At 61.3% G+C, this 223810-nt stretch carries 212 protein-coding genes, 4 tRNA genes, 2 rRNA genes, 1 other RNA gene and 2 riboswitches (1 of these 221 cut by a window edge); of the genes, 119 read left to right on the top strand and 100 right to left on the bottom strand.

Features of this window, described 5'->3' with window-relative positions; all coding sequences use genetic code 11:
- The 6 genes from AC1RTP_RS18940 to AC1RTP_RS18915 all read right to left on the bottom strand — a co-directional run.
- Positions 1 to 3608 carry the 5' portion of an EAL domain-containing protein gene (locus AC1RTP_RS18940; RefSeq protein WP_498609445.1) on the bottom strand. 16 nt of this gene lie to the left of the window's left edge, so the window shows 3608 of its 3624 coding nt (coding positions 1-3608); its start codon is at positions 3606 to 3608; its stop codon lies beyond the left edge, outside the window.
- 35 nt (positions 3609 to 3643) lie between these two features.
- Entirely contained in the window at positions 3644 to 4618 is a 975-nt protein-coding gene (locus AC1RTP_RS18935) for a sensor histidine kinase (RefSeq protein WP_498609443.1), read from the bottom strand.
- A 75-nt stretch (positions 4619 to 4693) separates the two neighbouring features.
- Complete coding sequence (locus tag AC1RTP_RS18930; protein WP_498609441.1) at positions 4694 to 5569, bottom strand: esterase/lipase family protein; 876 nt, start codon at positions 5567 to 5569, stop codon at positions 4694 to 4696.
- A 15-nt stretch (positions 5570 to 5584) separates the two neighbouring features.
- A complete protein-coding gene (locus AC1RTP_RS18925; protein ID WP_498609439.1) occupies positions 5585 to 7192 on the bottom strand; it encodes a GMC family oxidoreductase in 1608 nt (535 codons plus the stop codon).
- Positions 7189 to 7686 (bottom strand): hypothetical protein, encoded by a 498-nt coding sequence (locus AC1RTP_RS18920; protein ID WP_498609437.1) that lies wholly within the window; start codon positions 7684 to 7686, stop codon positions 7189 to 7191. The genes AC1RTP_RS18925 and AC1RTP_RS18920 overlap by 4 nt, the downstream gene beginning before the upstream one ends.
- 152 nt (positions 7687 to 7838) lie before the next feature.
- Positions 7839 to 8600: an RNA methyltransferase gene (locus AC1RTP_RS18915; RefSeq protein WP_498609435.1), complete on the bottom strand. Its 762-nt coding sequence runs from the start codon at positions 8598 to 8600 to the stop codon at positions 7839 to 7841.
- Between the two features lie 151 nt (positions 8601 to 8751).
- On the opposite strand from AC1RTP_RS18915, the gene AC1RTP_RS18910 reads away from it, so the two are divergent.
- From AC1RTP_RS18910 to AC1RTP_RS18880, 7 genes are all read left to right on the top strand, one after another.
- Positions 8752 to 9534: an inositol monophosphatase family protein gene (locus tag AC1RTP_RS18910; protein ID WP_498609550.1), complete on the top strand. Its 783-nt coding sequence runs from the start codon at positions 8752 to 8754 to the stop codon at positions 9532 to 9534.
- Between the two features lie 152 nt (positions 9535 to 9686).
- A complete protein-coding gene (locus AC1RTP_RS18905; RefSeq protein ID WP_498609433.1) occupies positions 9687 to 11117 on the top strand; it encodes a DEAD/DEAH box helicase in 1431 nt (476 codons plus the stop codon).
- A 96-nt stretch (positions 11118 to 11213) separates the two neighbouring features.
- The gene (gene otnI, locus AC1RTP_RS18900; protein ID WP_498609431.1) at positions 11214 to 11984 is read left to right on the top strand and encodes a 2-oxo-tetronate isomerase; all 771 of its coding nucleotides are present in this window, start codon (positions 11214 to 11216) and stop codon (positions 11982 to 11984) included.
- Positions 11985 to 12056: 72 nt separating this feature from the next.
- On the top strand, positions 12057 to 12866 hold the full coding sequence (locus tag AC1RTP_RS18895) for a hypothetical protein (protein WP_498609429.1): 810 nt from the start codon (positions 12057 to 12059) through the stop codon (positions 12864 to 12866).
- The gene (locus AC1RTP_RS18890) at positions 12863 to 13327 is read left to right on the top strand and encodes a hypothetical protein (protein ID WP_498609427.1); all 465 of its coding nucleotides are present in this window, start codon (positions 12863 to 12865) and stop codon (positions 13325 to 13327) included. Before AC1RTP_RS18895 ends, AC1RTP_RS18890 begins: the two co-directional genes overlap by 4 nt.
- 54 nt (positions 13328 to 13381) lie before the next feature.
- A complete protein-coding gene (locus AC1RTP_RS18885; protein ID WP_498609426.1) occupies positions 13382 to 13759 on the top strand; it encodes a TraR/DksA family transcriptional regulator in 378 nt (125 codons plus the stop codon).
- 10 nt (positions 13760 to 13769) lie between these two features.
- A complete protein-coding gene (locus AC1RTP_RS18880) occupies positions 13770 to 14669 on the top strand; it encodes a universal stress protein (protein WP_498609425.1) in 900 nt (299 codons plus the stop codon).
- Here the strand turns inward: AC1RTP_RS18880 and AC1RTP_RS18875 are convergent.
- Positions 14666 to 15025 carry a hypothetical protein gene (locus tag AC1RTP_RS18875; RefSeq protein ID WP_498609423.1) on the bottom strand — a complete coding sequence of 120 codons (360 nt, stop codon included), beginning with the start codon at positions 15023 to 15025 and terminating at the stop codon, positions 14666 to 14668. The genes AC1RTP_RS18880 and AC1RTP_RS18875 overlap by 4 nt on opposite strands.
- 371 nt (positions 15026 to 15396) lie before the next feature.
- On the opposite strand from AC1RTP_RS18875, the gene AC1RTP_RS18870 reads away from it, so the two are divergent.
- Positions 15397 to 16785 carry an ATP-binding protein gene (locus tag AC1RTP_RS18870; RefSeq protein ID WP_498609421.1) on the top strand — a complete coding sequence of 463 codons (1389 nt, stop codon included), beginning with the start codon at positions 15397 to 15399 and terminating at the stop codon, positions 16783 to 16785.
- Positions 16782 to 18044: a response regulator c-di-GMP phosphodiesterase, NosR family gene (gene nosR, locus AC1RTP_RS18865; protein WP_498609419.1), complete on the top strand. Its 1263-nt coding sequence runs from the start codon at positions 16782 to 16784 to the stop codon at positions 18042 to 18044. Before AC1RTP_RS18870 ends, nosR begins: the two co-directional genes overlap by 4 nt.
- Here nosR and AC1RTP_RS18860 read toward each other — a convergent pair.
- The 3 genes from AC1RTP_RS18860 to AC1RTP_RS18850 all read right to left on the bottom strand — a co-directional run bounded on the left by AC1RTP_RS18860 (position 18004) and on the right by AC1RTP_RS18850 (position 20711).
- Entirely contained in the window at positions 18004 to 19197 is a 1194-nt protein-coding gene (locus tag AC1RTP_RS18860; RefSeq protein ID WP_498609417.1) for a PAS domain-containing sensor histidine kinase, read from the bottom strand. The two genes, nosR and AC1RTP_RS18860, sit on opposite strands and share 41 nt — an antisense overlap.
- A 6-nt stretch (positions 19198 to 19203) precedes the next feature.
- A complete protein-coding gene (locus AC1RTP_RS18855) occupies positions 19204 to 20100 on the bottom strand; it encodes a M90 family metallopeptidase (RefSeq protein WP_498609415.1) in 897 nt (298 codons plus the stop codon).
- Positions 20101 to 20195: 95 nt separating this feature from the next.
- On the bottom strand, positions 20196 to 20711 hold the full coding sequence (locus AC1RTP_RS18850; RefSeq protein ID WP_498609548.1) for a winged helix-turn-helix domain-containing protein: 516 nt from the start codon (positions 20709 to 20711) through the stop codon (positions 20196 to 20198).
- Positions 20712 to 21049: 338 nt separating this feature from the next.
- Between AC1RTP_RS18850 and AC1RTP_RS18845 the strand changes: the two genes are divergently transcribed.
- The 4 genes from AC1RTP_RS18845 to AC1RTP_RS18830 all read left to right on the top strand — a co-directional run bounded on the left by AC1RTP_RS18845 (position 21050) and on the right by AC1RTP_RS18830 (position 24277).
- Positions 21050 to 21310 carry a hypothetical protein gene (locus AC1RTP_RS18845; RefSeq protein WP_498609413.1) on the top strand — a complete coding sequence of 87 codons (261 nt, stop codon included), beginning with the start codon at positions 21050 to 21052 and terminating at the stop codon, positions 21308 to 21310.
- A 258-nt stretch (positions 21311 to 21568) separates the two neighbouring features.
- Positions 21569 to 22621, top strand: coding sequence for an OmpA family protein (locus tag AC1RTP_RS18840; RefSeq protein ID WP_498609411.1), 1053 nt, complete (start codon positions 21569 to 21571; stop codon positions 22619 to 22621).
- 96 nt (positions 22622 to 22717) lie between these two features.
- The gene (locus AC1RTP_RS18835) at positions 22718 to 23608 is read left to right on the top strand and encodes a YihY/virulence factor BrkB family protein (protein ID WP_498609410.1); all 891 of its coding nucleotides are present in this window, start codon (positions 22718 to 22720) and stop codon (positions 23606 to 23608) included.
- Between the two features lie 66 nt (positions 23609 to 23674).
- Entirely contained in the window at positions 23675 to 24277 is a 603-nt protein-coding gene (locus AC1RTP_RS18830) for a hypothetical protein (RefSeq protein WP_498609408.1), read from the top strand.
- 49 nt (positions 24278 to 24326) lie between these two features.
- Here AC1RTP_RS18830 and AC1RTP_RS18825 read toward each other — a convergent pair whose 3' ends face one another.
- A complete protein-coding gene (locus AC1RTP_RS18825; RefSeq protein ID WP_498609407.1) occupies positions 24327 to 25391 on the bottom strand; it encodes an AI-2E family transporter in 1065 nt (354 codons plus the stop codon).
- Positions 25392 to 25409: 18 nt separating this feature from the next.
- Positions 25410 to 25721, bottom strand: coding sequence for a BON domain-containing protein (locus tag AC1RTP_RS18820; protein WP_498609405.1), 312 nt, complete (start codon positions 25719 to 25721; stop codon positions 25410 to 25412).
- A gap of 155 nt (positions 25722 to 25876) precedes the next feature.
- Here AC1RTP_RS18820 and AC1RTP_RS18815 point away from each other — a divergent pair, with 155 nt between their 5' ends.
- The 4 genes from AC1RTP_RS18815 (at position 25877) to AC1RTP_RS18800 (ending at position 27533) form a co-directional block, all read left to right on the top strand.
- Positions 25877 to 26329, top strand: coding sequence for a glycine zipper 2TM domain-containing protein (locus AC1RTP_RS18815; RefSeq protein ID WP_498609403.1), 453 nt, complete (start codon positions 25877 to 25879; stop codon positions 26327 to 26329).
- Between the two features lie 12 nt (positions 26330 to 26341).
- Entirely contained in the window at positions 26342 to 26494 is a 153-nt protein-coding gene (locus tag AC1RTP_RS18810; protein ID WP_498609401.1) for a DUF3309 domain-containing protein, read from the top strand.
- A gap of 14 nt (positions 26495 to 26508) precedes the next feature.
- On the top strand, positions 26509 to 26856 hold the full coding sequence (locus AC1RTP_RS18805) for a hypothetical protein (RefSeq protein WP_498609399.1): 348 nt from the start codon (positions 26509 to 26511) through the stop codon (positions 26854 to 26856).
- A gap of 65 nt (positions 26857 to 26921) precedes the next feature.
- Positions 26922 to 27533 (top strand): Crp/Fnr family transcriptional regulator, encoded by a 612-nt coding sequence (locus tag AC1RTP_RS18800; RefSeq protein WP_498609398.1) that lies wholly within the window; start codon positions 26922 to 26924, stop codon positions 27531 to 27533.
- Here AC1RTP_RS18800 and AC1RTP_RS18795 read toward each other — a convergent pair.
- Genes AC1RTP_RS18795 through AC1RTP_RS18770 form a run of 6 tightly spaced genes read right to left on the bottom strand, consistent with a single transcriptional unit; the run spans position 27530 to position 30442 of the window.
- Entirely contained in the window at positions 27530 to 27889 is a 360-nt protein-coding gene (locus AC1RTP_RS18795) for a hypothetical protein (protein ID WP_498609397.1), read from the bottom strand. The genes AC1RTP_RS18800 and AC1RTP_RS18795 overlap by 4 nt on opposite strands.
- A 10-nt stretch (positions 27890 to 27899) precedes the next feature.
- The gene (locus AC1RTP_RS18790; protein WP_498609395.1) at positions 27900 to 28292 is read right to left on the bottom strand and encodes a phage holin family protein; all 393 of its coding nucleotides are present in this window, start codon (positions 28290 to 28292) and stop codon (positions 27900 to 27902) included.
- Positions 28293 to 28295: 3 nt separating this feature from the next.
- Positions 28296 to 28598, bottom strand: coding sequence for an ElaB/YgaM/YqjD family protein (locus AC1RTP_RS18785; protein ID WP_498609393.1), 303 nt, complete (start codon positions 28596 to 28598; stop codon positions 28296 to 28298).
- Between the two features lie 26 nt (positions 28599 to 28624).
- Positions 28625 to 29131, bottom strand: coding sequence for a ferritin-like domain-containing protein (locus tag AC1RTP_RS18780; RefSeq protein WP_498609391.1), 507 nt, complete (start codon positions 29129 to 29131; stop codon positions 28625 to 28627).
- Positions 29132 to 29151: 20 nt separating this feature from the next.
- Positions 29152 to 30045 carry an OmpA family protein gene (locus AC1RTP_RS18775; RefSeq protein WP_498609389.1) on the bottom strand — a complete coding sequence of 298 codons (894 nt, stop codon included), beginning with the start codon at positions 30043 to 30045 and terminating at the stop codon, positions 29152 to 29154.
- A gap of 13 nt (positions 30046 to 30058) precedes the next feature.
- Positions 30059 to 30442, bottom strand: a complete 384-nt coding sequence (locus AC1RTP_RS18770) for a DUF4398 domain-containing protein (RefSeq protein ID WP_498609387.1) — start codon at positions 30440 to 30442, stop codon at positions 30059 to 30061.
- Between the two features lie 109 nt (positions 30443 to 30551).
- Here AC1RTP_RS18770 and AC1RTP_RS18765 point away from each other — a divergent pair, with 109 nt between their 5' ends.
- Complete coding sequence (locus AC1RTP_RS18765) at positions 30552 to 32573, top strand: AsmA family protein (protein ID WP_498609385.1); 2022 nt, start codon at positions 30552 to 30554, stop codon at positions 32571 to 32573.
- Positions 32574 to 32661: 88 nt separating this feature from the next.
- Positions 32662 to 32883 (top strand): osmotically-inducible lipoprotein OsmB, encoded by a 222-nt coding sequence (locus AC1RTP_RS18760; protein ID WP_498609384.1) that lies wholly within the window; start codon positions 32662 to 32664, stop codon positions 32881 to 32883.
- Positions 32884 to 32887: 4 nt separating this feature from the next.
- Here the strand turns inward: AC1RTP_RS18760 and AC1RTP_RS18755 are convergent, their stop codons facing one another.
- Positions 32888 to 33607 carry a Crp/Fnr family transcriptional regulator gene (locus AC1RTP_RS18755; RefSeq protein WP_498609382.1) on the bottom strand — a complete coding sequence of 240 codons (720 nt, stop codon included), beginning with the start codon at positions 33605 to 33607 and terminating at the stop codon, positions 32888 to 32890.
- A 127-nt stretch (positions 33608 to 33734) separates the two neighbouring features.
- Here AC1RTP_RS18755 and AC1RTP_RS18750 point away from each other — a divergent pair, with 127 nt between their 5' ends.
- From AC1RTP_RS18750 to AC1RTP_RS18740, 3 genes are all read left to right on the top strand, one after another.
- Positions 33735 to 34445, top strand: coding sequence for a glycine zipper 2TM domain-containing protein (locus AC1RTP_RS18750; RefSeq protein WP_498609380.1), 711 nt, complete (start codon positions 33735 to 33737; stop codon positions 34443 to 34445).
- Between the two features lie 79 nt (positions 34446 to 34524).
- Positions 34525 to 34671 (top strand): lmo0937 family membrane protein, encoded by a 147-nt coding sequence (locus tag AC1RTP_RS18745; protein ID WP_498609379.1) that lies wholly within the window; start codon positions 34525 to 34527, stop codon positions 34669 to 34671.
- Positions 34672 to 34767: 96 nt separating this feature from the next.
- On the top strand, positions 34768 to 35433 hold the full coding sequence (locus AC1RTP_RS18740) for a YiaD family glycine zipper/OmpA-like lipoprotein (RefSeq protein WP_498609377.1): 666 nt from the start codon (positions 34768 to 34770) through the stop codon (positions 35431 to 35433).
- Positions 35434 to 35615: 182 nt separating this feature from the next.
- On the opposite strand, the gene AC1RTP_RS18735 is transcribed toward AC1RTP_RS18740, so the two are convergent.
- Positions 35616 to 36014: a hypothetical protein gene (locus AC1RTP_RS18735; protein ID WP_498609375.1), complete on the bottom strand. Its 399-nt coding sequence runs from the start codon at positions 36012 to 36014 to the stop codon at positions 35616 to 35618.
- A 123-nt stretch (positions 36015 to 36137) separates the two neighbouring features.
- Here AC1RTP_RS18735 and AC1RTP_RS18730 point away from each other — a divergent pair, with 123 nt between their 5' ends.
- Entirely contained in the window at positions 36138 to 36731 is a 594-nt protein-coding gene (locus tag AC1RTP_RS18730) for a DUF3617 domain-containing protein (protein ID WP_498609373.1), read from the top strand.
- On the opposite strand, the gene AC1RTP_RS18725 is transcribed toward AC1RTP_RS18730, so the two are convergent.
- Both AC1RTP_RS18725 and AC1RTP_RS18720 read right to left on the bottom strand, forming a co-directional pair.
- Positions 36712 to 37551: a branched-chain amino acid aminotransferase gene (locus AC1RTP_RS18725; protein WP_498609372.1), complete on the bottom strand. Its 840-nt coding sequence runs from the start codon at positions 37549 to 37551 to the stop codon at positions 36712 to 36714. The two genes, AC1RTP_RS18730 and AC1RTP_RS18725, sit on opposite strands and share 20 nt — an antisense overlap.
- A 46-nt stretch (positions 37552 to 37597) precedes the next feature.
- Positions 37598 to 38683 (bottom strand): porin, encoded by a 1086-nt coding sequence (locus tag AC1RTP_RS18720; protein WP_498609370.1) that lies wholly within the window; start codon positions 38681 to 38683, stop codon positions 37598 to 37600.
- Positions 38684 to 38753: 70 nt separating this feature from the next.
- On the opposite strand from AC1RTP_RS18720, the gene AC1RTP_RS18715 reads away from it, so the two are divergent.
- The 3 genes from AC1RTP_RS18715 to AC1RTP_RS18705 all read left to right on the top strand — a co-directional run bounded on the left by AC1RTP_RS18715 (position 38754) and on the right by AC1RTP_RS18705 (position 42074).
- Positions 38754 to 40031 carry an acetyl-CoA hydrolase/transferase family protein gene (locus AC1RTP_RS18715; RefSeq protein WP_498609368.1) on the top strand — a complete coding sequence of 426 codons (1278 nt, stop codon included), beginning with the start codon at positions 38754 to 38756 and terminating at the stop codon, positions 40029 to 40031.
- 64 nt (positions 40032 to 40095) lie between these two features.
- Complete coding sequence (locus tag AC1RTP_RS18710) at positions 40096 to 41517, top strand: phospholipase D-like domain-containing protein (protein ID WP_498609366.1); 1422 nt, start codon at positions 40096 to 40098, stop codon at positions 41515 to 41517.
- 53 nt (positions 41518 to 41570) lie between these two features.
- Positions 41571 to 42074 carry a hypothetical protein gene (locus AC1RTP_RS18705; protein WP_498609365.1) on the top strand — a complete coding sequence of 168 codons (504 nt, stop codon included), beginning with the start codon at positions 41571 to 41573 and terminating at the stop codon, positions 42072 to 42074.
- On the opposite strand, the gene AC1RTP_RS18700 is transcribed toward AC1RTP_RS18705, so the two are convergent.
- Genes AC1RTP_RS18700 through AC1RTP_RS18690 form a run of 3 tightly spaced genes read right to left on the bottom strand, consistent with a single transcriptional unit; the run spans position 42071 to position 44450 of the window.
- Positions 42071 to 42883, bottom strand: coding sequence for a metallophosphoesterase family protein (locus tag AC1RTP_RS18700; RefSeq protein WP_498609363.1), 813 nt, complete (start codon positions 42881 to 42883; stop codon positions 42071 to 42073). The genes AC1RTP_RS18705 and AC1RTP_RS18700 overlap by 4 nt on opposite strands.
- Positions 42883 to 43776 carry a diacylglycerol/lipid kinase family protein gene (locus AC1RTP_RS18695; protein WP_498609547.1) on the bottom strand — a complete coding sequence of 298 codons (894 nt, stop codon included), beginning with the start codon at positions 43774 to 43776 and terminating at the stop codon, positions 42883 to 42885. The genes AC1RTP_RS18700 and AC1RTP_RS18695 overlap by 1 nt, the downstream gene beginning before the upstream one ends.
- A gap of 5 nt (positions 43777 to 43781) precedes the next feature.
- Positions 43782 to 44450 (bottom strand): phosphatase PAP2 family protein, encoded by a 669-nt coding sequence (locus tag AC1RTP_RS18690; RefSeq protein ID WP_498609362.1) that lies wholly within the window; start codon positions 44448 to 44450, stop codon positions 43782 to 43784.
- 108 nt (positions 44451 to 44558) lie between these two features.
- Here AC1RTP_RS18690 and AC1RTP_RS18685 point away from each other — a divergent pair, with 108 nt between their 5' ends.
- Positions 44559 to 44783, top strand: coding sequence for a hypothetical protein (locus tag AC1RTP_RS18685; RefSeq protein WP_055934969.1), 225 nt, complete (start codon positions 44559 to 44561; stop codon positions 44781 to 44783).
- Here AC1RTP_RS18685 and AC1RTP_RS18680 read toward each other — a convergent pair.
- Positions 44780 to 45688 carry a LysR family transcriptional regulator gene (locus AC1RTP_RS18680; RefSeq protein WP_498609545.1) on the bottom strand — a complete coding sequence of 303 codons (909 nt, stop codon included), beginning with the start codon at positions 45686 to 45688 and terminating at the stop codon, positions 44780 to 44782. The genes AC1RTP_RS18685 and AC1RTP_RS18680 overlap by 4 nt on opposite strands.
- Positions 45689 to 45791: 103 nt before the next feature.
- Here AC1RTP_RS18680 and AC1RTP_RS18675 point away from each other — a divergent pair, with 103 nt between their 5' ends.
- Positions 45792 to 46808, top strand: coding sequence for a zinc-binding alcohol dehydrogenase family protein (locus AC1RTP_RS18675; protein ID WP_498609361.1), 1017 nt, complete (start codon positions 45792 to 45794; stop codon positions 46806 to 46808).
- Here the strand turns inward: AC1RTP_RS18675 and AC1RTP_RS18670 are convergent.
- The 6 genes from AC1RTP_RS18670 to AC1RTP_RS18645 all read right to left on the bottom strand — a co-directional run bounded on the left by AC1RTP_RS18670 (position 46805) and on the right by AC1RTP_RS18645 (position 54209).
- Positions 46805 to 47365: a hypothetical protein gene (locus tag AC1RTP_RS18670; RefSeq protein ID WP_498609359.1), complete on the bottom strand. Its 561-nt coding sequence runs from the start codon at positions 47363 to 47365 to the stop codon at positions 46805 to 46807. The genes AC1RTP_RS18675 and AC1RTP_RS18670 overlap by 4 nt on opposite strands.
- Positions 47366 to 47480: 115 nt before the next feature.
- A complete protein-coding gene (locus tag AC1RTP_RS18665; protein ID WP_498609357.1) occupies positions 47481 to 48203 on the bottom strand; it encodes a hypothetical protein in 723 nt (240 codons plus the stop codon).
- A gap of 15 nt (positions 48204 to 48218) precedes the next feature.
- Positions 48219 to 49115, bottom strand: coding sequence for a ribose-phosphate pyrophosphokinase (locus AC1RTP_RS18660; RefSeq protein WP_498609356.1), 897 nt, complete (start codon positions 49113 to 49115; stop codon positions 48219 to 48221).
- Positions 49116 to 49175: 60 nt separating this feature from the next.
- Positions 49176 to 50474 (bottom strand): MFS transporter, encoded by a 1299-nt coding sequence (locus AC1RTP_RS18655; protein ID WP_498609354.1) that lies wholly within the window; start codon positions 50472 to 50474, stop codon positions 49176 to 49178.
- Complete coding sequence (locus AC1RTP_RS18650; RefSeq protein WP_498609353.1) at positions 50471 to 51772, bottom strand: GH1 family beta-glucosidase; 1302 nt, start codon at positions 51770 to 51772, stop codon at positions 50471 to 50473. Before AC1RTP_RS18650 ends, AC1RTP_RS18655 begins: the two co-directional genes overlap by 4 nt.
- Before the next feature lie 76 nt (positions 51773 to 51848).
- Positions 51849 to 54209, bottom strand: a complete 2361-nt coding sequence (locus tag AC1RTP_RS18645) for a TonB-dependent receptor (RefSeq protein ID WP_498609351.1) — start codon at positions 54207 to 54209, stop codon at positions 51849 to 51851.
- A gap of 108 nt (positions 54210 to 54317) precedes the next feature.
- Here AC1RTP_RS18645 and AC1RTP_RS18640 point away from each other — a divergent pair, with 108 nt between their 5' ends.
- Positions 54318 to 55868: a tryptophan halogenase family protein gene (locus AC1RTP_RS18640; protein ID WP_498609349.1), complete on the top strand. Its 1551-nt coding sequence runs from the start codon at positions 54318 to 54320 to the stop codon at positions 55866 to 55868.
- A 64-nt stretch (positions 55869 to 55932) separates the two neighbouring features.
- Positions 55933 to 56946, top strand: a complete 1014-nt coding sequence (locus AC1RTP_RS18635; RefSeq protein WP_498609347.1) for a LacI family DNA-binding transcriptional regulator — start codon at positions 55933 to 55935, stop codon at positions 56944 to 56946.
- Between the two features lie 3 nt (positions 56947 to 56949).
- Here the strand turns inward: AC1RTP_RS18635 and AC1RTP_RS18630 are convergent, their stop codons facing one another.
- A complete protein-coding gene (locus AC1RTP_RS18630) occupies positions 56950 to 58035 on the bottom strand; it encodes a M23 family metallopeptidase (RefSeq protein ID WP_498609346.1) in 1086 nt (361 codons plus the stop codon).
- Positions 58036 to 58163: 128 nt separating this feature from the next.
- Here AC1RTP_RS18630 and AC1RTP_RS18625 point away from each other — a divergent pair.
- The 5 genes from AC1RTP_RS18625 (at position 58164) to AC1RTP_RS18605 (ending at position 60591) form a co-directional block, all read left to right on the top strand.
- Positions 58164 to 58253: transfer RNA gene (locus AC1RTP_RS18625), tRNA-Ser, on the top strand.
- Between the two features lie 13 nt (positions 58254 to 58266).
- Entirely contained in the window at positions 58267 to 58611 is a 345-nt protein-coding gene (locus AC1RTP_RS18620) for a YggL 50S ribosome-binding family protein (RefSeq protein WP_498609345.1), read from the top strand.
- 16 nt (positions 58612 to 58627) lie between these two features.
- A complete protein-coding gene (locus AC1RTP_RS18615) occupies positions 58628 to 58969 on the top strand; it encodes a YggL 50S ribosome-binding family protein (protein WP_498609343.1) in 342 nt (113 codons plus the stop codon).
- A 99-nt stretch (positions 58970 to 59068) separates the two neighbouring features.
- Entirely contained in the window at positions 59069 to 60091 is a 1023-nt protein-coding gene (locus tag AC1RTP_RS18610; protein ID WP_498609341.1) for an alpha/beta hydrolase, read from the top strand.
- Between the two features lie 44 nt (positions 60092 to 60135).
- Complete coding sequence (locus AC1RTP_RS18605; RefSeq protein WP_498609339.1) at positions 60136 to 60591, top strand: hypothetical protein; 456 nt, start codon at positions 60136 to 60138, stop codon at positions 60589 to 60591.
- 18 nt (positions 60592 to 60609) lie between these two features.
- Here AC1RTP_RS18605 and AC1RTP_RS18600 read toward each other — a convergent pair whose 3' ends face one another.
- From AC1RTP_RS18600 to AC1RTP_RS18585, 4 genes are all read right to left on the bottom strand, one after another.
- On the bottom strand, positions 60610 to 62667 hold the full coding sequence (locus AC1RTP_RS18600; RefSeq protein ID WP_498609337.1) for a putative bifunctional diguanylate cyclase/phosphodiesterase: 2058 nt from the start codon (positions 62665 to 62667) through the stop codon (positions 60610 to 60612).
- 2 nt (positions 62668 to 62669) lie between these two features.
- A complete protein-coding gene (locus AC1RTP_RS18595; protein ID WP_498609335.1) occupies positions 62670 to 63836 on the bottom strand; it encodes an HDOD domain-containing protein in 1167 nt (388 codons plus the stop codon).
- Positions 63837 to 64040: 204 nt separating this feature from the next.
- Positions 64041 to 64658, bottom strand: a complete 618-nt coding sequence (locus AC1RTP_RS18590) for a response regulator transcription factor (protein ID WP_498609333.1) — start codon at positions 64656 to 64658, stop codon at positions 64041 to 64043.
- A complete protein-coding gene (locus tag AC1RTP_RS18585; RefSeq protein WP_498609331.1) occupies positions 64655 to 66016 on the bottom strand; it encodes a cache domain-containing protein in 1362 nt (453 codons plus the stop codon). Before AC1RTP_RS18585 ends, AC1RTP_RS18590 begins: the two co-directional genes overlap by 4 nt.
- A gap of 129 nt (positions 66017 to 66145) precedes the next feature.
- Between AC1RTP_RS18585 and AC1RTP_RS18580 the strand changes: the two genes are divergently transcribed.
- The 4 genes from AC1RTP_RS18580 (at position 66146) to AC1RTP_RS18565 (ending at position 73534) form a co-directional block, all read left to right on the top strand.
- Positions 66146 to 68206, top strand: a complete 2061-nt coding sequence (locus AC1RTP_RS18580) for a carbon starvation CstA family protein (protein ID WP_498609329.1) — start codon at positions 66146 to 66148, stop codon at positions 68204 to 68206.
- Positions 68207 to 68210: 4 nt separating this feature from the next.
- The gene (locus tag AC1RTP_RS18575) at positions 68211 to 68411 is read left to right on the top strand and encodes a YbdD/YjiX family protein (protein WP_130313223.1); all 201 of its coding nucleotides are present in this window, start codon (positions 68211 to 68213) and stop codon (positions 68409 to 68411) included.
- Between the two features lie 175 nt (positions 68412 to 68586).
- Positions 68587 to 71442, top strand: a complete 2856-nt coding sequence (locus AC1RTP_RS18570; RefSeq protein WP_498609327.1) for a hybrid sensor histidine kinase/response regulator — start codon at positions 68587 to 68589, stop codon at positions 71440 to 71442.
- 4 nt (positions 71443 to 71446) lie between these two features.
- Positions 71447 to 73534, top strand: a complete 2088-nt coding sequence (locus AC1RTP_RS18565) for a putative bifunctional diguanylate cyclase/phosphodiesterase (protein ID WP_498609325.1) — start codon at positions 71447 to 71449, stop codon at positions 73532 to 73534.
- Here the strand turns inward: AC1RTP_RS18565 and recR are convergent.
- The 6 genes from recR to ubiD all read right to left on the bottom strand — a co-directional run bounded on the left by recR (position 73514) and on the right by ubiD (position 79003).
- The gene (gene recR, locus AC1RTP_RS18560) at positions 73514 to 74104 is read right to left on the bottom strand and encodes a recombination mediator RecR (RefSeq protein ID WP_498609324.1); all 591 of its coding nucleotides are present in this window, start codon (positions 74102 to 74104) and stop codon (positions 73514 to 73516) included. The genes AC1RTP_RS18565 and recR overlap by 21 nt on opposite strands.
- Positions 74105 to 74108: 4 nt before the next feature.
- On the bottom strand, positions 74109 to 74399 hold the full coding sequence (locus AC1RTP_RS18555) for a YciI family protein (protein WP_498609322.1): 291 nt from the start codon (positions 74397 to 74399) through the stop codon (positions 74109 to 74111).
- Between the two features lie 9 nt (positions 74400 to 74408).
- Positions 74409 to 74735, bottom strand: coding sequence for a YbaB/EbfC family nucleoid-associated protein (locus AC1RTP_RS18550; RefSeq protein ID WP_498609321.1), 327 nt, complete (start codon positions 74733 to 74735; stop codon positions 74409 to 74411).
- A gap of 37 nt (positions 74736 to 74772) precedes the next feature.
- Positions 74773 to 77301 carry a DNA polymerase III subunit gamma/tau gene (gene dnaX / locus AC1RTP_RS18545; protein ID WP_498609319.1) on the bottom strand — a complete coding sequence of 843 codons (2529 nt, stop codon included), beginning with the start codon at positions 77299 to 77301 and terminating at the stop codon, positions 74773 to 74775.
- A 102-nt stretch (positions 77302 to 77403) separates the two neighbouring features.
- Positions 77404 to 77502, bottom strand: an RNA gene (gene ffs / locus AC1RTP_RS18540) — signal recognition particle sRNA small type.
- A 16-nt stretch (positions 77503 to 77518) separates the two neighbouring features.
- A complete protein-coding gene (gene ubiD, locus AC1RTP_RS18535) occupies positions 77519 to 79003 on the bottom strand; it encodes a 4-hydroxy-3-polyprenylbenzoate decarboxylase (RefSeq protein WP_498609317.1) in 1485 nt (494 codons plus the stop codon).
- A gap of 478 nt (positions 79004 to 79481) precedes the next feature.
- On the opposite strand from ubiD, the gene AC1RTP_RS18530 reads away from it, so the two are divergent.
- Positions 79482 to 80402, top strand: a complete 921-nt coding sequence (locus AC1RTP_RS18530) for a transglycosylase SLT domain-containing protein (protein WP_498609315.1) — start codon at positions 79482 to 79484, stop codon at positions 80400 to 80402.
- A gap of 283 nt (positions 80403 to 80685) precedes the next feature.
- Here the strand turns inward: AC1RTP_RS18530 and nusB are convergent, their stop codons facing one another.
- Genes nusB through ribBA form a run of 3 tightly spaced genes read right to left on the bottom strand, consistent with a single transcriptional unit; the run spans position 80686 to position 82820 of the window.
- Positions 80686 to 81156, bottom strand: coding sequence for a transcription antitermination factor NusB (gene nusB, locus AC1RTP_RS18525; protein WP_498609313.1), 471 nt, complete (start codon positions 81154 to 81156; stop codon positions 80686 to 80688).
- Positions 81157 to 81176: 20 nt separating this feature from the next.
- The gene (ribH, locus tag AC1RTP_RS18520) at positions 81177 to 81665 is read right to left on the bottom strand and encodes a 6,7-dimethyl-8-ribityllumazine synthase (RefSeq protein ID WP_498609312.1); all 489 of its coding nucleotides are present in this window, start codon (positions 81663 to 81665) and stop codon (positions 81177 to 81179) included.
- Positions 81666 to 81710: 45 nt separating this feature from the next.
- Positions 81711 to 82820, bottom strand: coding sequence for a bifunctional 3,4-dihydroxy-2-butanone-4-phosphate synthase/GTP cyclohydrolase II (gene ribBA, locus AC1RTP_RS18515; protein WP_498609311.1), 1110 nt, complete (start codon positions 82818 to 82820; stop codon positions 81711 to 81713).
- A gap of 144 nt (positions 82821 to 82964) precedes the next feature.
- Between ribBA and AC1RTP_RS18510 the strand changes: the two genes are divergently transcribed.
- Positions 82965 to 83387: an OsmC family protein gene (locus AC1RTP_RS18510; protein ID WP_498609309.1), complete on the top strand. Its 423-nt coding sequence runs from the start codon at positions 82965 to 82967 to the stop codon at positions 83385 to 83387.
- Between the two features lie 121 nt (positions 83388 to 83508).
- Positions 83509 to 84222 (top strand): SDR family oxidoreductase, encoded by a 714-nt coding sequence (locus AC1RTP_RS18505; protein WP_498609307.1) that lies wholly within the window; start codon positions 83509 to 83511, stop codon positions 84220 to 84222.
- On the opposite strand, the gene AC1RTP_RS18500 is transcribed toward AC1RTP_RS18505, so the two are convergent.
- From AC1RTP_RS18500 to glyA, 9 genes are all read right to left on the bottom strand, one after another.
- Entirely contained in the window at positions 84223 to 84837 is a 615-nt protein-coding gene (locus tag AC1RTP_RS18500; RefSeq protein WP_498609305.1) for a riboflavin synthase, read from the bottom strand.
- An 8-nt stretch (positions 84838 to 84845) separates the two neighbouring features.
- Positions 84846 to 85943, bottom strand: coding sequence for a bifunctional diaminohydroxyphosphoribosylaminopyrimidine deaminase/5-amino-6-(5-phosphoribosylamino)uracil reductase RibD (gene ribD / locus AC1RTP_RS18495; protein WP_498609544.1), 1098 nt, complete (start codon positions 85941 to 85943; stop codon positions 84846 to 84848).
- A complete protein-coding gene (locus AC1RTP_RS18490; protein ID WP_498609303.1) occupies positions 85940 to 86554 on the bottom strand; it encodes a GspH/FimT family pseudopilin in 615 nt (204 codons plus the stop codon). Before AC1RTP_RS18490 ends, ribD begins: the two co-directional genes overlap by 4 nt.
- A complete protein-coding gene (locus AC1RTP_RS18485) occupies positions 86482 to 86922 on the bottom strand; it encodes a type IV pilin protein (protein WP_498609301.1) in 441 nt (146 codons plus the stop codon). The genes AC1RTP_RS18490 and AC1RTP_RS18485 overlap by 73 nt, the downstream gene beginning before the upstream one ends.
- The gene (locus AC1RTP_RS18480; RefSeq protein ID WP_498609300.1) at positions 86919 to 87464 is read right to left on the bottom strand and encodes a pilus assembly PilX family protein; all 546 of its coding nucleotides are present in this window, start codon (positions 87462 to 87464) and stop codon (positions 86919 to 86921) included. The genes AC1RTP_RS18485 and AC1RTP_RS18480 overlap by 4 nt, the downstream gene beginning before the upstream one ends.
- 10 nt (positions 87465 to 87474) lie before the next feature.
- Positions 87475 to 88344, bottom strand: coding sequence for a PilW family protein (locus AC1RTP_RS18475; protein ID WP_498609298.1), 870 nt, complete (start codon positions 88342 to 88344; stop codon positions 87475 to 87477).
- Positions 88341 to 88877, bottom strand: coding sequence for a type IV pilus modification protein PilV (gene pilV / locus AC1RTP_RS18470; protein ID WP_498609297.1), 537 nt, complete (start codon positions 88875 to 88877; stop codon positions 88341 to 88343). Before pilV ends, AC1RTP_RS18475 begins: the two co-directional genes overlap by 4 nt.
- Before the next feature lie 60 nt (positions 88878 to 88937).
- Entirely contained in the window at positions 88938 to 89411 is a 474-nt protein-coding gene (gene nrdR / locus AC1RTP_RS18465; RefSeq protein ID WP_155452295.1) for a transcriptional regulator NrdR, read from the bottom strand.
- Between the two features lie 78 nt (positions 89412 to 89489).
- Positions 89490 to 90734 carry a serine hydroxymethyltransferase gene (glyA, locus tag AC1RTP_RS18460; protein ID WP_498609295.1) on the bottom strand — a complete coding sequence of 415 codons (1245 nt, stop codon included), beginning with the start codon at positions 90732 to 90734 and terminating at the stop codon, positions 89490 to 89492.
- Between the two features lie 82 nt (positions 90735 to 90816).
- Positions 90817 to 90929: riboswitch (ZMP/ZTP riboswitch) on the bottom strand.
- 294 nt (positions 90930 to 91223) lie between these two features.
- Between glyA and AC1RTP_RS18455 the strand changes: the two genes are divergently transcribed.
- The 10 genes from AC1RTP_RS18455 (at position 91224) to AC1RTP_RS18410 (ending at position 97425) form a co-directional block, all read left to right on the top strand.
- Positions 91224 to 91967: an SDR family oxidoreductase gene (locus tag AC1RTP_RS18455; protein ID WP_498609294.1), complete on the top strand. Its 744-nt coding sequence runs from the start codon at positions 91224 to 91226 to the stop codon at positions 91965 to 91967.
- A gap of 119 nt (positions 91968 to 92086) precedes the next feature.
- Positions 92087 to 92485: a tol-pal system-associated acyl-CoA thioesterase gene (gene ybgC / locus AC1RTP_RS18450; protein ID WP_498609293.1), complete on the top strand. Its 399-nt coding sequence runs from the start codon at positions 92087 to 92089 to the stop codon at positions 92483 to 92485.
- A 17-nt stretch (positions 92486 to 92502) separates the two neighbouring features.
- Positions 92503 to 93192 carry a protein TolQ gene (gene tolQ / locus AC1RTP_RS18445; RefSeq protein WP_498609291.1) on the top strand — a complete coding sequence of 230 codons (690 nt, stop codon included), beginning with the start codon at positions 92503 to 92505 and terminating at the stop codon, positions 93190 to 93192.
- A gap of 15 nt (positions 93193 to 93207) precedes the next feature.
- Positions 93208 to 93648, top strand: a complete 441-nt coding sequence (locus tag AC1RTP_RS18440; protein ID WP_498609289.1) for an ExbD/TolR family protein — start codon at positions 93208 to 93210, stop codon at positions 93646 to 93648.
- A 9-nt stretch (positions 93649 to 93657) separates the two neighbouring features.
- Positions 93658 to 94497: an energy transducer TonB gene (locus AC1RTP_RS18435; protein ID WP_498609287.1), complete on the top strand. Its 840-nt coding sequence runs from the start codon at positions 93658 to 93660 to the stop codon at positions 94495 to 94497.
- A gap of 14 nt (positions 94498 to 94511) precedes the next feature.
- Complete coding sequence (tolB, locus tag AC1RTP_RS18430; RefSeq protein WP_498609542.1) at positions 94512 to 95774, top strand: Tol-Pal system beta propeller repeat protein TolB; 1263 nt, start codon at positions 94512 to 94514, stop codon at positions 95772 to 95774.
- A gap of 55 nt (positions 95775 to 95829) precedes the next feature.
- The gene (pal, locus tag AC1RTP_RS18425) at positions 95830 to 96354 is read left to right on the top strand and encodes a peptidoglycan-associated lipoprotein Pal (RefSeq protein ID WP_498609286.1); all 525 of its coding nucleotides are present in this window, start codon (positions 95830 to 95832) and stop codon (positions 96352 to 96354) included.
- Between the two features lie 87 nt (positions 96355 to 96441).
- A complete protein-coding gene (ybgF, locus tag AC1RTP_RS18420; RefSeq protein ID WP_498609284.1) occupies positions 96442 to 97191 on the top strand; it encodes a tol-pal system protein YbgF in 750 nt (249 codons plus the stop codon).
- A 64-nt stretch (positions 97192 to 97255) separates the two neighbouring features.
- Positions 97256 to 97331, top strand: a tRNA-Lys gene (locus AC1RTP_RS18415).
- An 18-nt stretch (positions 97332 to 97349) separates the two neighbouring features.
- A tRNA-Lys gene (locus tag AC1RTP_RS18410) sits at positions 97350 to 97425 on the top strand.
- Positions 97426 to 97484: 59 nt separating this feature from the next.
- Here the strand turns inward: AC1RTP_RS18410 and AC1RTP_RS18405 are convergent.
- Positions 97485 to 98543, bottom strand: coding sequence for a S41 family peptidase (locus AC1RTP_RS18405; protein ID WP_498609282.1), 1059 nt, complete (start codon positions 98541 to 98543; stop codon positions 97485 to 97487).
- Positions 98544 to 98810: 267 nt separating this feature from the next.
- On the opposite strand from AC1RTP_RS18405, the gene AC1RTP_RS18400 reads away from it, so the two are divergent.
- Complete coding sequence (locus AC1RTP_RS18400) at positions 98811 to 99392, top strand: PEP-CTERM sorting domain-containing protein (RefSeq protein ID WP_498609281.1); 582 nt, start codon at positions 98811 to 98813, stop codon at positions 99390 to 99392.
- 71 nt (positions 99393 to 99463) lie between these two features.
- On the opposite strand, the gene AC1RTP_RS18395 is transcribed toward AC1RTP_RS18400, so the two are convergent.
- Positions 99464 to 99856 carry a RidA family protein gene (locus AC1RTP_RS18395; RefSeq protein WP_498609279.1) on the bottom strand — a complete coding sequence of 131 codons (393 nt, stop codon included), beginning with the start codon at positions 99854 to 99856 and terminating at the stop codon, positions 99464 to 99466.
- A 118-nt stretch (positions 99857 to 99974) separates the two neighbouring features.
- Here AC1RTP_RS18395 and AC1RTP_RS18390 point away from each other — a divergent pair, with 118 nt between their 5' ends.
- The gene (locus AC1RTP_RS18390; RefSeq protein ID WP_498609278.1) at positions 99975 to 100868 is read left to right on the top strand and encodes a LysR family transcriptional regulator; all 894 of its coding nucleotides are present in this window, start codon (positions 99975 to 99977) and stop codon (positions 100866 to 100868) included.
- Between the two features lie 16 nt (positions 100869 to 100884).
- Here AC1RTP_RS18390 and AC1RTP_RS18385 read toward each other — a convergent pair whose 3' ends face one another.
- Together AC1RTP_RS18385 and AC1RTP_RS18380 are read right to left on the bottom strand one after the other, a co-directional pair.
- Positions 100885 to 101949, bottom strand: a complete 1065-nt coding sequence (locus tag AC1RTP_RS18385; RefSeq protein ID WP_498609276.1) for an acyltransferase family protein — start codon at positions 101947 to 101949, stop codon at positions 100885 to 100887.
- A gap of 103 nt (positions 101950 to 102052) precedes the next feature.
- Positions 102053 to 103276, bottom strand: a complete 1224-nt coding sequence (locus AC1RTP_RS18380) for a GNAT family N-acetyltransferase (protein WP_498609274.1) — start codon at positions 103274 to 103276, stop codon at positions 102053 to 102055.
- Between the two features lie 159 nt (positions 103277 to 103435).
- Between AC1RTP_RS18380 and AC1RTP_RS18375 the strand changes: the two genes are divergently transcribed.
- From AC1RTP_RS18375 to AC1RTP_RS18360, 4 genes are all read left to right on the top strand, one after another.
- Positions 103436 to 104452: a LysR family transcriptional regulator gene (locus AC1RTP_RS18375; RefSeq protein ID WP_498609273.1), complete on the top strand. Its 1017-nt coding sequence runs from the start codon at positions 103436 to 103438 to the stop codon at positions 104450 to 104452.
- Positions 104453 to 104521: 69 nt separating this feature from the next.
- Positions 104522 to 106486, top strand: a complete 1965-nt coding sequence (locus AC1RTP_RS18370) for a glycoside hydrolase family 97 protein (protein ID WP_498609272.1) — start codon at positions 104522 to 104524, stop codon at positions 106484 to 106486.
- Positions 106487 to 106489: 3 nt separating this feature from the next.
- Positions 106490 to 108493, top strand: a complete 2004-nt coding sequence (locus AC1RTP_RS18365) for a glucosidase family protein (RefSeq protein WP_498609270.1) — start codon at positions 106490 to 106492, stop codon at positions 108491 to 108493.
- 132 nt (positions 108494 to 108625) lie between these two features.
- Positions 108626 to 111616, top strand: coding sequence for a TonB-dependent receptor (locus AC1RTP_RS18360; RefSeq protein WP_498609269.1), 2991 nt, complete (start codon positions 108626 to 108628; stop codon positions 111614 to 111616).
- On the opposite strand, the gene AC1RTP_RS18355 is transcribed toward AC1RTP_RS18360, so the two are convergent.
- Positions 111613 to 112782 (bottom strand): glycerophosphodiester phosphodiesterase, encoded by a 1170-nt coding sequence (locus tag AC1RTP_RS18355; RefSeq protein ID WP_498609267.1) that lies wholly within the window; start codon positions 112780 to 112782, stop codon positions 111613 to 111615. The two genes, AC1RTP_RS18360 and AC1RTP_RS18355, sit on opposite strands and share 4 nt — an antisense overlap.
- A 124-nt stretch (positions 112783 to 112906) precedes the next feature.
- Between AC1RTP_RS18355 and AC1RTP_RS18350 the strand changes: the two genes are divergently transcribed.
- The 4 genes from AC1RTP_RS18350 to AC1RTP_RS18335 are packed head-to-tail and all read left to right on the top strand — an operon-like array spanning position 112907 to position 116397.
- Positions 112907 to 113332 (top strand): MarR family winged helix-turn-helix transcriptional regulator, encoded by a 426-nt coding sequence (locus AC1RTP_RS18350; protein ID WP_498609265.1) that lies wholly within the window; start codon positions 112907 to 112909, stop codon positions 113330 to 113332.
- 54 nt (positions 113333 to 113386) lie between these two features.
- On the top strand, positions 113387 to 113596 hold the full coding sequence (locus AC1RTP_RS18345) for a YtcA family lipoprotein (protein WP_498609264.1): 210 nt from the start codon (positions 113387 to 113389) through the stop codon (positions 113594 to 113596).
- 9 nt (positions 113597 to 113605) lie between these two features.
- Entirely contained in the window at positions 113606 to 114628 is a 1023-nt protein-coding gene (gene mdtN / locus AC1RTP_RS18340) for a multidrug transporter subunit MdtN (protein WP_498609262.1), read from the top strand.
- Positions 114629 to 114633: 5 nt separating this feature from the next.
- Positions 114634 to 116397 carry an FUSC family protein gene (locus AC1RTP_RS18335; protein ID WP_498609261.1) on the top strand — a complete coding sequence of 588 codons (1764 nt, stop codon included), beginning with the start codon at positions 114634 to 114636 and terminating at the stop codon, positions 116395 to 116397.
- Positions 116398 to 117003: 606 nt separating this feature from the next.
- Here the strand turns inward: AC1RTP_RS18335 and AC1RTP_RS18330 are convergent.
- The 4 genes from AC1RTP_RS18330 to AC1RTP_RS18315 all read right to left on the bottom strand — a co-directional run bounded on the left by AC1RTP_RS18330 (position 117004) and on the right by AC1RTP_RS18315 (position 118823).
- Positions 117004 to 117417 carry an SMI1/KNR4 family protein gene (locus AC1RTP_RS18330; protein WP_498609259.1) on the bottom strand — a complete coding sequence of 138 codons (414 nt, stop codon included), beginning with the start codon at positions 117415 to 117417 and terminating at the stop codon, positions 117004 to 117006.
- 130 nt (positions 117418 to 117547) lie between these two features.
- Positions 117548 to 118003: a hypothetical protein gene (locus AC1RTP_RS18325; RefSeq protein ID WP_498609257.1), complete on the bottom strand. Its 456-nt coding sequence runs from the start codon at positions 118001 to 118003 to the stop codon at positions 117548 to 117550.
- A 157-nt stretch (positions 118004 to 118160) separates the two neighbouring features.
- On the bottom strand, positions 118161 to 118508 hold the full coding sequence (locus tag AC1RTP_RS18320) for a hypothetical protein (protein WP_498609255.1): 348 nt from the start codon (positions 118506 to 118508) through the stop codon (positions 118161 to 118163).
- Positions 118509 to 118565: 57 nt separating this feature from the next.
- Positions 118566 to 118823, bottom strand: a complete 258-nt coding sequence (locus AC1RTP_RS18315; RefSeq protein ID WP_498608570.1) for a hypothetical protein — start codon at positions 118821 to 118823, stop codon at positions 118566 to 118568.
- A 330-nt stretch (positions 118824 to 119153) separates the two neighbouring features.
- Between AC1RTP_RS18315 and AC1RTP_RS18310 the strand changes: the two genes are divergently transcribed.
- Positions 119154 to 119810 carry a hypothetical protein gene (locus AC1RTP_RS18310; protein ID WP_498609253.1) on the top strand — a complete coding sequence of 219 codons (657 nt, stop codon included), beginning with the start codon at positions 119154 to 119156 and terminating at the stop codon, positions 119808 to 119810.
- A 24-nt stretch (positions 119811 to 119834) separates the two neighbouring features.
- Here AC1RTP_RS18310 and AC1RTP_RS18305 read toward each other — a convergent pair whose 3' ends face one another.
- A complete protein-coding gene (locus tag AC1RTP_RS18305) occupies positions 119835 to 120500 on the bottom strand; it encodes a hypothetical protein (RefSeq protein ID WP_498609251.1) in 666 nt (221 codons plus the stop codon).
- 90 nt (positions 120501 to 120590) lie between these two features.
- Between AC1RTP_RS18305 and AC1RTP_RS18300 the strand changes: the two genes are divergently transcribed.
- On the top strand, positions 120591 to 122771 hold the full coding sequence (locus AC1RTP_RS18300) for a DUF945 family protein (RefSeq protein WP_498609249.1): 2181 nt from the start codon (positions 120591 to 120593) through the stop codon (positions 122769 to 122771).
- Here AC1RTP_RS18300 and AC1RTP_RS18295 read toward each other — a convergent pair.
- Both AC1RTP_RS18295 and AC1RTP_RS18290 read right to left on the bottom strand, forming a co-directional pair.
- The gene (locus AC1RTP_RS18295) at positions 122768 to 123451 is read right to left on the bottom strand and encodes a pentapeptide repeat-containing protein (protein WP_498609247.1); all 684 of its coding nucleotides are present in this window, start codon (positions 123449 to 123451) and stop codon (positions 122768 to 122770) included. The two genes, AC1RTP_RS18300 and AC1RTP_RS18295, sit on opposite strands and share 4 nt — an antisense overlap.
- On the bottom strand, positions 123451 to 123666 hold the full coding sequence (locus tag AC1RTP_RS18290) for a hypothetical protein (RefSeq protein ID WP_498609246.1): 216 nt from the start codon (positions 123664 to 123666) through the stop codon (positions 123451 to 123453). The genes AC1RTP_RS18295 and AC1RTP_RS18290 overlap by 1 nt, the downstream gene beginning before the upstream one ends.
- A gap of 93 nt (positions 123667 to 123759) precedes the next feature.
- On the opposite strand from AC1RTP_RS18290, the gene AC1RTP_RS18285 reads away from it, so the two are divergent.
- Both AC1RTP_RS18285 and AC1RTP_RS18280 read left to right on the top strand, forming a co-directional pair.
- Positions 123760 to 123835 (top strand) — tRNA-Lys (locus AC1RTP_RS18285).
- 51 nt (positions 123836 to 123886) lie between these two features.
- Positions 123887 to 124576 (top strand): YjjG family noncanonical pyrimidine nucleotidase, encoded by a 690-nt coding sequence (locus AC1RTP_RS18280; protein ID WP_498609244.1) that lies wholly within the window; start codon positions 123887 to 123889, stop codon positions 124574 to 124576.
- Here AC1RTP_RS18280 and AC1RTP_RS18275 read toward each other — a convergent pair.
- The gene (locus AC1RTP_RS18275; RefSeq protein WP_498609242.1) at positions 124573 to 127311 is read right to left on the bottom strand and encodes a TonB-dependent receptor; all 2739 of its coding nucleotides are present in this window, start codon (positions 127309 to 127311) and stop codon (positions 124573 to 124575) included. The two genes, AC1RTP_RS18280 and AC1RTP_RS18275, sit on opposite strands and share 4 nt — an antisense overlap.
- Positions 127312 to 127538: 227 nt before the next feature.
- On the opposite strand from AC1RTP_RS18275, the gene AC1RTP_RS18270 reads away from it, so the two are divergent.
- On the top strand, positions 127539 to 128117 hold the full coding sequence (locus AC1RTP_RS18270; protein WP_498609241.1) for a hypothetical protein: 579 nt from the start codon (positions 127539 to 127541) through the stop codon (positions 128115 to 128117).
- Here the strand turns inward: AC1RTP_RS18270 and AC1RTP_RS18265 are convergent.
- The 3 genes from AC1RTP_RS18265 to AC1RTP_RS18255 are packed head-to-tail and all read right to left on the bottom strand — an operon-like array spanning position 128114 to position 130424.
- Positions 128114 to 129568, bottom strand: a complete 1455-nt coding sequence (locus AC1RTP_RS18265) for an MDR family MFS transporter (protein ID WP_498609239.1) — start codon at positions 129566 to 129568, stop codon at positions 128114 to 128116. The genes AC1RTP_RS18270 and AC1RTP_RS18265 overlap by 4 nt on opposite strands.
- On the bottom strand, positions 129565 to 130011 hold the full coding sequence (locus tag AC1RTP_RS18260) for a MarR family winged helix-turn-helix transcriptional regulator (RefSeq protein ID WP_498609237.1): 447 nt from the start codon (positions 130009 to 130011) through the stop codon (positions 129565 to 129567). The genes AC1RTP_RS18265 and AC1RTP_RS18260 overlap by 4 nt, the downstream gene beginning before the upstream one ends.
- A 20-nt stretch (positions 130012 to 130031) precedes the next feature.
- A complete protein-coding gene (locus AC1RTP_RS18255; RefSeq protein WP_498609235.1) occupies positions 130032 to 130424 on the bottom strand; it encodes a hypothetical protein in 393 nt (130 codons plus the stop codon).
- Positions 130425 to 130495: 71 nt separating this feature from the next.
- Between AC1RTP_RS18255 and AC1RTP_RS18250 the strand changes: the two genes are divergently transcribed.
- Both AC1RTP_RS18250 and AC1RTP_RS18245 read left to right on the top strand, forming a co-directional pair.
- Positions 130496 to 131560 (top strand): aromatic ring-hydroxylating oxygenase subunit alpha, encoded by a 1065-nt coding sequence (locus AC1RTP_RS18250; protein WP_498609233.1) that lies wholly within the window; start codon positions 130496 to 130498, stop codon positions 131558 to 131560.
- Positions 131553 to 132878, top strand: a complete 1326-nt coding sequence (locus AC1RTP_RS18245; protein WP_498609231.1) for an amino acid permease — start codon at positions 131553 to 131555, stop codon at positions 132876 to 132878. Before AC1RTP_RS18250 ends, AC1RTP_RS18245 begins: the two co-directional genes overlap by 8 nt.
- Here the strand turns inward: AC1RTP_RS18245 and AC1RTP_RS18240 are convergent.
- Entirely contained in the window at positions 132790 to 133905 is a 1116-nt protein-coding gene (locus AC1RTP_RS18240) for a sterol desaturase family protein (protein WP_498609229.1), read from the bottom strand. The genes AC1RTP_RS18245 and AC1RTP_RS18240 overlap by 89 nt on opposite strands.
- A complete protein-coding gene (locus AC1RTP_RS18235; RefSeq protein ID WP_498609227.1) occupies positions 133895 to 135535 on the bottom strand; it encodes a DUF1444 domain-containing protein in 1641 nt (546 codons plus the stop codon). The genes AC1RTP_RS18240 and AC1RTP_RS18235 overlap by 11 nt, the downstream gene beginning before the upstream one ends.
- A gap of 85 nt (positions 135536 to 135620) precedes the next feature.
- On the opposite strand from AC1RTP_RS18235, the gene AC1RTP_RS18230 reads away from it, so the two are divergent.
- The 4 genes from AC1RTP_RS18230 (at position 135621) to AC1RTP_RS18215 (ending at position 138318) form a co-directional block, all read left to right on the top strand.
- Complete coding sequence (locus AC1RTP_RS18230) at positions 135621 to 136217, top strand: IMPACT family protein (protein ID WP_498609225.1); 597 nt, start codon at positions 135621 to 135623, stop codon at positions 136215 to 136217.
- A gap of 80 nt (positions 136218 to 136297) precedes the next feature.
- Positions 136298 to 137218, top strand: coding sequence for a GGDEF domain-containing protein (locus AC1RTP_RS18225; RefSeq protein WP_498609223.1), 921 nt, complete (start codon positions 136298 to 136300; stop codon positions 137216 to 137218).
- A gap of 58 nt (positions 137219 to 137276) precedes the next feature.
- Positions 137277 to 138011, top strand: a complete 735-nt coding sequence (locus tag AC1RTP_RS18220) for a hypothetical protein (protein ID WP_498609222.1) — start codon at positions 137277 to 137279, stop codon at positions 138009 to 138011.
- A 97-nt stretch (positions 138012 to 138108) separates the two neighbouring features.
- A complete protein-coding gene (locus tag AC1RTP_RS18215) occupies positions 138109 to 138318 on the top strand; it encodes a DUF2970 domain-containing protein (RefSeq protein WP_498609220.1) in 210 nt (69 codons plus the stop codon).
- On the opposite strand, the gene AC1RTP_RS18210 is transcribed toward AC1RTP_RS18215, so the two are convergent.
- On the bottom strand, positions 138237 to 139874 hold the full coding sequence (locus tag AC1RTP_RS18210) for a methyl-accepting chemotaxis protein (protein ID WP_498609218.1): 1638 nt from the start codon (positions 139872 to 139874) through the stop codon (positions 138237 to 138239). The two genes, AC1RTP_RS18215 and AC1RTP_RS18210, sit on opposite strands and share 82 nt — an antisense overlap.
- 107 nt (positions 139875 to 139981) lie before the next feature.
- Here AC1RTP_RS18210 and AC1RTP_RS18205 point away from each other — a divergent pair, with 107 nt between their 5' ends.
- The 19 genes from AC1RTP_RS18205 to AC1RTP_RS18115 all read left to right on the top strand — a co-directional run bounded on the left by AC1RTP_RS18205 (position 139982) and on the right by AC1RTP_RS18115 (position 155320).
- A complete protein-coding gene (locus AC1RTP_RS18205) occupies positions 139982 to 141379 on the top strand; it encodes an L-cystine transporter (RefSeq protein WP_498609217.1) in 1398 nt (465 codons plus the stop codon).
- Positions 141380 to 141400: 21 nt separating this feature from the next.
- A complete protein-coding gene (locus AC1RTP_RS18200; RefSeq protein ID WP_498609215.1) occupies positions 141401 to 142057 on the top strand; it encodes a thiol:disulfide interchange protein DsbA/DsbL in 657 nt (218 codons plus the stop codon).
- Positions 142058 to 142269: 212 nt separating this feature from the next.
- Complete coding sequence (locus AC1RTP_RS18195; protein ID WP_498609213.1) at positions 142270 to 142629, top strand: hypothetical protein; 360 nt, start codon at positions 142270 to 142272, stop codon at positions 142627 to 142629.
- A 137-nt stretch (positions 142630 to 142766) separates the two neighbouring features.
- Positions 142767 to 143342, top strand: a complete 576-nt coding sequence (locus AC1RTP_RS18190) for a DUF4019 domain-containing protein (RefSeq protein WP_498609211.1) — start codon at positions 142767 to 142769, stop codon at positions 143340 to 143342.
- A gap of 70 nt (positions 143343 to 143412) precedes the next feature.
- Positions 143413 to 143697: a hypothetical protein gene (locus AC1RTP_RS18185; protein WP_498609209.1), complete on the top strand. Its 285-nt coding sequence runs from the start codon at positions 143413 to 143415 to the stop codon at positions 143695 to 143697.
- A 47-nt stretch (positions 143698 to 143744) separates the two neighbouring features.
- Positions 143745 to 144149 carry a hypothetical protein gene (locus AC1RTP_RS18180; RefSeq protein ID WP_498609208.1) on the top strand — a complete coding sequence of 135 codons (405 nt, stop codon included), beginning with the start codon at positions 143745 to 143747 and terminating at the stop codon, positions 144147 to 144149.
- On the top strand, positions 144136 to 144396 hold the full coding sequence (locus tag AC1RTP_RS18175; RefSeq protein WP_498609206.1) for a hypothetical protein: 261 nt from the start codon (positions 144136 to 144138) through the stop codon (positions 144394 to 144396). Before AC1RTP_RS18180 ends, AC1RTP_RS18175 begins: the two co-directional genes overlap by 14 nt.
- A gap of 93 nt (positions 144397 to 144489) precedes the next feature.
- The gene (locus AC1RTP_RS18170; protein WP_498609204.1) at positions 144490 to 144669 is read left to right on the top strand and encodes a hypothetical protein; all 180 of its coding nucleotides are present in this window, start codon (positions 144490 to 144492) and stop codon (positions 144667 to 144669) included.
- Between the two features lie 30 nt (positions 144670 to 144699).
- Positions 144700 to 145077 (top strand): hypothetical protein, encoded by a 378-nt coding sequence (locus AC1RTP_RS18165; RefSeq protein ID WP_498609202.1) that lies wholly within the window; start codon positions 144700 to 144702, stop codon positions 145075 to 145077.
- A 111-nt stretch (positions 145078 to 145188) separates the two neighbouring features.
- A complete protein-coding gene (locus AC1RTP_RS18160; protein WP_498609200.1) occupies positions 145189 to 145650 on the top strand; it encodes a hypothetical protein in 462 nt (153 codons plus the stop codon).
- A 429-nt stretch (positions 145651 to 146079) separates the two neighbouring features.
- On the top strand, positions 146080 to 147327 hold the full coding sequence (locus AC1RTP_RS18155) for an efflux RND transporter periplasmic adaptor subunit (RefSeq protein ID WP_498609198.1): 1248 nt from the start codon (positions 146080 to 146082) through the stop codon (positions 147325 to 147327).
- Complete coding sequence (locus AC1RTP_RS18150; protein WP_498609196.1) at positions 147324 to 147986, top strand: ABC transporter ATP-binding protein; 663 nt, start codon at positions 147324 to 147326, stop codon at positions 147984 to 147986. The genes AC1RTP_RS18155 and AC1RTP_RS18150 overlap by 4 nt, the downstream gene beginning before the upstream one ends.
- Positions 147987 to 147995: 9 nt before the next feature.
- Positions 147996 to 149273: an ABC transporter permease gene (locus AC1RTP_RS18145; RefSeq protein ID WP_498609194.1), complete on the top strand. Its 1278-nt coding sequence runs from the start codon at positions 147996 to 147998 to the stop codon at positions 149271 to 149273.
- Positions 149273 to 150475, top strand: coding sequence for an ABC transporter permease (locus AC1RTP_RS18140; protein ID WP_498609192.1), 1203 nt, complete (start codon positions 149273 to 149275; stop codon positions 150473 to 150475). The genes AC1RTP_RS18145 and AC1RTP_RS18140 overlap by 1 nt, the downstream gene beginning before the upstream one ends.
- A gap of 9 nt (positions 150476 to 150484) precedes the next feature.
- Positions 150485 to 151879, top strand: coding sequence for a sigma-54-dependent transcriptional regulator (locus tag AC1RTP_RS18135; RefSeq protein WP_498609191.1), 1395 nt, complete (start codon positions 150485 to 150487; stop codon positions 151877 to 151879).
- A 4-nt stretch (positions 151880 to 151883) separates the two neighbouring features.
- Complete coding sequence (locus AC1RTP_RS18130) at positions 151884 to 153200, top strand: sensor histidine kinase (protein WP_498609189.1); 1317 nt, start codon at positions 151884 to 151886, stop codon at positions 153198 to 153200.
- Between the two features lie 132 nt (positions 153201 to 153332).
- Complete coding sequence (locus AC1RTP_RS18125; RefSeq protein WP_498609188.1) at positions 153333 to 154097, top strand: histidine phosphatase family protein; 765 nt, start codon at positions 153333 to 153335, stop codon at positions 154095 to 154097.
- Positions 154094 to 155020 carry an NAD(P)H-hydrate dehydratase gene (locus tag AC1RTP_RS18120; RefSeq protein ID WP_498609186.1) on the top strand — a complete coding sequence of 309 codons (927 nt, stop codon included), beginning with the start codon at positions 154094 to 154096 and terminating at the stop codon, positions 155018 to 155020. The genes AC1RTP_RS18125 and AC1RTP_RS18120 overlap by 4 nt, the downstream gene beginning before the upstream one ends.
- Positions 155021 to 155032: 12 nt before the next feature.
- On the top strand, positions 155033 to 155320 hold the full coding sequence (locus AC1RTP_RS18115; RefSeq protein ID WP_498609184.1) for a hypothetical protein: 288 nt from the start codon (positions 155033 to 155035) through the stop codon (positions 155318 to 155320).
- Between the two features lie 95 nt (positions 155321 to 155415).
- On the opposite strand, the gene AC1RTP_RS18110 is transcribed toward AC1RTP_RS18115, so the two are convergent.
- The 3 genes from AC1RTP_RS18110 to AC1RTP_RS18100 form a co-directional block, all read right to left on the bottom strand.
- Positions 155416 to 157722, bottom strand: coding sequence for an alpha-amylase family glycosyl hydrolase (locus AC1RTP_RS18110; protein WP_498609183.1), 2307 nt, complete (start codon positions 157720 to 157722; stop codon positions 155416 to 155418).
- A 172-nt stretch (positions 157723 to 157894) separates the two neighbouring features.
- Complete coding sequence (locus AC1RTP_RS18105; RefSeq protein ID WP_498609182.1) at positions 157895 to 159898, bottom strand: beta-sandwich domain-containing protein; 2004 nt, start codon at positions 159896 to 159898, stop codon at positions 157895 to 157897.
- Positions 159899 to 160017: 119 nt separating this feature from the next.
- Positions 160018 to 160428: a MerR family transcriptional regulator gene (locus AC1RTP_RS18100; RefSeq protein ID WP_498609180.1), complete on the bottom strand. Its 411-nt coding sequence runs from the start codon at positions 160426 to 160428 to the stop codon at positions 160018 to 160020.
- Positions 160429 to 160544: 116 nt separating this feature from the next.
- Between AC1RTP_RS18100 and AC1RTP_RS18095 the strand changes: the two genes are divergently transcribed.
- Complete coding sequence (locus AC1RTP_RS18095; RefSeq protein ID WP_498609179.1) at positions 160545 to 161768, top strand: NADH:flavin oxidoreductase/NADH oxidase family protein; 1224 nt, start codon at positions 160545 to 160547, stop codon at positions 161766 to 161768.
- Complete coding sequence (locus tag AC1RTP_RS18090; protein ID WP_498609178.1) at positions 161765 to 162703, top strand: acetoacetate decarboxylase (ADC); 939 nt, start codon at positions 161765 to 161767, stop codon at positions 162701 to 162703. The genes AC1RTP_RS18095 and AC1RTP_RS18090 overlap by 4 nt, the downstream gene beginning before the upstream one ends.
- 54 nt (positions 162704 to 162757) lie before the next feature.
- On the opposite strand, the gene AC1RTP_RS18085 is transcribed toward AC1RTP_RS18090, so the two are convergent.
- From AC1RTP_RS18085 to AC1RTP_RS18065, 5 genes are all read right to left on the bottom strand, one after another.
- Positions 162758 to 164206 carry an OmpP1/FadL family transporter gene (locus AC1RTP_RS18085; RefSeq protein ID WP_498609176.1) on the bottom strand — a complete coding sequence of 483 codons (1449 nt, stop codon included), beginning with the start codon at positions 164204 to 164206 and terminating at the stop codon, positions 162758 to 162760.
- A 177-nt stretch (positions 164207 to 164383) separates the two neighbouring features.
- The gene (locus AC1RTP_RS18080) at positions 164384 to 167590 is read right to left on the bottom strand and encodes an efflux RND transporter permease subunit (RefSeq protein ID WP_498609175.1); all 3207 of its coding nucleotides are present in this window, start codon (positions 167588 to 167590) and stop codon (positions 164384 to 164386) included.
- Positions 167591 to 167664: 74 nt separating this feature from the next.
- Entirely contained in the window at positions 167665 to 170877 is a 3213-nt protein-coding gene (locus AC1RTP_RS18075; RefSeq protein WP_498609173.1) for an efflux RND transporter permease subunit, read from the bottom strand.
- A 28-nt stretch (positions 170878 to 170905) separates the two neighbouring features.
- Positions 170906 to 172090, bottom strand: a complete 1185-nt coding sequence (locus AC1RTP_RS18070) for an efflux RND transporter periplasmic adaptor subunit (protein WP_498609171.1) — start codon at positions 172088 to 172090, stop codon at positions 170906 to 170908.
- A gap of 216 nt (positions 172091 to 172306) precedes the next feature.
- A complete protein-coding gene (locus tag AC1RTP_RS18065; protein WP_155452365.1) occupies positions 172307 to 172726 on the bottom strand; it encodes a divergent PAP2 family protein in 420 nt (139 codons plus the stop codon).
- A 67-nt stretch (positions 172727 to 172793) separates the two neighbouring features.
- On the opposite strand from AC1RTP_RS18065, the gene AC1RTP_RS18060 reads away from it, so the two are divergent.
- Complete coding sequence (locus tag AC1RTP_RS18060; RefSeq protein ID WP_498609169.1) at positions 172794 to 173819, top strand: DUF475 domain-containing protein; 1026 nt, start codon at positions 172794 to 172796, stop codon at positions 173817 to 173819.
- Positions 173816 to 174178, top strand: a complete 363-nt coding sequence (locus AC1RTP_RS18055) for a DUF8785 domain-containing protein (protein WP_498609168.1) — start codon at positions 173816 to 173818, stop codon at positions 174176 to 174178. The genes AC1RTP_RS18060 and AC1RTP_RS18055 overlap by 4 nt, the downstream gene beginning before the upstream one ends.
- 69 nt (positions 174179 to 174247) lie before the next feature.
- On the opposite strand, the gene AC1RTP_RS18050 is transcribed toward AC1RTP_RS18055, so the two are convergent.
- Positions 174248 to 176458, bottom strand: coding sequence for a coiled-coil domain-containing protein (locus AC1RTP_RS18050; protein ID WP_498609166.1), 2211 nt, complete (start codon positions 176456 to 176458; stop codon positions 174248 to 174250).
- A 279-nt stretch (positions 176459 to 176737) separates the two neighbouring features.
- Positions 176738 to 177715 (bottom strand): serine/threonine protein kinase, encoded by a 978-nt coding sequence (locus tag AC1RTP_RS18045; protein ID WP_498609164.1) that lies wholly within the window; start codon positions 177713 to 177715, stop codon positions 176738 to 176740.
- Positions 177716 to 177781: 66 nt separating this feature from the next.
- On the opposite strand from AC1RTP_RS18045, the gene AC1RTP_RS18040 reads away from it, so the two are divergent.
- The 4 genes from AC1RTP_RS18040 (at position 177782) to AC1RTP_RS18025 (ending at position 182810) form a co-directional block, all read left to right on the top strand.
- Positions 177782 to 178471: a UPF0149 family protein gene (locus AC1RTP_RS18040; protein ID WP_498609162.1), complete on the top strand. Its 690-nt coding sequence runs from the start codon at positions 177782 to 177784 to the stop codon at positions 178469 to 178471.
- A 109-nt stretch (positions 178472 to 178580) separates the two neighbouring features.
- Complete coding sequence (locus AC1RTP_RS18035; protein WP_498609161.1) at positions 178581 to 179402, top strand: crotonase/enoyl-CoA hydratase family protein; 822 nt, start codon at positions 178581 to 178583, stop codon at positions 179400 to 179402.
- A 174-nt stretch (positions 179403 to 179576) separates the two neighbouring features.
- Entirely contained in the window at positions 179577 to 181424 is a 1848-nt protein-coding gene (locus AC1RTP_RS18030; RefSeq protein WP_498609159.1) for a DUF1800 domain-containing protein, read from the top strand.
- Between the two features lie 15 nt (positions 181425 to 181439).
- Positions 181440 to 182810: a DUF1501 domain-containing protein gene (locus tag AC1RTP_RS18025; protein WP_498609158.1), complete on the top strand. Its 1371-nt coding sequence runs from the start codon at positions 181440 to 181442 to the stop codon at positions 182808 to 182810.
- Between the two features lie 100 nt (positions 182811 to 182910).
- Here AC1RTP_RS18025 and orn read toward each other — a convergent pair whose 3' ends face one another.
- Positions 182911 to 183498, bottom strand: coding sequence for an oligoribonuclease (gene orn / locus AC1RTP_RS18020; protein WP_498609157.1), 588 nt, complete (start codon positions 183496 to 183498; stop codon positions 182911 to 182913).
- Between the two features lie 57 nt (positions 183499 to 183555).
- On the opposite strand from orn, the gene AC1RTP_RS18015 reads away from it, so the two are divergent.
- The 13 genes from AC1RTP_RS18015 to AC1RTP_RS17955 all read left to right on the top strand — a co-directional run bounded on the left by AC1RTP_RS18015 (position 183556) and on the right by AC1RTP_RS17955 (position 199811).
- Complete coding sequence (locus tag AC1RTP_RS18015; protein WP_498609155.1) at positions 183556 to 184827, top strand: M48 family metallopeptidase; 1272 nt, start codon at positions 183556 to 183558, stop codon at positions 184825 to 184827.
- The gene (locus tag AC1RTP_RS18010) at positions 184824 to 185165 is read left to right on the top strand and encodes a 4a-hydroxytetrahydrobiopterin dehydratase (protein WP_498609154.1); all 342 of its coding nucleotides are present in this window, start codon (positions 184824 to 184826) and stop codon (positions 185163 to 185165) included. Before AC1RTP_RS18015 ends, AC1RTP_RS18010 begins: the two co-directional genes overlap by 4 nt.
- Positions 185162 to 186061, top strand: a complete 900-nt coding sequence (gene rsgA / locus AC1RTP_RS18005; RefSeq protein WP_498609153.1) for a ribosome small subunit-dependent GTPase A — start codon at positions 185162 to 185164, stop codon at positions 186059 to 186061. Before AC1RTP_RS18010 ends, rsgA begins: the two co-directional genes overlap by 4 nt.
- 10 nt (positions 186062 to 186071) lie before the next feature.
- A complete protein-coding gene (locus AC1RTP_RS18000; protein ID WP_498609151.1) occupies positions 186072 to 188906 on the top strand; it encodes an ATP-binding protein in 2835 nt (944 codons plus the stop codon).
- A gap of 45 nt (positions 188907 to 188951) precedes the next feature.
- Positions 188952 to 189893: an ornithine carbamoyltransferase gene (gene argF, locus AC1RTP_RS17995; RefSeq protein ID WP_498609149.1), complete on the top strand. Its 942-nt coding sequence runs from the start codon at positions 188952 to 188954 to the stop codon at positions 189891 to 189893.
- Positions 189894 to 189900: 7 nt separating this feature from the next.
- Positions 189901 to 191133, top strand: coding sequence for an argininosuccinate synthase (locus AC1RTP_RS17990; protein WP_498609148.1), 1233 nt, complete (start codon positions 189901 to 189903; stop codon positions 191131 to 191133).
- A 99-nt stretch (positions 191134 to 191232) separates the two neighbouring features.
- Positions 191233 to 193044 carry a methyl-accepting chemotaxis protein gene (locus tag AC1RTP_RS17985; protein WP_498609146.1) on the top strand — a complete coding sequence of 604 codons (1812 nt, stop codon included), beginning with the start codon at positions 191233 to 191235 and terminating at the stop codon, positions 193042 to 193044.
- Positions 193041 to 193499 (top strand): chemotaxis protein CheW, encoded by a 459-nt coding sequence (locus tag AC1RTP_RS17980; protein WP_498609144.1) that lies wholly within the window; start codon positions 193041 to 193043, stop codon positions 193497 to 193499. Before AC1RTP_RS17985 ends, AC1RTP_RS17980 begins: the two co-directional genes overlap by 4 nt.
- Positions 193496 to 194794 (top strand): CheR family methyltransferase, encoded by a 1299-nt coding sequence (locus AC1RTP_RS17975; RefSeq protein ID WP_498609142.1) that lies wholly within the window; start codon positions 193496 to 193498, stop codon positions 194792 to 194794. The genes AC1RTP_RS17980 and AC1RTP_RS17975 overlap by 4 nt, the downstream gene beginning before the upstream one ends.
- A gap of 15 nt (positions 194795 to 194809) precedes the next feature.
- The gene (locus AC1RTP_RS17970) at positions 194810 to 195481 is read left to right on the top strand and encodes a chemotaxis protein CheW (protein ID WP_498609140.1); all 672 of its coding nucleotides are present in this window, start codon (positions 194810 to 194812) and stop codon (positions 195479 to 195481) included.
- A complete protein-coding gene (locus AC1RTP_RS17965) occupies positions 195478 to 197760 on the top strand; it encodes a hybrid sensor histidine kinase/response regulator (protein ID WP_498609138.1) in 2283 nt (760 codons plus the stop codon). The genes AC1RTP_RS17970 and AC1RTP_RS17965 overlap by 4 nt, the downstream gene beginning before the upstream one ends.
- On the top strand, positions 197757 to 198785 hold the full coding sequence (cheB, locus tag AC1RTP_RS17960) for a chemotaxis-specific protein-glutamate methyltransferase CheB (protein WP_498609136.1): 1029 nt from the start codon (positions 197757 to 197759) through the stop codon (positions 198783 to 198785). The genes AC1RTP_RS17965 and cheB overlap by 4 nt, the downstream gene beginning before the upstream one ends.
- A 9-nt stretch (positions 198786 to 198794) precedes the next feature.
- Positions 198795 to 199811 carry a diguanylate cyclase gene (locus AC1RTP_RS17955; RefSeq protein WP_498609134.1) on the top strand — a complete coding sequence of 339 codons (1017 nt, stop codon included), beginning with the start codon at positions 198795 to 198797 and terminating at the stop codon, positions 199809 to 199811.
- Between the two features lie 86 nt (positions 199812 to 199897).
- Here the strand turns inward: AC1RTP_RS17955 and murB are convergent, their stop codons facing one another.
- Positions 199898 to 200923: a UDP-N-acetylmuramate dehydrogenase gene (murB, locus tag AC1RTP_RS17950; protein WP_498609132.1), complete on the bottom strand. Its 1026-nt coding sequence runs from the start codon at positions 200921 to 200923 to the stop codon at positions 199898 to 199900.
- A 134-nt stretch (positions 200924 to 201057) separates the two neighbouring features.
- Between murB and AC1RTP_RS17945 the strand changes: the two genes are divergently transcribed.
- Together AC1RTP_RS17945 and AC1RTP_RS17940 are read left to right on the top strand one after the other, a co-directional pair.
- Positions 201058 to 201543 (top strand): YajQ family cyclic di-GMP-binding protein, encoded by a 486-nt coding sequence (locus tag AC1RTP_RS17945; protein WP_498609130.1) that lies wholly within the window; start codon positions 201058 to 201060, stop codon positions 201541 to 201543.
- A 13-nt stretch (positions 201544 to 201556) separates the two neighbouring features.
- Positions 201557 to 202816, top strand: a complete 1260-nt coding sequence (locus tag AC1RTP_RS17940; protein WP_498609128.1) for a nitronate monooxygenase — start codon at positions 201557 to 201559, stop codon at positions 202814 to 202816.
- Positions 202817 to 202921: 105 nt separating this feature from the next.
- On the opposite strand, the gene AC1RTP_RS17935 is transcribed toward AC1RTP_RS17940, so the two are convergent.
- Together AC1RTP_RS17935 and AC1RTP_RS17930 are read right to left on the bottom strand one after the other, a co-directional pair.
- Complete coding sequence (locus AC1RTP_RS17935) at positions 202922 to 203845, bottom strand: exopolyphosphatase (protein ID WP_498609126.1); 924 nt, start codon at positions 203843 to 203845, stop codon at positions 202922 to 202924.
- A 51-nt stretch (positions 203846 to 203896) separates the two neighbouring features.
- A complete protein-coding gene (locus AC1RTP_RS17930) occupies positions 203897 to 204820 on the bottom strand; it encodes a LysR family transcriptional regulator (RefSeq protein ID WP_498609124.1) in 924 nt (307 codons plus the stop codon).
- 102 nt (positions 204821 to 204922) lie between these two features.
- Here AC1RTP_RS17930 and AC1RTP_RS17925 point away from each other — a divergent pair, with 102 nt between their 5' ends.
- Complete coding sequence (locus AC1RTP_RS17925) at positions 204923 to 205651, top strand: SDR family oxidoreductase (protein WP_498609123.1); 729 nt, start codon at positions 204923 to 204925, stop codon at positions 205649 to 205651.
- Here the strand turns inward: AC1RTP_RS17925 and AC1RTP_RS17920 are convergent.
- The gene (locus AC1RTP_RS17920; protein WP_498609121.1) at positions 205603 to 207096 is read right to left on the bottom strand and encodes a DUF3482 domain-containing protein; all 1494 of its coding nucleotides are present in this window, start codon (positions 207094 to 207096) and stop codon (positions 205603 to 205605) included. The genes AC1RTP_RS17925 and AC1RTP_RS17920 overlap by 49 nt on opposite strands.
- On the bottom strand, positions 207093 to 208499 hold the full coding sequence (locus AC1RTP_RS17915) for a DUF2868 domain-containing protein (protein ID WP_498609119.1): 1407 nt from the start codon (positions 208497 to 208499) through the stop codon (positions 207093 to 207095). The genes AC1RTP_RS17920 and AC1RTP_RS17915 overlap by 4 nt, the downstream gene beginning before the upstream one ends.
- A gap of 152 nt (positions 208500 to 208651) precedes the next feature.
- A riboswitch (glycine riboswitch) is annotated at positions 208652 to 208746 on the top strand.
- A gap of 154 nt (positions 208747 to 208900) precedes the next feature.
- Between AC1RTP_RS17915 and AC1RTP_RS17910 the strand changes: the two genes are divergently transcribed.
- Positions 208901 to 209545: a hypothetical protein gene (locus AC1RTP_RS17910; RefSeq protein WP_498609118.1), complete on the top strand. Its 645-nt coding sequence runs from the start codon at positions 208901 to 208903 to the stop codon at positions 209543 to 209545.
- A gap of 9 nt (positions 209546 to 209554) precedes the next feature.
- Entirely contained in the window at positions 209555 to 210136 is a 582-nt protein-coding gene (locus tag AC1RTP_RS17905; RefSeq protein ID WP_498609116.1) for a C39 family peptidase, read from the top strand.
- Here the strand turns inward: AC1RTP_RS17905 and AC1RTP_RS17900 are convergent.
- The 8 genes from AC1RTP_RS17900 to AC1RTP_RS17865 form a co-directional block, all read right to left on the bottom strand.
- Positions 210126 to 211241 (bottom strand): PQQ-dependent sugar dehydrogenase, encoded by a 1116-nt coding sequence (locus tag AC1RTP_RS17900; protein ID WP_498609114.1) that lies wholly within the window; start codon positions 211239 to 211241, stop codon positions 210126 to 210128. The two genes, AC1RTP_RS17905 and AC1RTP_RS17900, sit on opposite strands and share 11 nt — an antisense overlap.
- Positions 211242 to 211259: 18 nt before the next feature.
- The gene (locus AC1RTP_RS17895; protein ID WP_498609112.1) at positions 211260 to 213614 is read right to left on the bottom strand and encodes a penicillin acylase family protein; all 2355 of its coding nucleotides are present in this window, start codon (positions 213612 to 213614) and stop codon (positions 211260 to 211262) included.
- On the bottom strand, positions 213615 to 215321 hold the full coding sequence (locus AC1RTP_RS17890) for a DUF418 domain-containing protein (protein ID WP_498609111.1): 1707 nt from the start codon (positions 215319 to 215321) through the stop codon (positions 213615 to 213617). It lies immediately after the preceding gene.
- Between the two features lie 162 nt (positions 215322 to 215483).
- Positions 215484 to 217190, bottom strand: coding sequence for a M4 family metallopeptidase (locus tag AC1RTP_RS17885; RefSeq protein WP_498609110.1), 1707 nt, complete (start codon positions 217188 to 217190; stop codon positions 215484 to 215486).
- Between the two features lie 137 nt (positions 217191 to 217327).
- Positions 217328 to 219040: a lactate permease LctP family transporter gene (locus AC1RTP_RS17880; protein ID WP_498609109.1), complete on the bottom strand. Its 1713-nt coding sequence runs from the start codon at positions 219038 to 219040 to the stop codon at positions 217328 to 217330.
- A gap of 49 nt (positions 219041 to 219089) precedes the next feature.
- The gene (locus tag AC1RTP_RS17875; RefSeq protein WP_498609107.1) at positions 219090 to 220535 is read right to left on the bottom strand and encodes a LutB/LldF family L-lactate oxidation iron-sulfur protein; all 1446 of its coding nucleotides are present in this window, start codon (positions 220533 to 220535) and stop codon (positions 219090 to 219092) included.
- Positions 220532 to 221239, bottom strand: a complete 708-nt coding sequence (locus tag AC1RTP_RS17870; protein WP_498609105.1) for a LutC/YkgG family protein — start codon at positions 221237 to 221239, stop codon at positions 220532 to 220534. The genes AC1RTP_RS17875 and AC1RTP_RS17870 overlap by 4 nt, the downstream gene beginning before the upstream one ends.
- Positions 221236 to 222018: a (Fe-S)-binding protein gene (locus tag AC1RTP_RS17865; protein WP_498609103.1), complete on the bottom strand. Its 783-nt coding sequence runs from the start codon at positions 222016 to 222018 to the stop codon at positions 221236 to 221238. Before AC1RTP_RS17865 ends, AC1RTP_RS17870 begins: the two co-directional genes overlap by 4 nt.
- 108 nt (positions 222019 to 222126) lie before the next feature.
- Here AC1RTP_RS17865 and AC1RTP_RS17860 point away from each other — a divergent pair, with 108 nt between their 5' ends.
- Complete coding sequence (locus tag AC1RTP_RS17860; protein ID WP_498609101.1) at positions 222127 to 222822, top strand: FadR/GntR family transcriptional regulator; 696 nt, start codon at positions 222127 to 222129, stop codon at positions 222820 to 222822.
- 76 nt (positions 222823 to 222898) lie between these two features.
- On the opposite strand, the gene rrf is transcribed toward AC1RTP_RS17860, so the two are convergent.
- Together rrf and AC1RTP_RS17850 are read right to left on the bottom strand one after the other, a co-directional pair.
- A 5S ribosomal RNA gene (rrf, locus tag AC1RTP_RS17855) occupies positions 222899 to 223011 on the bottom strand.
- A 107-nt stretch (positions 223012 to 223118) separates the two neighbouring features.
- A 23S ribosomal RNA gene (locus AC1RTP_RS17850) occupies positions 223119 to 223810 on the bottom strand; the annotation flags it as partial.

Raw genomic sequence — 223810 nt, 5'->3', positions numbered from 1 at the left:
GGCGCCCTCAGTTGCGAGTGCAAACGGAAGCCTTCGCGGATATTCTCCCGCAGCACCGCGCCCTTCCATGGCTTGGTGTAGAAGCGGTCGATGGCGCCGTGGTTGATGGCGGCCATGATTGGCGTCAGGTCGGCGTAGGCCGACAGCATAATGCGGAAGGTATCGGGCGCCAGGTTCTTGACCCTCTCCATGAACTCGGTCCCCGTCATCATCGGCATGCACTGGTCGCACAGGATCACCTGCACGCGGTGGCGCGCCAGCACATCGAAGCCCTCCGCCGCCGTCTGCGCGGTCAGGATGCGGTAGCCGTCCTGCGCCAGGAAGTCGCTCAGCACGTCGAGCATGAAGGTATCGTCATCCACAATCAGCAAGGTTTGCTGATCGACGATGTTCTCGTCGCTCGGCGCCTGCAGGTGGCGGCCCTCGCGCAGCATCTGCACGAAATCGCCCTCCGGCAAGGGGCGGCTGAAATAATAGCCCTGCATCTCGTCGCAATCGTGGCGGCGCAGGTAGGAAAGCTGGGCATCCTTTTCCACCCCCTCCGCGATCACCTTCAGCTTCAGGCTGTGCGCCATATTGATAATGGCCAGCACAATCGCCGCATCGTCCGGATTGCTGGTCACCTCGCGCACGAAGGCGATGTCGATCTTCAGCTTATCGATCGGGAACCGTTTCAGGTAGGCCAGCGAGGAATAGCCTGTACCGAAGTCGTCGATCGAAATCTTCACGCCCAGCGCCTTCAGGTTCTGCAGCACGGTGATGGTTTCTTCGGCGTTCGACATCAGCGAACTTTCCGTCAGCTCCAGCTCCAGCAATTCCGGCGCGATGTCGTTCTCCTTGATGGCCTGCATCACCTCCTCTTCCAGGCCGCCGACGAAGAACTGGATACCGGACACGTTGACCGACAAGTGGACCGCGCCCACATGGTTCTTGCCCCACTCCGCAATCTTGCGGCATGACTCGTGGATCACCCAGCTGCCGACACGCACGATCAGGCCCGTTTCTTCCAGCAGCGGGATGAACAGGGCCGGCGACACCATGCCGTGCCCCGGACGCTCCCAGCGCAGCAGGACTTCGGCGCCGCTGATGCGGCCCGACGAAATATGCACCTTGGGCTGGTAGAACAGCCGGAATTCGTTATTGTCGATGGCGCGGCGCAGCGCGTTTTCCATGTCCAGCCGCGCCAGCGATTGCGCGTTCATCTCCGCTGTAAAGAAGCGGAAGGCGTCGCGGCCGGCCTCTTTGGCGCGGTACATCGCTGTATCGGCGTACTGGATAAGGGTATCGGGATCGCTGCCATCCTCCGGGAAGACGGAAATGCCGATACTGGCCGTCACCGTCACTTCGTGGCCCTTCAGGTCGAAAGGCTGGCGCATCGCGTCGCGAATCTTGTCCACCACGGCGATGGCGTTCTGCGCACCTTCCGGCAGCATCAGGATGGCCGCGAATTCATCGCCGCCGAAGCGGCCGATGGTGTCGCGCACGCGCAGGCATTCCACCAGCCGACTCGAGAACTGCCGCAGCAGCTCGTCGCCGATGGTGTGGCCCAGCGTATCGTTGATATTCTTGAAGCGGTCCATGTCCAGGAACAGCACCGCCAGCGCCCAGTTATGCTCGCCCGCCTGTTTCAGCGACAGCATCAGCGAATCGTAGAATTGCGAGCGGTTCGGCAGCCCGGTCAAGGTATCGAAGTGGGCCAGCTTGAGCAGGCGGCGCTCGGCCTCCTTGCGCTCCGTGATGTCGCGCGCCACCGCCACCAGAATCCAGTTCTGGCCCGAGCGCAGGGTGCGGCGCTGCACTTCCACCGACAGCGGCGCGCCGTCTTTGCATTCGAGCAGCAGCTCCGCCATCGCCCCGCTCTGGTCGCCCGCCAGCAGCTTGTCGTACAAATCCTGCAGCGGCTGCAGGGCCGGGTCGCGATCCCGGTCCGGCCCGACTTTCAGGAATTCCTCGCGTGCGAAGCCCAGCATGCGGCAGGCAGTCACGTTCACGTCGATAAAGCAGGAATTGGCGCGGTCGACCAGGAAGATCGCGTCCGCCGTCGCATCCATCGCCAGGCGGAAGCGGCGCAGGTCCTCGTCCAGGCGGATGCGCGCGTTCATGTCCAGCTGGAGCTGGGCATGGTGGCGGCTGATTTCCTCGTACAACAGCAGGTTTTCGTAGGCGACTGAAATCTGCGCCGCCACCGTCACCGCCACCCGCTCGTCCACCTCATTGAATTCGTCGGCCCCCAGCTTGTCCACCAGGTACAGCCAGCCGTGCACGCGTTCGCGCGAGGCGATCGGCACGCCAAGGAAGGAATGCACGGGGGGATGCGCGACCGGCAGGCCGATCTCGCGCGGATCGCCGCCCAGGCGGCTCATGCGCACCGGCTGGCGTTGCCGCAGCAAGCTGTCCAGGATGCCGGCACGCGCCTGGCTCGCCACCACGCGCGCCTGCTCGCCTACGCCGCAGGAAGCAAAATAGCTGGTCTCCGCCGCATCCTGTTCCAGCACGCCGATGCAGGCAAAGCGCGACACGCAGATATTCTGCGCCACACGCACGCCGATTTCGATCAGGCCCTGCGCATCGCGTTCCGCGCCCAGTTCGATGCCCAGCTCGATCAGGGCCGTCAGCCGCAAGCTGACCGCCTGCAGGCTGGAGAGGGAGCGCGACAGGCGCTCGGTCATCTGGTTCAGGTGCTCCGGCTCACCCTCGTGCGCCTCGCCGTTATTGGCGATGCGGGTAATCAGCTGGCTGCTCGATTCCAGTTCGTCGATATATTCGGCCACCTTGTGCTCGATATCGAACAGGCGTCCCTGGCTCGGCGGCTCCGGCGCAAATGCCGGCAGCGATTCGGCCTGCTCCGCCATGCCCAGCGCCTCATGCACCGTCTTCAGGATCACGTCCGGATCGGAAGGCTTGGGCAGCACCCAGCGCACGCCGCAGGCTTCGGCCACCGCCATCGCCTCGCGCTCGCGATAGGTGGCGGTGTAGAAGATGATCGGCACGTCCGCCAGTTCCGGCTGGCTGCGGATGCGGTTGACGAATTCATAGCCGTCCATATTCGGCATCAGGATGTCGGAGATCACCAGGTCAGGCTTCTCCGCTTCCATGACTTTCAGGCCTTCCATGCCGCTGGACGCTTCCAGCAGGCGGTGACCGCTGTAACCGAGGAGCGTCATCAAGAACTCGCGGTTCAGCACATGGTCATCGACGATCAGGATCGTCGCGATGTCGTTCTCATTCCGGGGCGACATCTCCCCCGGTAAAAAAGACTCGATTTGTGTTACGAAGGTATCCGGTTCAATCGGCTTGCCAATATAGCCGTCAAAGCCGGCGGCCAACAACTTTTCGCGGTCGCCCACCATGGCCAGAGCGGTCACGGCAAGGGTCGGAATGTCTTTGAGGTTGGGGTCCTGCTTCAACTGCGCCACCACACCGTAGCCATCGAGCTTGGGCAAGTGCACGTCGCAGATAATCAGGTCGGGCACCTCGCGGCGCGCTACTTCCACGCCTTCCTCGCCGTTATGCGCCAGCAAAGGCGCATAGCCGAACGCGCGGAGCAGGTACACCATCAGCTCCATATTGGTTGGATTGTCTTCGATGATGAGAATGCGTGCTGACATTGGTACTCCTGTCACTGTGTCGCCTCTAGTATCCGCTATTCCAAGGGCAGTGTGAGTACAAAAATGCTGCCATTGCCTGGTTTATCGAAATACCGGATCGATCCGTTCAACAATGCGGCCAATTTCTGGCTCAAGCGAATACCCAGCTGCTGCATGATATCTTCCGTGACGCCGGACCCGGTGTCGCTGATACTGACTTGCACCACCTTCTTTCCATCCGCCACGCCGCGTTCCAGGGCGATACTGACTTCGCCCTTTTCGGTGAATTTAACGGCATTATTTATGAGATTCATGAGGATCTGCTGCAAGGCGCGGCGGTCGGTGGACAGCGTCACGGCCTGTGATGGCGCGCGAAAATGCAGCACCAGGCCTTTCTGCTTTGCCTGCGGCCGGAAATGCAGCACCAGTTCTTCGACGACGGCACGGCAATTCAGCGGCTCGGGATGCAGCTCCACCTTGCCCGAGCCGATTTTGGCAAAGTCCAGCAAATCGTTAATCAATGAAAGCAAGTGACGGGCGCTTGATTGCACGGTGCGCAGCTGCTTGTCCTGGTCCTGGTTCAAAGGTCCCGGCAGTTGCATCAGCAAAGTCCCCGTGAAGCCGATGATGGCGTTCAGCGGCGTGCGCAATTCATGCGACATGCTGGCCAGGAAGCGCTCCTTGGCCTGGGCTGCCTTGGCCAGGTCGGTGATGTCGCGCACCGCATGGAGCGCCAACATGCCATGGGCGGCGCGGGCCTGGGTGGATTTCACGTCGACCGGGAAGCTCTCGCCGCCCTTGCGCAAGCCGCTCACTTCCCGCCCTGCAGGCAGCAGCGCTGCCAGCGCCATGCCGCGCAGCTCGCCCGGCAGGTAGTCGAACAAGTCCTCAGCAAGACGGTTGGCCAGCACGATGCGGCCAAACTCATTGGCCACCAAAATTGCATCCGGCATGGATTCGAGCAGGCTGCCGAAGCGCTGTTCGGCGTCCAGGGTGTCCGCATGATCGATCTTGCCGAAGTCTGTCGCCATCGCCCTGCTTTCTAAATGATACTCACGGGTTCACGTAGAGAATTGCAGCGTTTCTTGCTTGGCCTCAAGGCAAGTCTAAGTGATCCCCATAATCTCCGCAAGAATGTGCTTGGCGATATCGGGATGGCGGCCCATGGCGACGTGGCCGATGCCGGGCAGCGCGATGTTGCGGGCGCCCGGCAAATGGCAGGAATCCTGCGGCACAATGATGTTGTCGTGCCAGGAGTAGATGGAGGTAATCAGGCGGCGCCGGGCGCGGTCTTCGGCATCGAGCTTTGACAGCCACTCGCCGTTGCGCTGCATCTGGCGCGCGTTGTAGCCCGGCCCCATATGCGCCAGGTCGGTGCCGTAGTGCGGCGTGCCGAGCGTGATGATGCGCGCCACGTGGTCCGCACCAAAGCGCCGCATCCAGGCGCGCGCCACCAGGCCACCCATGCTGTGCGCCACGATGATGACTTTATCGCTGCGGGACGCGGCCAGCAGCGCCTGGACCGCCTGCTCCAGCTGCACGGCAAAGTCCTCGATGTCGCCGAACACCGGCTCCAGGTCCACCGTTGCATGGCTGAAGCCATGCGCTTCCAGCTGCGTCGCCAGGTGCACCCAGAAACCGCCGTTGGCGCCATAGCCATGCACCATCAGCACCGGCAAGCCGCGCGGCGCGCTGGCCAAATGCATGCGCGGCCGGTGCCGCAGCATATGCCACGACGTCGCCGCCATGGTCGATACATACTCGTGAAAGAAGAGTTGCACGCGTTGCAGCAAGTCCAGTTGCGCATCTTCCGGCACCGGCCGCAGCGTCATGCGGAAGTTATTGGCCGTAATCGCCATCCGTACCAACAGTACAACGATTACGGCCAAAAGCAGCGCCACATCGGCCGGAACCAGGCGCGAAAAAAGCCATGCGATGCCGATCGCGCAGGCCACTTGCAGGGCCATAATCAGCATCAGCATGCGCTTTACCATTGGTCAGGCCTTTGCACCCAATCGCTCGGCGAGGCCGCTTGCCAGCCTTGCCGTAACGCCGTAAATCGACAACTGGGGATTGGCGCCGATGGAAGTCGGGAACAGCGATCCGTCATGGACGGACACATTGCTGATGCCGCGATAGACGCCATCCGGCGCAACAACCCCGCTCGCCGCGTCACCGCTCATGGCGCAGCCGCCCATCACGTGTGCCGAGACCACGCGCGTCAGCAGCTTTTGCATGGGCAGCGTGGCCAGCGCCAGGCGCGCTTCGTCCCAATTCTTGTACGGCTGCGTGACCAGTTCGTGCACCGGGCTCACCGCATCGGCGCCGGCGGCGAACTGGATTTCGGCCATGGTCAGCAAGGCGCGGCGTGCGCCCTCCCAGAAATATGGGGTCAGAGGATAGTCAAGCTGTGGCGAGCCGTCGCTGCGCAGCGTGACGCGGCCGCCCGCAGCATCCGGATGGAAGCCGTCGCGCAGCAGCGCCAGCATGCCTTGCACGTGGGCGAAGCGTTTCATCAGGTTGGCATGCGCTGCGCCAAAGGCCGACAGGGTGGTGGCCCCGAGCACCGGATGCAGCGGCGCGACTTCAAGCTTGTAGCCCATTGGGCCGTCCACCGGCTGCGTATGCAGGAAGTGGTCGGAATACACGGTCTGCGGTGCGCCGTTGAATGCTTCCACCGGCTGTTGATATGTGCCCATCGAAATCACTACCGGGTGCAGGAAGGTGCGCTGGCCCAGCAACTGGTGCGGATCGGGGGCGCCGGAACGCATCAGCAGGGCCGGCGAATTGATTGCGCCGCCGGCGACCACAAAGTGGCGCGCCTTGAGTGTCAAGCGGTGGCCGGTCGGCTGCATGCCGTCGGCGGTGAGGGCAACGCACTCCAGAGTGGTTGCCTGGCCGCCCGCCAGCGTGAAGCGCTCCGCGCGAGCGCGCGTCAGCAGCACGGCGCCCATTTCCAGCGCGCCCGGAATCGTGGTGACCAGCATCGACTGCTTGGCATTGGTCGGGCAACCCATGCCGCAGTAGCCCAAGTTCCAGCAGCCGTTCACATTGCGGCGGATCAGGCCAGTCTTGATGCCCAGCTTGTCCGCGCCCTGGCGCAGCAAATCATTATTCGGGTTGGGCGGCGCCTGCCAGTCGCTGATATTCAGGCGCTCTTCCATTTTCTGGAACCATGGCGCCATGGCTTCCACGCTGTAGTCTTTCAGGCCGTAGCGCGACTGCCACCAGCCCAGCGTGTCGGCCGGGGTGCGGAAGCTGGACGTCCAGTTGACCACCGTGGTGCCGCCAACGGTGCGGCCTTGCAGGATGTTGATCGCCTTGTCGACCGTCTTGCGGGCCGCCGATTCCTGGTACAGCGAAGGGTAGGCATCGGCCTCGCGCATCTTGAAGTCTTTCGACGACTTCAGCGCCCCCTCTTCCACCATCAGCACTTTCAGGCCGGCTTTGGCCAGGATTTCAGCGGTCACGCCGCCGCCCGCGCCGGTGCCGACCACGACCACGTCGGCGTCGAAGCTGCGGTCCTGGGTCAGCGCCGAGGCGTCGATAACCTGCCAGCCGGCGGCGATGCCGGCCTGGATTGGATCCGGAATGGGACTCGTCATGCGCTCAGCTCCTTCATCGGGCCGGGATAGCCGATGGCCGCCCAGGTCGACGGTTCGGCATACCAGCCGCCGATCACCAGGTCATGCAAGCCGTGGTAAGCCGTCTGCAGCATTTCGGTACGGTGGGTGCGCCAGCTTTGCAGGAATTCCACGATCTGCTGTGGCGTCGCTTCCTGCCATGCCGGAACACCGGCCAGCAGGCGACGCGTGGGCGCCATATTGAGCAAGCCAAACAAGTCGCTGATTTCCTTCTGGGTACGCAGCGGCAAGCCGTTGATGGCGCCGGCCACGCGGTCGATGGCTGCGTCGAGCTCCGGCCGCGACGGGGAAAGCCCGGTAATTGCCGGCACCAGCGCAGCCAGCATGACGCGGCCCTGCTGGTCGAGCGCAAAACGCTCCGGCGTGGACGGGCGCAGTTGCCGGTACACGGCCCCGCCCGCGACGAGCGCCAGGCCGCCCAGCAGCCCAGCCTTCAAAAATGATCTGCGTTGCATCAAGTCTCCTCTTTTGTCCACCTTGGGGTCAGGAACGAATTGGGACATTTCCCTGGGAAATGTCTCAATTCGTTCCTGACCCCAAGGTGGACATTTCTTTATAGTAAGGAGGATTCTAAGGACGCTACCGGGTCCCGGCTAGAGAATTGCCTCTAATCCTTGCGACTGCGAACTTGCATCTGGCGCGCTATGCCGCGCAGGATGTTGACTTCTTCCGCCTCGAGGCCGGCTCGGGCGAACATGCGTTTGAGGCGCGGCATCAGCTTGCGCGGGTTGTTCGCGTCGAGGAAACCCACGTCGACCAGGGCTTGCTCAAGGTGCTCATACATGCCGTCGATCTGGGCCGCGCTGGCCGCCTCGCCGTGGAAACCGACCGGGCTGGCCGCACGCTGGCCGTCCAGCGCCGCCATGCGGCACTCGTAGACCAGCACCTGCGCCGCTTGCGCCAGGTTGAGGGAGGAATAATCGGGATTGGCCGGGATATTCACCAGCACATTGCACGGCTCGACGATCTCATTCGGCAAGCCGAAGCGCTCATTGCCGAAAATCAGGGCCGCGTGCAGCTCCTCGCCGGAAGCCAGTTGGCCAGCGAATTCGCGCGGTGTCACCACCGGCGGCGAAAACTCGCGCAGGCGTGCCGACACGGCTGCCGTGAAATTGATGCCTTCCAGTGCCTCCGCCATGCTGCCCACCACACGCGCCGAAGCCAGGATATCCTGCGCCGCCGAGGCAAACGCCACCGCCTCCTCATGCTCGCACGCCCCTTCAAAGCGTGGATTCACCAGCACCAGGTCGGAGAAACCCATGGTTTTCATGGCGCGCGCCACCGATCCGATATTGCCCGGACGGCTGGTTTGCACCAGGATCACCCTGAGTCGGTGGAAGGCGGAGGATGCGGTTTCGGTCTGCTTCATTTACAATAGCGGGATTCTGCGTTGGCCCGCATTTTACTCTGCCAGCCCAACGCGCCGCTCTTTTTCAATCTTGTCATCATTTCCGCTGCCGGATGCGCGAAGCGTTCCCGTGGGCGGCAATGGCTATTTTACGGAAGCTAGTATGCACCCAATGCTGAATACGGCCATCAAGGCCGCGCGCCGTGGCGCCGCTGTTATTAACCGCGCATCCTTCGACCTGGATCGCGTAAGCGTAACTGAAAAACAACACAATGACTTCGTCACTGATGTTGACCAGGCCGCCGAGGCTGCAATTATCGAAGTGCTGCTGAAAGCCTACCCCGACCACGCCATCTTCGCCGAAGAATCCGGCGTGACCGGCACCGTAAATGACGAGAGTGAATATGTGTGGATCATCGATCCACTGGACGGCACCACCAACTTCATGCACGGCTTCCCGCAGTACGCGATCTCCATCGCCCTTCAACAGAAAGGCGTGGTAACCCAGGCTGTAGTCTACGACCCTGTACACAACGACCTGTTCACTGCCAGCAAAGGCGCCGGCGCCTACCTGAACGAAAAGCGTATCCGCGTCAACAAGCTGGACCGCATCAGCGGCGCCCTGCTGGCCTCCGGCTACAAGCCAGGTTCGCCAGCCGCCATCGCCGAATTCGCCAAGATGTTCACCCTGATGGCTGAGCGCTCGCACGGCATCCGCCGCGCCGGTTCCGCCGCACTGGACCTGGCCTACGTGGCATGCGGCCGCCTGGACGGCTACTACGAAAAGAACCTGAAACCTTGGGACATCGCTGCCGGCGCCCTCCTGGTCACCGAAGCTGGCGGCATTGCCGGCGAGTTCAACGGCGAATCCAACTATATGAATACCGGCCACATCATCGCCGGTTCGCCGAAGATCTTCGGCCAGATGGTTGGCTTGTTGGCAGAATTTGCATAAAAACAGCTCCAAAAGCGCCACAAAAGAGGCCCTGCGGGGCCTCTTTTATTGTTGCCGTGCGTCAATGTACAGGGCTTTACTGTTATACTCCGTTCATGCCAGACGTTTCCTTGTGGCAATAAAATCCATATAATTTCTAGAATAACCACACTATGTCTTTCTCCGATCTCGGCTTGTCTGATGCCATCGTGCGCGCGGTAGCCGAAACCGGCTATACAGCCCCTACTCCGATTCAAAGCCAGGCCATTCCAGCGGTACTGAATGGTGGTGACCTGCTGGCCGGCGCGCAAACCGGTACCGGCAAGACCGCCGGCTTCACGCTGCCGATCCTGCACCGCCTGTCGACAGATGCAGTGGGCAGCAAGCTGGCCAACAATACCTCGCCGCGCGCGATCCGCGCCCTGATCCTGACCCCGACCCGCGAACTGGCGGCCCAGGTCGAAGAAAGCGTCAAGACTTACGGCAAGTACACCAAGCTGAATTCGGCCGTGATCTTTGGCGGCGTCAGCATCAACCCGCAGATCAAGCTGCTCAAGCACGGCGTCGACATCCTGGTTGCCACGCCGGGCCGCCTGCTGGACCACATGGGCCAGGGCACCGTCAATCTCGACAAGATTGAAATCCTGATCCTGGACGAAGCTGACCGCATGCTGGACATGGGCTTCATCCGCGACATCCGCAAAGTGCTGGCTGCCCTGCCGCCGAAGCGCCAGAACCTGCTGTTCTCGGCCACCTTCTCCGACGAGATCAAGGCCCTGGCCGACGGCCTGCTGGACAATCCGAAAACCATCGAGGTAGCACGCCGCAATTCGACGGTGGAAATCATTTCGCAGAAAATCCACCCAGTCGACCGCGACAAGAAGCACCCGATGCTGTCGCACCTGATCCGCACCCACGCCTGGACTCAGGTGCTGGTCTTCACCCGCACCAAGCACGGCGCCAACAAGCTGGTCGAACAGCTGGGCCGCGATGGCGTGAAAGCCATGGCCATCCACGGCAACAAGAGCCAGACCGCGCGTACCCGTGCGCTGGCTGAGTTCAAGGACGGCACACTGCAATGCCTGGTCGCTACCGATATCGCCGCACGCGGCATCGACATCGACCAGCTGCCGCACGTGGTCAACTACGACCTGCCGAACGTACCGGAAGACTATGTACACCGCATCGGCCGTACCGGCCGCGCCGGCGCCAAGGGCGAAGCGGTTTCCCTGGTCTGCGTGGATGAACACACCATGCTGCGTGACATCGAGCGCCTGATCAAGCAGACGCTGCCACGCGAAGTCATCGCCGGTTTCGAACCTGACCCGAATGCCAAGGCACAGCCGATCCAGCTGCGCAGCGGTGTTGGCCATCACCAGAACCGCCCACCACGCCAAGGCGGCAAAGGCGGCGGCAATGGCAACGGCGGCGGCAACCGCAGCCAGAACGGCCAGGGTAAGCCACGTGCAGCCTCCAACGGCAATGGCAGCAGCGCCCCACGCGGAGCCGCCCCAGCCGGCATCCGCCGCGACGCCCGCCCAGGCGGCGGTAGCGGCGGTGGCGGCCCACGCCCATCCAACGCCCCACGCCAGCGCACCCGCTAAAATGTCCACCGCGGGGTCAGGAACCGAAGTGGACATTTTCTACGGAAATGTCCACTTTCGTTCCTGACCCCACGGTGGACATTTATAATCGGCGGCATGCCACAATTCGCTGCCAACCTCTCCATGCTGTTCACCGAAGCGCCGTTCATCGAGCGCTTCGCGTTGGCGCATGGAGCGGGTTTTAAAGGGGTGGAGTTCCTCTTCCCCTACGCCTTCGACGCCGACGACATCAAAGACCGCTTGCAGCGCCACCAGCTGCAACTGGTGCTGCATAACCTGCCGCCGGGCGACTGGCAGGCTGGCGAACGCGGCATGGCTTGCGATCCGCGCCGCTTCGAGGAATTCCAGGATAGCGTCGGCATCGCCCTTGAGTACGCAAACGAGCTGGGTGCGCCGCGCGTGCATTGCATGGCCGGCATCCTGCCCGGTGGCGTCCACCGGGAACGCGCTCGCGAGGCCTATATCCGCGCCCTGCAATACGCCGCCGACCAGTTTGCCCCGCACGGCATCGAAGTCCTGATCGAGCCGATCAACCATTACGACATCCCAGGCTACTTCCTGAACCATAGCCAGCAGGCGCTCGACATCCTGAAAGACGCCGCCCGCGCCAACCTGTTCCTGCAATACGACATCTATCATATGCAGCGCATGGAAGGCGAACTGGCCAATACCATCCGCGCCTGCCTGCCGCAAATCCGCCATATGCAGCTGGCCGATACTCCGGGCCGCCACGAGCCGGGCACCGGCGAGATCAACTATCCCTTCCTGTTCCGCTTGCTCGACGAACTGGGCTACGACGGCTGGATCGGCTGCGAGTACGTCCCAAGCACACGCACCGAAGACAGCTTCGCCTGGCTGCACGCCTGACCTTTGCGCTGGCGCAAACGCGCCGCCCGCATCAGGGCGCAAGATGGTCCCTGCCGCCCGAGGAGACCCATCATGAAACGCTATCTGTGCATATTGTTGTGCCTGCTGCTGGCCGCCTGTTCCAGCAATCCGCGCCTGCAAGAAGTACGCGCCCTCGCCGATGACGCCCCAAAGCTGGCCGGCTTCAATGACCTCAGCCAGCGCTACCGCGACACTTACCAGCGCGAACAGCCTTACCTCAGCACCGCCGCCACCCAGCGCGAAGAAGCCATCGACCGCAAGCGCCGCGAAGCCTATCCCGACTTCATCGCCCTGCACACCGCCGCCACCACTTACCTGCGCGCGCTGGGCGCCCTGGCCGGCGGCGACACCTACGACTTCGGCGACCAGACCAAGCAAATGGCGAATAGCATCAAGGCCTGGCCCGACACCGGCCTGACCGACCGCCACGTCGATGCCTATTCCCGCCTGATGCGCCTGCTGCTGCGCGCAGCAACTTCGCGCGAACAGGACAAGGCTGTGCAGGCCTTGCTGCGCGAAGGCTATGAACCGTTGCAAGGAACGCTCGACGCCATGCACACGCTGCTGCGCTTTTTCAACAAGAACCACGACAACGAACAGCGTATCGTGCTCGGCATGCTGGAAGTGGAAATCCCCTACGCCGACGCGCCGCGCGAGCGCTTGCTGGCCGCCCTGGCCCGCTCGCACCAGCAGGAAAAGCTGAAGGAATACCGCCTGCTCGGCCTGCGCCATACCCTGGCTGCGCAAAACATCAACGCCATCCGCGAACGCCACGCCGCGCTATTCAGCGGTCTCGATCCGCTGCCCGGCTCTGCGCCGCCCATCACCCCACCCGCCACCGCCCAAGGAGCCCTGCCATGAGCCTGACCGCCAGCCTGCCGCAAGACCTGGAAACCCTGGCCGACAGCCTGTCGGCCAGCGCCGACGAACTGCACCAGCGCATCATGCGCGGCATCCGCCGGCAGCAGCGGCTGGAGGGCAGCCACATCAAAGGGGGCCCCGCCCCACTGACGCAAGGCGCCGCCCAGGCCTTGTTCGAGAACGAGGTGGCGCTGCGCCAACAAGCCAACAGCCTGTACGCCGACGCCGCCAACCATTCGCTGGAGGGCATGGGCACCACCCTGCCCGAGCTGCTGCGCCTGTCGGACCAGGCGCGCGTAGCCATCCGCCACATCGAACGCGTGAAGGAACTGGCAGGCATCAGCGCCGACCTGCTGGCGGTGGCGGCGGCTATCGCCGCGGCGCGTCCCGAGCACCTCGCCGCGCCGCTGGAAAGCCTGAAAAAGCAGCTGGCCGCACGGCAAACACAGGAGAGTGCGTAAATAACGCAGCAGGCATACAATGGTCTTCCGAACAATGAATTCGTGGAGACCGTCATGGGCCTGTCGCCGGATCAGCTTGCAACCTTGCAAGCCGCGCTGGAACAACGCAAGCTTGTACTCCTCCAGCAGCTTGCCGGCCGCATGGACGGCGAGCTTGCACGCGTGCCGGCGGTCGAAGAAATCGAAACCTCGCCGGCCGACAGCGCCAGCAACCGCACGCTGAACCAGCTGGAAATGGAAGCCGACGAGCACAAGCAAGCCCAACTCAGCAGTATCCGCCACGCCCTGGCCAAGGTCGACGACGGCAGTTACGGCCTGTGTGATAACTGCGGCAATGAAATCCCCTTCTCGCGCCTGAATGCGCGGCCAGAAGCGCCGCTGTGCATCGCTTGCCAGACGCGGCTGGAGAAGGCGACGGCCGCCCTGCGCTGAAGACAAAGCCATGGCCTACAAAACCATCCTCGTGCATGTCGATGAAGCGCCGCACAGCGCGGCGCGCATCCTGCTGGCGGGAGAACTGGCGCTGCAGGAAGGCGCCCACGTGGTCGGCGTCGCCACCACAGGTATCTCGCGTTTCCTGTACCAGAACGAAACGGTAGACGACAAAGACCCCAACCTGGCGCGCCATCTCGACATCCTGCGCGAGCGCGCCCGCCATGCCCTGGCCGATTTTGCGCCGCGCTTGCAATCACTGGGCGTGCAGTCTTTTGAGCAGCGCATCCTCGACGATGAAGCATCGGCGGGCCTGAGCCTGCTGGCCCGGCATGCCGACCTGGTGATCGTCGGCCAACTCGATCCGAACGGGCGCGGGCCCGACGTGCCGGCCGATGTGGTGGTTGGCAGCGGCAAGCCGGTGCTGGTCATGCCTTTCGCGGCGCGCACATCGGCGGCGATTGCAGTAACCAGCGACGGCATCGCCAGCCCGGGCGGACCAGCGCCGGCGCGCCACATCCTGGTCGCCTGGAATGCCAGCCGTGAAGCAGGCCGCGCCCTGCAAGACGCCCTGCCCCTGCTGCGCCGCGCCGACAGCGTGACCGTAGCGATTTTCGATGTCGAAGCGCGCCCCGGCGCGTTCGGCGATCCAGCCGGCACCGACGTGCTGGCCTGGCTGGAACGGCATGGCGTGGTGGCCAACCTGGTCCTGGGCCAGGGCGAGCGCCAGGGGTTATTGAAACGTTCCGGCAATGTGGGCGAACGCTTGCTGGCACTGGCCGCCGAACGTGATTGCGATTTACTGGTGATGGGGGCGTACGGGCATTCGCGCTTCCGCGAAACGCTGTTGGGCGGCGTCACGCGCAGCATGCTCGATGCGATGACGCTCCCGCTGATGATGTCGCACTAGGCTTCAGAGGCCCAGGCCTGGCTGCGGATCTTGGACACCTGGCGCAAGGCCAGCCACTTCCAGATTTGCAGGGCATCTTCCTGCTTGCAGCTCATATGGCGAGGTGAAGCCAGCGCAATCTCGCAATCGCGGTCGGACCACTCCTCGTAGCGCACCGCACCGTCCTGGCCGACTTCGACCTGGTACATCAAGCCGTCGTCATAGCCAAACTTCAAGGTGGCGCTGCCCGGTATGCCGTCGGGGCCGTTGATCTTGCCGCCGTAGACATCCGACAATGCCGCCACCAGTTGGGCTTCGGTCGGCGCCGAAACATCGCGGCGGTCCGGCCGCGAAAGTACTACCCATGCCTGTGTCATTGACGCTCTCCCCCCTGAAATCACGCGCGCAGCGCATGTGGCAGATGATGTACTGGACGGCAGGGCGTGGTCATGATCCACGTCTAGTTCGCTGCTTTTATTGTAGCAACTATCATAGCGAAAATTACTTTTCGCAAAACGGGCGTTTGCATTCCGCAACAGCGGCTTCAGATGAATTGCGGGTGTGACAAGGGATCGAAATCTTTCCAGTCCCCGTTCTCAACAATACCCTCGGGGCGCTCGACTTTTTCGGCGCCTTGCGACCCGCCTGTCCAAGCCTGGGCATGGGGGCTTTAGCTATCTCACACGAATTGCGCAGTTTTGGTTTTCCCGCCGTATAATCGTTTCGTCCACACTGATGCCACTTTGACATGAGTAGCTTCCACGACGAAAGGACGGTCGAACGCACGGCCATTTCGCTGTCCGAACTGTTGGACGGCCATCCTGTTGCGACCTTCGTCATCGACGGCGACCATGTCATCACCCACTGGAACAAGGCTTGCGAACACCTGCTGGGCTGGTCCACGCACGAAATGGTTGGCACGCGCCAGCACTGGCAAGCCTTCTACACCAAGCCGCGCGCCCTGCTGGCCGACCTGATCGTCGACAATATCGATCCGGCCACCGACCACCATTTCCGCGACAAGTACAAAGCGTCTTCCCTGATCGACGGCGCCTATGAGGAAGAAGATTTTTTCCCCAATATTGGCGCGGCCGGGCATTGGCTGCAATTCACGGCGGCGCCGCTGCGCGGGCGCGACGGCCAGCTCGTTGGCGCGATCCAGAGCCTGCGCGACGTGACCGAGCGGCGCGTGGCCGAAAACGCCCTGCGCCGTGCGCACGACAACCTGGAAAACACGGTGCGCCAGCGTACGGCCCAACTGGCGGAAGACATCCGCCAGCGCCAGAGCGCCGAGGAAGCACTGCGCCGCACGCAGCAGCAGCTGGTGCAGTCGGACAAGCTGGCCTCCATCGGTCAACTGGCGGCTGGCGTGGCGCACGAAATCAACAACCCGATCGGCTATATCTTCTCCAACTTCGGCACCCTGCAAAGCTACCTCGATAGCCTGTTCTCCATGCTGGACGCCTACCAGCAAGCCGAGACGGCCATCGTCGATCCCGCCGTGGCGGCGCGCCTGCGCACGATGCGCGAACAGGTGGAGCTGGAATTCCTGCGCACCGACATCCCCACCCTGATGCAGGAGTCCAGAGAAGGCATCGTACGCGTGCGCCACATCGTGCAGGATCTGAAGGACTTCTCGCGCGTGGACAGCCAGCAGGAATGGGTCTGGGCCGACCTGCGCCACGGCATCGATTCCACCCTCAACATCGTCGCCAACGAAATCAAGTACAAGGCCGACGTCATTCGCGAATACGACGAGATTCCGGATATCGAATGCCTGCCCCTGCAAATCAACCAGGTGGTCATGAACCTGCTGGTCAACGCAGCCCACGCCCTCGGCGATACGCGCGGCCGCATCGAGGTGCGCACCGGCTGCGATGGCGATAATGTCTGGTTCAGCGTCAGCGACAACGGCAGCGGCATCGCGCCGGAAAACCTGGGCCGTATCTTCGATCCCTTCTTCACCACCAAGGAAGTCGGCAAAGGCACCGGCCTTGGCTTGTCACTGTCCTACGGCATCGTGCAAAAGCACCAAGGCCGCTTCGAGGTCGAATCGGCCCTCGGCAAGGGCACCACGTTCCGCGTCACGCTACCCAAGGTACGCCCTCCCAACGAGCAGAAGGAAGCCGCCCTATGATGACCATCCTGTGCGTCGACGACGAGCCGAACATCCTGTCTTCGCTGCGCCGCCTGTTCCGCGGCAAGGACTACGAGGTGCTGACGGCCGCCAGCGGAGCGGAGGGCCTGAAGCTGCTGGAGCAGCAGCCGGTCGACCTGGTGATATCGGACATGCGCATGCCGGAAATGGACGGCGCCCGCTTCCTGTCGCAGGTGCGCGAGCGCTGGCCCAACACCGTGCGCCTGCTCTTGACCGGCTACTCCGACGTGCAGTCAATCCAGGACGCCATCAACTGCGGCGAGATTTACCGCTACATCACCAAGCCTTGGGACGACAATGACATCCTGCTGATCGTGCGCCATGCGCTCGAACGGCACCAGCTGGAGATGGAAAAGCAGCGGCTGGAAGCGTTGGCCCTGAAGCAGAACGAAGAGCTGAAATCCCTCAACGCCGGCCTGGAACAAAAAGTCGAGGAACGCACGCGCCAGCTCAAGGCCAATTTCCTCACCACGATCAAGATCCTGTCCAGCATCGCGGAAATGCGCGGCACCGGCGAGACCGGCCAGACGCGCCAGGTAGCCGACCTGGCGCGCAAGATGGCGGCCCAGCTGAAGCTCGACATGAATGAGGTGCAGGACATCTTTATCGCCTCGCTGCTGCACGACCTGGGACGCATCGGCTTTACCGACGACATGCTGCGCACCCCGATGACCATGCTGCAAGGCGCCGACCTGGCGCAATACCGCAAGCACCCGGTGTGGGGCGCCCAGCTGCTGATGCCCCTGACCGATATGGCCGGCGTGGCAGCCATCGTCAAGCACCAGATGGAGCGCTTTGATGGCCAGGGTTTCCCCGACCGCCTGGCCGGTTTCGCGATTCCGATCGGCTCGCGCATCCTGACGCTGGCGATCGACTACTACAACCTGCAGCAAGGCGCCTTGGTGCAGCGCCACCTGAAGCCGGAAGAAGCGAAATCGCTGGTGATGGACGGCAGCGGCAAGCGCTACGACCCGTCCGTGGTGCAGGCTTTCCGCCAGGTGGTGGACGGCGGCGTGCGCGGTGCGGTGGAGAGCTCCGACGTGGAGCTGCTGTCCGGCGAGCTGGTGCCGGGCATGGTTCTGTCGCGCGATGTCGTGAGCCGCGATGCGCTGATGCTGCTCGCTTCCGACCATGTGCTCAATGACCGCATGATCCAGCAATTGCAGGACTTCGAGAAAAAGAGCGGCCACCGCCTGCCTATCTGGGTTCAGCGGGGTGGAGTGGCAGGTGCACGGTGAAGGCCGTCCCCTTGCCCGGCTCGGAAATCACATTGATGCGGCCGCCATGTTTGTTGACGATGCCATAGGCCAGGTATAGCCCCAGGCCGGTACCGCTGCCTACAGGCTTGGTGGTAAAGAAGGGATCGAAAATGCGGCCCATATTATGGGGCGCGATACCGATGCCATTGTCCTGGATGCGCACAGACACGCCATCGCGCTCGCTGCCGGTCACAATGCGGATCACGCCCTGGTCGGGGATGGACTGGATCGCATTCAGCAGGATGTTGCGGAACGCCTGATTCAACTGGCCCGGCATGCAGCGCACCGGCGGCAATGCGCCGTAGTGCTTCTCTACCTTAACCTTGAAACGCAGCTCGCTCGCCAAGGCGTTTAACGTGGACTCCAGGCCCCCGTGCAGGTCGGCCATTTGCCACTGGCTTTCACCGGCGGCGGTAAAGTCTTTCAGCGCCTGCACGATATCGCGCACGCGGCGCAAGCCATCCATCGATTCGCGCAGCAAGGCTGCCGTGTCTTCCTTCATGAATTCAAAATCGGCCCGGCTGCGCTGCTCGGCCGAAGTACTGCGTTCGACCAGCTCGAACAAGGTATCGGCGTAGCTTTTCAGGGTGCCGATATTCGAGGTGACAAAGCCTACCGGATTATTGATTTCATGCGCCACGCCGGCCGCCAGCTGGCCGATCGACGCCATATTCTGCGCCTGCACCAGGGTTTCTTCCATCTGCTTGCGGTCGGTGATGTCGGTCAGGGAACCGATCACCTCCAGCGGCGCGCCCTGCGCATCGCGGATCAGTCGCAGCTTGTCATGCATCCACAGGTAGCGCCCATCGGCCGTGCGGAAACGGTATTCGTAGGCGCGCTCGCCCTCCGTGAAAATCTGCGCCAGGCTGGAAAAGATATTCGGCGCGTCATCCGGGTGGATGTGGTCGAACCAGAAATTCGGGTCCGCCACCATTTCTTCGGGCCGGTAGCCCAGCACGTTCAGCGCATTGGCGCTGACGAAGGTCATCTTGAAGTCGCCGCTGGGGACCGTGCTGTAGATGATGGCGGGAGTGTTGTCGACGAGGTACTTGAGGCGCTGCAGCGGATCGGCCGGTTCGCTGGCGCGGGCCGGCGCTTCGCTGGTGATGAAGTCAAAGTCCTCGAATTCCATTCTCGCTTACCAATCAGCCCAGGCGAAAGATCGCACCGGCATCGGCATGGACAGGAAACTCGGCTCCGGGATGGGCGGCGGCGGCGCCGCCAGCCAGTCGCGCGGATCGACACGGTAGTATTTTTGCAGCTCGCCAAAGAGCGCGGCATGGCGCTCGGCCAGTTGCCATGGCCTGGTGAAGAAAGTCTCCGTCACCACGGCGAAAAACTCGGCCGGGCTGGTAGCGCCGTAATGATCGAGCACGCTGTCCTGGCGCCCCATCCACGCTTCATGGCGCAGGTTGGCGTAATCGCGCGACAGCACTTCGGACCAGCTGCGGTAGCTGTCAGGGCTGCCCAGGTAAGGCGCACCGTTGGTACTGCCCGACTCGCTATCGAGCTGGTGGGCGAATTCGTGCAGGACCACGTTATTGGCGGCCTGCCAGTCCAGCGTACCGCGTTCAACGTCATCCCAGGACAGCACGATACGGCCATCGCTCCACGATTCGCCCAGCATTTGCTGGCGCGCCGGGGTGATCACGCCGCCCGCCCCTACCTCCTGACGGTCGGCGATGAAGGCGCCCGGATAAACCAGGATCGTATGCAGCGGACGGTAGACCTTGCTGGGCTTGTTCAGCAGGAGCAGGCAAGCCTGGGCCGCGATGGTGATGCGCATTGCCTGCGTCACTTCGAGGCCGGCGCAACCGACGAATTTTTTCTGGTGCAGGAATTGCTGCACCATGCGCTGCAACTGGCGCTGAAGATCAGGCGCCAGCTTGCGGTAAAAGGGAATGCTCTTTTCCAGCACGGCCTGGTCGGCCGGGGACAGCGGGCGCGCCAACGCGCGCCGCAAAGTCCAGCGTGGATATGCGAAAGGCGCGGCAATCGCCAGCGCCGTCAAGATAAGCCAAAGCCAAGCTTCCATGATGCCGTCCATAACAGAACTCGTTCCGCCACAGATGGGGCTCCTTATCGGCATTTCAACATGCCATTCAATGGAAGCTTAGCACCGTTCCCGGCTCAGGGCATGGCCTTTTGCATCGAGGATGGCGCGCCGAACAGGGCTGCGACCAGTGGGTCGCGCTGCACAGGGCCGCGGTTCACCCGGATCGCATAATGGGTGTCATCTGCCAGGATATGGAAGTGACGGCCGTTGCCCGCCATGCTCTGCTCGCGCAGGCTTGGGCGCTCCTTGCGTGGTGGCGCACCTTCGCGTTTAGGCTGGGCGATCGCGGCCAGGAAGGCTTGCACGCGTTCGGCGTCCGGGGTCAGCTGGTAGACAGCCTTGCCCAGGTAAGTGGCCGTGCCTTCAATATAGCGAGCCAATTCGATCACGCCCGCTTCGCGCAGGTCGCGGATATATTTGCGAGCCCCGGATGGAGAAAACTTCAGGAACCAGGCGATTTCGTCCGCCAGCATTTCGTGGTTTTGTAATTCCCCCACCAGCTTCTGCATATTTTCGATACGGCGCAGTGTTGCCGAGGTGGAACGGACTCGCTCGATCGGGGCTAAGGAAAGAGCTTTGCGCTCCGTCATAGGACCGGGACGCTCGACGAGCGCCAGGCGTGGACGGGACGGCACAGCCGGCAACGGGGCCGGCAGCTCCAGGGTAGCTTCGATTTCGAGGCCATGGGACGATTCTCTGATAGCGTGCATTTGAACACTCCTTGTAAATGCCAGGGTGGATTCGCAGGCTCCAGAGTGCCCGCCCGCGACTCATCGGTCTGTGCGGCAACGAACATACAGACGCACAAACATTGGCTGTTTGCCAACTTGATTTAGACACGGGGGAGCTGTGTGTGTTCCCGAACAGAGTCTTACCCCGACAGCGACCTATGCTGGTTCCGGCATCAACCAACCAGAGAGGAATGAACATGAAAGCTCCAGTCCTGCTCGCAGCCCTGGCCCTGGTGGCCTTGACCGCCTGCGAAAAGTCCGTCACCAATAATCCACCGCCAGTCGTCGAGCCAGCACCGCCACCGGCTGTCGTGCCCGGGCCTCCCGGGCCATCCGGTCCACAAGGTGAACCAGGCAAACCGGGCACTCCCGGCCCTGAAGGTGCCCCAGGCAAACCTGGCGGCGACACCGTGATCGTGCAGCCGCAAAATCCACCACCGGAACCAGAACGCCGGTAAATCCGTAAGACCGGGCCGCCACCCATTTCCCGTTTGGGTGGCGTTTCCGAAAATAAATTTTGAGTTTCAGTCAACCAATATACTTTGGTCTACGTTGTAGAAAAGCCACATACTTGCTATACTTCAAGGCAAATGTGCGGTATCGCACTGATTCTGGTGGGCATCACCGCCTACACTAAGACCACAGCAAACAAGCTGGGAAAGAGAGTCGCGTAATTTTTTTCTGCGACTTGCTACTCAAATAACGGGAGTTTACTTGTGAATAAAATTAAAAATATTGCTATCGCCGCTGCATTGATGTCCGCATCTTTTGCTGCTTCGGCGCAGGACCTGCTCAACGAAAACTGGTACCTCGGCGCTCAAGCCGGCGTGATCCGTCCTGACAGCGACTGGGCTGCCGACAAGGACCGCGCCGCTTACGGCCTGAAAGCCGGTAAAGCACTGAACGAAAAATGGGACCTGCAACTGAACGGCACCTACGGTTCCAGCAAAGAGAACATGAACCGCTACACCCAGAAACTGCTGGGCGCGGACGGCCTGTACATGTTCAGCCGCAAATCGGTTCGTCCATTCCTGCTGATTGGCGCCGGTATGGAAAAAGACAAGAACAACTTCTCCTGCTGCACCACCGAGCAGACCCGCTGGTCGCCATTCCTGGCAGCTGGCCTGGGCGTGCAAGCCGACATCACCAAGCGCCTGTTCTTCCAGGCTGACCTGCGCAACGTGCACGGCTTCATCCGCGGCGAGCAGTTCAACAACTCCAAATCGAACAACCAGTACCTGATGTTCTCGCTGAACTACCTGCTGGGCGCGGCTCCACAGCCGGCACCTGCTCCAGCACCGGCTCCAGCTCCAGTGGTGGCTCCTGAGCCAGCACCAGCGCCTGCACCGGCTCCAGCGCCAGCACCAGCGCCAGCACCTAAGTTCGAAAAAGTGACCATGGCCGCTAACGAACTGTTCGCATTCGACAGCGCTACCCTGGCGCCAGCCCAGCCTAAACTGGACGATATGGCTACCCTGCTGAACTCCGACACCTCGGTCAACAACGTGGTCATCACCGGCCATACCGACCGCCTGGGTTCCGACAAGTACAACCAGAAGCTGTCCGAGCGCCGCGCTGAAGCCGTCAAGGCATACCTGGTAGGCAAAGGTGTTTCCGCTTCCCGTCTGACCGCACAAGGCAAGGGCAAGTCCCAGCCAGTGGTGCAGTGCAACGACAAGAAGCAGAAGCGCGCTGACCTGATCAAGTGCCTGGAACCAAACCGCCGCGTCGAAATCGACCAGGTGACCGTGGAACGCCGCGTGAAGTAATCGCTGCCAACGCAGTCTGCAAAGGGGCCTTCGGGCCCCTTTTCTTTTGTGTCCCGGCGCACGGTCAGCTTGCCCGTCGCGGCGTAAGGTTGCGCCATGAGTTGGCGCAGATTCCCCCACATTGCCAAGAAGCTTCCCGCCGTCGGCTGGTGCGCAATCACCGAGTGGCTGGAGCACCGCGCCAGCAGCAAAGGCGCGGCACTGGCCTTTTACACCCTGTTCTCGCTGGCGCCCATCCTGGTGCTGGTGATTGCCGTCGCCGGCCTGTTCTATGGCAAGGAGGCAGCGCAGGGCGAGCTGTTCTTCCAACTGCGCGGACTGGTGGGCAGCCAGGGCGCGGAAGCGATCCAGCTGATCCTGTCCGGCGCCGCCAATGAAAAACAAGGCATGATCGCCACCCTGCTTGCCGGCGCCCTGCTGCTGTTCGGCGCGACCAGCGTGTTCACTGAACTGAAAGCCAGCCTGGACGAAATCTGGCAGTTGCCGCCTTTAACGACCGGCGGGCTGTGGGATACCTTGCGCACGCGGCTGCTTTCTTTCGGCATGGTCCTGGTGCTGGGCTTTTTGCTGCTGGTGTCGCTGGCCGTCAGCGCCGCCCTCTCCTTCCTGGAAAAGAAAATGGGCGCCTACTGGCACGATGCGGCGCTGCTGCTCACCATCTTCAACCACGTCATCAGCTTCTTTGTGATTTCCGCCCTGTTCGGCGTGATCTACAAGATGCTGCCGCGCGTGAAGCTATCCTGGCGCGACGTGGTGATTGGCGCCCTCGGCACGGCGGCCCTCTTCACCCTGGGTAAATATGCGATCGGCGTCTACATCGGCAATAGCGGCGTGACCGACAGCTTTGGCGCCGCCGGCTCGCTGATCGCCGTGCTGCTATGGGTCTACTATTCGGCCCAGGTGTTCTTCCTCGGCGCCGAGTTCGCGCGCCAATATGCGATCCAGATCGGCAGCCTTGCTACATCTCGTTACGCGGCTTACAACTGATTCATCCACCTTTTGGCTGAGCTCAAGCATGATGGGCAGCACTCGACCCCACTAAGGAAAATCAGCATGAAAACCAATAACGCCACCCTGGTCCCTTCCCTGATCGCCGCCTGCCTGTTCGCTTTCGGCGCCGGCGCGCACGCGCAAAACACCGCCAACGACGTGCAGCGCGACGTCAACCAGCAGCAGCGCATTGAAAACGGCTTGAAATCGGGCCAGTTGAATACCCGCGAGGCAGCCAGGCTCGAACACGAACAAGCCGGCGTGGACAAGATGGAAGCGCGCGCCCTGAAAGATGGCCAACTGTCGGCCAGTGAGCAGCAGCGCATCAACGCAGCGCAAAACCGCGTCAGCCAGGATATCTACCGCGAAAAGCATGATGCCAACGTCGGCAATCCGGATTCCGCCTCGTCCAAGCGCATGCAGGCCGATGTCCAGCGCAACATCAACCAGGAAAAGCGCATCGAACAAGGCGTCAAATCGGGCGAGATGAGCAACCGCGAAGTAGCGCGCGCCGAACGCCAGGAAGCCCGCATCGATCGCCGCGAAGCACGCGCCGGCGCCGATGGCCATGTTGGCGCCCGCGAACAGCGCCGCATCCAGCGCGCCGAAAACCGCGAGAGCAAACGTATCCGCCACGCCAAACATAACGACGCAGTACGCGGCTAAGTTTCGCCGGGCAGCAGTGTGGCCCCACGCTGCTGCCCGCCTGGTTTTGCTACTCGCCGAGCAATTCGGCGACGACCTCCATGCCATCGACCTTCTCGGCAACCACCTTCAAGATCACCACCACCGGTACGCCGAGCAGCAAGCCCGAAACGCCCCAGAGCCATCCCCAGAACAGCAGGCTGACAAACACCGCAGCGGCATTCATGCGCGCGATGCGGCCCGTCATCCAGGTAGCGATAAAAGTGCCGACCAGGGTCGCAATCGCGGTCGCTGCAAGCGCCACCAAAGCCACCATTTGCAGCGACTCCGTTTGCAAATACGCTGCAATGCTCAACGCACAGACAATCAGCAGTGGCCCGAAATAAGGCATCAGGTGCAGCAGGCCGGCCACGATGGCCCAGGCGCCCGCATTTTCAAGGCCGATGAATTGCAGCGCCAGCCACATCAACAGCGCCAGCAGCACATTCGTCACCAGGAGCATGAACATATAGCCCTGGATCGAGGAATTGATTTCGTCGAGGATCTGCACCGTGACCTTCTTGCGAGTCAAGGAAGGCCCGGCCAGCTTGACCAGCTTGCGCTTGAAGGTATCGCCCGACAGTAGCAGGAAAAACACCAGGAACACCACCATGGTGGCCTGGCTCATGAAGGACAGCAGGCCGCGCGATCCGGCCCACACCCAGTCGATTACCTTGATGTGGCCGCCCTCCGCGGCGACCGTGACCGGCTTGCGCTGCGCAGCCGGCTTGCCTGCGGTTGCCTGCTCGATCTGCGTGGCGACATCCTGGATGCGCTTCAGCGTGCTGTCCTTGCCGCCGGTGGTCGAGGCCACGAGGCGCGACAGCTTGCGCCCCGCATCAGGCAGTTCATCGATGATGTTGGAAAATTCGTCGTGCACCATTTCCACCGTCACCGTCATGCCGAGCAAGATGGCGCAAGTGACCAGCGAGGTGCCGAGGGCGCGCCGCACGTGCAGGCGCTCCAGCGTAACGACAACGGGATTGAGGGTATAGGTCAGCAAGATGCCAAGCAGCAGGGGCACAAGAAAGCCCTGGCCCCACTGCAAGGCGTACAGGAAGGCAACGGTGGCAAGGATGGTCTGCGCCAGGCGCATACGCCGTGCCAGCCGCGTTTATTTGACGCGGATGTCGTTCTTAACTTCTTTGACACCTTTCACGCCGCGTGCGACTTCGCCAGCGCGGGTGATGTCGGCAGGCTGGGCGACGAAGCCGCTCAGCTGCACAGTGCCTTTGAAGGTTTCGACATTGATTTCAGTCGACTTCAGCGATGGCTCGTTGAAGATGCTGGCCTTGACCTTGGTCGTCAGGGCGGCGTCGTCGACATATTCGCCGGCGCTTTCCTTGGTTGGGGTCGAGGCGCAGCCAGCCAGGCTGAGGGTGGATGCGATGAACACGGCAGTAGCCAATTGATGTGTGAATTTCATGGCGCTTCTCCTATGTGTGGTGGGTGTTCCGGGCACTAGTGTCCAGTTAACAAGGCTTGAATTCTGTTCGCTACCGAACATTGTGCGGGATCGCACAGACGAGCGCAGGCAGCCAGCCATAAGCTGCGCCTAATCCCACCACAGGAGGAGACGTTATGAAACCGACTGTATCTCTAGCAGCAATCATGGTGGCCGTTGCCGCCCTGAGCACAGGCTGCGCCAGCAATTCACCTTACTACCCACAATCGACGGACTATTCGAGCCAGGCCGACATCTCGACCTACGGCACGGTCGATTCGGTCCGCGTCGTGCGCGTTGACCCAGCTACCAGCGGGGCCGGCGCCGTCGCGGGCGGCTTGCTGGGAGCACTGGCCGGCAGCCAGATCGGCTCCGGCGCCGGTAAAACCGCCGCCACCGCCGCTGGCGCAATCGGCGGCGCCGTGATCGGCAACCGCGTCGAAGAAAACCGCAATGCGCCACGCGACGTCTACCAGATCAGCGTGCGCATGGATAACGGCGACTACCGCACCATCAACCAGGACAGCGCTTACGACCTGCGGGCCGGCACGCGCGTGCGCGTGGTCGATGGCCGGGTCTATCGCTACTAACAGGAGCTAGCCATGGCCACCATCCTGCTGATCGTGCTGGTACTGCTTGTCATTGGCGCCCTGCCCACCTGGCCGCATAGCCGCAACTGGGGCTATGCACCAAGTGGCATCGCAGGGTTGATCGTTGTCGTTCTGCTCATCCTGCTGATGACTGGCAGGCTGTAGCCAAGGAGCCCATCATGAAAACGCTGATCGGCGCCGTAGCACTGGCCCTATGCGGGCTGGCGGGCGCACAAGTTACACCGCCGGACGTAGCCCGGCATCAAGCGCAAGAACTGAAGCGCGGCGACCCGCCGCGCTGGTCCAAGCCAGACCGCACTCAAGCGGCCCAGCTTGCCACGCTGCGCAAGGAAATCAATGCCGCCTTGCGCGAAGCCCTGGAAACCTGCAAGCAACAGGGTGCAGGCGCCAACAGCGCCTGTGTGAAAGAAGCACGCAATATTGCCCGGGACGATATGTCCAATTTACGGGAGATCAATATTGCTTCGCGCGACTTGTCTAAAACGTATGAAACAAGCGGTAAATAAGCCGTTTTGTATCAACGCAGTAACAAGGTTCACTGGCCCAGCGTCAGGTCGGGTATCATGCGCGCATGCCACATGCATACCAATTACATAGAGAGCAACATCGGGAAGCCACCGTCCAGCGTCTGGGCATTGGCCAGGAGCTCTACGACCGCTACACCACGCTGAGTGCCCAACACGTGACCCCGGTGCGCGTGCGCAAGGGCACCATGCTGCAGGAAGCAGGCGCCCGCGCCTCCCATTACTACTGGATCTCCAGCGGGGTGGCGCGGCGCGGCCATATTTCCGTTGGCGGCGAAGACCTGACCCTGGGCTTTATCACCGAAGGCGAAAACACCGGCTCCCACAGCGACATGATGGGCGGCCTGCAAGGTGAACCGGCACTCGAATTCTTCGTCGCCGAAACCCCGGTGGAAGCCTGGCGCATCGACTGGGCGGCAATGCAGCGCCACAAGGCCGAACATGGCTTTGTGCTCGAGTATTACCTGAAGATTATTGAATGCAGCATCCGCCGTTATGCGGCCAACCTGCATATCCGCAGCCACACGTCGGCGGAAGCGCGGCTGGAAGCCTTCCGCAGCCAGTTCCCCGGCCTGGAACAGCGCATCACCCAGCGCGCCCTCGCCTCCTACCTCGGCATTACCACCCAGTATATGTCGCGCCTGCGCAAGTCCGCTTAAGCCTCGGGCTTGCGCCGCACCAGCCACCAGGCGCCAATGGCTGCCAGCACGCCGGCTGCGGCGGCCGGCTTCCACAAGCGCTTGCGCGCAATCCACGATACCAGCGGCAGCGCGTAAGGCAGGACACTCTTGAAGTTCAGGCCAGACAAGCCGCCGCCTTCACTGATGAAGCCGCCAAGCCGCGCCTGCAGCCCGCCGATGGCATGGTCGACCGCGCTATGCAGCAAGGCTTGCGGCTGCATGGCATTGATCATTTCATGCTTGGAGCGCAAGGCGCTCAGGCGATACAGCTCGCCTTCGCGTATCAGCCTTTCCTTGGCCACGGCCAGTGCCTGCAATTCCTGTTTGGACGCCATGTTCTCCCTTTCAAAGCAGCATGTCGCGGTCAGACTTGAGTTCCGCCATCGTGGAAGTCAAGCCCAGCTTGCCCTGCTTCACCACACTGCGTCCCCACAGCACCAGGCCGATCGCCAATACCGCAAAGGCAATCGCCAGGACCAGCAGGATCTTCCAGCCCATCGCTTCCCAGCACAGATAGATCAGGGTTGCCGTACCGAATGCGATAGCGAACCAGGCAGCCAGCATGGCGACGGCAAAGACGATGGACAATTGCAGCAGCGTGTCGCGCACCTCGGTCAGCTCGAGGGCCGCCAATTCCAGGCGCGACAGTAAAAGGTGAAGGCAGTTCTTAGCAAGCCCGGCCATTGAGGCGATCAGGCCGGGCGGTGGTGGTGGTGGTACCTGGTTCTCGGCGGACATCGCTTATTTGCGGCCGAGGATAACGCCTACCAGCAGGCCGACGCCAGCTGCCACGGCGATGGAGCGCCACGGGTTTTCCTTGACATAGGCATCGGTCGTCGCCGCTGCCTGCTTGGCGCCGGCGATGGCGCTGGCCTGGGCTTCGTGGGCTTTGGCCAGGGCGGTGTCGAGCGCCTTCATGCCGCGGCCGCGCAATTCATCCGCTTTTTCACCGGTCAACGCGGTGGCGGCAGTGAACAGGGCTTGCGCATCCTTGACCAAGGTTTTCACATCGTTGTTGACGGTACTGATGTTCTGTTCCAGCATGATAGGACTCCTCTGAGGTAAGTGAATTACGCCAATAAGTCTCGCATATCGTCGGCGTGTTCTTCCTCCACCGCCATGATTTGCGTCAAGAGTTGCTTGGTCGTCGGGTCGCTGTCACCAATCAGTTCGATCATCTGGCGATAGCTCTCGATAGCCACCCGTTCTGCTAGCAGGTTGGCCCGCACCATCGCTTGCACCTCCCTTGAGTCATCATACTCGGCATGGCTCCTATCGAGCAACGTTGCTGGATTGAAATCCGGCATCCCATTGAGTTGGACGATGCGCTGGGCCAGCCAGTCGGCATGTTCCTGCTCTTGCGTCGCATGTTCCAGGAACTCGGCCTTGATGCCAGCATTGGACAGGCCAGTGACCGTGTAATAGTGGCGCTTGTAGCGGTTGATGCAGACCAATTCAGTGGCCAGCGCTTCGTTCAGCATTTGCAGCACCTGGGCGCGGTTGCCCTTATAGCCTTCAGTCACGGGACCGTCAGCCATATTGCGGGCCGCCGCGCGGATTGCGTGTTTGTCGATCATGGAATCTCCCCTGTTGCGCCTTAGCGGCGATAAGTAATCGGGCGGCCCGCTTCGGACAGCACGATTTCCACCCGCCGGTTCAGCTGGCGGTCGCCGGCCGTGGCATTGCCGGCCACCGGATAGGCTTCGCCATAACCGCGCGTTTCGATGCGGCTGCGCTCAACGCCCATCTGGTTCAAAGCCATGCGCACCGCTTCGGCGCGGCGCTGCGACAGCTGCAGGTTGTAGGCATCGCTGCCGGTGCTGTCGGTGAAGCCCTCGGCCAGCACGGTGCGGTCCGGGTTATCGCGCAGCACGTCGGCCAAGCGCTGGGCCACCGCCATGCCTTGCGCGGTCAGGTTGGCCTGGTCGGTGTTGAACAGCACGTCGCCGAAGGTGATGACGATGCCGCGTTCAGTCTGCTTTGCCTGCAGGTCGGCCAGTTGGGCAGCCAGGGCGGCGGCGCGGGCCTGGGCATCGCCCTTTGCCGCTTCCGCATTGGCGGCCTGGGCCTGCGCAGCCTCGGCATCCATGCGGGCCTGGTCGGCACGGCGTTTGGCGGATTCCGCTTCAGCCGTACGGGCTTCCAGGCGCACCTGGTCGCGCTGGGCGGCAGCGTCCCTCAACTGATCTTCCGCGGATTTGGCGCGCGCAATTTCCTGGGCGCTGGCGATCTTCTGCTTGGCGACATAGGCCAGCTTGTCGACGGTCTGCAGGCTTTCACCGCGGGCCGAAGCGACATTGGCCTGGTCCAGGGCGCGGGTGGCCGACGCCATTTCAGCGGGGGCGTACTTGGCGACCATCGGGTTGGACTGGGCTTGCGAGTAATCGGTGCGAGCGATTTCCAGTTCGTTGGTAGTGGTCGGCGTGGTGCTGCAAGCTGCCAGGGCCAAGGCCGCTGCCAGCGCAACAGGTTTAAAGATAGGCTTAAACATGATGGCTCCTTTCTCAGCGAGTCATGTTGCTGTTGGCGCGCTCGAGTTCTTCACGCAGCACGCGGATGTCGTCTTGCAATTTGTTGGCGGCTTCGGTGGCCTTGGCGCTGCTGGCCTTGCTTTGCGCCAGCTTGGCGTCAGCCTGTGCCTGCTGCGCCAGGTCCTGGGCAGTACGGTAATCCTTGGCTGCCAGCGCCTGATTGGCGCGCAGCATCTTGTCGCGCGCTGCCGCCATTTCGGCCGGAGCCAATTCCGGTGCACCGGTCGAGGCCGCGGCATCCACCGCAGTGCGCGACGATGCGACTTCGGCCGTGGCCGGGGTCTTCATGCTGCTGCAACCAGCCAGTGCAATTGCGCCGACGATGGCCAACAGTGGCAGGCGATTCAGCGTATCCATTGTTGTTCTCCTCAAAGCAAATGGGGTATTAGCTTTATATAAGCTGTCCCGGCTGGGTTCAGTACGGTGCCGCACATTGCAGTCCGGCTGCCGGGTGTAGCCTGTCGCCATGGCACATACAATTTCTCGCCGCGCAAAGATCAGCCTGGCAGTGCTGGGCGTCTTGCTGGCCATTCCGGCGGTGGCCCTCCTACTCCTGCTCAACTATGACTGGAACCGCGCACGGCCCTGGCTCGGTGCGCGCGCCAGCGAAGCGCTGCAAAGGCCCGTGGAGTTACGCGGCAACCTGTCGCTGACCTGGCAAAAGCAGCCGCTGCCGCCACAGGAGCGCAGCTGGCGCGACCATATTCCCTGGCCGCACCTGGTGGCGCAGGATGTGCACGTCGGGAACCCGGCCGGCATGCCGAAGGGCGACACGGCCACCGCGCAGGCGCTCGGTTTTTCGTTGAGCCCGTTTGCCCTGCTGGGACGCAAAATTTCAATTCCCGAATTACGATTCGACCAGCCCCAGCTTGACCTGCTGCGCCAGGCCGATGGCCGCAATAACTGGACGCTGCCCAAGCGCCCGCCGTCCGAGTGGCGCATGGAGCTCGACCGCCTGGTGTTCACGCGCGGCACCATCAAACTGGACGATGCGCAGCAGAACATTGCCGCCACCGCCCACGTCGGCACGCTCGACAATGACCCGCATTACGGCGTGGGCTGGGCCCTGGAAGGCAAGTGGAACAAGCAGGACATCACCGGCAAAGGCAAGACTGGCGCCGTGCTGGCCTTGCGTGAAACCAGCCAGCCCTTCCCCATCCAGGCCGATGCCAAGGTCGGCCTGGTCAGCGTAGCGGCGGAAGGCACGCTCACTAATCCGGCCCAGCTTGCCGCCATCGATTTGAAGCTGAAGGTAGCAGGCGCTTCCGCTGCGCGCCTGTACTCGTTGACCGGCCTGCTACTGCCGGAAACGCCGCCCTTCACCACCTCCGGCCGGCTAAGTGGCCACCTGGCCGAAGGCGCCAGCCAATGGACCTACGAGAAATTCACTGGCCGCGTTGGCGACAGCGACATCTCCGGCACCCTGTCCTACCAGCAGCGCCAGCCGCGCGGCATGCTGACCGGCGCGGTGCAATCGCGCCTGCTGCAATTCACCGACCTGGGACCGCTGATCGGCGCCGACTCCAACGCCAAGAAAGAACAGCGCGGCGTAGCAGCCGTACAACCGGCCGGCAAGCTGCTGCCGGTGGAAACCTTCAAGACCGAGCGCTGGACTGCACTCGATGCCGATGTCAGCTTCCACGCCGAACGCATCGTGCGCACCAAGGAATTGCCGCTGTCGAAACTGAAAACGGAATTTCACCTGAAGGATGGTGTGCTGCGCCTGACGCCCTTGAACTTCGACTTCGCCGGCGGCCACGTGGCCTCCAAAGCGACGCTGGACGGCAGCGGCGGCCAAGCCGTTGCCGCCACGCTCGACGCCACGGCGCGGCACATCAAGCTCAAACAGCTGCTGCCCAAGCTGCCCGAACTGAAGCAAGCAACCATCGGCGAAATCAATGCCGACGCCAAACTGACCGCCAAAGGCAATTCCGTCGCCACCATGCTCGCGCATTCGAATGGCGAGCTGAAGACCCTGGTCAACGACGGCACCGTCAGCAAGCTGTTGCTCGAACAGATGGGCCTCAACATCGGCAATATCGTGTTGACCAAACTGTTCGGCGACAAGCCGGTGCACCTGAATTGCCTGGCCGGCGATTTCGACGTGCGTGACGGCCTGGCGCAGACGCAATACCTGATTGCCGATACCGACGACGCCGTGGTGCGCGTGAATGGCAACGTCAACCTCGCCAGCGAAAAGATCGACCTCACGCTCAAGCCGGAAACCAAGGGCCTGCGCATCATCTCGCTGCGTGCGCCGATCTATGTGCGCGGTACGCTCAAGCAACCCGACGTCGATATCGACAAGGGGGTGATTGCCATGCGCGCCGGCGGCGCCCTGGCGCTGGGCGCCATCGCGGCCCCGGTCGCGGCCCTTGCGCCACTCATCAGTGCCGGCGGCGCAGGAAACGAAAACCAATGTGCCGCCCTGCTTGCAGCAGCCCGCGAAAAGCCCAAGGCGCCGCCTCCCGGCAAAACACAAAGGTAACAAACCGTAACTTCGTGAAATCGCGAACAGATCACCCAGCCCTTTCCCCGTAAGCTGGAAACGTAATCCAAGTAACGGAGGAAACATCATGAAAACCAAACAGATCGCAGCCCGCCTTGCTATCGCAACTGCCATGCTTGGCCTGGGTGCGTGCTCCTCGATGTCCAGGCAAGATAAGAACACGGCCATTGGCGCTGGTGTCGGCGCAGTTGCCGGCTCGGTGCTGACCGGCGGCTCCACTACCGGTGCCGTGGGTGGCGCCGTGGTTGGTGGCGTGATCGGTAATCAGGTCGACAAACCACGCCGTTAAAGCATCAGGATGGCAAGCGGACCTGCTGGTAGCAACGGCAGGAAACCGCTTCCAGGCCAGCCGGGTCCAATATTTCGATATTGCCCCGGCTGTAGCTGATTAAACCCTGGCCCTGCAGTGCGCTGGCAGCCTTGGTCACGCCAACGCGGCGCACACCGAGGGCGTGAGCCAGGAACTCATGGGTCATATGGAAGCGGTCGCTTTGCAAGCGGTCGCGCGTCACCAGCAGTGAACGCGCCAGGCGCGCTTCCAGCACGTGGAAGCGGCTGCAGACGGCGATCTGGATTGCTTGCGCCAGCAAGCTGTCAGTATAGCGGTGCAGCAGGTGCTGCAGCGATTCCATGTCCCTGAACTCGGCGCTGAAGTCTTGCGCCGGCATGCGCAGGGCATGGCCGCTGCGCTGGACCACGGCACGCACCTGGGCAAGATACTGGCCCAAGGCAACTGATGCTCCGATCATGCCTTCGCGCCCGGCCGAGCCGACTTCCAGCGTCATGCGGCCTTCGGTCACGGCCAGCAGCGAGACAAGGGTATCAAGCGGGAAATAGATGAACTCGATGGCTTGACCAGCTTCGAACAATACTTCGCCGGCCTCAAGTTCCACCAGTTCGCACAAGGCCTCGATATGTTCGAGGTCGTCTTCCGGCAGGTTTGCCAGCAAGAGGTTTCCAATACGGGGCGGTGGCGATTCACTGCTTGGAACGGTATGAAGATTCAGGGTCATTGCCGTCAGCCTGGTGGAGTTTAGGCGGAGCGTATCGGCTATTAAAAATACTGTATGTACGCTGACGCACGGAAGCAAGCGAGGCTGCCCGCCACAATGCGTATATCCAATAGGAAAGGAATTGCAAATGGATTCGAACATCAAAAGATATACCACTCATCCAATGCTGCTGATCGCAGCCATCGCCGTCATCCTCTTCTGCGGTGTCGGCATCGCCGCTGTCATGGGTTGGCTGCCGAAATCCGGCGCCACCATGGGACCACCGGTTGCCCAAGCGCCGGTGCAAGTTGGGGGCAATGAAATGGGGCCGCCGCCACCGCCGTCCAGCCTGGCAGCGGTGGAACGTACGCCTGGCCGTGCGGCCGATACCTCCGGCTATTCCGGTGGCGGCGGTGGCAGCTATGGCGGCGGTGCAGCGCCGGCCGAACGCGCCGGCGATGCGCGCTATGCGGAACCTCCACAAGCGCAGCCCATGGCCGCACCGGTCGCTGAACGGGCGCCGGCAGTCTGCCATAGCTGCGGCGTGGTGCAGTCGGTGCACACCGTCACCCAGCGAGGCCAGGGCAGCGGTATTGGCGCGGCAGGCGGCGCGATCGTCGGCGGCCTGCTGGGCAACCAGATCGGCGGCGGCACGGGCCGCAAACTGGCTACTGTCGCCGGTGCAGTCGGCGGCGCCGTGGTCGGCAACCAGGTGGAGGGCAATATGAAGTCCACCACCCACTACTCGGTGCGGGTGCGCATGAATGACGGCAAGGAACGCACCGTCAGCAGCAGCTCCGGCGACTGGCGCTCTGGCGATCACGTAAAAATCGTCAACGGACACCTGCAACGTCGCTGATAGTTCGGCATCGAACAGATGGCGGCGCTAGACACGGCAATAATGCATCCAGGATTACGGACTATGAGAGGAAAACATCATGCTTTATACCATCGCTGTCGTACTCATCATCTTGTGGCTGCTCGGTATGGTCACCTCCTACACTGTGGGCGGTTTCATCCATATCTTGCTGGTCGTTGCAATCATTATGGTCTTGCTGCGCCTTATCAGCGGGCGCGGCATTTAGTCGAGCCGGCTAAGCCGGCGTACACTATCGGGGCGGCGACTGCGGCGCAGGACTCGTCCCGCTTTTTTTCGTCCAAAACTTACGAAGGAGAAGCTCATGCCCAATAAAACCCTTGCTGCCCTGCTGATCGCAGCGATAACGGCCACCGGCTGTGCAGATATGGATGCGACCCAGCGCGGTACGGCAACCGGCGCAGGCGTCGGCGCAGGCATTGGCGCCGTACTCGGTGCGGCGACCGGCCATGGCGGCGGCAACCGCGCCGCTGGCGGTGCAGTGCTTGGCGCTGCCGTCGGCGCCGTGGTCGGCAACGTCTGGTCCAAACGCATGGAAGCGCAGAAGCAGCAAATGGAACAAGCCACCAAGGGCACTGGCGTGCAGGTCACGCAGACCGGCGACAACCGGCTGAAACTCGAGATCCCGAGCGATATCTCGTTCGACACCGCACGTTCCGATATCAAGCCGGACTTCCGGCCTATCCTGGACCGTTTCGCTACTACCCTGAATGAGAATCCAGCCACCACGGTAAGCATCGTCGGCCACACCGACAGCACCGGCAGCACCGCCGTCAACCAGCCATTGTCCGTTGACCGCGCCGCCCATACCCGCGATTACCTCGCCTCGCGCGGCGTATCGCCAACCCGCATCGTGATTGAAGGCCGTGGCGAGCAAGAGCCTGTGGCCACAAACGACGACGCAGCCGGCCGCGCCCGCAACCGCCGCGTGGAAATCTTCGTGGCCGAGCCACGTCCGCCGCAAGGCTAAGCAACCAGGGCGCGCCTGCCATGCAAGCGCGCCTTCATCGCTTCTTTTCCAGCCGTTCAATTGCCTGATGCGTCACCAAGCGGCCGCGCGCATCGACGCCCCTCAGTTCGTCCTCTTTTTCGAGTAACTTGAGATAAGCGATATTCGCTTCAGCATCGCCATGCGTGGCAGGTCGTTCGCATTCAACCCAACGACTTTTCCGCCCCCCCAGCCACCATGGGCTCGACAAAGAGATTAGTGGCCCGCTCCGACTGCGTCTCATACCATTGGCCAAGGTGCGGACGTTCGCTGAGCGATTTGTTTTCGACCAGCCCCTCCTTGATCACATGCAGTTCCATATGCTTTGCACCGGTAAGAGCATAGCCGCCATCGGCGCCAGTCTGCACGCCCTCCGTCCGCACGCACCACCGCCCGCTATGCCCGAACCAGGTGCCGCCGGATTCGAAATAGACAGCCATGACGAAAGCCCCTTGCACCGGCTTGCCATTCTTGGCATCGACCACCTTGCCCTCGACTTTGGACGCATGCACATTCGCGGATACCCCCAACGCCATCGCAACAGCAATAGTTGCACGTAACATAGCGCTCATCTCCCTTTTATGGTTCCTGGGATTATAAATTCATACTGACAACTATTAGGTGTGCGCCAATCGAGCCCTTAGCGCTACAATTCGTGGATAACCCTATCCTTTTAAGGAGCGTCCATGAAAGTCCCTGCCCTACTCTTGTTTTGCCTGGCCGCCTTGCCAGCAATGGCGCAGACCCTCAAGCCAGGGCTGTGGGAGCTGAACAACCGCGTGGCCTCGGCCAGTCCGGAAACCATGGCGATGATGCAGGCCGCGCAGCAGCAAATGGCAAATATGGCGCCTGAGCAGCGCAAGGCGATGGAGCAGATGATGGCGAGCCACGGGGTCAATATGAACCTGGGCGATGCCGGCGGAGTCAAGCTGACGTATTGCCTGACCAAGGATATGGCTGAGAAACAGGACTTGCCGGCCGGTCAACCCGGCCAATGCACCACCACGCGCACGCCAGTGCCAGGGGGCATGAACGTGACCTTCAATTGCGCGAAACCGCCTTCAAGCGGCAACGGCCAAGTGATTTTCAACGGGAATACGGCTTACAGCATGCGCATGAACGTCAACAGCACGGCGCAGGGCAAGCCGCAAAACATGGTGGTGGAAGGAAATGGACGCTGGCTCAGCGCCGATTGCGGCAGCGTGAAGCCGATGGCTCCCGCTGCCCCGCCGAGCAAGCCTGGCCCGGAGGTACCGCCGCCTACTCGCCGCGCTCAATAAAGGTCCAGTACAGCTCGCGGGCCTTGCTGGCGATAGGGCCCGCTGGCAGCTCGCGGTCGTTGTAGCGAACGCATGGCGTGACTTTGCCGTAATTGCCGGTGTTGAAGATTTCGCTGGCCGTATCCAGTTCTTCCGGCTTGACGGTGCGTTCTTCGACCTTGATGCCGGCATCGGCCAGCAGCTTGATGACGCGGGCGCGGGTGATGCCGGCCAGGAAAGTGCCGTTCAACACAGGCGTAACGACCTTGCCTTCCGCAGTGACGAAGAACAGGTTGGCGGTAGCGAACTCCGCCACATTGCCCTGGCTGTCGCACATCACGGCGTTATCGTAGCCGCGCTCTTTCGCCTCGCGCAGCACACGGGTTGAGTTGGCATACAGGGCGGAAGCTTTGGCGTCGGTTGGCGCCATGTCCGGGTCCGGGCGGCGCAGCGCCGTCAGGCAGGCCGAGAAGCCGGTAAATGGCGGCAGCGGTGCATCGAACAGGGTCAGCGCGAAGGCCGATTTTTCAGAGACCGGGATCAAGAGGCCATCGGTCGCGAATACCAAGGGACGGATGTACAGCTCGGCATTAGCCGGGAAGCGAGCCACGCCCTCCTTCACCAGCTTTTCCATTTCTTCCACGCTAAGCGGGCATTCCAGGCCCAGGCTGCGCGCCGAACGGATCACGCGCTCCAGGTGCGGGCGCAGGTCTGGCAGCTTGCCATGCACGGCGCGAGCGCCATCAAATACGGACGAGCCGAGCCAGACGCTGTGGTCCATCGCGCCGAACAGTGGCGCATTGCCTTCGGCCCAGTTTCCATTGAAGTAAGTCAGATACATAGTGTTCCCCGCTGAAAGTTCCAGCTGAGGAATTTAACACAAGGCATTAAAACGCGTGGCGCAGGCCCAAAGTAATGGCGCGGTTGCCCTTGCCAGCCTCGGTGGCGGTGCCGGCTGTGTAAGCTGCGCCGTTGCGGTTTCGGATATGGGCAAAGGATGCGTGCAGCGCCGTTCGCCTCGATAGCGAATAGACCACCCCAACGCCGGCCTGGTCGGCGTCCTGGTTGGCCGGGCTGCGATCGTCCTTGTGGATGATGGAAGCCATATAGGTAGCGCGGCCGCTAGTATAGGACAAGCCAGCCAGCGCATCGCGGCTATATGTCGATGGCGTTGAAAGCGTCAGCGCGCCGTACGGGCTCGATGGGTCCCAGGGCGAGCTGCCCAGCCCCCGGTTGACGCCATACGCGGCAAACACGGTGGCGTTACCGAGCTTGACGTTGGCCGCCACCAGGGTGTTGCGCGCCGAAAGGTCCACCGGCTGCGTCGTGCCCACCGCATCGATCGGGTTGCGCTTGCGCTGGTGGGCGATGCGGATATTGAAGATGCCGTCCGCGAAGCCTACCGTCGCACCATAAGCCCGGTTGCGCGCAGTGCTGTAATCCGACTCGCCGAAGCTGTAGATGGCGCCGGCGCTCCAATGGCCACCGGCTGGCGTTCGGTACTTGAGCGCATTGTCATAGCGCTTGGTGGTATAGCTCATCAGGTTAGTCGCCGTGCCAGCCTGGCCGCCATGGAAGGGGTCGGCCACTTCGGCCAGCGTCTCGTATTGCAGGTTGTACTGGCGCCCGAGTGTCAGCGCGCCCCAGCGGCCATCCAGCCCGACCCAGGCCTGGCGGCCAAAGAGCCGCCCTTCTTCGGAGCGGCCGGTATCGTTCTCGACGCCGCCTTCGATGGTGAAAATGGCTGAGTTGCCACTGCTGCCTAACGGTTCGCGGCCGGTAATGCCAATGCGCGAGCCTTCCGAAATGCCGGGCGAAAGCTTGCTGCCGACGCACTTGTCTTTGCAACCCCGCTCGACCACTACACCGGCGTCGAGCACGCCATAGACCTGGACACCAGTTCCCGCAGCCGGTTCCCTGGTCTGTGCCAGCGCCAGCGTTGGGATCATGAGCAGGAAGGCAAGAACTTTCATGCCTGTCAGCTTAGGGTAAGCACCGTCATGCAATCTGTGCGGACACAAACAAAACTATTTTGGAGACCGTATGTCCAGCAAGCGTTGCAGCGCCGCCGATGCTGTCCGCCTCGTGCGTGATGGCGACATGATCATTGTCCCGACCGGCGCCGGCGAGCCGCCCACACTGCTGAAAGAATTGTCGGCGCAGCGCCGCAGCTTCAAAGGCGTGCAAGTGGCGCAAATCCTGGCCATGCGTAAATACGATTACTTTGATCCGGAAACTGCGCACCATGTGCGGCATTGCGCGCTGTTCTTTGGCGGTGCCTCGCGCGCTGCTGGCCAGGCTGGCTGGGCCGACTTCATTCCCGCTTATTTCTCAGAAATCCCTTCGCTGATCGAACGCGAGCAAATGCCGGCTGACGTGGTGTTCGCGCTGGCATCTGAAATGGATGAACACGGCAACTTCGCGCTTAGCCTTGGGGCCGACTACACCATGGCGGCCCTGCAGAAGGCGCGGGTAATCGTGCTCGAATCCAATCCCAACGTACCGTTTGCGCATGGCCAATGCCATATCCACATCTCCCAAGTGACGGCCGTGGTCGAGAGCGACGAGCCCGTCATTGAGGTGGGCCTGCCAAAAATTGGCCCCGTACAGGAGGCGATCGCCGCCCACGTGGCGCCAATGATCGAGGATGGTTCGACACTGCAGATCGGCTATGGCGGCATCCCGGACGCTGTGGTGATGCAGCTGACCAGCAAACAGGACCTTGGCATCCATACGGAGATGATTGGCGACGGCATCCTCAAGCTGGTAGAGGCTGGCGCAGTGACCAACCGGCGCAAGACTTTCATGCCGGGCCGCATGGTGGCGACCTTTGCGCTGGGTTCTCGCAAGCTGTACGACTTCATGCACCACAATCCGATGCTGGAAATGCATCCGGTCAGCTTTACCAACGATCCTTGCATCGCCGGACAGAACGACAAGCTGGTGTCAATCAACGCCAGCCTGCAAATTGACCTGCTGGGCCAGTGCGGTTCGGAGAGCCTGGCGCACCTGCCCTATTCCGGCACCGGCGGCCAGGTGGACTTTGTGCGTGCTGCCAATCGTTCGCGCGGCGGCAAGTCCTTCATCGTGCTGCCTTCGACCGCAAAGGATGGCAGCATCTCACGCATTGTGCCGACTCTTTGTGCTGGAACGCATGTAACGACCAGCAAGAACGACATCAATTATGTGGTGACCGAATATGGCGTAGCCCAGCTGCGCGGCAAGTCGGCCAAGCAACGTGCCGAGGCGTTGATTGCCATTGCGCATCCTGACTTCCGAGGCGAACTACGGCGCGAAGCGGCACGGCTCAACTACTGCTAGCTATGTTCGGCAGCGAACATTCAACCGTTCGCTGCTGTCTTAGACTGGCCTCCGGAGGTCACTCATGAAGGCTTGTCGTTGGCTGGCATTTATCCTTGCGGGCTGGACGCTGCTGGCCTGCGCGTCGCTGCCCGAGGTCGATCCCGACCAGGCCAAGGCACGTGCGAACGCGGTGCCAGCCGTGGTGACTTTCAACGGCAAGCTGCCGCGCCAGACCACTGAGCAATTGCTGAAGAAGCGTTGGGCCAAGTCCACCCTGGATTTGAAGGCCCAGGCAACGCTGGAGGAAACGGCAACCGGCGTGCCCCTGATCGCCGGCAACAAAGTGCAACTGCTGTTCGACGGCCCGCACACCATGGCGGAGATGTTGAAGGCCATCGCCGCCGCCAAGGACCACATCAATTTCGAGACCTATATTTTCGACCAGGACGAGCTCGGCATGAAGTTCGCCGACCTGCTGATACAGAAGCAGCGCGAAGGCGTGGTGGTGAACGTGATTTACGACAGCGTGGGCACGATCGGCGTGCCGCAGGAATTCTTCGATCATATGCGGGAAGGCGGCGTGAAGCTGATTGCCTTCAACCCGATCAATCCTGCCAAGGCGCGCGGCAATGGTTGGATCCTGAATAACCGCGACCATCGCAAGATGCTGATCGTGGATGGCAAAGTCGGGTTCACGGGCGGGATCAATATCAGCGATACCTATTCGCGCAGTTCGCCGTTCCGCGGCGGCTCGCACGGCGGCGGTCCTCCCTCCGGCGGGGGCTCGGGTCCGACGCGCGAAAAGGGGCCGGATGATGTGGGCTGGCGTGATACCCATGTGCGCATCGAGGGTCCGGCTGTGCAGGCCATGCAGTGGCTGTTCGTACAGACCTGGATCGCGCAGGATGCGGACGATCTGCGCGATGCCAAGTACTTCGTAACGGTGGCGCCGGCGGGCGACAAGGTGGTGCGGGTGCTGGGCTCCAAGCCAGAGGGGCGCTTCGAAATTTACAAGGCGATGCTGCTGGCGATCCAGGAAGCGAAGAAGTCGATCCACATCACTTGCGCCTACTTCGTTCCCGATGACCAGATCCTGGAAGCCCTGATCGATGCAGCGCGGCGTGGCGTGGATGTGCAACTGGTGCTGCCCAGCGTATCGGATAGCGGGCTGGTATTCCATGCGGGGCGGGCTTTCTACCAGCCTTTGCTGGAAGGTGGCGTGAAGATATTTGAGCTCAAGCTATCGGTACTGCACGCGAAGACGGTGGTGGTTGATGGCGTGTGGTCAACCGTCGGTTCAACCAACCTGGACCGCCGAAGCTTCCTCCACAACAGCGAGGTCAACGTGATTGTGATGGGGGATGTGTTCGGCCTCGAAATGGAGAACGCATTCAAGGAAGACTTGCACAACTCCACCGAAGTCAAGCTCGCCGAGTGGAACAAACGGCCACTCGTCACGCGCATGAAAGAATGGCTTGCTCGCGTGTGGGACTACTGGCTTTAAGGCTTGAGATTTGTCAAACCGCGCCATGCCTTTCGGCCTAGGCTGAAAGGACCATGAGCGATCACGAGCCCCTGACCTCGCTTGACAAGCCTACGCCTGGCGACGACCATGCGAATATCCCCACGCGCGTAACCAGGCTAGAGGTAATGATGGACGGCGTAACGCTGCAGCTGGACAAGCTCGATGCGAAAGTTGATCGATTGGATCATAAGGTTGACGTAGGGCTCGAAAAGCTCAATGAAAAAATTGATGCGGGCCTCGACAAGCTCAATGACAAAATTGATGCTGGTCTCGAAAGGCTCAATGTCAAGATTGATGCCGGACTCGAAAAGCTCAATGACAAAATTGATGCCGGACTCGAAAAGCTCAATGACAAGATTGATGCCGGGCTCGAAAGGCTTAATGACAAGATTGACGCCGACCGAGAAGCGACTTTCAAGCAATTCGAAGCACTAAATGCCCGTTTCGATCGTTTCTACAATTTGCTATTCATTTTCCTGACGGCGATCATTGGCGGCCTGCTTGGCATTCTTGCCAAAGTACTCGGCGTTTTCTAGATGGCGGGGTGCCAGACGTCGCCCTGGCGGCGGAAGGTGTCGGTTTCTGCGAGGGTAAAGCCGGTGCCTTCGAACCAGCTGTAGCGCTCGACCTGGATTTCGTCGTGCTGAACGCGCAGGACGTTGAAGGAATTGGTTTCGCCGCGGCTACGGGTGGAGGTGGCGGTGCCGGCCTGGACGACCAGCGCGGCGTAGCCGTCGATCTCGTAGCGCTCGGCGGTGCTGTGCGTATGGCTGGTGTGCAGGTGCCCGGCCAGCAGCAAATCCACTCCGCATCGGGCAAACACTTCCATCGCCATCGGCGCCCGGTCAACCAGGTCATCGTCATCCAGATGCTGCGGCAGGTCGAATGGATGGTGGGTGACCACCACGCGCGTCAAGCTTTGCGGCACGGTGGCGAAGCGGTGCTGCAGGTAATCGACCTGGCGGCGGTTGACGCGGCCATCCTTGAACGTCAGCGAGCGCGCCGTATTCAGGCCGATCACCGCAATTTCATCGTCCACAAACTCCGGCGCCAGGTCGCGCGTGATGTAGCGGCGGTACTTGACCAGCGGCTGGAAGAATCGGGCAGCGACGTTATACAGTGGGATGTCGTGATTGCCCGGCACCACGATCTGCGGCTTGGGCAAGGTATCCAGGTAATGCCGCGCCTGGCGGAATTGCGCGCTGCGGGCACGCTGGGTCAGGTCGCCCGACACGACAACCACGTGAGGACGCAGGAAATCGCCGATCAATTCACGCAAGGGCGCCAGCAGCGTATTGTCCACGCGGCCAAAATGCAGGTCGGAGATATGAACTATGGTTCGCATCAATCCTCCTTCCGGCGCGGCACAATAACGGGCAAGGCCGCGGGCCGGATACGATAACGCAAAGGAGGCGCCATCACAGTCACCTCCCCATCGGTCGCGACGCGCAAGCGGTGATGGCGGGTTTCAATCACCATTTCGCCGGCCTGGAATATATGAAACTCGCGCGACTGCCGCAGCCGGCCGAACAAGGCGCGCAAGGCCAACTTCAGCAGGCCGAAACGTGTCGGCCGCTGCGCCACATATACGCTCAGCATTCCGCCATCGATACGGGCCCGCTCGCCGATATTAAAGCCCTGCATCTGGTACTCATTATTGCCGATGAAGACGAAAGGGGTGCGCCGCGCATGGCCTTCATCCCCCATCGTCAACCGCAGGCTAAGGAAGGGAAAGCGCCGCAGCGCAGCCAGGGACGCCCAGCCGAAAGCCGTCCACTTGCCACGGCCGAGGCGTCGCTGCTGACGCTGCCGGTCACGCACCACGTCCGGGTAAAGGCCGAGGCTGGAATTGTTCAGGAAAATGCGGCCATTGACCTCGCCTACGTCGATGCGCTCCACCTGCCCTGTTGCCAGCGTGGCGATCGCGGCGTCGAGGTGCGGCGGAAGGCGCAAGTCGCGCGCGAAATGATTCAGGGTTCCCATTGGCAGCACACCGAAGACGGCGCCGCTGTCCAGCACCACCGAGGCGACGGCATTCACCGTGCCGTCACCGCCCCCCGCCACAACGACCGAGGCGCCGGCAGCCAGCGCGGCGCGCGCCGCCTCCATCATATGGTTGGCATCGACCGCCAGCGTGATATCGGGGGCGAGTCCATGTGCGGCAAAACGGCTGGCCAGCGATGCGCGCCAGTCCTGGTTATAGCCAGGCCCCGCGCCAGCGTTGACGATCACAGCCATGCGGCTCACCGCAACTCCCGGTGCCGGTGCCGGCGCAGGCTGGACACCCCCGTCACGCATATGGCAAGCCAGCCCAGCCCTTCCGCCACGGCCGCCAGCACGTCGGTCAGGAAATGCACGCCTAAATAGATGCGGCTGAACGCCACCAGCGCCACCATCAGCACTGCGCCAACAATGACAGCCGCCCGCTGCACTACGCTGCGGGCGAGCGGCCACAGGTAGCAGGCCAGCACGCCGTAGAACACCGTCGCGGCCAAAGTGTGGCCGCTCGGGAAGCTATAAGTTGGCAGGGTCAGTAGCGGCGCGTCGAAGCTGGGACGCACGCGCTGGTAGCTGTCCTTGAGCAGCACGTTCAGCAGCATGCCCGGCGGTACAGCGAGCAGCAGGGTCAACATCCAGTATTTTGCCTGCCGCCGCCACAGGTGCCAGGCGAACAGCAGCGTCAGGAAAGCAATCCCAGCCAGGCTATGCAGATGGGTAATGACCAGCAGCAGCACTGTCAAAGGCTCGGTAGCGTGGGCGTGCAGCCATTGCGCCACCTGGATATCCAGTGCGGCCAGGCGGGCGCCAGGGCCCAGGGCGGCGCTGGCAATAGCCTCGAAGGCGGCGGCGGCCAGGATCAGCAGGACCAGCCCGGCCACCAGGTGCAAAGGAAGTCGGATCGTATCTCTCATACAACGATTGATAAAAAAACCTGATTTTTCATCCAGTACTGTTGATTCATACAGTATTTGTGTTATTCTGATGACTCGTTAATCACATCACAGCACAAGGAATTCGTCATGACCACTATGCACAGCACCTTCGGCTCCCGCTTTGGCCTGGAATATGCCCCTATGTCCTTCCTGGTTCGCTTCGGCAAACGTGAAGTGCTGGTGTGCCGCGACTTCCGCAAGCGCTTCTACGCTGTGAACCCAATCATTGAGTGCGATACCGGCGTGCAGCCTGGCCACCTGGAAGTACTGCTCTTCAGCCGCTGGCTGCTGATTTTCTCCAAGGCTCACTAAGCTTTAGCTGAAGTCTCGCACAGCTGTTCATATCGAGCGCGCAAATAGTCGCGCAACCGAATCACGACGGGCGTGACCTGCGAGCGATGCATGCAAACCAGTTGTAATGGCACCTCTTCACCCATTACATCTGGTAGCAGCAAACGCAAGCGGCCGGCATGAATGTCGGCGGTCACGTCCAACCGTGATTTGTAGGCAATACCCAATCCCGCTACCGCCCAGCGGCGCACAAGGTCGGCGTCATCGCTGCTGCGATTGCCCCTGACCTGCACTACTTTGCCCTGGGCGGGGAAGGCCCAACGGTCGTACAGCACATCATCCAGCGCAAAGCGCAGGCAGTTGTGGTGCACCAATTCATCCAGGTTGGCCGGAGCCCCATGCTGACGCAGGTATTCCGGCGAAGCGACCAATACACGCCTGTTATCCGGTGCGATCGGCATCGACACCAGGCTGGAGTCGTCCAATTTTCCATAGCGCAGGGCCAGGTCGACTGGCTGGCGGTACATATCCGCGACCCGGTCGCTGACAAATAATTGCAGGCTGATGGCCGGGTATTCCGCCTGGAATCCATCCAACCAGGGCAGCAGCACATTGCGTCCCACATCGGACGGCATTGATATTTTCAACAGGCCTCCCAGTTCCTGCTGGCCCTGGCGTATCGCCTCATGGCCTTCTTTCAGCTGGCGCAGCGCTTCGCGTGCGTGGCGCAGATAGTGCTCGCCTTCCGCCGTCAAACGCAGGGAACGCGTGGTACGGGCGAACAGGCGCAGCTTCAATTCCACTTCCAGCCGCTTAAGTGCGGCGCTCGCCAGGGCTGGCGAGATATCGAGCGCGCGCGCCGCGGACGACAGGCTGCCCCGGTCAGCAGTGTTGACGAAGACTTCGATATCGTCCAGGCGCAGCATTATCTTCATTTCCATGAAAGAGTTTCTGTGATTTTAGTCTTTTTCTTGAAGCCGCGATGGCCGAAGATGCATCCATCGCAAACACTTACGAAAGATTAAAGCCATGAAAGCTGTCGCCTACCGCGCTTCCCTGCCTATTGAACACGCCGACGCCCTGATTGACGTCGAACTGCCGGCGCCAGTCGCCACCGGCCGCGACCTGCTAGTCGAAATCAAGGCCATTTCCGTCAACCCGGTCGACACCAAGATCCGCCGCAACGTCGCCCCGGCAGAAGGCGAAAGTAAAGTATTGGGCTGGGACGCCACCGGCATCGTGCGCGCTGTCGGCCCCAACGCGAGCCTGTTCAAGCCAGGCGATGAAGTCTGGTACGCCGGCGCACTGGGCCGCTCGGGCACCAATGCCGAGCTGCACCTGGTGGACGAACGCATTGTCGGACACAAGCCAAGCAAGCTTGGCTTCGTAGAAGCCGCCGCCCTGCCCCTGACCGCGATCACCGCCTGGGAATTGCTGTTCGACCGTCTCAGCGTGAGCCGCGACACGGCACGTGAAGCTGGCAAATCGCTGCTCGTGACGGGCGCCGCCGGCGGTGTCGGTTCCATCCTGGTACAGCTGGCGCGCCAATTGACGGGGCTGACTGTGATCGCCACCGCTTCCCGTCCTGAAACGGCGGAATGGGTGAAGTCGCTGGGCGCACACCATGTGATCGACCACAGCAAGCCGCTGGACCAGGAAATCAAACGCCTCGGCCTGCCGCCGGTGAATTACATCGCCAGCCTGAACGAGAGCGAGCAACACTTCGCCTCGCTGGCCGAACTGGTGGCGCCGCAGGGCAAGCTGGCCCTGATCGACGACCCGGCCCACATCGACGTGCGCCTGCTGAAGCGCAAGAGCGTGTCCCTGCATTGGGAATTCATGTTCACCCGTTCCATGTTTGAAACGGAAGACATGGCGCAACAGCATGCCCTGCTGAATGATGTATCGCGCCTGGTGGATAGCGGCGTGCTGAAAACAACGGTCGGCGAACGCTTCGGCGTCATCAACGCCGCCAACCTGAAGCGCGCGCACGCCCTGCTGGAGAGCAACCGCGCACGCGGCAAGATTGTGCTGGAGGGTTTCTAAGCTTCAGCGGCAGCGCGGGCAGCGTGTGCTGCCGCGCTCGCTTCACCAGCTTGCATGATTGCCTGCTCTTGCTGGCGGATCGCCAATGCACGGCGGTCGTGCGCGTCAACCGTGTCGATCAGCGATTGCGACAGGCGGCAAGCCTCGGTCACAGTGGCGTCGAAGCGGTCGCGGCCGCGCTGCAACATCGCCGAGTGATAGCCGATTTCAGTGAACATCGCGCAAATTTCCACGCACAGCTCGCGCAGGGTGCACATTGAATCGCAGGCGCCTTCGATGTCGCCGCGCATCTGGCGGTCAAGGTCGATGAATTCGGCGCGGGTCTTTTCATGGACCGACAGTTCCAGAACAGTCGATTGCCAGCGTCCAATGCGCTTGGTGATGCGGCTGATATTGGCGTTCTTCTGGCGCAGTATCAGTGCGTATTCCAGCGCCAGCAGCGAAATCGGCAGGCACGCAAGGAAGGCAGGAAAGCCGGCGCGCCGCATTGAAGTCTCCAGCTTTTTGCATCGATGCAGCAAAGACCCGATATTGCCGCCCAGGGAATGTTTGCGCATGGCCCGTCCTCCCGACAATCCGCCATGCGGAAGCATTGGCGCGATGTGGCAAGTATAGGCAGGCGCTTGCCCAAGTGAGCGCGCGCAGGCTTGATGCAGATTAAAGTTGGAGCGATTAGGCGCCGTTGAGCCAGGCTTGTTCGTGATCGCGTTCGCGGCGGCGGCGTTCTGCCGGGGAGTCGAAGTCGCGCAGGAACTGGATGTGCTTGCGCTCCAGCGCCAGCATGTCGCGCTCGATGGCGTCGACTTCTGCACGGTCCGGCGAATGGTTCATGTAATTTGCACGTTCGCGGCTGATCCTGTCCTGCTCGTCCTGGATGGCTTGCAGGCGCGCTTCGCAACGCTGCACAGTGCGGCGCATTTTTTCCGGAGTCAGACCCTGCTCGCGCAAGTCGCTCTGCACGGCCAGGTCACCGCGCACGGCGTTGGTGCGCTTCTGGAGTTCCGCGATGTCGGCGTTGACTTCTTCGATGGCGGAGGTGTCTTTTGCGGCATAGGCATTGCGGCGGCGCTCACCCAGCAAGGCCATTTCCGCTTCCAGCTCTTGGTATTCGTCGCGGAAAGGACGCTCAAAATTACCCAGCTGCGCGGTGCAGGAGTCGATCTGCTTTTGCAGGGACACTACTTCCAGCTGCAATTTGGCAGCCGGCATGTCGAAGCGGCGCTGGGCGCGCTCCTCCAACGCCTTGTTCGCGGCCAGCAGGCGCGCTTCATAGCGTACGGTCGAAAACTTCTTGCGCGCCACTTCTTCATGGGCGGCACGCAGCCTGCGCTCATAAGCGCGGTAGGCTGCCGGCATGCGCAGCTTGCGATACCAATCACGAATCCATTTCCACATAGGCAGAAATATAACTTAGCAAGCGTCTCGTGTCATGTCTACCATGGCCGGGGCGAGCAAGGAGGCGACAGAAATGGCGTTGCTGCTGTGCGGGACGGTGTCGCAGCTGGCAATGCGGGCCACGCCGGAGGCTTGCAGGTCATCGAAGGCACTGCCCGCAAACAGGGGGTGGACGGCGACGCATACGGGCGGCGGAAGGCCAGCCTTGCGCACATGGCCAACGGCGGCAATCATGGTGCGGGCGGTCGATGCGATATCGTCGACGATGACGGGGGTATGGTGCAGCCAGCGCTCGGTGTCCGGCACCGAGACTTCCACGTCATGGTCGCCGCGGCGTATTTTCTCCAGCACGATGCAGGGGCAGCCGGCGCCGCGCGCCACTTCAGCTGCCCATTGTTCGCTCTCGGCATCCGGACCGATCACCAGCGGCTGCGGTACGTTGGCCGCGATCCATTGCGACATGGCCGGGGCGGCGCGGACTACGCGGGTGGGGATGGTGTAGATCTCGGCCAGGTCGTGGTGGCGGTGCAGGTGGGGATCGATGGTCACCATCCAGTGGAAGACGCCGGAGACCAGCCGCGCAAAGTGGGCGGAGGTGATGCCTTCGCCCGGATTGAAGATTGCGTCGTGGCGCATATACGCCAGGTAAGGGGTCACCAGGCCCACACTGGCCGCGCCAAGGTCGCGCGCAATACTGGCGGCGAAATACATGGGCATGAAGCGGTCATCCGGGCGATCCAGGGTGCAGACCAGCACCACTTTGCGCCCCTTTACCTCTGAGTGATAGCGCACGTACGACTCGCCATCCGGGAAACGCCTCACCTGCAAGGTGCCCTGCTCCCACCCTGACAATGCCGACAGCTGGGCTGTCATTGCTTCATTGCCGGGCAGCGCGAACAGGATTGGCGTCATTTTCGTTCTCTCCAGATGGGTGACTTTTTATTCTAACCCCATGTTGCTTCCCGGAGGCGATTATTGCATTTCTGGCAGCACTCGCTCTGGCGTATCGACGGTACGCTCCTCTTCGTGGTGGAACGGCGCGTACCAGGTCACGATGAAGGATGGCACCGTGGCTGCCATCACCAGCCAGAAGTAGCTGACATAGCCCATGGCTTGCTGCAGGTGGCCGCTGACCATGCCCGTCAACATGCCGCACAATCCCATGAGGCCCGTACCAAAGGCGTAATGGGTGGTGGTGTATTTGCCGGGCGCCAGCTGCTGCATCAGGTAGATCATGAAGCCCACCGCGCCAAAGCCGAAGGAAAACTTCTCGACCACCACGCCGGCGCCGATCACCCACAAGCTGGACGGCTGGTAGATCGCCATCAGCAGGAAGGTGGCGATCGGGATGTTCAGCACGCAGCACAGCGTGAACAGCACCGGTTTCAGGCCGTGCTTCGCCACATACCACCCGCCGATCAGGGAACCCGCCAGCACCGCCAACAAACCATAAGTGCCATACACAATGCCCAGCAGCTCGTTGGACATGCCAAGCCCGCCCTTTTCAATCGGATCGACCATGAAAAAGGGACCGATCTTTTCTAGCAGGCCGATCGACACGCGGTACAGCAACGCAAAAGCCACCATCATCCACACACCGCGCTTTTCGAAGAAGGTCTTGAATGCGTCGCGCAGGATGAAGGCCGCCTGGCCCAGGCTTTCCGGCGTATCGGCGGCACGGGAGCCTTCCGGCATGACGCGCCAGTGCCAGGCCGCAATCACCAGCAGCAGCACTGTCACGATGGCGAAGACAATGCGCCAGGCGCCCAGCCAGTCCATGCCGTAGTGGGAATGCAGGTGTCCACTCAGGGATACCAGCACGCCGAAGGCGAACACCGGGCCAATATTCCAGCTCAGGCTTTGCACCCCGCAGTAAAGCGACTGACTGCGTGAGCTAAGGGAAGTGACGTACACGCCATCGCTGGCAATATCCATGGTCGCGCCGATGAAGGACATGATCCAGAACAGCACCATCATCAAGGCCATCGAGCCGGGCATGCCCATCACCAGGGCCACAGCGCCGAAGCCAAGGCCCAGCAGCAGCTGGGCGACCAGCACGAAGAACTTCTTGGTGCGGTACATTTCCACCACCGGCGCAAACAGAGGCTTGATGGTGTAGGCCAGGATCAGCATGCTCGAATACTGGGCGGCGCGGCCATTGTCCATGCCCAGGTTCTTGAACATGATGGAGGTGACGCTGGTCAGCATCATATAGCCCATCGCCATGGCGAAATAGCCGGATGGCACCCACTGCAGCGGCGAACGGTTCATGAACGCTGCACCTTGATAAAGTCGCGATACCAGTGCGCGCTGTCTTTCAGCGTGCGCTCTTGCGTGTCGTAGTCGACGTGCACGATGCCGAAACGTTTGGCATAGCCGGAATCCCACTCGAAATTATCCAGCAGGCTCCACATGAAATAGCCTTGCACGTCCACACCCTGCTCCATCGCACTTGCCATGGCGTCGAAGTGGCGCGAAATGAAGGAAATTCGCTCTTCATCGTGCTGCGGCGTGCTGCTGGCCATGCCGTTTTCGGTGATGTAAATCGGTGGCAGCTCGTACTCGCCTTTCAGTTTAAGCAGCAGTTCGGTCAAGCCTTGAGGGTAGATTTCCCAGCCCATGTCGGTGCGCCCGTTTTCCAGCGGCGGCGTGCGTGGCGGGGTCTCTGCGCTGCAATAGGCACGGAAGTAATAGTTCACGCCGAGGAAGTCGATAGGCTGGTGGATGGTGGCCATGTCGCCAGCTTCCACATGCGGCGCGTTGCCGCCATGGTGGCGCAGCGCCAGCTCCGGATAGCGTCCTTTGAAAATTGGGTCCATGAACCATTGTACCGAACGTGCGTACTCCAGTTCCGCCAGGGAGCGGTCGGCCGGGCTGTCGGTGGCCGGGTCGGCGGTCCATTGGTTCAAAACGATGCCCAGCTTGGCATTGGAGCCGACGGCGCGCATGGCGTTCATGGCCAGGCCGTGGGACAGCAGCAGGTGGTGCGAAACCTGGACTGCGGCGGCAGCATCACGCACGCCAGGTGCGAACTGGCCGTTGCCGTAGCCAAGGTTGGCGGTGCACCACGGTTCATTGTGGGTGGCGATGCTGGCGACGCGGTTGCCGAAGCGGCGCGCTACTTCGGCGGCGTATTCGGCGAAGTAGCGGCAGGTGGCGCGATTGAGCCAGCCGCCCTCTTCCTGCAAGGCTTGCGGCAAGTCCCAGTGGTAGAGCGTGACGTAGGCCTGCTTGCCTTTGGCTTCCAGCGCGTCGAGCAGGCGCTCGTAGAAGGCGAAGCCGGCTTCATTCCAGGCGCCCTTGCCGTCCGGCTGGACGCGCGACCAGGCGATGGAGAAGCGGTAAGCATCCACGCCAAGCGAATCGATGATATCGACATCTTCGCGATAGCGGTGATAGTGATCGCAGGCGACGCTGCCGTCGCTGCCATCCTTGATCTTGCCAGGAGTGTCGCAGAACACGTCCCAGATCGAGAGGCCTTTGCCGTCCTCCTGGTTGGCGCCTTCGATCTGGAAGGCACTGGTGGCTACGCCCCAGAGAAATTCGGGCGGCAGGCGTTTGTCTTTCATACTTGGATTCTTTGCTAAATGCGGGAGAGATGGCCTGCCCCGGGGGACGAGGCAGGCCGCGTTGCGACGGGCGTCGTCAGAAGTCGATACCCGCGTTAACACCGATGGTGCGTGGAGGCAGGTACTGCGCCACCCACACATTGGCGCCGTTCATGGCGCTGGTCTTGATGCGCTTGTCGCCGACGTTACGCACAAAGGCGTCCACCCAGAACTGCTTCGGCCCCTGGTAACGCAAGCCGATGTCGAACTTGGTATAAGAAGGCTGCTGGTCTTCCGGGCCCAGGTTGAAGACCGACAGTTCCGACTTGGTTTCGTAATGTGCCGAAAGGCGCGGGATCAGGGTGTCGCCATTCGCCATGCGGAAGGTGTGCTGGTAGTTCAGGTGGGCCGAGAACTTTGGAGCGTGCGGCATGATGTTGCCGGTGACTTCCAGGCAGCTCGAATTCAGGTCCGGGCAGAACGGCAGCGCGTAGTCGTTGGAACCGGCGACCAGGTAGCCCAGCTTGGTGTGGGTGTATGACAAGGCCAGCGCCAGCTTGTCATCCGGCGACAGCTTGGCCTGGATTTCCGATTCAAAGCCATACACCTTGGCGCCGTCCACATTGCTTGTGACGAAGCTGTGCGAACCATCCGGGTTGGTGACCGGAGAGCTGAACTGAAAGTCCTTGAAGTCCTCGTAGTACAGCGCATTATTGATGCGCAGTGCGCCGCCCAGGAAGGAGCTCTTGCTGCCAATTTCGAAATTGGTCAGGGTCTCCGGGTCGTAAGTACGGCCGCCATCCTGCAGGCCGCCGGCCTTGTAGCCGGTTGCGACGCTGGCATACAGCATATGGTTCTTGTCGACGTCGTAGCTCAAACGCGCCAGGCCGGTCGTCTTGCTGCCTTTGTAGCGGCCTTCATTGGACGGCACGCTCGGGTTGTAGCCCTGGCCAGGCTTGGTCGGGTCGATGTTCGGGGTCAGCGGAACTTGCGGTACGGTCGCATCATAGTTCCAGGTATAGCCATTGCCGCCCTGGTTGGTGCGCTTGTCCGAGGTATAGCGCAGGCCGCCGGTCAGGTGCAGGCTGCCGGTATTCCAGGTCGCCTGCCCGAACACTGCGCGCGAATCCACTGTTTCTTTCGGCTGGATGAAGGAGCCCTGCCATGCCACGCTGCCCTGCTGGGTGCCGTGCATGATCGGGATGTCGAAGCGAATGCCGTTATCTTCCGCCGCGTAGTAGGCGCCCAGCTGCCAGTCCACTTCACGCTGGCCGACCGACTGCAATTGCAATTCGTGGCTGTTGCTGCTGTATTTGGACCAGACAGTGTTATTGGCCTGGAAGTCGCCGCCGGTGGTGAAGCTGGTTGGCAGCACGCGGCCGCCGTCCTGGTCGAACGTGGACGAACCGGAGAACTTGGAGTAGCCAGCGATATAGGCCAGCGAAATGTCCGGAGTCACTGCGTAATCGACGCGGCTGCGGAAGGAGTTCACGTCACGATGCAGGAATGGCGCGGTGTCGATCAGGGCCGACCACTCGTCCTGGCCGGCGCGCGGCGTCTGCATCAGGTTCATGTTCGGCGTACCGCGGTCCTGGAAGCGCTCGTACGAAATATTCCACTTCAGGCGATCGGACGGCTGGTACAGCCAGCTGACACGCACGCCGCTCTGGTTCTGCGCGTTGTAGCGAGGACCGTTGGTGACATAGTTGTTCGGGTTGATCGGCTGGAACTTGCTTGGGTCTCCGCCGCCGGCCAGGTAAGCCGCCTGCTGGGAGGCCAGGGAGATATTCGGCAAGGTCTGGTATTTCACATAGCCGTCGTGCTGTTCATGGATCACGGCGATGCGCAGCGCTGAGTTGTCGCCGGTCGGCACGTTCAAGGCTGCACGGGCGCCAAGGCGGGCGAAATCGCCAATGCCAGCGGATACGCTGCCCGAAAACTCCTTCAGCTTAGGCTTGGTGGTCTGCATATTGACTGCGCCGACGGTGGAGTTGCGACCCCACAGCGTGCCTTGCGGGCCGCGCAGGACTTCAATCGCTTCCACATCGAACAGCAGCGCGGTGGCGCCTTCAGGACGTGGGGAGTAGACGCCGTCCACGAAGAAGGCCACTTCCGGATCGGCGTATTCGGTCTTGGCGGAGTCGTTACCGATACCGCGCATGGTCATGGTGATGACGCCGTGGTCGCCCTGGCCGGTTGCCTGGAAGCTCGGCACGAGGTTGGTCACGTCCTGGATGGTTTGTACGTGTGCGTCTTCGAGTGCCGCTGCATCCAGGGCGGTAACAGCCACCGGGGTCTTTTGCAGGGAGGTGGTGCGCTTGGTCGCCGTGATCAGCACTTCTGGCACGACGGTGGATTCGTTATTCGCGACTGGCGCTACAGGGGCTTGCTGCGCGGTGGCGCTATTCGCGGACGCGACCAGGGCCAGCACCCCGATCTGGATTGCAGAAAACTTCATGTTGTCTCCGGTTGTTGTTTGAAAACGATTTCTTATTTCTTGAAAACGTTTTCATGGTACATTTTCGAAAAATAAAAAGTCAACAAAATTTTTAAGGAGACGACAAAAATGATGCAAAAAATCTTGATCGTGGGCGGCGGCAGCGCCGGCTGGCTGTGCGCCGCTTACCTGGCCAAAATGTTCGGCGCCACCAAGGAAATCACGCTAGTGGAAGCATCGGAAATCGGCGCCATCGGCGTAGGCGAAGGCAGCTTCCCTTCCCTGCGCGCGACACTCGCGGCAATCGGCATTCCGGAAGCGGAATTCATTCGCGAATCCAGCGCCACCTTCAAGCAAGGCATCACCTTTCACAACTGGGTGCATGGCGACGACCACTACTTCCATCCCTTCTCCTTGCCGAGCCAGCGCCCGGGCGCGCCGGAATTACTACCCTACTGGCTGCAAGGCCTGGCCGGCGACACGCCGTTTGCAGAAGCAGTCACCATGCAAAAACGTGTGGTCGATGCGCAACGCGCTCCAAAACGCGCAGGCGACAGCGATTACAACGGGCCGATGAATTACGCCTACCATTTCGACGCCGCCCGCTTTGCCGGGCTGTTGGCCAAGCACGCACGCAAGCTGGGCGTACGCCATGTACAGGATCACGTCGACGGCGTGCAGCTCGGCCTCGATGGCGCCATTGCCAGCGTCGAAACGCGCGAGCATGGCGCGCTGACCGCCGACCTGTATATCGACTGTTCCGGCTTCCGCGCCCTGCTGATAGGCGGCGCGCTTGGTTCGCCGTTCCACAGCGTGAGCGACATCCTGTTCTGCGACACTGCGCTGGCGGTGCAAGTGCCGCATCCCGCGCCGGACACGCCGATCGCATCGGCCACCATCTCCACCGCACACGAAGCCGGATGGACCTGGGACATCGGCCTGCAGGAGCGGCGCGGTATCGGCTATGTTTATTCGAGCCGCCACACCAGCGACGAACGCGCCGAGCAAGTATTGCGCGCCTACGCCGGCCCCGCCGCCGATGGCCTGAACGTACGCAAAATCCCCATGCGAGTAGGCTACCGCGAACAGCACTGGATAAAAAACTGCGTGGCAATCGGCCTGGCCGGCGGCTTCCTCGAACCCTTGGAAGCATCCGGAATCGGCCTGGTCGAAACGGCAGTCCACATGCTGGGCGCCCTATTCCCGCATAACGGCGAGATGGAGCCGCTCGCGCGCCACTTCAACCAATTCATGGGCGAACGCTATGCCCGCATCGTCGACTTCATCAAACTGCACTACTGCCTTAGCCAGCGCCGCGAGCAATTCTGGACCGACAATTGCGACCCCGCCAGCTGGACCGACAGCCTGCGCGACAAACTCGCCATGTGGCGCTGCCGCCCGCCACAGCGCATGGATTTCCTGACCGACCTGGAAATGTACCCGCCGACCAGCTGGCAATACGTCCTGTATGGCATGGGCTTCCAGAAGACGATGCCGCCCCTGCCCGGTCTGGAACTGTTGGCCGATGCTGCCCGCCAGGAGTTCGCAAATATCGCAGCCGTTTCCAAACATGCGGTAACGGATTTGCCCGACCACCGCGCCTTTGTAGCCCAGTTATGCCAGCATGAAAACGCTTTCAGAAAAGATTTTCATGCAATTCGCGCAACGATTGATCGCTGAGCAATTCTTGCTGCCGAGTTCTATGGTAATCTCCGCATGAAAAGCATTTCAGAATGAGAATCCCTTGAACGATCACGCCACTACTCCCGCCACGCTGACTGACGTCGCCCGCCGCGCCGGCGTCTCTCCCGCCACCGTTTCGCGCATCCTGAACGGCACCGCCAAGGTGGCGGACGACAAGCGGCAAGCCGTCATGGCCGCCATCAGCGAATTGAATTTCGCCCCTAACCAGATGGCGCAAAGCCTGAAGCATGGGCGAACGATGACGATCGGGATAGTGGTTCAGGACATCGCCTCCCCCTTCTTCGACGAGATCCTGCATGGGGTGGACGATGGCTTGAAGGGAACCGGCTATGCGTCTGTGATCGTCAGCGGCCATTGGAATGCCGATGAAGAAGCGGAGCGCATCCGCCTGCTGCTGGCGCGCAAAGTGGACGGCATCATCCTGCTGACCGGCCGCATGACCGATGCCACTGTGCTTGGCTTCGCAGCGCAGCGCCCCGTGGTCTGGCTAGGCCGCGTGCTGCGCACCAACCGCGCCATTGGCTTCGCACTGGATAATGAGCACGGCGCCTGGCTGGCCGTGCGCCACCTGATCGAAATGGGCCATCGCCGCATCGCCCACCTGGCAGGTCCGGTCGATAACCGCGACTCTGTGGAACGTCTCGCCGGCTACAAGCGCGCATTGAAAGAGGCCGACATCCCCTTCGATCCCGCCCTGGTGGTCGAGGGCAACCTGCAGGAGGCCGGCGGTCTGATGGCTATGAACCGCCTGTACGACAGCCAGCATCCCTTCACCGCCGTCTTCGCAGTCAACGACCAGACGGCTTACGGCGCGCGGCTTTTCCTGTACCGCAAAGGCATCCGCGTGCCGGACGACGTCTCGCTGGTCGGCTTCGACGACCTGCCCGGCTCCTCTTACACCACGCCGCCGCTGACCACCGTGCGCCAACCGCTGTACGTGATCGGCCAGACGGCCGTGCAATCGATGCTCGGCCTGATCAACGGCGAGGAGGTGGAAGGCACCATCCCGCCGGTGGAGCTGGTGCTGCGCGAAACGACGCGGCGTATCCGCTAAGGCTTACGGCAGTCGGCGCACGACGTCGCCGCTGTCGACCTGCCCTTGCTTGACCTTGAGCCAGCGCTTGCCCGTCAGGCGCTCGAAATTATTGAACGGCGAAGGCAGCGCATCGGCGTCAAAGCCAGGGGCATCCTTCAGGTCATAATGCAGGTGCACCAGGAAGGCATCGCCTGAAAAGCCCATCTCGCCGACTTTCTGGCCAGTCTTAACGGTATCGCCGACCTTGACCATCACGCTGCCCTGCTTCATATGGGCCAGCAGGCTGATTTCGCCGTTGCCATGCTCGATCTCAACGTGGTTGCCCCACATGATGCTCGGGTCGGCGATGAATTGATCCTTGCCGAACGATGGGCCCTTGCCCTTGGCGTTGTCCGAAATCGTGCTGACGGCGCGAATAACTTTGCCGCCAGCCGGCGCCAGGATCGGCTTGCCCCAGCCGTACCAGTCTTCATTGCGCAGGCCTTCGCCCTTGTACATCTTGCCCTGGTCATCGGTGACCACGAAGTCATAGCTGTAACGCATGAAGTTACGCTTCCACTTCAGCGCCTGCGCCATCGGGTCGAGCAACGGCAGGCGGCGATGGTGGCCGTAGAAATCGTGGCCGTCATGCACCAGCACCGGGCCGGCCACCGGCAGCTGCAACTGCGCTTTGGTCTTATAGGCGGTCGGAGCGACCGGCACTTCGATCGTGTATTTGGTGTCGTCGCCCACGTCGAACTTGAAGGTATAGCGCAGGCGGGACAGGTCCAGCCCCTGAGGGAAGGCGTACAGCGGGTTGAATACCAGCTCCGACTTACCCGGCTCGATAAAGCGGTTCGGCACCACGAATACGCTGCGTCCATTGGCGCCAACACGGTATTGAGCCACCAGCTTGTCCGCCTCGCCCAGCACGGACACTTCGACTTCGCTCAGTTCCACCTTGTCCTGGCTATCGTTCTTGATCAGGAAATCGATGTTCAGCAGTTGCTGGCCCTTGCCCTGCTCGATCAGCGGTTTCGCAGGCCCCACGCTAATGTCGATAGGACCTGCCACGGCAGCGCCCATCATCACAGTCATCGCGGCAAAGGCCAAGGTATGCAGTTTCATTGAGTATCTCCCCATGGTTTTAGTAGTGGGCGGAATATACCGGCGCAAGACGCACAAGCGCCGGTTTTTGCGACGAACTGCACGAAACGTGGCGTGATCCGCCCCGGGAATGTATAATTCCGCGCTCCGGAAGCGTGGCCGAGTGGTTGAAGGCAGCAGTCTTGAAAACTGCCGACGGTTAATCCCGTTCGTGAGTTCGAATCTCACCGCTTCCGCCAAATTCACATCCCCATGACCTCTACCCGCCGCTATAACAAGCGCCAGCTCAAGAAGAAGTATCTTGGTGAATTCCAGGAACTCTGCTTCCTTTTTGACGCAAAACTGAGCAATCTGCCTGGTTTCGACTGGGAAACATTTTTCGACCGATTCCTTGAGGAAGTCATTGAAGCCAATGGCCTGGAGTTTGGCGGCGGCGGTAATGGCAAAGAGTTCAGCGGTTTCGTCGGAGCGTACAAACGCTACGGAAAAGTCGATGACAGCCACCGCGCCCTGGTGCGGGAATGGCTTGAGAAACAAAGCCAGCTCTCCGACGTCAACGTCGGCGAGCTCCGAGACGCCTGGCATGGCTGGGACTAATTAAAAAGGACAAACCATGGCAGCATCCCGCCGCTACAACAAACGCCAACTCAAGAAAAAGCACCTCGGTGAATTCCAGGAACTGGGTTTCCTCATCGAAGCGCAGTGGGTCGGCACGCCAACCCTTGCTGAACACAATGCACTGGTTCACGAATTCATCGAAGCGATCGAAGCCAACGGACTCGCGTTCGGCGGCGGCTATAACGAGGATTTCGGCGGCATCGTCGTGTCGGGCAAAGCCTACGGCAAAGTCGAGGAAAGCCAACGCACCTTCGTGCAGGACTGGCTCAATAAACAAAGCAAGCTCAAGGACGTAAAAGTCGGCGAACTGCGCGACGCGTGGTACGGCTGGGGTTAAATCTCGCACCAATGATCGATTGATCTAAAAAGGGCTGCCAGCGTGCTGCCCTTTTTCATTATGTTAATCTTGCCATTCCAATAAACAGGAAAGGCAGCCGTGAAAACCTTGCTACTTGTCGCCTGTGGCGCTATGTCCTTGCCGGCGCAGGCTTCGCAGCAATTCGATGTACCGTCCGCGCCGGGCATTACTCTCGCTGTGACGGAAGTCGGCCAGCATCACGGCAAGCGCCCTCTCCTTCTGGTGCATGGTGCGCGTGTCAGCTCAAAGGCTTCTTTTGATTTGCCGATAAAAGGCGGTTCGCTTGCGGCAGACCTGGCGGCGCGTGGCTTCGATGTCTACACGCTAGACGTGCGCGGTTATGGCGCCTCGACGCGCCCCGCAGAAATGTCTCTCGCGCCGACCGCCGGTGCAGCCTTGGTACGCACCAGCACTGCCGTTGAAGACATTGATGCGGCGGTGGATTTTGTACGCCAGCGTAGCGGCGGCGCGAAAGTGGCGCTACTTGGCTGGGCCACCGGCGGCCAATGGGCGGGCCACTATGCGACCCTGCATTCGCCGAAACTGAGCGCGGTAGTGATGTTGAACAGCCTGTATCGCGGGGCATCGCCGCATCCCTTGATCGGACGAGGCACGGCAATGGAAGACAAGCAGCGCCCAGGCGCCTACAGCAGCGCGGCATGCGGCAATTACCGCCTGACCGACGCGGCATCGACACTAGGCCCGTGGGACCGCACGCTGGGCGAGGAAAAGGACAGTGCGCGAGATCCGGCAGTGGCGAAGGCTTACGTTGATGCGGCACTGGATAGCGACAGCACCAGCAGCCAGCGCGAGCCACGCAGCTTCCGCGCGCCTTGCGGAGCAATGGAAGACAGCTTCTACCTCGCCAGCGGCCGCCAGTTGTGGGACGCTTCGCTGATCACGGCGCCAGTGATGGCTATCGCCGGCGAAAAGGACTTCTGGTCGCGACCCGAAGACATGCAGAACCTGCAGGCGGACCTGGTGCACTCTCCGAAGGTGCGCATGGTGCGTATTCCGAACGCGACCCACTTCCTGCACCTGGAACGACCGGAACGCGGCCGCTCCCAGCTCATCGACGAAGTGGACAAGTTCATTCCCTGAGCGCACACTTGACCTGTTGGCGTGTTCCAGCACGGGAGGCTGCCATGGATGAGCAACGCAAAGTCAGCACCAATGATTACCCGGCGGGCCGCTTCAAGGCGCATGGCCAGACCAGCTACCGCTTCGAGGGCGAGATCCTGTATATCGAGACCAGTGGTCCGTACAATGCGGAGATCATGCAGGCAAGCCAGCTGGCCTTCGACGACTTGCTGGGAAATTCGCCCCACCCAGCCCGGCGCGCGGAAATTGCCATCGTCACCCATGACATCCAGATGACGCCCGAAGCGTTGCAGGCTTTTCGTGCATTGCTGGCGCGGATGGCGCGCGAGGGCAAGCTACCGGTCGCAACCGCCATGGTGGCCGGGCCCGAGGTGGAGGGCATTCGTTTCATGAGCAAGCTGCTTGCCGCAGCCTATGCCGAGGCAAGACTGCCGTTCCGCCATTTCGAACATATTGAGGGAGCACGCAGCTGGGTACGGGAACAGCTGGCGAAGCATTGATGGCCACCGCGCGGCGCGTCAGGCGTTGACGGCGACAGGTTCCGGGGTTGCCCAGTTCTCCACAAGGGCGCGTTCGAATTCAAGTGCAGGCAAGGGACGCGAGAACAGGTAGCCCTGCACTTCGTCGCAGCCGGAATCTTTGAGGAAGGCCAGTTGTTCGGCAGTCTCCACGCCTTCCGCGATCACCTTGTGTTTCAGTTGCTGGGCGATGCTGATGATGGTGCTGGCGATGGCGCAATCATTGGTGTCGACCGGGATGCCGGTGGTGAAGGAACGGTCGATCTTCAGCGTATCGATCGGGAAGCGCTTCAGGTAGGACAGGCTGGAATAGCCGGTGCCGAAATCGTCCAGCGAGAGCGCGATGCCTTCGGCGGTCAGGCGATCCATGATGCCGATCACGCGGTCGATATTGTGCATCAGGGTCGATTCGGTGATTTCCAGTTCAAGCCAGGACGGCTCCAGGCCGTAGCGCTGCAAGGTTTCCATCACGCGGTTCGGCAGCGAGGAAGTAAACTCGCGTGCGGACACGTTCACGGCCAGGCGCACCGGCGGCAAGCCCTTTTCTTTCCACGCCTGCGCTTGGGCGCAAGCGGCTTCCAGCACCCACTCGCCTACCTGCACCACCAGACCAGTAGCTTCGGCCAGCGGAATGAATTCGGCCGGCGGCACCAGGCCGCGCTCGGGATGCTTCCAGCGCACCAGCGCTTCGGCGCCGATAATCTTGCCGCTGCTGATTTCAAACTTGGGCTGGTAGTGCAGCAGCAGCTGTCCGTTGCCCAGCGCCTGGCGCAGGCCGGATTCGATGCGCATGCGCTCCTGCATGCCTTTGTTCATGTCCTGGCTGTAGAAGGCGATATGCTCGCCGTCGGTCGAGGCGTTCTGTTTGGCGCGGTACATGGCGATGTCGGCCAGGCGCAGCAAGGTTTCCGCGTCGTTGCCGTCCTGCGGATAAACGCTGATGCCGATCGAAGCGCCGACGCGCAGGTCATGGCCATCGATCAGGAAAGGTTCGCTCAGCGCGTCCAGCAGCTTGTTGGCCACCATGCTCGCTTCGTAGTGCTGATGGATGTCGAACAGGCCGACGGCGAATTCGTCGCCGGACAGGCGAGCCACCACGTCCTGGTCGCGCAGCGCAAGGCGGAAGCGCTGCGACACTTCGCGCAGGAGGGCATCGCCTACCGTGCGACCCAAAGTATCGTTAATCTGTTTGAAGCGGTTCAAGTCGATAAACATTACGCAGCCGTGGCCGTGGCTGCGCAGGGCCACGGTCAGCGCCTGGTCCACCAGCTTGGTGAGCAGCGAGCGGTTCGGCAGGCCGGTCAGCGCATCGTAATAAGCCAAGTGGTGGATGCGTTCCTCCGCCTGCTTGCGCTCCGTGATGTCGGTCAGGTAGGCGATCAGGCCGATCGAGCGGTCTTCCATATCGCACAGAGGCGACAGCGACAGGCTGGCCCAGAATACTTCGCCATTCTTCTTCTTGCGGCGCACTTCCATCAGGCGGCCACCCTGCTCCAGGAAGGCGTCGTCGAAGGTTTCGTCTTCGTCGTCGTAGAGGAAGATGATGTTGCGGCCAATCGCTTCCACCGCCGAATAGCCGAACAGGCGCTCGGCGCCCTTGTTCCAGCTGGTGATGAAGCCGTTCAGGTCCATGGTCAGCACCGACTCGTGGATCTGGTCCAGGATTTGCGACTGGTGCTGCAGGCGCGCTTCCACCTGCACATAGGCGTGGGTGGTGCGCTGGGCGACCGAATGCACTTGCAGCACGCTGGCGGCCAGGCTGGCCAGGCTGGCAAGGTGCTGTTTGACGGTGTCTGAATAGCTTTCGCGGCCCGCTACTTCGAAACGTCCGAAATACTGGCTGTCGAACTGGATCAGCTGCGACAGGCCGCTTTCCCAGCCCGGCAGCCCGGTGGCCGGGGTCATATCGCGCGGCACGTAGCGGCCATGCGGGCTGCCGGTCACTTCGCGGGCAATGCGGCCCAATTCCTCCACCAGCGCGGGACCGCGCATGCGCAGCACCGCATCGCACACGGCGGCGCTGCTGGTGAGGAAGTCGACGACCGGTTGCCCGTGCATGTTTATACGTTCCTGCTGACTTGCAGCGCCCATTGGTAGGCCTTTAGCAGGCTTCGCCAATAGGTTTCGTTGTCGATGCCGACGTCGCGCAGCGCGCTCGATTGCGGCTCGTGCATTTCGGCCAGCGCCAGCATTTCACCCAGGTCACCGCTGCGGTCCAGCAGGGCCGCGACGACGTCCAGGTCAAGGTTCAGGGCCGCGACGATTTCCGACATCGGCATATCAAGCAGCACGTCGAGCAGCGAGAACACGCCGATCAGGAAAGCCTGGTCCTGCTCATCGCGGTCGCCTTCGCGCAGGTTGCAAAGGGCTTCCATTTGGGCGGCGCGCAAGGCGGCCAGCGGCAGCAAGGGGTTAGTCGGGCCATCGGTTTGCTGGCGCGCGTACAGCAGCAGTTGCAGCCAGCGTTGCAGCTGTCGACGGCCCAGCAGGTTGATGGCCTGGCCGAAGTTGTGGATTGGCTTGCTGTTCGGCGCGAAAGCGGCCGAGTTCACGAGCTTAAGCAACTGGAAGGACAGCGCCGGGTCTTCCTTCAGCAGGGCTTCCAGTTCGCGCGAGTCGGCGTCCTGGGCCAGCAGGCCGAGCAGGGCAAGCAGGCGTTTGCGGGTAGTGCCGTCGCCCTGCCCTGCGTCGTGGTCCTTCACGCGCGGCAGCTCGCCACGGAATAAGGTGAAGCCGGCTTTGCGGCATTCGCTGGTGCGGATATCGTCGCTCGCGTTTCGGGCCAGGTGTGGGCCGGTAAGCGTCATCATCGCCAGCGCGCTTGGCAGCGCTTCAGTGCAATCAAAATCGAGGCCGCGGATGCCGGCTTGCCCTGCGGTGATGCCTACTTCCCCATCGGCCAAAAGGCGCAGGCCACGGTCGGCCAGCTGCTTGCAGCGCTGCTGAACTTCGCCCTCTGCCAGGCGCGCGGCCGGCACGGTGAAGATGATTCGGTCAAGCGGCAAGCCATCCAGTTGCGTGGCATCGAGTGCGAGCGGATCGGCGAGGGGGATGAAGTATTCGAGTGAACCCAGTTCTTCGGATTCAGGACAAGCAAGAAGCGCTTGCAGCGCCGGCAGCGAGGCGGCGCCGGACAGTTGAAACGCCAATCCTACCCACTGGTTTTGGGTATTCAGGACAGGCTTGATTCCCACCAGCGGAAACGAATTCGGATCTGACGCAGACATCGGAATCTCGGTGTGGTAATGCCAACAATGGTAAATGGTTTATTGATGTAAAGCAACCATTGTGCGCGCGGGTCACACCTGTGTTACAAGACTTGTGGAATATAGCAGAAATTGCCCAAAAGTCAGCTTTGGGGACTTAGAGGGCGCAATCGAATTGCTGGATTTGTACCAGGAACGATACATTAATGTTTAATTTGGCAATTGTTACTTACCGAATTGTGCGTGTTGCACCGCAAACTTGATCAATTCTGCCTGTCCTTCGATGCCAAGCTTGCGTTTGATGTTAAGGCGATGGGTTTCCACGGTGCGCACGCTGAGGTCCAATTCACGGGCGATATGCTTGTTCGATTCGCCATTGGCCAGGTGGCGCAACACCTCCGCTTCACGCGTGGTGAGCTGGTTGTCCTGCGCCATGGGCTTGGCCAGTTGCTGCGCCAGGTTGGCGCTGTAGTAGATGCCGCCTGCCATGACGGTTTCGATGGCGATCACGATGTCCTTGCCCGGCGCGTCTTTCAGCACGTAGCCGCGGGCGCCGGCCTGGATGGCCTGGGTCACGTATTCCAGCTTGTCGTGCATGGACAGGATCAGCACCGCGATGTGCGGGAACTGCTGCTTGAATAGCGCGGTGGCCTCGATGCCGTTGGTGCCGCGCATATTGATGTCCATCAGGACCAGGTCGGGGTTGTGCTGGCGCGCGGCTTCCAGTGCTTCGACGGCGCTGCCTGCCTCGCCGACGACTTCAAATTGCGCCATTGCTTCCAGACGCGCGCGCAGGCCGTCGCGTACGAGGGGGTGGTCGTCTACCAACAGGATCCGTGTCATTGCTTGCCTTTGTTGTCTACGCGCGCCAGCACCGTGGTGCCGGCGGGCGAGGATTCGATGCGGAACTGGCCGCCGATCGCTTCCATCCGTTCCATCATATTCCGTAATCCGATGCCGCGCTTTGGATGGCTGGCGATGCCTTGCGCGTCAAAGCCGCCGCCGTTGTCGGCGATGTGCAGCGTGACGCCTTCGGCATCGCCTTCCAGGCCGATGGTGATGCTGGTGGCGGCGGCATGGCGCTCGATATTGGTCAGCGCTTCCTGTGCGATGCGGAACAGCACCGTGTTCGCCACGTCGGGCAGGCGGTCAGTGCAGCCGTCGGCGGTGAAGGCGACATCCACGCCTATGTGTTCGCGGAATTCGGCGGACAGGTGGTCCAGCGCGGCGGCCAGGCCCAGGTCGTCCAGGATGGCGGGACGCAAGTTGTGCGAGATGCGGCGCACCTCGCCCAGCACATTGTTCAACTGTTCGGCCGTGTGCTCGAAAGCTGCCTTGGCCTTATCCTGCTGCGCGGGATTGCCGAGGCGGATAATGCCGGCCTCGATTTGCAGCTTGATCGACACCAGCCACTGGCTGATGCCGTCGTGCAGGTCGCGAGACAGGCGCGCCCTCTCCTCTTCCTGCGATTCGACCACGCGCTGCGCCAGCACCTTCAGCTTGGCGTCGGCCACGCGGTACTCGCGGATGTTCAGCGCCAAGCCGGACACACCCACAGCCACCAGCGCCAGCGCCGCAATGCCAGCCATCCACAGCAAGGTGTTACGGATATTGCCGCGCTGCTGTTCGTCCACTTTGGCCAGCGCTTCTTCGACGTCATCGAGGTAAATGCCGGTGCCCAGCATCCAGCCCCATTCCGGCAGCAAGATCACATAGCCAAGCTTGGGGGCGGCTTTGTGGGTCGACGGCTTGACCCAGTTGTAGCGCTCCAGCCCCCCGCCTTCGCGGGCTCGGGCCAGCAGTCGCTGGATGGTGGGATTGCCCTCGTCGTCCTTCAGCATGAACAGGTTCTGGCCCACCAGCTCCGGTTGGCGCGGGTGCATCAGCGAATTGCCCTGCATGTCGTAGACGAAGAAATACCCGTCGTCACCAAAACTCAGGGTCGAAAGAATGCGCTTTGCTTCATCGAGCGTGGCCTGGTCCTTGCGGCCAGACTTTACGAGGTGGGCAATCGAGTGATTAGCCAGGGTCACGTAGTGTTTGAGCTCAGCCTCCTTGCTGGCCAGGTAGGCTTGCTGGATGGTGTCGCGCTGCTGCTGGGCGAGCGTCACCGCCTGGTAGCGCACCGCAATGGCGATGGCGCACAGGGCCAGGATCAGGGGCGCAATCGCCAGGAACAGGAACTTTTGCCGTAGCTTCATGCGGGGATTGTAAGCCCGGCGCCGCCTGCGTGTCCTACGTAGTTCTACGCATCGGCTTTGCGTAGTGGTGCGCTTGTGACAGATATTCAATTCCTGAATACTGGGCATTCATCCTTGGAGGAGACCCCGATGAATCCCACTATGAAGAAACTTGGCTGGGCCGGCATGTCGCTGCTGGGCGCCGGCGCGCTGGGCGTGATCGCCCTTAAGCGCGGCGAGCCAATCAGCGCCATCTGGCTGGTGATTGCAGCCGTCTGCGTGTACCTGATCGCGTATCGCTTTTACAGCCTGTTTATCGCCAAAAAAGTCATGGGCCTGGAGGCGAACCGCCTGACCCCGGCCTACAAGTACAACGACGGCCTGGATTACGTTCCGACGAATAAGAACGTCCTGTTCGGCCACCACTTCGCCGCGATTGCCGGCGCCGGCCCGCTGGTAGGCCCCGTGCTGGCAGCGCAAATGGGCTACCTGCCGGGCATGTTGTGGATCCTGGCCGGCGTGGTGTTCGCCGGCGCCGTGCAGGACTTCATGGTGCTGTTCATCTCCACCCGCCGCGACGGCCGCTCCCTTGGTGACCTGATCAAGTCGGAACTGGGTCCGATTCCGGGCAATATCGCGCTGCTGGGCACCTTCATGATCATGGTGATCATCCTGGCCGTGCTGGCCCTGATTGTCGTGAAAGCGCTGACGCACTCGCCTTGGGGTTCCTTCACCGTGATGGCAACGATCCCGATCGCGCTGTTCATGGGCGTCTACACCCGTTACTTCCGCGTGGGCCGCATCGGCGAAGTGTCGCTGATCGGCTTCGTGCTGCTGATGCTGGCCATCTTCGGCGGCCAGTGGGTGCAGGAGAACCCTGCCCTGGCGTCGATGTTCGATTTCACCGGTACTGAGCTGACCTGGATGCTGATTGGCTACGGCTTCATCGCTTCCGTGCTGCCTGTGTGGCTGCTGCTGGCGCCACGCGACTACCTGTCCACCTTCCTGAAGATTGGCACCATTGTCGGCCTGGCGCTGGGCATCGTGATCGTGTCGCCCATGCTGCAAATGCCATCGCTGACCAAATTCATCGACGGCACCGGCCCTGTGTGGTCCGGCAACCTGTTCCCGTTCCTGTTCATCACCATCGCCTGCGGCGCCGTTTCCGGCTTCCACGCGCTGATCTCCTCCGGCACGACGCCGAAGATGATCGAGAACGAAACCCATGCCCGCTTCATCGGTTACGGCGCGATGCTGATGGAATCCTTCGTCGCCATCATGGCGCTGGTGGCCGCATCGACCATCGAACCAGGCGTGTACTTTGCGATGAACAGCCCGGCAGCGCTGCTCGGCACCACGGCCGAATCGGCAGCACAGGCGATCTCGCACTGGGGCTTCTACGTCACCCCTGAAATGCTGGTGCAAACGGCGAAGGACGTCGGCGAAACGACCATCATTTCGCGTGCCGGCGGCGCACCGACCCTGGCTGTGGGCATGGCGCACATCCTGTCCAACGTCGTCGGCGGCAAGGCCATGATGGCGTTCTGGTACCACTTCGCCATCCTGTTCGAAGCGCTGTTCATCCTGACCGCCGTCGACGCAGGCACCCGCGCCGGCCGCTTTATGCTGCAAGACTTGCTGGGCACCTTCTCGCCGGCGCTGAAACGTACCGACTCCGTGTTCGCCAGCCTGCTGGCCACCGGCCTGTGCGTAGCAGCCTGGGGCTACTTCCTGTACCAGGGCGTGGTCGATCCGCTGGGCGGCATCAACACCCTGTGGCCGCTGTTCGGCATCGCCAACCAGATGCTGGCTGCGATTGCGCTGATCCTGGCAACCTGCGTGCTGTTCAAGATGAAGCGTGCGCAATACGCCTGGGTCACTGTGCTGCCGACCATCTGGCTGCTGCTGTGCACCCTGACCGCCGGCTGGCAGAAGATCTTCGACGCCAATCCAAAGATCGGCTTCATGGCGCACGCTGCGAAATACCAGGCGGCCCTGGCTGACGGAAAGGTGCTGGCGCCGGCCAAGTCGATCGAACAGATGCAGCAGGTGATCTTCAACGACTACCTGGATGCGAGCCTGGCGGCCTTCTTCATGATCGTCGTGCTCAGCGTGCTGGTATTCGGTGCCCGCACCGCGCTGGCAGCCTGGAACGCCAACCGCCCGACCCACAACGAAGCCCCGGCCCAATACGCCGCTGCGGCCAAGTAAGACCATGCTGGGCGAAATCGTCAAGGCAGGCCGCTACCTCGGACAGAGCATGCGGCTGATGTGCGGCCTGCCGGAATACGACACCTACGTCGCCCATCGCGAGACCACCCACCCGGGTGAGCCCGTGATGAGCTACGAGGAATTCTTCCGCGAGCGGCAAGAAGCCCGCTACGGCGGCGCCGGAAAACGCGGCGGCTGCTGCTAAATGTCCACCGTGGGGTCAGGAACGAAAGTGGACATTTCTTTCAGAAATGTCCACTTTCGTTCCTGACCCCACGGTGGACATTTATTGCTAGTAACTGAATCTTAGAGCCAGATCAAAGTGTCGAAATTCTTAGCATTTATTCTTTGCCCGATGGAATCATCCTTCGGCGGCGAAAATGCTCAACTTCGAACGCTCCGGCCTAAGTCAGAAACTGGCAATCATCTCGGTGCTCACCACCGGCAGCGCCTTGCTGCTGGTGTTTGCGGCGTTCGCCGTCGCGTCCATCGTTTCCCACACCAGCGAGGAACGCAAGCAGCTTACCTCGCTGGCTGATGTTATCGGCGCCAACAGCGTCGCTTCCCTCCTCTATTCCGACCGGCCGACGGCCGAACAGGCCTTGGCCACGCTGGCGGTCAAGGGCGATATCACGCGCGCGGCCCTGTTTGACCGCGATGGCCAGCTGTTTGCCGCTTTCCCTGCAATGAACGAGTTGGCGCCCGGCGAACTCGATGCGACACGTATGCGCCAACTGGCCGAAGGTGAGTTGGCCGAGCGTGACGGTCCGCCATGGGCGCCACTGCTGCGGCTTTATCGGCCGGTGCGGGTGCAGCAGCATTTGCTCGGGGCGGTAATGATCGAGGCGGGCCAGGCTTCGCTCTGGCTGGGCATCCTGCGTAATCTTGGCATCACGGCGCTGGCCACCGCTTTGTCTTTCTGGCTGGCGCTGGTGCTGTCGGCGCGCTTCCGTGAGGGCATTGCGGCGCCCATCGCGCAGTTGATCGCGGCGGCGGACAAGGTGAGCAGCAGCCAGACCTACGCCCAGCTGCAGCACCAGCGCAGCGATGAACTGGGCACGCTGATTGATAGCTTCAACGGCATGCTGGTGCAAATCGAGAGCCGCGACACCAAGCTGGCCCAGTATCGCGGCGAGCTGGAACGCCAGGTCAGCATCCGCACGGCGCAGCTGGAGAAGGCCAAGGATGCGGCGGAAGCGGCCAGCCAGGCCAAGAGCGCCTTCCTGGCCAATATGTCGCACGAGATCCGCACGCCCATGAACGGGGTGCTGGGCATGGCGGAGCTGCTGGCGGCGACCGAGCTGACTGAAACCCAGCGCCATTACACCAGCATGGTGCGCCGCTCGGGCGAGCACCTGCTGGTGATCATCAACGATATCCTCGACTTCTCGAAGGTGGAAGCGGGCAAGCTGACCGTCGAATACATCAATTTCAACCTGCGCGAAGTGCTGGACGATATCGAGAACGTGTTTGCGCCGCAGGCGCAGGCCAAGGGGATCGAGATGGAATTTGCGGTGGCGAACAATATTCCACTGGCGATTTGCGGTGATCCGAACCGGCTGCGCCAGGTGATCGTCAACCTGCTGGGGAATGCAGTCAAGTTCACCGACCAGGGGCGCATCAAGGTGACGGTGCGCGTGGCGGAGGAGGATTCGCAATCGGCGCGGCTGCGGGTGGAGGTGCACGATACAGGCATCGGTGTGTCGCGCGAGGCGCGGGCGCACATCTTCGATTCCTTTTCGCAGGCGGACGGCTCCACCACGCGCAAACATGGCGGCACCGGCCTGGGGCTGGCGATTTCCAAGCAGCTGGTGGAGCTGATGGGCGGCTCAATCGGCGTCGATAACGCACTGGGGCATGGGGCAGTTTTCTGGTTCACCGTACAGTTCGACAAACGGCGGGTGGATGCGGATGATGCGGGCTTCCAGCAGAAGCCGACCAAAGGTTTGCGGGCGCTGGTCGTGGACCGACAGGCGGAAAGCGCGCTGGCGCTACAACGTTTGCTGGCGCGCTGGCATTTGCAGGGCACTTGCGCGCCGAGTGCGGCAGATGCCTTGCGCGAGCTGCACGCGGCGGCGGCGCGTGGCATGCCTTACGACGTGGCGCTGCTGGATATGGGGCTGGATGATATCGGCGGCCTGGCGCTGGCGGCCGAGATCAAGTCTGATCCCGATATTTCGGCGGTACGCTTGATTTTGCTCGCTTCCGAGCGCAATGCGGCCGATGCGGTGCAGCGGCGGGTTGCGGGTGTGGCGTTCCAGCTGATCAAACCCGCACGTGAGCCGGATCTGTACGACTGCATCGTCACGCCCCTGCGCGCCAGCGAGGGCGTTGGAGTAGGCATGGGCGTTGGCGCCTTGTCGCTTGCCAGCGCTTCGCCGCAGCACGCCGCGCCGCGCCTTCGTCATGGCCAGCGGCCGCGCGCCTTGCTGGCCGAGGACAACCCGGTCAATGTCGAAGTGGCGTCGGCCATGCTGCGTGGGTTGGGCATGGAGGTTTCCTGTGCCGCCAACGGCGAAGAGGCGCTGGCCGCGGTGCGCGCGGGGGATTACGACCTGGTGCTGATGGACTGCATGATGCCGGTGATGGATGGCATGGCTGCCACGGCTGAAATCCGGCGCCTGGAGCAGCAGCGCGGACGTGCGCGCGCTACGCCGATAGTCGCCATCACGGCCAATGCATTGCAGGGTGACCGCGAACGCTGCCTGGCGGCGGGCATGGATGATTACATCAGCAAGCCATTTTCGCAGCAGGCGCTGGCCGATACCCTCGGCCGTTGGGTCGCCCTGCCCCGAACTGCGCCTTCCGGCTCGGCGGCGGTCGACTTCTCTGGCGCGACCGCAACGCAGTCCGCGCAAATGGCCACTCCGGAGGCAGGACCGGCAACAATCAATCCTGCGGCGCTGAACGCAATCCGAGCGCTCAGTGCAGGCCAAGGCGAGGCGCTGCTGCGTCGCGTGCTTGAGGCCTTCCTGCTGGACGCCCCGCGCCAACTCACTGCGCTGCGCGAAGCGTCCGCCGGCAATGACACGGTCGCCATCCGCAAGGCCGCCCACAGCCTGAAATCCAGCAGTGCCAACGTCGGCGCCGACACGCTGGCAAAGCTATTCCGGCATTTGGAACAAATGGCCCGCGCCGAACAAACCGAAGGCGCGGCCGACCTGCTGGCGCAACTGGAACGCGAATTCCATTCAGTCCGGCAAACGCTCAGCAACATCCTGGCCAAGGGAGCATGAAATCATGGCAGCGCTTTATTCCTCCAAACGCGGCACCGTGCTGGTGGCGGATGACGATCCCGTCATGCGCCTGCTGATGCTTGAAATGCTGGCCCAGGTCGGCCTGGATGCGGTGGAGGCCTGCGATGGCCGCGCCGCAGTGGCCAGCTTCCGCGACAATACGCCCGACCTGGTGCTGCTCGACGTCGACATGCCGCTGCTGGACGGTTTCTCGGTCTGCCGCGCCATCCGCAAACTGGAGGGCACCGCCCACGTGCCCGTCATCATGGTCACCGGAGGCGATGACCTGGAAGCTGTCACCCAGGCTTATGAAGCCGGAGCCACCGACTTCGTTTCCAAGCCGATCAACTGGCCCATCCTCGGCCACCGCGTGCTCTACGTGCTGCGCGCCAGCGATGCCATCTCCCGCCTGCGCATCGCCGACGCCCACAACCGCGCCGTGCTGGCCGCCATTCCCGACACCTTTTTTCGCCTCACCGCCGACGGCTACTACCTCGATTACGAAGAGGGCCACGAACCTAGCACGGACTTCGCCAGCCGTGAATGCGTGGGCCGCCATATCCGCGACGTGCTGCCGCCGCAGATCGCCACGCGCATGCTGGATCAGTTATCTGCCGTGCTGCACTCGGCTTCCGTGCATTCGGTCGACTACGAACTGACACGCGAAGGCGTCAGTCACCATTTCGAAGCGCGCCTGGTGGGCACTGCCTCCGGCGAGGTGCTTGGCCTGGTGCGCGACATCAGCGAACGCAAACGCGCTGAAGAGCAAATCCGCAAGCTGGCCTATTGCGACAGCCTGACCGGCATCCCCAATCGCCAGGCCTTCCTGGAAACACTGGAAAGCGAACTGGAACGATCGCGCCGCGAAGAACGCAAGTTCGCCATCCTGTTCATGGACCTGGACTCCTTCAAGCGCATCAACGACACGCTGGGCCACAATCTCGGCGACCTGCTTCTGCAAATCGTCACCGAACGCCTGCGCGAAACGATCAGGCCCGGTGACCACCTGTGCAGCCTGGCGCGCCTGGGCGGCGACGAATTCACCATCCTGCTGCCCGATATCGAACGCGTAGACGATGCGCTTGCCGTTGCTCACCGAGTGAAGGATGCCATGCGACGGCCCTTCAACCTGGACGGCCACGAAATCTTCGTCACTGCCAGCATCGGCATCTCGCTTTACCCGGAGGACGGCGAGGATTGCACTTCCCTGCTCAAATTCGCCGACACGGCCATGTACCACGCCAAGAACTGCGGCAAGAACAACGCCAAGTTGTACAGCTCCTCGCTGACCATGCAGATCATGAGCCACGTCAAGCTGGAGGTCGGCCTGCGCAAGGCCCTGCAGAACAACGAGCTTTACCTGCTGTACCAGCCACAGGTGGACGTGCCGAGCACCCGCATCGTCGGCGTCGAGGCGCTGATACGTTGGCGCCATCCCGAACACGGCATCATCCCACCGACGGAATTCATCCCCCTGGCGGAGGAGACTGGCCTTATCGTGCCGATCGGTGAATGGGTGTTGCGCACTGCCTGTCATCAAGCGTGTGCCTGGCAGCGCGAATGCGAGCGGCCGATCCGCATGGCCGTCAACCTGTCGGCGCGTCAGTTCAAGGACGAAAGCCTGGCGCAGATCGTACTGGCCGTGCTGCAGGATTCCGGCCTGGATCCGAGCCTGCTGGAACTGGAACTTACCGAGGGTACCCTGATGGACAATGCCCTCGCCACCCTGGCCACGCTGGAACAACTGCGCGGCATTGGCGTGTTCCTGTCGATCGACGATTTCGGAACCGGCTATTCGTCCATGAGCTATCTGAAACGCTTCGACGTGCGCGCATTGAAGATCGACAAAAGCTTCATCAGCGGCCTGCCTCAAGACAGCGAAAACGCAGCCATCACACGCGCCATCATCGCCATGGCGCACGGCTTAAAAATGATCGTTGTGGCGGAAGGTGTGGAGACCCGCGAGCAGCTCGACCTGCTGAATCACTACGGCTGCGACATGGCCCAGGGCTACCTGCTCGGCCGCCCCGCCCCGCAGGACGCCATCAGCCAGATGCTCGCGTGCGCGGGATCAGGTGCTACGGCGGTCTAGCATCGCGCGGGCGATGGTGCCGGCGTCGACGTATTCGAGTTCGCCGCCTACCGGCACGCCGCGTGCCAGGCGGGTCACGGCCAGGCCGCGGGCTTTCAGCATTTCGCTGATGTAGTGAGCTGTGGCTTCACCTTCGTTGGTGAAATTGGTCGCCAGGACCACTTCTTCCACCACGCCGTCGGCGGCGCGCGCCAGCAGCTTTTCCAGGTGGATGTCTTTGGGGCCGATGCCGTCCAGCGGCGACAGGCGCCCCATCAGCACAAAGTACAGGCCCTTGTAGGTCAGCGTGGATTCAATCATCACCTGGTCGGCCGGCGTTTCAACGACACAAAGCTGACGCTTGTCGCGCGATTCGTCGGCGCAGGTGTCGCAGATATCGGTTTCGGTGAAGGTGTTGCACAGGACGCAGTGGTGCACCTGCTCCACCGCCTGGTACAGGGCGCGCGACAGCATGGCGGCGCCTTCGCGGTCGTGCTGCAGCAGGTGGAAGGCCATGCGCTGGGCCGATTTGGGGCCGACGCCCGGCAAGCGGCGCAGCGCCTCCGTCAGGAATTCAAAGGACTTCGCCATTGGATCAGGATTGCTTGAAGGCGCTCAGGAAATCGGCCGTCTTGGTGGGCACGAATTCGGTGATGGTGTAGCTGGCGGCGCCCGCCTCATTGAACGGGTCGAGCTCAATCACCGCTTCGATATCGGCCCGGCTGTCGGCCGTCGCCAGGATAATGCCGCCGGTGCGCGGCACCATGCGGCCGCACATCAGGAACATGCCATTGGCAATTTGCTCGCGCAGGTACTCGCTATGCGCGGCCAGGAGCTTGTCGATCTCCTCGGCCGGTTTCAAGTACGTGAGCGCGATGATGAACATGATGTTCGCTTAGAAAGGCATTTTGAAGCCAGGTGGCAGCGGCAGGCCAGCGGTCAGGCCGCTCATTTTTTCGGAAGCGGTGGTTTCTGCCTTACGCACGGCGTCGTTGAAGGCGGCGGCTACCAGGTCTTCCAACATGTCTTTGTCGTCGCCCAGCAGCGATGGGTCGATCGATACGCGCTTGACGTCGTTCTTGCAGGTCATGACGACCTTCACCAGGCCGGCGCCGGCTTGGCCTTCCACTTCGATCAGGGCCAGCGCTTCCTGCGCCTTCTTCATGTTGTCCTGCATGGCTTGCGCTTGTTTCATCAGGCCGGCCAGTTGGTTCTTCATCATGGTGTGGTTCTCCGTATTTCGGTGTTGAGTATATTGATTAGTGTGCTGGCGTCATCGGCGCCACGATCGAGCCGGGCACGATGAAGGCGCCAAAGTCGCGCACCATTGCTTTGATAAAAGGATCGGCGGCGACCGATTCTTCGGCGGCGCGCTGGCAGTTGTCGCGGTGGACCTGGGCTTCGACGCTGGTGGTGTACCAGGCCTTGCCGATTTCAGTCTCGACGCGGGCTGCGCGGCCAAAGCGCTCGGTCAGCGCGGAGGTAAGTTTTTCCACGTTGGCTGGGGTGGCCCAGGTTTCGATCGGGCAGCGGATGCGGAAGACGGCCATGTCGCCGTCGAAGGCGCAGCTTACCAATTCGGCCTGGGTGGCCAGTTGCTGTGCCACGCCGCGCAGTGGCAGGTGGGCGGCCAGCGCTGGCCAGTTGCCGTCCCAGCCCAGTTCAGGGACCGGGGTGATGACGTATTCGTACGGTGCCTTTGCGGGCGCTGCGGCGCGCTGTTGCGGTGCGGCTTGCGTCATGCCGCCAACGTGGTCGGCACCGGCCGGCACTGCGGAATCTTCTGAGAAGTCGGTGACCCATGGCGGGAGGTCGTCTTCTTCGGCTTGTTGCTGCACGGGGGCGCGGCTCGGCTGTTGCGCTTGCGGCGCTGCTTCCACTACCATGGCGCCGCCCTGGTCGTCCCAAGGTGCGGTCGCTTGCGCGGATGGTGTGCTTGGGGCAGGGGCATCTTCCCACGGCGCCGGTGCGCGAGCTGCGGTCGGCGCGGCAGGAGCGGTATGGCTAGGCGCTGACGCTGCGGCTTGCGGCATCGCCGCGCGCGGGACCGCGGCGGGTGCTGAGTGTGAGGCGGCCGGTGCGGTAGCGGGCGCCGTTGCCGGCGCGTCGCCTTGTGGCGCTGCCGGACGTGCTGGCGCCGGGGCGCGCTGGCCGGTGCGGGCAGCAGCAGCGGCGCGGGCGGCTTCCAACGCAGCGGTGATGGCCATTTTCGCGGGGCTCATCGGGCGGCTGTCGGCTGCAGGTGCAGGCTGCGGCGCCGGTGCAGACGTTTGCGCAGGAACGGCGGTTGGCTGCGGTGCTGCTGGTGCAGCCGCAACGGGCGCTGGTGCCGGCGCAACGAAAGCTGGCGCGGCGGCGACAGGTGCGGCTGGAGCAACGACGCTCGGCGCGGATGCAGCGGCGGGTGCGGTTGGCGCGGGTGCGGCGGCGGGCACACTCGCGAGGTGCGAGGCGGCTGGCGCGTTGGCGGCTGGTGCGGCGGCAGGTGCTACATGCTGGACTGACGGTGCGGGCGGCATGGCCGGAACGGCGGCGGCGGACGGCGATGGCTGGCCGACCGGAACACTCATGCGGTCCGCAGTCGCTGCGCTGGCCGCCATCGCAGCGGCTGCAGCCGCGCGGGCTGGATTCGCGCCGGCGGGACGAGCCGCTACCGGGGCGCTGGCCGGTTGGCCATCTGCCCCGCCGATACCGGGCCGAAAGGCAAGCATGCGTAATAGGGTCATGGAGAAGCCGGCATATTCATCCGGCGCCAATCCCAGTTCATTCCGCCCATGCACAGCGATCTGGTAATGCAGCTGCACTTCTTCGGCATCGAACAAGGAAGCCAGGCGAACGATATCGTTATATTCAGGCAGGTCCGCAGGCACGGCGGAAGGCACGGTCTGCGCCAGCGCAATCCGGTGCAGCAAAGTGCCAAGGTCCTGCAAAGCGCCGTTGTAAGACAGCGAGCGCGTCGCCATCTCATCAGCCACCGCCATCAAATCAGCGCCATCCTTATTGGCCAAGGCATCGAGCAGGCGAACCAGATAGGACTGGTCCAAAGCCCCCAGCATGCCCTGCACCGCGTCCAGCGTCACAGCGCCGGCGGCGTAGGCAATCGCCTGGTCGGTCAGCGACAGCGCGTCGCGCATGGAGCCGTGCGCGCCCTGCGCCAGCAAGCGCAAGGCCGGCTGCTCGAACACCACATTCTCCTGGCCGAGGATATTTTCCAGGTGGCCGACAATGTGTCCCGGCGGCATCTGCTTCAGGTTGAACTGCAAGCAGCGCGACAGCACGGTGACAGGAATCTTTTGCGGATCGGTGGTCGCCAGGATGAACTTCACATGCTCCGGCGGCTCTTCCAGCGTCTTCAGCATCGCGTTGAAGGCGTGGTTGGTCAGCATGTGCACCTCGTCGATCATATAGACCTTGAAGCGTGCATTGGACGGTGCGTACACCGCCTGCTCCAGCAACTGCGCCATCTCATCGACGCCGCGGTTGGACGCAGCGTCCATCTCGACGTAATCAACAAAGCGGCCGCCATCGATCGCGGTACAAGCCTCGCAAACGCCGCACGGGGTAGCCGTGATGCCGCCATTGCCGTCCGGGCCGACGCAGTTAAGCGACTTGGCCAGGATACGGGACAGCGTCGTCTTGCCGACACCGCGCGTCCCGGTAAACAGGTAGGCATGGTGCAGGCGCCCGGTATGCAGCGCATGGGTCAGCGCACGGACAACGTGCTCCTGGCCGACGAGCGTTTCAAAGTTCCGGGGACGGTATTTGCGAGCGAGGACTTGATAGGACATTGCGCGATTTTACCGTAGATAGCGTGCGCTGCGGACAAGATTGCATGCTTGTCGCATAGACAATAAAAAAGCTGCCTGGGGCAGCTTTTTTAAGAAATTCAAAGAGGCGAGCCTGATCTGCGGCACTTGCGGTGAACAGCTTTGGCTGCTTCGTTCCCGACCTGACCAGGTTAACCGTGCCACAATGCGCAGGGGCCCGCCCGGGCGCAATTATAGGCTATAAACCTAGCTGCTGCCAAATACCATCCACGCGTGCCTTCACATCGTCGCTCATGGTGATGGTCGTACCCCACTCACGGCTGGTTTCACCCGGCCATTTATTGGTGGCGTCGATGCCCATCTTGCTGCCCAGGCCACTGACCGGCGAAGCAAAGTCCAGGTAATCGATAGGCGTGTTGTCGACCAGGGTGGTGTCGCGGGTCGGGTCGACGCGCGTCGTGATCGCCCAGATCACTTCCTTCCAGTCGCGGATGTTCACATCCTCGTCCACCACGATAATGAACTTGGTATACATGAACTGGCGCAGGAAGCTCCACACGCCGAACATCACGCGCTTGGCATGGCCCGCATACTGTTTGCGGATCTGCACCACTGCCATGCGGTAGCTGCAGCCTTCCGGCGGCAGGTAAAAGTCGGTGATCTCGCTGAACTGCTTTTGCAGCAGCGGCACGAACACTTCATTCAGAGCCACGCCCAGCACGGCCGGTTCGTCCGGCGGCTTGCCCGTATAAGTAGAGTGGTAGATCGGGTCGCGCCGCATGGTGATGCGGTCAATGGTGAAGACCGGGAACCAGTCCTGCTCATTGTAATAGCCGGTGTGGTCGCCGTAGGGGCCTTCCAGTCCATGTTCGTAGCCGGACGAATGGTTTTCATCCGGGTAGATATGCCCTTCCAGCACGATCTCCGCCGAAGCCGGCACGCGCAACTCGCTGCCGATGGCTTTAACAAGTTCGGTGCGGCTGCCGCGCAGCAGGCCGGCGAATTGGTATTCCGACAGGCTGTCCGGCACCGGCGTCACAGCGCCGAGGATGGTGGCCGGGTCCGCGCCCAAAGCGACACAGACAGGATAAGGCTGTCCAGGATTCTTGATGCAGTGCTCGCGGAAATCCAGCGCGCCGCCGCGATGCGCCAGCCAGCGCATGATGACCTTATTAGGACCGAGCACCTGCTGGCGGTAGATGCCCAGGTTCTGCCGCTTCTTATTAGGGCCTTTAGTAATGACAAGGCCCCATGTAATAAGAGGCGCCACGTCGCCCGGCCAGCAGTGCTGGATCGGCAAGCGTCCCAGGTCCACGTCGTTACCTTCCCAGACGATCTCCTGGCAAGGCGCGCCACGCATCTCTTTCGGAGACATATCCCATACTGCCTTGACCAGCGAACCAAGGCCCATCAAGTCTTTGAAGCCCTTTGGCGGCTCGGGCTCCTTCAACTGCGCCAGCACGTGGCCGATCTTGCGCAGTTCGCCGACGTCATCGGCGCCCATACCCAACGCCACGCGGCGCGGAGTGCCGAACAGGTTGCCCAGCACCGGCATGTCGAAACCGGTCGGTTTTTCGAAAAGAATGGCGGGGCCGCCGGCGCGCAAAGTGCGATCGCAGACCTCCGTCATCTCCAGGTGTGGTGAAACAGGCAAGCTTGTGCGCTTAAGTTCGCCCATTGCTTGCAGTTGAGAAATAAAATCTCGGAGATCGCGATATTTCATACTTTTTTACGATTTTTTTGCTTCGAACGAGGCGTATGAGTACTTTTGGTCAAGTCGTTGATTTTATTGGTTTTTGCCAATGTGTTCACGTAAAAGTCATACTCAAAAGTAATAAAGAATGCCCGTGTTAGTATTGACTAGATATAATACGCCTCCTACAATTTGACCTACCTGATGAGGACATGGCTTCTATGCCAACTAAGTTGTCACTCATTACATTCACGGAGTATCCGGGCTCCACAGACATTTTAAGGAGTGTTTTTCCTGAGGCGTCTGCCTCGTCCCCGGAAAAAGTTGTGTTGCAACTGGCTCTACAGAATCGCCAGCTTTAGCAAACAATGATGGCGTCCAGTCCCGTGCGACCTGTGCGGCGGTGGACGAAGATAACACTGATGTAACGACTATGGCACGTCGAATTGACCGCGAATTTCACGCGGCGGGGACGCGTTTTGACTCTTACATTTCAGGGGAGTTCTGAATGAACAATCGATTCAATGGGTTGCTGGATAGCACCCGCCTATGGGCTCGCCAGCCCGCTGCGTGGATTGCCACGCAAAGCGTATCGGCACGTGGTCTGATGACCGCCGCTCAGTCCATGCTGAGCATCTTCGGTATTGCAGCATTGGTAATGGCTTGCGCCATGGTTGCCCGTCCTGAACTGGCTGCCGACCTGGCCCACGCCCTGCGCGGTGAGCCGCCGGCGCCGATGCAAATCGTCGTAGCTCCGCCGCTGTCCGAGCTGATGGAAGCGCCTGCAGCGCTGCCGGTTGGCCTGGCAGCAGCTGCCGAAGTCCAGCTGACGGCCGAGGAAAAGGCCCTGGTGGGCTCCAAAAAGCAGCAGGACGCGGTCACTAACTGGCTGTCCAAACGTTACCGCGTGGCTGGCGATGCGACCAATCTGCTGGTTTCCACTGCCTACCTGACCGCTCGCGAGACCAAAATGGACCCGCTGCTGATCCTGGCCGTCATGGCGATTGAATCGGGCCTGAACCCGTTCGCCGAAAGCCCAATGGGCGCGCAGGGCCTGATGCAGGTGATGTCCAAAGTGCACACCGAGAAATTCCAGGACATGGGCGGCGTGCAGGCCGCGCTGAACCCGGTGGCCAATATCCGCGTTGGCGCCCTGATCCTGAAGGATTATGTGGCTAAGGGCGGCTCGGTTGAAGCAGGCCTGAAATCCTACGTCGGCGCAGGCGCCTTCGATTCCGATGACGGCTACGGCTCGCGCGTGATGGCGGAATACTCCCGCCTGAAGCAAGTCTCCGCTGGCAAGAAAGTGCCTTACATCACCCCGCCGCAACTTGCCACCGCCCCTGCCCCAGTGAAGCCAAAGGATGGCGCGACCACGGTTGCGCAAGCTGACAAGCAAATCAGCGCAGACCAGCTGGCCGGCCTGTAAGCCCTCCAGCCGCACATCTGAGCCACCTCCGGGTGGCTTTTTCTTTTCCCAAAACAAATGTCCACCTTGGGGGTAGGAAAAAAAAGGGGAAGTCCCGGGGGGAATGTTCACCTTTTTTCCTGACCCCCAAGGGGAACAAGTGCCAGACACCCCTTTGGTGTAGAAAACAAAAGGTACCCTTCTGGTGGAAAGTTCCCCTTTTGGTTCCTGACCCCAAGGTGGACAAATTGCCGCACATCAACAAAAAGCCACCCGAAGGTGGCTTTCTTTATGCATCAGAAGCTTAGCGCTTCTTGTCGGCGGCGACTTCGTCGGCGCGCAGTTGGGCGGCCAGCTTGTCGAGGACGCCATTCACGTATTTGTGGCCGTCGATACCGCCGAAGGACTTGGTCAGCTCCACCGCTTCATTGATCACGACGCGGTATGGAATCTCGATGTGGTTCTTCAGCTCGTACGCGCCGATCAGCAGCACGGCGTGCTCGATCGGGGACAACTCATTAATGCCGCGATCAACCAGCGGCGTGAACACTTCACGCAGCTCGACCGATTGCTTGATGGTGCCGCGCAGCAGGTCGGCAAAGTACTCGCCGTCTGCCTTGTCGAAACCATGAGCGCCGCGGATGTTGTTGACGACCTTGGTCGCCTCTTCATTGTTCAGCAGCCACTGGTACAGGCCCTGCAGCGCGAACTCGCGCGCGCGGTGGCGCGGGGTGCGGTTCTTGCTCGGGTTGGCGTGCGTCATATTGTCAGTCATATTATTACCTTCTTGTTGAATTACTCGTCGTCGCCCTGATCCTGGTTCAGTTCTTCCAGGGCGATCGACAGGTTGGCCATTTCGACGGCACAGCGGGCGGCTTCGGCGCCTTTGACGGCCATGCGGACTTCCGCCTGTTCGTCGTTTTCAGTAGTCAGGATGGCGTTGGCGATTGGGATGCTGTAGTCCAGGCCCACGCGGGTCACGCCCGCGCCGGATTCATTGGACACCAGCTCGAAGTGGTAGGTCTCGCCGCGAATCACCGCGCCCAGTGCGATCAGTGCGTCGAACTGGTTGGACTCGGCCATCTTTTGCAGTACCAGCGGGATTTCCAGCGCGCCCGGCACGGTCACGTGCAGGATGTCTTCGTCTTCCACGCCCAGGTTCTTCAGCTCTTGCAGGCAAGCCGACAGCAGGCCGTGGCAAACGTCTTCATTGAAGCGGGCTTGCACAACACCGATGCGCAGGTTTTCGCCGGACAGGTTGGTTTCGTAGGTTGCTACGGTCATGGTGTACCTCTTTCTAAGGATATTGGATTATGCCGCGTCTGTTAATCAGGCGGCAGGTTTGGCCATGTAGCCGGTGACTTCAAGGTTAAAGCCGGTCATCGAAGGCATCTTGCGCGGGCTTGCCAGCAGCTGCATCTTGCGTACGCCGACGTCGCGCAGGATTTGGGCGCCGATGCCGTAGCTGCGCAGGTCCATGCTGGCGGCGCGACCGGTTGGACGCAGATTCTTATCCAGCGCTTCCAGCTGGCCGAACAGCTGTTCCGCGGTTTCGCCGCAGTTCAGCAGCACCATCACGCCCTGCTCCGCCTCCTTGATCGCCTTCATCGAGGACGACACGTTCCAGGAGTGGGTGGTGGCTTCGGTTTCCAACAAATCGAGGATGGAGACCGGCTGGTGAACGCGCACCAGCGATTCCTTGCTTGGCTCCATCGAGCCGTGCACCAGGGCCAGGTGGGCCGAGCCGCTTGGCTTGTCGCGGAAGGCGATCATGCGGAAGTCGCCGTGCGCGGTGCGCAGTGGACGCTCAGCGATGCGCTCGACCATGCATTCGTTCTGGCTGCGGTAGTGAATCAGGTCGGCGATGGTGCCGATCTTCAGGCCGTGCTCCTGGGCGAACTCCAGCAGCTCCGGCAGGCGCGCCATGGTGCCGTCGTCCTTGATGATTTCGCAGATCACGGAGGCTGGCATCAGGCCGGCCATCGCGGTCAGGTCGCAGCCGGCTTCGGTGTGGCCGGCGCGCATCAGCACGCCGCCTGGCACGGCGCGCAGCGGGAAGATGTGGCCCGGCTGCACGATATCGGTCGGCTTGGCGCCCTTGGCCACGGCTACCTGGATGGTCTTGGCGCGGTCGGCGGCCGAAATACCGGTGGTGACGCCTTCGGCTGCTTCGATCGACACGGTGAAGTTGGTGCCGAAGGAGGTGCCGTTCTTGGCGGTCATCATGGTCAGGTCGAGCTGGTTGCAGTGCTCTTCCGTCAGGGTCAGGCAAACCAGGCCGCGCGCATGTTTGATCATGAAGTTGATCGCTTCCGGCGTGACGTGCTCGGCGGCCAGCACCAGGTCGCCTTCGTTTTCGCGGTCTTCTTCGTCGACCAGGATCACCATGCGACCGGCGCGCAGTTCGGCGACGATTTCTTCGGTGCTGGAAATGGACATATTTTTTCCTTTGATGTGAGGCACAGAGCGTTTCTTTGTTAACCCGCTATTTTAAAGGATTTGGAGCATTCCCGCCCCCTTGAGCGCCGCCTTTAGGCTAATTGGCCTAGACTGGTTTTCTTAACAACCCTGAAGGAGGCAGCAATGAAGACCAATGGTTCGGCCGTCTGGAGCGGCGGCATCAAGGATGGGCGCGGGGCGATCAGCACCGCGAGCGGCGCGTTGCAGGCTGCCCCTTACGGATTTTCCAGCCGATTCGAGGGCAAACCGGGCACCAATCCGGAAGAATTGATCGGGGCAGCCCATGCCGGCTGCTTCACCATGGCTTTGTCGCTGATCCTGGGCGAGGCGGGCTTTACGGCCGAGAAAATGGAAACCAAGGCTGAGGTGACGCTGGATAAGGTAGGCGATGGGTTTGCCATCACCGCTATCCATCTCGACCTGCAGGCCAAGATTCCCGGCGCGGATAAGGCCAAATTCGAAGAACTTGCCAATAAGGCAAAAGTTGGCTGTCCGGTGTCCAAAGTCCTGAATACCAACATCACGCTCACCGCAACCCTGCTGTAAGCCCACCTCCTGGGGCGCCGCGCGCGCCCCAAAAATTTCCCTTGAAGTTTTTAATTGCGATCACTATTATTAAGTCATTCGATGACGACCGTCATTAATAAACCCTTCAAAGGAAAACACCATGAACCTCAAAGATTCCGTCGTATTCATCACTGGCGCCAACCGTGGCCTGGGCCTGCAACTGGCGAAAGCCGCCCTGGCAGCCGGCGCGAAAAAAGTCTACGGCGCCGCCCGCGATCCCAAATCGGTCACCCTGCCTGGCGTTACCCCGGTCCAGCTGGACGTGACGAATCACGACGAAATCGCTGCCGTCACCCGTGAATACAAAGATGTGAATGTATTAATCAACAACGCCGGTATCGTGCGCGCCGGCGGCATCCTGGCCGACAACGCCCTGGAGCAGGCCCGCGCCGAGCTCGAAACAAACCTGATCGGCCCAATGTTGCTCAGCAAAGGCTTTGCGCCAGCGCTGCAAGCCAACGGCGGCGGCGCCATTGTCAACATCCTGTCCGTGCTGGCCTGGTACAGCCAAGGACCGACCAATACCTACAGCATGTCGAAGTCCGCCGCCTGGGCGCTGACCAACGGCCTGCGCATCGAACTCGCCCCGCAAGGCACGCTCGTGGTTGGCGCCCACATGGGCTATATGGAAACCGACATGACCGCCGGCTACGAAGTACCGAAGATCAAACCGGAAGAAGTAGCCGCGCAAATCTTCGCGGCACTGGCGGAAGGTAAAGAAGAAGTGCTGGCGGACGACCTCACCCGCCAGGTAAAACTGGGCATCAACGCGGAACTGCCAGCCTACATCGCAGCAGCCCGCCCTGCCGCCTGATCAGGACTTCAGCGACAGCATGCGCTCCACGTAGCGGGCGATCAGGTCGATTTCGAGGTTGACCTTGGAGTCCGCTTTCAGGTGCTTCAGGGTCGTGACCTGGATGGTGTGCGGGATCAGGTTGATCGAGAACGCGCAGCCGTCGGCGCTGTCTTCGACGCGGTTGACGGTCAGGGACACGCCATTCACCACCACGGAGCCTTTGTAGGCAAGGTATTTCGCCAGGTCGCGCGGGGCTTCGATCACCAGTTCGTACGATTCGCCGACCGGTTCGAACTTACGCACCACACCCAAGCCATCGACGTGGCCGGAAACCAGGTGGCCGCCCAGGCGCTCGGCCAGGGTCAGGGCTTTTTCCAGGTTCACTTCCGTGGTGGTGTCCAGGCCGACGGTCTTGTTCAGGCTTTCGCGCGAGACGTCGACGGTGAAGCCAGTGGCGGTTTTCTCGACCACGGTCATGCAGGCGCCGTTCAGCGCGATCGAGTCGCCCAGGCCGACGTCGGCCATCGGCAGGCCGCCAGCGTCCACGTCCAGGCGCACGCCTGCGAAAGCGCCGCCTTCCAGCGGGGTTACGGAGTTGATTTTGCCGACTGCGGCGACGATTCCAGTAAACATAATGATCTTTAGTGTTGATTGAACCTGGCTAGGATACGCAAATCGGCGCCGACTTGCTTAACCTCGTGAAATTTCAGATTGTGCTTGCCGCTGAGCTCAGTCAGCGCCGGCAGGGCGAACATGCCTTGCGCGTCGCCCAGCAGGGTTGGCGCGAGATACACCAGCAGCTCATCCACGCAGCCTTCACGGATCATCGAGCCATTCAACTTGCCGCCTGCTTCCACGTGCAACTCGTTGATCTGGCGGCGCCCAAGCTCGCGCATCAGCTCAGGCAAATCAACTTTGCCGTGGACATTGGGCAGTACGATGATTTCGGCGCCCTTGTCGCGCAGGACTGCTTCCTTTTCCGGATGATGGGCTGCTGCGATGATCCAGCTGCCGCCGCCTTCCAGCACGCGCGCTTGCGGGCTGATTTCCAGTTTGCTGTCGACTACGATGCGGCGCGGCTGGCGCGGGGTTTCGACGGCCCGCACATTGAGCTGCGGGTCGTCGGCCTTGACGGTGCCGATGCCGGTCAGGATGGCACAGGCACGGGCGCGCCAGGCGTGGCCGTCGGCGCGGGCTTCCGGGCCAGTGATCCACTGGCTTTGGCCATTGTGCAGGGCGGTCATGCCATCCAGGCTGGCGGCGGTCTTCATGCGCACCCACGGCAGACCGCGGCGCATGCGGTTGAAGAAGCCGATATTCATTTCATAGGCTTGCTCAGCCAGCAGGCCGCTGGCGACTTCGATGCCGGCGGCGGACAGGCGCGCCATACCGTTGCCGGCGACCAGCGGGTTCGGGTCTTCCATGGCCGCGACCACGCGGCCCAAGCCTTCACGCACCAGGGCGTCGGCGCAAGGCGGCGTCCGGCCATGGTGGCTGCATGGCTCCAGCGTGACGTAGGCGGTGGCGCCGCGCACGTCGTGGCCGCGGCGCTTGGCGTCTTTCAGGGCCTGGATCTCAGCGTGGTCCTGGCCGGCGGCTTGCGTCACGCCTTCGCCGATCACTACCCCGTCGCGCACTATCACACAGCCGATACGCGGGTTCGGGGAGGTGGTGAACAAGCCTTTTTCCGCCCATTGCAGGGCGAGCTGCATGCCTTCGAGGTCGCTGTTGATGTTCATATGCTCGCGCACGTTGTCGGTTCCAGGACCGGGTCGCATAGCCGCGCCCTGCCCTGCATATTGATCTTGATATTGCGCTGCGCGCCGGCCAGTTCAAGGGTGATGGTGCCAAAGTTGGCGGCATTCGGGTGGGCGGCGCGGCAGCTGCGTCCTGCTGCATTATATGCGACGTAAAAAGGAGCGGTGGCATCGGTGAAACCGGCCTTGATAACCAGGTTTCCTGAAGGTGGCCGGTGGCGGGCCAGTATCTGTTCACCCGGGTCAGTCTGCCGGTTGGCGTTGGTGTCGATGACGATCAGCCAGCCTTGCTGCCATTCGCCGTTCTGAGCCAGCAGCGTGACAACGCGCCGGCGAGCAATGGCCTGGGCGCGTGTGTCGTTGATTGCCGCCAGCAGGTCAGCGGATGCGGCGCGCAGCTGGCGGCCAGCCAGCATATTGCTCAATTCCGGCAGCGCGGAGGCGAACAGGATGGACACGATGGCGAGGACGATCATCAACTCCAGCAGCGTGAATGCAGCCCTGCCCGGCGCGGCTGGATTTAGCGCCAGCAGTCGCGGGCGGGGCCGGTGGCGAGGTGGAGGCCGCTGCTGGTGAGGATGAGGCGTTCGCATTTGGGATCCCTGAAACTCGCGTCGACATTGGACGTGCCGGGCGTGGCGATCAGCTGGATGCAGTCGCGGATTTGCTGGCCGTCGCAGGCTTTGCCTTCGACTTCGTAGGCGCTGGAATGGGCGGCGCGGCCGGACCACCAGCGGAATTCACTTTCGTTCAACGCTGAAAACGCGGCGTAGCTATTGAAGCGGGTGAAATGGCGTTCTTGCTGCTGCATCAGTTCTTGCAGCGTGGCTTGCGCTTCACTGCGGCGCATGCGGACAACGGCTTCGTGCCATGCAGGCGCTGCCAGCATCACAAGGATCGAGACGATCACCACCGCGATGACAACGCCAATCAAGGTGCTTCCCTTGGCACGGGACTTCATGGCTCGCCCCCGCCGGCCGCTGCGTCATGCAGCGATTGCCAATCCATGACTTCGCGCCAGCTGTGGCGATGCACGGGCGCTGGAGGAGTGTAAGTGGCCTGCAGCACCGTTTCGGCGCCAGGGCGCGGGCCGAAACCGATCACGGTCACGCGGTAATAGTGGGCGGGAGGTTCGCCGGCCGGCGTGTAGGCAATGCGCTCCACCAGGTAGCGCGGACGGCGGAAGGACATCGTGGCCTCCCCGGTCTGCATTGCGGCGCCAGTAAGTGCACCGTATTCGGTGCCGCCGTTGCCGGCCAGGTCGACGACCTGCCAGGCCTGTGCTGGCGCCTCGACTGGCTGGCCAAGACCGGCGTTGATATCGCGTTCTGCATCCATCAGGGCATCCTCCGCGGCTTGGAAGGCGATCAGACGGTCTCGTTCTACGCGGGCGGCCTTCTCGCCCAGCATGGCCATTTGTGCTGCCGACGCGCCGATGGTCAATGCGGCCATCAGTAGCAACATCGTTACGGGGAGCGTGATGCCGCGCTGCTTGCGGTGCATGGCGGACTCCTCACGGGTTGCGCAGCGCCACAGTTGCGGCGAACAGGCGGCGGGCGCGGTGCCGCATTGCTGGTGGCAGGCTTGCTTCGTCGAGGCGCGCGCTTGGGTCGGCGCCGGGCAGCAAGTCGTAACTGCCTAATCGGCTGCCGATGCGTGAGCCGCGTTCGCCGTGCAGCAGCAAGCCAATGCGAACGCTAGTGACGCGGCGCCAGTTGGGGTGCTCAGCCTGTTCTGGCGCGGGTAGCGCGGCGTCGCGGGCATTGATGGCGCTTGCGGTGAGGTAGCGGTTGGGGATGTTGTCGCGCGGCGTGTCAGTGTCGACGCCGTAGGCGACCTGGAAGGCGTCCACGCCGCGTATCACAGCATCATCGCCCCAGCCGTGCCGGCCTTTGTATTTGCAGCGCAGTTCGGCGACGCCGTCGCTCGCTCGGGCGACGTAGAAAATACTCCAGGCCCACTCGCCTGGGGTGGCGGGAAAACCGGCGCAATTCAGCATCGCACCGGCGCTTCCCATAGCGCCCGGCGCGTAGCGGATGGCGATGGCATCACTGCCGTTAATAGCCGGCAGCGCGCCGCCCAGCCCATTTGAATTGCTTGCCACGCTGGCGGCATCGCGGCCCTCGACGGCAAGCGGGGGCAAATGCGTGCCGGCAGCGCCGGGGGCGCCGGGCTCGCCGCGGTAGCCGGCCTGGCGCAGCGTCTGCCCAATGATCGCCAGCGCGAAGCGTCCGCTGTCGTCAATTCGGGTATTGGCGCCGTTGTGCAGGAAGTCGCCATTGGAGGCGTGCAGCAACGAGGCAGCTGCCAGGACGACCAGCAGGCTGGGCGCCATGGCGATGAGGACTTCTGTGACCGCCAGGCCGGTCTGGCGCGCGTTCATGGCCCGCCTCCCGGGACGTACAGCGCGACCGGCAGCGCGACGCTGGGTCCGGCTTTAGCGGCCATGCGGGAGCCCGCGCCGCTGCGCCAGCCGATTTTGATCACGATCGGCGCGCTTGCCTCGCCGGAACAGGCCCATTGCAGGCCTCCGCCGGAAGCAGCGGAAGAATCGCGGCATGTCAGCGCGCGGGCGGAAGGCAGGGAGGATTGAAGCTGCTGGCGGAATACCGCCAACTCGTGCTGAGCGAGCGCGTTGGGATCGCATGTCGCGCCGGAACAGTCGGTGGCGGCGGGCGCGGCTTCGGCGGCGGCGTCAAACTCAAAACCTAGATAAGCGGAGGACTGCGCTGCATTAGCGCGGATGCGGTCAGCTAGTGCGGCGGCATCCTGCAGGGCTTCGGTCAGCAGGGCCGATTCCTGCCGCGTACGCATGGCGTGTGCCTGCATCGCCAGCGCGCCAACCAGACCAACGGCCAGCAACAGCACGGCAACCAGCACTTCCACCATCGTGAATCCCGCAACCGGACGACGCATGGCGCAGCCCTCCCCTGCTGATCACATTAGCCAGCAGAGGACTCGCGGGTTTGAGAAATATCAAGCCTTGGGAGAGAGCTCTTGACCGTCGCCAACAGCTTCGATCGCGTCCTGGAATTCAGCCAGGTCTTCGAAGTTTTTGTAGACGGAGGCAAAGCGGATATAGGCTACTTTGTCGAGCCGCTTGAGCTCGGCCATGACGAGTTCGCCAACGTAGACGGAATCGACTTCCCGCTGGCCACTGGTCAGCAGCTTTTCCTCGATGGAGGAAACCGCCTTATCAACGGACTCAGCAGCGACGGGACGTTTGCGCAAGGCCAGCATCAGGCTGGCCCGCAGCTTATCGGCCGAGTACTCGGTGCGGCTGCCGTTTTTCTTGACCACGTAAGGCATGGTCAGTTCGATCCGCTCCCATGTGGTGAAGCGCTTGTCGCAGTTCACGCAGCGCCGGCGCCGCTTGATGGCGTCCCCCTCCTCCGACACGCGGGTGTCGAGGACCTGGATATCATCGTGCTGGCAGAACGGGCATTTCATTGATGGAGCGTCTCTTATTATGTAATGAAAAAGCGCCGGACCTTACGATCCGGCGCCTCGATAGTACCAACCGCGTGCTTAGGCGTAAACAGGGAATTTATCAGCCAGCACCTTCACAGCGGCTTTCACGCGCTCGATGGTTGCTGCGTCGTGCGGGTTGTCCAGCACGTCGGCGATCAGGTTGCCCACTTGTTCCGCTTCGGCTTCTTTGAAACCGCGGGTGGTGAACGCTGGCGAGCCCAGGCGAATGCCGGAAGTCACGAATGGCTTTTGCGGGTCGTTAGGGATGCCGTTCTTGTTGCAGGTCATGTGAGCCTGGCCCAGGATCGCTTCCGCTTCTTTACCGGTCAGGTTCTTGGCGCGCAGGTCGACCAGGAACACGTGCGACTCGGTGCCGCCGGACACGATGCGCAGGCCGCGCTTGATCAGGGTCTTTGCCAGCACGTCAGCGTTCTTCACCACTTGCTGCTGGTAAGCCTTGAATTCTGGGGTCAGCGCTTCTTTGAAGGCCACTGCCTTACCAGCGATCACGTGCATCAAAGGACCGCCCTGGATGCCAGGGAAGATCGCGGAGTTGATGATCTTTTCGTGTTCGGCTTTCATCAGGATGATGCCGCCACGTGGGCCGCGCAGGGACTTGTGGGTGGTGGAGGTCACGAAGTCGGCGTGCGGCACTGGGTTCGGGTACAGGCCAGCGGCGATCAGGCCGGCGTAGTGAGCCATGTCGACCATGAAGTAGGCGCCAACGGCTTTAGCGACTTTAGCGAAACGCTCGAAGTCGATCTTCTTGGAGAAGGCCGATGCGCCGGCGATGATCAGCTTTGGCTTGTGTTCTTTCGCCAGGACTTCCATTGCGTCGTAGTCGATGTCTTCTTCAGCGGTCAGGCCGTAGGAAACAACGTTGAACCATTTGCCGGACATGTTCAAAGCCATGCCGTGGGTCAGGTGGCCGCCTTCTGCCAGCGACATGCCCATGATGGTGTCGCCTGGTTTCAGGACAGCAAAGAACACGCCTTGGTTAGCCTGGGAACCGGAGTTAGGCTGCACGTTCGCGGCTTCGGCGCCGAACAGCTGCTTCACGCGATCGATCGCCAGTTGCTCGACGACGTCCACGTATTCGCAGCCGCCGTAGTAGCGCTTGCCTGGGTAGCCTTCGGCGTACTTGTTGGTCAGCTGGGAGCCCTGGGCTTCCATGACGGCTGGCGAGGTATAGTTCTCAGATGCGATCAGCTCGATATGGTCGTGCTGGCGCTTGTTCTCGTTCTGGATAGCGGCAAACAGCTCCGCGTCGACGTTGGCGAGGGTGTGATCTTTTGCGAACATGAAATTACTCCAGTTTTTTAAGGCAGATTGGATCGAATTGGGAGCCAAAAGGCGACAAGGCAGCCAAATCGTACGATTCCATCGTGGCTGCCCAGGCGAACGGCTGTTTGATATCTCACGTTCCCCGGTGGTTGCCCACCTCTCACCAGCGGCGCCAAGCTGCCTGCTAGTTTTTCGCCAGTTACGTGAGACCGTAATGGAGCCAAGATTGTAATTTAAGTGGATAAATCCGGCAATCGTTTGGCTGGATTCGGCTGATTTCGCGTTTGATTCGGCCTAAACCCGGTAAATCTGGGTCTGACCCGCAGGGTCAGACCCCGTCTGCTCGACCGCCACCGCTGGGTTTTAGGACTTTGACTTTCGCCGAAGGTCCAAAGCCTTACCCCAACACCAACGGCAGTTGATCTGACGGGGTCTGACCCTGCGGGTCAGACCCCGCCCTACCGGGTTTGGCGTTAGAATCCGTTCATTAATATTGGGAGTTCGACCATGATCGTGTTAGTTACCGGCGCAACCGCCGGTTTTGGCGCCGCGATGGCGCGCGTTTTCGCCAAGAACGGCCACAAGGTCATCGCCGCCGGCCGCCGTGTCGAGCGCCTGGAAGCCCTGGCCGCTGAACTCGGCCCCAACCTGCTGCCGCTCAAACTCGACGTCACCGACAAAGCCGCGATCAACACCGCCCTTGCCTCGCTGCCGGCGGAATGGCAGGAAATCGACGTCCTGATCAACAACGCCGGCCTGGCGCTGGGCGTCAAGGGCGCCCAGGAATCCTCGCTCGACGACTGGGAAACCATGATCGCCACCAACTGCACCGGCCTGGTCACCATCACCCACGCCCTGCTGCCTGGCATGGTGCAGCGCGGCCGCGGCACCATCATCAACCTGGGCTCCGTCGCCGGCGCCTACCCTTACCCGGGCGGTAATGTATACGGCGCCACCAAGGCCTTCGTCGAACAATTCACCCTCAACCTGCGTGCCGACCTGATCGGCACCGGCGTTCGCGCTACCAATATCGCACCCGGCCTGTGCGGCGGCACCGAATTTTCCAATGTCCGCCTGAAAGACGACACGGCCGCAGCCAAGGTCTACGAAGGCACCACCCCGCTGACACCCGACGATATTGCGAACACGGCTTTCTGGATTGCAACATTGCCGCAACACATTAATGTAAACTCCATTGAATTGATGCCAACCTGCCAAGGATTCTCCCCATTTGCCATTAAACGAAGCTAAAATGCCGCCCCATATAAGGGAAAACCGTAAGCAATTGTTACGAGATTGTGCAAACAGCGATTGCGCCAACTTATTTGGCGTAAAATGTTGCCGATTCTCACTTAGTAGCTTTTCTATCTATGTCGTCTGAGTTCATCTGGGATGTCCGTGTTTATTACGAAGATACGGACGCCGGCGGAATTGTCTATTACGCGAACTATTTGAAGTTCTTCGAGCGCGCACGCACTGAGTGGTTGCGCTCCCTCGGCGTCAACCAGGATGTCCTGCTGCGAGAGCACGACGCCATGTTCGTTGTCAAAAATGTCAGCGCGGACTACCACGCGCCGGCTCGACTGGACGATGTAATAAAATTGACGCTTCGTATTGCTAAACTGGGCCGCGCATCGATCCAGTTCGTACAAGAGGCGTGGTGCGGCGACCGCCTGCTGAATAGTGCCCACGTCAAGGTTGGCTGCGTTGATTCGGCCCTGCGCCCGCGCGCCGTGCCCGACGCGGTTGCAGCCCTTATGTGCGCATAATAATTAGATCGAAAACAATGAACGTCACTCAAGACCTCTCCTTCATCTCCCTCATCGCCAACGCGCACGTGATCGTCCAATTGATCATGGCGCTGCTGCTTGCGGTCTCCGTCATCAGCTGGACCTACATCTTCAAGAAGCTGTTTGATGTGCGCGGTGCACGCAACCAGACCATCGAATTCGAAAAGTCCTTCTGGGCAGGCGGCAACCTGCACGCCCTGCACGCCAGCGCTGGCAGCAATCGCGCCAACAGCGGCGCCCTGGCCCGCATCTTCGAAGCCGGCATGGGTGAATTCATCAAAGGCAAGCAAGCCGCTGCCACCAGCCGCGACATGAATATGGGCGACGTGCTCGATGGCGCCCGCCGCGCCATGCGCGCCGCCTTCCAGCGCGAGATGGATGCACTGGAAGCGCACCTGGCCTTCCTGGCTTCGGTCGGTTCCGTCTCCCCTTACATCGGCCTGCTCGGTACCGTATGGGGCATCATGAACGCCTTCCGCGGCCTGGCCAATGTGCAGCAGGCGACGCTGTCGGCTGTGGCGCCCGGCATTGCCGAAGCGCTGATTGCAACTGCTATCGGCCTGTTCGCTGCAATTCCGGCCGTGGTGGCGTACAACCGCTTCTCGCACGATATTGACCGCCTGGCGATCCGCTTCGAGAGCTTCGTTGAAGAATTCTCGAACATCCTGCAGCGCCAGTCCCGTTAAAAGGCGAAACAGAAGATGGCATCCTCCTTCTCCAGTGGCCTGCGCGGCAGCCGCGGCGGCCGCAAGCTGAAGTCCGAGATCAACGTCGTGCCGTATATCGACGTGATGCTCTGCCTGCTGATCATCTTCATGGTGATGCCGACCTCGAACAACCCGAGCTCGATCGACCTGCCGCACGCGGAAAAAGCGTCGCGCCCGCCGGATGCCTACATCCAGGTGCAGGTAAAGCCGAATGGCTCGCTGATGATCGGCATCGCCGGCAAGTCGGCCGACGCGCCGGAAACCGAACCGAATCGCGATGCCCTGGTGCGCAAGCTGCGCGCCCTGCACGAACAATATCCTGAGTACCCGGTGCTGATCGCCGGCGACAAGGAAAGCAAGTACGACGATGTGATCACTCTGATTTCCGAAGCGAAGAAGATGGGGATTAACCGCGTTGGCCTGGCGACCAAGTAAGGCATGGCAATGACGATGGCAACTGCAGGCGGTCCATACCGTGTACCCAAACGGCACGGCGGTACGCGCGCGTTTGCGCTTGCGCTGGCCATGCACTGCGTGCTGTTTGTGTTCCTGTGGGTTGGCATCCGCTGGAATAACGACCCGACCGGTGTCGACGCCGAGATCTGGGACGTGACCACGCAGATGGCCGCGCCGAAGGCCGAGCCCGAACCGGAGCCGGAACCCGAGCCGGAGCCAGTGCGCCCGCCGCCGGTCGCGCCACCTCCTCCGCCGGAAGTGGTGAAGCCGCTGCCGAAAGAGCCGGACATCGCACTGCAGAAGAAGAAAGAAAAAGAGAAGAAGGAAGCCGAAGAGAAGAAGCTCGCCGAACAGAAGAAGAAACTGGAAGACGAGAAGAAACGCCTGGCCGATCTCGATAAGAAGGAAAAGCTGGAGCAAGAAAAAGCCAAGAAACAGGCTGAACTGAAAGAGAAGGAAAAGCTGGCCAAAGCCCGTGCTGCTGAATTGCAGCGCATTACGGGCCAGGCCGCGGCCGGCTCCACCGGCACGGCAGCCAAATCCACCGCACCGCGACTGGATGATGGCTACAAAGCTGCGATTGTGACGCGCATCCGAAGCTTCCTGAACTACCCAGGTGACGAAGATGTCGGAGCGGTCTATACCATCACGCAGCTGCCGTCAGGTGAAGTAATGGGCGTACGCAGGGTAAAATCCAGCGGCGTTCCGGCTTACGATGCAGCGATCGAAAGCGCAATCCGCAATGCCTCCCCCCTGCCCAAGCGCAAGGACGGCACGGTGGACCGCGAGATCACGGCAACCTTCAAACTCAAGGAAATGCGGCAATAAGGATGCAGAGAATGATGAACAACGCAAAATATCTGATGGTACTGGCCGGTGCGAGTTTCGCGCTGTCGGCGCAGGCGCAGCTGCAAGTCGAAATCTCCGGCGTGGGCAGCAACCAGATTCCTGTGGCGATCGGCCCTTGCGCCAATGAGGCCGCGGCGCCCGCCCAGATCTCGCAAATCATCAAGGCCGACCTGACCCGCAGCGGAATGTTCAAGGTCATCGACATCACGCCGACCAGCAACCTGATGCAGGTCGATGCGACCGGCCTGAAGTCGCTCGGCGTTGAAGCCGTAGCCGCCTGCGCCGTGGTGCCTGCCGCGAATGGTTATTTCGAGGTGCAGTACCGCCTGATCTCCACCCAGGGCAAGGACTTGTCGGCCCTGAAGACCACGGTACCGAACCAATACGGCCGCCTGGCTGCGCACAAGCTGTCCGACGACATCTATGAAAAGCTGACCGGCATCAAGGGCATCTTCTCGACCCGTATCGCCTACGTAGTCCAGCAAGGCAAGCAGTACCGCCTGGAAGTGGCAGATGCCGACGGCGAAGGCATCATCCCGGCCCTGACTTCAACCGAACCGATCATCTCCCCTGCCTGGTCGCCGGATGGCACCAAGGTGGCCTACGTATCGTTCGAACAGCGTAAGCCGGTGGTGTATGTGCAGGACCTGCGCACCCGCCAACGCACCGTGATCGCCAACGAAAAAGGCAATAACTCGGCGCCAGCCTGGTCGCCGGATGGCAAGCGCCTGGCCGTCGCCCTGTCCAAGACCGGCAACACCCAGATCTTCATCGCCAATGCCGACGGCTCCGGCCTGCGCCGCCTGACCAATGGCAGCACCATCGACACCGAGCCGCAATTCAGCGCCGACGGCCAGTCGATCTACTTCACCAGCGACCGCAGCGGCGGTCCACAGATTTATCGCATGAGCGTCGATGGCGGCGAACCGCAGCGCATGACGTTCGGCAGCTCGTACAATATCAGCCCGCGCATTTCGTCTGACGGCAAGACGCTGGCTTATATTTCGCGGCGCGATGGCGGCGCCTTCCAGCTGTTCACACTGGACCTGGAATCCCGCCAAGAGCAACGCCTGTCCGACACCACCAGCGACGATTCACCGAGCTTCGCTCCGAATGGCAAGTACATCCTGTACGCCACTCAGAATGGCGGCCGCCGCTCGCTGGCTGTGGCATCGACAGACGGCCGGGTTAAGCAGCGCCTGAGTATTCAGGCGGGCAATATCAAGGAACCCACTTGGGGTCCTTTCATGAAGTAAAGAAGTAGAAGAAGTAAACGAGAAGTAGCACCTTTAACGACCAGGAGAAATAAAAATGCGTAACGTAAAACACGTAGCCTTCATCCTCAGCACCGCCGCCCTGCTGGCAGCTTGCTCGACCCCAGCACCAGAAACCAAACCACCAGTCGTGGAAGAAAAGCCAGTGGCTCCAGTAGTTAAGGAAGAGCCACGCGTGGTTCAGCCAGTGCAAGCACAAGTTGACGAACTGGACGTACCAGGCGGCAAGCTGGCTAACCGTTCCGTGTACTTCGACTTCGACAGCTACGTTGTTCGTGAAGACGGCAAAGAAGTGGTGTCGAACCACGCTGGCTACCTGGGCAAAAATCAGCGCGCTATCCTGATCCAAGGTAACACCGACGAACGCGGCGGCTCCGAGTACAACCTGGCCCTGGGCCAGAAGCGTGCTGAAGCTGTGCGCAAGTCGATGGCAGCCCTGGGCGTGCCAGAAGCTCGCATGGAAGCCGTGTCCCTGGGCAAAGAAAAGCCAAAGGCTGAAGGCCACAACGAAGAAGCATGGTCGCAGAACCGCCGTGCCGACATCGTTTACAAAGCTAAGTAATCTACTAGCTTAAACATGCCGCACAAGGGGCAGCGCGCAGTTTATACTGCGCCCTGCCCCATTTCTTTTTTTGTGCAAGGAAGAAAAATGAAATTCACCAAGTCTGCCCTGATGGCAGCCCTGTTTGCCGCCACCCTGCCACTGACCGCCTCCGCTGGCATCTTCGACGATGACGAAGCACGCAAGGCCATCATGGACCTGAAGTCCAAAGTCGCCAAGCTGGAAGCGGACCTGAAAGTCCTGATCGATACCAAGACCGACAAGAACACCACGCTGGACATGATCTCGCAGCAGGAACAACTGCGCGAAGAAGTGGCCCGCTTGCGCGGCCAGACCGAGATCCTGCTGAACGAAATCCAGGTCGCGCAAAAGCGCCAGAAGGACTATTACACCGATCTCGACGCGCGCCTGAAGAAGCTGGAACCGCGCCAGGTGACCATCGACGGCCAGACCTCCTCGGTCAACATGGACGAACAGAACGCGTATGACAATGCGATGGGGCTGTTCAAGAGCGGCGATTACAAAGGCGCCGCCAACTCGCTGGGCGACTTCGTGAAGCGCTTTGGCGCCTCCGCTTACGCCCCCAATGCGCAATACTGGCTGGGCAACGCCTACTATGCCCAGGGCGACTGCAAGAACGCCATCACCGCGCAGCAAATGGTCGTAAAGACCTGGCCGGACAATCCAAAGGCCGCCGACGCCCTGCTGAACATCGCCAGTTGCCAGACCGAGCTGAAGGCCACGGCCAATGCTAAAAAGACATTGCAAGAGTTGATCAAGAACTATCCAGGCACCCCTGCCGCCGCTACGGCCAAGGACCGCCTCAAAGGCAAGTAAAAAGTTCTAGCGAGCATTTGACAGCTGGGCTGGTCCAGCCTATAATCTCGCTTCTTCTTTCGACGGGTCGTTAGCTCAGTTGGTAGAGCAGCGGACTTTTAATCCGTTGGTCGCAGGTTCGAGCCCCGCACGGCCTACCATTCGAATAGAGGAACCTTGGGTCGTTAGCTCAGTTGGTAGAGCAGCGGACTTTTAATCCGTTGGTCGCAGGTTCGAGCCCCGCACGGCCTACCAAGATACGCAGAGAAGCCCCCGAATTTCGGTTCGGGGGCTTTTTTGTTTCTGGCCTCCGCTTATTGACCGGCAGCGACCATCGGCGAGGCGCCCTTCAGTTGGCGCTGCAACTGCCCCTTGGCCACCTCAAGCGCCTCATCCGGCTTCGTTGCGACATCCGGGATGACACCAACTCCCTCCCAGTTCGATTGGGTAATTGGGCTGATCGTGCGTGCGCTTGGAATAAAGATCACCAGATGGTCGCCGAGACGATATGGGCGCGAAGGGTGCGCTCCACCCCAGGTGCTTTCACCGATCACCGTGGCGCGCTTCATTGCCTGCATTGTGTAGGCGAAGTCTTCGCCGGCGGATTTTGTGCCAGGGCCGACAAGAATAAAGACCGGCTTCTTGCCGCCATAACGCTTGCCGCCGAGCTTATCCAGCGTCCATTGCTGCGTGGTGACGCCGGTATCGCGTTCCCACAAGTCGTTGAGACGCGTGCGCTGGTCTACGAAATAGCTGGCCAGCAAGGCGACGGTTTCCGGTCCGCCACCGTTATGTTTACGCAGGTCTATGATGAGGCCATCGGTGTCGGCGAGTTTATCCATCGCCGAGGCGTACTTTTCGTTCACGAGGAAATCAGGTGGGAACGAGGAGAATTCCAGGTAGCCGATATTGGGGCCCAAGTGATCGACCTTTTCCAGGCCCAAGTTTGAGACATGGCTGTACATGCGCACGAAGAGCGGGGCTTGTTTATCCCATTCCGCCCGCGTGGTTGGGCGCGGCCCCATGGAATTGTCTGGCGGCGTCACATCCGGGCTGAAAAACACCGTCATATGCTTGTCATGGACTACGCCGTCGATGTCGTCCGACAACTGGTCTGACAGCTTATCGGCATCGGTGATCCCATCGTATTTTCCCTCCTGCTGACGCTGGCGCAGGACCACTTCGATTTGCTTGGCTTTGTCTGGGAATACATAGTGGGCATTCAACTTCGCCACCAAGGTATCGATTGCCTCTTGGCGCATTGCGCCATCAACCACCACCGTCGGCTTAGGCATCCACATCGGCTTGGTGGCGACCGCTCCAATCACGGCCAGCATCAACAACGTCGGTATGACGATCCATTTCTTTTTCATTGCTTTCCTCTCAATTATGGTACGCGGCGTACTTCACCAATTTGCAAAGAAGTGAATGGAGAATAGCAAGTAATGTTTATTTATTTGTAACACTTTGTAGCAACACCAGCCGTGGTGTCGGATTTCTTTACAGTATGCCCAGATACTTCGGATCAACTTGTTTCCCGCATGACATAAGTAACTGATTTGCAATGGAATTTATTTTCTGGCACGGAAAGTGCTTATCACTTTGCAAAACTTGTTAACCCCCTAATAGGAACCTTTTTCATGAAGAAACAAATTCTGGGTATCGCAGCAATCGTAGGTGCACTGGCTCTGTCGTCCGCACAAGCAACCAACATCGACTTCAGCCAAGCTGCTGAAGGCGGTTCCTACACCTACAACTACTCCCAGTCTTATAACGGTCCAGTGTCCTACACCGCGCAAGGCTTCCAATTCGCAGCGGTTGGCGACGAAGGCCACTTCCACGAAGACTACTTTGGCGCTGGCACCGTGCTGATGCACGACAACTCCGGTAACAATCCAGATTCCTGGACCCTGACCCGCGTTGGTGGCGGTCTGTTTGACCTGGTAAGCTTCACCACCGTTGCCAACACCGGCACCACCCTGCATTGGTCGACCAACCTGAATGCCGCAGGCGCCGACGCTGTTGACGGCCTGAACAACCTGAGCCTGTTCGGCATCACCAGCCTGTCGTTCAAGCTGGCAAACCCATACGCGTTCGGCGGCCTGGACCAGATCGTTGTGAACGAAGCCACCCCACCAGCAGGCGTGCCTGAGCCAGCAAGCCTGGCCCTGCTGGGCCTGGGCCTGGCTGGCATCGGCTTCTCCCGCCGCAAGCGCGCTTAAGCTGAACTGAGAGTCATTGAAAAAGCCCACGAACTTCGGTTCGTGGGCTTTTTTTCATTCTCCACAGCCGCTCAGCCGGGAATCCGGGCAATGACTTTGATTTCGAAATCGAAACCTGCCAGCCAGTTGACGCCTACAGCGGTCCAGTTTGGATAAGGCGCGCTCGGAAAAATCTCGCTCTTAATAGCCAAGACCGTATCGAATTGGTTCTCAGGGTCCGTGTGAAAGGTCGTTACGTCAACGATGTCACCCAACCCGCATCCTCCTGCCGCCAACGTCGCCTTCAAGTTCTCAAACGCCAGCCTTACCTGGGCCTCGAAATCGGGCTCCGGGGCGCCATCCTCCCGGCTGCCGACCTGGCCGGATACGAACAGTAAATCGCCGGAGCGGATCGCTGCCGAGTACTTATGGACAGCGTAAAGTTCGTGCCTTCCAGCTGGAAAAATGGATTCGCGCGTTTTCATTTGGTCTGCTCCTTGTGTTGTTGAACGCGACCACTATAACCTTGTCAATTATTCGAATAAACCACAGAATCGCTGCTACACTGTTTGGAAAAATCAAATTATCAGCAGGGGCTCGGCGATGGACAAACTGGAAGGGATGCGGGCATTCGTTCGCGTTGTTGAGGCTGGCAGCTTCACCAAAGCCGCGGAAACACTGGACGTCAGCAAGACCACGGTTACCCAGCTTGTGCAGCAGCTGGAAGCCGAACTGCGCCTCAAGCTGCTCAATAGAACAACACGCAAAGTGAACGTAACGACAGCCGGGTCCAATTATTACGAGCGCGTGATCCGCTTGCTGGCCGATCTTGAAGACATCGAAAGCAATGTACTCGGCGAATCAGCCGCGCCTCGCGGCCTGCTACGGGTGGATGTACCCAGTCCATTTGCTAACATCATCCTAGTGCCGGCACTGCCCGACTTCCACGCCCGTTTCCCCGAGATCCAGCTTGATATCGGCGCCAGCGACCGTAAAGTTGACCTTATCGGGGACAACGTCGACTGTGTGGTGCGCGGTGGGGAAATTGAAGATGTTTCGCTCGTTGCCCGACGTGTCGCTGACCTGCATTTAGGCGTCTATGCCGCACCCTCCTACCTGGCCCAGGCTGGGGTGCCCACCTTGCCAGGCGATTTGCACGGCGACGGTCATCGTATCGTCCACTACCGTTGGGCCAACGGTTTGCCATACACGATGGAGAAATCCGGAGAACGCGTGAAGATCGGTGGCCGCTACTTCCTTGCGATCGACGATGGCAATGCTTATCTGACCGCAGGACTTTCCGGCCTTGGCGTGTTATGGCTGCCGCAGTATATGGCGCGAGCGCACGTTGCCAGCGGCGCGCTCGTGCAGCTCTTCACGGATTGGCGAATCGAGCCGATGCCGCTCCACGTGGCCTATCCGCCCAATCGTTATGTCCGCAAAAAGCTTCGCGTGTTCATTGACTGGATCATCGAACTGATGGCAGCGCATCAATAGGACAGGAGACGGCGTCTTATGCGCGCTGGGTAGCGCTGGAGGTGCGGGGAGAGGATTGCAACAGGCGGCCAAGCGGGATCTCAACCCAGCGATGGAAGGCGGCGCCGGCGGCGAGGCTGGCGCCCCAGGCGGTCAGCATGCCGAGGCCTTGCAGCTCCGGATCGGCCGGCACGAAGCGCGTGAAAGCGGCGTTCACCAGCAGGCAGACCGGGAAGTGAATCAGGAAGACCGAGTATGAGGTGCGCGCCAGCGAATTGATGGCGGTCCAGATACGGCCGCCGTGCGAGATCTCGGCGCGGCCACAGATCACCAGCGCACAGGCCACCATCATGGCCAGCGCCAGGCGGCTGCGGAAGTTTACGGCCAGCGCCACCAAGGCTGGCAGGAAGATCGCCGCCTGCACCAGCACTGCGCCGCGTGTCTTGCGGCGCGGATCGCCAGCCCACCATGCGGCCAGGCCCAGAGCATAGCTGCCGAAGAAATATGGGCCCCAGTTATCCAGGTCGGAATTCAGGTTGAAGTACAAGACCGAGAAGCCGCCAACGACGGCGACCATGCCCGGCACCAACCATGCGCGGCGCACGGGGCCCGAAATGCGGGCAGCCAGCCACAGGATGCCGACCATCATCGCGTACAGCTGGAAGTCGATGGCGACATACCAGGCGCCTGCCGACAGCGAGGGATAACCCAGCACGCCATGCGCCAGGGCGGCGTGTGCGGCCAGCTGGCCCACGGTCGCAGGGGCGGAAATCGAGTCGTGCTCCATCCACTGGCTCGCCAGGGCGGAAGCGGCGGCGGCGATCAGGGTGGCCGCGATGAAGGGTGGCGCCAGCTTGGCGTAGCGGCGCCAGATCGCACCGACCGGCTCAATCATGACCGGCTGCGCGCTAGGGGAAAGGGATTTGGCCGCCAAAAAGCCGCCCACCACCAGGAAAACCTGGACGGCAAGGCGCGCGCTTCCAGCCAACCAGTCGATCAGGTCCGGAAAAATAAGCCGGACATGGTCGGCCATGGGGCCGTAAAACGCCAGATGGTGCAGCACAATTAACTGCGCTGCAACAGCCTTTAACAAATTAATCACGCCATACTTCATTACGCCTGCTGCCGACTTTACCAAAGGTCGACATGATACAGGAGCTCGACAGCAAGCGGCGCGCGCCTAGCAGAATCTAAGTAACTAGATGTTACGCCGCCTTGCCTTCCGACTTCTTGAACGGGCTGCGATCCGGGGCTTCATCGTGGTCGATATTGAGCAGCAGGTGCTTGATGACCTTATTCAGCAGGGGCTGGCGGTGGCGGATCAGGACACCGAATGCTTCCGGCTTCGCGCCCAGCGCCGCTTTCGGTTCCAGCGCGGTGCGGCCATAGGAGATGCGCTTGCAACCCAGGGCAATGGCGTCGGCGATACCTGCGTGCAGCAGGCGCAGGTAGATCGGCAGGTCGGCCGCCGCTTCGCGGTCAAAGCCGACGTGGAAGGCGATGGCCGTCGCGCCGTCTGCGATGGTGACCAGGAAACCCAGCATCTTGCCCTCACGCTTGACGATGCTGCAGCGGAAGCGCTCCCCTACAGCTTCCTGCAGCGCGGGGAAGTATTCCGGCAGCAGCTCAAATGGACGGAAGCCGGCATTCACCTGCACCGCTTTATACAGTGCGTGGATTTCGTGCTGCATTTCCGCCATGCCGCTGAAGTGCTCGATCGTGCATTGCGCCTGCTCGATCGGTTTCAGCACGCCATTGCGGACGTTGGCGCGGTATTTGGACGCCAGGCTCGCCAGGTAATCGTCGTAGTTCTTCCAGTCTTCGCCAATGGTCAGCACCATATTCGGCTCCGTTTCCACGAAACGGTAGCTCAGGTTCTTGAGGAAGGAAGCGTCGTCCACCTGCGGCCCGTGCAAGTCCTTGATCATGACGAAGTTCGCTTCGCCCGCCAGCTTTTCGGCCTGGCGCACGCGATATAGCACTTCGGCTACGCCATGCCATGCGAGCTCGGGATCGACGCCGGGCGCAAAGGCAATGCCATGCTGGCCGAAGGTCAGCAGGTTGCCGCAAGTGAGAATGCGCTGGCGCAGGGTCTCGCCGATTGCGCCGAGCGATGCCTTGCTGGCCTGGGCCAATTTGATTTCGGCGATCTGCATATAGATCGCTGCCACCGGCTGCTCGTCTTCATACACCAGGGCGTAGCGCGGGTCGAGGTTCGATGGCAGCACGCCTTCGATGCGGCGCAGGTAGTCATAGGAGAGGAAAAAGCCTGCGTTTTCCGTCAGCCCTTTCCAGGCTGCGGCATCGAGCATGCCGATTGAGTCGGCGATCGCATAGCGCAGTTGGGCGGGGCCGCGCAAGCGCTTGCGTACCTCACGGCGTTCGGACAAGGCGGTTTTGACTGAGCGGAGCTTTTGCTGGATTTTCATTCTTACCAAATTAGCAATCGACGGTGCAGTCTATCACCACAAACAACAATTGTGCCGATTATGTCAGCGGAGGTCGCGATATGCATCCAATCGACATAATGGCAACAGCAATGCCATTTTGGACATGTTAAAAATGCCAATCTATCCGAAAGGCACTGAATGACTGCTCCAAATCCAAACTGGTTCCTGCGTGCGCGGCTCAAGACGCGCCAGCTACTGCTGCTGATCGCGCTCGATGAACAAGGCAATATCCTGCGCGCCGCCGAAGTGCTGTGCATGACGCAACCGGCAGCCTCCAAACAGCTCAAGGAGCTGGAAGACATGCTCGGCATCGCCCTGTTCGAGCGCCACCCGCGCGGCGTGGCGCCCACCATTTATGGCGAAAGCATGATCCGCCATGCGCGCATGGCGCTGACCAGCCTGGCGCGCGCCCATGAAGATATCGTGGCTTTGAAATCCGGCATGGCGGGCAAGGTGGACGTGGGCAGCATCATGACGCCCGCCATGCGCCTACTGCCGCGCGCTATCACGCGGGTGAAGCAGCAAGTGCCGCAACTGCGTATCGGCGTGCAGATCGAGGCGAGCCCGGAATTGCTGGAGCGCCTGCAGCGCGGCACGCTCGACTTCCTCATCGCGCGCATTACCGGCTTCCAGGACAGCGGCGACCTGCATTATGAGGAGCTGTCGCCGGAGCCGGTGGTGGCGGTGGCGCGGGTCGGCCATCCGCTGGCGCAGCGCAGTGGACTGTCGATGCAAGACCTGGTGCAGGCGTCCTGGATTACGCCACCGCCGGGCAGCATCCTGCGCGAGCGCTTCGACCAGTTATTCCATAACGCGGGCATGGAGCCGCCGAGCGACGTGGTCGATACGCGCGAAATTGTGCTGATTACGAGCATGCTGCAAATGAGCGATGCGCTGAATGTGATGTCGGAGGACGTGGCGCTGCGCTACCAGGAACTGGGGCTGCTGACGATCCTGCCGGTCAAGCTGGACTGCCGCATGGACCCTTTCGGCATCATCCGCCGCCGCGACCATGTGCTGACGCCGGGCGCCGAACTGCTGCTGGAAGCGATCCGGCGCGAGGCGTCGCCAGTGCCCGCAAAGGCGCCCGTATGCGCGCCCGCGCCGGCAGTCACACGCGTCCCGTATAACCTTTACGACATAGCGATGGCCTAAAAAGTCATTGGATAGGCATACCCCCGTGCGCATAGCATGGCCCGGCAAACCCTTATCCGGAGACCCGCCTTGAATCACATTTCCCTTGCGCGCCGCCTGGCCGGCGCCCTGCTTCTGGTCGCACCGCTGGCAAGCCATGCCGCGCGCCAGCTTGAACTGAGCTCCCCCGACCGCCAGTTGCGCGTGTCGATCGACACCAGCGAGCACCTTGCGCTGTCGGTCAGCCACGGCGGCACACCGCTGGTGCTGCCTACCCTGATCGGCATGACCTTGACCGGCATCGGCACGCTCGGCGACAAGCCGCGCCTGACCGGCCAGCAGCGCCGCAGCATCGACACCACCGTGCGCCCGGTCGTGGCGCAGAAATCGCGCGTGGTGCGCGACCATTACAACGCCCTGCAACTCGACTTCGCCGGCGGCTACGCGCTGGAAGTGCGCGCCTACGACGAAGGCATCGCCTACCGCTTCCGCACCAACCTGCCCGGCCAGGTCACGGTGGAAGATGAACAGGCGGGCGTCAACCTGCGGCCGCAGGACACCCTGTACTGGCCACAGGAAAAGTCGATGCAATCACATAACGAGCACTATTACCAGGCCCTGACCGTCGCCAATGCCGAAGGCAAGCTGGTAGGCGTGCCTGCCCTGGTCCGCAACGGCAGCCTGCACCTGGTGTTCACGGAGTCCGGCCTGCGCGACTATCCGGGCCTGTACCTGCACGGCGAATCGGCCGGCCTCAAGGCGATCTTCCCCAAAGTGGCGCTGGCTGAAACTGCGCGCGACGACCGCAATGTCCCGGTAACGCAGGAGGCGCCGTACATCGCCCGCACCGACGGCAAGCGCGCCTTCCCCTGGCGCATCCTGGGCATTGCCGCCGATGCCGGCGGCCTGCTGCTGAACCAGATGCCCTACCTGTTGGCAGACCCGCAGGAATTGAAGGAAACCAGCTGGATCAAGCCCGGCAAAGTGGCGTGGGACTGGTACAACGGCAATAAGCTGTACGGCGTGCCGTTCAAGGCCGGACTGGATACGCGCACCTACCGCCACTACATCGACTTCGCGGCCGACAACGGCCTCGAATACATCATCATGGATGAAGGCTGGTATAAGCTGGGCGACCTGCTGGCCGTGAAGCCGGAAATCGACATGCCGGAGCTGATGGCCTACGCCAAACAGCGCGGCGTCGGCATCATCCTATGGGTGTCCTGGAAAACGCTCGATACCCAGTTGACGCCTGCGCTCGACCAGTTTGCGCGCTGGGGCGCGGCGGGCATCAAGGTCGACTTCATGCAGCGCTCCGACCAGTGGATGGTGAACTATTACGAACGCGTGGCGCGGGAAGCGGCTGCACGCCGCTTGCTGGTGGACTTCCACGGCAGCTTCAAACCAAGCGGCCTGCAACGTACCTGGCCAAACGTGCTCACCTTCGAAGGCGTGAAAGGCCTGGAAAACAATAAGTGGAGCGACAAGCAGACGCCGGAGCATGACGTCACCCTGCCCTTCATCCGCATGTTCGCCGGTCCGGTCGACTACACGCCAGGCGCCATGAGCAATGCCCACCGCAAGGACTTCACGGCCAGTTTCGACCGTCCCATGAGCCAGGGCACGCGCGCGCACCAGCTGGCGATGTACATGATTTACGAAAGCCCGCTGCAGATGCTGGCCGATAGCCCTTCGCAATACCGCGCCAATCCTTCTTCGCTGGAATTCATCCGCCAGGTGCCGGTCGAGTGGGATGAGAGCCGCGTACTGCACGCGCAACTGGGCCGCTACATTGCCATGGCGCGCCGCCACGGCGACGCCTGGTATGTGGGCGCCATGGCCGGCGCCGACGGTTGCGACCTGGAACTTGACCTTTCCTTCCTTGGCGACGGCAACTACCAGCTGGAGAGCATGGAAGATGGCCCGAATGCCGCCGTCTTCGCCATCGACGTACAAAAAGGCAGCGCCAGCGTAACGCGCGGCAGCCGCATGACCATGCACCTGGCCCCGGGCGGCGGCTGGGCTGCGATCATCCGCAAAGCGGCAAAGGAGTAAGCCATGCAAAAGCAACTTCTCGCCGCCGTCGCTGCCGCGCTGCTGGCGGCAAGCCTCGCTCAAGCCGCGCCGCCTTCCTTCACGCCGCGCTGGCAAATTGACGGCGACGCGATTCGCTGGCAGGTGAAGGACGTCCACCGCGACCAGCTCGAAATGAGCGGCCGCCAGGTCTCGGCTGTCATCGACTATGGCAGCCAGGCCGACGGCTCGCTGCTGCTCGCGCGCACCGTGGTGTGGCCGATGCTGCGCACCATTCCCGACGATACCCACGCCAGCCTGATTCGCAAATTCGGCGCGGAGGCGTCGCCAGCCATCGTGATCGACGGCCGCCCCGCCGCTGTTGAACGCCTGAAGCAAGTACGCTTCGACGGCCGCCTCGCCCTGCAATCCGAGCTGGCGCCGGGACTCGTGCTGACCCGCACCCTCACGCCATCGCCCGGCGAGCCGGCCCTGGTGGAGCGCCTGGAACTGGCCAACACCGGCAAGAGCGCCCGCCGCTACAGCTTCGCCGCACTTGAGCGCAGCGAAACCACGCCCGCCGAAAAAGGCACGCACGGCGCCTACGTGGTAGAAGTGCGCTCCCCCGCCCGCGAGGATGAGCTCGCGCCAGGCGCGCGCATGCACGTGGACGTGATCATCAGCGGCCGCCTGCAAAACGAAATGGTCTACGTCGACGGCAGCGAAGCCCTGCAAGAGCGCGCCCGCAAAGTAGCGCAATGGCGCAGCAACCTGGTGCTGGAAACCCCGGAACCGGTACTCGACGCCATGTTCGCCTTCTCCAAGTTACGCGCTGCAGAAAGCATCTTCGCCACACGCGGCGGCCTGCTGCACGGACCCGGCGGCACACGGTATTACGCCGCCATCTGGGCCAACGACCAGGCGGAATACATCAATCCCTTCTTCCCATACCTGGGCGACCGCGCCGGCGTGCAAAGTGCGCTGACCAGCTTCGGCATGTTCGCGCGCTACATGAACGCCGACTACAAGCCGATCCCTTCGTCCATCATCGCCGAAGGCCGCGGCTACTGGAACGGCGCCGGCGACCGTGGCGACTGCGCCATGATTTCCTACGGCGCCAGCCAGTTCGCACTGGCGCAAGGAGACAATGGCACGGCGCGCCAGCTATTGCCGCTGATCGACTGGTGCCTGGAATTCACGCGCCGCAAGCGCGATGCGAATGGCATCGTGCAGTCGGACAGCGACGAACTGGAAGGCCGCTTCCCCGCCGGAAAAGCCAACCTGTCGACCAATGTATTGGCCTACGCGGGCCTGCAAGGTGCGGCGCGCCTGGTCGCATCGCTGGGCGATACGCAGCGCGCGGCGCAGCTTCGGCAGGAAGCCGAGGAGCAACGTGGCGCAATTGAACGCTACTTCGGCGCGCGCATGGCCGGCTACGACACCTACCGCTACTACGACGGCAACGAGAGATTGCGCGCCTGGATCGCCCTGCCGCTGGCACTTGGCATCACGGAACGCCAGCGCGGCACAGTCAATGCGCTGCTGTCGCCGCAGCTGTGGAGCGAGAACGGCGTGCTGACCGAAGCCGGCGACAAAACCTTCTGGGACCGCGCCACGCTCTATGCGCTGCGCGGCCTGCTGAAAGCCGGCGAACTGGAACGCACCATGCCCTACCTGCGCTACTACTCCGGCCGCCGCCTGCTGGGCGAACACGTGCCGTACGCAGTGGAAGCATGGCCCGAAGGCCAGCAACGCCACCTCTCCGCCGAAAGCGGCTTGTATGCGCGCGTCGTGACGGAAGGCTTGTTCGGCATCGAAGCAACCAGCCTGCGCAGCTTCACCATCGCACCGCGCCTGCCGCAAGGCTGGCCGCGCATGGCGTTAAAACATATGCGGGCTTTCGGCGCCGGCGAAGAAGGCGCAGGCATCGACATCGTCACCACGCGCACGCCGCGCGGCCAGCGCGTGCTGGTCACGCTGGATGGAAAGACGTTGCTCGACCAGGCCTGGAACGGCAAGGCGCCCCTGCTCGTCACCCTGCCGGAATAAGGCGAAAAACCCGATATACCGTTTTCGGCATATGAGGCTAGCAAACATTCAATTGTTCGCTATCGCTTACCTGCCTAGCATGTCTCCATCGGCCGCCACGCGCGGCCGATTGCTAACCAAACAGGAGACGAAATGAAGATCACTTCCCAACGTGTGCGGATGACGCTTGTAGCACACGCCCTTGCAATGGCTTTCGCTGGGACGGCCCTTGCACAATCGAATGCCACCGGTACCATTTTCGGCCAGGTCGCCAATGCGAACGGCGCCACCGTGGTGCTGGAAAACGTGGCCACCGGTGCACGCCGCACCGTGAGCGTAGACGCCGCCGGGCATTACAACGCCAACTCCATGCAGCCTGGCGCCTACAAGGTGATGCTGGTGCGCGCCGGCACAGTCGAGCGCACGCTGGAAGTGGAAGCGCTGATCGGCCAGGGTGTGGAAGCTTCTTTCGAAACCATGATGGCAGTGACCGTGACGGCGCGCCGCCCGGCGATCGACGTCAGCAACACCAACAACGGCACCGTGTTCACCGCGCGCCAGCTTGACGCGCTGCCGATCGGCCAAAGCATTTCCGCCATCATCCAGCTGGCGCCGGGCACGACGCGCGCCAACCCGCGCATCGGCGGCGACAGCTTCGGAGGCTCCGGCGTGACCGAGAACTCCTACTACATCAACGGCTTCCCGGTCACCAACGTTTATCGCCAGATCGGCTCGACCACCCTTCCCTTCTTCGCCATTGCACAGGCGCAGATCCTGCAAGGCGGCTACAGCGCGGAATTCGGCCGCTCCACCGGCGGCGTGGTGAACATCACCACCAAGAGCGGCACCAACACCTGGGAAGCCGGCGCCGTCATGCAGTACACGCCAAACTGGCTGCGCGCCAAGCCGGAAGACACCTTCTACCCGAACACCGGCCGCAACCCCAAGACCGACGGCAAGCTGCTCACCTACCGTGGCAGCAACACCGCCAACGATGTTTTCGGCAGCGCTTATATCGGCGGCCCGCTGATCAAGGACAAGCTGTTCATGTTCGCCAACGTCGAGGATGACCGCTTCACCACCAGCTATATCAGCAAGGATTCCGATTCGCTGAACAAGACCAACGGCTGGACCAAGCGCAAGACCATGACCCCGCGCTACATGGTCAAACTCGATTACAACGTCACCGACGACCATCGCCTCGAGTTCACCCAGATCCACGACGAGTACAAAAGGACGCAGCAGAACTACGGCTTCGACTACTCCACCCTGCAGCACAATGACATCGTCGCCGGCGGCACCACGGGCGACGGCGCCAAGACCAACGACTCGATCCTGAAATACACCGGCTTCCTGACCGATAACCTGACCGTGACCGCGCTGGCCGGCCGTTTCAAGTCGACCTACCCGCAAAGCCGCGAAGGCTATGTGCCTGGCCTGTACCAGGTCAGCGCACCGCTGCGCGCACAAGTGCCGGGTCTGACGTACAACAATCCGCAAACCATCGGCGGCACCATCCAGGTACCGAACGCGGAAGACAAGCAATCCACGCTGCGCCTGGACGTTGAATACAAGCTGGGCAACCACGGCCTGCGCGCTGGTATCGACCGCAACAACGTGTCCTCCATCAACGGCTCCGAGCTGGCAGGCGGCGGCCAGTACTTCTACCTGCGCTCGGACAACCCGAACGCAAACGTCACCGGCGGCCGTTCGCCGGCATCGGGCGGCGGCTTCGGCCCGCAAGGCTACTACGTCGACATCTATCACCAGAGCGACTCCGCCTCGCCGAAGACCGACCAGGCCGCGCAATACATCCAGGACCGCTGGCAAATCACCGAGAACCTGCTGCTGGACCTGGGCCTGCGCAACGAGCAGTTCACCAACAAGAACAGCGAAGGCGTACCGTATGCATCGCAGCGCCACATGCTGGCGCCGCGCCTGGGCGCAGCCTGGGACGTGCGCGGCGACGGCACCCTGAAAGCCTTCGCCAACGCCGGCCGCTATCACCTGCAGATTCCAACCAGCGTGGCACAGCGTATCGCGGGCAACCCGGTCCACATCGACCACTACTACACCTACACCGGCGTTGATCCGCTCACTGGCGCTCCGACCGGCCTGAATGAAATCAGCCCGCCATTCTCCGCAGGTAATGAATGGGGTACGCCAAAGGATCCGCGCCAGGTGGCGGCAGCCAACCTGGGCGCCACCTACCAGGATGAACTGGCGCTGGGCTTCGAAGCGGCGCTGAGCCAGGAATACACCGTCGGTTCCAAGCTCACCTACCGCACCCTGCGCAACACCATCGAAGACTGGTGCGACCAGCGTCCGGTCGATGCCTGGGCCAAGAAGAACAGCATCGACACCAGCAAATACGGCATGCCTTGTCTGCTGATCAATCCAGGCCGCGCCAACACGCTGACGCTGGACCTGCGCGGCGACGGCAAGCTGGTCACCATCCCGCTGTCGGCCGAAGACATCGGCCTGCCGAAAGTAAAGCGCATCTACACCGCGCTCGACATGTTTATCGAGCACCCGTTCCGCAACGGCTGGTACGGCAAGGTTAATTACACCCTGTCACGCAGCCACGGCAATATGGAAGGCCAGGTGATGTCCGATATCGGCCAGGCCGACATCGCCGCCACCACCTCCTTCGACTATCCGGAACTGATGGACGGCGCCAACGGCCTGCTGCCGAACAACCACACGCACGTGCTGAAGGCGTTCGGCTATTACCAGGTGGCGCCTGAATGGACGGTGGGCGGCAACATCAACATCGTCAGCGGCGGTCCGAAATCCTGTATCGGCAATCTGCCGAAGTCGATGGACCAGAACGGCAACAACCCTGGCGGCTGGTACGGTTCCGCCACCTTCTACTGCGAAGAGAAGCTGACGCCGCGCGGTTCGGTGGGCACCCTGCCTACCGACGTCCGCATCGCGCTGAATGCAGCCTACTCGCCGCGCATGATCAAGGGCCTGACGCTGAAGGCGGATGTCTTCAACCTGCTGAACCGCCAGACCGTGATGGCCACCCAACCGGTCTACAACTCGGGCAAGGATACCGTCAGCCCGTACTACGGCGAGGTACTGGGTCGCGCACCTGAACGCCAGGTGCGCTTCACGGCGGAGTACAACCACAAGTTCTAACGACCCACTTCTTTCAGGTACTCCGCACGCGCCGCCAGGGCGGTGTCTGCGAAGTCGGAGAACAAGCCGTCGACTCCCAATGAGAAGAAGTGCTTGTACTCCAGTACCGGGTCGCCCTTGTAGTTGCTGGCCAGGCGGCGCTTTTCGTTGCGGAAGGTGTAAGGATGCACGAACAAGCCCGCCTTGTGGGCGTCGGCCACCAGCGTGGTCGGCGCCAGCGTCGTGGTATCGGCGTCGTTGATTTTGCCGTCGCCGTTCACGTCGCTGACTTTTCCGCTCGCGTCCAGCGTGCCTTTCACGCTGACGATGTAGCGCTTCCACGGCCCGATGCCGTCGGCATACCCCTTGATTTCAGCCAGTCCGGCCGGCGTCACCATATCGCTGAACATGCGCTTGTCGCCTGCCTGCGCCCAGTCGAAAGGCTTGTCATACGGCGCCGCGTACGTCAAAGCGCCGGTTTTCAGGTCCACGTCATCGGCATCGATCAATTGCACCATCTTCAGTTTGGAGCCTTTGCTGCGCATGTATTTCAGGCTGCCCGGCTCGAAGGACTGGATGAAGACAGGAGCATCGCGTTCGGTCCAGCCGGCTGCGGCCAGCATCGCCAGCAGCTTGTCTTCCAGCGGCAATCCTTGCTGGCGGTGGAAGCTTGGATTCTTGGTCTCCGGATAAATGGCGATGCTGCGGCCGCTCTTCTTGACCATGTCGATAACTTCCTGGATGGTCGCGATCTTGTATTTGCCGTTGTACTGTTGCGGGCGTTCGGCGTCAGTCGAAATGCCGCCCAAGGTCTTGATCTCGGCCAGTGTGAAATCGCTGGCAAACCAGCCTTCCTGCATCTCCCCGTCCACGCTCAGCGTGCGCTTGCGCGAGGCGAATTCGGGGTGCTGGGCCACGTCGGTGCTGAATGCCAGGTTCGGATCGTGGCGCGCAATCAGCACGCCATCCTTGGTGGAAATCACGTCGGGCTCAATCGCGTCGGCGCCCAGTTCGATCGCCTTGGCATAGGCTTCGACCGTTTCTTCCGGCAGGTAGCCGCTCGCGCCGCGGTGCGCGACCACCACCGGTGGTTTTCCATCCAGCGTCGGCATCGGCGTGACCGCCCCACCGCCGCAAGCCGCCAGCACCACTGCCGCCGTTACCGTTCCCGCTACTGATTTCTTCATCGCTTCCTCGCTTGGTGTGTGAAAACGAGGCGGATTTTAGGTGGCGAAAATGACAAGCTTGTGAATCGCGCAAGCGTGCGCGCGGCACTTGACAACCGTTGCCTAGGCAACGTATAGTTCATTTGTGAACAAACAAACCGATCCTCGCCGTGTAGCCCGGCTTATCAGCCGCGCACAGAATGCGCTGGCGGATGAACTGGATGTCAAGCTTGCGCCGTTTGACATCACCGCCGCGCAATACGTTGTGCTTTCGACCCTGCACAGCGGCCGCGCCAATATTGCGGCCCAGATCTGCAAGGAGCTGTCTTACAGCCCCGGCGCCATGACGCGCATGCTGAACCGGCTGGAGCAAAAAGGCATGATCCAGAAGGCGCCCAGCGTCGCCAACCGCCGCACTGTGCAACTGGAATTGACTGAAGCAGGCCAGCGCCTCTTCCCAAGCCTGCTGGAAGCTTCCGGCACCGTGATCGACCAGTACTTCGGCGCCTTCAGTGCGCAGGAACTCGCTACCTTCGAAACCCTGCTCCTCAAGATGTTCGCCGGGAAGTAACTCTCTTTTTTTGCCCAAATGATTGCCTAGGCAATCATACATTAGGAAACAAATATGGAACCTTCGATCAATGTGCTGGGAGCTTACTTCCCCGACTGGCTGTTCTGCATAAGCGGCGCGACGGTGCTGTGCTTCATGCTGCACGCGATGCTGTCGGCACGCGGCTGGCTGGCCGGCGCGCCATCGCACCTGCTGGCACTGGGCTACCCCGCGCTGGCGACCGTGCTTTCGCTGTCGGCCTGGCTCGTATTTTTCCAACATTAAGGTGAAGCTATGAAGAAAACCAAGAATTCACGCCGCTGGACGGTGATCGTGCTGGCCTTGATGCTGGCGGCAATCGGCCTGGCCATTTACGTGATCCGCTCGATCGACCAGTCGCCGCGCACTGACGATGCCTACGTCTATGCCGACACCATCAACGTCGCCCCGGAAGTCAACGGCCGCATCGTGGAATTGCCGGTGGCCGACAACCAGCGAGTGAAAAAAGGCGACCTGCTGTTCCGCATCGATCCCGAGCCATTCAAGGAAACGCTGACCAAGGCCGAAGCCAGCCTGGCTGCACTGGACAGCGAAATCAAACTGACCCAGCGCTCAGTGGAAGCGCAGAAGTTCGCGGCAGCGGCGGCGCGCGCCAACGTCGAACATGCGCAGGCAGCATCCGAACAGGCCAACGATTCGCTGGCCCGCCTGGAACCGCTGCTTAGCAAAGGTTTCGTATCGGCCGAACGCATCGACCAGGCGCGTACCGCGCGGCGCAGCGCACAATCGCAACTGAGCGCCGCCCTGCTGGATGCACGCCGTGCCGAAGCTGCCGTGAGCGGCGTCGATGCCCTGGTCGCAAAGCGCGAAGTAGCGAAAGCGGAGATCGCACTGGCTCGCCTGAACCTGTCCTACACCGAAGTACGCGCGCCCGGCGACGGCATCGTATTGAACCTGAAAACTGCAGCAGGCCAGTTTGTCGCCGCCGGCCATCCTGTGTTCACCCTGGCCAGCTCCGACCGCTGGTATGTGGTGGCGAACTTCCGCGAGACCGACCTGGCAGGCATCAAATCAGGCCGTCACGCCCAGGTGTACCTGCTTGGCGATACGCACAAGCATTACAGCGGCACGGTCGAATCGATCGGCTATGGCGTATTCCCGGACGACGGCGGAACCGAAGTAGCCGGCCTGCCGCACGTACCGCGCTCGATCAACTGGGTGCGGGTGGCGCAACGCTTCCCGGTGCGTATCCTGGTCGAGAAACCCGACGCCGCGTTCCGTATCGGCGCCTCCGCTGTCGCCGTACTGGCCAAGTGAACATCATGGAATCGCTGGTAGCGCGCATCCGCTCCGAACTGGCACCCTTCCCCGGCCGCATGGATGCCGTGTGGCGCCTGCTGGCCAGCTGCACGGTGGTCATCGTCTGCTCGATGACCCTGCAGATACCCATGCTGTCGCTGTCGCTGATCATGGTGTTTTTCACGGCGCAGGAAAATACCGTGCTGTCGCGCATGAGCGCAATCGGCCTGCTTGCGGGAAGCACGCTAGCGGTCATTGCCTCGCTCGTGCTGCTCAAGTTCACCATCGAATACCCCATGCTGCGCATCCTGTGCGCCGCCATGATCGCGTTCTGCGGCATGTATTTCATGAGGACCAGCAAGCTGGGCGCGATTGGTTTCCTGGTGGCGCTGCTGGTGATGAACGCGCAGGCCATGGCCGATACCTACGCAGACCCCGAGGTGCTGACGCGCCTCCAGTTATGGGTTTGGGTCGCCACGACCTACCCGGTGGTGGTGGCGATGACGATTCAGCGCCTGTTCCGCCCTGCTCTGCCGGCTAGGCTGCTGGTGGAGGAGTATGGGCGCCAGCTGGACGAAATAGAACATCAGCTGGATGCTCGTATTGTCGGCAGCAAGCCGCCGGTGCTGCACGGTGGACGCATTGGGCGCGGTGCATTGGCGCTGCAGCGGCAGTTGGCCTTTGCTTCCCTCGGCCATATAGATCGAACTGCGGCGCGCGCCGCTGCCGTGAGCCGCCTGCACGCGGCGGCGGCGCAGCTGGCGCGCCAGGCGCCCTTCGACGCCTCCGAAGCGGAACGCCGGCAAATGCTGGCGATCCGTGACGCCTGCGCCACGCTGCGGAAATGCCTTGGCCACGACACGGTATTCACTTTTCCGACGCCAGCGGCGGCCGCTCCGGCCACGCCGGGAGGCCGTTCCTCCCGTGAAGCGATCCTGCGCGAAATGGAACGTGCATTGCGCGCAGCTGCCGCTGCAGACAGCGACGAAGAAGCCCCTGCAACGGTGCAAGGCGGCAGCGAAGCGATGCGGCCAGCCGCAGTCCCTCGCCTGCTCTACGCAAAATTCGCGTTCAAGGCCGTGCTGGCAGCAGTGATCAGCTACGTGATCTACACCAGCCTTCTGTGGCCCGGGATCGGAACCGCAACCCAGACCTGCATCATCCTTGCGCTGCCAAGCCTGGGCGCCACCACGCACAAAGGATTGAACCGTTTGCTGGGCTGCATCCTGGGCAGCCTCGCGGCCCTGGTGGCGACAGTGTTCGTGGTGCCTCACCTCGACAGCATCGTGGGCCTGTTGGCCATGGCGCTGCCGGTCATTGCGGTGGGCGCATGGATCGCGGCGGGTTCGCCACGATCCAATTACATCGGCGTGCAAATGATGTTCGCCTTCGCGCTCGCGCAGCTGGGAAGTTTCGGTCCTGTGACCGACTTGACCGAAATCAGGGATCGCCTGGTCGGCATCATGCTTGGATTGGCAGTGTCGGTTGTCGTGTACACGCTGTTGTGGCCAGAACGCGAAGGCCAGGCCCTCAAGTCTGCGCTGGCGCGGCTGCGAAAAGCCATCGCAGCGTGCGCCCAAGCCGACCATCGCAGCATCGGCCCAGCGCGCCTGCAGGCATGGGCGTTGCTGAACCAGTGCCGCGAATTGCAGGCACGCGTTGCGATGGAACCAGGTTGGCGCGACCGCAACGCACGCCGCATTTCGAATTTGCTGGCGCAGGCCGAAGAGAGCCTGGTGGCGCAGCGGGTTAAGTTTGACGGATCAGGTGCGACAACTCAGGGTTGAGTTGAATAAACCACCAATTTGGAGGGCAGCTGTCGCCCCATTGCCGCCTCTCACAGTAATCCTGGTTCTCAAAGGCAGAACTTATCTGACCATGTCCAAACGTTGTATCGATTTGATCGCCCGCTCTCTTTAGCCGAAAACTGTCCATTCGAATAGTTGAATTTTCCCCGAACAGCAATTCCTGAAAAACCTGTTCCGGGTGCGATCCCTTGGAAAATGGATTCAAGTTCGAAACTAAAGCAGTCTTGGTGATAAGCCTCCCGAATCGCGATTCGGACTTCCCCCTTCGCAGTCTGTGGCAAGGGACTAACGCTCGATTGAACTTCTCTCCTGGCCACACTCTCGGCGCACATAAGCGCAACGTCAGCTTGAATTCGCTGGGATGTTTCTTTTTCAAAGACACAAAGTATCGGTAGTACGAAATTTGTCGCGATTGCGTCCGCTAATTCCGGAGTCAAATTCATATGGATTTAGATATAAGTCAAACGACGGATCGTCAATTGTCTGAAGATGGCCGGGTTCTGCCTGCGGTATCAACTTGCGCGACAGCCGGCAGCTGGGGCGCGCAGCGCGTAGGCCGCCCGGTTGATCATTTTGTTGGCTCGCTTAGTCATTGGCCTGTTCGACGCATTCTTTGACCCATTCCGCAAAGCTCGAAAACTCATCAAATTCGGAAGCCAAAGCTCGACCAGCGGCGAAGGCAGAAATTGCGTGCGAATCCACCCACGCAACCGAACCTGTTGAGGTGTCAAGGAATACGCTTCCCGCATCGGTCCGTTCTTCTAGGACTACGTACTTCATTGGCAATGCGATGGCTGCTCGAAATCTAATGGTGTCCAAAATTGAAGTGCGCGCATTCGGCAATGCGCCACTGCCACCGGAGCCGCATTCTAGCAAGAACCATTTGACGTCAACTGGCAAGGTGACCCCGAGTTGAGCTTCCAACTCAAACAGCGTCACTTCAGTTTCACGGACGGCGCCACAAAATACATCTGGATTTTCTTCGGTCAGTGCTTTCAATGCCCTCATTTTCGAGTCCAACATGTTATACATCGTAAATTGGCAATATGGCATGAAGGGAAGCCATGTCGGGAAAGGCGGCTATTGGCCGGCTACTACCGCCGTATTCTTCGTAAACGCAAAGGCATACTCATCCTAAGCGTTCCTGTATTTCCAGGTTGGGGTATTGAGCACGAATCTCAGCTTCCAGGCTTGCGGCGACTTGCTGCGAGAATGTGCCGATCACGATCCATTTGCCCGGCGGGACCCCAGCGGCAATCTCAGTCACTTTGGGAAACGCCAAGCGAAGGCGGCTCTCCGTTGACGGGTCTAACGGATGACCCGTTCGAATTGCCACCGTCTCCGACTGCTCCGCCATCCAGTCAAAATCCGATTCTCCGATCCAGCCGACGATTTCGTTATCATCAGTGAGTGCTGCGCAGCGGCCGATTTGTGAAGCCAGCTCTAATTGCGCACGTGTACGCACTTTGAAGACACTCTTGTCACACCTCGTGCAATAGCGAACATCAGCGCTACCAGCATCCGTAAGATTTTCCCAGCTTTCTCGACAAACAAATGTCAGGTCGCATTTTGAAAATTCCGACATGATCCACTTTCACATTAAAACATTCTGTAAATCTGCGAAGCGTCACCTCTTGGGAGGGCGATTTTCATTTTAGTTTGCGTACCCAACAGAACGACGGCTATTGGCCGAATACGGCCTAATTTCCTACGATATACTATTCTGGAGTTTTCGTTCCACCTCAATGTTGAAACGCTACAATTTTCGGCTTTTTCGCATTCGACAGTTCAACTGAATAACTGCAATCCAACTGGTCCGGTACACAGTCAAAATCAATACTCCAGCCAGAAGCAGTAACACCAGGTGGCGGCGGAGTGGTTGAAAAATACCTATAAGATACGCTGTGCAGTCGAAATTTATTTCGCTCGATGCGTTTGACTTGTCTTAAATAGTCTTCAGCCAATTTAATTGCCTGATTTGGCAAAAGCACAGGAGCTTGCAAATCTGGTGATTCAGCCGCAGATTTACTCTGAGCCTGCGCGCCTCCGCTGAGAAATATAAATATAAAAAGAAAAACTATCTTGAGCATACTTCTCCAATCTGCATTGATTTCAAACGCATCCGGCGGCTCTTGGCCGTACGTCGCCTATAAGGTTTTATTGTCTGGCTGTAGTACGGTCAATATCTCCTCGTGGAAGAGATCAGCCGCTGCATTTTCAGCACTCCAAGCCGGTGAACTGGAGAAGATCTGCTTGGCTTCGCGAAGGTCAACATTTAGCACAGAGCGAATTGCTTTGATTACTTCAATTGGAGAGACTTCATTCTGACGTAAGTCAGCCAATGCGAGCTCAAGGGGCCTCCCATGCGAAAGAGATTTTTCTAGAAGCTCAGTGGCGTTCACCATTTAGATCCTAACGTGCTCAAGGCTCTACTCCAAATGAAGATCAAGGGCTGCTGTTGGCCGAATGCCGACCACCATTTGCCCAGCATACCATCTTGCCTATACGAAAAACGTAGTGTTCGCACGCCAAGGCTCCCCAACGCTCGATAGGTATATATGTTGCGGGTGATCCGCCAAACTATATATGTCGTTTCCGCTGAAATGAGCCGCTGTTTTGTGAGGTTTTCCGCTGTTTTCCGCTGTTTTTGGGGGAACCCAGTTCACGCCACGCGGTCTAAACCAAAAGCAGCGGAAAACAGCGCGTTTCAGCGCAAAACAGCGGAGGAAAACAGCATGAAAGACATAGCGACCCTAGCGATACCACCCGCCACCCTGTGCCGGCTACTTCAGTATGCCGACGCCCATCAAGCTGAACTGAGTGCCGGCGAACTTGCCGCGATCGCCATTGACGAATGGCTAGCCCGTACCGAGGGCGCCAACAAAGCTCCCATCCGCCTGCGCGGGTACCAATGGAAAACGGTATTTCTGCCCGAAGGCACCCAAATACGCGCCTGGAATCGCACCGGCTTTGCATATGCCGAAGTCATCGGGGATGACATCGTTCATCTGGGCGATTCGGTATCGCCACATGAATTTATCTGCCGCTGCAAAGGCATTTCCCGCAGCGCCTGGGCGGAAGTGTCTTTGCTCTTCCCAAGCGAGAATCATTGGAAACGCGCCGATGACCACCGCCGCAGATTGGCCCGGCAAGCAGTGCCGCAAACCACTCCTGCACCTGCTCCAGCACTACAGCCTCCCGAACAGACTGCACCGAAATTTGCGAGTGTGCTGCCACCGCCGCGCCCACACCTTCCTCGCGTGCTTCCAATTCCGCCCCAGGCTCGACTTCAATCCGAAAATCAGGCGAAGGTGGCTGAAGATAGAGCGCGCCTTAACTCACCTGATCGCCGTCAGGGCTATCGCCGGCTTGAGGATTTGCTGCTTGATTAGAACGAGAGGCGCCGCAAGCGTATCTCAGGCCTTGGGTATAGCGCGCAGCAGTTCCTTTTCCAAGTCGGCGAGGGAATTCTGCGTGCCGTTCAATGCTCCCTGCAATTGCACCACCGAGTGATATAGGCCCGTGCCATCGATCACGCCGAATTCCACGTCAGACGAACGGTTGAAAAGCGCCGGCGCATCAAGCAGCATCTGCACCGTACTGACGCTGTTCTGCGCGAAATCGCGCTGGAAAGCATAGACGCCGGCATAGCGCTGCAGCTGCGAAGAATCCATCCAGCTCACCGCCTGGCTTGCCACCGCCACCTCCCACGCTTCGCGGCGCAAGGTCGGCATCGACTGGCTCAGGCCAAACCTGCCCTTGGTCGTTTGCTTCAAGTGTTCCAGCAACTGCTTGCCCTCCACTTTATCGATGATGTCCTTGCGCAGCACTTCGCGCAGCGCATCCAGTTTGACGATCTCTTCCTGGTTCTTGCGCATTGAAGCGCGCACTTCCTCAAGATTGGTGCGCATCTCCGCTTCGATGTTTGCCTGCGCCTCATGCGCGCGATGGTTGTGGTGCCAGGTCTGGGCGCCGTGTTCCAGCGCCAGCGCGGTCAGGATACTCACGACAATCATCGCGTACTCACTCGCAAAGCCCTTGAACGAGGCGAGCGCACCCTTTTTAGGAAGTTCTACGTGCATTGGATCATTCTCAAAAAATTTCCAGAGGCAAAATATTACACTGCAAAACTGCTAAAATATTATTTTTGCAATAAATAAAACGACTCCATCGTGGTAAAACTGCACCTCATTTGGGCCTTGCTTGCCCTGTCTCCCCTTGCCTTTGCCGAACCAGCTGAAACACCAAAACCTGTAGGTCCTGCCGTACTGGCAAGCGATTACGTGATGCGCGAGCTCGGCTCACGCCTGGTGATCAAACAAGGAAAAATCATCCAGCCGGATAAAGCCAGCAAGAACGTCTATTCGCCCGAACAAATGGCTGCGGTACGGACGGTGTTCGGCAACGAGAGCCCCTTGGTTGTCAAGCGCGAACCGGCCACCGCAGGCCGCGCCAACTACAGCATCACACTGCCCGCAGGCCAGTTCCAGGACGAATCCGGACAAACAAAGTGGGCGCAGGCCAGCATGAAATTGGGGGTTGCGCCAAACGGCAGCCTGACGAGCAGCGCCAGCATGTCTTCGCTGAGCATTGTCGACAAGCAGCTCCGCCTCGATCTGGAGGGATTGAGCACCGCGGGCTCTATGCAGCCGGACTACTGGAGCAGCAAATCGCGCGGCGAAATCGGCAAGATGCGCTTCGTGCCGGCAGGCGAAGAAGTGGACGAATTTTCAGTCGACGGCATCCGCTTCTCTAACGAGTTCCAGCGCAAAGGCCAGTACTTCTCGGGTCTTTCCGAATTCACTTTCGGCCGCATGGGCACGGAAGATCACGCGATCGACAAGCTGCACATGGCGCTGCGCTGGCGCAAACTCGACGCCGGAGCCATGGCGAACCTGAAGGTGGAACTGGACCGCATGCGCGTTGAGGGCCTGGACGAATCCAAGGCCAGCCAGTCGCTGGCGCGCTACCTGCCTTTGCTGAAACGCCTGGTCTTGCTTGGCGCTTCGATGGACATCGAGGACCTGAGCGCCAGCTATAACGGCCAGAAGGTCGCCATCAAAGGCCATCTGTCGATGCCTAACGCCACGGAAGCCGATTTCGAATCCGGCTCCGCCGCGCTCAAGAAGCTGGCGGGCCGGCTGGAAATCGCCGTCCCCCTCTCCTTGCTGCGTGAAGCCGCCGATGCGATGGCGCGCAACGACAAGAGCCGTGATGCCGCGAAGATTTCGGTTGAGCAGATGTCTGCACAGATCTACGAAATGATGCTGGGTAAAGCGCTGGCCAACAACTACGCGCGCCTGGACAAAAACGTGCTTCGTACTACCATTGAGCTGAAAGGCGGCCTGCTGGCGGTCAACGGCACCAACGTGCCGCTGGGGCCGTTGATGGCGCTGTTCGAAGACAAGAAACTGCCTCCGGCCGATGCTGAACCTCCTGTCGCCATTTACATGCGCGACCGGGGGCTGGAAGCGGCGCAGCTGTTTGCCATGAACGGCGACGGCCTTGGCATGCTCGAGATGTGTAAACGAACTGCGAACGGCGTCGGCGTCGAAAAGGACGCACAGCAGGCGCTCAACTGGTGCACCAAGGCCTTCAAGAAATACCAGCACTCCGCGGCCGTCCCCCTGGGCAAGTTCTACCTGGACGGGCAGCTTGACGATGCAGGCATTCCTGGCATGGTCCAGCAAGCAGCAGACGAATCCGACGACAGCGAAGCCCAGTACCTGATGTATCGTCTTCACAGCGAAGGAAAAGGCGTGGCCAAGGACCGGAAAAAGGCCGCCGCCTACTTGCAGTTATCCGCTCGCCAAGGATATACCGACGCCGTCAAGGCAATGAAGGAAGCCAATGCCGCTTACGAGCCTTCTGACCGTAATCCGTCCAAGGAAGCGAAGAAAGATCCCTGGTCTTTCCCTGAGTCCGTGGAAGGCGGCTATGTCAGCACAAAGAACTTCCGCTTCAACAAGGATAAGCATCGCAGAATTACCGTCTCGATGGATAATCTCCAGCCCCATGAGAAATGGGGGCCTTTGCTGGCTGTCTGCGTGTCTGCAATCAATCCAAGCGACATAGCTTGCTTTAACCTGCAGGGACAACGTGGCGAGTCGCCGAAGGTTCACGCCAGCAGCAATATTCGTGGCCCTGAAAGCAGCCAGCGCACTAATGAGAAATGGCTGGATAACGAGTTCAAGCCGGGCGATGAATTCGACGTACTGGTCTACACGCAGGGCAAGCAAGTCTACTTCGTCGTAAACGGCGAGGAAACCCTGGTGCAGGATGTGAACTTCCCTGTCGAAGTCCTCACGCTGAATTGCTCAACTGCCGACTGCAAGTTCGACTTCCAGCACTAAGCCACAATCATTCCCAATTCAGCCAGGATGGCAGCGGCCTGGCTGTGGGCGATCACCGCTCCTTTGAAGGCGCGCGCGTCGGCGAGCTTAAGGCCGCCAAGGTCGGCGCCGCGCAAATCCGCGCCTTCGAAGCGGGTCAGCTTCATCACCGCTTCGCGCAGGCTGCATTCTTCAAACACCGCTTCGCGGAAGTCGCACCCGGACAGGTCGGCGTCCGAAAAGTCCAGCTGTTTCAATACCGCTTTGCGGAACGAGAAGCGGCGCATATCAGCGCCAACCAGCAAACATTCTTCGAAGTGAGCGCCCAGGTGCGAGACTTCCTCAAATTCCGCGCCAGTCAGCTTGCAGCTGCGGAAGCTGGCGGATGCGAGCTTGGTACGGCGCCATTTGCTGTTATTCAGGTCGCAGCCATTGAACTGTGCGTCGACCAGATCGGCCGACTCGAAATCCGCCGACATCGCGCGGCAACGCTGCCATGAGGTGCGGGCCAGCTTGCTGGCGTACAGGATCGATTCATTGAAGGTGCAGCGATCGAAAACGCAGTCCTGCAGGTCAAGCCGCGACAGGTCTTCATCATCAAAACCGCATTGCACGAAATGGCGGACGCCGGCGGCGATGTGCTGCGCCAGCGAGTCGCGATCCAGCGCGACGCCGGCGACCTGGTTTGCTTGCCCTTCCATCAACGGCGCGGCGCGCGGGCTGCGTAGGCGTCGTAAATCTTCTTGGCGTCCTTGTGCGCCTGGTCGATATTGCGCAGCTTCTTGTCGTCGTCATGACGCACAAAAAACTCCGCGTCTTGCGCATCCATTACCAACTTAACGGCGAGCGAGTCCTTCAGGTTGTATTTTTCGAAGATGAGTGTGGTCACTTCGTCAAGGTATTCTTCGTAAGTCATGATCTGGTCCGGTGGAGCTTCAAGTGCCCTGATTATAATCTCCGCCCCCGCGCTTGCCGAAACGATCCGGGGTCTATATAATTCGGGCCCTTCGGGTCGTTAGCTCAGTTGGTAGAGCAGCGGACTTTTAATCCGTTGGTCGCAGGTTCGAGCCCCGCACGGCCTACCAGAAAAAGATAGAATAGCCAGCCTTCGGGCTGGCTATTTTATTATCTGCACTATGAAGCACACCCTCTTCCTCTTCGACCTCGACGACACCCTGCTGGATTTCCGGGCTTCCGAAAAGCTCTCCTTCGAACGCGTGTTGCGCGAACTGGGCTTCAATGACAACATCGACGAATTGTTCCAGCAATACCAGGGCGTCAATCTCGAATTGTGGCGTGCCTTTGAAGCCGGCACGGTCACGAAAGAATTCCTGAAGGTTGAGCGCTTCCGCAAGACTTTCGCGGCAAATGCGCTGGAGCTTGACCCGCAGCGGGCGAGCCACCGCTACCTTGAGTCGCTCTCGGAAAACGTCGTGCTGATCGATGGCGCCAAGCGCCTGTGCGAGACACTGGCCGCCCACGGAGAAGTGGGCATCATTACCAACGGCGTAGCCAGCATCCAGGATCGCCGCATTGCCAGCTCGGGGCTGGGCGACTACATCTCATTCACCGCGACATCCGAAGCCTGCGGCTACGCCAAACCCGATAGCCGCTTCTTCGAATATGCGACGAAGATGGCGCGCGCCCCCTTCCGCAAGGACGCGACCATCATCGTGGGCGACCGGCTTGACGCCGACATCCTTGGCGCCAACCGGTTCGGCATCGAAAGCTGCTGGTTCAACCCGGGCCGCTTAAGCAACGACACGGAAGCACTGCCCACTTTCGAAGCCGTCCACCTCGACGATATCGCGCCCCTCCTCGCTTAGAAGGCGAAGCGCAGGCCCGCATTCACACGGCGGCCGACATCCTCCAGGGTCAGGAACTGGCTCTCGTTGTTGGCGTATTCGTGCATACGCTCGTTGCCCAGGTTGATGCCATCCAGGTACAGCGCGATCTTCGGAGTCAGGTTGTAGCGCAGGCTCATATCGTACTGGCCATACGCTGCACGGGTGCGCGGCTGGGTGCTGCCGCCGCCGCAATCGACAGCGAACTTGTTGCGCCAGTTGTAGCTCACACGCGCCGAGAAGGTCTCGTTTTCATAGAACACGGAACCGTTCCACGACTGCTTCGACAAGCCTGGGTAGCCGCAATCCAGCGCAGCTGCATCGTCGCGGTTCGCGGTGGCGTCGACGAAGGTGTAGTTGGCGGCGACGCCGAAGCCCTTCAGCCAGGCGTTGCTGTTATCAAAGGCGAACTGGCCTGCCAGCTCAATGCCCTTGATCTTGCCCTTTTGGCCGTTGCGGATACGGGTGTCATGTACCACTTCCGTGTACTGAGGGATCTTGATGTCTTCCAGGCGCTTCTCCAGGAAGTTCGAGACGCTCTTATGGAACAGCGCCGCACCCAGGAAGTTGGTCTTGGACAGGTACCACTCATACGACAGGTCCAGGTTTTTCGACTCCATCGGCTTCAGGTAAGGGTTGCCGCCGCCGGTCTGCACGTCGCCGAAGCGGCCGCCGTACCAGTTATCAACGCCCATCTGGTTCAGGGTTGGGCGGGTCTGGGTCTTGGATGCCGCCAGGCGCACAACCATCTCGTCGGTCAGGTCGAACTTCACGTTACCGGATGGCAGGAAGCTGTTGTAGCTGTTGTCGACCGAGGTTTGCACCGCAGGGCCGTAGTTCAGGATGTAGGTGGTGTCGTTCGGGCTCTTGGTGGCAGACAGCAGTTCGCGGCTGATACCGGTCGAAGTCGAATTCACATGCACCACGCGCACGCCGGCATTGGCCGACCAGCGCTCGCCTTCCCATTTCGAATCAACGAAGAAGCTCGATACTTTTTCCTTCACGCTCCACATATTCGGCTTGGTGTAGTCGATCGACATCGGGCCGTTCGGGAACTTGGTCTTATCCAGGTACAGGGCCGGGTCGTTCGACAGCGCCAGCGTCGAAGGCTGGTTCAGGTAGGCCATGTAGTCGTATGGATTGAAGCTCAGGTAGCTGGCCGGCGCGCCGGCAAAGGCGTTGTCCAGCGATTTCACCGTGAACAGCGACGATGGCAGGGACACGTGGTAGCCGCTGAAGGCATTCCAGGAATCGCTCTCCCACTGGCTGCGGCCCACCTTGCGCTGCGAATACGAGACGCCCGTGTCGAGGCCCTTGAAAGCGCCCATCTCATGCGACCATGAGGCGCTCATGCGGCCTTCACTCAATTCATCGGCAAAGCGCACATCTTTATTGGACACCGCGTGGGCGCGCACCGCCGTCGGGTCGGTAATGCCGTCGCCAAACTGCAGGCTAGGCATGCTGCCGAAGGTCAGCGTGTCGCCATTCTTCGGCACCATGCCGGCCACGATCCACTGGTCCGGCGTCTTGGTGGTGGTGCGCGAATTCGAGATATCGCCTTCCAGCTTCCATTCCGGCGAGACGTTCCACTTCGAATTCAGGCCGAAGGCTTTGGTGATCGACAGCCGGTCGCCACCCTTGACGATCATGTCGTTCGAGTTGGCGTCGGTCAGCACGCCGGTGCCGTCGCCCACCAGGGCCGGGTTATTGGCGAAGAAGTTCGCGCCCGGACGGAAGAAGCTCACCACCTGGTTGTTCGCGTCAGTCTTGACGCCCAGCTGCACCGGGTTGTTCCAGTCGCTGATCGCGATCACGTCATTGCGCTGGTTCAGGCGCGAGTACAGCGCGTCGGCGGTCAGCTTCCAGTCGGCCGACGGGTTGTATTGCACGGTGAGGTTGCTGACCAGGCGCTTGCGGCTCTCGATTTCCTGCTGGTAGCCGAAGCTTTGCGGCATCAGCAGCTTCTTGCTGGTGACGTTGGCCATGGTCAGGCCCTTGGAATTCAGGTCGCCGTCGATCATGTAGACGTCGCGCAGGTTCCAGCCGTCGTTGATGGCTTTGTTCTGCTTGGAGGCGCGGTCGGTGTAGGACAGCGAGCCGGTCACGCCGAAGGTCTTGTTCTCGTTGGCGAAGGAGTACATGCCGCTGACGTTTGGCGTGTTCTTCTTGGAGTTCGAATCGTAGGAGTCGAACACATTGACCACGCCAGTGTGGCCAGGCTTGCCGGACAGCGGACGGGCAGTCTGGATATCCACGGTCGAACCAATGCCGCCTTCAGGCAGGAAAGGCATGGAAGTCTTGTAGACCAGGGCTTTCGAAATCAAATCGGAAGACAAAAGGTCGAAAGAGAAATCGCGGCCACCGGTGTCGCTGGTCATGGTGCGGCCGTTGACCAGCACATTATTGAATTCCGGGCCCAGGCCGCGCACCGAGATGTAGCGCCCTTCCCCGTTATTGCGCTGGATTTGCACGCCGGTCACGCGCTGCAGGGATTCGGCGATGTTCGTGTCCGGGAATTTGCCGGCGTCTTCGGCCGACACGGCATCGACCACACCCTCTTGCAGGCGCTTGGTCGCCAGCGAGGAAGCCAGCGATGCACGCACGCCGCTCACCACGATTTTGGCCGAAGGATCGATCGCCTCGTCGGCGGTTTGAGCAAAGGCACCCAGGGGCAGCAGCATTTCCGCAATCAGCGCTGCCAATACAGTCTTACGCATTGTTGTCTCCATTGTTCTGGTTTTGGTGAGTCAATCTTATGCGGGACGTGAAAGTTGAAAGTATTGCGTCTTTTCGTTTTGATATTCCGAAAACATATGTGTCGTTTCCACAAAGGGGCGTCGGCCACATAGGAATCGTGTAGGAAACTTGCAACAAGTGACTATTCGAGAGCGTTCTCGCCCGTACGAATCGTTACAATTCGCAATCTTTTATTGCTAGATTGAACATGACCGATAACATTTACGCCCCGCCCCTCTCCAACTTCGAAGAGCCGAAAACGGCAACGCGTTCGGATAATCGCTTCTATGTCGTTTCAACGCGCAAGTTGCTGATCCTGTATTTCATGACATTCGGCTTCTATCTCCGGTATTGGAACTATAAGAACTGGGCCTTGCACAACAAGGCAACCGATGAAGGCGTCTGGCCTATCCCGCGTACGATCTTCTCGGTCTTCTTCCAGCATTCGCTGTTCCGCAACGTTGCAGACCACGACGCCACCGGCGAGCGCGGCGCCTGGGACTCCAGGCAGAATGCCACGTTCATGGTGGTCCTCATAATCACGTCGAATATCATGTGGCGCCTGGCAGACAAAGGCTGGGCTTGGCCCTATGTCAATATTTGTACGCTGCTGTTGCTGGTGCCGACCGGCCTGCTGCTTAAGAGCGTTCAGGGCGAAATCAATGCGCGCTGCGGCGACCCAAGCGGAGCCGACAACGCGACATTTACGGCTGCAAACATTATCTGGTGCGTGCTTGGCGGTTTATTCTGGCTGCTAATGCTCGCCGGACTGCTCATCGCCCCTTAATCCGTCTTGTGGCCTGCCAGGGGAATCTCTGGCAGGAACAACAGCACGATAAGCGCCAGCAGCACCAGCACCGCACCGGCGCCGAAGATGCCGGCAATTGCGTGGCGGTACACGGCCACCGTCGATGGCAGCACACTCACGCCGAGCCCCACCGCCGCCACCGCCTGCACCCCGTGGGTATGCAGCGACCGCGCCAGCATGGCGCCCGAACCCGTCACGCCCAGCAAGCCGCCCAGCGAGCGGAAGAAAGTCAGCATCGCCGTACCCACGCCGCGGCGCGCCAGCGGCAAAGCGTTCTGCACCGCGATGGTCATATTCGGCATCACCAGTCCCAGGCCCGCGCCAAGCAGGAAAATCGCAGGCTCAATCACGCCATAGCCCCAGCTGGCCTCCATCCCCCACGCCAGGGTGGAAAACGCCACCAGCGCCGCCACCAGGCCGCCCAGTTGCACGCCCTTGCACTTGCCGGTACGCGCCAGCCGGCGCCCGCTCACCATCGAGGAGCCGACCAGGCCAAGCATCATGGCAACGGTCAGCATGCCGGAACTGGCCGGACTGCTCCCCATCACCACCTGGAAAAACAGCGGGAAGAACACGGTCGCCCCCATCAACCCCATGAAGGTCAGCGCCATCACCACACTGGCGATATTGAACACGCGGTTGCCGAACAAATCCGGCGGCAGCACAGGTTCCGGCACTTGGCGCACATGGACGGCCAGCCAGCCGCCCAGCACCAGCGCCAGCACGCTGCAAACCTGCACCTGCACAGAATTCCATGGCCACTCCGTGCCGCCCAGCGCCAGCACCAGCAGCGCCGAGGTGATCGCTCCCGTCATCAACACCGAACCGAGGTAATCGACGCGATGCGCGTGGTGGATGGTTTCCTTGCGCAGTGCGCGCGCAATGGCGTAGAAGGCCACCGCGCCCACCGGCAGGTTGACATAGAAAGTCCAATGCCATGACAGCGCATCGGTAATCAGGCCCCCCAGCACAGGCCCCAGCAGGCTGGTGGCCGCATACACCACCGGCACCATGCCCATGCGCTTGCCCCGTTCCGCCGGCGGAATGATGTCGGCGATGATGATCTGTGCCAGCGGCAAGAAGCCGCCCGCCCCCACGCCTTGCACCGCGCGGAACACAATCAGCTGCGTCATATTCTGCGACAGGCCGCATAGCACGGAGCCAAACAGGAAGGCGCCCATCGCAACAAAAATCATCGGCCGGCGCCCGTACTGGTCGGCCAGCTTGCCATACAGCGGCATGGTCGCGGTGGACGCAAGCACATAGGCCGTGACCACCCAGGACAGGTGGGCCATGCCGCCCAGGTCGGCCACGATGCGCGGCAGCGCGGTGGCGACGATGCTCTGGTCCAGCGCGCTCAGGCCAAGCACCGCCATGATGGAGAGATAGACGGCGCGGATCTCGCGCTCGGTGACCGGCGTGTCTTTCATGCTTTTCCGATTTCGTTCAGGGGTTCGATGGCCGCTTCCAGCGCGGCCAGCTGGGCCGGCGTGAGGCGGTTGACGCGATTCGCCATCCAGTCGCGCCGCGATTCGCGCAAGGCTTCGAGGCGCTCGGCGCCAAGACCGGTGACCTGCAGGCCGGAACGGCGCCGGTCTTGCGGATCGGGCGCGCTGCGCTCCACCAGGCCCGCCTCCTCCATCGCTTTGACATGGCCGCTCATGGTCGGGGCGCGCACATTCTCCAGGCGCGCCAGTTCCGCCACGCCGATGCCGGGTTGTTCCTGGATGATGGACAGCAGCATGTACTGCACCAGCGGGATGTCGCCGCCATTTTCACTGGCGTCGCGCCGCATTTCTCGCACCAGGCGCTTCAGCACCAGGCGTAATTCTTCGGACAACGCGTGAACGCGCGCCTCATGTGATTTTGACATTCAAGATAAAAATAGTTAGGCTACCTATCTATTTTATCGGAATTCTGCTGGCCGCGCAAAAGCCCCAACAGGTGCGTGCGCGCCGCCGCCCTGTTCATTCCCTTTCCTTCCAGGTGGGGCAGCAGCTTGTCGAACAGCTCACGGCGCCGGCTGCCAGCTTCGGAGACATCACGCCGGTCCGAGAAAAAGTCCATCAGGGTGGAGCCGCACAGGCAGTTGCGATAAGCCTCGACGATCGCCACGCTGTCATCGTCAAAGCTTTGCTTGAGGCCAGAGACGTCCTTGCGCACCGATTGGGTTTGCTGCATGAAGTCCGCTGCGGTGTTGAATACGCGCCCGCAGACATTGCAGTGCTTGGGGAAGGCGGAAGCCGCCAGCGCCTGCAATCCCTCAAAGAAAAGACGTTCCTCCATTTTCGCAACCCTTTTCTTCCAGTCTGCTGCAAATTATGAGAAAGTGAATCTTTCCCGCCGCGGAGCAAAAGATGACCCTGAAGGAGCATTGCCGCATCGAGCCGCTGGAACAAGCGCACGCGCTGCACACCAGCTTCTATACCGACCCGCAATGGCTGGACTTCGAACGGCGCGAAGTCTTCGGCGCTGCCTGGCAACTGGCCGCACACACAGGCGAACTGCAAGCCGCAGGCGACCACGTGGTAGGCGACATCGCCGGCAAACCGATCCTCATCATACGCCAGAGCGACGGCAGCTTGCAGGCCTTCTTCAACGTCTGCCGCCACCGCGCCGGTCCTCTCGCCACATGCAACGGCAAAGGCGCGCGTGCGCTGCACTGCAAATACCACGGCTGGACTTACGAACTCGATGGCCGCCTGCGCGCCGCCACTGAAATGCAGGACGCAGCCAACTTCGACAAATCTTCGATTCGCCTGCCGGCGATCCAGGTGCGCGAGTGGCAAGGCCTGGTGTTCGTGGCGCTCAGCGACGACACGCCGCCCTTCGAGCAGGTGTTTGCCGGTATCGGCGAACGCATCGCACCGACCGACCTGTCGGCCATGCGCTTCGCCAAGCGCGACACCTACAAGCTCGATTGCAACTGGAAGGTCTACATCGACAACTTCCTGGAAGGCTACCACCTGCCCTTCGTCCACCCGGGCCTGTCGAAGGTGCTCGACTACCGCGTCTACGATACCGAACTGGCGCAGTGGCATTCGCTGCAGCATTCGCCGCTGCGCAATAACGACGGCATCTATGGCGATGGGAATGCCTGGTACTACTTCATCTACCCCAACATCATGCTGAACATCACGCCGGGGCGGCTGCAGACCAACCGCATCCTGCCGGCGGGCCATCAGCACTGCATCGTGGAGTTCGACTATTACTACACTGAGGAACCCGAGGTACAGGCGCGCATCGAGGCCGAGCAAGCCTTCAGCGACGAGATACAGGCCGAGGACATCAGCATCTGCGAACACGTGCAGCAAGGCCTGGCGTCCGGCTCCTACAGCGCCGGACGCCTGAACCCCAAGCGTGAAAGCGGCGTTTGGCATTTCCAGAACCTGCTGCGCACCGCCTATGCACGCCATGGATAAAACCAAACCGCTCGGCTTCTGGATGTGCACTTCCCTGATCGTGGGGAATATGATCGGCATGGGCATCTTCATGCTGCCAGCCGCGCTGGCGCCGTTTGGCAAAAACGCCTTTGCGGGATGGGCCATCACCGTGATCGGCTGCCTGTTCATCGCCCACGTCTTCGCACGGCTGGCGCGCGCCATGCCGGATGAAGACGGCCCTTACGGATACTGCCGCCGCGCCTTCGGCAACGGCGTCGCCTTCTTCACCATGTGGTGCTACTGGGTGTCGATCTGGGTCACCAATGCGGCGCTGGCGATCGGCATCGTCGGCTATCTCACTACCCTGATACCCGCACTCTCATCACACCCCGCCCTGCCGCCTCTGGCGGCCATGGCCATCATCTGGTTCTTTGTGCTGGTCAGCCTGCGCGGCGCGCTGGCATCGGGCCGCGTGCAGCTGGCTTCCGCTGCGCTCAAGCTGCTGCCGATGGGCGCCATCGTGCTGCTCGGCGCCTGGGTCATGATGGGCAACGGCGCCGCCTACGCCGCCCACCTGCCGGCTACGCCCTTCACCCTCGACGGCACCGCGGCTGCCGGCACCATCGCCCTGTTTGCCATGCTGGGCGTGGAATGCGCCTCGCTTCCAGCCACCAAGGTGCACCAGCCGGAACGCACCATACCGCGCGCCACAATCGCCGGCACGCTGGTTGCGGCGGTCGTGTATGTGCTGGTCTGCACCATACCCATGCTACTCCTGCCGCAGGCCGAGCTGGCCGCGTCCAACGCGCCCTTCGTCGACTTGTTCCGCCGCTATTGGGATGCCGGCAGCGGGCACTGGCTGGCCTTGGCGGTGATCATCAGCGGTCTCGGAGCGCTGAATGGCTGGACCATGCTGGCTGGTGAAGTGACGGCCTCCATGGCCCACCATGGCATCTTCCCCGCCATGCTGAAAACGCCGAACCGCCACGGCGCGCCGGCCTGGTCGCTGCTGCTGGTGGGCATACTGGCCAGCGCGATGATCGCCATGAACTACAGCCGTTCGCTGGCGGAAGGCTTCACCTTCCTCACACTGGTTGTGACGGCAGCCAGCATGCCCTTGTATCTGGTCGGCGGCGCCGCAGTGTTCAAGCTGCGGCAGCGCGGCGCCATGCTGGCGTTCAGCGCGGTGATGACATGCGTGTTTTCAGTGTGGGCCTTCTACGGCATGGGCCAGGAAGCCTTTTGGTGGGGCGTGGCGCTGGGCGCGGTCAGCCTGCCGGTGTTCTGGCTGGCGCGCTGGCGGCGGAAGGCGCAACGGCTTGCAGGCAATACGCCGCCAGCAGCAGCGCAGCAGTGACGGCGCCGACCAGCGCCAGTTTAGGCAGCATGGCCAGCGTGGCGGCGTGGATGATCAGCTGGTTCTGCAAGACCACGGCGGCAATGAAGGCGGTCAGTGCGGCAAAGGTCCAGCGCGGGCCGCTGGTGCTGGCGCGGGTGGCGAGGTAAAGACGGCCCTTGGGCAGTACGAAGGGAGGCCACGGATCGGCGGCGGCGACATCGGCGGGACGCCAGCCGGTGAGGCGGAACCACAGCGACAGCTTGTCGCGCCAGCGCGCGGTGCGCACGGCGTCGTGCCACATCACGGCCGGCCAGGCGAATTGCGCCCACACGGCATTCCAGCCCGGCGCGCCTTTACGCACGCCGTACACGCATTCCTCGCCTTCTGCAATATAGGTGCCGAACAGGCGATCCCACAACATCAGCGTGGCGGCATAGTTGCGGTCCAGGTAGACATCGTTGACGGCGTGGTGCACGCGGTGGGCGCTTGGCGTATTGAGAATGCCTTCGATCAGCGGCACACGGCCGACCAGGCGGGTGTGGATCCAGAACTGGTAGAACTTGCTCAGCGTGAGCTGGATGATGAACACGCCGGGCGGGCAGCCAAGCAGCGCCAGCGTCATGAACAGCGGCGCATGGAAGACGTCCTGGAAAGCGCCTTGGCGCAACGCGGTGGTGAGGTTGAATTCTTCGCTCTGGTGGTGTGGCGAGTGCACGGCCCACAAGAAATTGATTTCGTGCGACCAGCGGTGCGCCCAGTAATACACGAAGTCAAAAGCGAGGAAGGACCAGATCCAGGTCCACGCTGAATCAGGCGCGGACTGCCACAGCGAGAGGTGGCTGAACACCCAGCCATAGGCCAGCAGCATGGCGGACTTGGTGAACACTTCCAGCGTGACGGTCCAGATGCCGCAGGACATGCTGGTCAGGCTGTCGGCCAGTGTGTAGGCGTCCAGGCGCTGGCGGTGGGACAGCCAGGCCTCCAGCGCGATCATGAGCAGGAAAACAGGCGTGGCCGCGGCCACCAGTGCATTGTTATCGAGCATGTGCAGGCTTGGTCTCAACCCAGCGGGCAAGCGCGGTACGCACGGCCTGCCAGGTCGGGCGGCGCCGACCCGCAGGATCGGCCGCGCCTTTGGCGGCGCCCTTGGATTTGCCTTTGCGCTTCAGGGACGGCAGCTTCTGGCTGTTTTGCGCAGCCAGCGCGGCCTGCGCTTCCTGCTTTGCCTGTGCTGCCTGGGCGCGAGCCTCGCGGCGCGCAGCGGCAGCGATATCGGCCAGCTGCGCCAGTTGCACCGCATTCGGGAATTGCTCCACCAGGTAGCGCGGCGGATGGTCGTCGGTGCGCTGCATCAGCGCGCCCACCACCGGCATGGCGGCATCCCAGCTTACCGTGATCGGCGGATCAAGGCTGGCTGGATCGGCAAAGTACAGCAGGTCGGTCTTGGGCAGGAGACTGGTCATATCGCGCGACCAGGTGCAGGCGCTGGTGCGCAGTTGCTCCGGACCGAGCTTGCCAACCAGGTAGGTGGCGATGCAACGGTTACGCCCGCTGGCCATTTCGTGCGCCTTCATCAATTCTTTCTGCGCGCGGTAATCGTTTCCTTCCACGTATTTGGCCAGGCTGTTCAGGCGGCGCGCCAGGCTTGGCGGCACGAAGAACTGCCAGCGGCCATCGACCAGCCGCAGCAGGCGCGGCATCACCATCTTCTCTTCGCGCATAGCCTCGATTGCCGTTTTCAGCATGGCGTCCAGCGCCGCTTCGTTCTTGTCGCTGGCCACCATCAGCATGCCGCGCGTCGGCACCATCACCACCGGACGGCCTTCAACGACGGTTCCTTCGATCAGTTCCGGCAGCAGCATGCGCGAAGAATCGTAGCCATCGTTCCAGCCGCCGCCGAACACGCCCTGCGGCGAGGACAGCAAAGGCGCGGTGGAACGCGCACGCAGGTTGGCAAAGGCGGCTTCGAAGGCTGCGCTTTCGCTCATGTCCCAGGCTTTGAGATGGGATTGCGCCACGCGATGCACGACGCGGCCGCGATGGTAGGCCAGGCCCATTTCCAGTCCCTCGCAGACGGGCCGGAAGACCAGCGGCGAATAGCCGCGCGCGGCCGCCAGCATGGCTTGCCCGCGCTCGGCGCTGTTGCGCACAATCGGCAGCAGGTGGCTGGCGGCATCCTCCACCATGCCAGGCGTATTGCCCATCAGGACCATGCCTGCCGTGTGGCGCAGCAAGTCTTCGCTGGCGGCCAGCGAAGCGGCCAGCCATTCCAGGTACAGGCGCTCCAGCGGCACCACCAGTTCAAGCGGATATGGCGAAGCCGGGCCGGGCACGCCGAATAATTCCTGTTCGGCCTCGATAAAGCTCCAGCGGCGGCCCGGGTCGAGCAACTCCAGGTGGGCTTGCAGCTGGAAGGCGTATTCAGCCAGGGTGGCGCGCGCCACCGCCACTTTTTCTTCCTCGATCTCGCAGCGCAGGCCGCATGTCATCAAGGCCTCGCGATAACGTTCGGCGGTCGCCCAGTCGATGCCTTTTTTCAGGATGGCGCCCTGGCCGGCGACAATCGGACGCACCGCTTCCAGCGGACGGCGGAACAAAAGCATCAGGCGTGCCTCGACGCGCTCCCGCTGGAAGCTGTCCTGCACGCCAAGAGTTTTGAGCCGGTAGGTCGCCAAAATGTTGTCAAGTTGAAAATTCTGCAACAGCATTGTAAGGTAAGGCGGCCAGCAACTGGCAGCAAAGCTGTATCATGTTGGCCCCATGCCACAAACTATTGCCACCTCCGCCACCAGCGAGCTGATCATTAAGAAAAGCCGCTTCCTCGGCTTTGTCCAGCCGGTCGCCGACCGTGCCGAAGCACAGGCCATTGTGGCACAGTTGCGCGCCGACAACCCGGATGCGGCCCATGTCTGCTGGGCCCTGCTGGCCGGCGGCCAGTCGGCTGCCGTGGACGACGGCGAACCGGGCGGAACGGCTGGCCGCCCCATGCTGGACGTGCTGCGCCACCAGGACCTGGAAGGCGTGCTGGCCGCCGTGGTGCGCTACTACGGCGGCATCAAGCTTGGCGCCGGCGGCCTGGTCCGGGCCTATACCGATACTGTGGCCCAGGCCCTGCTGACGGTGGAAAAGATCGCCATCGTGCGCTACACCGAACTGCGCTGCACCCTGCCCTATTCATTAGAGGGCTTGCTGCGCCGGGAACTTGCTGCAGCCGGCGCCAGCCTGGTCGAAGTCGGCCACCAGGAGCGCGTGATGCTGGCCTTCCGCGTTGCCCAGCCCGAGGCAAAAGCCCTGGCGGCCCGCCTGGATGAAGCCGCAAGCGGCCAGCTGGAATGGCTCAAAGCGACTGGTGACTGAATACCAACTGTTAAGATTGCTGAAAATTATATTAACAATGTTTGCCTAATCGCCGAGCTGTGGCTACTGTCCTAGACATCATGCGCGACGAAACACTGTTCTCCGGCAATCAATTGGCGGCTGTGTTGAATGCCCTGCCCGACCCTGCGTTCATCCTGACGCGCAGCGGACGCTATATGGCTATTTTCGGCGGCATCGACGCCCGCTACTATCACGACGGCTCCCACCTGATCGGCAAAACAATCCATGAAGTGCTGGCAGCCGACAAGGCCGCCTGGTTCCAGTGCGAAATTGAAAAAGCCCTGCAGGATCAGGGCCTGCATATTGTCGAGTACGGCCTGGAAGCAAGCGACGTGAAAGGCTTGAAAACCAATGGCCCCGCCTACCACCTCTGGTTCGAAGGGCGTATCCAGGCGCTCGACTTCCCGGTGAATGGTGAAGACGCCGTGCTGTGGGTCGCCAGCAACATCACCGCGCGCAAGGAGCTGGAAACCCGGCTGCGCATGCTGAGCGAGATCGATGCCCTGTCCGGCCTGCTCAACCGCCGCAAGCTCATGCATGTGCTGGCCGAGCATTTCGATACGTTCGAACGCTACGACACGCCCATGTCCATGCTGATCTTCGATATAGACCACTTCAAGCGCGTCAATGATGAGCACGGGCACCTGGCCGGCGACGTGGTCATCCGCACTGCCGCTGACGTCTGCCGCTGCGAATTACGGAGCACCGACGCGCCGGCCCGCCTGGGCGGCGACGAATTCGTGGTCCTGATGCCACACACCACCTGCGAACAAGCCACGCCGATCGCCGAGCGCCTGCGCCTGCGCATTGCCGAGACCCTGCACGCCCTGGGCAGCATTGGCGATGGCGCCACCATCAGCGGCGGCCTGTCCGAATTCCGCGCCGACGACGAATCCTGCGAAGACGTGCTGAAACGCGGCGACGACGCGCTATACCAGGCAAAGCGCGGCGGCCGTAACCGCATAATCTGCACCGGCTGATGCTTGCAGGGCCTTGGTAAAAGGTTCACAATTCCCTCATCGCCCGAGGGAGGTAGCAATGGACTCTTTGCTTCATTTCAGACCCGGTGACACCTGGCTGCTGCGCGGCCGTGGTGTGCGTGACACGACCCGCTTGCTGGCGCCGGCCCTTGCGCCGCGTGCTTCCGCCTCGCCTGCCATCAGCCGATGGCGCGGCCTTGAGACGATTCCCCTGCACCTGCTGCAAATGCTGCGCGAAGCGCGCGCCAACGACGCCTTTGCGCGCCGGCTGGAGGATTTGCAAGTCTGCGTGTCCCGAGCCGAAATGCAGCTGCGCCAGTTGACGGTAACACAAGCCTGGCAAGTGCCGGAAGCAGGTCCGGTGCTGGGCGGCGACGCCATGCTGGCAAGCTGGCACAAGGTGTCCGAAGGCGGCCCGCTAGCGCGCGAATTTGCCACCTACGCCTGCCATGTTTCAGCCTGCACCCGCCAACTGCAGGAAGCCCTGGCCAGCTTTGACCAACTGGCGCAGCAAGCCGTGGCAAAGGATCGCCATGACTCCCTTTATGCGCTGGCCGAGCGCCTGATCCTCTGGGGCGACACGCTGGTGGAAGATGAAGTGGCAGACGAAGTCATGCTGCGCATCCAGGCCTACCCCGAGCTTTACGAAGAAATGCTGGACGAAGCCGATGGCGGCAGCGACGAAGCAGCCGCCAGCCTGGAGTCCCTGGGCGATGCCGACCTGCTGCGCCTGGACTGGGCAGGCGGACAGCGCACCAAGCTGCTCAAAGCCCTGACACGTCTGCGCGCTTAGGCGGCTGCCATCTGATACGGTCGTTTGCAGGCGCTTCTGCGCCTGTTTTTCAGGGCTGGGCCGGAGCACAATAGGCCCAACCTTGAAAGGAAACGACATGGACAGCAGCAATTCCAACACCAAACCCCGCGGCTTCGGCGAGACCATGCTGGCCGTTGCCTGGTCCTTCATTGGACTGCGCCGGCGCAGCGATTTCGAACGCGATGTCGGCGCCCTGCGCCCAGCTTATGTGATTGTAGGAGCGCTGATTGCAGCCAGCTGCTTCGTCGCCCTCTTGCTGGCCGCAGTGCGCATGGCCACATCGTGATGCCCATGCAGCTTGAACACGCCCACCAGGGTGTCGAGGTGGGCAGCCTGCTGCTTGAGCGCATCCGCCGCTGACGCAGCCTCCTCCACCAGCGCAGCGTTCTGCTGCGTCACCGTATCCATCTCCGTCACGGCGCGGTTGATCTGCTCGATGCCAGCACTTTGCTCATCGCCGGCAGCCGAGATCTCGCGCATGATCTGCGATACGCGCTGCACCGAAGCCACCACTTCGTCCATGGTGTTGCCGGCGCGCGCCACCAGGGCGCTACCTTGGTCAACCTGCTCCACCGAGCTGACGATCAAATCCTTGATTTCCTTGGCGGCGGCGGCCGAACGCTGTGCCAGCTGGCGCACCTCGCTGGCCACCACGGCAAAACCGCGCCCCTGCTCACCGGCGCGTGCCGCCTCCACCGCCGCATTGAGGGCAAGAATATTGGTCTGGAAAGCGATACCGTCGATCACGCCGATGATGTCCGAAATCTTGCGCGAAGAATCGCTGATATTGCCCATGGTCTGGACCACCTGTCCCACCACCGCGCCGCCCTGCTGCGCCACCGCGCTGGCCGCAGCCGCCAGCTCATTGGCCTGGCGCGCATTGCTGCCGTTCTCGCGCACGGCGCTGGTCAGCTCCTCCATCGAGGACGCGGTTTCCTCCAGCGCGCTGGCCTGCTGCTCGGTGCGCGAAGACAGGTCCAGGTTGCCGGCCGCAATTTGGGTCGCGGCAGCGGTGATGGTTTCCGTCCCCTGACGCACTTCGGATACGATGCGCAGCAGACTGTCACGCATGGTGCTCATGGCCTTCATCATGCTTGCTTCGTCGTCGTGGCGGGTGGCCACGTGCACGGTCAGGTCGCCAGAAGCGATGCGGCCCGCGATTTCGGCAGCAACATCCGGCTCGCCGCCCAACTGGGCCAGCAAGCGGCGCGCAATCATGGTGGCGGCTGCCACGCCGGCCACCAGGGCCAGGCCGCTCATGGCCAACATCATGGTGCGGGCCGAGGCATAGGCTTCCGCCGCCGCTGCGGCATCGTGTTCATTATGTTTACGTTGCAGCTGGACGTCTTCGTCCATCGCATCCTGCCAGCGCTGGGTGGCCGGGCCGGCTTTGGCCATCAGCAGCGCCGTCGCCTCATCATCTTTATGACCCAGAGCCAGTTGCAGCACCTGGTCGTTCAGCGGCCGCGCTTCCTGCTGCATGGCGAGGATGCGGGTGCGGATTGCCTTGCCTTCCTCTGTAGCCGGCAAAGCCTCCAGGGCCGCCCTGGCTTTGTCGTATGTAGCGCGGGCCGCCTGGATTTTAAGCAGTTCACGCTGCATGGCCGCTTCGTCCGACAGCAGCACGATGGTGCGGCTGACGCGGGCGACGATGTGCACGGACTCCGACATATCCTGAACATAAGCCAGCTTGGCCACATTCAACTGCACCACCTTCTCCAGCCGGGCGTGGATGCGCTGCATGTTATAGATGCCAAGGCCAGAAACGCCAGCCATCAGCACAAGCACCAGGCCAAAACCCAGTGCCAAACGGGTGCCCACCTTCATCGACTGCTTGGACATGACTACTCCTTTCGTAGCGACTCTGCAACCCGAATACTGCAAATAGGCAAGACTACACCAATTCAATTAGAATCTGTCGATTCCAAAATTTAAGCCGCAGCCCTTACATGAACCTGCAAGTAATCCTCAACCTGGCCGTCGCGGCCCTTGTGCTGGCCTTCCTCGTGGTGCAGCAAAAGCGCCACGCCAGCTTCACGGTGCGCGTGTTTTCCGCGCTGGGCCTGGGCATTGTCCTGGGCGCCGCGCTGCAGATGATTTACGGCGCCGGCAGTAACGAAGTCAAAGTAACCGGCGAATACCTTGATATCGTAGGCAGCGGCTACGTCAAGCTGCTGCAGATGATCGTGATGCCGCTGATTATGGTGTCCATCGTGTCGGCCATCCTCAAGCTGCGCAATGCCAGCTCGCTGGGCAAGATCAGCGCGCTGACTATCGGCACGCTGATGATCACCACCACCGTGGCGGCGGCCATCGGCATTTTGATGGCCAAGGTATTCGGACTGAGCGCCGTGGGCCTGGCCTCCAATGCTGCCGAGGTGGCCCGCGGCGCCTACCTGCAAGGCAAGCTGGCCGACGCGCAAGCGCTGTCGCTGCCGAACATGATCCTGTCCTTCATCCCGAGCAATCCCTTCCTCGACATGACGGGCGCACGCAAGACGTCAACCATTGCGGTGGTGGTATTCGCGGTCTTCGTCGGCGTGGCCGCGATTGGCATCGCAGAAAAGAAACCTGATCACTTCACGTCTTTCGACCATGCGGTGCACGTGGCGCACACCATCGTGATGCGCATGGTGACCCTGGTGCTGCGCCTGACTCCTTACGGCGTGTTTGCGCTGATGGCGCAGGTGGTGTCCAGCTCCAGCTACGCCGACATCCTGAACCTGATCGGCTTTGTGGTCGCATCCTACTGCGCCCTGCTGCTGATGTTCTGCGTGCACTTGGCGATGGTCAGCGCCAGCGGCCTCAATCCGCTGCGCTATACCCGCAAGATCCTGCCAGTACTGACTTTCGCCTTCACGTCGCGCACCAGCGCCGGTTCGATTCCGATGAGCGTGCAGACGCAGACCGAACGCCTTGGCACACCGGAAGGCATCGCCAACTTCGCCGCCTCCTTCGGCGCCACCATCGGCCAGAACGGCTGCGCAGGTATCTACCCTGCCATGCTGGCGGTGATGATCGCACCGACCGTCGGCATTGATCCCTTCACCGTCGGCTTTTTGGCGCCGCTACTGGCCATCATTACAGTCGGCTCGGTGGGCGTGGCCGGTGTAGGCGGAGGCGCGACCTTTGCCGCGCTGATCGTGCTGTCTTCCATGAACCTGCCGGTGGCGCTGGCCGGCCTGCTGATTTCCATCGAACCGCTGATCGATATGGGCCGCACTGCCCTCAACGTCAGCGGCTCGATTGCCGCCGGCACGGTCACCAGCCGCGTCATGGGCGAAACCAATATGGCGACCTTTGCCAGCAACCAGGAATTGCAGGTCGATTCCGCTTCCAACGCATAACAACGCAAAACAGGAGACTTCATGCGCCGTATCGCCTTATCCCTCGCTTTGGCGGCACTCGCCGCCGGCAACGCCTTCGCCTCGCCAAGCAATCCAGTGAACGGCGCCGAATTCCGCACCCTGGCGACCGCGCAGCCGACGCAAAAGGTGGAAGGCAAGGTTGAAGTGATCGAGTTCTTCATGTATCACTGCCCTGCGTGCTACATGGTCGACACGCCGCTGACCGAGTGGGCCAAGAAGAACGAAGACAAAGTGAACTTCCGCCGCATCCACCTCTCCAGCGGCGAACTGCGCGACTTCGAGGCGCGCCTGTACGCCACGCTGGAAGCCCTGCAACTGCAAGACACCATGTACAGCAAGGTGCTCGACGCCTGGCATAAGGAACGCCGCCGCCTGCGCAGCGACGAAGAGAATCTGAACTGGGCGCTGCGTAACGGCATCGACAAGGACAAATTCCTGTCCGCCTACAACTCCTTCGGCGTCGCGATGCGCCTCAAGTCGTTGGCGCGGATGGCCGAAGCCTATGGCGTGAACGGCACTCCGACGATCGTCGTCAACGGCAAATTCGTGACCGAGCCGCAAATGGTGGCGCAAGCGAATCCAAACCTGCCAAGCAACGAAGTGATCCCGTCGTCCATGCAGGTGCTGGACGCACTGGTTGCCCGCTCGCGCCAGTAATACCGCAACTCCTCTCCTCCCACCGAACCAGGCGCCTTCTCGCCTCGTTCGGTGCGGCACTCACTTCCCCCGACCGCCAGTCTGGCCGTCTCCCCTCATTCCCGAAGATTGCCCAGAGCGGTTTTAGGCGTCATAATAACTTTTACCAAAACGTCAACATGACACCAAAACCGCGTTTGACCACAGGGATGGACTTACTACGATTGCTCACCATGACTCTTGCCGTCCAAATCGGCATTACGAGCTTTGCGACCGCTGCGGACCAGGGCATTGAGAGACAAAGCGCCTGCGAGTCTGTGATCGTTATAGCGAAGGCCCGCAAGTTCGTACACGAAACGTCTGGCGAGTACCACTGCGAATCGGTTGAAGAATTCTCTAATGACAGGGCCTACTTTGTCGTGAACCTCAAGTACTGGTCGCGAAACGTGCCAAAGGACTTCGAGGGAAGCAACCTTGTGGGATGGTATGTTGTTAAAAAATCTGATTTGAAAGTATACGAATTGAATGCTGACGGGAGTCCAGGAAAACGGATTGAAATTCCTCACAAACAGCGAAAGCCCAACCGTTTGTGACTGCAGCCGTTCAGGATTCGTTGTTCTGGAGCTGTCTTTCACAAGCTGTTTTTTTGTTGGTCGGGCTATGTAGCCTAAGCATCGGAATTTACTGGAACCTTGCCCAACCACAATTCAACCTGATCGCTGTATCGCAAATGAAGCTATCACTCACCATCATACTGTCAGCCACGCTCGTATTGAGTGCGCAGGCACAATCGCCTGGCTCCGCGCCAGGCGAGAAAAAAACCGCCACTGAAGTCACTCATGTCGTGGCGTACAGCAATCAAGACCGCGAGTGGCAGCCGACTGCCGACCAGCGGGAGCGCGCCGTGCGCGGTGTTGTCGCTTACTTGGCGGCGAAGGATTCAGGCCGTTTTGCTGACGCCTACGCGCTGTTTACGCCAATTCAGAAGACCACTGTAACGTTCAGCAGGTGGGAAGCCGACATGCGATCGTTCTATGGTAAGGCAGGAGCGGCAGGAGGCCGCACGTTGAAAAAGATCACTTGGTACAAGAATCCGGTGAGTGGCCCTCCCGGCATCTACGCAGCCGTGGACTTCTCGAGTCAATTCGCAGAACTCAGCTTACATTGCGGGTATGTAGCAATGCAGCAGCAGATGGACGGTTCATTTGGAGTCGCTCGAGAAGAGGAGAATTCGATTCCCAAAAGCGTAATGGCGACGCTAACGCCAGAGATGCTTCAGAGAGTTCGTGCGGAGTACCGCTGCTAGCTTGCCCCGCGATGCCTCGAACATTACAACCAGTACTGCGCCTAACCGCCCTCACCCATGCAAGGATTCTGTGGACATTGCTGCATTCGCCGCGCTTACGCGTAACGTCATACGCGACAACGGATTTGATGAATTCATTCCTGTCGCATGCCTACCGACTCGCCGCGAGATTCGCGGGCTAGATGGACTTGGTGCCGAACAGGATATTGAGAAGGCGTCGCTTGACTGGGCTGCATCTCTCGTTGACGAAGCGGAGGAATTCCTTATCGCCTTCAAGGTCGCTGAAACCCAGTTCAAGGTGGTTCACCGCATGAATGGGATGTTTGAAAGCGCGATTTTCGAGGCTCAGGAATGATGCATCAAGTCGCGCCATCTTCCGCTCTTTAATCGTAGAGTTCCCAAATGATTCGCGCCCTTGCCCAAATTTTCCTGTTGTCGATGTTCTGCCTTCCCAGGATCGCCCTGGCTGGCTATGACTTACATATCACCAGGGCTGCAGAATGGACATTGAGCTCGAACCATCCGATTTCAGAACTGGAGTGGAAAGCTGCCGTCGCATCTGATGGTCAGCTTCAGATGGATACGCGCGCTACCGCTGAAAATCCGAAGACGCATGAGGTCATTCAGGTTTTTAACCCTTTGATGGCTTCATGGATCGATCCGACGTCAAAAGAGAAGCACTACTTCTACTATTCACGGGGTGAAATCACGGTCAAGAATCCGAGCAAGAGCGCAATCGCGAAAATGAAGGCAGTCGCAAAAAAGCTTTCTGCACGTGTTCAAGGAGACGACGGTGAGTGGTATTAACGGAATACGCCAATTTGATGTGGTACGCGTTAAAGCGATCCGTAATACCCGCTTTGCCGATGCAACCGTTGACTATGAACGCCTGCCGCAAATCGGGGACATCGGTGCAATTCTCGAGATCTATTCAAAACCGGAACCTGCGTACGAAGTCGAATGCTCAAATCCAAAAAATGGTTTCACCATTTGGTTAGATGCAATGTACCCCGACGAAATCGAACTAGTCGATGAAGAGCAATTTGAACGATAACACGCATGTCAGGCACCTGTTCGCGCCGGAAGCCAACGAACTCTGTGGCAAGAAGTGGACGGCTTCCGAATTTGTACGCTTCACGGCACCAAAATGATCGAAATCCTCTACAACGAAAACTACAAGCGCCAAAGAGCTGGTCGCGCAGTGGCTTCGGCGATGTCGGGTATGGAGGGAGGTATTGCAAATAGCTACGACGCCTCGCTGGATGAAGTGCTCCGTACACTCCTCACTTGGAAAGAACGCTCCTCGGACCTGCACCATAAGTACTAAAGCCTGGCCAAGTCATACCTTTACTTAACTATGAAAATACGAGTTCTGTCATTCCTGTCGGCGCTGGCAATTTGCCTTCCTGCAGCAGCAGATCAAGTGCGCTTTACTGGTCAAACAACCGCCACTGAGAAGCTCATTACTGACACGCTCAACACCGTAGCGGTCCTTGGGCCTTCGCGATTCAATTGCCCAACTATCGAGGCAGTCGAAGCACAAATTCTTCCCAAGTCTTTTACACCTCCGGGGAAAAATAATCCTGAAGGTTCGAACCCAACGACTTATGAGCGTTGGGGTGTCACATTCTGCGGCAAGGTTGTGCCGCTGCTGATTGCATTCTGGCCCGCGGCTGATGGCGGCATGATGTTCCGGGTAAGCCTGCATTCCGCAACTGCACCAGGCACGCAATGAGGCCTGCAGCTTATCCAGCCTGTTGATCGCTAGGGGCGTAGGCGTCATAATGGGATTGCTAAAACGTTAACGCGACGTTAAATTCATTTGACCCAATCTGGAGAATCCGCAGTGTTCGCAAAAAAAGCCTTCGCCTCTATCGCCCTGGCGGCTACCGCTATGTTGGCAGTTCCAGCGCATGCTGGCGTGTATCAAGATGATCTGGGCAAGTGCCTGGTCAAGAATTCGACCACGCAGGACAAGCAAGTTCTGACGCAGTGGATCTTTTTTGCCATCGCCTTGAATCCGCAGCTCAATTCGTACTCGAACATCCCTCAGGATAAGCGCGAAGCGGCAGACAAGGCCATCGCTGGTCTCTTTTCCCGCCTGGTTGGCGACGCCTGCGCGAACGAAGCCAAACTGGCCATCAAATATGAGGGCGTAGGCGCCTTCCGTGGCGCATTCGAACTCCTGGGCCAAATCGCCGGCCGTGAACTCTTTGCCGCGCCTGAAGTCGCAGCGGGAACTTCCACCTTCACGAAGTACCTGGACTCCGCCGACCTGCAGAAGAAACTGGATCTGCCGAAGAAATAAGATTTCGAAGATTTGCGCAACAACTAGAGAAAGGAGGATTTTAGAAATGCCTAATTTCCCAACTACTGGTAGAACACATGCAAATTCATATCTTCAGAGGACCCGGCCGGGTCTTCGGCTTCACAACGCAGCCAACAGGTGACAATCTCCCGCAAAAATACTCGCCTTGGACTGAGTTCAAGACAGTCGAACTTTTAAGGGAAGTGCGAACGCCTGGCGTTGACTCAAACGAGTGCCTCGACGACATTGAGGCGCATGGCGTGCACATAACCGACGCCCACGTCCGCATCACCGAAGAGGCCATTCGCTAGAGGCCTGGGTACTGTCCGAATTCGGACAGTACCGTGCGGCGGCGCTCACCATGCCCGCCGCAAAACCATGGAAACATGCGGCTTTGCGACATGGCACGGAGATTGCAACACCCCGTGCATGGACCAAGCAATCAACCCTTCAATCATCAAGCGCCGCAAGCGCACAACGCTCATTGCGATAGGCGCCGGCCTCGCTCTGGCCTGCGCCGCCGTGTGGGGCGTCAACCGTGCCGTAGCGCCGAGCGTTGGCGCAAACCAGCTGAATATCGCCGAAGTACGCTTAGGCAGCATCGCCGACACCATCGATGCAGCCGGCGTCGTCGTGCCCGTGCACGAAGAACAGGTACCCAGCCCGATCCAGACCCGCATCGCCAAAGTCCACGCCCGCCCCGGCCAGCAAGTCACCACCGGCGCCCTTCTGCTGGAGCTGGACAACCAGTCCGTCAAGCTGGAGCTGGAACGCCTGAAGGAACAACTGGCGCAGCAGGACAACCGCATCCAGACCCTGCGACTGGAACAGGAACAGAAGCGCAAGCAGCTCGCCAGCAGCATCGAACTTCTTCAGTTGGACCTGCAATCAACGCGCGCCAAGCTGCAACGCTCGCAGACCCTGCGCCAGCATGGCGGCGTATCGGCGGAGGATTTACTGACCGCGGAACTGAATGTGAAGCGCAATGAAATCCAGCTGCGCCAGCAGCAGGAACAGGTGGAGGACGTGCGCCGCGCCACCGCCAGCAATATCGAAGGCGCCCAGCTGCAGCAAAGCATCCTGCGCAAGCAATTGGCGCAGCAAGAGGAGCTCCTGGCGCGCACCCAGGTTCGCGCTCCTTTCGACGGCATGCTCACCTGGCTGCTGCAGGACGAAGGCGCCGCCGTGGCCTCCGGCCAGTTGGTAGCCCGCGTCTCGGACATGCACAACTACCGGGTGGAAGCCACGCTGTCCGACTTCCACTCCCGCCGCGTGGAGCCTGGCCAGGCGGTGCTCATCGAGCAAGGCGCCCTGCAACTACAAGGCAAGGTGCACACCATCCTGCCGGAAATCCAGGACGGCACCGTCAAGCTGCTCATCACACTGGACCAGCCAAATCACCCGCAACTGCGCAACAAGCTGCGTGTCGATGCCAATATCGTCGCTGCCCGCAAGGATGGCGCCCTGGTTGTAACGCGCGGTCCCGCCATCAATGGGCGCGGACAGCAAGCAGTCTTCGTCGTGAATGGCGGCACCGCGCGCAAGGCCATGCTGAATATTGGCGCCAGCGACGGCAAACAAGTTGAAGTCCTTGCCGGTGCACGCGCCGGCGACCGCATCGTTATATCCGACACCTCCAATTTCAAAGATTACGACTCTATCAGGATCGCGCAATGATTAAACTCGAAAAAGTCAGCAAGACTTACCTCACCGACAAGGTGCAAACCTTGGCCCTGAAGGACATCGACCTGCACGTGCAGAAGTCCGAATTCGTCTGCATCATGGGCCCCAGCGGCTGCGGCAAGAGCACGCTGCTCAATATCATTGGCCTGCTGGACCGCCCAGGCGCGGGCGCCATCCACGTCGGCGGCCAAGAGGTTCGGTCATACAAGGACAAGCATGTTGCGAAGCTGCGCAACGACACCTTCGGCTTTATCTTCCAGAGCTTCCACCTGATTAACGACCTGCGCGTGATCGACAATGTTGAACTGCCCCTGCTCTATCGCAGCATGTCCGGAAGCGAGCGCCGCGAGCGGGCTCGCGCCGCGCTGGAAAAAGTCGGCCTGGGTGCGCGCATGGAGCACTATCCCAACCAGCTCTCCGGCGGCCAGCAGCAGCGTGTCGCCATCGCGCGCGCCATGGTGGGTCAGCCCGGCGTGCTGCTGGCCGACGAACCGACCGGCAACCTCGATAGCAAAATGGGCGCGGAAGTCATGGACATCCTGCTCAAGCTGAACGAGGAAGGCACCACCGTCGTCATGGTCACCCACGACGAAAACGAAGCCCGCCGCGCCCACCGCATCGTGCGCGTGTTCGACGGCCAGTTGGTGGCGTAAGGAGCGGCCATGCTGAAAAATTACCTGCTCACGGCATGGAATGTCTTCCAGCGCCGCAAGCTGTTCACCGCCATCAACCTCGCCTGCATCGTATTGACCCTGGTTGTGCTGCTGGTCATTACCGCCTTGCTACAAGAAGCCTTCTACCCTTCCGGAGTGGAGCACCGCAGCAACCGCTTCCTGCAAGTGAATATGATGGAAGCGACCAACGAGAAAGGCACTGCCATCAGCCGTAGCCCGCTTGGCTACCGCGTGATCGACAAGTACCTCAAGCCTATGCCTGGCGTGGAGATGGTAGCCGCAGTTTCCGGAATCGAGCCGACCGCCGTCATCATGAACGGGTCCAGCACGGAGCTGAATATGCGCCATGTCGATGCGGAATACTGGCGTGTGATGGATTTCAAGGTGCTCGCCGGCCGAGTTCCGAATGAGGACGACGTTGCACAAGGCCGCATGGTTGCCGTCCTGGCACAGTCCATGGCGATTAAGCTGTTCGGCGATCCCGCACCGCTGAATCGCAAACTGGAAACCGGCGGCCAGACCTTTACGGTGATCGGTGTCGTGCAGGATGCGATGCACTTGAACGCATACGCCGACATCTGGGTTCCGGTCACCGCCTATCCGAACACCGATTTCCGCCATCGGATGACGGGCAATTTCTTCGCACTGCTGTTGGCGCGTAGCGCTGACGACCTGCCCGCAATCCGCGCGGAAGTACAGCGCATCGCCAGCAAGATGGACTTCGCTGGCGACCCCGAATTCACGAAAGGCGAAATGTGGGCCGACTCCAAAATCGATATGTTCGCCCGCTCAATAACAAGCAGCAAGGACATCAATCCCAATACCGGCGTCGTCATCCCCGGCGGTGAGCTCGTCGGAGGCGCCAATATGGTGCTGGTTGGGGTGACGATCCTGATGCTGCTGTTCATGCTCCTGCCGGCGTTGAACCTGGTGAACCTGAACGTTGGCCGCATCATGGAACGCAGCACTGAAATCGGCGTGCGCAAAGCCTTCGGCGCCAGCAACAATCAACTTGCGGCCCAACTGGTGCTGGAAAACGTCCTTCTTTGCCTGGTTGGCGGCGCCATTGCACTGGCGCTGGCAGCAGGCGTCCTGTGGTGGATGGAAGCCGCAGGTCCTATTCCATACCTAAAGGTTGGCATCAACCTCGCAGTGTTCGGCTGGGGGCTGCTGATTACCATTGTCTTTGGGGTGCTGTCCGGCGTTGTACCGGCCATGAAGATGTCCCGCCTTGACCCTGTACACGCATTGAAGGGAGCCGCCTGATGTTGCGCCATCTGTTGAAACTGACCTGGAAGCGCAAGACGCGCAATATGCTGCTTAGCGTGGAAATCATGCTCGCCTTCCTCATTGTGTTCGCAATTGCCGCTACCGGCGTAAGGCATTGGCAGCTGTATCACCGGTCGCTGGGCTTTCAATATGCGGACGTATGGGCTGTGCAGCTGCAGCCGCCTAAGGGCAACCAGTTAGGCCGTTCTGAAGGCGGGCATGATGGCTTTATCAGGGCGTTGAAGGCGATGCCGCAAGTGGAAAACGCCGGCCTGACTACATTCGCCATGTTCCAGGACTCCAGCATGGTCAGCCAGATTACGCTTCCTGATGGCAGCCACCGCGTGCGCACCAATATGTCCGAAGCGAGCGATGATTTCTGGGACACGATGGGAATGAAACTTGTCGAAGGGCGCTGGCCGTCGGCGCAGGATGAAGGCGCCGGCGCCACGGCAACGGTCATCAACCGTCGCCTGGCAGAGGAAATGTTCCCCGGACGTTCTGCCCTGGACCAACTGGTGGCCGCTGAATCAAGCGATCCCAAAAACGCGGACCGGTTCCGTATCGTCGGCGTGATTGACGACTTCCGCAGCCATGGGGATTTCATGGCGCCGCGGCCTTTCATGCTGTTCCGGCACTCGCCAATCCAAGGCAATAAGATGCAAATGACGCTGGTGGTGAAAATGCGTCCCGGCACACCGCGCTCCTTTGAGCTCGAAATGCAACGCCAATTGAAACAAGTCCGCAATGACTGGAGCTACACGATCAATCCACTATCCGAATTGCGCACTTCCCAACTGGCCATGCAGCTGGTGCCGATCAAGGTCTTGTCGGTAATTGCCGCCTTCCTGCTGGCGATGGTGGGCTTTGGCCTGTTCGGCGTGCTTTGGCAAAACACCACGCGCCGTATCCCGGAAATCGGCCTGCGCCGCGCCATGGGCGCTACGGCTGGCAGCATCGCGCGCCAGATCGTGACCGAACAACTTTTACTGAGCAGCGTCGCCATGGTGCTCGGCCTGGCGCTGCTGGTTCAATTGCCGCTGACGGGCGCACTTGGCGATGCCCTGAACTGGCAGGTGTTTGCCGGCGGGGCAGCCCTTTCAATGGGTATTATCTATCTGCTATCCTTGCTGTGCGCGCTGTATCCGGGCTGGCGTGCCAGCCGCCTCCATCCCGCCGCCGCCCTGCATTACGAATAATAGGAAGACATGCGCCGTATTTTGATTGTTGACGACGACAGCGCCGTACAGGTTTCGCTGCAACTGCTGCTGAAACAGGCGGGCTACGAAGCGCGCTGCTGCGACGATCCGCAGCAAGCCTTGCAGTCGCTCGCCTCCAGCCAGTTCGACCTGGTGCTGCAGGATATGAACTTCTCGCTGCAAACCAGCGGTGACGAAGGCTTGTCGCTGCTGGCATCGATCCGCAGCGCCTATCCTGCCTTGCCCGTGCTGTTGATGACGGCCTGGGGCTCGATTGCACTGGCAGTCAAAGGCATGCAGGCCGGCGCCGCCAACTTCTTCACCAAGCCCTGGGACAATGCGCAATTGCTGGAACTCGTGCGCACTACGCTGTCGGCAGCCCCGCAACAGGCCGGCGACGGACCGACGCGTGCCGACCTGGATCGGCAGTTCGATTTTTCCGGGATCATCGGCGAGCACCCAAAACTGCTGCGCGTGCTGGCGACCATCGGCCAGGTCGCAGCGACCCGCGCGCCGGTGCTGATCCTGGGCGAAAGCGGCAGCGGCAAGGAACTGGTGGCTGATGCCATCCACTGCAATAGCCCGCGCGCCGCGCTGGCGCCGGTCAAGATCAATATGGGCGCGATCACGCCCAGCCTGTTCGAGAGCGAAATGTTCGGCCATGTGAAAGGCGCCTTCACCGATGCGCGCAGCGACCGGCGCGGGCACTTCGCCACGGCGCATGGCAGCACGCTATTCCTCGACGAGATCGGCGAATTGCAGCGGCCCGACCAGGTCAAGCTGCTGCGCGTGCTGCAGGACCAGACCTATACGCCGGTTGGCGCCAGCCGCAGCGAGCAGGCGGACGTGCGCGTGGTGTCCGCCACCAATCGCGAGCTGGCGGAGATGGTGGCCGATGGCAGCTTCCGCGAAGACCTGTTCTACCGGCTAAACCTGATCACCATCCGCCTGCCAGCACTGCGCGATCGGCGCAGCGATATTCCGCTGCTGGTGCGGCATATCCTCGCCACGGTGGCGCAAAGCTACGGCCTGCCGCCGACCAGCGTCACACCCGCCGCTCTGGACTGGCTGGTGGCGCAACAATGGCCTGGCAATATCCGCCAGCTGCGCCAGACTCTGGAGCGCACCATGCTGCTTGCCGGCCGGCCGCAACTCGACAAGTCCGACTTCATCGCCGCCAGCGCGCACGAGGAAGGCGGCAGCCAGCGCCTCGGCGTGGACGGCATGACGCTGGACCAGGTCGAACGACTGATGATCGAAAAAGCGATGGAACAGCACCAAGGTAATATCACACGCGTCGCCACGGCTTTGGGCCTGTCGCGGGCCGCCCTGTACCGCCGCCTCGAACGCCACGGTATCGGCGCGCCTCCCGAGGCTGAGCCCGTGTCACACCGAGGTGCCTGACCCCATGGTGGGACACGGGCTCAGCCGGTTGCGCGTGCAGCTGTTCGCTTTTCTGGCGGCGCTGCACCTGCTGTTGTTCGTGCTTGTATTCTTGCTTTTGCGCGAGCGGCCATGGATGTTTATCGGGCTTGAAATCGTACTCGTGGCCAGCTTCCTCTTTGGAGCGCGCCTGCTGCGGCGGGCATTGGAGCCGCTTGGCTACACCCAGCGCCTGCGCGAGCTGCTGCAAGACCAGGATTACGCCGCGCGCCTGCGCCATCACGGCAGCGGCAGCGATGAACTGGGCCAACTGGTAGCCCAATTCAACGCCCTGCTCGACACCCTGCATGCGGAACGCCTGCGCATCGGCGAGCAGCAAGGCTTCCTCGACCGATTGCTGGAGGCAACGCCCAGCGCCGTCATCGTCTTCGACTTCGACGGCCGCATATCCCTGCTCAACCCCAGCGCCCGCGCATTGAACCACCGCGAGCATTTGCTGCAGCAGCTCGATAGCCTGCCAGACGGCGCCAGCACCATGCTCTCCGACCCGGACGGCCGCCGGTATCGCGGCCAGCGCGGCCACTTCTTCGACCGAGGTTTCGCACGCCGCTTCCTGCTGCTGGAAGAACTGACCGAAGAGCTACAAAGCTCCGAACGCGCCACCTATGAAAAACTGGTGCGTGTGCTGGGCCACGAAGTAAACAACACCGTCGCCGCCACTGGTTCGGTCCTCGAATCCCTGCTGTTCTACCGCCGCCAGCTGGCCGACAGCGACGGCGAAGACTTCGCCACAGCGATCGGCGCCGTCAAGCGCCGCAACGCCAGCCTGGGCGAATTTATCGAACGCTTCACCCACGTCGCCAAGCTGCCCGCGCCCGAACTGCGCCCCTGCGCTGTGCAAGACGTGGTGGAAGACATCCTCTATCTGTACCGAGAACCATGCCGCAGCCGCGGCATCAGCATCGGCTGGCGACGCCGCGACGAAGCAGGCCCGCTGCCGCTGGACCGCCAACTGATCGAACAAGCGCTGCAAAACCTGGTCAAGAACGCCATGGAAGCAGCCCACGCTACCCAACAGGAAAACGGCGGCGCCGCCTCAGTCGAACTCGAACTCGTACGCGAACATGAAGGCCTGCGCCTATCCGTCATCGACTCCGGCGCACGCCTGTCCAACGTACCCGCCAGCCAGCTATTTACCCCCTTCTTCAGCACCAAAAAAGGCGGCCAAGGCATCGGACTGTTGCTGGTGCGCGAAGTCCTGCTACGCCACGGCTTCCCCCACCGCCTCGCCCCCAACGCCGCCGGCGAAACCAGCTTCGACATCTGGTTCCCCCTCCCCTAACGGCTCAGCCCGTGTCAACCATGGGGTCAGGCTCTTTGGTTGACACGGGCTCGGCTATGACGGGGGATTGTGTGCCATCGCGTGCCGTCATCGCTTAACATAGGCTTTTGACTGTCCGCCGAAAGGTCTGCGATGGAACAAAAATGGCCGCAACAGGTGTGGCTGGTGCGTCATGGCCAGAGCGCGGGTAATGTAGCGCGCGATGCGGCTACGGCTGCCAATCAGTTATTGATTGATATTGCTGAGCGCGATGTCGATGTCCCGCTGTCGGAACTTGGCATGCGTCAGGCTAATGCGCTGGCGCAATGGTTTGCTGCCCTGCCGCCCGGGCGCCAGCCCAACGTCGTGCTTTACTCTCCTTATTTGCGCGCCCACGCCACTGCCATGGCGGTGCTGCAGTGTCTTGGGCAGGAAGATATGCTAGCCGTGGTGGCCGATGAGCGCTTGCGCGAGAAGGAGTTCGGCGTGACCGATCGCTTGACTCCATTCGGCATCGCACAGAAATTCCCGGAACTGGCGGAACAGCGCAAGCACGTGGGCAAGTTCTATTTCCGTCCACCCGGCGGGGAGAGCTGGTGCGATGTGATTCTGCGCTTGCGCAGCGTGCTTGACACCATCACTCGCGAGTATCGGCATGAACGGGTGCTGATCATCGGCCACCAGGTGATCGTGAATTGCTTCCGCTACCTGTTTGAGCGGCTGGATGAGGAAACCATCCTCGCCATCGACCGCGCTGCCGATGTACCGAATTGCGGTGTCACCTCCTACCAATTCGATTCGGAAGCTGGCAAGCGCGGCAAACTGGTGCTGGAGCTGGAAAACTTCGTGGCGCCGCTCAAGGAGAGCGGTACGCCGGTCACCGATAAGCCGGACTTTCCGTCCGCGCCTAAGCCATGAGTAAAGTGGCGCCACTTGAGCTAAATCCCGCCCTGCTGCGCCGCTGGCCCCTGCCGCAACCTGGCTTCGATGGCGATAAGGAGGCACGCGGCCATGTCCTGATCGTCGCAGGCTCAGCGGAAATGCCGGGTGCCGCCATCCTCGCCGGCGAAGCGGCGCTGCGTGCGGGTGCCGGCAAGTTGACCATCGCTACTGCCGCCAGCGTGGCGGCGCATGTCGGCGCCGCCATTCCGGAAGCGCGCGTAATCAGCCTGGGCGAAACCCCGTCGCATGGTTTCCACTCGGACAGCGTGCGCCGGCTCGGCGACTTGGCCGGTAAAGCCGATGCCTTGCTGATCGGCCCTGGCATGCAGGATGAAGCGGCTTGCGTGGAGCTGGTCCATCAGATGCTGTCGCGCTTCCAGGGCATCTCCATCGTGGTTGACGCCCTCGCCATGACCGCCGTGCGTCCTCGCGGCGAACCTCATTTGCTGGACGAGGCGGTCGATTGGGAGCACTTCCGCTTCCCTTCACCGGTGCTAATGACACCCCATGCCGGCGAGCTGGCGCGCCTGACCGGGGTCGAGCGCCGCAGCATCGAACAGGATCCTCACCACGCCGCACTTGCCGCCGCCGGGCGCTGGAATGCCGTGGTTGCGCTGAAAGGCGCCACCACCGTGCTGGCAACGCCGGATGGCAAGTCGTGGCAGCACCAGGGCGGCAATGCCGGCCTGGCCATTTCCGGGTCTGGGGACACCCTGGCCGGCATCATCGCCGGACTGCTGACCCGCGGCGCTTCCCTGGAACAGGCCGCGGCCTGGGGCGTGGCGCTGCATGCGGCAGCCGGTGACCAACTGGCGCTGCGTTGCGGCCCACTAGGCTACCTGGCGCGCGAAATCGCAGCTGAAGTACCCGCATTGCTGCGGGTGCTGGCTGCACAATGAGAGGAGTTTCGAATGAACATTTTGAGTAAAATAGGCGCCCTGTTGCTGGGCGCAGCGTTGGCTGCCGGCCTTGGCGGCTGCAAGAAGCATAATGAAGATGTGACGCCGGCTCCGGTGACCGCTCCGAACACCGCTACACCGGCGACCACTCTGCCTCCGCCAGCCACCGGCGAACCGGCGCCGGTCACCAGCGGTACCAGTGGCACGCAAGGCACCACTGGCAACGGCCAGCCGCCCTCCACCGCACCGGACAGGATCGACCAGCGCGACCCGCAGCGGGACCGGCGGCCGACTTACTGAAGATGTCCACCTTGGGGTCAGGAACGAAGGTGGACATTTCTCCAGGAAATGTCCACTTTGGTTCCTGACCCCGAAGTGGACATTTGCGGTGACGCTTACTTGGCGATGAGCAGCAGTATGCCGCGGCCGCAGACACCGTAGGCGGTGTTCTCGCCGCCGATGAAGTCTTCGGCGCCTGGCGTGCGAACCTGGCCGGAGCCTTCGGCCCAGGTGCAGGTATCAGTCACGCGGTACCAGCTTTTGCCATTGCCTGGCCATGGCAGCGTGAAGTTCACGTTGCCGCTCCAGCCGTTGTAGGCGACGTAGATGGCGAAGGCGGTGTCGCCGAATTCGCTGCCGTCGATGCGCCACGCCATCGCGTGGTTATTGCCATCGTTGAAGTAGGTGGTGTCGGCCACCGAACCATCGGGCTTGAACCAGCGCAGCTGCTCCATCACGTTGCCGTTGCCATCCGTCGCCGCGTAGAAGTTCGCTGGGCGCAGCGCCGGATGGGCTTTACGGAACGCCACCAATCCCTTGGTGAAGGACTGGAAGTTGGACTGGTCGGTGCTCCAGCTCCAGTTCTGCCAGGTGGCGCTGGAATCCAGGTTGTACGGGTTGTTGTTGCAGTTGATGCTGCGCAGCGACTCGTCGCCGCCCACCATCATCGGCACACCGCCCGACAGCAGCATCAGCGCCATGCCGTTGCGTGCGGCCTTGCGCTGGTCACTCGCGACACCGCCCTGGTCCCAGCTGTTGTTATTGTCATCGCCGCCGTCGCTCGGGCCGTAAGGCCAGGCCTGGTTATTGTTCTTCGAATTGCAGCTGTACAGGTCCTTGAGCGTAAAGCCGTCATGGGCAGTGATGAAGTCCACCGAATGCCATGGCTTGCGGCCATCGTCGCCATACAGGTCGCTGGAACCTGCGATGCGCGTTGCCAGCGTGCCTGGCGTCACAGTCACCTGCCCCATCTTGTTCTGGTCCTGACGGATCACGTCGCGGTACATGCCGTTCCACTCCGCCCAGCCGGTCGGGAAGCCACCCACCTGGTAGGAATTGCCGCCAATCGCCCACGGTTCGGCGATGTGTTCGACGCCGCTGCCGCCGCCTGCCGGCCGTGGCGGCAGTTCGGCCACGATGCGGTTCAGCGCATTGCCGCTGTCCATTTTGTCGAAGTTGTAGCAGCCGTGCTGGCAGGTGTTGCCCAGCACCGAGGCCAGGTCGTAGCGGAAGCCGTCCACGCCCAGTTTGTCGCGCCAGTAGGCGAGCGAGTCGACGATCAGGTTCTGCGCCACGGTGTTGCGGGTGTTGTAGTTGCCGCCTACGCCGGTGTTGTCCCATGAATTCTGGTAATCGCTGGTCAGCGAGTAGTAGGTCGGGTTGTCCAGGCCGCGCATGCCATAAAGGTTGTAGGTGGTCTTGTCGCCCGCGTTCCATTGGCCGCCTTCACCGGTGTGGTTGTACACCACGTCGATGTAGACCTTGATGCCGTTGTCGTGGAAAGCTTTGACCATTTCCTTGAATTCGCGGGTCGGGCCGCCGGCGGTCTGGTCGTAGCTGTAGTGGCGGTCGGGCGCGAAGTAGTTCAGGGTCATGTAGCCCCAGTAGTTGTCGCCCGTGTCGGAATTCGGGTCCGCATCGTTGGTGTCGTTCTGAGTCTCCTGCACCGGCAGGAATTCGACTGCCGTCACGCCAAGGCTGGCCAGGTATGGCGCTTTCAGGCCGGCGCCTTTGTAGGTGCCGCGGTAGGCAGCCGTGATACTGCTGTCGTTCTTGGTCAGGCCGCGCACGTGGGCTTCGTACACGATGTCGTCCTTGAAGGCGCGCGTTGGCTTGGTTCCGATCGATTGCGTGTCGCCCAGCAGCACAATGCCTTTTGGCGCGTTGCTGCCGCTGTCGATATTGCGGTACAGCGAGCCGCTGGCGTAAATTGTGCCGTTGCTCATGGTTGCCGTCGTCGGATCGTGGCTGATCTCCAGTGCATACGGGTCGGTCAGCAGCTTGTTCGGATTGAAGCGGTTGCCGTTGGCGTCGACGTCGGTAATAAAGCCGGTGGCCGAGCCCTTGGTCCAGCCGGCGACATACGGCCAGTTCGGTCCCCAGGCACGATAGCCGTAATAGACCGTGTTGCTCATGCCAAAGCCATAGCTTGCCAGCTGGCTGCTGGTGACGTTCAGGCTCCAGACACCGCCAGTGCCGAGGGTCATCGGCAGGCTGACTTTTTCCTGTTGGCCGGTGGCGGCGCTGTACAGGTAGAGGTCAATACGGGTGGCGCGGCTGGAATAAACCTTGAAATTGATGCTGGATTTGGTGGCGTCATAGGCTGCGCCAAGGCTGCTGGCATTGATGGCGGCGTGGGCGAGCGGGCTGCCAAGCAAGGCGCAGCCCAGCATCGCCACCCCGAGGGCACGGCGAACTTTCATGTATGTCTCCCTTTTTTGATTTATGTACTTTTGCTACTTGGTAGCGAGTTTATTCTGCGCCTTACCTCAGGTTTACTCAATCGCAATCCGATTGAACTGATGTAATTCCACTACAAATCCAACTCCAGCACACTTATCAAAAACGGCACACCGCCGACTGGAAGCTGGAAAGTTAAGGTACCAAGGTCATTGCCATCACTTCGACATTGGCATTGGTCGGGAACACTACACTCTGGACGGTCTTCGCCTTATTCAGCGCAAACGTGTAGTTGTACAAGTGGAAGGTGCGGCTATCGCGGCCGCCATTGTTCGTATTGCGATAGCTCATAGGCACGGCATCGAGTTCACCGGCATAGCTTTGCGGGGTGAACCAGTCGCTCATGCTTTGCGTGAAGGTGGCCGAGGTGCCATCGGTGTAATTGACCTTGAACGCTTGCGAAGTCTGGTTGCCGCCGACCGCAGTCGCCATCATACGCAGCGAGGCGTACTGGCCCGCCGGGAGCTGGAGCGTCTGTCCCGCAGCGCTGACGGCGTTGTTCGCATTGGCCGCGCCGTAGTTGTACTTGACGCCATTCAGCGTGGTCGAAGAACCAAGCAGGTTGGACGAGAAGGCATAGCCGCCGTTATCCAGGCCGCCACCGGTGCAGGTCAACGAGCAGCTGCCGAACTTCGTGCCGTCGGTGTAGGCGCCGCCCCGCGTGAACACGGTCGACAAACTGACTGGCGTACCTGGCGGCAGCGCCGCGCTATTACTCAACACACCAGCCAATACAACGACATTGCGGTTGCTTGGCAGCGTGACGCTGGTCACGGTCTTGGCGCCATTGATCGCGAACGTGTAGCCGTACAGGTAGAAGGTGCGGTTATCCTTCGTGCCGGTCGGGCCATTGCGGTAAGCCATCGTGACTGCTTTCGATTCACCCGCATAGTTCTGGGGGCTGAACCAGTCGCTCAGGCTTTGGCTGATCGTCGTGCTCGTGCCGTCGGAGTAGTTCACGACGAAGGTTTGCGAAACCTGGTTGCCTTGAAGGCCTGTGGCGAGAAGGCTCAGCGTATTGTACTGGCCGGCAGGCAACGCGACCGTCGTGTTATACCAGGCATCGAGGGCGTTCGCGGCGCCGAGCGCGAAGGTATTGCCGTTCCAGGTGACCGAGCTGCCGAGAAGGTTTGAGGAATAAGCATAGCCGCTGCCATCGATGCCGCCATTGGTGATTGCCGTGCCGTCAGTCGAAATGGCTTGAACGTCGTAAGCGCCCGGCGGGTAAGGATCGATGCCAAGTGCATTGTTGATCGCCGTTGCATAGGCCTGCGCGGAGTTCTGGCCATTATAGGTCTTGCCTGCGAAGTCGTCGTACAGCCAAAGGAAGCCGCCAGTAATGCCGCACTGGCTCTTCCAGCTCGCCATCTTGGTCTGCAATGCCGGCGGCGTATAGTTTGAATCCCACAAGCCAGGGAAGACCGGCACGCTGCCAAAATTCCAGCCCGAGCATGGACTGTTGCCTGCCCCGCCGGAATAGGCCTGCAAGTGCACGCCATCGACGGTGCCAGGCAGTTGCGTATTGATGTTCGATACGACTGAGGTCCAGAACGTCGAATTCGTGTAGGGCGACATGGTGACCTTGTAGCCCAGGTTGCCAAGCATCACAGCGAACTGCGTCATGGAGGCGGAGTCGTAGGTGCTCTCGTCGTCGAAATCAATCGCCTCCAGCGTGGGAATGGCCTGCTTCAGTGCGAGAAAGGATTTATACAGAATGCTGTTGGTGCCGGTGCCCTGCGATTGCACGAGCGATTTGACGTGATCGAAGTCGCTGGGATTTGCATTCGACGAGCCGACGCTGAAAGTAATGCGCTTGGCGCTGCCCTGTTTCATTGTCGCCAGGTCCGCAGCGAAATTAGGCCACGTATTGTTACCGACGTAGGCGCCGTTCGATGTCAGCGGAAATTCGCCATTGAAGTTCAAGTCGCCGGCCGCGGTGACCTGCACGCTCCACACAATGACTTCGGTAAAGCCGGAATTCTTGATCTCTGAAATATTGCTGGCGACGTGCTTGTACATTGGTCCGCCGCCATATACACCGTTATACCCCGTCGCAGCCCAAGCCGCGGAGGAACCGGCAAAACCGCATAAAGCCAGTAGCGAAAGCGCCTTGTGCACGACCTTCTTGCATGTATCCATGTGTCATCTCCCTTTTATTGTGGACCGGTTTAATACCGGTTGACCCAATGTATAAAGCGGGTAAGGGAGTATCAACAAACTTCGGAGTTTAGGGGCTCATTTAGTCCATTTTTACTAAACTAACGCTTCCGAGCGCCCATCGAAGCCATGACCCGTTCGGCGTTCTCTTTGCAGTCACCGCCAGGTGGTTTCGAGTCGATCAGCTGAACCAGCGATTTCAGTTCGGCCTTGCTGCGCGCCAGGCGCTGCTCCAGCGCTTCTATGTCATCGATCTTCTTACGCAAGGCGGCAAGCAGTTCATCGTGCTTCCATGACGAAGCATCATCCGGCAGCAATTGCCTGATTTCTTCAAGCGAAAAACCGGCGTGCTGGGCGTCGGTAATCACCCGCAGCACAGTCACCGCATCGTCGGGGTATTCGCGATAGCCGTTGGACTGCCGGCTGCCGACCTTGAGCAGTCCTTTCGACTCGTAAAAGCGGATCGCCGACGCGGCCAGGCCGGTCATTTTGGCTAATTCTCCAATTTTCATACTCGCACTATAAGCTTAAAGCTCGCTTGAAGGTCAAGGCGCAAAAACAGGGCTTGACCTTCAAGTTAGGTTTAATCCTAAGGTGGAGCCATCGCAACCAACCGATGGATCCACTGATGACCCCCTTTACTCCGTTGACCTTGCCCAATGGCGCCGTCATCCCCAACCGCATTGCCAAAGCAGCCATGGAAGAAAACATGGCGGACAAGGACCATGCCCCATCCGACCACCTGATCCAGCTCTACCGCGCCTGGGCCGAAGGCGGCGCCGGCCTGCTCATCACCGGCAACGTGATGGTCGATCGCCGCGCCATGACGGGTCCCGGCGGCGTGATCCTGGACTCCTGGCTGCACAGCGCGCGCTTTGAAAAATGGTCCTCCATTGCGCGTGCGCACGGTGCCCACATCTGGATGCAGCTCAATCACCCTGGCCGCCAGATGCCCGCAGCGCTGGGACAGGAAACCATCGCGCCATCCGCGGTGTCGATGGAGCTTGGAAGCTTCTCGAAACAGTTCACCGCGCCGCGCGCCATGACGGAAGCCGATATCGCCGAAGTAAAAGAGAACTTCGTCTGCGCGGCGCTGTTGGCGGAGAAATTCGGCTTCAACGGCGTGCAGATCCATGCCGCCCACGGCTATCTGCTTAGCCAATTCCTCTCGCCAATCACCAATAAGCGCGAAGACCAATGGGGCGGCAAAATCGAAAATCGCGCCCGCCTGCTGGCGGACATTGTCAAAGCCGTCCGCGTCGCGGTGGGCACCGGCTTCTCGGTCGCGGTCAAGCTCAATTCGGCGGACTTCCAACGCGGCGGTTTCAGCACCGATGACGCCAAACGCGTGGTCGAGATACTCAACCCGCTCGGCGTGGACTTGCTCGAACTGTCAGGCGGCAGCTACGAAGCCCCCGCCATGCAGGGCGATGCGCGCGACGGCCGTACCCTGGCGCGTGAGGCTTACTTCCTGGAGTTCGCGAAAGAGATCCGTGCTGTCGCGCAAATGCCGGTCATGGTCACGGGAGGCATTCGCCGCTTTACGGTGGTCGAGCAAGTGCTGGGTAGCGGCATCGATATGGCCGGCATCGGCACTGCACTGGCGCTCGATCCGCAACTGCCGAAGGCATGGCGCAACGACCGCACTAAGGCGCCCCTGCTGCGCGCTGTGACCTTCAAGAACAAGGTACTGGCATCAGTGGCGTATATGGCCATGGTCAAGCACCAGCTGCGCCGCCTGAGCCGAGGCAAACCGTCCAACCCTAACGTACCGCCCACCTTCGCCCTGCTGCAACAGCAAGTCGACACCGCAATCAGGAATTTCAAATACCGCAAATGGATGCAAACATGAAGATCATAAAACCTGGCGCCGGCCTGCTGCTGGCCGCCCTCACCTTTCCTTCGTGGGCCGACAACAAGAACATCGACATCGCAGGCAATCCAGTGCCGGTGGTCGAGGGCGGCTTGTACGACCGCTATCGCTCCAACCCTCCGCTGCCGGTGATCGCGGCCGAAGCACCGGACCTGGACCTGAGCTGGTTCAAGACCCTGAAAAAGAACAAGGTCGACATCGGCTTTGAATCCTGGTCGCCAAACTTCTATTACAAGAACAGCCGCATCACCGCCGTCTTCACAGCCGACTTCGCGCGGCTTAAAGAACTGATGCCGGAGCAGGTACTGAAGGTGGCGCAGCCGCTGCAGGTGTGGCCTGGCCGAGGCTTGGTGGCGTTGACTGCCTACGCCTACGAATACTGCGACAACGACAGCTATAACGAGGTGGCGCTATCGATCATCACCACCAAACCAGGTGCGACGAGCTTCGGCCCCTTCACGCTGATGGGACAATCGATGTCGAAAGACTTCTGGGGCTATGTGCTCAAGCTGCCTGTGAATACGGAACTGGCCCGCGTACGCGGCGTAGTTGGCTATAACCTGCCCAAGTGGCTGACCGCGATCGAACGCAGCGACTCGCCACAAGCCGTGTCATACCGGATCGGCGGCGAGATCACCTTTGAAGGAAAAAAGCTGGATGGGCTGTCCAAAGAGATCGAGATGACGACCAACAGCTTCACCAACATAGACAAACAAGGACGCCTGACAACTGGCTACGCCGTCTCGCGCCAGCTCTCGCACGCCGCCAGCAGCGACGCCTCATCGGTCACGCTGACACTTGGCCAGGGAGCCCTGTCGGACTATATCCGCGCGCTGCAGTTGGGGCGAATGATGAAGTATGAATACGTGCCGGAATTCCAGAGCGCACTGTACGCACCAACGCTGCTGAAATAAAAAAACCGGCACCTCCTCGCGGAGGTGCCGGTTTTGCGTTCAGGCCTGAAAGACTTAGAACTTGTAGTTGTAGGCTACGCCCAGCAGGTTCATGCGGGTGTTCCAGGTGCCAACGGTGGATTCGCCGTTGCCGGTGCAGCTGCCAGCTGGAGCCAGCGGGTTGCAGGCGTTGGTGTAGGTGGTCGATGCGGAGTCGAACTTGATGAAGCTGTAAGCCAGGTCGATCGACGAGTTAGGAGTGATCTTCCAGTTCGCGCCGAGGGACAGTTGCTTGCGGTCGGCGTCAGGCAGTGCTGGATGACGCTTGGTGTTGCCATTCACTGGAGTCGCATCGATCGCCACGCCGCCGCGCAGCATCCAAGCGTCATTCAGCTTGTAGTTCATACCCACCGACGCGCGCACGGTCTTGGTCCAGTTCTGGCTGATCACTTCATCGCCTTCGCCAGTGCCAACGAACTGGATGTTCAGGTTCTGCAGGCGGGAGTGGCGGGTACCGGTGACGTCGGCCATCAGGGCCAGCTTGTCATCGATCTGGCTAAAGATACCGATCGACAGGGACTCTGGGGTACGCAGGTCAACCAGCGCTGGCGAATTCTTCTTGCGCGAGGAAGCTTGCAGCACCTGGTTCACCTTAGCGTCGGCAGTCACGTTCGAGAAGTCCCACACCGCGTCGCCTTTCAGCTCGTGGTGGATCGAAGAACGGTAGGAGATGCTCAGGCGGGTGTCCTTGTTCAGGCTAACCATATAGCCCAGGTTGAAGCCTACGCCCCAATCCTTGCCGTCCATGGTCGCGTGGCCGTCCTTGATGCTTGCCAGGGCAGCTGGATTGCCGCCGTTGGCAACGATGGCCTGCAACAGTTGGGCGCGGCGCGCGGCGATCGCTGGGTTAGCCAGGTTGGCCGGGGTGTTCAGGAATTGCACGGTGCCAGGCACGTCCACAGCCTGGCCCAGCTTGGCCTTCATGAATTCAGCGTCGATACCGAAGGCGAAGGAATGCTGCTCGTTCAGCTTGAAAGCAACGGTTGGGTTGATGGTGACCGACTTCAGGTCGATATTGGTCAGCGCGTAACGGCCGGTCCAGTTGTTGTCATAGTCCAGCTTGGCGCCGTACGGTACGAACATGCCAACGCCGACGAACCACTGATCGTTCAGCTTCTTGGAAGCGTACAGGTTAGGAGCAGCTACCGCGTTCGGTGCGAAGTCGTCCTGGGTGGCCACGCCGCCGGTTGGGGTGCCGGTGAAACGCTTGGAGCCAGCGTCGGTGTAGGTCGAGTGAGGGATGACTGCGGTGATGCCGCCGGTGATTTGGAAGCCATCCAGGCGGGTCAGGCCGGCCGGGTTAGCGAAAAGGGTAGAAGCGTCTGCAGCTTCAGCGGTATTGGCATCTGCAGTGCCCTGGCCGGACACGGACTGGGAACCAAAGCGGTAACCGGATGCGTTAGCGTTCATTGCGGCTGCGGACAGTGCTGCAGCGACCATCAGGGAGAGGTATTTTGGGTTCAAAGTAGGTCTCAGCTTTGTTAGTTATTGATTTATTAACTTTTAAGTAACCTTGCGCCACGGAAAATGCGAAAGGCATCGCAGTCTACACTAAAACCGTACGAGAGTGCTTTTCGATTGCGATTTGTTTAACAAAAAAGGGGCAAGTGCCCCTTTTTCCAACAAATTGCTTGATATTTATCAAGCCGTTGCTCGGCGGCCAGTGGCCAGACCAACAACTTTCATTAACAGCCGGAACACCAAGCGCACGAAAATCAGGGCCAAAATCGCCTCAACGAAAGTCATGAGGAAGGCCAGGGCTGCGCCCCAACGCTCATCGCGGCGATGGAATTTGGCGATCATGCGGTCCTTGGCGATCTCAATGCTGTCATAGAAGGTCGGCACGACCAGCAGGGTCAGCAGCGTGGAAGTGATCGTTCCGCCAATGATCGACACCGCCATCGGCGCGTAGAACTGGCCGCCGTCGCCCCAGCCAATGGCCACCGGCATCATGCCGGCGATCAGGGCGAAGGTGGTCATCAGGATCGGACGCAGGCGCATGCGGCCGGCGTTCATCAGCGCATCTTCGCGGCTGACGCCCTCTTCCTCCTGCTTGCGTGCGGCGTCGAGCAGCAGGATGGCGTTCTTGGCCACCAGGCCCATCAGCATGATCACGCCGATCAAGGACATCAGGTTCAGCGTGTTATGCGTGAACAGCAGACCCAGCACCACGCCGATCAGGGACAGCGGCAGCGACAGCATCACCGCGCCCGGCGCCGTGAAGGAACCGAACTGCATTACCAGCACCAGGTACATCAGGCCGATGCCCGCCAGCAGGGCAATGCCCATGGCGCCGAACACTTCGTTCTGGTCCTTGCCGGCGCCGCCCACGTCCATGCCAAAGCCCGCCGGGAAGTTCATTTCCTTGGCAATGTTCTGCGCTTCCTTGTTCACTTCGCCCGCCGAGCGGCCTTCCACGTTGGCGCTGACGGAAATGGTACGCATGCCATTCAGGTGACGAATTGCGGCCGGCCCCTTGCCCATCGTGATCTTGGCGATCTGGTCCAGCGGCACCATCTGGCCGGTGCCTGGCACGCTGATCGGCAGGCGCTCAATGTTTTCTGGGCTCATGCGGTCCAGCGGATGCAAGCGCACCGCCACGTCGCGGGTTTCACCGGTCGGGTCGACCCAGTCCCCCACTTCGATACCGGCAAAGGCCACGCGCAGCGCAGTTGCCGCGTCGCCGGCCGAAATGCCCATCGAGTTGGCGAGTCCGCGGTTCAGCTCAATCTGCAGCTCGGATTTTGGATCCTGCTCGGACAGGCCCACGTCCACCGCGCCCTTCACCTGGCGCAGCTTGTCCATGAACTGGTTGGTGAGCTCCATCAGCTTGCGCGAATCCGGGCCGACGAAATCGATCTGCACCGGCTTGCGGCCATTATTCGAGAAGTCGTCGATCACGGTGTATTCGCCGCCCACCATGCCGGCCAGTTTCTGGCGCAGCTCACTGCCGATGTCCTGGGCATTGCGCTTACGTTCGCTGCGTTTGCCGATGTCAACGTAGACCGAGCCGCCGGCCAGGTTCACGTTCACATTGGTGGCCTTGACGTCCTTGATGCCCAAAGCAATCTCGGACACCTTGCTCATCTTGCTGCGGGTATAAGCCAGGCTGGATGAGGACGGCGTGCGCACCTCAACCTTGATCAAGCCGATATCCTGCTTCGGCAGGAAGCTGGAACCGCCCATGGTAGCCTGCAGCACAAGGGCGCCGACAAAGCTGGCGAAGGCAATCACGGCCATCCAGCGGCGGTGGTGCAGCGCCCAGGCGATCAGCTTGCCGTATCGGTCGGCCTGGTGGTCGAACCAGTGGTTGAACTTATCCAGTACCTTGCCAATGCCCTTTTTCGGCGCGGTGTGGTGGTCAGGCGGGTCGCCCCAGAAGGCCGACAGCATCGGGTCCAGTGTGAAGGAGATGAACAGCGACACCGCCACCGAGCAGGTCACGGTCAGGGCGAATGGGCGGAACCATTGGCCGGCCATGCCGCCCATGAAGGCGACCGGGATGAACACCGCCATGATGGAGAAGGTCGTCGCAGCAACCGCCAGGCCGATTTCGGCCGTGCCGTTCAGGGCCGCGCTGCGGCGGTCGGAGCCGTTCTGCATATGGCGCACGATGTTTTCACGCACCACGATCGCATCGTCGATCAGCACGCCAATCGCCAGCGACAGTCCGAGCAGGGTCATGAAGTTCAGCGTGAAGCCGCACAGCCAGACCGCGATAAAGGCCGCGATCACGGAAGTCGGCAGCGACAGCGCCGTGATCAGGGTAGAGCGCCAGGAGTTCAGGAAGGCGTACACCACAAAGATGGTCAATACGGCGCCGAACACCAGCGCTTCTACTACGTTATTCAGCGAGCGCTGGGCTTGTTCACCGCCATCGCGGGTGATTTCCAGCTTGGTGCCCTGCCCTTCGGCCTCGAGCTCCTTGTTAATGGTCGTCACCAGTTCGCGGATTTTTTTCGCCACCGATACGGCCGAAGCGTCGCGGGCGCGGATCACGAACATGCCCACATTGTCCTTGCTGGAACGCAGGCTGACGTTATTGACTTCGGCAAAGCCGTCTTCGATGGTTGCCAGCTGGCCCAGGCGCACCAGCTGGTCGCCGTTGCGCTTGACCACGACGTCCTTGAATTCTTCAGGACGTTCGATACGGCCCACCAGTCGGATCGCCGATTCTTCCAGGTTGCCGCGCACCTTGCCCACTGGGGCATTGGTGTTCTGCATGCGCAGGGCCTGCGCCACTTCAGCCACCGAGACATTGAACTCGCGCAGCTTATCGGCGCGCAGCAGCACTGACAGTTCGCGGCGCAGCGCACCGTTGACGTTGACCACGGCCACGCCATCGAGGGCGCGGAAGCGGTCGGCCAGTTTGTCTTCCACCAGGCGCGAGATCACTGCGTGCGACTGCGTCTTGGACGACAGCGCCAGCTGCATCACCGGCTCCTGGCTGGTGTCGAAGCGCTGGATCATCGGCTCGCGCATTTCGGTCGGCAGCTTGTAGCGTACCGCGGCGATGGCGTTGCGAACTTCGTCGGACGCTTCGATCAGGTTCTTATCGAAGGAAAATTCGATCTCGAAGTTGGCTACGCCTTCGCGCGCCTCGGTTTCGATCTGGGTCACGCCGGTGATCGACTGCAGCGATTTTTCCAGGCGATTGACCACCTCGCGCTCCACCGTTTCCGGCGACGCGCCCGGATATGGGATATAGACGAAGAGCATAGGCTGCTCCACGTCCGGGTTCTGGTTGACGCGCAATTTGGAGAGGGCCAGCAAGCCCATCGCCATCATTGCTACGATCAGCACGATCATCGCGACCGGCCGTTTGACACTGAAGTTAGATAAAAACATTGTTTATCTTTTTTTAAGTTAAAGATTAACAAAAAAGGGCCCGGGGGCCCTTCCTTGATTCCCGCTGCGCGGGCTTATGCCGTCTTCGGCTGGCGGCCACCGGTCGCCATGACAAACAGCTTTTTCAGCAAGCGGTACACCAGTCGCAGCAGCGTCAGGAACAGGAGCACTTCCACAAAAGTCATCAGGAAGGCCACGGCGCTGTTCCAGCGCTCGGAACGGACATGGAACTTGGCGATCATGCTGTCCTTCTTAATCTCGATGCTGTCGTAGAAGGTCGGCACGACCAGCAGGGTCAGCATGGTGGAAGTGATGGTGCCGCCGATGATGGCGACCGCCATCGGACGGTAGAACTCACCGCCATCGCCCATGCCGATCGCCACCGGCATCATGCCGGCGATCAGCGCGAAGGTCGTCATCAGGATCGGACGCAGGCGCATGCGGCCTGCATGCATCAGCGCTTCCTCGCGGCCAAAGCCCTCTTCCTCACGCTTGCGCGCAGCATCCAGCAGCAGGATGGCGTTCTTGGCGACCAGTCCCATCAGCATGATCACCCCGATGAAGCTCATGAGGTTCAGCGTGCCGCGGGTCAGGATCAGGCCCAGTACCACGCCGATCAGGGACAGCGGCAGCGACAGCATCACCGGCAGCGGCGCTGTGAAGGAACCGAACTGCATCACCAGCACCAGGTACATCAGGCCGATACCGGCAAACAGGGCGATGCCCATGGCGCCGAACACTTCCTTCTGGTCCTTGCCGGAGCCGCCCACGTCCATGCCGAAGCCTGGCGGGTAGTCCATCGCGGCAGCCAGCTTGCGCGCTTCCTCGATCACTTCACCGTTGGAACGGCCTTCCACGTTGGCGGAGACCGACACCATGCGCTTGCCATTTTTATGGCGGATGGTGGCCGGGCCTTTGCCCATGGTGATCTTGGCGATCTGGTCCAGCGGCACCATCTGGTTGGTGCCGCTGACGGCGATCGGCAGGCGCTCGATGTTATCCGGGCTGACACGGTCGTCCGGATGAAGGCGCACTGCCACATCGCGGGTTTCGCCGGTCGGGTCGACCCAGTCGCCCACTTCGATACCGGCAAAGGCCACGCGCAGGGACTGCGCTGCGTCGCCGGCGGAAATGCCCATCGAGTTCGCCAGGCCGCGGTTCAGCTCAATCTGCAGCTCGTCCTTCGGATCCTGCTCGGACAGGCCGACGTCGACCGCACCCTTCACCTGGCGCAGCTTCTCCATGTACTGGTTGGTGATCTCCATCAGCCTGCGCGAATCCGGGCCGACGAAGTCGATCTGCACCGGCTTGCGGGCGCCGTTGTTGATGTCTTCCAGCACCACGAACTCGCCGCCCACCAGGCCTGCCAGCTTCTGGCGCAGTTCCATGCCGATTTCGGTGGCATCGCGGCTGCGCTCCTTGCGCTTGCCGATGTCGACCCAGATACGGCCGCCCGACAGGTTGACGTAGGTGCTGGTCGCCTTCACCTCTTTAATGGTGTGGGCGATCTGCGCTGCCTTGTCCATCTTGGTCTTGGTGTACTCAAGGCTGGAGGAGGACGGCGTGCGCACGTCGATGGCAATAGTGCCGAAGTCCACTTTTGGCAGGAAGCTCGAGCCGCCCACGGTAGCCTGCAGCGCCAGTGCGCCGACGAAGGCCGCCACTGCAATGACACCCATCCAACGGCGGTGGTGCAGCGCCCAGGCGATCACCTTGCCGTAACGGTCGGCCTGGTGGTCGAACCAGTGGTTGAATTTATCCAGTACCTTGCCAATACCTTTCTTCGGCGCGGTGTGGTGGTCAGGCGGGTCGCCCCAGAAGGCCGACAGCATCGGGTCAAGCGTGAAGGAGATGAACAGCGACACCGCCACCGAGCAGGTCACGGTCAGTGCGAATGGACGGAACCATTCACCCGGCATGCCGCCCATGAAGGCGACCGGGATGAACACAGCCATGATGGAGAAGGTGGTCGCGGCAACCGCCAGGCCGATTTCTGCCGTGCCGTTCAGGGCCGCGCTACGGCGGTCGGAACCGTTCTGCATATGGCGCACGATGTTTTCACGCACCACGATCGCATCGTCGATCAGCACGCCGATTGCCAGCGACAAGCCGAGCAGGGTCATGAAGTTCAGCGTGAAGCCGCACAGCCAGACCGCAATGAAGGCCGCGATCACGGAAGTCGGCAGCGACAGCGCCGTGATCAGGGTGGACCGCCAGGAATTCAGGAAGGCGTACACCACAAAGATGGTCAGCACGGCGCCGAACACCAGCGCTTCGATCACGTTGTTCAGGGAATCCTGCGCGTCCTCGCCGCCGTCACGGGTCACCTCCAGCGAAGTTCCCAGCCCTTCGGCCTTGAATTCGGCATTGATTTCATCGGTCAGCTTGCGCACCGCCTTGGCCACCGACACGGTGGAGGCGTCGCGCGCGCGGATCACGGCCAGGCCGACGTTCGGCTTGCCGGAACGCAGGCTGACGTTATTGATCTCGGCAAAGCCGTCCTGGATGGTCGCCACCTGGCCCAGGCGCACCAGCTGGTCGCCGGTACGCTTGACCACGACTTCCTTGAATTCGTCCGGACGCTCGATTCGGCCGACCAGACGGATCGCCTTCTCTTCCAGGTCGCCGCGCACCTTGCCCACCGGGGCATTGGTGTTTTGCATGCGCAGCGCCTGTGCTACTTCGGCCACGGAGACGTTGAACTCGCGCAGTTTGTCGGCGCGCAGCAGCACCGACAGTTCGCGGCGCAGAGAACCGTTGACATTGACCACAGCCACGCCGTCCAGGGCGCGGTAGCGGTCAGCCAGCTTGTCTTCTGCGATACGCGACAGAACGGCGTGCGACTGCGTCTTGGACGACAGCGACATCTGCATGATCGGGTCTTCCGACGTGTCGATGCGCTGGATCATTGGTTCGCGCATCTCGGTCGGCAGCTTGTAGCGCACCGAGGCGATGGCGTTGCGCACCTCGTCGGACGCTTCGATCAGGTTCTTCTTGAACGTGAAGCGCATTTCGATGGTGGCACTGCCCTCGCGCGAGGTCGAGTACAGGTCGGTCACGCCTTCAATCGCCTGCAGCGATTTTTCCAGGCGGTTGACCACCTCGCGTTCGACCGTCTCCGGCGAAGCGCCAGGATACGGAATATTGACGATCAACAGCGGGATCTCAACGTCCGGATTCTGGTTGACGCGCAGCTTGGACAGAGCCAGAAGGCCCATTGCCATCATCGCCACGATCAGAACGATCATGGCGACTGGGCGCTTGATACTGAAATTGGAAAGGAACATAGCTTATCCTTCTTAGACTACCGGGCCTTTAGTTACCCTTGGCTGCATCAGCAGGCACGGAAGCCGAAGCTACGGTCTTCGCCACTTGCATTTCTACTTTCTGGCCATCGCGGAAACCGGACGCCGGAGTACGCATCACCAGGTCGCCCTTGGCCAAGCCGGTCTGCACCTGCCAGTTGCCACTGCGCGCATCGCGTGCGCCCATTTGCAGGGTGGCCTTGGCCAGCTGCTTGTCCTTGACCTTCCACACGTAGGTGGTGTCGCCTTGCTTGACCAGGGCCGATTCCGGCAGCATCAGGGCCGAAGTGGTTTCGGCTTCGATACGGCCTTCGGCGAACAGGCCGGCTACGCGCGGCAGGTTCTTGTCGGCGAAATCAACCAGCACTTCCACCTGGCGGGTCACAGGGTTGGCGGCCGGGTCGACGCGCTTGACCTTGCCCAGGAAGCTCTGGCCCGGGTAGCCATTGATGGCGAACACCACGCCCTGCCCTACTTTCACTACGCCCACGGAGTCGGCGGAAATGCGGCCTTCGAAACGCATCGACGCAGGATCGACCACCTTCACCAGTTCCTTGCCGATTTGCGCGGTGTCGCCGGCCGAGACTTTACGCTCGGAGACGATGCCGTCGAATGGCGCGCGCACCAGGGTGCGGGTCAGCTGCTGGTTGGCGGCGACCAGGCGGGCCTTGGCGGCTGACAGGTCGGACTGGGAATTGTTACGGCGCACTTCGGCGTCTTCCAGCACTTGGGAGGAGACCATGCCGGAGGCTTTCAGGGTTTTCTGGCGGGCCAGCACGCGTTCAGCCTGGTCCAGCGACTGGGTGGAAGCGCGAACCGCTTCCTGCGCCGAGTTCAGTGCGTCGCGCAGCGAGGTGTCGTCCAGGCGCACCAGCAGGTCGCCTTTCTTCACCGGCTCACCATTTTCTTTCAATACTTGCATGACGACGGCGCCGACTTCGGCGCGCAGGTCGGCCTTGCGCTCAGGCTGGATGGAGCCGGTGACGACCGGGCCGGACGACAAGGCATTGCTTTCCACCGTAACCAGATCTTCGGACGCAACCTGCAGCGTTGCCAGTTTCTTTTCTTCGCCCTTGCCTTTCGCATCGGCAGTCGCCGAAGCGCTGGCCTTGCCACCTTCCGGCGCTTTGTCGGATTTACCGCAAGCGACCAGGGCAGAAGCAACGGCAACAGCTAATAGGGTTTTACGCAACATGTGAATCTCCAGTTTGGTGGACGGCTTATTTTTGAATATTGAATGCATACTTCTGCAGCGTGCAAAAGTATCTAATTCCAGAGCGGGAGTGTCAATTCACCTGGGCCAGACTGCGGGTTTTTAGGGCTGGACTGCAGGATTCGCGGATAAACCGCAAAAAGGGCGAATTTTGGGGAGAACGGGATTGATTCAGGAATGAAGCAATCCCGTGTCTTTTCAGCGTGGGAAAAGAGCGAAAACGAGGTGACCGATGGCGATGCCGGTGAGCAGACCGCCGCAGATCTCGATCACGGTATGGCCCATCCGTTCGCGCAGCCATTTATGGTCGGTGGCATCCTTGGCGAGACGGTTGATGGCCGCCGCCTGGCGGCCGACATGCTGGCGCAGGCTGTTGGCATCGATGATGACGATAAAGCACAGTGTGACGGCGACGCCGAAGGCTGGGTGGCCAATGCCCTCGCGCAGCGCGATCAGGGTAGCCATGCTCGACACCACGGCGCTGTGGTTGGATGGGAAACCGCCGTTTCCGACCAGGTTGAATGCCCATTTGCGGGCTTTGATACTGTTAATCAGGAATTTGATCGGACCGACAGTAATCCAGGTCAAAAGCGGCGTTACAAGGTAAGCGAGATCCATTTATAGCGTCCTAAGGTGCAATCCCCCATTATAATCGGCGCACTAACAATATTAATAGCAAGCAAAAATGAAGTATTTCAGGATATCTATTATCACCACCATCATCTTGATGGGGCTGGCAGCCTGGTGGGGTTACAACCATGGCGGCCCGTCGGCAGCGCTGAACGCCCTGTGGATTACCGGCGTGCTGGGGGTGATGGAAGTTTCGCTCTCTTTCGATAATGCGGTAGTCAACGCCTCGGTCCTGAAAAACTGGAACGAATTCTGGCAAAAGCTGTTCCTGACGGTCGGTATCCTGGTCGCCGTGTTTGGCATGCGGCTGCTTTTCCCGCTGGCCATCGTGGCGGCGGCGACCGGGCTGGACATGCTCGCAGTCTGGGATATGGCGCTCAAGACGCCGCAGGAATACTCGCGCCACCTGATGGGCGTGCATGAAGAAGTGGCCGCCTTCGGCGGCGCCTTCCTGTTGCTGGTTTTCCTGAACTTCCTGTTCGATGAAGAAAAGGAAGTGCACTGGATCCAGTGGTTCGAGGAAAAAGTAGGCAAATACGGCACCGAAAGCCTGGCCGTTCTGATGACCCTGGTGGCTGTAGTGTTGTGCGTGCAGCTGGTGCCGGAAGCCAAGCGCTACAGCGTCCTTTATTCCGGCGTGATCGGCACCGCAATCTACGTTGGTGTGGGCTGGATCAGCAGCCTGCTGGAAGAGGAAGGCCATGGCGAGGTTGGCAAGGCCGTCGCCGGCGGCTCGATCGGCGGTTTCCTTTATCTGGAAGTGCTGGATGCCTCCTTCTCCTTCGACGGCGTGATTGGCGCTTTTGCCATCACCAGCGACGTCGTGATCATCATGCTCGGCCTGGCCATTGGCGCCATGTATGTGCGTTCGCTGACCGTTTACCTGGTGCACAAGGGCACGCTGGACGAATTCATTTACCTGGAACACGGGGCGCATTATGCGATCGGCATCCTGGCCCTGATCATGTTCGCCAGCGTGAAATATCACATTCCGGAGTGGTTCACTGGCCTGTCCGGGGTGGCGTTTATTGGTGTGTCACTGTGGTCTTCCCTCAAATATAAGAAATCGGAGTCTGAATGAGACGTGTGTTGGTGATTTTCGGCGGCCTGCTGGCTGCCGTGGCGCTGCTGTTCGCGGCGTATGTGTGGGTGGCGTTGAGCTATTCGTATTCGGAAGGCGAACGCGCCGGGTATTTGCAAAAGTTTTCCAAGCGCGGGTGGCTGTGCAAGACCTGGGAGGGGGAGATCCTGCTCACCCCTCTGCCAGGGATGATTCCGGAGAAGTTTGAATTTACCGTGCGCGACGAGGCGGTGGCGGCGCAGATTTCCGCAGCGGCAGGCAAGAAAGTGGTGTTGCACTATGCGCAGCACAAAGGCGTGCCGAGTTCGTGCTTTGGGGATACGCAGTACTTTGTTGGGGCAGTTGAAGTTCAGCCTTGACCCTTACTAAACCGGGAAACCAGGGTCCGGCCCTTGGGCCGTACCCTGGTTTCCCGGTTTTCCAAGGGTTTAGCGGCCGCGCCAGACCGAGCCGGCAGTTTCCTTCAGGCGGCCGATCACGTCACGCGCCATAGTCTCCGAATGCTCATCAGACGGATGGGCAGCCTTCTCCTCCATCGCATTCAGCATATTCTGCGCAGCATGCTGGCGGCGGGTCTCCTGCTCCAGCAGCTTCTTCTTCGACTCCACCATCGCGGCAGTAGTCGCGGTCACGCGGCGCTGCATTTCAGCATGCGCATGAACGGTATCGACCAGGGTCTTCTGCTCCGCCAGCTTGGCCCATTCAGCCTGGTTGAAAGCAGTTTCCGCCTCCTCACGCTGGCGCGCCATTTCAAGCAGCTGTTCCTCAGCATCCGCACGCGACTTCGCCGCAGCGGCAGCCTGCTTTTCCAGTTCCACGCGCAGCTCGATCGCCTTGGCGGCACGCACCTCGGCGGCGTTGGCTGCACGCTGCTGCACCAGCTTCTGGTCGATCAGCGCCAGCGTGTCACGCTCCTTGGCCACGAATTCCAGCTCGGACTTGAGCAGCGATTCCTCAGCCGCCACGCGGGCTTGTTCGGCTTGGGCACGCTCGGCCTGCACCTTGCCCAGCTCCGCCGCCAGGCGGGCCTGGGCGGAAGCAGCTTCCGCAGCGGCAGTCTTGTTGGCCGCATCGTGTTCCATTTGCTCGGCCATCGCACGCACTGCAGCCGCTTCCTGTTCGATGGCTGCTTCCAGGCGCGCATCGGCGGCAGCCTTGCGGCGTGCTTCGGCAGCTCCGGCGCGCTCAGCATCGACGCGCGCCATGGCGGCTGCGGTGGCCAATTCTTCGGCGGCGATACGCTCGTTCATGGCGGACAGCGCGGCTCGCTCGGCCTCGGCGCGGGCACGCTCGGCATCGGCCAGGCGCACGGCAGCGGCGGCTTTTTCCTGCGCCAGCGCATTGGTTTCTTCTACGGCAGCCAATTGCGCGGCCACGGCATCGCGTTCAATCTTTTCGGCGGACGCTTGTTCGGCGGCGATGGCAGCGGAACGCACTGACAACTCCTGGCGTTCGGCGGCGACAGCGGCTGCACGCTGGTGTTCTTCGGCTTCGATACGGGCTTGTTCGGCAGCGGCTTGCTCGGCCTGTTCGCGCAGCTTGGCCTGTTCAAGGGTCACGGCTTCCGCATCGAGGCGGGCGCGGGTTTCGAAATCGGCTTGCTGTTCCGCTTCCACGCGCGCCATGGCGATGGCGTGCAGTTCGCGGTCGGTTTCCACGCGGCGCTCGGTGGCGGCGATGATCTTGAGGTCGGCATCACGGCGCGCCTGGGCGGCGGTTGCGGCCATGGCTTCGATGCGTTCGCGATGCTGGGCTGCGTCGCGGATTTCTTTTTCGGTCTGCAGGCGCAGGTGCAGCGACTGGGCGGCGCTGCGGTCGGATTCGGCTTTGGCCAGGGCGATCTGTTCCCGCTCCTGCTCCAGGTGAGCCAGGGCACGGGCTTCTTCCACCGCGCGCACTTCGGCAGTGGCGCGCTTGAAGGCAGCTTCCAGCGCCACCTGGTCGGCGCGCTCGCGCTGGCGGGTCGCTTCCAGGGCTTCAGCTTCGGTATTGGCCAGTTGTTCGGCGGTCATACGCGCGGCGTGGGCCTGGCGTTCGCGTTCGCGCGCCATGGTGGTCATGCGGGCGTCGGCGGATGCCACGCCCACTACTTCCTCGCGGGCGGCCTGAACGGCGGCGGCGCGTTCCGCAGCTTGCAGGCGGGCGTTTTCGGCCTGGACGGCCAGCTCTTCGGTGGCTTTGCTGGCCATTTCGGTCAGTTTAGCTTCTTCAGCGACTTGTTCTGCTGCGCGGCGGCGGCTTTCTTCTTCCGCCTTGGCGCGCTGTTCGGCGGCCAGGCGGACCTGGATGTCGGCATCGACGCGGGCGCGCAATTCGGCGGTTTCCTGCTTGACGGCTTCCAGGCGGGCGACGCTGGCGGAAGCGGCAGCGCGCAGGGTGTCAAGGCGTTCCTGGTTGGCTTTAATGGCTTCTTCGGCGGCTTCGGCGTTCTGCACAGCGGCGGCTGCAGCGGCGGATTCGAGTGCTGCGCGGTCTTCGGCCAAGGCGCGGGCGCGGGCTTCGGCCACGGCGCGCGATTCGGCGGCGCACTGGGCTTTGGCTTCGGCCTCGACGCGGGCGATGGCTTCGGTGATGGCTTTCAGCTCGGCCTTCTCATGCTCGGCACGGTCTTCGGTGGTTGGTGGCAGTGGTGCTTGCATGAGGATCTCGCTTGGCGTTTAGGGTGATGGTGCCATTATCGATGAGACCTTGCTGGGTGAAGCTGGGGAGGAAGGCGGGGTTTTCCCGGCAATTCTCGTTTTAAAACCCGGAAAACCTGGGTCTGACCCGAGGGTCAGACCCTGTCAGTTCGTACGCCCGGGGTGGGGGTGCGCTTTTGATGTTCGTCGAAGTTCAAAAGCCTCACACCCGCCCCCAGTTGGGAGACCGTTCAGGGTCAGCCCCTTGGGTCTGACCCTGGTTTACCGGTTCAAAAGGTTTCAGACCGGCCAAAGCGGTGGCTCATCCATCAGCGCGACCTGCTCGCGCAACTCGAGAATCCGATCCTGCCAATACCGTTGTGTATTAAACCACGGAAAAGCCACGGGAAACGCCGGATCATCCCACCGCCGCGCCAACCAGGCCGAGTAGTGGATCAGCCGCAACGTCCTTAAAGCCTCCACCAGGTACAGCTCACGCGGATCAAACTCCCGCATATCCTCGTACCCAGCCAGGATATCTCCCATCTGCCGCACCATGTCGCTGCGCTCGCCGGACAGCATCATCCACAAATCCTGCACCGCCGGTCCCATGCGGGCATCGTCGAAGTCGACGAAATGCGGTCCCGCATCCGTCCATAAAACATTGCCACCATGACAATCGCCGTGCAGGCGGATCAGCTCAACCTGCCCTGCCCGCTCGTAGCAGCGCCGCACGCCATCCAAAGCCTGGTCCACCACCGAGCGCCAGGGCGTCACCAGCTCCGGCGGCAGGAAATCGTGCGCCAGCAGCCAATCGCGCGGTTCATCGCCGAATGAAGCCACATCCAGCGTCGGCCGCATGGCAAAGGGCTGCCCCGCCCCGCAGGCATGGATACGGCCAATAAAGCGCCCCGTCCATTCCAGCACCTTGGGATCATCCATCTCCGGCGCACGCCCGCCATGACGTGGGAATACGGCAAAGCGGAAGCCCTCAAATGTATGCAGGGTGCGCCCATCACGCTCCAGCGCCGGCACCGCCGGCACCTCGCGCTCCTGAAGCTCCTGCACAAAGGCGTGCTCCTCCAGGATCTGCTCGTCCGTCCAGCGCCCAGGGCGATAAAACTTGGCCACCACCGGCGGCCCTTCTTCCATGCCTACCTGGTAAACACGGTTCTCATACGAATTCAGCGCCAGCAGGCGGCCATCGCCATACAGGCCGATACTGGCCAGGGCGTCGAGCACCCGGTCGGGGCTCAAATCTAAGAAAGGATGCGTCATGTTCGCAATTGTAAGGGCCAGGGCGTATACTGTCGCCCTTCGACCCAATATATAAAGCGCCAAGCCATGCAACTCGACCAGCCATTGACCGACAAAGAATTCGACGAACTCGATAACTTCCTGCTCAGCGACCAGAGCCCGGAAGATTCCATGACAATGGACCACCTGCATGGCTACCTGACCGCCATCGCCATCGGCCCGGAGCCGATCACCCCGGCCGAATGGCTGCCAAGCATCTGGGGCGAAGACCGCAAGGATGGCCCTAAATTCAAGAACCCCAAGCAGGAAGAGCGCATCTACAACCTGATCACCCGCTTCATGAACGAAGTGCTGGTGACCTTTGAAGTTGCGCCAAAAGAGTTCGAGCCGCTGTTCGTCGAGCACGAACACGAAGGCAAGACCCTGCTGAACGCCGAAGCCTGGTGCTGGGGCTTCTGGGAAGGCATGGAACTGCGCGAAGGTTCCTGGGACGAGATCTGGGATTCCGAAGCAGCCCCGCTGATGCGCCCTATCTACCTGCTTGGCGCCGACGAGATCAAGCCGGAAGAACTGCCGGAAGTGGAAGACCCGGTCAAAGCCCACCAGCTGGCAGTGGACATCGAAGCCAATCTGCCAGCCATCCACAAGTGGTGGGTGCCGCGCCGCAAAACCGGCGTGACCACCGTCAAGCACGAAGAGCCGAAAGTCGGCCGCAACGACGACTGCCCATGCGGCAGCGGCAAAAAGTACAAGAAGTGCCACGGCGCCGAGCAATAAGCGCCGGCCTCACAGAAGCCCGCCAAGTGCGGGCTTTTTTACGTATTTACTCTAAATCTCGCGAAGCGCCGCTGCCATAATCAGGCTCCTTACCAACGAGGAGAACCCAATGAGCATCCCAGCGCTGGCAACAGTCGCAATCAGCGTAGACACCCACATCGCCACCGTGCGACTGAGCCGGCCCGAGAAGATGAACGCCATGAATCTGCAGATGTGGCACGACATCCGCAGCGCCTTCCGCTACGTGGACGACACGCCCGACATCCGCGTGGCAGTGCTGGAAGGCGAAGGCAAAGCCTTCACAGCCGGCATCGACCTGCAAATGATGATGGGCCTGGGACAGCAGATCCAGAACGATTGCGACGGCCGCATGCGCGAATCCCTGCGCCGCATCATCCTCGATTTGCAGGACACCCTGACCAGCCTTGAGCGCTGCCGCAAGCCGGTGTTGGCGGCAGTCCACGGCGCCTGCGTTGGCGGCGGCATCGACCTGATCACCTGCGCCGACATGCGCTACTGCTCTTCCGACGCCTGGTTCACCATCAAGGAAATCGATATCGGCATGACGGCCGACGTGGGCACCCTGCAGCGCCTGCCGCGCCTGATCGGCGAAGGCATGGCGCGCGAGCTGGCCTACACCGCACGCAAAGTCGATGCGGCCGAAGCCAAAGATATCCGCCTGGTCAACCGTATCTTCGAATCGCCGGAAGCCTTGCGCGAAGGCGTGCATGCCATTGCCGCCGACATCGCATCCAAAGCACCGCTGGCGGTGCGCGGCGTGAAGGAAATGATCACCTACGCGCGCGACCACTCGATTGCCGACGGCCTCAATTACAACGCCACTTGGAATGCTGCCATGCTGATGTCGGCCGACCTTCAGGAAGCCATGATGTCCAGCATGGCCAAGCGCCCGCCGGCATTCAAGGACTAACAAAAAACCGCCACGGCAGCGAGCAATAACTGACAAATTTTGTCGCTGCCCGCCGCCAATCGGCTGACAAAAATTGTCCCTGCCCGCGCGTACTGCGGGTTTGCAAGCTGGCATAGCCCTTGCACTAGTCGAAGCACTAGCGGTTATCCCGCAGCTTTAACTAGGGGACAAAAAATGCAACTATCTCAGTACAGGGCCTGGACGCTGGCCTGCCTGATGAGCTTCACTGCGCCGGCCTGGGCCACAACGGTCGAGGTCACGAATTCGGCGAAAAATGCGTCCGTCGAACTGGGACGCACCGTCTGGTTCCTGGGCAAGGTAGATGGCAAAGGCGTCTACATGAACTTCGCGGTCAACGGCATCCCGGGCGGCAACGCCACGGTCGGCACGCTGAATTCGCAGAACGGCGAATACGTGGCGCCGAAAGTCATGCCGGCCAATCCCGTCATCATCGTAACCGGTACCACCGCCACTTCGCCGAAACTCACCGGCTACACCAAACTGACTCTGATCACGGCCGGCACCAGCACCAAGCCTGCGCCCTCCCCGACGCCGACGCCGACGCCAGCGCCGACTCCCGGCCCGATCGGCGCGCAGCCTGCCGCCGATCCAGCCACCGTGGCCGCCGCCCGACTGCTGGAACGTGCAACCTTCGGCCCCGACGCCGCCAGTATCGCCGCCGTCAAGAAGATGGGCGCCCAGGCCTGGCTGAACCAGCAGTACACCATGCCCGCCACGCCACTGCCGCAGACCACGGACATGAACGCGCTGCGTAACGGCTGGTACATGAATATGGTCAGCGCCCCGGACCAGGTACGCCAACGCATGGTTTTCGCCCTGTCGCAATTGTTCGTCGTCTCCTCCGACAAGAACCCATATGCCAACGAAATGCTGCCCTGGCTCGTCACGCTGGACAAGCACGCCTTCGGAAAATTCGGCAACCTGCTGCGCGAGATAACACTGAATCCGTCGATGGGCAAATACCTCGACCTCGCCAACAGCCGCATTCCTGCACCGAACGAGAACTATGCACGTGAAGTGATGCAGCTCTTCACCATCGGCCCCGTGATGCTGAACCAGGACGGCAGCGTGCAGCGCGACCGCTATGGTTCGCCGATCCCAAGCTACACCCAGGACACCATCGCCCAAATGGCGCGCGCCCTGAGCGGCTGGACATATACCGGTACCAACCTCACCGGCAGCAACTGGGAAAACTTCACCGGCCCGCTGCAACCGCGAGACAACCTGCACGACAAAGGCGCCAAAGTGCTGCTGAACGGCGTCACCCTGCCCGCGGGTCAAAGCACCGTGATGGACCTGGATGCGGTGATGCAGAACCTGATGAACCACCCCAACCTGCCGCCCTTCATTGCGACTCGCCTGATCCGCGCCTTCACCACCAGCAATCCAAGCCCGGCTTACATCGAACGGGTAGCCAATGTATTCGCCTACGGCCCGAACGGGCGCGGCGACCTGAAAGCTACGCTGAACGCCGTGCTGATGGACCCGGAAGCGCTGATCGTATCGCCCAACGCCGGCAAGCTGAAAGACCCGATGCTGCATAGCCTCAGCCTGTTCCGCGTAACCGGCGCCAAGGTAGTCAACCCGCAAAACCTGTTCTGGGATTACTTCCTGCTTGGCGAACGCCTGCTGCAGGCGCCGAGCGTCTTCAACTTCTACTCCCCGATTGCGCCGCTGCCGGGCAACCCAGCGATGGTTGGACCGGAGTTCCAGCTTTATACGCCGGCCCAAGCGGTGAGCCGGGCCGACTTCCTGTTCGCCTTCATCTCCGGAGGCTACTCCACGATGGTAAGCATCGACCTGGTGCCCTACCAGGCGGTGGCGGGCAACCCGACTGCCCTGCTTAACCTGGTCGACGCCAACCTGCTGCAAGGACGCATGACGCCGTCCACCCGCACCGCGATCGGCGCCACGCTGCAGGCCACCAGCGACTTGAAGCAGCGCGCCATCACCGCCCTCTACCTGACCGCGATTGCGGCCGATTTCGCCGTACAGCAGTAAGAAAGGACAGACATTATGAGCAACGATAAGATGTCGCGCCGCCGCTTCCTCGGCGCCAGTGCGCAAGTAGGCATGCTGGGCGCCATGTCCACCCTGGGATTGCTGGGCATGACGCGGCCGGCGCATGCCGCAGTGGCCGACTACAAGGCGCTGGTCTGTCTCTACCTGTATGGCGGCAATGACGGCAACAATATGATCGTGCCGCTGGATTCGGCGCACTACGCCGCATACAACGCCATTCGCGGCAGCAGCGGCCTGGCCCTCTCGGTCAACGCCAAGACCCTGCTCGGCGCACGCAACGCACGGCTACAGGACGGTAGCAACCAACCCTTCGCCTTCCACTATGGGATGCCGGAGATCGACACGCTGTACGCGCAAGGCCAGGTCGCTGCGCTGCTCAATGTGGGCAACCTGCGCCAGCCATTGACAAAGGCGCAGTACCAGGGCGGCGCCGGCGTGCCGCCGCAGCTGTTCTCCCACCCCGACCAGAATTTGCAGAACCAGGCCGGCACGCCATCGGCCGCCGGCACGGGCTGGGGCGGACGCCTGGCCGATGCACTGGGTGCGCATGGCGACCTGGATGCGGTGTCGGTAGGCTCGAACGGTTTGTTCGTAAACGGCACCACGGTACAGAGCAACCTGCTGCCGGGGAATGGCCAACTGAGTTTAGCGGGGATGAACTTCTGGCCGCAAAGTGAAGCCGATAAACGCCGCGCCGCGCTGGTGCAAGCGCTGTCCGCCAGCAATCCAAACCTGATCGCCACGGCCGCCAACAAATCGCTTCTGAACGGGATGGAGCTGGCCAAGGACTTGCAGGCCGCAGGCAACGCAGGCGCCCTGTCCACGGTATTCCCCGGCTACGCGATTGCGCAGCAGTTGAAGACGGTCGCACAGCTGATACGCATGCGCTCCATGCAAGGCCCGGGACGACAAGTGTATTTTGTTTCGTTGAGCGGCTTCGACACGCACGGCGGCCAGGCATGGCAGCAATTCGACCTGCTGCGCCAGGTGTCGCAATCGATCGCAGCGTTCCAGAACGCCCTGCGGGAAATTGGCGCCGAACAGAAAGTGACGACGTTCACCATGTCCGACTTCGGCCGCACCCTGCAGCCAAACAGCGGCGGCACCGACCATGCCTGGGGCAATCACCAGCTGATCATCGGCGCGGCGGTGAAGGGAGGCCTGTACGGCCGCTTCCCAGATTTTGTATTAGGCGGAAAAGACGACGCCACCGGTCGCGGCGCCTGGATCCCCCAGCTCTCCAACCAGCAATACGGCGCCACGCTGGGCCGCTGGTTCGGCGCCGAACCCGACGCCCTCGAGAACCAAGTCTTCAAAAACGAGCTCAGCAACTTCCCCGTCAAAGACCTCGGCTTCATGCTCTAAACGGAAATGTCCACCTTGGGGTCAGGAACCGAAGTGGACATTTTCCAGAGAAAATGTCCACTTTTGTTCCTGACCCCAAGGTGGACATTTTGCGGTGCGTTTAGAGCTTGATGAAGTTTTCGCGGTAGTACTTCAGTTCTTCGATCGATTCGAGGATGTCGGCGAGCGCGGTGTGCTTTTGCGCTTTCTTGAAGCCGGCGACCATTTCCGGTTTCCAGCGGCGGCCCAGTTCTTTCAGAGTCGAGACGTCGATATTGCGGTAGTGGAAGAACGCTTCCAGCTTCGGCATGTACTTGACCATGAAGCGGCGGTCCTGGCCGATGGTGTTGCCGCACATCGGCGATTTGCCCTTCGGTACCCATTGGCGCATGAAGGCGATGAACTCGGCTTCGGCTGCTTCTTCGCTCACGGTGGAGGCTTTCACGCGGTCGATCAGGCCGGAGCGGCCGTGGGTGCCTTTGTTCCAGGCGTCCATCTTGTCCAGCGTCTCGTCGGACTGGTGAATCGCCAGCACCGGGCCTTCAGCCAGCACATTCAGGTGCATGTCGGTGACGACCATTGCCACTTCGATAATGCGATCGGTTTCAGGCTCCAGGCCGGTCATCTCCATGTCCACCCACACCAGATTCATTTCATTCGGGCGTTGTGCGGACTCTGGGCTTGCTGGGGTGTCGTTCGCTTGTGACATAATTCTCTCTAAGACAATATAAGGCAGATTAATCCGCCATTTTCTCACAGGCACAGAATGTATTCACACGCGTTTTCGTTTTTGTTCGTTGCTTTTTTAGCATTAACCCTGGTGGTGCGCTTTTGGCTCGCCTCGCGCCATATTCGCCATGTGATCCAGAACCGCGCGGCAGTGCCGGCCGATTTCGCGGAAAAGATCCCTCTCGCCGCCCACCAGAAGGCTGCTGACTACACCATCGCCCGCACCAAGCTTGGGCTGGTAAATATGATGGTGTCGACCGTGGCGCTGGTCGGCTTTACTTTGCTGGGCGGCTTGCAGTGGCTTTCGGCGACGGTGTTCAATGCCACCGGCGGCGGCATGACCTACCAGCTTGGCCTGATCGTGGCTTTCGCCCTGGTGTCCGGCCTGATCGACCTGCCGCTTGATTACTATCGCCAGTTCACGCTGGAAGAGCGCTTTGGCTTTAATAAAATGAGCAAGGGCTTGTTCTTCTTCGATATGGTGAAGGGCGTCGGCATCGGCGCGGTGATCGGCCTGCCGCTGGTGTGGGTAATCCTGGTGCTGATGCAGAAATCGGGCAGCCTGTGGTGGCTGTATGCCTGGTTCGTTTGGTGCGGTTTCCAGCTGCTGGTGATGGCGCTTTTCCCGAACTTTATCGCTCCCCTGTTCAATAAATTCACGCCGCTGGCGGACGAATCGCTGAAGCAGCGCATCGAGGGTTTGATGACCCGCGTGGGCTTCGCTTCCAAGGGATTGTTCGTGATGGATGGCTCCAAGCGCAGCGCGCATGGCAATGCTTACTTCTCGGGCTTTGGAGCGGCCAAGCGCATCGTGTTTTACGATACGCTGGTCTCCAGCCTGTCGCCGCAGGAAGTGGAAGCCGTGCTGGCGCATGAACTGGGCCACTTCAAGCTGAAACACATCGTCAAGCGCATTGTCGTGATGTTTGCATTGTCGCTTGGCTTCCTCGCCCTGCTTGGTTACCTGAAAAACCAGCTGTGGTTCTACACCGGCCTGGGTGTGAACCCGATTATCGTGCCTGGCCAGTCCAACGACGCATTGGCGCTGATCCTGTTCATGCTGGTGCTGCCGGTCTTTACCTTCCTGTTTGGCCCACTGACTTCGCTCAGCTCGCGCAAGCACGAGTTTGAGGCGGATGCTTTCGCGGCCAAGCACACTGACGCGCGCGACCTGGTGTCGGCGCTGGTCAAGATGTACGAGGACAATGCGTCGACCCTGACGCCGGACCCGCTGCATTCGGCCTTCTACGATTCGCACCCGCCCGCCAGTGTGCGGATTCGTCAACTCAATGTGGCGGCATCCCAATGACAGCGAATATCCACACCGCGGCCGACCTGCGCGCCTTGCGCTGCAGCCACCAGACGCAAGCCCTGGACGCCGCCGAAGCGCTGCGCCTGTGCCAGTTGCTGGATGGCTGGAGCATGGCCAGCGGCAAACTGGTGAACACCTTCGGCTTCAATAATTACTACGAGACGATGGCCTTCGTGAATGCGCTGGCCTTCATCTCCCACCGCGAAGATCATCACCCTGAGCTGGTGGTGGGCTACAAGACCTGCCAGGTGCGCTACGACACGCATTCGGTCAACGGCTTGTCGATCAATGATTTCATCTGCGCCGCCAAGGCCGATGCGTTAGGCCAGGCATGAGCAAGGGGACAAAACGCACCGGTACCATCATCGCAGCCCACGGCCGCCACTACCTGGCGGAAGCGGAGGGCCAGCGCCTGCAATGCGTCACGCGCGGCAAGAAGACCAATGTCGCCGTGGGCGATCTCGTCGACCTGACCCTGACTTCGCCCGACCAGGCAGTGATCGATAATATCCAGGAGCGCAAGACGCTGCTCTATCGCTCCGACCAGTACAAGTCCAAGCTGCTCGCAGCGAATGTGGACCAGCTGTTCATCGTGGTCGCCACCGAGCCAAGCTTCTCGGACGACCTGGTGTCGCGCGCCCTGGTGGCGGCGGAAGCGGCCGGCATCCACGTGCGCCTGTTGTTGAACAAGGTCGACGTGACCGAGATGCTGGAACACGCACGCAAGCGCCTGCAGGTGTATTCGTCTATGGGCTATGAAGTGCTGGAAGTCTCGGCCACCGGCCAGCCGGAACAAACCGGTGCTACGCTGGCGCCGCTGCTGCAAGGCCATTCGTCGATCCTGATCGGCCAGTCGGGCATGGGCAAGTCCTCGCTGATCAACATCCTGGTGCCGGACGCCGATATCGCCACGCGCGAAATCAGCGAGGCGCTCGATACCGGCAAGCACACCACGACCTTCACCCGCCTGTACCACGTGGGCCCGGAGTCGAGCGTGATCGATTCGCCGGGTTTCCAGGAATTCGGCCTGTACCACTTAAGCGAAGGTATGCTGGAACGGGCCTTCCGCGATTTCCAGCCTTATCTTGGCGGCTGCCGGTTCTATAACTGCCGGCATTTGAGCGAGCCGCAATGCGCCGTGCTGGAAGCTGTCAACGAGGGCAAGATAGCGAAGATGCGGCATACGCTTTACGGACAGTTGCTGCACGAGTCTTCGCAAACGCTTTATTGACAGGACACCCATGCAGCAGCTCTTCGCCGATGACAATGCCGTAGCGCAGTGGGAGCTGGAGCTCCTGCCATTGCGCGGCATTGCGCGGCTGCCGCTGCTACTGGGCCTGGCCTGGCATTTGCGCCAGCGCGACGGCAAACGCGCACGGGAGATGGTGCGTGAGGCGAGCACCCTTCTGCCCTCGGCCAACCTGTCGGACAAAGAACGCGCCCTGATCGAAGCGCGCTTACAGCTGATCGACGGCGAAATCCGCTGGCTGCTCGGCGAACTCGATGCCGCGTCCTCGCTGGCCTCCCGCGCACTGGCAGTGTTCGAGGCCCAGGACGACAATAATGGCCGCGCCGACGCCCACTGGCTGAAAGCCTGGATCGCCGTCGACCGCGGCAACCACGAAAAGCGCGACGCCGAACTGGAAGCCTGCTCCACGGCCGCCCACGCTGCAGGCAGCATGCAGCGCGCCACCATCGCCGATGCGGTACGGGCCCGCTGGGCCGCGCTGCGCGACCTGCACGCCGCCACCGAGCGCTGGGGATCGCATTTCGACTTGTCGGAAGATGTACCGCCGAGCGTCGATTGCTGGATTAACGATTTCTTCGCCATCGCCGCCAGCCAGGCCGGCGACATCGGCAATTCGGCCGGTTTCTACATCCGCAGCTATGAGGCCGCGCTGGAAACGGGCCAGATCCGCGCCGCGGCAACGGCCGCCACCAATATCGCGGAAAAATTCTCGCAGCTGAACGACCACCACTCCGGCCTGGAATGGATGCAGCGCGCCATGGAGCTGGCCAAGCCCACCGGCTGGCCGCGCAGCATCGGCTCCTGCCTGGTGCACACAGCGGACATCGTGCGCCGGCTGGGCCGCCTCGATGCTTCCGAAGAGCTGCTGCGCGAGGCCCTGGTCATCCTGGCGCCGCAGGCCAATGGCCGAACTTACGCCATCGCCTTGCAGCACCTGGGCGAGCTATGCCTGGACAAAAAAGATTACGGCGAGGCGCTGGACGCCTTCCAGCGCTTAGCCGAGCGCGCCGAAGCGCTGCAGCAGGGCGACTTCAAGATCGTTGCGCTGCGCGGCCAAGCGCACGCCCTGTGCTTCCTGAACCGTTCGCTGGAAGCCCTGGACATGGCGCAAATGGCGGTCGACAGCTCGGCGCGCCACCACAATGGCTTCCACCACGTCGCAGCGCTGCGCGTACTGGCCCTGATCCACGGCCAGCTCCAGCTATCGGCGCCGCCCGGCATGTCCGAGCCCAACGCCCGCCTGCACTACCTGCACAAGGCTTTGGAAACCGCCCAGACCATCAAGGGCTACACCGTGCCCGGCGACCTGTACGACGCCCTTGGCGCTGAATATGCGCGCCTGGGCGACTTTGGCCGCGCCTATCACATGGCCACCGCCGCCAGCGCCGCGCGCGAAAAGACCCACACGCTGGAAGCGACCAGCCGCGCCATCGCCATGCAAGTGCACCACCAGACTGAGCAAGCCCGCGCCGAAGGCCTGCACCACCGCGAACTGGCCATGTCGGAAGCGCGCCGTGCCGAAGTGCTGCAGCAGACCAGCAAGCTGCTCGAACGCCTGTCGGCCATCGGCCAGGAAATCACCACCCACCTGGATGCGGGCGCCGTGTTCCAGGCGCTGGACAGGCACACCCACGCCCTGCTGTCGGCCAATACCTTCGCGGTCTACCTGGTCGATCCTTCGGGACGCCAGCTGGAGCGCGCCTTCGGGGTAGAAGCCGGCCAGTCCCTGCCCCGCAGCAGTATCCCGCTTGAACACCCGAGCGCTTACACCGCGCAGTGCCTGCGCGAGCGGCGCGAGGTCTATCTCGAACAAGTACCCGCGGCGGGCAACGACACTGTTACGCCAGGTACGGCCGCCAGCCAGAGCTGCCTGTATGTGCCGTTGCTGGTCGGCGAACGCGCCCTGGGCGTGATGACGGTGCAGGCCATGCACCCGAATGCCTACGGCGAGCGCGAACGCCTGATTTTCCGCACCCTTTGTGCGTACGGCGCCATCGCGCTGGACAACGCCCACGCCTACGCCCAGTTGCAGGAGGCCCAGTCGCAGCTGGTGTCGCAGGAAAAACTGGCCGCCCTCGGCTCCTTGATGGCGGGCGTGGCGCACGAACTGAATACGCCGATCGGCAACAGCCTGCTGATCGCCAGCACGCTGGAACAGAAGACCAACGAGCTGGAAACGGCCATCAACGGTCCCGGCCTGCGCAAGTCCGAACTGCTGTCCTTTATCGAAGATGCCCGCAGGGCGTCCACCCTGGTGATGCGCGGCCTGCATAGCGCGGCCGACCTGGTTTCCAGCTTCAAGCAGGTGGCGGTCGACCGCACCACCGAGCAGCGCCGCGTGTTCAACCTGCACCAGGTGACCCATGAAATCGTGGCCACGGTGATGAACCGCGTCCGCAAGGATGACCACCAGCTCGAATTCGAGGTGCCGGAGACGATCAACCTGGACAGCTATCCCGGCCCCTTCGGCCAGGTGATCACCAATTTGATCAACAATGCCCTGCTGCATGCCTTCGACGGCCGCGAGCAAGGCCAAATGCGCCTGGTGGCCAGCACGCCGGTCGAAGGCCGCGTGCTAATATCATTCAGTGACGACGGCGACGGCATAGCGCCGGAGAACCTGACCCGCATTTTCGACCCGTTTTTCACCACCAAACTGGGGCAAGGCGGCTCGGGGCTGGGGTTATCAATCAGTTACAACATCGTCACTTCGCTCCTGGGCGGCCAGATCGCCGTGAACAGCAGCAGCGCAGGCACCATTTTCACCTTGGACCTGCCGTTACAGGCTCCGCGCCATGATCCCGAACGCCCGGCCACGATTTATTGAAATGCCCGTATAATCTTTAGTCCACCGCAGCAAAACTTTGCAAAGATGTCTATACCACCTAAAAGCATCAAGCACTACCTCCAGTTCAACGACCTGAGCCTGGAGGAGTACGAATATGTGATCGCCCGCGCCGCGGAAATCAAGCGCAAGTTCAAAGCCTACGAGATCTACCACCCCCTGATCGACCGCACCCTGGTCATGGTGTTCGACAAGAACTCGACCCGTACCCGCCTCTCCTTCGAGGCCGGCATGCACCAATTGGGCGGCGCCGCCATCTACCTGAATACCCGCGATTCCCAGCTGGGCCGCGGCGAGCCGGTGGAAGACGCCGGCCAGGTCATGTCCCGCATGTGCGACATCATCATGGTCCGCACCTTCGGCCAGGACATCATCGAGCGTTTTGCTGCCCATTCGCGCGTGCCGGTGATTAACGGCCTGACCAACGAACACCATCCGTGCCAGGTATTCGCCGACATCTTCACCTATATCGAGCATCGCGGCTCGATCAAGGGCAAGGTTGTGGCCTGGGTGGGTGACGCCAACAATATGCTGTACTCCTGGCTGCAGGCGGCCGAAGTCTTCGGCTTCCACGTCAATGTCTCCACGCCGCACGGCTACGACATGGACATGTCGCTGGTATCGACCGACCGCTTCACCTTCTTCGCCAACCCGTCCGACGCCTGCGAAGGCGCAGACCTGGTTAACACCGACGTGTGGACCTCGATGGGATACGAAGAGGAAAATGCTGCCCGCCTGAAGGCCTTCGACGGCTGGATCGTCGATTCCGCCAAAATGGCCCGCGCCAAGCAGGACGCCCTGTTCATGCACTGCCTGCCGGCCCACCGCGGCGAGGAAGTCTCCGCCGACGTCATCGACGGCCCACAATCCGTGGTCTGGGACGAAGCCGAGAACCGCCTGCACGTGCAGAAGGCCCTGATCGAGTATCTGCTCCTTGGCCGCATTGAATCCGAACACCCAACTGACTGAGAAAACCATGAGTGACGTAAAAAAAGTAGTCCTCGCCTACTCCGGCGGCCTGGACACCTCCGTGATCCTGAAATGGCTGCAGGATAACTACAACTGCGAGATCGTGACCTTCACCGCCGACCTGGGCCAGGGTGAAGAGCTGGAACCGGCACGCGCCAAGGCGCTGAAGTTCGGCATCAAGCCTGAGAACATCTTCATCGACGACGTGCGCGAAGAGTTCGTGCGCGACTTCGTCTTCCCTATGTTCCGCGCCAACACCGTGTACGAAGGCGAATACCTGCTGGGCACCTCGATCGCACGTCCGCTGATCGCCAAGCGCCTGATCGAAATCGCCAACCAGACCGGCGCAGACGCCATCTCCCACGGCGCCACCGGCAAGGGCAACGACCAGGTTCGCTTCGAACTGGGCGCCTACGCACTGAAGCCAGGCGTGCGCGTGATCGCTCCATGGCGCGAGTGGGACCTGCTGTCCCGCGAAAAGCTGCTGAAATATGCGGAAGACGCCGGCATCGACATCGACATGAAGCACAAAAACGGCGGTGCGCCGTACTCGATGGATGCCAACCTGCTGCACATCTCCTTCGAAGGCCGCCACCTGGAAAACCCAAGCGCCGAAGCCGAAGAATCGATGTGGCGCTGGACCGTCAGCCCGGAAGCTGCGCCAGACCAGCCGGAATACCTGGATATCGAATTCGAAAAGGGCGACATCGTGGCCCTGAACGGCACCCGCATGTCCCCTGCCACCGTCCTGGCTGAACTGAACCGCCTGGGCGGCAAGCACGGCATCGGCCGCCTGGACCTGGTGGAAAACCGCTACGTCGGCATGAAGTCGCGCGGCTGCTACGAAACCCCTGGCGGCACCATCATGCTGCGTGCGCACCGCGCCATCGAGTCGATCACCCTGGACCGCGAAGTGGCCCACCTGAAGGACGACCTGATGCCACGCTACGCTTCGCTGATTTACAACGGCTACTGGTGGGCGCCGGAGCGCGTTGCGCTGCAAACCCTGATCGACCACACCCAGGCAACCGTGAACGGCTGGGTACGCGTCAAGCTGTACAAGGGCAATGTGATCGTTGTGGCTCGCGATTCGAAGACCGATTCGCTGTTCGACCAGACCATCGCAACCTTCGACGAAGACGGCGGCGCCTACAACCAGGCCGACGCCGGTGGCTTCATCAAGCTGAATGCGCTGCGTATGCGTATCGCTGCCAACGCACGAAATAAGCGCGGCCAGTAAGCACTGTCCACGCTTCACCATGACGGGCCGCTTTGCGCGGCCCGTTTTTTTTGCTACATTGCCTTGGAAGAAAGCCCATCCCCCCGCGGAGACCAGCGCATGAATAATTTGAGCATCAAAAATAAACTGTATATCGGCTTTGGCAGCATAGTGGCAATCATCTTGATACTGCTGATCCTGGCCTACAATAACTTCACCCGGCTGACCGAGGCCAATACCTGGGACAAGCACACGATGGAGGTACTGATCGAGCTTGATCGCGTGAACAACGCCTCGCTGCAGATCCAGGTCGATGCCCGCGGCTATATCCTGACCGGCAACGAGACCTTCATTGCCAGTGAGCGCGATAACGCCGAACTGCTCAAACAGCACATCGCCAAAGGCGTCCAACTGACGGCCGATAATCCGCAGCAGAATGAGCGCCTGAAACGCGCGCAGGCGCTGCTGAACACCTGGGCCGACGTGAATATCCGGCGCCAGATCGATAAACGCCGCGCGCTGGGCGACACCAAGGGTGCGGCCGACATTCTTGGCCAGTCCTCGGAACTGAAAGAAGCGACAGCCGTAGTCTCCTCCGCTCGCGACCTGATCGAGCAAGCGGGCGAGGAAGAGCGCCGCCTGCTGGCCGAACGGAACGCCAAGTCCGTCGACCTGCACGGCAGCCAGAACAACCTGATGATCGGCGGCGGCGTGGTGGTGATCACCTTGTCGGTGCTGATTGCGTATGCACTGGCCCGAGCCATCCTGAACCCGCTGTCCAACCTCACCGCCGGCCTGTCGCGCCTGGGAAGCGGCGATCAGTCGGCGCGAATCGAAGTGGCGTCCAGCGACGAATTGGGCAAGGTCAGCGAAGACTTCAACAAGATGGCAGCCCAGTTGCAATCCGCCACGCAACGCGAACAGGAGCAGATCAACCAGCTGCGTTCCAAGGTCGATTCGCTGCTGGAGGTGGTATCGAAAGCCGCCAGCGGAGACATGACCGGCAAGATCGCCGTCGGCGGCGACGATGCGATCGGCCAGTTGGGCGACGGCCTCAAGCGCATGTTCGACAACTTGCGCGCGCTGCTGACCAACGTGCAGAAAGCCGGCATCCAGGTCACCACCTCGGCCACCGAAATTGCGGCATCGGCCAAGCAGCAGGAGGCGACCGGCGTCGAACAGGCCCAGACTTCCGTCGAAGTACTGAGCACGACCAAGGAAATTTCCTCGAACACTTCGCAGCTGCTGAAAACCATGGAGGACGCGACGGCGGTTGCCGATTACACCACCAGCGCCACGTCCGAAGCCCAGGGCAACCTGCGCCGCATGGACCAAACCATGCAGAACATGGTCAACGCCACCGATTCGATCAATGCCAAGCTGGCGGCGCTGTCCGAGAAGGCGTCCAACATCAATTCGGTGCTGACCACCATCACCAAGGTGGCCGACCAGACCAATATCCTGTCGCTGAATGCTGCGATCGAAGCGGAAAAAGCCGGCGAGGCGGGCCGCGGCTTCTCCGTGGTGGCAACCGAAATCCGCCGCCTGGCCGACCAAACTTCCGTTTCGACCTGGGACATCGAGCAGATGCTGAAGGAAATGCAGTCGGCGGTGTCGGCGAGCGTGATGGGCATGGACAAATTCTCGGAAGAGATCCGCCGCAGCGTTGGCGAAGTGCGCCAGGTGACCGACCAGTTGTCGGGCGTCATGGACCAGGTGCAGAAACTGGCGCCGCAGTTTGACGCCGTGCTGCAAGGCATGCAGGCGCAGGCCGTCGGCGCGCAGCAGATCACCGAGACCATGATGCAGCTGAACGACGCCACCCAGCAGACCGTCGAATCGCTGAAGGCCACCAGCGAAGCGGTGCACCAGTTGCAATATGCGGCGGGCGACCTGCAATCGAGCGTGGCCACGTTCGCCGTCGCCGCATGAAGGTATTAGTCTTCCACATTGGCGCCGACCGCTATGGCCTGCCCCTGCGGCTGGTGCAGCGCGTGCTGCCCCTGGTGGAGCTGAAGGGCATCCCGCTGGCGCCGGACAGTGTGGCGGGCTTGCTTAACCTGCACGGCGATCCGGTGCCGGTAATCGACCTGGCGCGCATCAGCGGCGGTGCGCCGTCGCGCCAGCATTTCGATACGCGCATCGTGGTAACGGATTACACGGCGCCCAATGGCGCACGCCACACGCTGGGACTGATGGCCGAGCGCGTGCAAGGCGTGCAGGACGTGGAGCAGCATGGACTGGCGCCTAGCGGCGTGCTGGCCGCGCCCTTCCTGGGCCCTGTGGCGAGCGACGTGGACGGCATGGTGCAGCTGGTGGAGGTCAACGCCCTCCTGCCGGACGAACTACGTGCGCACCTCTTCCCTGAGGAGGCTGCGGCGCAATGAAAGTGCTCTCCACACTGCGGCGCCTGACCGGCATGAACCTGGCCCGCAACACGGTCGAACAGGCGGTGCAACGGCGCATGGATGCGACCGGCGAAACTGTGCGCGAGGCCTACCTCGACGCGCTCGACGAGGCGGAGCTGCGCCAGCTGGTGGAACTGGTCGTGGTGCCGGAATCGTGGCTGTTTCGCGATCCCCAGGCCTTTGCGGCCATGGCGGATTTTGTGCGGCGCCGGCAAGCGGAAGGGGCACAGATCGTACGCATCCTGTCCGTTCCATGCGCCGGCGGCGAAGAGCCCTACTCCATCGCCATGGCCTTGTGCGATGCCGGGGTCAAGCCGCAATCGTTCATGATCGACGCCCAAGACCTCAGTGCGGCCTGCATCGCACGGGCGCAAGCCGGCGTATTCGGGCGCAATGCCTTCCGGGGGCGTGAACTGTCGTTCCGCGACCGGTATTTCACCGCCCTCGGCGGCGACGAATACCGCATCAACGACGCGCTGCGCACGCGCATCCGCTTCAGCCAGGGCAGCATCCTGGAAGACGCGCTTGGAACGGCGCGCCAGTATGACGTGATCTTCTGCCGCAACCTGTTGATCTATTTCGACGAACCGACCACGGCCAGCGCCATCGAGCGCCTGTCCAACCACCTGGCCGATGACGGGATGCTGCTGGCCGGGTATGCCGAAGTGCCCTCTTTTGTGCGCCACGGCTTCTCGGCCCTGCCGCACCGCCAGGCTTTCGCACTGCGCAAGGACATCAAGCTCGCCGGCGCCCCAGCGCGTGCAGGCTTGCCGGGAAGCTTGCCCCCAACCGCCCTTTCGCGGCAAGCAGGCGCCACGCCGCGCAGCCGCGAAGCACGCCTGCAGGGCGCCTTCGCCGCTGCCGCCGCCTCGGCCCCGAGTCCCGCACGGCGCGCGCCGCAAGGAGGCCACACGACTGCCAGCGCGGCCGCAACGACGGCGCTGGTTGCAGCAGGCAACGACTCCCTGCTCAAACACGCACGCAAGCTGGCCGACGCCGGCAAGCTGGCAGAAGCAGATTCCGCCTGCCGCGAATTCCTGGCCCAGCAGCCCGAATCGGCCGAAGCTTATTTCATCCTTGGCATGCTGGCCGAAACGGCCCGCAAGCCTGCGGAAGCCGAAGCGCAACTGAAACGCTGCCTTTACCTGCAGCCCGACCATTACGACGCCCTGTGCCACCTGGCCCTGCTGCAAGAGCAAGGCGGCAATAGCAGCGCCGCAGCCATGCTCAAAGCGCGGGCCGCGCGCGCCTTCCAGCGCCAGCAGCCACAGTGATAGCCGACGACGACAATGACTGACCAAAACCAAGAACTCGACGCCTGCTGGAACCGCATCGGCGTTGCCGGCGACCATAGTTGCGAGATCCTCGACAAGGCCGTCCACTGCCGCAATTGCGAAGTGTATGCGGATGCCGCCGTGCGCAATCTGCAGCGCCCCGTCAACCCCGGCTACCTGCGCGAATGGGCCGAACACTTCCGCGCCCCGCATGACGAAGGTGCGCGCCACGACAGCACCTGCGTAGCCTTCCGGATTGGCCGCGAATGGCTCGCCCTGCCGACCGATATGTTCCAGCAGATCGCCCCGAAAGCCATCCCCCACCGCCTGCCGCACCGCAGCGCGCGCGGCCTGCGCGGCGTGGTGAACGCCGGCGGCAAGCTGTATCCCTGCATCTCGCTGGCCGACCTGCTGGGCATCGACGAAGCAGGAGGCGAAGCACGCGCCGGCCGCCACACCTTCGCCCGCATGCTCCTGATCCAATGGGAAGGTCAAACCTACGCCCTGCCAGTGGCCGAACTGCACGGCATCATCCGCTACGCCGCCAGCGCGCTGAAGCCGCCCGCCGCCACCATCAACAAGGGCATAGAACGCTACCTGGCAGGCGTGCTGCCGCATGACGACATGCAGGTCGGCTGCCTGGACGACAGCCTGCTCGGCTACCAACTCGCGAGGACGCTGCGATGAGCGACAAGAAGGATGACCTGAGCCAGTTCTCCATGCTGGACTTGTTCCGCATGGAGGCCGACAGCCAGACCCAGATCCTGACCGACGGCCTGCTGGCTTTCGAGCGGCGCAACGACCCGACCGCCGTGGAATCCATGATGCGTGCCGCGCACTCGATCAAGGGCGCCGCCTCCATCGTCGGGCTGGAGATGGTGGTGCAGCTGGCGCACGGCATGGAGGACGCCTTCATCGCCGCCCAGGCGGGCAAACTGAAACTGACGCCGAACCGCGTTGACGCCCTTCTGGCAGCGGTCGACCTGATCGTGCAATGCTCGCGCGTCGACGACGATATGGATGCATGGCTCGCGGCCAATAGCGCCCAAGTCAGTAAGACGATGACCGACGTGCAGGGCATAGCCTTCCTGCCGGAGCCGGTGGTGCTGCCGTCCGCGCCCTCGCCTGCACCGGCGCCCATGCCGGCTGCGGCACCTCCTGCAGCCCCCGCCCCCGCCGCGGCCAGCGAAGACACGCCAGCCGTGCCCGAACAATCGGTCCCAGGCCGCTCGCTGCCGCCGATGAAAAACGCACAAAACTTCGACCGACTGCTGGCATTGGCGAGCGAAGCGCGCATCAACGCCCACCAGCTGCATCCCCTGATCCAGGGCATGCAGCGCTACAAACGCAACCAGGCCTCCCTGTTCGCGGTGCTGGAAGAAGTACTGGTAGCCGCCGCCCAGACCAACGACGCGACGCTGAAGGAAAAAACCCTGCTGGCGATCCAGAAAAGCCAGCCGCTCAAGCAATTCATGCTCGAGCACATCACCGACATGGAAAACTACGAGCGCCGCCTGCTGACCGGCTCCGAAAACATGGTCGACGAAGTGCTCTCCCTGCGCATGCGCCCCTTCCGCGACGGCATCCAGCACTTCCCCCGCATGGTGCGCGACCTGGCCCGCAGCCTGGGCAAGGACGTCGTGCTGCATGTCGAAGGCGAAGACACCCTGGTCGACCGCGACATCCTGCTGCGCATTGAAAGCCCGCTGAACCACATGCTGCGCAATGCCGTCGACCACGGCATGGAAACGGCCGAAGAAAGGCTGGCCGCAGGCAAACCAGCCACCGGCACCATCGTCATGGAAGCGCGCCACCGCGCCGGCATGCTCAATATCGAAATCAGCGACGACGGCCGCGGCGTCGATCCGGAAAAAATCCGCCGCACCGTCATCGAGCGCAAGATGGCCACCGAGCAGATGGTCGAAGCCATGTCCCATCCCGAGCTGATGGAATTCCTGTTCCTGCCCGCCTTCAGCCTGAAAGGCGGCATCACCGAAATCTCCGGACGCGGCGTAGGCCTGGACATTGTCCACGACACCATCCGCCAACAGAACGGCACGGTGCGCATTGAATCGGAACTGGGCAAAGGCTTTCGCACCTCCATCACCCTGCCGCTCACGCAGTCGATCGTGCGCGCCCTGGTGGTGGACGTCAAAGGCGAAGCCTACGCCATCCCAATCGTCAAAGTGGAACGCATCATCAAGGTGCCGCAAAGCGCCGTGCACACGCTGGAAAACAAGCAGTTCTTCGACCACGACGGCGAACACCTCGGCCTGGTCGCAGCAGCCCAGGTGCTGGAATTAGGCGATATGGAGCACACCGACGAACTGTCGGTGGTCGTCATCGGCGGCAGCACAAAGCGCTACGCCCTGGTGGTGGACAAGATCCGCGGCGAAGAAAGCCTTGCAGTGCAAGCGATCGACCCGATTTTCGGCAAGATGCGCGATATCTCCGCCGCAGCCCTGCTGGACGACGGCGAGCCGGTGCTGATCCTGGACGTGCCCGACCTGTTGCTTTCCATCGAAAAGCTGCTGGAAGAAGGCGGCCTGCACCAGCTGACGCGCGCAGACCACGCTGGACGGCGTAGAATGAAACGCATCCTTGTCGTGGACGATTCGCTCACAGTGCGCGAAATGGAGCGCAAACTGCTGGTCGGACGCGGATTTGAAGTGGACATCGCCATCGACGGCATCGACGGCTGGAACGTAGTGCGCAGCGGCGACTACGACCTGGTCATCACCGACGTCGACATGCCGCGCATGGATGGCATCGAACTGGTCAACCTGATCAAAAAGGACCTGCACTTGCACAAGCTGCCCGTGATGATCGTGTCCTACAAAGACCGGCCGGAAGACCGCGCACGCGGCCTGGCTGCGGGGGCCGATTATTACCTGACCAAGGGCAGTTTCCACGACGAGACGCTGCTCGACGCGGTGTCCGACCTGATAGGCGACGCGTACCGATGAGGATCGCCATCGCCAACGATGTTCCGATGGCAGCCGAAGCGCTGCGGCGCGTGGTCGCCAGTACGCAGGAACACCAGGTGGCATGGATCGCACGCACCGGGCTGGAGGCGCTGCACAAATGCAGCATCGACCGCCCCGACCTGATCCTGATGGACCTCAATATGCCCGAACTGGACGGGGTCGAGGCGACACGCCGCATCATGGACGAATGCCCCTGCGCCATCCTGGTTGTGACCGGGCGCCCGCAGGACAACGTCAACCAGGTCTTCCGCGCCCTGGGCGCCGGCGCCCTGGACGTAACCGCCACCCCGGTGCTGCAAGGGCAGCAAGGCGGCGACGCCGAGCTTCTGCACAAGATCAAGACCATGGACAAGCTGATACGCCACAGCGGCGGCAGCCAGTCCATGCCGCCACGCCGCAATGTCTCGATACCAGAGCCCCGCCCGGGCGTCATCGACACCCTGGTGGCCATTGGCGCCTCCACCGGCGGGCCGATGGCCGTGGCGCGCATCCTCGCCGGTTGGACGCCTCCGCCCAATTGCGCCGTGGTAGTTGTCCAACACATTGACGAAAACTTCGCCGACCACTTTGCCAAATGGCTGTCCGAACAACTGGCCGTCCCAGTGCGCGCAATCGAGAATCGCACCGCGTTGCAAGGTGGTATCGTCATGGTCGCAAAAAGCAACGACCACCTCGTACTGGATGAAAAGTACCAACTAGGTTACGATGCAAACCCAAAGGATTACGCATACAGGCCTTCGGTCGATGTGTTTTTCAATTGTGTGGCCCAGCACTGGAAAGGCGACGCGGTCGGCGTTCTGCTGACCGGCATGGGGCGCGATGGCGCCGAAGGCATGCTGGCAATGCGCCGCGCGGGCAAAAGCACCATCGCCCAGGACCAGGCCAGTTGCGCGGTATATGGGATGCCGCGCGCTGCGGTGGAGCTGGATGCAGCCCAAACTATCCTGCCTCTTGAAAAGATCGGCCCATTCTTGCGCAGCACGATCGGAGGCAAACTGATTTAAAGGAAAGCGATGTCGGACGTACTCACCTTGAACCTGGAAACCGAACCAAGCCTGACCAACTTCAAGGTGCGCGTGCTGCTGGTGGACGACCAGCTGATCATCGTTGAAGCGGTGCGGCGCATGCTGGCCGACCAGGAAGACATTGAATTCCACTTCACGACCGATGCACGCGAAGCCCTCAACTGCGCCAACGAGCTGCAGCCAACCGTTATCCTGCAAGACCTGGTCATGCCCGAAGTGGACGGCTTTGAGCTGATCCGACGCTTCCGGAATGAAGAAATGCTGGCGCACGTGCCGATCATCGTGCTGTCCGCCCGCGAAGACCCCAAGCTGAAAGCGCACGGTTTCGCCGTTGGCGCCAACGACTACCTCGTCAAGCTGCCCGACAAACTGGAACTGCTGGCGCGCGTACGCCACCACTCCAACGCCCACATCCACCGCCTGCAGCGCGACCAGGCCTTCCGCTTCCTGCGCGAGAGCCAGCAAAAGCTCGCCGCCGCCAATGTGGAACTGCAAAAGCTGGCCGCACTCGACCCGCTGACGGGTATCGCCAATCGCCGCCGCTTCGACGAAACCCTGGTACTGGAATGGCAGCGCGGCCAACGTGACAAGACCCCGCTGTCGCTGCTGATGGTGGACGTCGACCACTTCAAACACTACAACGACAGCTACGGCCACCCCGCCGGCGACCTCGCATTGAAGAAGGTAGCCGCCGTCCTGACCGAAAACCTCAAGCGCCCGGCCGACCTGGTTACGCGCTACGGCGGCGAAGAATTCGCCATCGTCCTGCCGGAAACCGACAGCGCCGGCGCCATGAGTGTCGCCAAGGACTGCCTGCGCCACCTGGAAAACCTGGCGATTGAAAACACCAAAGCCGTGCCCAACGGCCTGCTGACGATGTCGATCGGCGTACACACCGTCGTACCGGCCAAACCCGCCACCTGGCAAGAACTGGTCGCCGCCGCCGACCGCGCCCTCTACGCCGCCAAAGCCGAAGGCCGCAACCGCGTCATCAAAGCATCTTGAAAGTCGGGGTCAGGTCGAGCAAATGGACACGGGCTCTGCCGCTAGCGGCAGAGCCCGTGTCCATTTGCTCGACCTGACCCCGACTTTTAGATGAATACCGGCTCGGGTTCGAGAGTGACGCCGTAGCGGGCTGCGACGTCGGCCTGGATGGCGGCGGCGAGCGCTTGCACTTCGGCACCGCTGGCGCCGCCGTTATTCACCAGTACCAGGGCCTGCTTCGGGTACACGCCGGCAGCGCCCATCGACTTCCCTTTCCAGCCGCATTGGTCGATCAGCCAGCCTGCGGCCAGCTTTTCGCTGCCGTCCGGCTGGCGGTGGTGCACCAGGGCTGGGAATTGCGACAGCAACTGCGCGCACTGCTCGGCGCTGACCACGGGATTCTTGAAGAAGCTGCCGGCGTTGCCAATCACCGCCGGATCCGGCAGCTTGCGGCGGCGGATGGCGATCACAGTGTCGGCGACTTGCTGCGCCGTCGGGGCGGTGATGCCCTGCTCTGCCACGGCATTTCCCAGCTCCGCATAGCGCAAATTCGGCTGCCAGGCGCGCGGGAGGGCGAAGCTTACGTCCAGGATGATCAGCTCCCTGCCCTCGTGTTTGAAAACGCTGTCGCGGTAGGCGAAGCGGCATTCGGCGCCGTCCATGACCCGGACCTGTCCACTCGCGGGGTCGAACACGGTCAGGGACAGGAAATAGTCCTTGGTTTCCGCCCCATACGCCCCAATATTCTGGATCGGCGCCGCACCCACGGTACCAGGGATCAGCGACAGGTTTTCCAGCCCGCCCACGCCTTGCGCGAGCGACCACTGCACGAAGTCGTGCCAGGTTTCGCCGGCGGCGGCGCGGACGTGGTGGTGAGTTGCGGTACCGGGAAGGATTTCACGGCCTTCCAGCGCAATATGCAGCACCAGGCCGGGAAAATCACGTGTCAGCAGCAGGTTGCTTCCTCCGCCCAGGACAAGGCGCGGCATGGCAGCCAGTTGCGGGTCGGCCAGGGCGGTACGCAGTATGTCCAGCGATGTCACGCGCAGGTAATGTTTGGCGCGTACATCAATACGGAACGTATTTAAATGCTTTAGTGGGAAATCGTGCTGAAGAAAGTCGGGGAAAGACATGGGTAGATCAAGTTTTTGCTCGATTATAGTGCAATTATGACAAAAACGACCGAGCGTTCGCTTGTTTGTCCGTTAAAATGTCGCTTCTTTTGAGTCCGCCCTTTGGGCGGTTGCTTCATTGTAAAGGAAAGAATATGCCATCGTTTGACGTAGTATCCGAAGCGGACATGATCGAGGTGCGCAACGCCGTCGATCAGAGCAACAAGGAAATCTCGACCCGCTTCGACTTCAAGGGCAGCGATGCGCGCGTAGAACAAAAAGAAAACGACCTGACGGCATTCGCCGATTCGGAGTTCCAGCTTAGCCAGGTACGCGATGTGCTGACCAACAAGCTGGCCAAACGCAAGGTCGACGTGCGCTTCCTCGACGAAGGCAAGGTAGAGAAAATTGGTGGGGACAAAGTCAAGCAGGTCATCAAGGTGAAAAACGGTCTCGATACGGAGACCGCGAAAAAGATCACCAAGGTTATCAAGGAAAGCAAGATGAAGGTCCAGGCCAGCATCCAGGGCGAGTCGGTGCGCGTGACTGGCGCCAAGCGCGACGACCTGCAGGCTGCGATGCAGCTGCTGCGCAAGGACGTGCCGGACACGCCACTGGAATTCAATAATTTCCGCGATTGATCTAAGGATTGTAATGAAACGTGTTGACGATTTCCGCCTCAAGTTTGGCGACAAAGAGTATGTGCCAATCATGATCGGCGGGATGGGCGTGGATATTTCCACGACCGAACTGGCGCTGGAAGCAGCGCGCCTTGGCGGCATCGGCCATATTTCCGATGCCATGGTGGAGGATGTTTCGGACCGCAAGTTCGACACCACCTTCGTCAAGGACAAGACCAAGCTGTATAAGCACAACATCAACAATATGGACAAGTCCGAGGTGCAGTTCGACCTCGGTCGCCTGGCAGAAGCACAGCGCCGTCACATCGGCGACACCATGCAGCGCAAAACCGGCCCTGGCCTGGTCTTCGTGAACTGCATGGAAAAGCTGACCATGAACGGTCCGAAGGAAACCCTGCGCACCCGCCTGAACGCGGCGCTGGACGCTGGTATCGACGGCATCACCCTGTCGGCCGGCCTGCACTTCGGCTCCTTTGCGCTGATGGCCGACCACCCGCGCTTCCGTGAAGCGAAGCTGGGCATCATCGTGTCGTCCGTGCGCGCACTGCAGATCTTCCTGCGCAAGAACCAGAAGCTGAACCGCCTGCCCGACTACGTGATCGTGGAAGGCCCGCTGGCCGGCGGCCACCTGGGCTTCGGCCTGGAAGACTGGAAGGAATTCGACCTGCATCAGATCGTGCAGGAGATCCTGGACTACATGAAGGCGGAAAACCTGGACGTGCCAGTGATCGCCGCGGGCGGTGTGTTCACCGGCAGCGATGCAGTGTCCTTCCTGGAAATGGGTGCGGCCGGCGTGCAGGTGGCGACCCGCTTTACCGTGACCAAGGAATGCGGCCTGCCTGACGACGTGAAGCAGGAATACTTCAAGGCCACCGAAGACGACGTGATCGTGAACGGCATTTCGCCGACCGGCTATCCGATGCGTATGCTGAAGCAGACCCCTGCTATCGGCGCCGGCATCCGTCCGGGCTGCGAATCCTACGGCTACCTGCTCGATGCAACCGGCAACTGCGCCTACATCAATTCGTACAACCGCGAAGTGGTGGCCAACGGCGGCAGCGACAAGGGCATCAAGGTGATGGACAAGACCTGCCTGTGCACCCACATGCGCAACTTCAACTGCTGGACTTGCGGTCATTACACCTACCGCCTGAAGGACACTTCTTTCAAGAAGCCGGATGGTTCCTACCAGCTGTTGTCGGCGGAACACGTGTTCAAGGACTACCAGTTCTCGACCGATAATTCTATAGCTTTACCTGAAAAAGACTTCTAATTCGCTGGACGGAAAATGTCCACCGTGGGGTCAGGAACAGAAGTGGACATTTCCTTCGGGAATGTCCACTTTTGTTCCTGACCCCAAGGTGGACATTTTCCGGTTTTAGCCTTCTTTGTTGATGCGGGCGACGAGCGCGCCCAGCACCTCCTCCGCCATTTCGTTCTCCACCTGGCAGGTCCCGGCGTTTTCATGCCCGCCGCCGCCGTATTCCAGCATCAGCGCGCCGATATTGGTCCGGGACGTCCGGTTCAGGATCGACTTACCCGTGGCGAACACGGTGTTTTGGTTCTTCAGCCCCCACAGCACGTGGATCGAGATATTCTGCTCAGGGTACAGGGCATATATGACGAAGCGATTACCCGCATAAATCGTCTCTTCATTGCGCAAGTCGAGCACCACCAGGTTCTTATGCACGGTTGAACAGCGAAGGATCTGTTCCTTGCACTTCTCCGCATGGTCGTGATACAGGTCGCTGCGTTCCCTCACGTCCGGCAGCGCCATGATTTCGCCGATCGTATGGTCGCGGCAGTAGTCGATCAGGTCCATCATCAGGTTGTAGTTCGAGATGCGGAAATCGCGGAAGCGCCCCAACCCCGTGCGCGCATCCATCAGGAAGTTCAGCAAATCCCAACCATTAGGATTCAGCACCTCGTCGCGGTTGAACTGCGCCGAATCGCCTTTATCCACCGCCAGCATCATGTCGTTCCACGCCGACGGGAATTTGTTGCCGCCGCCGTAGTAGTCGTACACCACGCGCGCAGCCGACGGCGCGCTGGGATCAATGACGTGGTTCTGGCGGTCGCCCGTATTGCGGATGGTCTCGGACAGGTGGTGGTCGAACGCCAGATGGGCGCCGGCCACATAAGGAAGGTTGGTGGTGATATCGCGGCTGGTAATGGCGATTTTCCCGTCCTGCATATCCTTCGGGTGCACGAACAGAATCTCGTCGATCAGGTCCAGGTACTTGAGCAGCACCGCACACACCAGGCCATCAAAATCACTGCGGGTAACAAGGCGGAACTTCATGGAAGGCACCCCTATCGCTGATGAATTGGAGACCCATAGTACCGTGAAGTTTCAAAGCCTGTCGAGCCGCCCGGCAAAGTCCGCGCCGCGCATTTGAGCTATCACATACTCGACGAAAGCCCGGGTCTTGGCAGGCAACAGCTTCTTGCTGGAATAGTAGATGGACAAGGGTCCCACCTCGGCATGCCAGTCGGGCAGCAGGCGCACCAGCTGTCCCGATTCCAGCAAAGGCGCGGCGTGCGGCCCAGGCAGCAGCGCCACGCCAAGGCCCATGCAAGCCGCCTGCGCCATCGCCTCCGGATCGTCGAAAGTCGCGACAGCGCGGAACTCAGCCACGGCTTCCTCGCCGCCGGAATTGCGCAGCAAGTAGTCGCGCAGGCGTCCGCTTTCGGCCGAGCGGCGCGCCACGCCTTCCCAGCCCGCCAGTTCGGACGGATGTTCAGGCAGCTCGCGCCCGGCGAGGTAAGACGGCGCCGCCGTCACCAGTATGCGCGGGCGTCCCAGCTCGCGCGCCACCACGCCCGGCGCCAGTTCAATGCCGCCGCCGATGGCGACGTCATAGCCTTCGCCGATCAGGTCCACCGTGCGGTTGTCGAAGCGCCAGTCATGCTGCACGCCCGGATAGCGCTCGATAAAACCCTTCAGCAGCGGCAGGACATACATGCGCCCCACCCCATGGGCCAGCGCCACCTTGAGCGTTCCAGCGGGCTCCCCGGCGTCCTGCGCGGCGCCGGCGATGGCGCCCTGCAGTTCGGCGAGCGGCCCGCGCACTTGCTGCAGCAAGCGTTCACCGGCTTCCGTCAGCGCCAGCCGCCGTGTGCTGCGCTGGAACAGGCGTACGCCCAAGCGGGATTCCAGCCGAGCCACGTTCTTGCTGACAGCGGCCGGGGTCAGGCCAAGACGGCGCGCCGCTTCCGAGAAGCCGGCGCATTCGGCGCTCTGCAAGAACGACTCAAGAAGGTTTAAGGGCTCCATTTAATACTTTTAGTTGAAGGTGATAGTCAATATTACCAGCTAGTCGCATCGTAATGTTACGGCCATACTGGACTCATCCCAACCAAACTTTAGGAGCAAATCATGAGCAAAATCGCTTTCGTCACCGGTGGTTCCCGCGGCATCGGCGCCGCCATCGTACGCCGCCTGGCCAAGGATGGTTCGACCGTCGCCTTCACCTACCAAAGCTCGGGTGCAGCTGCCGATGCACTGGCCAGTGAAATCATCGCCGCCGGCGGCCAGGCCATCGCACTGAAAGTCGATGCCTCCGACGCTGCCGCCACCCGCGCCGCCATCGACGAAATCGCGCGCCGCTTCGGCCGCCTCGACATCCTCGTCAACAATGCCGGCGTGCTACACCTGGGCGACATTGCCGAACTGACGATGGAAGCCTTCGACAAGACAATCGCCGTCAACGTGCGCGGCGTGTTTGCCGCCACCCAGGCAGCGGTGGCGCATATGAAGGAAGGCGGCCGCGTGATCAATATCGGCAGCACCAATGCCGAGCGCATGCCCTTCCCTGGCGGTTCGATCTATGCGATGAGCAAATCGGCGCTGACCGGTTTGGTGCAAGGCCTGGCGCGCGACCTGGGCCCGCGCGGCATCACCGTCAACAATGTGCAGCCCGGCCCGGTCGACACCGATATGAACCCGGCCCACAGCGACTTCGCCAAGTCATTGCACGAGCTGATGGCAATCAAACGCCACGCGCGCGGCGAAGAGATCGCTGCGATGGTGGCCTACCTGGCCAGCGAAGATGCAGGCTACGTGACCGGCGCAGGCCTCAACATCGACGGCGGATTCGCCGCCTGACCGTCCGGGTAGAGCCGTGCCAGCACGTGCGCCGTGATTGCGGTCAGCACGGCGCTGGTCGGCGCCAGGTCGCGCTCTTCCTGCTCGCGCAGGGTGCGCCACAGGGCTACGATTTCTGTTTCGTGCAGCGCGACGGCCTGCTCCACTTCCTGCTGCCAGAACGGTGGCGCCTCGCCCTCGACGAAGTTGCCGCGCCCGCGGCCAAAATGGGCCACGGCAAGGTAGCGCAAGACGCCGGAAACCAGCAGCGTGCGCAGGAAGTCGTCGGAAAGCGTGATGATCGGCACTTCGCGGTCCATGCCGACATTGAAGCCCCAGGCCGCACCGGCAAAGGTCAAAGCGCCGATCACGCCACCCAGCAAGGCGCCGGTGCCAAGCGTAAGCCCACCCGCAGCCAGGTCGGCCGAGAAACCGGTGGCCGCGCCGGATACGATGGCGCCCAGCAGCGCCGCCTGCCCCTTGTCCACGGGCGCCAGCACCACGAAGTTATTACTGACGCGCGCATTGATTTTCGGCGCCTCGCTCGGATCGAGCCGGTGCACCGAAAGCAGGTTGACCGTCGCATGGCCGATCGCCAGGTTCAGGCGCGCCACCAGGGTATTCATGGCGCGGTCCTGCCGCTTACGGTCCTCTCCCTTGCCAATGCCGATGATTTTCAACGCGGAAGCGATCACGCCGCGCTCCACCGTTTCAACGATCTGCTTGTCGTGCGCGGCATCGGCCAGCTGCTGCGCCAGCACCGACATGGACTGTTTGAAGCGGCGGGCATTGGTGTCTTCCCACACGGAGAACAGGCGTTCGTAGCCTTCCTGCTTAGCCGGTCCCACCAGTGCCCCCAGCGCATCGTAAAACACCTTCTCATGTACCCAGCAACGGGCGAAGGCATCCAGCGGAAGCACTTCGCGCACCTGGCCGAACTGCAGCATGAACTCTTTCCAGCGCAGCAGCTCCGCCTTTTCTTCGGGCAGCGGGCGCGGGGGGCCCATCTGGTTAAGCAGCACCAGCACCGGCTTGCCCAGCCAGTCGAGAATGCGCATCTCGGCCGGGATGTAGCCGGCATCGGCAGGTACCTCGGTCGAGTTGACCAGATACAGCACCACGTCGGCCTCATCGCGCGCGGCGCGCAAGGCTTGCTGGCTAAGCCAGAACGGGCGGTCGCGGTAGCGGTCCAGCACTTCGCGCAGGAACCAGCCAATCGGGTTGCCGGTCATGGCCAGGCGCTTCATCAGGCGCATGGAATCGCCAAAGCCCGGCGTATCCCACAGCAGCAGGCGGTCGCCGTGCGGCGTCGCCATCAGCATGTGGGATTCGGCGAAAGTCGTTACATGGGCCGCATCGCGCACTTCGCCAACATCGCTGCCGAGCAAGGTGCGCGCCAGCGTGGTCTTGCCGTTATTGGTGTGAGAGACCAGCGCCAGCTGGATCGTGACGGGATTCCCGCTCATGCCGCGCCTCCATTGACTGTTTCGGGCGCCAGCAGATCCACCACCTTCGGCTCGGCGCCATGCAGGATGCAGAACTCGCGCCACAATTCGATACGTTCACTAAGGCGGCTTGCGTCCATGCGCGCCGCCACGGCCGATTGGTCAAGCAGCGCCACCACGCGCTTGCCATGTCCAAAGGCAGCGAGGAAAGCCCCATGGTTTTCCTGCTCCGGCGTTGCGGCAATACCGAACAAAACGGCATTGGTCACGCCGTCGCCAGCCTCCAGCGGCGGCGCTTCGCTGCCATAGGCTGCTGGCGGCAGCAGGCGCACGCGGGCCTGCTCGCCCAGCAGTTCCTGCGCCACCGCATCCAGTCCCTTGCCGCGCGCTTCGTCCACAGTGAGGCTGTAGGGCAGCACGCGCAGCAGCCCAGGTTCGCCTCCGGCCGCGACCGATAACTGATGGAAGTATGGCTGGTCCAGGTCCAGCGGGAAGCGGTGCCGCAGAAGCATGACGCGCAAGGCGGCCAGAAGACCGAGTACCATGCGCGGTCCGACTACGTATAAAAACAGGCTTGCCGCATACAGGTGCACCCAGCGCGCGCCGTTCCCGGGTTGTGCCCGGCGCCAATTCTGCAGGGAGCGCACTTCGGCCAACGAAAAGCCCTGTAAGCCCAATAGTTGTTCGGCAGGCTTGAATATAAGCGATAGCAATTCGTGTACCTGGCTGGCATTGAGGAAGGTGCTTTCCCAGCCGGTTGCATATTGTTCGACGATGCCGCGCGAGTACAGCGACAAGACGGCGCCCAACGCAAATGCCGCGGCCGACCAGTGCAGGATGCGTGCGATGCGGGCCATGTTCAGCCGCACACCCTGGCGCGCCCAGTCCACCATGAATTGCAGCACGCCGGCTGACAGGGCATGCGGCAAGCGGCGCGACAAATGGCTTTTGCCCAGGCCCATACGATTAGCGAGACCGCGCCGCAGGCCGGCGCGGCGCGTGGGCAGCAAAGCCCAAACGACAATTAACAGGTAGACCAGCAGATTCCAGGCGATGATCCCCAGGAGTGGAAACGACAGCAGGTCAACGCGATGCGCATTGCTGAATCGTTCCGCCATGCTGCCCACGACCAGCGCCACCAGTGGCAGCAGCCAACTGGCGCCCCACAATCCGCTACGGCCTTTCGCAATATTCGAAAAGAGCTTGTAACGCGACGCCAGGCGCTTGAGTAATTGTTCCGCGCGGTGATAAAGGAAGTTGGGCAGCGTGGCGGCGGTGCGGCTCTCCGCGGCCTGCCAGTGCGCCAGTTCGCGCGCCGTGCGGCTGGCGAATTTACGGTCATCGTCGGTCAGCACTTCCTTCTGCTGGTCGGCCTCTTCGATCGCCTTGACTAGCAGGATGACACGAGCGGTCTTCTCGTTCATTGGCCCTCCAGGCAGACGGCAGCAAGAATGATTGCATTCATGCACCGGAGTGTACCACCACTGCCTTTTTGCGAAAATGCAACGAACGCTTGAACACAATTGAATTTGTATCAAGGCATGGGCTATCCTGATTTGGCTGCCGGTGCATGCCGGCCGCGCGATCGGGAGAGTTTGTCCCACCCACGGACAACGCCGAAGGAGCAAGTCGCCCCCCGAATCTCTCAGGCCAAAGGACCGGTCGCGCGTTTTCACAACTCTGAAGAGCCGCCAGCGCCGCAAGGCTGGCGCACCGAAGGAGCAAGCAGGCAGCCCATGCCTGTGAAACTCTCAGGTCCAGCACAGAGGGGGCATCACACCTCGTACTCAAAAATTATCTGATCAACCTTCAGAGGAGTAGTCACATGCATACGCATCGACTCTGGCTGCGCATTGCCTGCGCAGCCGTGATGGCCGCCCCGTTCCTGGCAAAAGCAGACAACGGCGCGGCACTGCAGGCAGCTAAACGCGGCCTGTCGCAATTCGCCGAACACCAGCAGGCGCTTCGCCCCGGCAGCGCGCCGGTGGACTTCCCGCTCGATGTCACCGACGTCGGCGACCTGAAACAGGCCACAGTCAGCGGCGGCTTCGAGGTCTACACCATCGACCCGAAAGAGCTTCTGGCGCGGGGCGACCTGCCGTCCCTGGCCAAGCCCACCGGCGAATGGCGTTTTATCATTTCGCTGCACGGCAAGCCGATTGGCCTTGCGACCGTGCAGCAGGTGAATGGCCGCTACGAGACCGTCGCCTACGGCGCATCGGTACTGGCAAAAGACGTTGACGCCGCGATGGCAGCCCACGGCAACAGCGCGCGCTCCAACCTGCGCTTCATCCGCATCTACCAGGCGCGTTCGGATTTCCTGGAAGTGGACCACGCCAGGTTCGCCCCCCTGCACTCCGCGCGCGAATCGCTGCTGATGAAGAAGGCCGGCAACCAGTTGGTCGAAGGCGCCGAGCTGCTGGAGCCGCTGCGGGCCGCAGTCAAAGCCAATATCGAAGCATTCCGCTAAGGAGAGTCCATGAACATCGCAAAAACTCTGGCGGCCGCCGCGCTGGTGCTCGCCCTGCCCTCCGCTTTCGCACAATGGCGCACGCTGAACGTCCCGCTGGTGACGCAGGAGCATAGCCAATGGTGCTGGGCCGGCTCCAGCAAGGCTGTCCTGAACTTCTACAGCAAGACGCCAAGCCAGTGCCAGATCGTGAACTGGGCCTACGGCATCAACTACGCCTGCGGCAACAGCACTTTCGACTGGAACAGCTACGCGAACCGGCCGAACAGCATGTACGGCACCTCGGGCAGCGTGCAGAACATCCTGTCCGCATGGGGGGTGCCGAATACCGCGATCAACAACTACCTGTCGTGGAATTCGGTGGTCACTGAAATCAATGGCAACCGCCCTTTCGTGATCCGCTACGGTTGGACCAACGGTGGCGGACATATCATGGTGGGACGCGGGTATGAAACGTACAACGGCACCAACTACATCTACATCATGAATCCATGGCCTGGCGAGGGGCAGACTTACCGCACGTTCGCTTCCGCAGTCAGCGCGTACGACCATAACTGGACGCACACACAGCGCATGAACGTCAGTCCTTGAAATGAAGCTTGAGTAGTTGGCCGTTGTGGTCATCGACCAGAAGCAGGTCGCCGTTGGCGGCCTGCTTTACATCGACCGGTGCGCCGCGCCCCTGCTTGCCCTTGACCTCCCAGCCCGAGATCAGTTCCACCATCTTACCTAGCGGGGCACCTTTTTTGTCCGGCAGCAGCGCAACGAGGCGATGGCCATGCTGGCGGTAGCCGTGGAAAGTCATGACCAGGCTGCCCTTGTATTGGGCAGGAAAGCGATCAGCCGTGTAGAACAGCATGCCAAGCGGCGCTGCGTGCGCGGGCAATAGCCTGTCGGGAGCTGAATAACCAGCGCACTTCGCAGCGGGATATTCGGGACTGGCGACATTCGCGTCGTAACAATACGGCCAGCCATAATGCGCACCTCGCCGAATGACGTTCAACTCGTCGTGCGGCAGTTCGGCATCGCTCTTCAGCTGCGGCATGTGGATATTGATGTTGTCGCGCGAATTTTCGCCTTGCCACAACTCGCCCGTGGTGGGATGCACCGCCATCGCCATCGAATTGCGCAGACCGCGTGCATAGACTTCCCAGCTTTTCACCACACCGCCCGGCCAGACGATGCTGTATTTGCGGATCACGCCCGACGCCTGCGGCCCCTCGTTCTCGGCGCAGGGTTTGCCGGCCGCCGGCTCTTCGCCGGAAGTACTTTCACAATGATCGCTTGCCGAGCCAACGTTCACGTACAGGTCTCCGCGCGAGTCGAAGCGCAGGCCCGTCAGCAAATGGCGGCCCACGCCGGGCAGGCCAGAAATGAAATCCGTGCCCTGCCCCGGCTTTGCTGGATCGATACGGACCACGCGCTTGACCACGCCGACATACAATTTTCCGTCGGGGCCGAGCACAATGCCATTTGGCCGGTCAAGCTTGTCAAGCAGGACGCGCTGCCGGCCATCCTTGCCGATCACGATTACCCGGCCTTTGCCTTCCACCCAGCCGCCCATTTCAACAACGGCCAGCTCACCACCCGGCAGTTCCTGCACGCCTCGCGGATAGCGCAGCTTTTCCGCGACTACCGCCACGCAAAAACCAGGCGGCGTCTTGAGCTCCATCGCCGGCAAACCATCGCACATCATGTATTTCTTCCTCCAGGGTCAGCGCCTCGCGGGCACCAGCTCAATCGTCTTTTCCGTCGCCGCATCCACCGCCTTGCGGGTGTACAGCAGCGGGAAGTATGAGCCCATGGCCCAGTCCTGTGCAAGATCGCGGTAATGCGGGCTGGCAGGATCGCCGGACTGGCCCGGCGTGTTGATGGCGCGCGAGTTATCCCAACCGCCGACGTCGATCACCACGCGGAACGAGGCGCCGTTGATCTGCCAGAAATTGGCTGGATGGTAGCCGGACTGGTTCACCGTGTACGAACTGCCGCCGCGTGGCATCGGCCCGACATCCAGCTTGGCGCGCGTGGCAGAATCGACAGCCTGCGACATCGGGTGCATGAAATAGCTGAATTGCATCCGCCCCCAGTTCCAGCGCGCAGGATCGCTGCCTTGCAGGCGTACCATCTCCGTCCACGCGGCTGACAGGCTATCGAAGACCACGCGATCGCGCCGTTCATTGGCGTTCATGCCGAATCGCGTTGCCGGACGTTCCAGCGCATCCAGCAGCACACCTGTATCGGGCGCGCCCATCGTATTGGCGCCGGCCTTGCCCAGCAAGGCAGTCTTGAACGCCTCGCCAAGGTGCCGCGACCACCACACTTCAAACAGCGCGGCGGCAGGCGACTCGGGCTGGACCTCGGCATTCCAGGCGCCCAGCAAGCGCAACGCCGCCTTTGCACCGGCATCGTTCGACTTCAAGGTCTTGAGCACCGCCACCAGGCGCCGCGCCGGGATCGACACCAGGTCGTTCTGCAGCCGCTGCATGTCTTCGATGCCGACCTTGCCCGGCTTGCCAAGCACTTCGGCAATGCGCTGCGCGCGCGACGGATCGGCCCATTCGAATCCCAGCTTGTATTCCTTGTAGGGGAAGGAGGCCGGCAGGTTCATCTCGTTCGCACTCGCGAACCAGCCCTGCTTCGGATTGAATTGTGACGGCAGCTTGCGGCCATCGAGAAAGCCGCTCCACTCATAGCGGCCGTCTCCGGGCACCGGCAGGAGCCCATCCCAATTCTTGCGGAGCGGAGCCATGCCACCAGCAACCCATCCGATATTGCCGGCTGTGTCGGCATAGACCTGGTTCTCCGCAGGTGCGCCCCAGCGCGCCATCGCATCGCGGAACTGCGTCATGTTCTGGGCGCGCATGTAGACCATGCTGCCAAAGTAGGGGGCCGTGCCGGGTTCCGACCACGCACTGCGCACGGCCAGCGCCCGCCTTTTTCCCGGCTCTTCGAAAATCACCGGGCCATGCCGTGTGAAGAGCAATTCGACCGGGGCCAAGCGCCCACCGGGCAGCGGCACGTTCTCCTTCACCACGCGGAAGTCTTCCCACTTGCCCTGGTATCGATACTGGCGCGGGTTGTCCGGATTGGTCTGGTAGACATAGAGGTCTTCCTGGTCGATGCTGAAGATGGTCAGGCCGAAAGCGATGCGGCCATTGTGCCCAATCGATATGCCAGGCAAGGCCGGCTCCCCTGCCCCGATCGCATCGAGCCCGGGAGCGCTCAGGTGAACGATGTAGCGCAGCGACGGCGCAGCATAGGAACGGTGCGGATCATTGGCAAGGATCGGCCTTCCAGTAGCGCTGCGTGAAGGAGCGATAACCCAGTTGTTACTGCCTTCCATACGCTGCGCATCGGCTGCCGCCAGGTCGGCCTTGCCGGGCTTGCGCAGCAAGCGGGCCGGCGCGGTTGCGAGGTGGAATACATCCAGTGCGTTATCGGGCAGGCAGGGATCCAGTCCTTCTGGCACACGCGTCACCCACGCCGGCGACAACCTGGCGCGGATCTGGTCCGCTTCCAGGCTGGCGTTGCAGACCACGTGCGCCCGTTCGAATTCCTGCAACAGGTTGCGGGTCAGGCCATGGCTGCGAATTCGCACCACGTCGTCCGCGGCCCACTTCTCGGGCTTGTAGGAAAACTGGCGAAACTCGAAGGGAAGCAACTCAGGTTTGCGCTCCAGCAGGTCGATATAGGCGTTGATGCCTGCCACGAAGCGCTCCGTGACTTCGCGCGCCCCGCTGCCGTAAGCTTTCCATTCCGCGTCCATATCGCCGCGATAAAGGAACAGGCGCGCAGCGCGGTCCTGCTCCACGTATGACTGGCCGAACACTGAGGACATGCGGCCAAGGCCGCGCCGCCGCCACAGATCGATCTGCGCAAGGCGGTCGCGGGCGGCATTAAAGCCCTGCACGAAAAACAGGTCCTCGCTGTCGCCCGCATAAATGTGCGGCACGCCCCATTTGTCCACCTGGATGCGGGCCGGCTGGCGCAAGCCTGCTACTTCAAGGGTTTCGGCGTGGGCGCCGCCCACGCCCGCCAATAGTAAGAAAGCCAGCGCCAGTCTATTCAATCAAACTCCTCCAGCTACGGCAGGGACCCCGGATGGTTTGTCCAGCGCCATGCGAGGAATGGTCCAGTAGGTGATTGCGCGCCACAGCCATTCCATCGGTCCATAGCGGAAGCGGGCCAGCCAGAAGTGGCTGAACGCAATTTGCAGCACAATCAGGCATGCCACATACGCCATCTGGTGCGCGCGGCTGGCGCCGAAGTGGTCGAGACCCCAACCGAAATAGTAAAGAGCGCCAATGACGGACTGCGTCAGGTAATTGGTCAATGCCATGCGGCCAAGCGGCGCCAGCACCTTGATCTTCGAGAACACCGAGTTGCTGTGCAACATAAGGATCACAAGGCTGACATAACCAAGGCAAGCCGGCAAATTGCCCAGCATGAGCATGCCCATTGCGAGCTGGCCGCCGTCCGCACCATCGGAGCCCGGCACCGGATACATGCAGATCGCGGAGCCGAGCAGGCCCAGGCCGATACCCAAGGGCAGGCCGAACATGGCGAGCTTGCGGAACAGCGGCAAGTGCGCACGCGTGTTTTCCATGACCCCGGTGCGTACGAACCAGTAGCCAAGCAGGAACATGCCGACCACGATCGGTGCGAAACCCAGTTCGCCTGGTGCGTTCTCAGCGAAGTGCTCTGCGCGCAGCGCCAGGTGTTCGCTGTATGTGCCAGTGGTGGAGACCTTGATTTCCTTCTTGATCGCCTCGTCGCGCTCTTTCAGGCGCTTGGCGACTTCCGCCTTGCGCTCGGCCTTCGCCTTGGCGGCCTTGGTCTCTGCCGCCGTTGGAGTAGCCGAGGCGGAAACTTGCGCCACTGGTTTCTCGGGCACCATATAGCGCATGGCGCCAACGCCGGTCATGATGGTAAAGGCGAGTACGTACATGCCTGCACCGAGACGCCAAGGACGCTCTGCCTTCGGCTCATGGAATTTACAGGTCAGGATGCCCACCACGGTAAAGGCCAGGCCCATGACCGGCAGCGACAGGCGGAGCGGACGTGGCAGCTGTGGCATGAACCAGACTGCGATGCCTGCGATCGTGGCGATGACGCCGACGACCAGTATCACCATGCCGACCAACGGAACGTTCAGCTTTTTAACCCGCTTTTCGCCGCGCAGCCACCATGCGATAAAGGAGAAGAAGGTCAGGCTGCCAGCCATGCCAAGCAAGACGCCGAGGTCCGGCGCCGACTTCTCGGAAAGGAGACCGGCCGCCACCGCGATCTTGGGAGCGAAGCCTACCGCCAGCAGCAACGCAATGGCAGTGGCAATATGTTTCGGCCGCCCGAACAACACGATCAACAGGCCAGTCGCGCTCACCGCATAGCTGAAGAGGATATCGCCCGACCAGATGAAGATGTGGTGGCAGGCGCCAAACACCGCAAGCGCGGCTATGCGCCTCATATAAGGCACAAGGAAACTGCGCCCCGCCCTATCAGCGCGCGTCAGCATGACTGCAAAGCCCATGCCGAACAACAGCGAGAAGATGGTCCAGAACTTACCAGTTACAAAATACTGCGTGATGAAGCTGATGATGAAATCAACTCCGGTGAACTTCGCGGGGATGCCGCCCATGTCGGCGATCGCGCGATTGAAGTATTCGACATTCATGGTGCAAATGCCGATCAGCGCGAAGCCTCGAACGACGTCGAGCGCTTCGATCCTCTCATTGCTTTCGGTGGGGCTGAAACTGCTGGGGTTCGTCCTGTCCATTATCGTTATCCTTTGTATTAAACGAAGTTGCGACTCATGGATCGTACTGAGGTTAAGAAAAACTTAAGCCGATTGTGCGACGAAATGACGATTTTGGGGAACAAAATGCAAAAAGGCCCGCTTGCAATTGCAAAGCGGGCCCCCAAGGGTGTTGACTTTTAATTAAGGTGCAATATCAGTGCCTACATTGATCGCCGCGTAGGCGCGCTGCACGGCCTTCGCCTCAGCGCTGTTGACCCCGTACAGCTCCTCCGCCGCTGCTTTCATCAGCGTACGCGCTTGGGCGTAAGTGGTGGAGGAAGTGAACTTGGTCGTGTTGGCACGGAACCAGATGCGGTATGCATGGTCGATGCCAACGCCAGCCATGGCGCCTTTGGTCAAGTACTTGCTGTACTTCTCGGAAGTCGAATTGGCGTCGGAACCCATCGCCAGGAAGTAGAACATCCTGTTGTTAGGACCGCTCGAATAGTGCGGGTCGAGGCGGCGCAGGTTCTTGGTCCAGGCATCGAGGCTTGCGCCATCTTTGGATGGCTTCCACATCCAGCGCAAAGGCACGCCGTCCTTGGCGATTTCCTGGCCGACCATCCAGTCGTTCTTCCCTGACGGGACCACGCTGCCGGTACCGCCATTGCGCGCATATGCTTCCACCGCTTCGCCGTTGATATCCGACGACGACTCATTCAAGCCGCCCGATTCGCCGCTGTAACGCAGGTTGGAGGTGGCCGCAGTCACGCCGTGGCCCATTTCGTGACCAATCACGTCGTTCGAGCCGAGGTTGTTGAAGTAGCTGCCGCCATCGCCGATGAACATGCATTTGCAGGTATCGGTGTAGTAGGCGTTGTCGTAGGCGGTGTTGACGTGCACGGCGATGTAAGTCGCTGTGTTATGGCCATCCAGCGACTGCCAGCCCAACACGTTTTTCATCGTGTCGTAGGTGTTCATCAGGCCCCACAAGGCGTTGACCGCAGCGGTCTGGCCGTTGTCGTTGGTGGTAGAGCCGCCGGCAATATACTGATTGCCATCGCCCCAGGTATTGTCCGGGTCCACGTACAAAGCGCCAGCGCTGGTGCCGTGGTTGGCATTGGTGATTGCCATGCCGCCGTAAGTACCGCCGGTGCCACGGGTCAGGTCAATCAGCTGGTACTGGCTGCCGGTGTAGCTGGTGGCGATTGGCACGGTGCCGTTGTACTGGCTCTTGCCGCTGCCGATCGTCGCAGTCGCGGTGTGCACCATGCTCCATTGCTCGAGCACTGCGCCATTGGCGGCATCGACCACGGTATTGTGGTAGATCGGTTTGCCTCCGCGGTTCATGCGGGTCTGCACCAGGTAGGCCAGGCGATAGCCATCAACCACATCTTCCACGTCCATCGCATTCAATGCGTCCTCGGCCTTGTTGGCGGCAGCAGGCACGCGTTGCGTTTTCATGACCGGATAGTAAATGGCTTCAGCGCTAGGTGCGGCATCATGATTGCCCGCACCGCCGACACTGCGAATGGCTGCCTCGATTGCGGACTTGCTGCTGATCGAAGCCTTCTTGCTCGCAATATTGGATTTTGCAATTCCCCCGCGGCGATCAGCCATGGATTGGCTGATGATGTGACCGCGATTGTCCGACACCACCACCGCTTCTGATTCGAAGATGCGGATCCCTTTGTAGGTGTGGTTCAGACGCGTGATCACCTTGTCCTGTTGCCCTGGGTGTTGGCGGTCGATCACATAGCCGTGGTCGCTATCGAGGCCTTTGCCAGCGCGCTCATGAGCCAGTTCAGCCATCAGGCTTGCGTTGGCTTGGGCTGGCATGGCAGCGGCAAAACCCGATTGCGCACACAGTGCGATCGCAGCGGCGATCATCGTTTTACGTAGCATCATTACGTCCCCTTCCGGATTAGGTTGTTGGGATAAACGACGATATCTTGACAAATTTTAAATGTCAAACAGATACCCAAAGTATTAGAACTTAAACGCAACAAACTGCTGAGTTAGTTCCTTTGGGCATCTGTTTAGTTTCATCCCGGAACCATTCCGGTGAAAACATAGGCCTGGAGCAACGTCATGAGGCCAACGATGGCGGCAAACAGAAGGCTATGTTTGAGGGTGAAGCGGAACAGTTCGGACTCTCTTCCTACCAGGCCGGTCGCGGCACAGGCTACCGCAATCGACTGCGGCGAAATCATCTTGCCGGTCACGCCGCCGGTGGTGTTGGCTGCCACCAGCAAGGTATCGGAGACGCCGACCTGGTGAGCTGTCGTGTTCTGCAAGGAGCAAAACAAGGCGTTCGACGAAGTGTCGGAACCAGTGAGGAACACACCCAGCCAACCGAGGAATGGCGAGAAGAATGGGAAGGCCGCACCGGTACCGGCCAGCACCAGCGCCAGGGTCGAGGACATGCCGGAGTAGTTGGCGACAAACGCGAACGCCAGCACCAGGCCAATCGACAGCACGGGACGGCGCAATTCAAGCACCGTGTCGCGCAGGGCGCGCAGGCCATTCATTGGGCTGAAGCGCAGCAGGACCATCGACAGCAATGTGGACAACAGGATCGCAGTGCCGACTGCCGACAGCAGATCCAGCTTGTAGATAGCCTCGTATGCCTTGGGTGCGGCGACGATAGGCGTCATCTTCATGACCATCATGTCCAGGTAAGGCACATGGAATTTCAGTACCGTGCCGGCAAGCGCGCCCTTGGCGCCAAACAAAGCCTTGAACTGCGGCAGGCTCCACACCGTCACCACGGCGGTCAACAGGCCAAACGGCGCCCAGGCGCGCAGCGTCTGTGCGGCGGAGTATGGCGATATGCTGCGGCTACGCGGCTCGTTGCCTGCCGCTGCTGCGCCGCCGAAGGGCGACATTGCCGCGGTGCCGCCACCCATCGAAATCGAGCTGCGTGCGCCGGCTTTGGCGCTGGCTGGTTGCCACACCTTAAGGAAGCCGGTCAAAGCGCCCAGGCTGACCAGGGCGGAGGTGATGTCCGGCAATTCAGGACCAATATAGTTGGACGTGATGAATTGCGTGATGGCGAAGCTGCCGCCTGCCACCAGCGCAGCAGGCCAGGTTTCCTTGACGCCGCGCTTACCGTCCATCATGAACACCAGCCAGAATGGCACCGCCAGCGAAAGCAGCGGGAGTTGACGGCCGGCCATCGCACCGATGGTCATCGCATCCAGTCCAGTCACCTGTCCTGCCACGATGATTGGGATTCCCATGGCGCCGAAAGCCACCGGCGCGGTATTCGCGATCAGGCAAAGGCCAGCCGCATACAACGGGTTGAAGCCGAGGCCGACCAGCAGCGCGGCGGTGATCGCCACCGGCGCACCAAAGCCTGCCGCGCCTTCCAGGAAAGCGCCGAAGGAGAAGCCGATCAGCAGCATCTGCAGTCGCTGGTCGTCCGTAATCGAGACCACTGAGGCACGGATGATTTCAAGCTGCCCTGTGCGTTCAACCACCTTGTACAGGAACACAGCGCTGATAATGATCCACGCGATCGGCCACAGCCCGTAGGCAAAGCCAAAACCGGCGGCGGCCAGTGCCTGCGGCACCGGCATACCGTAAGAAAAGATTGCGACCGCCAGCGCGAGTGCCAGCGTGACGGCTGCGGCGATGTGGCCTTTGATGCGCAAGACCGCCAAAGCGACGAAGAAGAAAAGAATGGGAATGGCGGCGACCAGGGCCGACAGCCATAGACTGCCCAATGGGGAATAAATCTGGTTCCAGGTTTGCATCTGTAGTCTCCTTTAAAGGTATCAAATTATTTTTATGTGGCGGCCAGCGCTATTCCGGCTGGTCCCTATCCCGCAACAGGTCGGCCAGGCTGCGCTTGGCCGGCACCAGGGGGGCGCGGTGATTGGTCCACCCCATTTGGCCGGATGGTGTAAAGGCGCGCAGCCGCGTCGCCGCCCAGCGGAACCAGCGATATGCGGTGGGGCGAGCGAAGGCGCCGCTCCAGAAGCGCCACACAAGCCGTTCACCGCGGCTGTAATTGGCGCCCTGTCCGCGCAGCGGTATGTCGACCTTTTGCTGTGGATCGCGGTTAGCCTCTGTGCGCAGCCGCACCAGCAGCGATGGAATCGGAATCCGCACCGGGCAAACTTCGCCGCAGGCGCCGCACAGGCTTGACGCCGTCACCAGGTCGGCTGTTTCTTCAAGGCCCAGCAGGTGCGGAGAGATGATCTTGCCGATCGGGCCCGGGTAAGTCGTGCCGTAGGCGTGGCCGCCCACCCGTTCATAGACCGGGCAATGGTTCATGCAAGCGCCGCAGCGGATGCATTGCAAGGTCGCTCGCAGCTGCTCGTCCGCATATGCTTGCGAACGGCCGTTATCGAGCAGCACCACATGCATCTCGCGCGGGCCATCGAGTTCGCCCTCACGGCGCGGGCCGGTGATCAGGTTGAAATAGGTGGTGATTGCCTGGCCTGTGGCCAAGCGTGTGAGCAGGCTTGCCAGCGGCACGATGTGTTCGAGTTTGGCCACTACCTTCTCGATCCCCATCAGGGCGATGTGCACGTCGGGCACAGTGGTCGACAGGCGGCCATTGCCCTCGTTCTCCACCAGCCATAGCGTGCCGGTATCGGCGGCTGCGAAGTTGACACCGGACAGGCCGATATCGGCATCCACGAACCTCTGGCGCAAGGCGCGGCGGCCCGCCAGGATCAGCGTGTCGACGTCTTCGGTGTAGGGCGTATCCGGCAGATGGCGCTCGAACAAGGCGCCAATGTCGGCGCGCGTCTTGTGCAGGGCCGGCATGACGATGTGCGACGGCTTTTCTTCCGCCAGTTGCACGATGTATTCGCCCATATCGGATTCGACGCAGCTGATGCCTCGCTCAGACAGGTAGTGGTTAAGCTCCACTTCCTCGCTCGCCATCGACTTGCCTTTGATGATGTTGCGGGCACCGCGCCGCTGTGCAATGCCGTGGATGATGGCGTTGGCCTCCTCGGCATTGGCGGCCCAGTGCACGTGAACACCAAGCGCATGCAGGCTCGCTTCGAACTGCACCAGCAAGTCCGGCAAGTTCGCGAGCGCGTGCTGGCGTACCGCCTCGCCCAGGTTGCGCAGGTTTTCCAGCTCGTCGGCGTCGGGGAATTGGGTGCTGCGTTTGGCCTGCAGGAAGTCCATCGCACCGCGCATGCTGGCTCGCAGTTCCTGGTCCTGCAAGGCGTCATTGACCCGCTCGCGGAAGTCGGCGGGCGAAACAAAATGCATCGGGCGCGCGTTCATGCGTGCACCTCCATTGAGTCATCCACGATCACCACCCACAGTGCGGCCGGCCCGTGTGCGCCATAAGCTAGCGTTTGCTGGATATCCGATGTTTTCGACGGCCCGGACACCAGCACCAGGTTGGTCGGCATGCCGGAACTCCAGCCCTCGGCGTGCATGGCCGCGTGCAGGTCGGCGTGCAGCGTGCTCTCATACACAAGCGCCACGTGCAGCGGCGGCACCAGTGACACCGTACGCGGTGTGCCGACGTCGGGCGACAGCACCAGTGTCCCGGCGGCGGCAATGCCGGAGCGGGCCACGGTAAAGCCGGCGTCCACGCTGGAGAACAGAATTCCCTTCCAGGCCTCCAGCGGCTGCGAGAACGGAAGCGTATGCACCTCATTCGGCAATGCCGCCAAAAGCGCAGCGCCTTCCGCCGAGGCGGAATTCAGGAGCAAACGCTGCACGCCCACCTGCGCCAGCCTGGCGGCCAGCAGCACCGGCCAGCTCGCGGCGTCGCTGCGTATGACTTCCGTACGCACCGAAGTCATGACCCGCTCCATCACCTCCGCACGCTGCTGCGGCGTGGCAGCACGCAAGGCGTCGTACGCATGGTGTTCGTTAATGCGCGCCTCAAGCGCGCGGCTATCCGGCGTCGGCGTCGGCGCCGGCGCAGCACTGCGCAGCGAGCCCAGGATGCGTTCGCGGGTACCCATGCTGCTCATTGCGCACTTCCCAAACGACGCCAGAGGAAGCTGGCCATATGCTCCACCTGCAGCGGTGCCCCTTGGCGCTGCGCAGCGTGACCGATGTTGAGCAAACAGCCGCAGTCGGCGGAAACCAGGCGGGTGCAGCCAGTCGCACAAGCGGAGGCCAGCTTGTCGGCGACCATGGCTCCCGAGATATCGGGATGTTTGAGCGAGAACGTGCCGCCAAAGCCGCAGCACTCGGACTCGCGCTCATGCTCCACACGCGTCACGCCAGGCAAGGCGTCGAGCAAAGCCACACCATGCCCTCGGGTGCCCATTTCGCGCCGCGCGCCGCAGGAAGTGTGCAGCACCACGCGCTCGTCGGCCTGCCCAGGCACGGCCTGGCAATCCACGTGCAGCACATGCAGCAAGAATTCGCTCAGTTCGTAAATTCGACCTGCCAGCTCGGTCGCCTTGGCGGCGGCTTCAGGATCATCCCCGAACAGTTCGGCCCAATGATGGCGCATCATGCCGGCGCAGGAGCCGGAAGGCACGATGACCGGCCAACTTTCCGGGAACAGGTCGAGCTGCGCTCGCACCACGGCGCGCGCTTGTTCGGGATTGCCGCTGCTGTAGGCAGGCTGGCCGCAGCAGCTCTGGCCGCGCGGATAATGCACGGTCACACCCTGATACTCGAGCAGGCGCACCGCATCCAGCCCCGCCTCGGGCATGAACAGGTCGATCACGCAAGTGCCGAACAGGTACACGTGCACATCGCGCTGGCCAGCCAGCGCGGGATATTGTCGGGGCTTCATGTCGCGTCTCCTCCGTTTTGCTTATTCCGTCGACAGCATCCATAATTCCCGCATGCCGGCGGCGCAGCAAACTGGTTGGACCATCAGCCGCATTAGGAGAAAATCAGGATGAAAACAAACGGACTGGTAGAGGAAGTGCAACGCCAGCTGGAGGTGGCGCTGCTCGACGGACGCTACCCGGCCAACTCCAAACTGCCTTCGGAGCGTATGCTCGCGGAGCAGTTTTCGGTTTCGCGGAATACGATTCGTGAAGCGCTGCAAAGGATGGTGGCGCGCGGCCTGCTGCGCAGCCGTCCTGGTGCCGGCGTATATGTAGGCGATCAACTGCGCACCAGCACCTCGTCACCGTGGGCGCAGTTGGTGGTCGATCAACCTGCTCTTTTGAGCGATGTGCTGGAATTTCGCCGTGTGCTGGAAGGCGCCACGGCTTACTACGCCGCGATGCGTGGAACTGAGGAAGAATTCGCAGGCATCCGCGCGCTGCAGGCGGGGCTTGAGCAAGCTCGCCTCGATGACCAGGCTGCGACAGAAGCAGCGCTCGACGCGCAACTGCATGAAGCAATCGCACTCGCATCGCACAACAGCATGTTCCTGCATTTGCATGCGAGCGTGCTGGGGATACTGCGCGAGCACATCACGCTGAACGGCTCCAATCTGCGGGCATTGGATGCCGAGGTTTCCGGCCAGCTGCTGCAACAGCATCGCGCCATCTGCCAGGCCATCTGCACCCGCAAGCCCGAAGCAGCCCGCACTGCGATGCAGGCGCATATCGACTACGTCGCAGGAAGACTGGAAGAAGCCTGACTGGTCCAACCAGTTGTTTCGTGCGGCAAAAAGCAAAAAGCCCGCTGGCACATGCCTAGCGGGCTTTCAAATAAGAGCCTGACGATAACCTACTTTCACACTGGTTGCAGCACTATCATCGGCGCAAAGTCGTTTCACGGTCCTGTTCGGGATGGGAAGGGGTGGGACCGACTTGCTATGGTCATCAGGCATGACTTGTGTGCAGCGCGCTGGTCGCGCTGCGCAATCTGGGAAGAAGTAAAAGTCGGGGTAGTATTCTCAAACACAGGCAAGTGCTACATAACCGGCAAGGTTATAGGGACAAGCCGTACGGGCAATTAGTATCAGTTAGCTTAATGCATTACTGCACTTCCACACCTGACCTATCAACGTCCTGGTCTCGAACGACCCTTCAAAGAGCTCAAGGCTCTGGGAAATCTCATCTTAAGGCAAGTTTCCCGCTTAGATGCTTTCAGCGGTTATCTCTTCCGAACTTAGCTACCCGGCAATGCCACTGGCGTGACAACCGGTACACCAGAGGTTCGTCCACTCCGGTCCTCTCGTACTAGGAGCAGCCCCCTTCAAATTTCCAACGCCCACGGCAGATAGGGACCAAACTGTCTCACGACGTTTTAAACCCAGCTCACGTACCACTTTAAATGGCGAACAGCCATACCCTTGGGACCGGCTACAGCCCCAGGATGTGATGAGCCGACATCGAGGTGCCAAACTCCCCCGTCGATATGAACTCTTGGGAGGAATCAGCCTGTTATCCCCAGAGTACCTTTTATCCGTTGAGCGATGGCCCTTCCATACAGAACCACCGGATCACTATGTCCTACTTTCGTACCTGCTCGACTTGTCGGTCTCGCAGTTAAGCACGCTTATGCCATTGCACTATTAGCACGATGTCCGACCGTACCTAGCGTACCTTCGAACTCCTCCGTTACACTTTGGGAGGAGACCGCCCCAGTCAAACTGCCTACCATGCACTGTCCCCGATCCGGAT

It is taken from the genome of Pseudoduganella sp. GW821-FHT11H04, assembly GCF_058807935.1.
This window is presented reverse-complemented; position numbering and strand designations above follow the sequence as displayed.

Excerpts from the sequence above, each read along its gene's own strand:
- AC1RTP_RS18475 (WP_498609298.1), bottom strand. The coding sequence starts at position 88,344 with ATGAACGCGCGCCAGACCGGCCTGGCGGTCACAGAAGTCCTCATCGCC.
- AC1RTP_RS18870 (WP_498609421.1), top strand. The coding sequence starts at position 15,397 with ATGAGTAGCTTCCACGACGAAAGGACGGTCGAACGCACGGCCATTTCG.
- AC1RTP_RS18140 (WP_498609192.1), top strand. The coding sequence starts at position 149,273 with ATGTTGCGCCATCTGTTGAAACTGACCTGGAAGCGCAAGACGCGCAAT.
- AC1RTP_RS17880 (WP_498609109.1), bottom strand. The coding sequence starts at position 219,040 with ATGCAAACCTGGAACCAGATTTATTCCCCATTGGGCAGTCTATGGCTG.
- AC1RTP_RS18150 (WP_498609196.1), top strand. The coding sequence starts at position 147,324 with ATGATTAAACTCGAAAAAGTCAGCAAGACTTACCTCACCGACAAGGTG.
- AC1RTP_RS18240 (WP_498609229.1), bottom strand. The coding sequence starts at position 133,905 with ATGCTCGATAACAATGCACTGGTGGCCGCGGCCACGCCTGTTTTCCTG.
- AC1RTP_RS18575 (WP_130313223.1), top strand. The coding sequence starts at position 68,211 with ATGCTGGGCGAAATCGTCAAGGCAGGCCGCTACCTCGGACAGAGCATG.
- AC1RTP_RS18065 (WP_155452365.1), bottom strand. The coding sequence starts at position 172,726 with ATGGATCTCGCTTACCTTGTAACGCCGCTTTTGACCTGGATTACTGTC.
- AC1RTP_RS17900 (WP_498609114.1), bottom strand. The coding sequence starts at position 211,241 with ATGATGTGCGATGGTTTGCCGGCGATGGAGCTCAAGACGCCGCCTGGT.
- AC1RTP_RS18825 (WP_498609407.1), bottom strand. The coding sequence starts at position 25,391 with ATGCGCCTGGCGCAGACCATCCTTGCCACCGTTGCCTTCCTGTACGCC.
- AC1RTP_RS17875 (WP_498609107.1), bottom strand. The coding sequence starts at position 220,535 with ATGAACGCGCGCCCGATGCATTTTGTTTCGCCCGCCGACTTCCGCGAG.
- AC1RTP_RS18155 (WP_498609198.1), top strand. The coding sequence starts at position 146,080 with ATGGACCAAGCAATCAACCCTTCAATCATCAAGCGCCGCAAGCGCACA.
- AC1RTP_RS18125 (WP_498609188.1), top strand. The coding sequence starts at position 153,333 with ATGGAACAAAAATGGCCGCAACAGGTGTGGCTGGTGCGTCATGGCCAG.
- AC1RTP_RS18105 (WP_498609182.1), bottom strand. The coding sequence starts at position 159,898 with ATGGATACATGCAAGAAGGTCGTGCACAAGGCGCTTTCGCTACTGGCT.
- glyA (WP_498609295.1), bottom strand. The coding sequence starts at position 90,734 with ATGTTCGCAAAAGATCACACCCTCGCCAACGTCGACGCGGAGCTGTTT.
- AC1RTP_RS18835 (WP_498609410.1), top strand. The coding sequence starts at position 22,718 with ATGAGTTGGCGCAGATTCCCCCACATTGCCAAGAAGCTTCCCGCCGTC.
- AC1RTP_RS18740 (WP_498609377.1), top strand. The coding sequence starts at position 34,768 with ATGCCCAATAAAACCCTTGCTGCCCTGCTGATCGCAGCGATAACGGCC.
- AC1RTP_RS18170 (WP_498609204.1), top strand. The coding sequence starts at position 144,490 with ATGATCGAAATCCTCTACAACGAAAACTACAAGCGCCAAAGAGCTGGT.
- AC1RTP_RS18335 (WP_498609261.1), top strand. The coding sequence starts at position 114,634 with ATGGAATCGCTGGTAGCGCGCATCCGCTCCGAACTGGCACCCTTCCCC.
- AC1RTP_RS18120 (WP_498609186.1), top strand. The coding sequence starts at position 154,094 with ATGAGTAAAGTGGCGCCACTTGAGCTAAATCCCGCCCTGCTGCGCCGC.
- AC1RTP_RS18585 (WP_498609331.1), bottom strand. The coding sequence starts at position 66,016 with ATGAAGCTACGGCAAAAGTTCCTGTTCCTGGCGATTGCGCCCCTGATC.
- rsgA (WP_498609153.1), top strand. The coding sequence starts at position 185,162 with ATGAGCAAGGGGACAAAACGCACCGGTACCATCATCGCAGCCCACGGC.
- AC1RTP_RS18315 (WP_498608570.1), bottom strand. The coding sequence starts at position 118,823 with ATGGTGAACGCCACTGAGCTTCTAGAAAAATCTCTTTCGCATGGGAGG.
- AC1RTP_RS18205 (WP_498609217.1), top strand. The coding sequence starts at position 139,982 with ATGAACCTGCAAGTAATCCTCAACCTGGCCGTCGCGGCCCTTGTGCTG.
- AC1RTP_RS18710 (WP_498609366.1), top strand. The coding sequence starts at position 40,096 with ATGAAGGCTTGTCGTTGGCTGGCATTTATCCTTGCGGGCTGGACGCTG.
- AC1RTP_RS18690 (WP_498609362.1), bottom strand. The coding sequence starts at position 44,450 with ATGAGAGATACGATCCGACTTCCTTTGCACCTGGTGGCCGGGCTGGTC.
- AC1RTP_RS17870 (WP_498609105.1), bottom strand. The coding sequence starts at position 221,239 with ATGAGCAGCATGGGTACCCGCGAACGCATCCTGGGCTCGCTGCGCAGT.
- AC1RTP_RS18885 (WP_498609426.1), top strand. The coding sequence starts at position 13,382 with ATGGGCCTGTCGCCGGATCAGCTTGCAACCTTGCAAGCCGCGCTGGAA.
- AC1RTP_RS18655 (WP_498609354.1), bottom strand. The coding sequence starts at position 50,474 with ATGAACCGTTCGCCGCTGCAGTGGGTGCCATCCGGCTATTTCGCCATG.
- AC1RTP_RS18590 (WP_498609333.1), bottom strand. The coding sequence starts at position 64,658 with ATGACACGGATCCTGTTGGTAGACGACCACCCCCTCGTACGCGACGGC.
- AC1RTP_RS18565 (WP_498609325.1), top strand. The coding sequence starts at position 71,447 with ATGGCAGCGCTTTATTCCTCCAAACGCGGCACCGTGCTGGTGGCGGAT.
- AC1RTP_RS18800 (WP_498609398.1), top strand. The coding sequence starts at position 26,922 with ATGCCACATGCATACCAATTACATAGAGAGCAACATCGGGAAGCCACC.
- AC1RTP_RS18050 (WP_498609166.1), bottom strand. The coding sequence starts at position 176,458 with ATGCAAGCACCACTGCCACCAACCACCGAAGACCGTGCCGAGCATGAG.
- AC1RTP_RS18045 (WP_498609164.1), bottom strand. The coding sequence starts at position 177,715 with ATGACGCATCCTTTCTTAGATTTGAGCCCCGACCGGGTGCTCGACGCC.
- AC1RTP_RS17955 (WP_498609134.1), top strand. The coding sequence starts at position 198,795 with ATGTCGGACGTACTCACCTTGAACCTGGAAACCGAACCAAGCCTGACC.
- AC1RTP_RS17980 (WP_498609144.1), top strand. The coding sequence starts at position 193,041 with ATGAAGGTATTAGTCTTCCACATTGGCGCCGACCGCTATGGCCTGCCC.
- AC1RTP_RS18255 (WP_498609235.1), bottom strand. The coding sequence starts at position 130,424 with ATGGAGGAACGTCTTTTCTTTGAGGGATTGCAGGCGCTGGCGGCTTCC.
- AC1RTP_RS18920 (WP_498609437.1), bottom strand. The coding sequence starts at position 7,686 with ATGCAACGCAGATCATTTTTGAAGGCTGGGCTGCTGGGCGGCCTGGCG.
- AC1RTP_RS17975 (WP_498609142.1), top strand. The coding sequence starts at position 193,496 with ATGAAAGTGCTCTCCACACTGCGGCGCCTGACCGGCATGAACCTGGCC.
- AC1RTP_RS18075 (WP_498609173.1), bottom strand. The coding sequence starts at position 170,877 with ATGTTCCTTTCCAATTTCAGTATCAAGCGCCCAGTCGCCATGATCGTT.
- AC1RTP_RS17915 (WP_498609119.1), bottom strand. The coding sequence starts at position 208,499 with ATGAACGAGAAGACCGCTCGTGTCATCCTGCTAGTCAAGGCGATCGAA.
- ribBA (WP_498609311.1), bottom strand. The coding sequence starts at position 82,820 with ATGTCCATTTCCAGCACCGAAGAAATCGTCGCCGAACTGCGCGCCGGT.
- AC1RTP_RS18660 (WP_498609356.1), bottom strand. The coding sequence starts at position 49,115 with ATGACGCCAATCCTGTTCGCGCTGCCCGGCAATGAAGCAATGACAGCC.
- AC1RTP_RS18890 (WP_498609427.1), top strand. The coding sequence starts at position 12,863 with ATGAGCCTGACCGCCAGCCTGCCGCAAGACCTGGAAACCCTGGCCGAC.
- AC1RTP_RS18735 (WP_498609375.1), bottom strand. The coding sequence starts at position 36,014 with ATGTTACGTGCAACTATTGCTGTTGCGATGGCGTTGGGGGTATCCGCG.
- AC1RTP_RS18280 (WP_498609244.1), top strand. The coding sequence starts at position 123,887 with ATGAAGCACACCCTCTTCCTCTTCGACCTCGACGACACCCTGCTGGAT.
- AC1RTP_RS18265 (WP_498609239.1), bottom strand. The coding sequence starts at position 129,568 with ATGAAAGACACGCCGGTCACCGAGCGCGAGATCCGCGCCGTCTATCTC.
- AC1RTP_RS18705 (WP_498609365.1), top strand. The coding sequence starts at position 41,571 with ATGAGCGATCACGAGCCCCTGACCTCGCTTGACAAGCCTACGCCTGGC.
- AC1RTP_RS18220 (WP_498609222.1), top strand. The coding sequence starts at position 137,277 with ATGGACTCTTTGCTTCATTTCAGACCCGGTGACACCTGGCTGCTGCGC.
- AC1RTP_RS17985 (WP_498609146.1), top strand. The coding sequence starts at position 191,233 with ATGAATAATTTGAGCATCAAAAATAAACTGTATATCGGCTTTGGCAGC.
- AC1RTP_RS17860 (WP_498609101.1), top strand. The coding sequence starts at position 222,127 with ATGAAAACAAACGGACTGGTAGAGGAAGTGCAACGCCAGCTGGAGGTG.
- nusB (WP_498609313.1), bottom strand. The coding sequence starts at position 81,156 with ATGACTGACAATATGACGCACGCCAACCCGAGCAAGAACCGCACCCCG.
- AC1RTP_RS18095 (WP_498609179.1), top strand. The coding sequence starts at position 160,545 with ATGACCCCCTTTACTCCGTTGACCTTGCCCAATGGCGCCGTCATCCCC.
- murB (WP_498609132.1), bottom strand. The coding sequence starts at position 200,923 with ATGTCTTTCCCCGACTTTCTTCAGCACGATTTCCCACTAAAGCATTTA.
- AC1RTP_RS18605 (WP_498609339.1), top strand. The coding sequence starts at position 60,136 with ATGGATGAGCAACGCAAAGTCAGCACCAATGATTACCCGGCGGGCCGC.
- AC1RTP_RS18180 (WP_498609208.1), top strand. The coding sequence starts at position 143,745 with ATGATTCGCGCCCTTGCCCAAATTTTCCTGTTGTCGATGTTCTGCCTT.
- AC1RTP_RS18030 (WP_498609159.1), top strand. The coding sequence starts at position 179,577 with ATGCAACTATCTCAGTACAGGGCCTGGACGCTGGCCTGCCTGATGAGC.
- AC1RTP_RS18730 (WP_498609373.1), top strand. The coding sequence starts at position 36,138 with ATGAAAGTCCCTGCCCTACTCTTGTTTTGCCTGGCCGCCTTGCCAGCA.
- AC1RTP_RS18795 (WP_498609397.1), bottom strand. The coding sequence starts at position 27,889 with ATGGCGTCCAAACAGGAATTGCAGGCACTGGCCGTGGCCAAGGAAAGG.
- AC1RTP_RS18250 (WP_498609233.1), top strand. The coding sequence starts at position 130,496 with ATGACCCTGAAGGAGCATTGCCGCATCGAGCCGCTGGAACAAGCGCAC.
- ubiD (WP_498609317.1), bottom strand. The coding sequence starts at position 79,003 with ATGAAATATCGCGATCTCCGAGATTTTATTTCTCAACTGCAAGCAATG.
- AC1RTP_RS18785 (WP_498609393.1), bottom strand. The coding sequence starts at position 28,598 with ATGCTGGAACAGAACATCAGTACCGTCAACAACGATGTGAAAACCTTG.
- AC1RTP_RS17920 (WP_498609121.1), bottom strand. The coding sequence starts at position 207,096 with ATGAGCGGGAATCCCGTCACGATCCAGCTGGCGCTGGTCTCTCACACC.
- AC1RTP_RS18510 (WP_498609309.1), top strand. The coding sequence starts at position 82,965 with ATGAAGACCAATGGTTCGGCCGTCTGGAGCGGCGGCATCAAGGATGGG.
- AC1RTP_RS18790 (WP_498609395.1), bottom strand. The coding sequence starts at position 28,292 with ATGTCCGCCGAGAACCAGGTACCACCACCACCACCGCCCGGCCTGATC.
- AC1RTP_RS18935 (WP_498609443.1), bottom strand. The coding sequence starts at position 4,618 with ATGGCGACAGACTTCGGCAAGATCGATCATGCGGACACCCTGGACGCC.
- AC1RTP_RS18365 (WP_498609270.1), top strand. The coding sequence starts at position 106,490 with ATGCAAAAGCAACTTCTCGCCGCCGTCGCTGCCGCGCTGCTGGCGGCA.
- AC1RTP_RS18145 (WP_498609194.1), top strand. The coding sequence starts at position 147,996 with ATGCTGAAAAATTACCTGCTCACGGCATGGAATGTCTTCCAGCGCCGC.
- AC1RTP_RS18750 (WP_498609380.1), top strand. The coding sequence starts at position 33,735 with ATGGATTCGAACATCAAAAGATATACCACTCATCCAATGCTGCTGATC.
- AC1RTP_RS18485 (WP_498609301.1), bottom strand. The coding sequence starts at position 86,922 with ATGAAGTCCCGTGCCAAGGGAAGCACCTTGATTGGCGTTGTCATCGCG.
- AC1RTP_RS18845 (WP_498609413.1), top strand. The coding sequence starts at position 21,050 with ATGAAAGCTCCAGTCCTGCTCGCAGCCCTGGCCCTGGTGGCCTTGACC.
- AC1RTP_RS18090 (WP_498609178.1), top strand. The coding sequence starts at position 161,765 with ATGAAGATCATAAAACCTGGCGCCGGCCTGCTGCTGGCCGCCCTCACC.
- AC1RTP_RS18505 (WP_498609307.1), top strand. The coding sequence starts at position 83,509 with ATGAACCTCAAAGATTCCGTCGTATTCATCACTGGCGCCAACCGTGGC.
- AC1RTP_RS18195 (WP_498609213.1), top strand. The coding sequence starts at position 142,270 with ATGACTCTTGCCGTCCAAATCGGCATTACGAGCTTTGCGACCGCTGCG.
- AC1RTP_RS18390 (WP_498609278.1), top strand. The coding sequence starts at position 99,975 with ATGGACAAACTGGAAGGGATGCGGGCATTCGTTCGCGTTGTTGAGGCT.
- AC1RTP_RS18760 (WP_498609384.1), top strand. The coding sequence starts at position 32,662 with ATGAAAACCAAACAGATCGCAGCCCGCCTTGCTATCGCAACTGCCATG.
- argF (WP_498609149.1), top strand. The coding sequence starts at position 188,952 with ATGTCTATACCACCTAAAAGCATCAAGCACTACCTCCAGTTCAACGAC.
- AC1RTP_RS18395 (WP_498609279.1), bottom strand. The coding sequence starts at position 99,856 with ATGAAAACGCGCGAATCCATTTTTCCAGCTGGAAGGCACGAACTTTAC.
- AC1RTP_RS18360 (WP_498609269.1), top strand. The coding sequence starts at position 108,626 with ATGAAGATCACTTCCCAACGTGTGCGGATGACGCTTGTAGCACACGCC.
- AC1RTP_RS18215 (WP_498609220.1), top strand. The coding sequence starts at position 138,109 with ATGGACAGCAGCAATTCCAACACCAAACCCCGCGGCTTCGGCGAGACC.
- AC1RTP_RS18775 (WP_498609389.1), bottom strand. The coding sequence starts at position 30,045 with ATGTTTAAGCCTATCTTTAAACCTGTTGCGCTGGCAGCGGCCTTGGCC.
- AC1RTP_RS18490 (WP_498609303.1), bottom strand. The coding sequence starts at position 86,554 with ATGCGAACGCCTCATCCTCACCAGCAGCGGCCTCCACCTCGCCACCGG.
- AC1RTP_RS18715 (WP_498609368.1), top strand. The coding sequence starts at position 38,754 with ATGTCCAGCAAGCGTTGCAGCGCCGCCGATGCTGTCCGCCTCGTGCGT.
- pilV (WP_498609297.1), bottom strand. The coding sequence starts at position 88,877 with ATGCGTCGTCCGGTTGCGGGATTCACGATGGTGGAAGTGCTGGTTGCC.
- AC1RTP_RS18055 (WP_498609168.1), top strand. The coding sequence starts at position 173,816 with ATGAGACGTGTGTTGGTGATTTTCGGCGGCCTGCTGGCTGCCGTGGCG.
- AC1RTP_RS18290 (WP_498609246.1), bottom strand. The coding sequence starts at position 123,666 with ATGACTTACGAAGAATACCTTGACGAAGTGACCACACTCATCTTCGAA.
- cheB (WP_498609136.1), top strand. The coding sequence starts at position 197,757 with ATGAGGATCGCCATCGCCAACGATGTTCCGATGGCAGCCGAAGCGCTG.
- AC1RTP_RS18555 (WP_498609322.1), bottom strand. The coding sequence starts at position 74,399 with ATGTTCATCATCGCGCTCACGTACTTGAAACCGGCCGAGGAGATCGAC.
- AC1RTP_RS18675 (WP_498609361.1), top strand. The coding sequence starts at position 45,792 with ATGAAAGCTGTCGCCTACCGCGCTTCCCTGCCTATTGAACACGCCGAC.
- AC1RTP_RS18695 (WP_498609547.1), bottom strand. The coding sequence starts at position 43,776 with ATGGCTGTGATCGTCAACGCTGGCGCGGGGCCTGGCTATAACCAGGAC.
- AC1RTP_RS18455 (WP_498609294.1), top strand. The coding sequence starts at position 91,224 with ATGATCGTGTTAGTTACCGGCGCAACCGCCGGTTTTGGCGCCGCGATG.
- AC1RTP_RS18380 (WP_498609274.1), bottom strand. The coding sequence starts at position 103,276 with ATGAAAATCCAGCAAAAGCTCCGCTCAGTCAAAACCGCCTTGTCCGAA.
- ybgC (WP_498609293.1), top strand. The coding sequence starts at position 92,087 with ATGTCGTCTGAGTTCATCTGGGATGTCCGTGTTTATTACGAAGATACG.
- AC1RTP_RS18400 (WP_498609281.1), top strand. The coding sequence starts at position 98,811 with ATGAAGAAACAAATTCTGGGTATCGCAGCAATCGTAGGTGCACTGGCT.
- AC1RTP_RS18665 (WP_498609357.1), bottom strand. The coding sequence starts at position 48,203 with ATGTGGAAATGGATTCGTGATTGGTATCGCAAGCTGCGCATGCCGGCA.
- AC1RTP_RS18345 (WP_498609264.1), top strand. The coding sequence starts at position 113,387 with ATGGAACCTTCGATCAATGTGCTGGGAGCTTACTTCCCCGACTGGCTG.
- AC1RTP_RS18770 (WP_498609387.1), bottom strand. The coding sequence starts at position 30,442 with ATGGATACGCTGAATCGCCTGCCACTGTTGGCCATCGTCGGCGCAATT.
- AC1RTP_RS18060 (WP_498609169.1), top strand. The coding sequence starts at position 172,794 with ATGAAGTATTTCAGGATATCTATTATCACCACCATCATCTTGATGGGG.
- AC1RTP_RS18190 (WP_498609211.1), top strand. The coding sequence starts at position 142,767 with ATGAAGCTATCACTCACCATCATACTGTCAGCCACGCTCGTATTGAGT.
- AC1RTP_RS18440 (WP_498609289.1), top strand. The coding sequence starts at position 93,208 with ATGGCATCCTCCTTCTCCAGTGGCCTGCGCGGCAGCCGCGGCGGCCGC.
- AC1RTP_RS18780 (WP_498609391.1), bottom strand. The coding sequence starts at position 29,131 with ATGATCGACAAACACGCAATCCGCGCGGCGGCCCGCAATATGGCTGAC.
- AC1RTP_RS18100 (WP_498609180.1), bottom strand. The coding sequence starts at position 160,428 with ATGAAAATTGGAGAATTAGCCAAAATGACCGGCCTGGCCGCGTCGGCG.
- AC1RTP_RS18700 (WP_498609363.1), bottom strand. The coding sequence starts at position 42,883 with ATGCGAACCATAGTTCATATCTCCGACCTGCATTTTGGCCGCGTGGAC.
- AC1RTP_RS18910 (WP_498609550.1), top strand. The coding sequence starts at position 8,752 with ATGCTGAATACGGCCATCAAGGCCGCGCGCCGTGGCGCCGCTGTTATT.
- AC1RTP_RS17910 (WP_498609118.1), top strand. The coding sequence starts at position 208,901 with ATGCATACGCATCGACTCTGGCTGCGCATTGCCTGCGCAGCCGTGATG.
- AC1RTP_RS18815 (WP_498609403.1), top strand. The coding sequence starts at position 25,877 with ATGAAACCGACTGTATCTCTAGCAGCAATCATGGTGGCCGTTGCCGCC.
- ribH (WP_498609312.1), bottom strand. The coding sequence starts at position 81,665 with ATGACCGTAGCAACCTACGAAACCAACCTGTCCGGCGAAAACCTGCGC.
- AC1RTP_RS18355 (WP_498609267.1), bottom strand. The coding sequence starts at position 112,782 with ATGAAGAAATCAGTAGCGGGAACGGTAACGGCGGCAGTGGTGCTGGCG.
- nrdR (WP_155452295.1), bottom strand. The coding sequence starts at position 89,411 with ATGAAATGCCCGTTCTGCCAGCACGATGATATCCAGGTCCTCGACACC.
- AC1RTP_RS17945 (WP_498609130.1), top strand. The coding sequence starts at position 201,058 with ATGCCATCGTTTGACGTAGTATCCGAAGCGGACATGATCGAGGTGCGC.
- AC1RTP_RS18905 (WP_498609433.1), top strand. The coding sequence starts at position 9,687 with ATGTCTTTCTCCGATCTCGGCTTGTCTGATGCCATCGTGCGCGCGGTA.
- AC1RTP_RS18025 (WP_498609158.1), top strand. The coding sequence starts at position 181,440 with ATGAGCAACGATAAGATGTCGCGCCGCCGCTTCCTCGGCGCCAGTGCG.
- AC1RTP_RS18035 (WP_498609161.1), top strand. The coding sequence starts at position 178,581 with ATGAGCATCCCAGCGCTGGCAACAGTCGCAATCAGCGTAGACACCCAC.
- AC1RTP_RS17865 (WP_498609103.1), bottom strand. The coding sequence starts at position 222,018 with ATGAAGCCCCGACAATATCCCGCGCTGGCTGGCCAGCGCGATGTGCAC.
- AC1RTP_RS18110 (WP_498609183.1), bottom strand. The coding sequence starts at position 157,722 with ATGAAAGTTCGCCGTGCCCTCGGGGTGGCGATGCTGGGCTGCGCCTTG.
- AC1RTP_RS18130 (WP_498609189.1), top strand. The coding sequence starts at position 151,884 with ATGGTGGGACACGGGCTCAGCCGGTTGCGCGTGCAGCTGTTCGCTTTT.
- AC1RTP_RS18925 (WP_498609439.1), bottom strand. The coding sequence starts at position 7,192 with ATGACGAGTCCCATTCCGGATCCAATCCAGGCCGGCATCGCCGCCGGC.
- AC1RTP_RS18225 (WP_498609223.1), top strand. The coding sequence starts at position 136,298 with ATGCGCGACGAAACACTGTTCTCCGGCAATCAATTGGCGGCTGTGTTG.
- AC1RTP_RS18640 (WP_498609349.1), top strand. The coding sequence starts at position 54,318 with ATGATGCAAAAAATCTTGATCGTGGGCGGCGGCAGCGCCGGCTGGCTG.
- pal (WP_498609286.1), top strand. The coding sequence starts at position 95,830 with ATGCGTAACGTAAAACACGTAGCCTTCATCCTCAGCACCGCCGCCCTG.
- AC1RTP_RS18915 (WP_498609435.1), bottom strand. The coding sequence starts at position 8,600 with ATGAAGCAGACCGAAACCGCATCCTCCGCCTTCCACCGACTCAGGGTG.
- AC1RTP_RS18630 (WP_498609346.1), bottom strand. The coding sequence starts at position 58,035 with ATGAAACTGCATACCTTGGCCTTTGCCGCGATGACTGTGATGATGGGC.
- AC1RTP_RS18325 (WP_498609257.1), bottom strand. The coding sequence starts at position 118,003 with ATGTCGGAATTTTCAAAATGCGACCTGACATTTGTTTGTCGAGAAAGC.
- AC1RTP_RS18260 (WP_498609237.1), bottom strand. The coding sequence starts at position 130,011 with ATGTCAAAATCACATGAGGCGCGCGTTCACGCGTTGTCCGAAGAATTA.
- AC1RTP_RS18805 (WP_498609399.1), top strand. The coding sequence starts at position 26,509 with ATGAAAACGCTGATCGGCGCCGTAGCACTGGCCCTATGCGGGCTGGCG.
- AC1RTP_RS18210 (WP_498609218.1), bottom strand. The coding sequence starts at position 139,874 with ATGTCCAAGCAGTCGATGAAGGTGGGCACCCGTTTGGCACTGGGTTTT.
- AC1RTP_RS18530 (WP_498609315.1), top strand. The coding sequence starts at position 79,482 with ATGAACAATCGATTCAATGGGTTGCTGGATAGCACCCGCCTATGGGCT.
- AC1RTP_RS18135 (WP_498609191.1), top strand. The coding sequence starts at position 150,485 with ATGCGCCGTATTTTGATTGTTGACGACGACAGCGCCGTACAGGTTTCG.
- AC1RTP_RS18115 (WP_498609184.1), top strand. The coding sequence starts at position 155,033 with ATGAACATTTTGAGTAAAATAGGCGCCCTGTTGCTGGGCGCAGCGTTG.
- AC1RTP_RS17970 (WP_498609140.1), top strand. The coding sequence starts at position 194,810 with ATGACTGACCAAAACCAAGAACTCGACGCCTGCTGGAACCGCATCGGC.
- recR (WP_498609324.1), bottom strand. The coding sequence starts at position 74,104 with ATGGCGAAGTCCTTTGAATTCCTGACGGAGGCGCTGCGCCGCTTGCCG.
- AC1RTP_RS18895 (WP_498609429.1), top strand. The coding sequence starts at position 12,057 with ATGAAACGCTATCTGTGCATATTGTTGTGCCTGCTGCTGGCCGCCTGT.
- tolB (WP_498609542.1), top strand. The coding sequence starts at position 94,512 with ATGAACAACGCAAAATATCTGATGGTACTGGCCGGTGCGAGTTTCGCG.
- AC1RTP_RS18435 (WP_498609287.1), top strand. The coding sequence starts at position 93,658 with ATGACGATGGCAACTGCAGGCGGTCCATACCGTGTACCCAAACGGCAC.
- AC1RTP_RS17935 (WP_498609126.1), bottom strand. The coding sequence starts at position 203,845 with ATGAAGTTCCGCCTTGTTACCCGCAGTGATTTTGATGGCCTGGTGTGT.
- AC1RTP_RS18765 (WP_498609385.1), top strand. The coding sequence starts at position 30,552 with ATGGCACATACAATTTCTCGCCGCGCAAAGATCAGCCTGGCAGTGCTG.
- AC1RTP_RS18645 (WP_498609351.1), bottom strand. The coding sequence starts at position 54,209 with ATGAAGTTTTCTGCAATCCAGATCGGGGTGCTGGCCCTGGTCGCGTCC.
- AC1RTP_RS18405 (WP_498609282.1), bottom strand. The coding sequence starts at position 98,543 with ATGAAAAAGAAATGGATCGTCATACCGACGTTGTTGATGCTGGCCGTG.
- AC1RTP_RS18725 (WP_498609372.1), bottom strand. The coding sequence starts at position 37,551 with ATGTATCTGACTTACTTCAATGGAAACTGGGCCGAAGGCAATGCGCCA.
- AC1RTP_RS18570 (WP_498609327.1), top strand. The coding sequence starts at position 68,587 with ATGCTCAACTTCGAACGCTCCGGCCTAAGTCAGAAACTGGCAATCATC.
- AC1RTP_RS18755 (WP_498609382.1), bottom strand. The coding sequence starts at position 33,607 with ATGACCCTGAATCTTCATACCGTTCCAAGCAGTGAATCGCCACCGCCC.
- AC1RTP_RS18320 (WP_498609255.1), bottom strand. The coding sequence starts at position 118,508 with ATGCTCAAGATAGTTTTTCTTTTTATATTTATATTTCTCAGCGGAGGC.
- AC1RTP_RS17965 (WP_498609138.1), top strand. The coding sequence starts at position 195,478 with ATGAGCGACAAGAAGGATGACCTGAGCCAGTTCTCCATGCTGGACTTG.
- AC1RTP_RS18480 (WP_498609300.1), bottom strand. The coding sequence starts at position 87,464 with ATGCACCGCAAGCAGCGCGGCATCACGCTCCCCGTAACGATGTTGCTA.
- AC1RTP_RS18200 (WP_498609215.1), top strand. The coding sequence starts at position 141,401 with ATGCGCCGTATCGCCTTATCCCTCGCTTTGGCGGCACTCGCCGCCGGC.
- mdtN (WP_498609262.1), top strand. The coding sequence starts at position 113,606 with ATGAAGAAAACCAAGAATTCACGCCGCTGGACGGTGATCGTGCTGGCC.
- nosR (WP_498609419.1), top strand. The coding sequence starts at position 16,782 with ATGATGACCATCCTGTGCGTCGACGACGAGCCGAACATCCTGTCTTCG.
- AC1RTP_RS18680 (WP_498609545.1), bottom strand. The coding sequence starts at position 45,688 with ATGCTGCGCCTGGACGATATCGAAGTCTTCGTCAACACTGCTGACCGG.
- AC1RTP_RS17925 (WP_498609123.1), top strand. The coding sequence starts at position 204,923 with ATGAGCAAAATCGCTTTCGTCACCGGTGGTTCCCGCGGCATCGGCGCC.
- AC1RTP_RS17890 (WP_498609111.1), bottom strand. The coding sequence starts at position 215,321 with ATGGACAGGACGAACCCCAGCAGTTTCAGCCCCACCGAAAGCAATGAG.
- ybgF (WP_498609284.1), top strand. The coding sequence starts at position 96,442 with ATGAAATTCACCAAGTCTGCCCTGATGGCAGCCCTGTTTGCCGCCACC.
- ribD (WP_498609544.1), bottom strand. The coding sequence starts at position 85,943 with ATGAACATCAACAGCGACCTCGAAGGCATGCAGCTCGCCCTGCAATGG.
- AC1RTP_RS18375 (WP_498609273.1), top strand. The coding sequence starts at position 103,436 with ATGACTGCTCCAAATCCAAACTGGTTCCTGCGTGCGCGGCTCAAGACG.
- AC1RTP_RS18015 (WP_498609155.1), top strand. The coding sequence starts at position 183,556 with ATGTATTCACACGCGTTTTCGTTTTTGTTCGTTGCTTTTTTAGCATTA.
- AC1RTP_RS18230 (WP_498609225.1), top strand. The coding sequence starts at position 135,621 with ATGCCACAAACTATTGCCACCTCCGCCACCAGCGAGCTGATCATTAAG.
- dnaX (WP_498609319.1), bottom strand. The coding sequence starts at position 77,301 with ATGTCCTATCAAGTCCTCGCTCGCAAATACCGTCCCCGGAACTTTGAA.
- AC1RTP_RS18875 (WP_498609423.1), bottom strand. The coding sequence starts at position 15,025 with ATGACACAGGCATGGGTAGTACTTTCGCGGCCGGACCGCCGCGATGTT.
- AC1RTP_RS18275 (WP_498609242.1), bottom strand. The coding sequence starts at position 127,311 with ATGCGTAAGACTGTATTGGCAGCGCTGATTGCGGAAATGCTGCTGCCC.
- AC1RTP_RS18245 (WP_498609231.1), top strand. The coding sequence starts at position 131,553 with ATGGATAAAACCAAACCGCTCGGCTTCTGGATGTGCACTTCCCTGATC.
- AC1RTP_RS17990 (WP_498609148.1), top strand. The coding sequence starts at position 189,901 with ATGAGTGACGTAAAAAAAGTAGTCCTCGCCTACTCCGGCGGCCTGGAC.
- AC1RTP_RS18070 (WP_498609171.1), bottom strand. The coding sequence starts at position 172,090 with ATGTTGCGTAAAACCCTATTAGCTGTTGCCGTTGCTTCTGCCCTGGTC.
- AC1RTP_RS18310 (WP_498609253.1), top strand. The coding sequence starts at position 119,154 with ATGAAAGACATAGCGACCCTAGCGATACCACCCGCCACCCTGTGCCGG.
- AC1RTP_RS18745 (WP_498609379.1), top strand. The coding sequence starts at position 34,525 with ATGCTTTATACCATCGCTGTCGTACTCATCATCTTGTGGCTGCTCGGT.
- orn (WP_498609157.1), bottom strand. The coding sequence starts at position 183,498 with ATGTCACAAGCGAACGACACCCCAGCAAGCCCAGAGTCCGCACAACGC.
- AC1RTP_RS18685 (WP_055934969.1), top strand. The coding sequence starts at position 44,559 with ATGACCACTATGCACAGCACCTTCGGCTCCCGCTTTGGCCTGGAATAT.
- AC1RTP_RS18650 (WP_498609353.1), bottom strand. The coding sequence starts at position 51,772 with ATGAAAGACAAACGCCTGCCGCCCGAATTTCTCTGGGGCGTAGCCACC.
- tolQ (WP_498609291.1), top strand. The coding sequence starts at position 92,503 with ATGAACGTCACTCAAGACCTCTCCTTCATCTCCCTCATCGCCAACGCG.
- AC1RTP_RS18500 (WP_498609305.1), bottom strand. The coding sequence starts at position 84,837 with ATGTTTACTGGAATCGTCGCCGCAGTCGGCAAAATCAACTCCGTAACC.
- AC1RTP_RS18080 (WP_498609175.1), bottom strand. The coding sequence starts at position 167,590 with ATGTTTTTATCTAACTTCAGTGTCAAACGGCCGGTCGCGATGATCGTG.
- AC1RTP_RS18595 (WP_498609335.1), bottom strand. The coding sequence starts at position 63,836 with ATGTCTGCGTCAGATCCGAATTCGTTTCCGCTGGTGGGAATCAAGCCT.
- AC1RTP_RS18850 (WP_498609548.1), bottom strand. The coding sequence starts at position 20,711 with ATGACGGAGCGCAAAGCTCTTTCCTTAGCCCCGATCGAGCGAGTCCGT.
- AC1RTP_RS17885 (WP_498609110.1), bottom strand. The coding sequence starts at position 217,190 with ATGATGCTACGTAAAACGATGATCGCCGCTGCGATCGCACTGTGTGCG.
- AC1RTP_RS18880 (WP_498609425.1), top strand. The coding sequence starts at position 13,770 with ATGGCCTACAAAACCATCCTCGTGCATGTCGATGAAGCGCCGCACAGC.
- AC1RTP_RS18615 (WP_498609343.1), top strand. The coding sequence starts at position 58,628 with ATGGCAGCATCCCGCCGCTACAACAAACGCCAACTCAAGAAAAAGCAC.
- AC1RTP_RS18305 (WP_498609251.1), bottom strand. The coding sequence starts at position 120,500 with ATGCACGTAGAACTTCCTAAAAAGGGTGCGCTCGCCTCGTTCAAGGGC.
- AC1RTP_RS18860 (WP_498609417.1), bottom strand. The coding sequence starts at position 19,197 with ATGGAATTCGAGGACTTTGACTTCATCACCAGCGAAGCGCCGGCCCGC.
- AC1RTP_RS17905 (WP_498609116.1), top strand. The coding sequence starts at position 209,555 with ATGAACATCGCAAAAACTCTGGCGGCCGCCGCGCTGGTGCTCGCCCTG.
- AC1RTP_RS18810 (WP_498609401.1), top strand. The coding sequence starts at position 26,342 with ATGGCCACCATCCTGCTGATCGTGCTGGTACTGCTTGTCATTGGCGCC.
- AC1RTP_RS18580 (WP_498609329.1), top strand. The coding sequence starts at position 66,146 with ATGAATCCCACTATGAAGAAACTTGGCTGGGCCGGCATGTCGCTGCTG.
- AC1RTP_RS18620 (WP_498609345.1), top strand. The coding sequence starts at position 58,267 with ATGACCTCTACCCGCCGCTATAACAAGCGCCAGCTCAAGAAGAAGTAT.
- AC1RTP_RS18270 (WP_498609241.1), top strand. The coding sequence starts at position 127,539 with ATGACCGATAACATTTACGCCCCGCCCCTCTCCAACTTCGAAGAGCCG.
- AC1RTP_RS18295 (WP_498609247.1), bottom strand. The coding sequence starts at position 123,451 with ATGGAAGGGCAAGCAAACCAGGTCGCCGGCGTCGCGCTGGATCGCGAC.
- AC1RTP_RS18010 (WP_498609154.1), top strand. The coding sequence starts at position 184,824 with ATGACAGCGAATATCCACACCGCGGCCGACCTGCGCGCCTTGCGCTGC.
- AC1RTP_RS18165 (WP_498609202.1), top strand. The coding sequence starts at position 144,700 with ATGAAAATACGAGTTCTGTCATTCCTGTCGGCGCTGGCAATTTGCCTT.
- AC1RTP_RS17930 (WP_498609124.1), bottom strand. The coding sequence starts at position 204,820 with ATGGAGCCCTTAAACCTTCTTGAGTCGTTCTTGCAGAGCGCCGAATGC.
- AC1RTP_RS18720 (WP_498609370.1), bottom strand. The coding sequence starts at position 38,683 with ATGAAAGTTCTTGCCTTCCTGCTCATGATCCCAACGCTGGCGCTGGCA.
- AC1RTP_RS18670 (WP_498609359.1), bottom strand. The coding sequence starts at position 47,365 with ATGCGCAAACATTCCCTGGGCGGCAATATCGGGTCTTTGCTGCATCGA.
- AC1RTP_RS18600 (WP_498609337.1), bottom strand. The coding sequence starts at position 62,667 with ATGCACGGGCAACCGGTCGTCGACTTCCTCACCAGCAGCGCCGCCGTG.
- AC1RTP_RS18820 (WP_498609405.1), bottom strand. The coding sequence starts at position 25,721 with ATGAAATTCACACATCAATTGGCTACTGCCGTGTTCATCGCATCCACC.
- AC1RTP_RS18830 (WP_498609408.1), top strand. The coding sequence starts at position 23,675 with ATGAAAACCAATAACGCCACCCTGGTCCCTTCCCTGATCGCCGCCTGC.
- AC1RTP_RS18930 (WP_498609441.1), bottom strand. The coding sequence starts at position 5,569 with ATGCTGATGCTGATTATGGCCCTGCAAGTGGCCTGCGCGATCGGCATC.
- otnI (WP_498609431.1), top strand. The coding sequence starts at position 11,214 with ATGCCACAATTCGCTGCCAACCTCTCCATGCTGTTCACCGAAGCGCCG.
- AC1RTP_RS18855 (WP_498609415.1), bottom strand. The coding sequence starts at position 20,100 with ATGGAAGCTTGGCTTTGGCTTATCTTGACGGCGCTGGCGATTGCCGCG.
- AC1RTP_RS18040 (WP_498609162.1), top strand. The coding sequence starts at position 177,782 with ATGCAACTCGACCAGCCATTGACCGACAAAGAATTCGACGAACTCGAT.
- AC1RTP_RS18000 (WP_498609151.1), top strand. The coding sequence starts at position 186,072 with ATGCAGCAGCTCTTCGCCGATGACAATGCCGTAGCGCAGTGGGAGCTG.
- AC1RTP_RS17940 (WP_498609128.1), top strand. The coding sequence starts at position 201,557 with ATGAAACGTGTTGACGATTTCCGCCTCAAGTTTGGCGACAAAGAGTAT.
- AC1RTP_RS18550 (WP_498609321.1), bottom strand. The coding sequence starts at position 74,735 with ATGATGAAGAACCAACTGGCCGGCCTGATGAAACAAGCGCAAGCCATG.